221 protein-coding genes, 1 tRNA gene and 3 pseudogenes (2 of these 225 running past the window's edge) are annotated in these 222,458 nt (G+C 68.6%); 110 read left to right on the forward strand and 115 right to left on the reverse strand.

Features of this window, described 5'->3' with window-relative positions:
- Both H8F25_RS11235 and H8F25_RS11240 read right to left on the reverse strand, forming a co-directional pair.
- Positions 1 to 590 carry the 5' portion of an IS5 family transposase gene (locus H8F25_RS11235; protein ID WP_197210200.1) on the reverse strand. 394 nt of this gene lie to the left of the window's left edge, so only the first 590 of its 984 coding nucleotides appear in the window; it begins with the start codon at positions 588 to 590; its stop codon lies off the left edge, out of view.
- A gap of 47 nt (positions 591 to 637) precedes the next feature.
- Positions 638 to 874: a hypothetical protein gene (locus H8F25_RS11240; protein ID WP_197210484.1), complete on the reverse strand. Its 237-nt coding sequence runs from the start codon at positions 872 to 874 to the stop codon at positions 638 to 640.
- 65 nt (positions 875 to 939) lie between these two features.
- Here H8F25_RS11240 and H8F25_RS11245 point away from each other — a divergent pair, with 65 nt between their 5' ends.
- The 3 genes from H8F25_RS11245 (at position 940) to H8F25_RS11255 (ending at position 3,194) form a co-directional block, all read left to right on the forward strand.
- On the forward strand, positions 940 to 1,551 hold the full coding sequence (locus H8F25_RS11245) for an IS5 family transposase (protein ID WP_231596783.1): 612 nt from the start codon (positions 940 to 942) through the stop codon (positions 1,549 to 1,551).
- 218 nt (positions 1,552 to 1,769) lie between these two features.
- Complete coding sequence (locus H8F25_RS11250; protein WP_197210485.1) at positions 1,770 to 2,804, forward strand: IS5 family transposase; 1,035 nt, start codon at positions 1,770 to 1,772, stop codon at positions 2,802 to 2,804.
- 201 nt (positions 2,805 to 3,005) lie between these two features.
- Positions 3,006 to 3,194, forward strand: coding sequence for a hypothetical protein (locus H8F25_RS11255; RefSeq protein WP_197214060.1), 189 nt, complete (start codon positions 3,006 to 3,008; stop codon positions 3,192 to 3,194).
- A 200-nt stretch (positions 3,195 to 3,394) separates the two neighbouring features.
- Here the strand turns inward: H8F25_RS11255 and argJ are convergent, their stop codons facing one another.
- From argJ to H8F25_RS11270, 3 genes are all read right to left on the reverse strand, one after another.
- On the reverse strand, positions 3,395 to 4,672 hold the full coding sequence (gene argJ / locus H8F25_RS11260; RefSeq protein WP_231596784.1) for a bifunctional glutamate N-acetyltransferase/amino-acid acetyltransferase ArgJ: 1,278 nt from the start codon (positions 4,670 to 4,672) through the stop codon (positions 3,395 to 3,397).
- Between the two features lie 62 nt (positions 4,673 to 4,734).
- Positions 4,735 to 4,995, reverse strand: a complete 261-nt coding sequence (locus H8F25_RS11265; protein WP_197210486.1) for a type II toxin-antitoxin system RelE/ParE family toxin — start codon at positions 4,993 to 4,995, stop codon at positions 4,735 to 4,737.
- Complete coding sequence (locus tag H8F25_RS11270) at positions 4,979 to 5,281, reverse strand: hypothetical protein (RefSeq protein ID WP_197210487.1); 303 nt, start codon at positions 5,279 to 5,281, stop codon at positions 4,979 to 4,981. The genes H8F25_RS11265 and H8F25_RS11270 overlap by 17 nt, the downstream gene beginning before the upstream one ends.
- A 123-nt stretch (positions 5,282 to 5,404) precedes the next feature.
- On the opposite strand from H8F25_RS11270, the gene H8F25_RS11275 reads away from it, so the two are divergent.
- Both H8F25_RS11275 and H8F25_RS11280 read left to right on the forward strand, forming a co-directional pair.
- A complete protein-coding gene (locus H8F25_RS11275) occupies positions 5,405 to 6,454 on the forward strand; it encodes an SPFH domain-containing protein (RefSeq protein WP_197210488.1) in 1,050 nt (349 codons plus the stop codon).
- The gene (locus tag H8F25_RS11280; RefSeq protein ID WP_197210489.1) at positions 6,451 to 7,134 is read left to right on the forward strand and encodes a zf-TFIIB domain-containing protein; all 684 of its coding nucleotides are present in this window, start codon (positions 6,451 to 6,453) and stop codon (positions 7,132 to 7,134) included. Before H8F25_RS11275 ends, H8F25_RS11280 begins: the two co-directional genes overlap by 4 nt.
- Before the next feature lie 28 nt (positions 7,135 to 7,162).
- Here the strand turns inward: H8F25_RS11280 and H8F25_RS11285 are convergent, their stop codons facing one another.
- Positions 7,163 to 8,131: an MlaD family protein gene (locus tag H8F25_RS11285; protein ID WP_197210490.1), complete on the reverse strand. Its 969-nt coding sequence runs from the start codon at positions 8,129 to 8,131 to the stop codon at positions 7,163 to 7,165.
- Positions 8,132 to 8,809, reverse strand: coding sequence for a hypothetical protein (locus tag H8F25_RS11290; protein ID WP_197210491.1), 678 nt, complete (start codon positions 8,807 to 8,809; stop codon positions 8,132 to 8,134). It abuts the gene before it with no gap.
- A gap of 165 nt (positions 8,810 to 8,974) precedes the next feature.
- Between H8F25_RS11290 and coaE the strand changes: the two genes are divergently transcribed.
- The gene (coaE, locus tag H8F25_RS18175) at positions 8,975 to 10,585 is read left to right on the forward strand and encodes a dephospho-CoA kinase (RefSeq protein ID WP_197210492.1); all 1,611 of its coding nucleotides are present in this window, start codon (positions 8,975 to 8,977) and stop codon (positions 10,583 to 10,585) included.
- Positions 10,586 to 10,650: 65 nt separating this feature from the next.
- Here the strand turns inward: coaE and gatB are convergent, their stop codons facing one another.
- Positions 10,651 to 12,168: an Asp-tRNA(Asn)/Glu-tRNA(Gln) amidotransferase subunit GatB gene (gatB, locus tag H8F25_RS11300; RefSeq protein ID WP_197210493.1), complete on the reverse strand. Its 1,518-nt coding sequence runs from the start codon at positions 12,166 to 12,168 to the stop codon at positions 10,651 to 10,653.
- Positions 12,169 to 12,290: 122 nt separating this feature from the next.
- On the opposite strand from gatB, the gene H8F25_RS11305 reads away from it, so the two are divergent.
- From H8F25_RS11305 to H8F25_RS11325, 6 genes and pseudogenes are all read left to right on the forward strand, one after another.
- Positions 12,291 to 13,415: an FAD-dependent oxidoreductase gene (locus H8F25_RS11305; protein WP_197210494.1), complete on the forward strand. Its 1,125-nt coding sequence runs from the start codon at positions 12,291 to 12,293 to the stop codon at positions 13,413 to 13,415.
- Positions 13,416 to 13,546: 131 nt separating this feature from the next.
- A pseudogene (locus H8F25_RS18180) lies at positions 13,547 to 13,900 on the forward strand (ATP-dependent zinc protease); the annotation flags it as partial.
- Positions 13,901 to 14,038: 138 nt separating this feature from the next.
- A complete protein-coding gene (gene rimK, locus H8F25_RS11310; protein WP_370525884.1) occupies positions 14,039 to 14,962 on the forward strand; it encodes a 30S ribosomal protein S6--L-glutamate ligase in 924 nt (307 codons plus the stop codon).
- 272 nt (positions 14,963 to 15,234) lie between these two features.
- Entirely contained in the window at positions 15,235 to 15,765 is a 531-nt protein-coding gene (locus H8F25_RS11315) for a hypothetical protein (protein ID WP_197210496.1), read from the forward strand.
- A gap of 15 nt (positions 15,766 to 15,780) precedes the next feature.
- The gene (locus tag H8F25_RS11320) at positions 15,781 to 16,050 is read left to right on the forward strand and encodes a hypothetical protein (protein ID WP_197210497.1); all 270 of its coding nucleotides are present in this window, start codon (positions 15,781 to 15,783) and stop codon (positions 16,048 to 16,050) included.
- On the forward strand, positions 16,047 to 16,481 hold the full coding sequence (locus H8F25_RS11325; RefSeq protein ID WP_197210498.1) for a TA system VapC family ribonuclease toxin: 435 nt from the start codon (positions 16,047 to 16,049) through the stop codon (positions 16,479 to 16,481). The genes H8F25_RS11320 and H8F25_RS11325 overlap by 4 nt, the downstream gene beginning before the upstream one ends.
- Here the strand turns inward: H8F25_RS11325 and H8F25_RS11330 are convergent.
- Positions 16,475 to 16,632 (reverse strand): annotated as a pseudogene (locus H8F25_RS11330) (nucleoside-diphosphate kinase); the annotation flags it as partial. The gene H8F25_RS11325 and the pseudogene H8F25_RS11330 sit on opposite strands and share 7 nt — an antisense overlap.
- Positions 16,633 to 16,745: 113 nt before the next feature.
- On the opposite strand from H8F25_RS11330, the gene H8F25_RS11335 reads away from it, so the two are divergent.
- Positions 16,746 to 17,534 carry a methylglyoxal synthase gene (locus tag H8F25_RS11335; RefSeq protein ID WP_197210499.1) on the forward strand — a complete coding sequence of 263 codons (789 nt, stop codon included), beginning with the start codon at positions 16,746 to 16,748 and terminating at the stop codon, positions 17,532 to 17,534.
- Here the strand turns inward: H8F25_RS11335 and ndk are convergent.
- From ndk to H8F25_RS11350, 3 genes are all read right to left on the reverse strand, one after another.
- Positions 17,510 to 17,968 (reverse strand): nucleoside-diphosphate kinase, encoded by a 459-nt coding sequence (ndk, locus tag H8F25_RS11340; RefSeq protein WP_197210500.1) that lies wholly within the window; start codon positions 17,966 to 17,968, stop codon positions 17,510 to 17,512. The genes H8F25_RS11335 and ndk overlap by 25 nt on opposite strands.
- Before the next feature lie 291 nt (positions 17,969 to 18,259).
- Positions 18,260 to 20,284, reverse strand: coding sequence for an adenylate/guanylate cyclase domain-containing protein (locus tag H8F25_RS11345; protein WP_231596785.1), 2,025 nt, complete (start codon positions 20,282 to 20,284; stop codon positions 18,260 to 18,262).
- A 95-nt stretch (positions 20,285 to 20,379) separates the two neighbouring features.
- Positions 20,380 to 21,120: a FecR family protein gene (locus H8F25_RS11350; protein ID WP_231596786.1), complete on the reverse strand. Its 741-nt coding sequence runs from the start codon at positions 21,118 to 21,120 to the stop codon at positions 20,380 to 20,382.
- A 384-nt stretch (positions 21,121 to 21,504) separates the two neighbouring features.
- Between H8F25_RS11350 and H8F25_RS11355 the strand changes: the two genes are divergently transcribed.
- Entirely contained in the window at positions 21,505 to 21,726 is a 222-nt protein-coding gene (locus H8F25_RS11355) for a type II toxin-antitoxin system Phd/YefM family antitoxin (RefSeq protein WP_197210501.1), read from the forward strand.
- 14 nt (positions 21,727 to 21,740) lie between these two features.
- On the opposite strand, the gene H8F25_RS11360 is transcribed toward H8F25_RS11355, so the two are convergent.
- The 5 genes from H8F25_RS11360 to H8F25_RS17765 all read right to left on the reverse strand — a co-directional run bounded on the left by H8F25_RS11360 (position 21,741) and on the right by H8F25_RS17765 (position 23,479).
- Positions 21,741 to 22,010, reverse strand: a complete 270-nt coding sequence (locus H8F25_RS11360) for a Txe/YoeB family addiction module toxin (RefSeq protein WP_197210502.1) — start codon at positions 22,008 to 22,010, stop codon at positions 21,741 to 21,743.
- Positions 22,007 to 22,249 (reverse strand): type II toxin-antitoxin system Phd/YefM family antitoxin, encoded by a 243-nt coding sequence (locus H8F25_RS11365; protein WP_197210503.1) that lies wholly within the window; start codon positions 22,247 to 22,249, stop codon positions 22,007 to 22,009. The genes H8F25_RS11360 and H8F25_RS11365 overlap by 4 nt, the downstream gene beginning before the upstream one ends.
- Positions 22,250 to 22,624: 375 nt before the next feature.
- Entirely contained in the window at positions 22,625 to 22,774 is a 150-nt protein-coding gene (locus tag H8F25_RS11370; RefSeq protein ID WP_197210504.1) for a hypothetical protein, read from the reverse strand.
- A gap of 41 nt (positions 22,775 to 22,815) precedes the next feature.
- Positions 22,816 to 23,259, reverse strand: coding sequence for a type II toxin-antitoxin system VapC family toxin (locus H8F25_RS11375; RefSeq protein WP_231596787.1), 444 nt, complete (start codon positions 23,257 to 23,259; stop codon positions 22,816 to 22,818).
- Positions 23,246 to 23,479: a hypothetical protein gene (locus H8F25_RS17765; RefSeq protein WP_231596788.1), complete on the reverse strand. Its 234-nt coding sequence runs from the start codon at positions 23,477 to 23,479 to the stop codon at positions 23,246 to 23,248. The genes H8F25_RS11375 and H8F25_RS17765 overlap by 14 nt, the downstream gene beginning before the upstream one ends.
- A 108-nt stretch (positions 23,480 to 23,587) precedes the next feature.
- Here H8F25_RS17765 and H8F25_RS17770 point away from each other — a divergent pair, with 108 nt between their 5' ends.
- From H8F25_RS17770 to speA, 3 genes are read left to right on the forward strand one after another with little or no spacing between them, the layout of a single operon-like run.
- Entirely contained in the window at positions 23,588 to 23,719 is a 132-nt protein-coding gene (locus tag H8F25_RS17770; protein WP_231596789.1) for a nucleotidyltransferase substrate binding protein, read from the forward strand.
- Positions 23,716 to 24,036, forward strand: a complete 321-nt coding sequence (locus tag H8F25_RS11385) for a nucleotidyltransferase domain-containing protein (RefSeq protein WP_197210507.1) — start codon at positions 23,716 to 23,718, stop codon at positions 24,034 to 24,036. The genes H8F25_RS17770 and H8F25_RS11385 overlap by 4 nt, the downstream gene beginning before the upstream one ends.
- A gap of 40 nt (positions 24,037 to 24,076) precedes the next feature.
- Positions 24,077 to 26,095 carry a biosynthetic arginine decarboxylase gene (gene speA / locus H8F25_RS11390; protein ID WP_197210508.1) on the forward strand — a complete coding sequence of 673 codons (2,019 nt, stop codon included), beginning with the start codon at positions 24,077 to 24,079 and terminating at the stop codon, positions 26,093 to 26,095.
- A 49-nt stretch (positions 26,096 to 26,144) separates the two neighbouring features.
- Here the strand turns inward: speA and H8F25_RS11395 are convergent, their stop codons facing one another.
- Positions 26,145 to 26,495: a DUF3307 domain-containing protein gene (locus H8F25_RS11395; RefSeq protein WP_197210509.1), complete on the reverse strand. Its 351-nt coding sequence runs from the start codon at positions 26,493 to 26,495 to the stop codon at positions 26,145 to 26,147.
- Positions 26,496 to 26,945: 450 nt separating this feature from the next.
- On the reverse strand, positions 26,946 to 27,752 hold the full coding sequence (locus tag H8F25_RS11400) for a DUF3747 domain-containing protein (RefSeq protein ID WP_197210510.1): 807 nt from the start codon (positions 27,750 to 27,752) through the stop codon (positions 26,946 to 26,948).
- A 70-nt stretch (positions 27,753 to 27,822) separates the two neighbouring features.
- On the opposite strand from H8F25_RS11400, the gene H8F25_RS11405 reads away from it, so the two are divergent.
- The 6 genes from H8F25_RS11405 to H8F25_RS11430 all read left to right on the forward strand — a co-directional run bounded on the left by H8F25_RS11405 (position 27,823) and on the right by H8F25_RS11430 (position 34,890).
- Entirely contained in the window at positions 27,823 to 28,674 is an 852-nt protein-coding gene (locus H8F25_RS11405; RefSeq protein WP_197210511.1) for a ribonuclease H, read from the forward strand.
- Between the two features lie 11 nt (positions 28,675 to 28,685).
- A complete protein-coding gene (locus H8F25_RS11410; RefSeq protein ID WP_197210512.1) occupies positions 28,686 to 29,900 on the forward strand; it encodes a quinone-dependent dihydroorotate dehydrogenase in 1,215 nt (404 codons plus the stop codon).
- 83 nt (positions 29,901 to 29,983) lie between these two features.
- Positions 29,984 to 30,832 carry a hypothetical protein gene (locus tag H8F25_RS11415; RefSeq protein WP_197210513.1) on the forward strand — a complete coding sequence of 283 codons (849 nt, stop codon included), beginning with the start codon at positions 29,984 to 29,986 and terminating at the stop codon, positions 30,830 to 30,832.
- Positions 30,829 to 31,617, forward strand: a complete 789-nt coding sequence (locus H8F25_RS11420) for a PilN domain-containing protein (RefSeq protein ID WP_197210514.1) — start codon at positions 30,829 to 30,831, stop codon at positions 31,615 to 31,617. Before H8F25_RS11415 ends, H8F25_RS11420 begins: the two co-directional genes overlap by 4 nt.
- Complete coding sequence (locus tag H8F25_RS11425; RefSeq protein WP_197210515.1) at positions 31,614 to 32,573, forward strand: hypothetical protein; 960 nt, start codon at positions 31,614 to 31,616, stop codon at positions 32,571 to 32,573. The genes H8F25_RS11420 and H8F25_RS11425 overlap by 4 nt, the downstream gene beginning before the upstream one ends.
- A gap of 67 nt (positions 32,574 to 32,640) precedes the next feature.
- Positions 32,641 to 34,890 (forward strand): type II secretion system protein GspD, encoded by a 2,250-nt coding sequence (locus H8F25_RS11430; protein WP_231596790.1) that lies wholly within the window; start codon positions 32,641 to 32,643, stop codon positions 34,888 to 34,890.
- A 68-nt stretch (positions 34,891 to 34,958) separates the two neighbouring features.
- On the opposite strand, the gene H8F25_RS11435 is transcribed toward H8F25_RS11430, so the two are convergent.
- The gene (locus H8F25_RS11435; RefSeq protein WP_231596791.1) at positions 34,959 to 37,130 is read right to left on the reverse strand and encodes a cation:dicarboxylate symporter family transporter; all 2,172 of its coding nucleotides are present in this window, start codon (positions 37,128 to 37,130) and stop codon (positions 34,959 to 34,961) included.
- A 252-nt stretch (positions 37,131 to 37,382) separates the two neighbouring features.
- Between H8F25_RS11435 and H8F25_RS11440 the strand changes: the two genes are divergently transcribed.
- Complete coding sequence (locus tag H8F25_RS11440; RefSeq protein WP_197210518.1) at positions 37,383 to 37,619, forward strand: DUF4114 domain-containing protein; 237 nt, start codon at positions 37,383 to 37,385, stop codon at positions 37,617 to 37,619.
- 84 nt (positions 37,620 to 37,703) lie between these two features.
- On the opposite strand, the gene H8F25_RS11445 is transcribed toward H8F25_RS11440, so the two are convergent.
- The 4 genes from H8F25_RS11445 to H8F25_RS11460 are packed head-to-tail and all read right to left on the reverse strand — an operon-like array spanning position 37,704 to position 42,340.
- The gene (locus H8F25_RS11445) at positions 37,704 to 38,636 is read right to left on the reverse strand and encodes a pentapeptide repeat-containing protein (protein WP_231596792.1); all 933 of its coding nucleotides are present in this window, start codon (positions 38,634 to 38,636) and stop codon (positions 37,704 to 37,706) included.
- A gap of 27 nt (positions 38,637 to 38,663) precedes the next feature.
- Entirely contained in the window at positions 38,664 to 40,526 is a 1,863-nt protein-coding gene (locus H8F25_RS11450; protein ID WP_231596793.1) for a DUF3488 and transglutaminase-like domain-containing protein, read from the reverse strand.
- A gap of 1 nt (position 40,527) precedes the next feature.
- A complete protein-coding gene (locus H8F25_RS11455) occupies positions 40,528 to 41,442 on the reverse strand; it encodes a hypothetical protein (protein WP_197210520.1) in 915 nt (304 codons plus the stop codon).
- Positions 41,429 to 42,340, reverse strand: a complete 912-nt coding sequence (locus tag H8F25_RS11460; RefSeq protein ID WP_197210521.1) for a MoxR family ATPase — start codon at positions 42,338 to 42,340, stop codon at positions 41,429 to 41,431. The genes H8F25_RS11455 and H8F25_RS11460 overlap by 14 nt, the downstream gene beginning before the upstream one ends.
- Positions 42,341 to 42,809: 469 nt before the next feature.
- Between H8F25_RS11460 and H8F25_RS11465 the strand changes: the two genes are divergently transcribed.
- Positions 42,810 to 44,009 carry a histidinol-phosphate transaminase gene (locus tag H8F25_RS11465; protein ID WP_197210522.1) on the forward strand — a complete coding sequence of 400 codons (1,200 nt, stop codon included), beginning with the start codon at positions 42,810 to 42,812 and terminating at the stop codon, positions 44,007 to 44,009.
- A gap of 184 nt (positions 44,010 to 44,193) precedes the next feature.
- Here H8F25_RS11465 and H8F25_RS11470 read toward each other — a convergent pair whose 3' ends face one another.
- Entirely contained in the window at positions 44,194 to 45,276 is a 1,083-nt protein-coding gene (locus H8F25_RS11470) for a glycosyltransferase (protein ID WP_197210523.1), read from the reverse strand.
- Between the two features lie 250 nt (positions 45,277 to 45,526).
- Between H8F25_RS11470 and H8F25_RS11475 the strand changes: the two genes are divergently transcribed.
- On the forward strand, positions 45,527 to 46,375 hold the full coding sequence (locus tag H8F25_RS11475) for a hypothetical protein (protein ID WP_231596794.1): 849 nt from the start codon (positions 45,527 to 45,529) through the stop codon (positions 46,373 to 46,375).
- A 103-nt stretch (positions 46,376 to 46,478) separates the two neighbouring features.
- On the opposite strand, the gene H8F25_RS11480 is transcribed toward H8F25_RS11475, so the two are convergent.
- A complete protein-coding gene (locus tag H8F25_RS11480) occupies positions 46,479 to 46,742 on the reverse strand; it encodes a hypothetical protein (protein ID WP_197210524.1) in 264 nt (87 codons plus the stop codon).
- 85 nt (positions 46,743 to 46,827) lie between these two features.
- On the opposite strand from H8F25_RS11480, the gene H8F25_RS11485 reads away from it, so the two are divergent.
- From H8F25_RS11485 to H8F25_RS11510, 6 genes are all read left to right on the forward strand, one after another.
- On the forward strand, positions 46,828 to 47,553 hold the full coding sequence (locus H8F25_RS11485) for a response regulator (RefSeq protein WP_197210525.1): 726 nt from the start codon (positions 46,828 to 46,830) through the stop codon (positions 47,551 to 47,553).
- Positions 47,531 to 48,856, forward strand: coding sequence for an ATP-binding protein (locus tag H8F25_RS11490; protein WP_197210526.1), 1,326 nt, complete (start codon positions 47,531 to 47,533; stop codon positions 48,854 to 48,856). The genes H8F25_RS11485 and H8F25_RS11490 overlap by 23 nt, the downstream gene beginning before the upstream one ends.
- Positions 48,857 to 48,990: 134 nt before the next feature.
- Positions 48,991 to 49,377 (forward strand): hypothetical protein, encoded by a 387-nt coding sequence (locus H8F25_RS11495; protein ID WP_197210527.1) that lies wholly within the window; start codon positions 48,991 to 48,993, stop codon positions 49,375 to 49,377.
- 54 nt (positions 49,378 to 49,431) lie between these two features.
- Positions 49,432 to 49,935: a glycine zipper 2TM domain-containing protein gene (locus H8F25_RS11500; protein WP_197210528.1), complete on the forward strand. Its 504-nt coding sequence runs from the start codon at positions 49,432 to 49,434 to the stop codon at positions 49,933 to 49,935.
- 104 nt (positions 49,936 to 50,039) lie between these two features.
- The gene (locus H8F25_RS11505) at positions 50,040 to 50,393 is read left to right on the forward strand and encodes a hypothetical protein (protein ID WP_197210529.1); all 354 of its coding nucleotides are present in this window, start codon (positions 50,040 to 50,042) and stop codon (positions 50,391 to 50,393) included.
- A gap of 209 nt (positions 50,394 to 50,602) precedes the next feature.
- Positions 50,603 to 51,040 (forward strand): hypothetical protein, encoded by a 438-nt coding sequence (locus H8F25_RS11510; protein WP_197210530.1) that lies wholly within the window; start codon positions 50,603 to 50,605, stop codon positions 51,038 to 51,040.
- Between the two features lie 178 nt (positions 51,041 to 51,218).
- On the opposite strand, the gene pgk is transcribed toward H8F25_RS11510, so the two are convergent.
- Positions 51,219 to 52,424, reverse strand: coding sequence for a phosphoglycerate kinase (gene pgk, locus H8F25_RS11515; protein ID WP_197210531.1), 1,206 nt, complete (start codon positions 52,422 to 52,424; stop codon positions 51,219 to 51,221).
- 225 nt (positions 52,425 to 52,649) lie between these two features.
- Here pgk and H8F25_RS11520 point away from each other — a divergent pair, with 225 nt between their 5' ends.
- The 7 genes from H8F25_RS11520 to H8F25_RS11550 all read left to right on the forward strand — a co-directional run bounded on the left by H8F25_RS11520 (position 52,650) and on the right by H8F25_RS11550 (position 58,426).
- Entirely contained in the window at positions 52,650 to 53,033 is a 384-nt protein-coding gene (locus H8F25_RS11520; protein ID WP_197210532.1) for a universal stress protein, read from the forward strand.
- A 137-nt stretch (positions 53,034 to 53,170) separates the two neighbouring features.
- The gene (gene ylqF / locus H8F25_RS11525) at positions 53,171 to 54,052 is read left to right on the forward strand and encodes a ribosome biogenesis GTPase YlqF (protein ID WP_231597364.1); all 882 of its coding nucleotides are present in this window, start codon (positions 53,171 to 53,173) and stop codon (positions 54,050 to 54,052) included.
- Between the two features lie 80 nt (positions 54,053 to 54,132).
- Positions 54,133 to 55,104: an RluA family pseudouridine synthase gene (locus H8F25_RS11530; protein ID WP_197210534.1), complete on the forward strand. Its 972-nt coding sequence runs from the start codon at positions 54,133 to 54,135 to the stop codon at positions 55,102 to 55,104.
- Positions 55,105 to 55,250: 146 nt separating this feature from the next.
- Positions 55,251 to 55,721: a DUF2141 domain-containing protein gene (locus tag H8F25_RS11535; protein ID WP_197210535.1), complete on the forward strand. Its 471-nt coding sequence runs from the start codon at positions 55,251 to 55,253 to the stop codon at positions 55,719 to 55,721.
- 173 nt (positions 55,722 to 55,894) lie between these two features.
- Complete coding sequence (locus H8F25_RS11540; protein WP_231596795.1) at positions 55,895 to 56,194, forward strand: hypothetical protein; 300 nt, start codon at positions 55,895 to 55,897, stop codon at positions 56,192 to 56,194.
- Entirely contained in the window at positions 56,191 to 56,436 is a 246-nt protein-coding gene (locus H8F25_RS11545; RefSeq protein ID WP_197210536.1) for a hypothetical protein, read from the forward strand. The genes H8F25_RS11540 and H8F25_RS11545 overlap by 4 nt, the downstream gene beginning before the upstream one ends.
- A gap of 259 nt (positions 56,437 to 56,695) precedes the next feature.
- Entirely contained in the window at positions 56,696 to 58,426 is a 1,731-nt protein-coding gene (locus H8F25_RS11550; RefSeq protein WP_197210537.1) for a TolC family protein, read from the forward strand.
- On the opposite strand, the gene H8F25_RS11555 is transcribed toward H8F25_RS11550, so the two are convergent.
- The 5 genes from H8F25_RS11555 to nikE form a co-directional block, all read right to left on the reverse strand.
- Positions 58,417 to 58,647, reverse strand: a complete 231-nt coding sequence (locus H8F25_RS11555) for a hypothetical protein (protein ID WP_231596796.1) — start codon at positions 58,645 to 58,647, stop codon at positions 58,417 to 58,419. The two genes, H8F25_RS11550 and H8F25_RS11555, sit on opposite strands and share 10 nt — an antisense overlap.
- Positions 58,644 to 60,056 (reverse strand): NHLP bacteriocin system secretion protein, encoded by a 1,413-nt coding sequence (locus H8F25_RS11560; RefSeq protein ID WP_231596797.1) that lies wholly within the window; start codon positions 60,054 to 60,056, stop codon positions 58,644 to 58,646. Before H8F25_RS11560 ends, H8F25_RS11555 begins: the two co-directional genes overlap by 4 nt.
- A 91-nt stretch (positions 60,057 to 60,147) precedes the next feature.
- Entirely contained in the window at positions 60,148 to 60,402 is a 255-nt protein-coding gene (locus H8F25_RS11565; protein ID WP_197210539.1) for a Nif11-like leader peptide family natural product precursor, read from the reverse strand.
- 122 nt (positions 60,403 to 60,524) lie between these two features.
- Positions 60,525 to 61,244, reverse strand: a complete 720-nt coding sequence (locus tag H8F25_RS11570) for a hypothetical protein (RefSeq protein ID WP_197210540.1) — start codon at positions 61,242 to 61,244, stop codon at positions 60,525 to 60,527.
- Entirely contained in the window at positions 61,244 to 62,914 is a 1,671-nt protein-coding gene (gene nikE / locus H8F25_RS11575) for a nickel ABC transporter ATP-binding protein NikE (protein ID WP_370525729.1), read from the reverse strand. The genes H8F25_RS11570 and nikE overlap by 1 nt, the downstream gene beginning before the upstream one ends.
- Before the next feature lie 115 nt (positions 62,915 to 63,029).
- Between nikE and H8F25_RS11580 the strand changes: the two genes are divergently transcribed.
- The gene (locus H8F25_RS11580) at positions 63,030 to 65,405 is read left to right on the forward strand and encodes a bifunctional (p)ppGpp synthetase/guanosine-3',5'-bis(diphosphate) 3'-pyrophosphohydrolase (RefSeq protein ID WP_197210541.1); all 2,376 of its coding nucleotides are present in this window, start codon (positions 63,030 to 63,032) and stop codon (positions 65,403 to 65,405) included.
- A 5-nt stretch (positions 65,406 to 65,410) separates the two neighbouring features.
- Here H8F25_RS11580 and H8F25_RS11585 read toward each other — a convergent pair whose 3' ends face one another.
- Positions 65,411 to 67,039, reverse strand: a complete 1,629-nt coding sequence (locus tag H8F25_RS11585; protein ID WP_197210542.1) for a hypothetical protein — start codon at positions 67,037 to 67,039, stop codon at positions 65,411 to 65,413.
- Positions 67,040 to 67,223: 184 nt separating this feature from the next.
- Positions 67,224 to 68,315, reverse strand: a complete 1,092-nt coding sequence (locus H8F25_RS11590) for an IS630 family transposase (protein ID WP_197210262.1) — start codon at positions 68,313 to 68,315, stop codon at positions 67,224 to 67,226.
- Positions 68,316 to 68,533: 218 nt separating this feature from the next.
- Between H8F25_RS11590 and H8F25_RS11595 the strand changes: the two genes are divergently transcribed.
- A complete protein-coding gene (locus tag H8F25_RS11595; protein WP_197210543.1) occupies positions 68,534 to 68,944 on the forward strand; it encodes a tellurite resistance TerB family protein in 411 nt (136 codons plus the stop codon).
- Between the two features lie 15 nt (positions 68,945 to 68,959).
- Here H8F25_RS11595 and H8F25_RS11600 read toward each other — a convergent pair whose 3' ends face one another.
- The gene (locus H8F25_RS11600) at positions 68,960 to 69,331 is read right to left on the reverse strand and encodes a hypothetical protein (RefSeq protein WP_197210544.1); all 372 of its coding nucleotides are present in this window, start codon (positions 69,329 to 69,331) and stop codon (positions 68,960 to 68,962) included.
- Between the two features lie 722 nt (positions 69,332 to 70,053).
- On the opposite strand from H8F25_RS11600, the gene H8F25_RS11605 reads away from it, so the two are divergent.
- Positions 70,054 to 70,242 carry a hypothetical protein gene (locus tag H8F25_RS11605; RefSeq protein WP_197210545.1) on the forward strand — a complete coding sequence of 63 codons (189 nt, stop codon included), beginning with the start codon at positions 70,054 to 70,056 and terminating at the stop codon, positions 70,240 to 70,242.
- 8 nt (positions 70,243 to 70,250) lie between these two features.
- On the opposite strand, the gene H8F25_RS11610 is transcribed toward H8F25_RS11605, so the two are convergent.
- Positions 70,251 to 70,733 (reverse strand): DUF2062 domain-containing protein, encoded by a 483-nt coding sequence (locus H8F25_RS11610; protein WP_197210546.1) that lies wholly within the window; start codon positions 70,731 to 70,733, stop codon positions 70,251 to 70,253.
- 167 nt (positions 70,734 to 70,900) lie between these two features.
- On the opposite strand from H8F25_RS11610, the gene mnmE reads away from it, so the two are divergent.
- On the forward strand, positions 70,901 to 72,613 hold the full coding sequence (gene mnmE, locus H8F25_RS11615) for a tRNA uridine-5-carboxymethylaminomethyl(34) synthesis GTPase MnmE (RefSeq protein WP_197210547.1): 1,713 nt from the start codon (positions 70,901 to 70,903) through the stop codon (positions 72,611 to 72,613).
- A gap of 224 nt (positions 72,614 to 72,837) precedes the next feature.
- Here mnmE and H8F25_RS11620 read toward each other — a convergent pair whose 3' ends face one another.
- Entirely contained in the window at positions 72,838 to 74,439 is a 1,602-nt protein-coding gene (locus H8F25_RS11620; protein ID WP_197210548.1) for an NCS2 family permease, read from the reverse strand.
- Positions 74,440 to 74,635: 196 nt separating this feature from the next.
- On the opposite strand from H8F25_RS11620, the gene nadC reads away from it, so the two are divergent.
- From nadC to grrM, 4 genes are all read left to right on the forward strand, one after another.
- Complete coding sequence (gene nadC, locus H8F25_RS11625; protein ID WP_197210549.1) at positions 74,636 to 75,508, forward strand: carboxylating nicotinate-nucleotide diphosphorylase; 873 nt, start codon at positions 74,636 to 74,638, stop codon at positions 75,506 to 75,508.
- A 114-nt stretch (positions 75,509 to 75,622) separates the two neighbouring features.
- Positions 75,623 to 76,576, forward strand: coding sequence for an extracellular substrate binding-like orphan protein GrrP (grrP, locus tag H8F25_RS11630; RefSeq protein WP_197210550.1), 954 nt, complete (start codon positions 75,623 to 75,625; stop codon positions 76,574 to 76,576).
- A gap of 48 nt (positions 76,577 to 76,624) precedes the next feature.
- Positions 76,625 to 77,029 carry a GrrA/OscA1 family cyclophane-containing rSAM-modified RiPP gene (gene grrA, locus H8F25_RS11635; RefSeq protein ID WP_197210551.1) on the forward strand — a complete coding sequence of 135 codons (405 nt, stop codon included), beginning with the start codon at positions 76,625 to 76,627 and terminating at the stop codon, positions 77,027 to 77,029.
- A 5-nt stretch (positions 77,030 to 77,034) separates the two neighbouring features.
- Complete coding sequence (gene grrM / locus H8F25_RS11640; protein ID WP_370525886.1) at positions 77,035 to 78,207, forward strand: cyclophane-forming radical SAM/SPASM peptide maturase GrrM/OscB; 1,173 nt, start codon at positions 77,035 to 77,037, stop codon at positions 78,205 to 78,207.
- A gap of 3 nt (positions 78,208 to 78,210) precedes the next feature.
- On the opposite strand, the gene def is transcribed toward grrM, so the two are convergent.
- The gene (gene def, locus H8F25_RS11645) at positions 78,211 to 78,741 is read right to left on the reverse strand and encodes a peptide deformylase (protein WP_197210553.1); all 531 of its coding nucleotides are present in this window, start codon (positions 78,739 to 78,741) and stop codon (positions 78,211 to 78,213) included.
- Entirely contained in the window at positions 78,738 to 79,454 is a 717-nt protein-coding gene (locus H8F25_RS11650; RefSeq protein WP_197210554.1) for a methyltransferase domain-containing protein, read from the reverse strand. The genes def and H8F25_RS11650 overlap by 4 nt, the downstream gene beginning before the upstream one ends.
- A 131-nt stretch (positions 79,455 to 79,585) precedes the next feature.
- Here H8F25_RS11650 and argS point away from each other — a divergent pair, with 131 nt between their 5' ends.
- From argS to H8F25_RS11665, 3 genes are read left to right on the forward strand one after another with little or no spacing between them, the layout of a single operon-like run.
- On the forward strand, positions 79,586 to 81,373 hold the full coding sequence (argS, locus tag H8F25_RS11655) for an arginine--tRNA ligase (RefSeq protein ID WP_197210555.1): 1,788 nt from the start codon (positions 79,586 to 79,588) through the stop codon (positions 81,371 to 81,373).
- A 13-nt stretch (positions 81,374 to 81,386) separates the two neighbouring features.
- A complete protein-coding gene (locus H8F25_RS11660; protein ID WP_197210556.1) occupies positions 81,387 to 81,899 on the forward strand; it encodes a DUF29 domain-containing protein in 513 nt (170 codons plus the stop codon).
- Between the two features lie 32 nt (positions 81,900 to 81,931).
- Positions 81,932 to 83,059 (forward strand): histidinol-phosphate transaminase, encoded by a 1,128-nt coding sequence (locus H8F25_RS11665; RefSeq protein ID WP_197210557.1) that lies wholly within the window; start codon positions 81,932 to 81,934, stop codon positions 83,057 to 83,059.
- A 22-nt stretch (positions 83,060 to 83,081) separates the two neighbouring features.
- Here the strand turns inward: H8F25_RS11665 and H8F25_RS11670 are convergent, their stop codons facing one another.
- From H8F25_RS11670 to prfB, 8 genes are all read right to left on the reverse strand, one after another.
- A complete protein-coding gene (locus H8F25_RS11670) occupies positions 83,082 to 83,849 on the reverse strand; it encodes an MBL fold metallo-hydrolase (protein WP_197210558.1) in 768 nt (255 codons plus the stop codon).
- Between the two features lie 45 nt (positions 83,850 to 83,894).
- Positions 83,895 to 84,524, reverse strand: coding sequence for an aminodeoxychorismate/anthranilate synthase component II (locus H8F25_RS11675; RefSeq protein ID WP_197210559.1), 630 nt, complete (start codon positions 84,522 to 84,524; stop codon positions 83,895 to 83,897).
- Between the two features lie 28 nt (positions 84,525 to 84,552).
- On the reverse strand, positions 84,553 to 85,044 hold the full coding sequence (locus H8F25_RS11680) for a diacylglycerol kinase family protein (RefSeq protein WP_197210560.1): 492 nt from the start codon (positions 85,042 to 85,044) through the stop codon (positions 84,553 to 84,555).
- A gap of 127 nt (positions 85,045 to 85,171) precedes the next feature.
- Positions 85,172 to 85,747: an rRNA maturation RNase YbeY gene (gene ybeY / locus H8F25_RS11685; protein ID WP_231596799.1), complete on the reverse strand. Its 576-nt coding sequence runs from the start codon at positions 85,745 to 85,747 to the stop codon at positions 85,172 to 85,174.
- Between the two features lie 63 nt (positions 85,748 to 85,810).
- Positions 85,811 to 86,008, reverse strand: a complete 198-nt coding sequence (locus H8F25_RS11690) for a DUF3285 domain-containing protein (protein ID WP_197210561.1) — start codon at positions 86,006 to 86,008, stop codon at positions 85,811 to 85,813.
- An 8-nt stretch (positions 86,009 to 86,016) separates the two neighbouring features.
- A complete protein-coding gene (locus tag H8F25_RS11695) occupies positions 86,017 to 86,433 on the reverse strand; it encodes a type II toxin-antitoxin system VapC family toxin (protein ID WP_231596800.1) in 417 nt (138 codons plus the stop codon).
- On the reverse strand, positions 86,415 to 86,645 hold the full coding sequence (locus tag H8F25_RS11700) for a type II toxin-antitoxin system Phd/YefM family antitoxin (RefSeq protein ID WP_197210563.1): 231 nt from the start codon (positions 86,643 to 86,645) through the stop codon (positions 86,415 to 86,417). The genes H8F25_RS11695 and H8F25_RS11700 overlap by 19 nt, the downstream gene beginning before the upstream one ends.
- A 144-nt stretch (positions 86,646 to 86,789) precedes the next feature.
- A protein-coding gene (prfB, locus tag H8F25_RS11705) for a peptide chain release factor 2 (protein WP_231597366.1) occupies positions 86,790 to 87,864 on the reverse strand; the annotation gives its coding sequence in 2 pieces (ribosomal slippage) (positions 86,790 to 87,839 and positions 87,841 to 87,864; 1,074 coding nt in all).
- 185 nt (positions 87,865 to 88,049) lie between these two features.
- Between prfB and H8F25_RS18185 the strand changes: the two genes are divergently transcribed.
- Positions 88,050 to 88,451 carry a glutaredoxin domain-containing protein gene (locus tag H8F25_RS18185; RefSeq protein ID WP_197210565.1) on the forward strand — a complete coding sequence of 134 codons (402 nt, stop codon included), beginning with the start codon at positions 88,050 to 88,052 and terminating at the stop codon, positions 88,449 to 88,451.
- Positions 88,448 to 89,482: a glutathione synthase gene (gshB, locus tag H8F25_RS11715; protein ID WP_197210566.1), complete on the forward strand. Its 1,035-nt coding sequence runs from the start codon at positions 88,448 to 88,450 to the stop codon at positions 89,480 to 89,482. The genes H8F25_RS18185 and gshB overlap by 4 nt, the downstream gene beginning before the upstream one ends.
- A 95-nt stretch (positions 89,483 to 89,577) precedes the next feature.
- On the opposite strand, the gene H8F25_RS11720 is transcribed toward gshB, so the two are convergent.
- Complete coding sequence (locus H8F25_RS11720) at positions 89,578 to 90,975, reverse strand: isochorismate synthase MenF (protein ID WP_197210567.1); 1,398 nt, start codon at positions 90,973 to 90,975, stop codon at positions 89,578 to 89,580.
- Positions 90,976 to 91,141: 166 nt separating this feature from the next.
- The gene (locus H8F25_RS11725; protein WP_197210568.1) at positions 91,142 to 93,550 is read right to left on the reverse strand and encodes a bifunctional diguanylate cyclase/phosphodiesterase; all 2,409 of its coding nucleotides are present in this window, start codon (positions 93,548 to 93,550) and stop codon (positions 91,142 to 91,144) included.
- A 233-nt stretch (positions 93,551 to 93,783) separates the two neighbouring features.
- Between H8F25_RS11725 and menA the strand changes: the two genes are divergently transcribed.
- The 5 genes from menA to H8F25_RS11750 are packed head-to-tail and all read left to right on the forward strand — an operon-like array spanning position 93,784 to position 97,878.
- Entirely contained in the window at positions 93,784 to 94,689 is a 906-nt protein-coding gene (gene menA / locus H8F25_RS11730) for a 2-carboxy-1,4-naphthoquinone phytyltransferase (RefSeq protein ID WP_197213781.1), read from the forward strand.
- Positions 94,679 to 95,878, forward strand: coding sequence for an o-succinylbenzoate synthase (locus tag H8F25_RS11735; protein ID WP_231596801.1), 1,200 nt, complete (start codon positions 94,679 to 94,681; stop codon positions 95,876 to 95,878). The genes menA and H8F25_RS11735 overlap by 11 nt, the downstream gene beginning before the upstream one ends.
- Positions 95,879 to 95,936: 58 nt before the next feature.
- Positions 95,937 to 97,376: an AMP-binding protein gene (locus H8F25_RS11740; protein WP_197210569.1), complete on the forward strand. Its 1,440-nt coding sequence runs from the start codon at positions 95,937 to 95,939 to the stop codon at positions 97,374 to 97,376.
- Between the two features lie 48 nt (positions 97,377 to 97,424).
- Positions 97,425 to 97,703, forward strand: coding sequence for a TM2 domain-containing protein (locus H8F25_RS11745; protein WP_197210570.1), 279 nt, complete (start codon positions 97,425 to 97,427; stop codon positions 97,701 to 97,703).
- A gap of 16 nt (positions 97,704 to 97,719) precedes the next feature.
- Positions 97,720 to 97,878: a hypothetical protein gene (locus H8F25_RS11750; RefSeq protein WP_231596802.1), complete on the forward strand. Its 159-nt coding sequence runs from the start codon at positions 97,720 to 97,722 to the stop codon at positions 97,876 to 97,878.
- Positions 97,879 to 97,921: 43 nt separating this feature from the next.
- On the opposite strand, the gene H8F25_RS11755 is transcribed toward H8F25_RS11750, so the two are convergent.
- Together H8F25_RS11755 and H8F25_RS11760 are read right to left on the reverse strand one after the other, a co-directional pair.
- On the reverse strand, positions 97,922 to 98,371 hold the full coding sequence (locus H8F25_RS11755) for a thioesterase family protein (protein WP_197210572.1): 450 nt from the start codon (positions 98,369 to 98,371) through the stop codon (positions 97,922 to 97,924).
- Between the two features lie 180 nt (positions 98,372 to 98,551).
- Entirely contained in the window at positions 98,552 to 98,980 is a 429-nt protein-coding gene (locus tag H8F25_RS11760; RefSeq protein ID WP_197210573.1) for a DUF2752 domain-containing protein, read from the reverse strand.
- Between the two features lie 231 nt (positions 98,981 to 99,211).
- Between H8F25_RS11760 and cutA the strand changes: the two genes are divergently transcribed.
- Positions 99,212 to 99,556, forward strand: a complete 345-nt coding sequence (cutA, locus tag H8F25_RS11765; protein ID WP_197210574.1) for a divalent-cation tolerance protein CutA — start codon at positions 99,212 to 99,214, stop codon at positions 99,554 to 99,556.
- Between the two features lie 29 nt (positions 99,557 to 99,585).
- Here cutA and H8F25_RS11770 read toward each other — a convergent pair whose 3' ends face one another.
- The 3 genes from H8F25_RS11770 to H8F25_RS11780 form a co-directional block, all read right to left on the reverse strand.
- On the reverse strand, positions 99,586 to 99,840 hold the full coding sequence (locus tag H8F25_RS11770) for a hypothetical protein (protein ID WP_197214062.1): 255 nt from the start codon (positions 99,838 to 99,840) through the stop codon (positions 99,586 to 99,588).
- 368 nt (positions 99,841 to 100,208) lie between these two features.
- Positions 100,209 to 100,472: a hypothetical protein gene (locus tag H8F25_RS11775; RefSeq protein WP_197214063.1), complete on the reverse strand. Its 264-nt coding sequence runs from the start codon at positions 100,470 to 100,472 to the stop codon at positions 100,209 to 100,211.
- A 190-nt stretch (positions 100,473 to 100,662) separates the two neighbouring features.
- Entirely contained in the window at positions 100,663 to 101,085 is a 423-nt protein-coding gene (locus H8F25_RS11780; protein WP_197210575.1) for a hypothetical protein, read from the reverse strand.
- A gap of 130 nt (positions 101,086 to 101,215) precedes the next feature.
- On the opposite strand from H8F25_RS11780, the gene H8F25_RS11785 reads away from it, so the two are divergent.
- From H8F25_RS11785 to H8F25_RS11795, 3 genes are all read left to right on the forward strand, one after another.
- Positions 101,216 to 101,734: an AbrB family transcriptional regulator gene (locus H8F25_RS11785; RefSeq protein ID WP_197210576.1), complete on the forward strand. Its 519-nt coding sequence runs from the start codon at positions 101,216 to 101,218 to the stop codon at positions 101,732 to 101,734.
- 173 nt (positions 101,735 to 101,907) lie between these two features.
- Positions 101,908 to 102,339, forward strand: a complete 432-nt coding sequence (locus tag H8F25_RS17780) for a DUF6554 family protein (protein ID WP_370525732.1) — start codon at positions 101,908 to 101,910, stop codon at positions 102,337 to 102,339.
- The gene (locus tag H8F25_RS11795; protein WP_197210577.1) at positions 102,320 to 102,775 is read left to right on the forward strand and encodes a hypothetical protein; all 456 of its coding nucleotides are present in this window, start codon (positions 102,320 to 102,322) and stop codon (positions 102,773 to 102,775) included. Before H8F25_RS17780 ends, H8F25_RS11795 begins: the two co-directional genes overlap by 20 nt.
- Positions 102,776 to 102,825: 50 nt before the next feature.
- Here the strand turns inward: H8F25_RS11795 and H8F25_RS11800 are convergent, their stop codons facing one another.
- Positions 102,826 to 104,412: a DEAD/DEAH box helicase gene (locus tag H8F25_RS11800; protein ID WP_197210578.1), complete on the reverse strand. Its 1,587-nt coding sequence runs from the start codon at positions 104,410 to 104,412 to the stop codon at positions 102,826 to 102,828.
- A gap of 97 nt (positions 104,413 to 104,509) precedes the next feature.
- Here H8F25_RS11800 and H8F25_RS11805 point away from each other — a divergent pair, with 97 nt between their 5' ends.
- Positions 104,510 to 104,968 carry an HNH endonuclease gene (locus H8F25_RS11805; protein ID WP_197210579.1) on the forward strand — a complete coding sequence of 153 codons (459 nt, stop codon included), beginning with the start codon at positions 104,510 to 104,512 and terminating at the stop codon, positions 104,966 to 104,968.
- Between the two features lie 315 nt (positions 104,969 to 105,283).
- A complete protein-coding gene (locus H8F25_RS11810; RefSeq protein ID WP_197210580.1) occupies positions 105,284 to 106,186 on the forward strand; it encodes an SDR family oxidoreductase in 903 nt (300 codons plus the stop codon).
- Here H8F25_RS11810 and H8F25_RS17990 read toward each other — a convergent pair.
- Positions 106,167 to 106,301: a hypothetical protein gene (locus H8F25_RS17990; protein WP_255518279.1), complete on the reverse strand. Its 135-nt coding sequence runs from the start codon at positions 106,299 to 106,301 to the stop codon at positions 106,167 to 106,169. The genes H8F25_RS11810 and H8F25_RS17990 overlap by 20 nt on opposite strands.
- Here H8F25_RS17990 and pdxA point away from each other — a divergent pair.
- Positions 106,300 to 107,343: a 4-hydroxythreonine-4-phosphate dehydrogenase PdxA gene (pdxA, locus tag H8F25_RS11815; protein WP_231596803.1), complete on the forward strand. Its 1,044-nt coding sequence runs from the start codon at positions 106,300 to 106,302 to the stop codon at positions 107,341 to 107,343. The two genes, H8F25_RS17990 and pdxA, sit on opposite strands and share 2 nt — an antisense overlap.
- Before the next feature lie 134 nt (positions 107,344 to 107,477).
- On the opposite strand, the gene accB is transcribed toward pdxA, so the two are convergent.
- Both accB and efp read right to left on the reverse strand, forming a co-directional pair.
- Positions 107,478 to 107,966 carry an acetyl-CoA carboxylase biotin carboxyl carrier protein gene (gene accB / locus H8F25_RS11820; RefSeq protein WP_197210582.1) on the reverse strand — a complete coding sequence of 163 codons (489 nt, stop codon included), beginning with the start codon at positions 107,964 to 107,966 and terminating at the stop codon, positions 107,478 to 107,480.
- A gap of 5 nt (positions 107,967 to 107,971) precedes the next feature.
- Entirely contained in the window at positions 107,972 to 108,532 is a 561-nt protein-coding gene (efp, locus tag H8F25_RS11825) for an elongation factor P (protein WP_197210583.1), read from the reverse strand.
- A 368-nt stretch (positions 108,533 to 108,900) separates the two neighbouring features.
- Here efp and H8F25_RS11830 point away from each other — a divergent pair, with 368 nt between their 5' ends.
- The 10 genes from H8F25_RS11830 (at position 108,901) to H8F25_RS11875 (ending at position 118,881) form a co-directional block, all read left to right on the forward strand.
- Positions 108,901 to 109,959: a peptidylprolyl isomerase gene (locus tag H8F25_RS11830; RefSeq protein WP_197213783.1), complete on the forward strand. Its 1,059-nt coding sequence runs from the start codon at positions 108,901 to 108,903 to the stop codon at positions 109,957 to 109,959.
- 293 nt (positions 109,960 to 110,252) lie between these two features.
- Positions 110,253 to 111,365 carry a thiamine-monophosphate kinase gene (locus H8F25_RS11835; protein WP_197210584.1) on the forward strand — a complete coding sequence of 371 codons (1,113 nt, stop codon included), beginning with the start codon at positions 110,253 to 110,255 and terminating at the stop codon, positions 111,363 to 111,365.
- Positions 111,304 to 112,713, forward strand: coding sequence for a nucleotidyltransferase family protein (locus H8F25_RS11840; protein WP_231596804.1), 1,410 nt, complete (start codon positions 111,304 to 111,306; stop codon positions 112,711 to 112,713). Before H8F25_RS11835 ends, H8F25_RS11840 begins: the two co-directional genes overlap by 62 nt.
- Before the next feature lie 264 nt (positions 112,714 to 112,977).
- Complete coding sequence (locus tag H8F25_RS11845; protein ID WP_231596805.1) at positions 112,978 to 113,397, forward strand: hypothetical protein; 420 nt, start codon at positions 112,978 to 112,980, stop codon at positions 113,395 to 113,397.
- On the forward strand, positions 113,394 to 114,458 hold the full coding sequence (locus H8F25_RS11850; protein WP_197210587.1) for a hypothetical protein: 1,065 nt from the start codon (positions 113,394 to 113,396) through the stop codon (positions 114,456 to 114,458). Before H8F25_RS11845 ends, H8F25_RS11850 begins: the two co-directional genes overlap by 4 nt.
- Positions 114,458 to 115,150, forward strand: coding sequence for a glycosyltransferase family A protein (locus H8F25_RS11855; RefSeq protein ID WP_197210588.1), 693 nt, complete (start codon positions 114,458 to 114,460; stop codon positions 115,148 to 115,150). The genes H8F25_RS11850 and H8F25_RS11855 overlap by 1 nt, the downstream gene beginning before the upstream one ends.
- Positions 115,147 to 116,088, forward strand: coding sequence for a hypothetical protein (locus H8F25_RS11860; RefSeq protein WP_197210589.1), 942 nt, complete (start codon positions 115,147 to 115,149; stop codon positions 116,086 to 116,088). The genes H8F25_RS11855 and H8F25_RS11860 overlap by 4 nt, the downstream gene beginning before the upstream one ends.
- On the forward strand, positions 116,085 to 117,197 hold the full coding sequence (locus H8F25_RS11865) for a glycosyltransferase (protein ID WP_197210590.1): 1,113 nt from the start codon (positions 116,085 to 116,087) through the stop codon (positions 117,195 to 117,197). The genes H8F25_RS11860 and H8F25_RS11865 overlap by 4 nt, the downstream gene beginning before the upstream one ends.
- Positions 117,187 to 117,903 carry a glycosyltransferase family 2 protein gene (locus H8F25_RS11870; protein ID WP_197210591.1) on the forward strand — a complete coding sequence of 239 codons (717 nt, stop codon included), beginning with the start codon at positions 117,187 to 117,189 and terminating at the stop codon, positions 117,901 to 117,903. Before H8F25_RS11865 ends, H8F25_RS11870 begins: the two co-directional genes overlap by 11 nt.
- 24 nt (positions 117,904 to 117,927) lie before the next feature.
- Entirely contained in the window at positions 117,928 to 118,881 is a 954-nt protein-coding gene (locus H8F25_RS11875; protein ID WP_197210592.1) for a hypothetical protein, read from the forward strand.
- Between the two features lie 144 nt (positions 118,882 to 119,025).
- Here H8F25_RS11875 and gap read toward each other — a convergent pair whose 3' ends face one another.
- On the reverse strand, positions 119,026 to 120,048 hold the full coding sequence (gap, locus tag H8F25_RS11880) for a type I glyceraldehyde-3-phosphate dehydrogenase (RefSeq protein WP_197210593.1): 1,023 nt from the start codon (positions 120,046 to 120,048) through the stop codon (positions 119,026 to 119,028).
- Between the two features lie 190 nt (positions 120,049 to 120,238).
- Here gap and murC point away from each other — a divergent pair, with 190 nt between their 5' ends.
- Genes murC through H8F25_RS11895 form a run of 3 tightly spaced genes read left to right on the forward strand, consistent with a single transcriptional unit; the run spans position 120,239 to position 122,975 of the window.
- Complete coding sequence (murC, locus tag H8F25_RS11885; RefSeq protein WP_197210594.1) at positions 120,239 to 121,666, forward strand: UDP-N-acetylmuramate--L-alanine ligase; 1,428 nt, start codon at positions 120,239 to 120,241, stop codon at positions 121,664 to 121,666.
- Complete coding sequence (murB, locus tag H8F25_RS11890) at positions 121,666 to 122,607, forward strand: UDP-N-acetylmuramate dehydrogenase (RefSeq protein WP_197210595.1); 942 nt, start codon at positions 121,666 to 121,668, stop codon at positions 122,605 to 122,607. Before murC ends, murB begins: the two co-directional genes overlap by 1 nt.
- A 26-nt stretch (positions 122,608 to 122,633) precedes the next feature.
- A complete protein-coding gene (locus H8F25_RS11895) occupies positions 122,634 to 122,975 on the forward strand; it encodes a YbaB/EbfC family nucleoid-associated protein (RefSeq protein ID WP_197210596.1) in 342 nt (113 codons plus the stop codon).
- Here the strand turns inward: H8F25_RS11895 and rsgA are convergent.
- The 4 genes from rsgA to grpE are packed head-to-tail and all read right to left on the reverse strand — an operon-like array spanning position 122,932 to position 126,113.
- Positions 122,932 to 124,062, reverse strand: coding sequence for a ribosome small subunit-dependent GTPase A (gene rsgA, locus H8F25_RS11900; protein ID WP_197210597.1), 1,131 nt, complete (start codon positions 124,060 to 124,062; stop codon positions 122,932 to 122,934). The genes H8F25_RS11895 and rsgA overlap by 44 nt on opposite strands.
- Positions 124,055 to 124,315, reverse strand: coding sequence for a sulfurtransferase TusA family protein (locus H8F25_RS11905; RefSeq protein WP_197210598.1), 261 nt, complete (start codon positions 124,313 to 124,315; stop codon positions 124,055 to 124,057). Before H8F25_RS11905 ends, rsgA begins: the two co-directional genes overlap by 8 nt.
- Positions 124,312 to 125,436: a molecular chaperone DnaJ gene (gene dnaJ / locus H8F25_RS11910; RefSeq protein WP_197210599.1), complete on the reverse strand. Its 1,125-nt coding sequence runs from the start codon at positions 125,434 to 125,436 to the stop codon at positions 124,312 to 124,314. Before dnaJ ends, H8F25_RS11905 begins: the two co-directional genes overlap by 4 nt.
- Positions 125,436 to 126,113 carry a nucleotide exchange factor GrpE gene (gene grpE, locus H8F25_RS11915; RefSeq protein WP_197210600.1) on the reverse strand — a complete coding sequence of 226 codons (678 nt, stop codon included), beginning with the start codon at positions 126,111 to 126,113 and terminating at the stop codon, positions 125,436 to 125,438. The genes dnaJ and grpE overlap by 1 nt, the downstream gene beginning before the upstream one ends.
- Positions 126,114 to 126,329: 216 nt before the next feature.
- Between grpE and H8F25_RS11920 the strand changes: the two genes are divergently transcribed.
- The 3 genes from H8F25_RS11920 (at position 126,330) to H8F25_RS11930 (ending at position 130,249) form a co-directional block, all read left to right on the forward strand.
- Complete coding sequence (locus H8F25_RS11920; protein WP_197210601.1) at positions 126,330 to 127,784, forward strand: GspE/PulE family protein; 1,455 nt, start codon at positions 126,330 to 126,332, stop codon at positions 127,782 to 127,784.
- Between the two features lie 129 nt (positions 127,785 to 127,913).
- Positions 127,914 to 128,993: a type IV pilus twitching motility protein PilT gene (locus H8F25_RS11925; protein WP_304623255.1), complete on the forward strand. Its 1,080-nt coding sequence runs from the start codon at positions 127,914 to 127,916 to the stop codon at positions 128,991 to 128,993.
- A gap of 23 nt (positions 128,994 to 129,016) precedes the next feature.
- Positions 129,017 to 130,249: a type II secretion system F family protein gene (locus H8F25_RS11930; RefSeq protein WP_197210602.1), complete on the forward strand. Its 1,233-nt coding sequence runs from the start codon at positions 129,017 to 129,019 to the stop codon at positions 130,247 to 130,249.
- A 4-nt stretch (positions 130,250 to 130,253) separates the two neighbouring features.
- Here H8F25_RS11930 and H8F25_RS11935 read toward each other — a convergent pair whose 3' ends face one another.
- Complete coding sequence (locus tag H8F25_RS11935; RefSeq protein WP_370525733.1) at positions 130,254 to 131,504, reverse strand: NAD(P)/FAD-dependent oxidoreductase; 1,251 nt, start codon at positions 131,502 to 131,504, stop codon at positions 130,254 to 130,256.
- On the opposite strand from H8F25_RS11935, the gene dusA reads away from it, so the two are divergent.
- Entirely contained in the window at positions 131,503 to 132,528 is a 1,026-nt protein-coding gene (dusA, locus tag H8F25_RS11940; protein WP_197210604.1) for a tRNA dihydrouridine(20/20a) synthase DusA, read from the forward strand. The two genes, H8F25_RS11935 and dusA, sit on opposite strands and share 2 nt — an antisense overlap.
- Before the next feature lie 32 nt (positions 132,529 to 132,560).
- Here the strand turns inward: dusA and H8F25_RS11945 are convergent, their stop codons facing one another.
- From H8F25_RS11945 to H8F25_RS11975, 7 genes are all read right to left on the reverse strand, one after another.
- Positions 132,561 to 133,043, reverse strand: a complete 483-nt coding sequence (locus H8F25_RS11945) for an RNA-binding protein (RefSeq protein WP_197210605.1) — start codon at positions 133,041 to 133,043, stop codon at positions 132,561 to 132,563.
- Between the two features lie 87 nt (positions 133,044 to 133,130).
- Positions 133,131 to 134,594: an argininosuccinate lyase gene (gene argH / locus H8F25_RS11950; protein ID WP_197210606.1), complete on the reverse strand. Its 1,464-nt coding sequence runs from the start codon at positions 134,592 to 134,594 to the stop codon at positions 133,131 to 133,133.
- Between the two features lie 53 nt (positions 134,595 to 134,647).
- Positions 134,648 to 136,057, reverse strand: a complete 1,410-nt coding sequence (locus H8F25_RS11955) for a PP2C family protein-serine/threonine phosphatase (protein ID WP_370525888.1) — start codon at positions 136,055 to 136,057, stop codon at positions 134,648 to 134,650.
- Between the two features lie 192 nt (positions 136,058 to 136,249).
- Positions 136,250 to 138,175 carry a signal recognition particle-docking protein FtsY gene (gene ftsY / locus H8F25_RS11960; protein ID WP_197210608.1) on the reverse strand — a complete coding sequence of 642 codons (1,926 nt, stop codon included), beginning with the start codon at positions 138,173 to 138,175 and terminating at the stop codon, positions 136,250 to 136,252.
- A 6-nt stretch (positions 138,176 to 138,181) separates the two neighbouring features.
- Positions 138,182 to 138,817, reverse strand: coding sequence for a transcription antitermination factor NusB (gene nusB, locus H8F25_RS11965; protein WP_197210609.1), 636 nt, complete (start codon positions 138,815 to 138,817; stop codon positions 138,182 to 138,184).
- Positions 138,817 to 139,548: a DUF502 domain-containing protein gene (locus H8F25_RS11970; RefSeq protein WP_197210610.1), complete on the reverse strand. Its 732-nt coding sequence runs from the start codon at positions 139,546 to 139,548 to the stop codon at positions 138,817 to 138,819. The genes nusB and H8F25_RS11970 overlap by 1 nt, the downstream gene beginning before the upstream one ends.
- Before the next feature lie 87 nt (positions 139,549 to 139,635).
- On the reverse strand, positions 139,636 to 140,286 hold the full coding sequence (locus tag H8F25_RS11975; protein WP_231596807.1) for an HpsJ family protein: 651 nt from the start codon (positions 140,284 to 140,286) through the stop codon (positions 139,636 to 139,638).
- Between the two features lie 60 nt (positions 140,287 to 140,346).
- On the opposite strand from H8F25_RS11975, the gene queG reads away from it, so the two are divergent.
- The 3 genes from queG to H8F25_RS11990 all read left to right on the forward strand — a co-directional run bounded on the left by queG (position 140,347) and on the right by H8F25_RS11990 (position 144,959).
- Positions 140,347 to 141,351 (forward strand): tRNA epoxyqueuosine(34) reductase QueG, encoded by a 1,005-nt coding sequence (queG, locus tag H8F25_RS11980; RefSeq protein WP_197210611.1) that lies wholly within the window; start codon positions 140,347 to 140,349, stop codon positions 141,349 to 141,351.
- 129 nt (positions 141,352 to 141,480) lie between these two features.
- Positions 141,481 to 142,359, forward strand: a complete 879-nt coding sequence (locus tag H8F25_RS11985) for a tetratricopeptide repeat protein (protein WP_197210612.1) — start codon at positions 141,481 to 141,483, stop codon at positions 142,357 to 142,359.
- Positions 142,360 to 142,448: 89 nt separating this feature from the next.
- Positions 142,449 to 144,959, forward strand: a complete 2,511-nt coding sequence (locus tag H8F25_RS11990; protein ID WP_197210613.1) for a DNA topoisomerase (ATP-hydrolyzing) subunit A — start codon at positions 142,449 to 142,451, stop codon at positions 144,957 to 144,959.
- A gap of 228 nt (positions 144,960 to 145,187) precedes the next feature.
- Here the strand turns inward: H8F25_RS11990 and H8F25_RS11995 are convergent, their stop codons facing one another.
- The 11 genes from H8F25_RS11995 to H8F25_RS12045 all read right to left on the reverse strand — a co-directional run bounded on the left by H8F25_RS11995 (position 145,188) and on the right by H8F25_RS12045 (position 161,568).
- Positions 145,188 to 146,309, reverse strand: coding sequence for a glycosyltransferase family 4 protein (locus tag H8F25_RS11995; RefSeq protein WP_197210614.1), 1,122 nt, complete (start codon positions 146,307 to 146,309; stop codon positions 145,188 to 145,190).
- Positions 146,310 to 146,317: 8 nt separating this feature from the next.
- The gene (purF, locus tag H8F25_RS12000) at positions 146,318 to 147,718 is read right to left on the reverse strand and encodes an amidophosphoribosyltransferase (protein ID WP_231597369.1); all 1,401 of its coding nucleotides are present in this window, start codon (positions 147,716 to 147,718) and stop codon (positions 146,318 to 146,320) included.
- A gap of 217 nt (positions 147,719 to 147,935) precedes the next feature.
- Positions 147,936 to 150,320, reverse strand: a complete 2,385-nt coding sequence (gene purL, locus H8F25_RS12005) for a phosphoribosylformylglycinamidine synthase subunit PurL (protein WP_197210616.1) — start codon at positions 150,318 to 150,320, stop codon at positions 147,936 to 147,938.
- Between the two features lie 28 nt (positions 150,321 to 150,348).
- Positions 150,349 to 151,377, reverse strand: coding sequence for an RNA methyltransferase (locus H8F25_RS18190; protein WP_370525735.1), 1,029 nt, complete (start codon positions 151,375 to 151,377; stop codon positions 150,349 to 150,351).
- 13 nt (positions 151,378 to 151,390) lie between these two features.
- A complete protein-coding gene (gene dnaN, locus H8F25_RS12015) occupies positions 151,391 to 152,584 on the reverse strand; it encodes a DNA polymerase III subunit beta (protein ID WP_197210617.1) in 1,194 nt (397 codons plus the stop codon).
- Between the two features lie 798 nt (positions 152,585 to 153,382).
- The gene (gene thrC, locus H8F25_RS12020) at positions 153,383 to 154,441 is read right to left on the reverse strand and encodes a threonine synthase (RefSeq protein ID WP_197213786.1); all 1,059 of its coding nucleotides are present in this window, start codon (positions 154,439 to 154,441) and stop codon (positions 153,383 to 153,385) included.
- 105 nt (positions 154,442 to 154,546) lie between these two features.
- Entirely contained in the window at positions 154,547 to 155,188 is a 642-nt protein-coding gene (locus tag H8F25_RS12025; protein ID WP_197213787.1) for an alpha/beta hydrolase, read from the reverse strand.
- Positions 155,189 to 155,275: 87 nt separating this feature from the next.
- A complete protein-coding gene (locus H8F25_RS12030) occupies positions 155,276 to 157,510 on the reverse strand; it encodes an ABC1 kinase family protein (RefSeq protein WP_370525736.1) in 2,235 nt (744 codons plus the stop codon).
- A 419-nt stretch (positions 157,511 to 157,929) separates the two neighbouring features.
- On the reverse strand, positions 157,930 to 159,933 hold the full coding sequence (gene uvrB, locus H8F25_RS12035) for an excinuclease ABC subunit UvrB (protein ID WP_197210618.1): 2,004 nt from the start codon (positions 159,931 to 159,933) through the stop codon (positions 157,930 to 157,932).
- A gap of 215 nt (positions 159,934 to 160,148) precedes the next feature.
- Positions 160,149 to 160,577, reverse strand: coding sequence for a phage holin family protein (locus H8F25_RS12040; protein ID WP_197210619.1), 429 nt, complete (start codon positions 160,575 to 160,577; stop codon positions 160,149 to 160,151).
- 217 nt (positions 160,578 to 160,794) lie between these two features.
- Entirely contained in the window at positions 160,795 to 161,568 is a 774-nt protein-coding gene (locus H8F25_RS12045; RefSeq protein WP_197210620.1) for a DUF561 domain-containing protein, read from the reverse strand.
- Between the two features lie 23 nt (positions 161,569 to 161,591).
- On the opposite strand from H8F25_RS12045, the gene tilS reads away from it, so the two are divergent.
- Together tilS and H8F25_RS12055 are read left to right on the forward strand one after the other, a co-directional pair.
- A complete protein-coding gene (tilS, locus tag H8F25_RS12050; protein WP_197210621.1) occupies positions 161,592 to 162,800 on the forward strand; it encodes a tRNA lysidine(34) synthetase TilS in 1,209 nt (402 codons plus the stop codon).
- Entirely contained in the window at positions 162,793 to 164,196 is a 1,404-nt protein-coding gene (locus H8F25_RS12055; RefSeq protein WP_197210622.1) for a hypothetical protein, read from the forward strand. Before tilS ends, H8F25_RS12055 begins: the two co-directional genes overlap by 8 nt.
- Before the next feature lie 4 nt (positions 164,197 to 164,200).
- Here H8F25_RS12055 and H8F25_RS12060 read toward each other — a convergent pair whose 3' ends face one another.
- The 3 genes from H8F25_RS12060 to H8F25_RS12070 form a co-directional block, all read right to left on the reverse strand.
- Positions 164,201 to 166,261 (reverse strand): ribonuclease J, encoded by a 2,061-nt coding sequence (locus tag H8F25_RS12060; protein ID WP_197210623.1) that lies wholly within the window; start codon positions 166,259 to 166,261, stop codon positions 164,201 to 164,203.
- A 101-nt stretch (positions 166,262 to 166,362) separates the two neighbouring features.
- Positions 166,363 to 167,217, reverse strand: coding sequence for a 4-hydroxy-tetrahydrodipicolinate synthase (gene dapA / locus H8F25_RS12065; protein ID WP_197210624.1), 855 nt, complete (start codon positions 167,215 to 167,217; stop codon positions 166,363 to 166,365).
- A 56-nt stretch (positions 167,218 to 167,273) separates the two neighbouring features.
- On the reverse strand, positions 167,274 to 168,299 hold the full coding sequence (locus H8F25_RS12070; RefSeq protein WP_370525737.1) for an aspartate-semialdehyde dehydrogenase: 1,026 nt from the start codon (positions 168,297 to 168,299) through the stop codon (positions 167,274 to 167,276).
- A 473-nt stretch (positions 168,300 to 168,772) separates the two neighbouring features.
- Between H8F25_RS12070 and tig the strand changes: the two genes are divergently transcribed.
- From tig to H8F25_RS12095, 5 genes are all read left to right on the forward strand, one after another.
- A complete protein-coding gene (gene tig, locus H8F25_RS12075) occupies positions 168,773 to 170,281 on the forward strand; it encodes a trigger factor (RefSeq protein ID WP_197210625.1) in 1,509 nt (502 codons plus the stop codon).
- A gap of 161 nt (positions 170,282 to 170,442) precedes the next feature.
- Positions 170,443 to 171,057: an ATP-dependent Clp endopeptidase proteolytic subunit ClpP gene (clpP, locus tag H8F25_RS12080; RefSeq protein ID WP_231596808.1), complete on the forward strand. Its 615-nt coding sequence runs from the start codon at positions 170,443 to 170,445 to the stop codon at positions 171,055 to 171,057.
- A gap of 164 nt (positions 171,058 to 171,221) precedes the next feature.
- The gene (gene clpX / locus H8F25_RS12085) at positions 171,222 to 172,592 is read left to right on the forward strand and encodes an ATP-dependent protease ATP-binding subunit ClpX (RefSeq protein WP_197210626.1); all 1,371 of its coding nucleotides are present in this window, start codon (positions 171,222 to 171,224) and stop codon (positions 172,590 to 172,592) included.
- A 301-nt stretch (positions 172,593 to 172,893) separates the two neighbouring features.
- Positions 172,894 to 173,604, forward strand: coding sequence for a lecithin retinol acyltransferase family protein (locus tag H8F25_RS12090; protein ID WP_197210627.1), 711 nt, complete (start codon positions 172,894 to 172,896; stop codon positions 173,602 to 173,604).
- A gap of 320 nt (positions 173,605 to 173,924) precedes the next feature.
- On the forward strand, positions 173,925 to 176,021 hold the full coding sequence (locus H8F25_RS12095) for a DNA polymerase III subunit gamma/tau (protein WP_197210628.1): 2,097 nt from the start codon (positions 173,925 to 173,927) through the stop codon (positions 176,019 to 176,021).
- Positions 176,022 to 176,160: 139 nt separating this feature from the next.
- Here H8F25_RS12095 and H8F25_RS12100 read toward each other — a convergent pair whose 3' ends face one another.
- Positions 176,161 to 177,579: a glycosyltransferase family 2 protein gene (locus H8F25_RS12100; RefSeq protein WP_197210629.1), complete on the reverse strand. Its 1,419-nt coding sequence runs from the start codon at positions 177,577 to 177,579 to the stop codon at positions 176,161 to 176,163.
- A gap of 24 nt (positions 177,580 to 177,603) precedes the next feature.
- On the reverse strand, positions 177,604 to 179,247 hold the full coding sequence (locus H8F25_RS12105) for a SpoIID/LytB domain-containing protein (protein ID WP_231596809.1): 1,644 nt from the start codon (positions 179,245 to 179,247) through the stop codon (positions 177,604 to 177,606).
- A 76-nt stretch (positions 179,248 to 179,323) separates the two neighbouring features.
- Between H8F25_RS12105 and rpmI the strand changes: the two genes are divergently transcribed.
- The 3 genes from rpmI (at position 179,324) to H8F25_RS12120 (ending at position 180,554) form a co-directional block, all read left to right on the forward strand.
- A complete protein-coding gene (gene rpmI / locus H8F25_RS12110) occupies positions 179,324 to 179,521 on the forward strand; it encodes a 50S ribosomal protein L35 (protein ID WP_197210630.1) in 198 nt (65 codons plus the stop codon).
- Between the two features lie 78 nt (positions 179,522 to 179,599).
- Positions 179,600 to 179,947, forward strand: coding sequence for a 50S ribosomal protein L20 (gene rplT, locus H8F25_RS12115; RefSeq protein WP_197210631.1), 348 nt, complete (start codon positions 179,600 to 179,602; stop codon positions 179,945 to 179,947).
- A 19-nt stretch (positions 179,948 to 179,966) separates the two neighbouring features.
- Positions 179,967 to 180,554 carry a tetratricopeptide repeat protein gene (locus H8F25_RS12120; RefSeq protein ID WP_197210632.1) on the forward strand — a complete coding sequence of 196 codons (588 nt, stop codon included), beginning with the start codon at positions 179,967 to 179,969 and terminating at the stop codon, positions 180,552 to 180,554.
- A gap of 415 nt (positions 180,555 to 180,969) precedes the next feature.
- Here H8F25_RS12120 and H8F25_RS12125 read toward each other — a convergent pair whose 3' ends face one another.
- Positions 180,970 to 181,515 (reverse strand): hypothetical protein, encoded by a 546-nt coding sequence (locus H8F25_RS12125; RefSeq protein ID WP_197210633.1) that lies wholly within the window; start codon positions 181,513 to 181,515, stop codon positions 180,970 to 180,972.
- A 163-nt stretch (positions 181,516 to 181,678) separates the two neighbouring features.
- Between H8F25_RS12125 and H8F25_RS12130 the strand changes: the two genes are divergently transcribed.
- From H8F25_RS12130 to H8F25_RS12145, 4 genes are all read left to right on the forward strand, one after another.
- Positions 181,679 to 182,431 carry a thiazole synthase gene (locus tag H8F25_RS12130; RefSeq protein ID WP_231597371.1) on the forward strand — a complete coding sequence of 251 codons (753 nt, stop codon included), beginning with the start codon at positions 181,679 to 181,681 and terminating at the stop codon, positions 182,429 to 182,431.
- Positions 182,432 to 182,526: 95 nt separating this feature from the next.
- Positions 182,527 to 182,691, forward strand: coding sequence for a photosystem II assembly protein Psb34 (psb34, locus tag H8F25_RS12135; RefSeq protein WP_197210635.1), 165 nt, complete (start codon positions 182,527 to 182,529; stop codon positions 182,689 to 182,691).
- 70 nt (positions 182,692 to 182,761) lie between these two features.
- The gene (locus tag H8F25_RS12140; RefSeq protein WP_197210636.1) at positions 182,762 to 183,958 is read left to right on the forward strand and encodes an NAD-dependent epimerase/dehydratase family protein; all 1,197 of its coding nucleotides are present in this window, start codon (positions 182,762 to 182,764) and stop codon (positions 183,956 to 183,958) included.
- A gap of 19 nt (positions 183,959 to 183,977) precedes the next feature.
- The gene (locus H8F25_RS12145) at positions 183,978 to 185,114 is read left to right on the forward strand and encodes a glycosyltransferase family 1 protein (RefSeq protein ID WP_197210637.1); all 1,137 of its coding nucleotides are present in this window, start codon (positions 183,978 to 183,980) and stop codon (positions 185,112 to 185,114) included.
- A 164-nt stretch (positions 185,115 to 185,278) separates the two neighbouring features.
- On the opposite strand, the gene mrdA is transcribed toward H8F25_RS12145, so the two are convergent.
- The 5 genes from mrdA to cbiD all read right to left on the reverse strand — a co-directional run bounded on the left by mrdA (position 185,279) and on the right by cbiD (position 191,273).
- Positions 185,279 to 187,030, reverse strand: a complete 1,752-nt coding sequence (mrdA, locus tag H8F25_RS12150; RefSeq protein WP_197210638.1) for a penicillin-binding protein 2 — start codon at positions 187,028 to 187,030, stop codon at positions 185,279 to 185,281.
- A complete protein-coding gene (locus tag H8F25_RS12155) occupies positions 187,030 to 187,473 on the reverse strand; it encodes a hypothetical protein (protein WP_197210639.1) in 444 nt (147 codons plus the stop codon). The genes mrdA and H8F25_RS12155 overlap by 1 nt, the downstream gene beginning before the upstream one ends.
- Before the next feature lie 48 nt (positions 187,474 to 187,521).
- Entirely contained in the window at positions 187,522 to 188,103 is a 582-nt protein-coding gene (locus H8F25_RS12160) for a hypothetical protein (protein WP_197213800.1), read from the reverse strand.
- 346 nt (positions 188,104 to 188,449) lie between these two features.
- Entirely contained in the window at positions 188,450 to 190,057 is a 1,608-nt protein-coding gene (gene guaA, locus H8F25_RS12165; protein WP_197210640.1) for a glutamine-hydrolyzing GMP synthase, read from the reverse strand.
- Between the two features lie 7 nt (positions 190,058 to 190,064).
- Entirely contained in the window at positions 190,065 to 191,273 is a 1,209-nt protein-coding gene (cbiD, locus tag H8F25_RS12170) for a cobalt-precorrin-5B (C(1))-methyltransferase CbiD (protein WP_197210641.1), read from the reverse strand.
- A gap of 387 nt (positions 191,274 to 191,660) precedes the next feature.
- Here cbiD and H8F25_RS12175 point away from each other — a divergent pair, with 387 nt between their 5' ends.
- Both H8F25_RS12175 and H8F25_RS12180 read left to right on the forward strand, forming a co-directional pair.
- Entirely contained in the window at positions 191,661 to 192,815 is a 1,155-nt protein-coding gene (locus tag H8F25_RS12175; RefSeq protein ID WP_197210642.1) for an alanine--glyoxylate aminotransferase family protein, read from the forward strand.
- 82 nt (positions 192,816 to 192,897) lie between these two features.
- Positions 192,898 to 192,969 (forward strand) — tRNA-Gly (locus H8F25_RS12180).
- 528 nt (positions 192,970 to 193,497) lie between these two features.
- Here the strand turns inward: H8F25_RS12180 and H8F25_RS12185 are convergent.
- On the reverse strand, positions 193,498 to 193,839 hold the full coding sequence (locus H8F25_RS12185; protein ID WP_197210643.1) for a hypothetical protein: 342 nt from the start codon (positions 193,837 to 193,839) through the stop codon (positions 193,498 to 193,500).
- 29 nt (positions 193,840 to 193,868) lie between these two features.
- Positions 193,869 to 194,300, reverse strand: a complete 432-nt coding sequence (locus tag H8F25_RS12190) for a cupin domain-containing protein (RefSeq protein WP_197210644.1) — start codon at positions 194,298 to 194,300, stop codon at positions 193,869 to 193,871.
- 168 nt (positions 194,301 to 194,468) lie between these two features.
- Here H8F25_RS12190 and H8F25_RS12195 point away from each other — a divergent pair, with 168 nt between their 5' ends.
- Entirely contained in the window at positions 194,469 to 195,776 is a 1,308-nt protein-coding gene (locus tag H8F25_RS12195) for a hypothetical protein (protein ID WP_197210645.1), read from the forward strand.
- Positions 195,777 to 195,796: 20 nt separating this feature from the next.
- Here H8F25_RS12195 and H8F25_RS12200 read toward each other — a convergent pair whose 3' ends face one another.
- From H8F25_RS12200 to H8F25_RS12230, 7 genes are all read right to left on the reverse strand, one after another.
- Positions 195,797 to 196,882 (reverse strand): Gfo/Idh/MocA family protein, encoded by a 1,086-nt coding sequence (locus H8F25_RS12200; protein WP_197210646.1) that lies wholly within the window; start codon positions 196,880 to 196,882, stop codon positions 195,797 to 195,799.
- A 157-nt stretch (positions 196,883 to 197,039) separates the two neighbouring features.
- The gene (locus H8F25_RS12205) at positions 197,040 to 197,324 is read right to left on the reverse strand and encodes a hypothetical protein (protein WP_197210647.1); all 285 of its coding nucleotides are present in this window, start codon (positions 197,322 to 197,324) and stop codon (positions 197,040 to 197,042) included.
- A gap of 77 nt (positions 197,325 to 197,401) precedes the next feature.
- Positions 197,402 to 197,944: an ISAs1 family transposase gene (locus tag H8F25_RS12210; RefSeq protein ID WP_197210648.1), complete on the reverse strand. Its 543-nt coding sequence runs from the start codon at positions 197,942 to 197,944 to the stop codon at positions 197,402 to 197,404.
- Positions 197,935 to 198,621: a transposase family protein gene (locus tag H8F25_RS12215; protein WP_197210649.1), complete on the reverse strand. Its 687-nt coding sequence runs from the start codon at positions 198,619 to 198,621 to the stop codon at positions 197,935 to 197,937. Before H8F25_RS12215 ends, H8F25_RS12210 begins: the two co-directional genes overlap by 10 nt.
- A 399-nt stretch (positions 198,622 to 199,020) precedes the next feature.
- Positions 199,021 to 199,500 (reverse strand): cupin domain-containing protein, encoded by a 480-nt coding sequence (locus H8F25_RS12220; protein WP_197210650.1) that lies wholly within the window; start codon positions 199,498 to 199,500, stop codon positions 199,021 to 199,023.
- Positions 199,501 to 199,568: 68 nt separating this feature from the next.
- Positions 199,569 to 201,371 (reverse strand): NAD(P)/FAD-dependent oxidoreductase, encoded by a 1,803-nt coding sequence (locus H8F25_RS12225; protein WP_197210651.1) that lies wholly within the window; start codon positions 201,369 to 201,371, stop codon positions 199,569 to 199,571.
- 349 nt (positions 201,372 to 201,720) lie between these two features.
- Positions 201,721 to 202,161, reverse strand: coding sequence for a secondary thiamine-phosphate synthase enzyme YjbQ (locus H8F25_RS12230; protein WP_197210652.1), 441 nt, complete (start codon positions 202,159 to 202,161; stop codon positions 201,721 to 201,723).
- 104 nt (positions 202,162 to 202,265) lie between these two features.
- Between H8F25_RS12230 and H8F25_RS12235 the strand changes: the two genes are divergently transcribed.
- Positions 202,266 to 203,303 (forward strand): mevalonate kinase, encoded by a 1,038-nt coding sequence (locus H8F25_RS12235; protein ID WP_197210653.1) that lies wholly within the window; start codon positions 202,266 to 202,268, stop codon positions 203,301 to 203,303.
- A 479-nt stretch (positions 203,304 to 203,782) separates the two neighbouring features.
- Here H8F25_RS12235 and H8F25_RS12240 read toward each other — a convergent pair whose 3' ends face one another.
- From H8F25_RS12240 to H8F25_RS12265, 6 genes and pseudogenes are all read right to left on the reverse strand, one after another.
- On the reverse strand, positions 203,783 to 204,190 hold the full coding sequence (locus H8F25_RS12240; RefSeq protein ID WP_197210654.1) for a hypothetical protein: 408 nt from the start codon (positions 204,188 to 204,190) through the stop codon (positions 203,783 to 203,785).
- Between the two features lie 114 nt (positions 204,191 to 204,304).
- Positions 204,305 to 204,826: pseudogene (locus H8F25_RS12245) on the reverse strand (NADPH-quinone oxidoreductase); the annotation flags it as partial.
- A gap of 78 nt (positions 204,827 to 204,904) precedes the next feature.
- Positions 204,905 to 206,014, reverse strand: coding sequence for a Gfo/Idh/MocA family protein (locus H8F25_RS12250; RefSeq protein WP_197210655.1), 1,110 nt, complete (start codon positions 206,012 to 206,014; stop codon positions 204,905 to 204,907).
- Positions 206,015 to 206,069: 55 nt separating this feature from the next.
- Positions 206,070 to 207,014, reverse strand: coding sequence for a non-hydrolyzing UDP-N-acetylglucosamine 2-epimerase (wecB, locus tag H8F25_RS12255; protein ID WP_197210656.1), 945 nt, complete (start codon positions 207,012 to 207,014; stop codon positions 206,070 to 206,072).
- Between the two features lie 169 nt (positions 207,015 to 207,183).
- Entirely contained in the window at positions 207,184 to 208,494 is a 1,311-nt protein-coding gene (locus H8F25_RS12260; RefSeq protein ID WP_197210657.1) for a nucleotide sugar dehydrogenase, read from the reverse strand.
- A gap of 8 nt (positions 208,495 to 208,502) precedes the next feature.
- Positions 208,503 to 209,108: an acyltransferase gene (locus H8F25_RS12265; RefSeq protein WP_197210658.1), complete on the reverse strand. Its 606-nt coding sequence runs from the start codon at positions 209,106 to 209,108 to the stop codon at positions 208,503 to 208,505.
- Between the two features lie 399 nt (positions 209,109 to 209,507).
- On the opposite strand from H8F25_RS12265, the gene H8F25_RS12270 reads away from it, so the two are divergent.
- Positions 209,508 to 210,689: a hypothetical protein gene (locus H8F25_RS12270; RefSeq protein ID WP_197210659.1), complete on the forward strand. Its 1,182-nt coding sequence runs from the start codon at positions 209,508 to 209,510 to the stop codon at positions 210,687 to 210,689.
- 82 nt (positions 210,690 to 210,771) lie between these two features.
- Here H8F25_RS12270 and H8F25_RS12275 read toward each other — a convergent pair whose 3' ends face one another.
- From H8F25_RS12275 to H8F25_RS12290, 4 genes are all read right to left on the reverse strand, one after another.
- The gene (locus H8F25_RS12275) at positions 210,772 to 211,914 is read right to left on the reverse strand and encodes a glycosyltransferase (protein WP_231596810.1); all 1,143 of its coding nucleotides are present in this window, start codon (positions 211,912 to 211,914) and stop codon (positions 210,772 to 210,774) included.
- A gap of 470 nt (positions 211,915 to 212,384) precedes the next feature.
- A complete protein-coding gene (locus H8F25_RS12280; protein ID WP_197210661.1) occupies positions 212,385 to 213,569 on the reverse strand; it encodes an NAD(P)H-quinone oxidoreductase subunit H in 1,185 nt (394 codons plus the stop codon).
- A gap of 102 nt (positions 213,570 to 213,671) precedes the next feature.
- Entirely contained in the window at positions 213,672 to 214,088 is a 417-nt protein-coding gene (locus H8F25_RS12285) for a type II toxin-antitoxin system VapC family toxin (RefSeq protein ID WP_231596811.1), read from the reverse strand.
- The gene (locus H8F25_RS12290) at positions 214,085 to 214,354 is read right to left on the reverse strand and encodes a type II toxin-antitoxin system VapB family antitoxin (protein ID WP_197210662.1); all 270 of its coding nucleotides are present in this window, start codon (positions 214,352 to 214,354) and stop codon (positions 214,085 to 214,087) included. Before H8F25_RS12290 ends, H8F25_RS12285 begins: the two co-directional genes overlap by 4 nt.
- A gap of 114 nt (positions 214,355 to 214,468) precedes the next feature.
- Between H8F25_RS12290 and rsmH the strand changes: the two genes are divergently transcribed.
- Both rsmH and H8F25_RS12300 read left to right on the forward strand, forming a co-directional pair.
- Positions 214,469 to 215,401 carry a 16S rRNA (cytosine(1402)-N(4))-methyltransferase RsmH gene (gene rsmH, locus H8F25_RS12295; RefSeq protein WP_197210663.1) on the forward strand — a complete coding sequence of 311 codons (933 nt, stop codon included), beginning with the start codon at positions 214,469 to 214,471 and terminating at the stop codon, positions 215,399 to 215,401.
- 161 nt (positions 215,402 to 215,562) lie between these two features.
- Complete coding sequence (locus tag H8F25_RS12300) at positions 215,563 to 216,114, forward strand: DUF456 family protein (protein WP_197210664.1); 552 nt, start codon at positions 215,563 to 215,565, stop codon at positions 216,112 to 216,114.
- A gap of 19 nt (positions 216,115 to 216,133) precedes the next feature.
- Here H8F25_RS12300 and H8F25_RS12305 read toward each other — a convergent pair whose 3' ends face one another.
- Positions 216,134 to 217,072: a hypothetical protein gene (locus H8F25_RS12305; RefSeq protein WP_197210665.1), complete on the reverse strand. Its 939-nt coding sequence runs from the start codon at positions 217,070 to 217,072 to the stop codon at positions 216,134 to 216,136.
- A gap of 24 nt (positions 217,073 to 217,096) precedes the next feature.
- Positions 217,097 to 218,239: a cysteine desulfurase family protein gene (locus tag H8F25_RS12310; protein ID WP_197210666.1), complete on the reverse strand. Its 1,143-nt coding sequence runs from the start codon at positions 218,237 to 218,239 to the stop codon at positions 217,097 to 217,099.
- Positions 218,240 to 218,245: 6 nt separating this feature from the next.
- On the opposite strand from H8F25_RS12310, the gene H8F25_RS12315 reads away from it, so the two are divergent.
- From H8F25_RS12315 to H8F25_RS12330, 4 genes are all read left to right on the forward strand, one after another.
- The gene (locus H8F25_RS12315; protein ID WP_231596812.1) at positions 218,246 to 218,914 is read left to right on the forward strand and encodes a hypothetical protein; all 669 of its coding nucleotides are present in this window, start codon (positions 218,246 to 218,248) and stop codon (positions 218,912 to 218,914) included.
- A gap of 209 nt (positions 218,915 to 219,123) precedes the next feature.
- Positions 219,124 to 219,810, forward strand: coding sequence for a response regulator transcription factor (locus tag H8F25_RS12320; RefSeq protein WP_197213806.1), 687 nt, complete (start codon positions 219,124 to 219,126; stop codon positions 219,808 to 219,810).
- A gap of 157 nt (positions 219,811 to 219,967) precedes the next feature.
- Positions 219,968 to 220,960 carry an RluA family pseudouridine synthase gene (locus H8F25_RS12325; RefSeq protein ID WP_197210667.1) on the forward strand — a complete coding sequence of 331 codons (993 nt, stop codon included), beginning with the start codon at positions 219,968 to 219,970 and terminating at the stop codon, positions 220,958 to 220,960.
- A gap of 87 nt (positions 220,961 to 221,047) precedes the next feature.
- The gene (locus tag H8F25_RS12330) at positions 221,048 to 221,689 is read left to right on the forward strand and encodes an alpha-ketoglutarate-dependent dioxygenase AlkB (RefSeq protein ID WP_231596813.1); all 642 of its coding nucleotides are present in this window, start codon (positions 221,048 to 221,050) and stop codon (positions 221,687 to 221,689) included.
- 9 nt (positions 221,690 to 221,698) lie between these two features.
- Here H8F25_RS12330 and grxC read toward each other — a convergent pair whose 3' ends face one another.
- Positions 221,699 to 221,956 carry a glutaredoxin 3 gene (grxC, locus tag H8F25_RS12335; protein ID WP_197210668.1) on the reverse strand — a complete coding sequence of 86 codons (258 nt, stop codon included), beginning with the start codon at positions 221,954 to 221,956 and terminating at the stop codon, positions 221,699 to 221,701.
- Positions 221,957 to 222,061: 105 nt separating this feature from the next.
- Here grxC and H8F25_RS12340 point away from each other — a divergent pair, with 105 nt between their 5' ends.
- On the forward strand, positions 222,062 to 222,458 hold the 5' portion of the coding sequence (locus H8F25_RS12340) for an APC family permease (protein ID WP_197210669.1). 962 nt of this gene lie beyond the right edge of the window; 397 of the gene's 1,359 nt are visible here — the first part of the coding sequence; the start codon lies at positions 222,062 to 222,064; its stop codon lies off the right edge, out of view.

Here is a 222,458-nt window from a genome sequence, read left to right on the forward strand (position 1 = left end):
GAATGGACCAGACCCGAGGCTGCATCCACACCGATGTGGCACCGCATCCCAAAGAACCACTGGTTGCCTTTGGCCACCGAGTGCATTTCAGGATCCCGCTCGCCCGTCTTGTTCTTGGTTGAACTGGGAGCGTTGATGATTGTGGCATCGAGGATCGTACCCTCCTTAAGCATCACGCCCTTCTCCCGCAGGCTCTGGTTCACCGTCTCCAGGATCTGCTCTGCTATCCGATTCTCTTCCAGGAGGTGGCGGAAGTTCAGGATCGTCGTCTCGTCAGGGATCCGGTCCTCAACCATGTCGATCCCAGCAAAGCGGCGGAAGCAGGGGGTATCGATCAGCATCTCCTCCATCAAGGGATCGGAAAGCGTGAACCACTGCTGCAGCAGGTGGATGCGCAGCATCACCTCCAGCGGAAACGGTGGGCGCCCGCCCTTGGCAGAAGGCCTGTGGTACACAGGCGAAATCAAGGCCAGGAAAGGATCCCAGGGCACTGTGGCTTCCATCTCATCGAGGAAGCGCTGCCGGCGCGTTTTCTTCTTGGCGTAGGTCTGCTCGTAGTCCGTGAAACCCAACTGGAGGGGGGCCGCCATCCGCTGCCAGTCTCATTATTGGAACTGTACTGATTCTATCGGGTTTTTCAGGGGTTCCTTAACCCCAACTTCTGTTTGATGTAGAGAGCACCAAAGGCCATCCGCACTGATTTGGCTGGAGCGCCAATTGTGGCGTTGAATTGAGGGGCATAGGCTTGTTCCAGCTCATCCCATGGCATCAGCCCCTCCAGTTGAACCCAGCGATTCTCGGGATCAAGTGTGCCGCCAAATGGCAGGTGGAACTCCTTGATTGAGATCTGACCGTTATTGTGCCTCCGGTACATCTGGAGTGATCAGGAGTAAAGGCAATCACGGATTGCCTGGTTCACGGCCATTTTAGCGGCTTCTCATGCTTGAGACCAGCCGCGGCGCAATGGATCTGGATTTTTCAGGAGTCCCTAAGGAGGGTACGATCCTCGATGCCACAATCATCAACGCTCCCAGTTCAACCAAGAACAAGACGGGCGAGCGGGATCCTGAAATGCACTCGGTGGCCAAAGGCAACCAGTGGTTCTTTGGGATGCGGTGCCACATCGGTGTGGATGCAGCCTCGGGTCTGGTCCATTCCGTGGTGAGCACGGCTGCCAACGTCCATGAGCTGAACACGGCACCCGATCGCGTCCATGGCGAGGAACGCGTGATCTACGGCGACTCTGGCCACATCGGCATCGAAAAGCGTGAGGCGTTCAAGGACTGCGAAGCAGAGATGCGCATCGCCATGAAGCCCGGACAGCGCCGAGTTCTAGCGGACACCCCAGAGGGAAGACTGCTGGATCTGATGGAGGCGGCGAAAGCACATGTCAGGGCAAAGGTGGAGCATCCATTTCGGATCATCAAGTGCCAGTTTGGATTTCGGAAGGTCTTCTACCGAGGCATCCGCAAGAACAACCTCAAGCTGACGATGCTGTTTGCCCTCGCCAATCTCTGGATGGTGCGCGAACGTTGTCCTTCTACAGCGTAAATGACAGAATAAGTGTGCCATCTTGAGGGTGAGCAGCCAAAAATGATCGGGGAACTCACGAGAAATAAGCCAGTCAGGCCCTGGATTGGAGCACCTGGCGAGTAGCCAAGGACAAAATACCCCACTTGTGTCTCATTGACGAGAATGAGACACGCTTGCGCTCAATTCCCGGTCTTGATCAGAGCTTCCCTAAGATAAGAAAAGCCCAGCATACCTGAATGGGCCAGCGCGGATTCTGGGATGAAGAGAAGAGGATCCAAAAGCTTCGCCACAAGAAGCCTGTATTGACGACCCTCTCCGAGTCGATTCCCTGGGAGAGCTTTCGGTCGCTGCTGGAACAGGGATATACCCATGAGCGCAAGAGCAATGCCGGCAGGAAAAGGATCGGCCCCCTTATCCTCTTCAAGATGCTGGTGTTGCAGCAGCTGTTCAACCTCAGTGATGAGGAGCTGGAATTCCAGGTCAACGACAGGCGGTCGTTCGAGGAGTTCATCGGCCTTGGAGTGATGAACTCGATTCCCGATGCAACCACCGTTGCGTTCTTCCGCGAACGGCTGCGCAATGCCGGCGTCATTGAGGAGCTGTTCGAGCGTTTTGAGGGGCACCTACGAGCCCAAGGGCTGGAAGCTCGTGGTGGACAGATTATCGATGCCACGCTTGTACCTGTGCCGAAGCAGAGAAATACTCGAGCTGAGAACGAAGCCATCAAGCAGGGCAAGCTGCCCGAAGGATGGGAAGACAAGCCAAACCGCTTGCGCCAGAAGGACCTTGACGCCCGCTGGGTGAAGAAGAACGGCACCAGCCACTACGGATATAAGAATAGCATTTGCATCGATGCGACTCATGGCTTCATCCGCAGATACGCAATCACCCCGGCCAACATCCACGACAGTCAGATGCTTACCCACGTTCTCGATCCCGAGAACAGCGATGACTTCGTCTGGGCGGATTCAGGCTATGCAGGAGTGAAGTTTGAGGAGTTACTGGAATTAGCTGGATATGAAAGCAATATCCACGAAAAGGGAACGAGGAATCATCCACTCAGCAAGGAGGCCAAAGAGAGGAATAAGCTACGCTCAAAGGTGAGAGCCCGAGTTGAACACGTATTTGGCGCGATGACAACCTGCATGCGCGGGAAGCTGACCAGGCGGATTGGGTTGGCCAGAAACCAGGTATGGTGGGGACTCAGGAATCTGACCTACAACTTTCTCCGGTATCTGCACTGCACTGGCGCGACAATGGCGGCTGCCTGAAGAGACAAGCAAACAGATCAAAGACTAGCGCTCTTTCCGAACTGCTGCTCCCTGCTGAAAGCAGGGTCAGATGATGCAGGCTTTTTGTCCGTTCTGCCTACAGATGGACGGCGATTATTCGAGGTTCCCTGATGTGAGTCGCACATTCCGTGGTGCAGCGCGCCTGCAGCCGGCGGAACCGAGCCCGTAACGTGATCTCCCATGCTGCCGGTGCCGGTGTCCCTGATTCCCCGCTGGCAGTTCATGACCGACGAAGCCAAGGCGCTGGCGCGGCGCACAGCCGTGTCAGCACTGCTTGTGGTGGCGGTGCTGCTGCTGTTCCGGGCGCTGCTGCCCTGGGTGGTGCTCGCCCTTGTCGCGTGGTGGATCTGGAAGGCGGTCACCCGATAGCAGCGGCGAGCGCTGCGGGCCCACAAAAAAGCGGACCCGTCCAGGACCCGCTCGATGACCACTCCGACTCTATGAACTTTTGCAACGAGGCGCGAACGCACGCCTGCGGCCAGATCTTTTGCAGAGCCTTGTTGCCATTCAGTCCCATCGGATTCCGTGGCAGGGCAACGAACGGACCAGGCTGAGGACGAAGGCGGGGCCTACGTCGTGTAGTCGGCGTTGATCCGCACATATTGATCCGACAGATCGCAGCCCCAGGCGCGACCGCCTCCGGGGCCGTCGCCCACCACCAGGCGGATCATCACCGTGTCGCCCTCGGGACCGGGACCGCCCAGGTAGCGGCCGGCAGCGCAGGCCCTGAGATAGGCACTGGCGGCCAGGCGATCGAAGGGCAGCGGCTGGCCCTGCTCCATCAGCTGGTGCTCGCCCAGCCAGAGGGCCACGCTGTCGGGATCGAAGGGCACCCCGGCCCGGCCGGCCGCCGCCACGATCCGGCCCCAGTTGGGGTCGCGGCCGTGCACGGCGCACTTCACCAGCGAAGAACCGCACACGGTGCGGGCGATCGCCCGCGCACCGGCCTCATCGGCCGCGCCCTCCACCTGCACCTCGATCAGGCAGGTGGCCCCCTCGCCGTCGCGGGCGATCGCCTTCGCCAGGTGCTGCGACACCGCCGTCAGGCCGGACTCCAGCGCGGGGTAATGCTCGGGAGACAGGTCCTCGCCGGCTGCAAACGCCAGGTAGGTGTCGTTGGTGCTGGTGTCGCCGTCCACCGTGATCGCATTGAACGAGCGATCCACCGCCCGCTTCACCGTCGCCTGCCAGATCTCCGCCGGCACGCCCGCATCGCAGCTGAGATAGCCCAGCATCGTGGCCATGTCCGGGTGGATCATCCCGGAGCCCTTGGCCATGCCGCCGAGGCGCACCATGCGCCCCCCCAGCTCCGCCTCGATGGCGATCTGCTTGTCGATCAGATCGGTGGTGAGGATCGCCTTCGCCGCGTCGTTGCCGCCCGTCTCGCTCAGGGCCGCCAGCAGCGGATCGAGCCCCACCACCAGGGTCTCCATCGGGATCGGCACGCCGATCACCCCCGTGCTGCAGATGAGCACCTCCTCCGATCGCAGCCCGAGCCGTTCCGCCAGCGCCTCCGTGGCCATGAGGCTGTCGGCGAGACCCCGCTCGCCGGTGCAGGCGTTGGCCTGGCCCGAATTGGTGAGCACCGCCCGGGCGTGGCCGCCGCTGGCCACCAGGCGCTCGGCGCAGAGATCGACGCAGGCCGCCCGCACCCGGCTGGTGGTGAAGGTGCCGGCGCACACCGCCCCCTCCGGTGCCAGCAGCAGCGACAGATCGGGGTTGCCCGAGGGCTTGAGGCCGGCCGTGATCCCCGCCGCCTGGAAGCCGGACGGCGCCGTCACGCCCCCCTCGATCAGCCGCCAGGGGGCCGGCAGCTGGGCGACGCTGGCAGGCAGGGGAGCGCTCACGGATCGGAAACGACGGTGATCTTTCCTAGCCTGGCTGTGTGCACACGCCTCAGGCTTCGGGCTCAGCCGCGGTAGACGGAGCCCCGCTGGCCAAGCCTGACGATCAACACGATCAGAACCTCGTCCTCGATGCTGAACAGCAGGCGCAGATCGCCGATGCGCACCCGGTGGATCGACTCCTCCGACTGAAGACGGACCACGCCCGGGTGACGCGGAGCCTCCCGCAGGCGCTCCAGCTCACGGTCGACGCGGCGCCGGCTGACCGGATCGAGGCGGGCGTAAGCCCTGGCGGCCGAGCGGACGAATTCAATCCGGTACGTCATTCAACCCGCCAGGTCGATCGACCCCCGCATCGCCCAGATCCGCCTGGCCGCTTCTGAGCGACTCCCAGCTGATGCGCGGTTCATCGGCACGCAGGATGGCCTCGGCCTCAGCGGCATCCTCGGCATCCTCAAGCGCCAGGGTGAGCAGCCGGCGCAATGCGTCGCTGCGACTCACCGACAGATGCAGCTGCTGCTCCAGGCCGGCGGCATAGCGATCCAGGCGCTCCAGCAGCTCAGGCGGCAACCGCACGGCCTGGGGAGAGCCTGCTGAGCGGGAAGAAGCCATGACCCGTCGTCGCCTGTCGTTGAAGCTAATACAGATACACCGCCATGGTTGCGGCGGCGATCCTGGGCGCTCATCAGGCCCGTTCCTAGCCTGCCGCTGCACCTTCAGCCCGCCGCGCCGCCGATGAAGCAGGTCTGGGACCGGCTGCGCTCCGAGCTGCTGCTGAACATCATCGAGTGGAGCGAGGCCGTCCCCGGCGCCCCCGATCCCAGCGGCGACACCCTGGCCTGGCGCTTCCGCGACGGCGAAGCTGCCGGCCGGAGCAGCGCCATCCGCAACGGCGCCCAGCTGATCGTGCGCGAGGGCCAGTGGGCCGTGTTCCTCGATGAGGGGCGCATCGCCGATGCCTTCGGACCCGGCCGCCACACCCTCACCACGGCCAACCTGCCGCTGCTCACGAGCCTGCTCTGCCTGCCGACCGGCTTCGAGAGCCCGTTCAAGGCGGAGGTGGTGTTCGTCTGCACCCGCCTCTTCAGCGACCTCCGGTGGGGCACGCGCCAGCCGCTGCTGCTGCGCGACCCGGAGCTCGGGCCGGTGCGCCTGCGCGGCTTCGGCAGCTACAGCCTGCGCGTCAACGACCCCGCCTGGCTCGTGCGCGAGGTGAGCGGCGCCAGCGGCCGGATGGATCTGACCACCCTGCAGGATCCGCTGCGATCCCTGATCGTCAGCCGTCTGGCCGATGTGCTGGGCCGCAGCGGCTGCCCGGTGTTCGACCTGAGCAGCCGCTATGAGTGGCTCGCCCGCGACCTGCGCCTGGCGCTGCTGGAGGACGCGCAGCAATTCGGGCTGGAGATCCCCTCGCTGCTGATCGAGGGCCTCACCCTGCCGCCGGAGGTGGAGGCGGCCCTGGTGCGCCGCAGCGTGCAGCGGGTGGAGGGGGAATCCACTCAGGCCTCGCCAGGACCGCCGCCGGCAGACAGCCGAACGGCCCCAGCCGCCGCAGCCGCGGTCCTGCCAGCCGACGGGTCTCCACAGCCCCGGCCGCTCCGTGCTCCGCCACCGCCACCACCGTTGCCTGGGATGGCCAGATCTGTCCCACCCGTTCGCCCAGCCGCCCAGGCGAGCGTGACCGCTCAATCGTTCATGCGAACCACGAACATGAGCCAGGAGGAGGGCGGCCCGCCAGGCGCAGGCCCGGCCACCGCGAACGGCGAACCGGACGAAGCGTCATGAACTGCCCCTGCTGCTCGGCTCCCCTTCAGGACCACGGTCTGATCTGCTCCTGGTGCGGCAGCCGCCTCGATCTCGACCTGCAGGGCTGGAGCCACCTGCAGCCGCGCGGCCTCAACCCCCAGCTGCACTGCCCCGACTGCCGCTGCGAACTGGAATCCCTGCAGCTCGGCGGCGAAGAACCGCTGGAGCTGGACCGTTGCCCGCAGTGCCTCGGCCTGTTCCTGCCGCTGGGGGCCCTGGAGCGGCTGGTGGCCCAGGAAGGACGCTCGGCCCTGCAGATCGACCACCGACTGCTGCAGGCCCTCAGCGAAACCCCGCGGGCGGCGCCGGCCCCGCTGCGCTATCGCCCCTGCCCCAGCTGCGGCGAGCTGATGAACCGCAGCCTGCACGGCAAACGCAGCGGCGTGGTGGTGGACCGCTGCCGCGACCACGGCCTCTGGCTCGACGCCGGCGAACTGCGGCAGTTGCTGGAGTGGGCACGGGCCGGCGGCGCCCTGCTCGATCTGGAACGCCGGCAGGAACAGGCTCAGGAGGAAGCCCGGCGCCGGCAACGGGAGCAGCAGGAGAGCGCAGGGCTCCTGTCCGAGGCGGAGGCACAGGCCGATCGCCCCTGGCTGGAGGCCCTGGCCCGCGATGACATCGGCACCCTGCTGCTGCGACTGGCGCGGCGGCTGGGGTGAAGGCGGGGAGGCCCTGCCAGGGAAGCGATCACGTTTCTCCACCAAGGTGGATCGGAGCGGCGGAACGCTCCGTCGGGCCATCGTCGGTGCCTCCAGCAGCACTGTCGGCCCTGGGCGGACCCGCATCACGATGAGGGGCGGCGTCCCGGTCGCGCAGGCGATGGCCGGGATCGAGCCTGTGGATCAGCCGATTGAGCCAGATCAGCGCCACTTCCGCCTGCTCACCGGAACCATCCAGCCGCCGCAGGGCCTGGCTCAGCTCCGGTCGGATCCGCTCCAGGGTGAGCACCAGTTCGCGCGAGGCCAGGCGGGCCTCACGGGCGGTGCTGCCTGCTTCTCGTCCGGTCTCGCGCAGCACCGCCGCCGTGGCGGGCACCTCGCGCTGAAGGGTGCCCGCCACCGCCTCTGCGCTCCGCAGGCTGCCCCGCAGCTGCGCCAGGGTTCCGGACACCTCCCCCTCGGCCAGCCGTTCCACGGTGTGCAGCAGCCGATCGAGCTGCTGCAGGGTGATCTGTCCACGGGCCAACAGATCCTCGAGGCCGCCACCGCTGCGGTAGGCCACCTGGAAACGGTCAGGGACGGAGGATGGGGGACGTGGTGCCGCCGTCAGCGTGAGCCGCTGATCGCCCATCAGCAAATCCTGGGTGATGGCGAGGCTGCTCGCAGGGCTCACCACACCGCGATAGCGGACCGGCACGCTCAGATGCAGCATCACCTGGCCATCAGCCTCCATCTCGAGGCCACGCAGGGCTCCCACCGGGAGGCCCGAGAGGATCACCCGACTGCCTGACCTCAGGCCGCGGGCATCCGGCACCCGCACACTGATCTGCAGCTGGGGCTCGAACACCCCCCGCCGGTAGGCGGTGTAGACCAGCAGTGCGACCACCAGGCCGGCGCCGCCCAGCAGCGAGCCCACCGTGAGCAGCAACCGCCAGCCATCGCGGAGCCGGGTGATGAGCGGGGGCTGGGGAACAGGCGGGGGCATCGGGGAGGGCATTCAGGCGGTGAGGGCTCCGGGCAGACCGGAGAGCTGGTAGGCCAGCTCCAGCGGGATCGCGATCAGGATCAACCGGAAGAGATCGCTGTAGGCCATCAACAGATGCGCTGCCGGCAGCTGTCGATGCGGGCGCCAGGGGTCGTAGGGCTGCTCAGGACCCCAGTGCCCATAAGCCGCCAGAGGCTTGAGGGGCCAGAGACGAAGCAGCACCGCGAGGGCCGAGAGCATGGCGAAGAGCACCACCCGCGCACAGCTGAACAGCACCACCCCCGGCTGAAGCGTCTCCAGCAGCGCGATCACGTCACCCAGGGCGAACCAGTCCTGCGAAACGACGGACAGGGCGATCAGGCTGATCAGCAGGTATTCCAGGAAGAGAAGACCGGCCGCCAGGCCGGCGCCGACCACCAGCGCTCCCCGGCCCAGTCGCAGCGTGCCGCCGGGCCAGCCGTCCATCAGATGCATGATCAGACTGATGGGCAGGATGGCCCGGATCATCACCATCAGCAGCGTCAGCAGCACCCCGACGCTTTCCGAGCTGAGCAGGGTGAACAGGCGCAGCAGCTGCAGGCTCCCCAGCGGTGGGATCAGCCCGACCGCCAGTCCGAAACTGATGCCACTGGCGGCGGCCACCACAGCGACCGCGATGGAGGACTGCACCCCCAGCAGGTAGATCACCACGACAAGCTCTCGGGTCCAGCGGCGCAGGCGTTTCAGGGGCAGGCATCGGAGAGCTGGCCCCCAGAGTGGCGGGCGGGCCAGGCCCTGCCAAGCACGCGCCCTGTCAGGCGACCCGAGGCGGCGGCCCCGGCTTCAGACTGGCGGCGCAGGCAAGCGGGATGGCCGATGGCGCCAGACGGGCAGGAGCGGCAGGTGCGGCCGTCGGCCCGGCCCTCCCCTGAGCAGCGCGGTTCGGCCGAGCCGCCACGCCCTGACGCAGCGCCCCCCCTGCCGACCCTGACGGATGCAGCTGGAACCTCCCATGGCCCAACGGCTGGGGCCGGCGGAGACACCCTCGACCCGCCAGCCGCCGCCACCTGCCACCGGCTGGCCGGCGTGCTCTTCCCCTGGGACATCACCCGAGCCCTGGAGCTGGCGCTGCTCAGGACCTTCTGCGTGCCCTCGATCGCCGGCCTGCTCGATCGCACCGGGGAGTTCGAGAAGCGCCCGCGCAAGCGCTACGACGACACCGGCCTGATGGTGGCCGAGCTGCTGCGTCACGGGCCCGACAGCTCCGCCGGACGCGCCGTGATCACCCGCATGAACCGCATCCACGGCCACTACGCGATCAGCAACGACGACTTTCTGTATGTGCTCAGCACCTTCGTGGCCGAGCCGATCCGCTGGCTGCAGCGCTACGGCTGGCGAGCGCTGACGACGGACGAGCAGCAGGCCCTGTTCCGCTTCTGGCGGCGGGTGGGGCAGCGCATGAACATCGACAGGCTCCCCTCGAGCCTGGAGGCGCTGCTGGCCTTCAACCAGGCGTTCGAAACGGAGCGGTTCGCCCTCACCCCCGCCAACGCCCGCGTCGCCGAGGCCACGCTGGCGATGCTGCTGCAGGACTGGCCCCCGGCGCTGCAGCCCACCCTGCGGCGGCTGTTGATGGCTCTTCCCGAGACCGCCGTGAGCGGCAGTCTCGGCTGGCCGGCGACGCCGTCCCGGTTGCAGGCCGCCATCCGCGCCGGCCTGCGGCTGCGCAGCCGGCTGGCCAACGCCTGGAGCCGGCTGGTCCCACCGGACGGCACCCGCTTCTATTCCGAACGCCCCACCCCCAGCTACGGCGCCCAGTTCCAGCTGGAGCAGCTGGGCCCGCCGCCGTTGCTCAAGAACCTGAACCGGCCGCGCTGGCAGGGAACCCAGCGGCGCATCGGCCTCACCGGCGGCATCGCCTCCGGCAAGAGCAGCGTCGGCCGACTGCTGGCGGAACAAGGCCTGCCGCTGCTCGATGCGGATGTGTTCGCGCGCGAGGCGCTGGCCCCCGGCAGCCCCGGCGCCCGGGCTGTGCTGGAGCGCTACGGCAAGGTGGTGAGGCAGGCAGGCAGCGACCCCGACGCCGCCGTGATCGATCGCGCTGCCCTCGGCCGGATCGTGTTCGCAGACGAGGCCGAGCGCCGCTGGCTGGAGGAGCTGGTGCATCCGCTGGTGCGTGAGCGGTTTGCGGCGGAACTGGCGGCGCTGCAGGAGGCTCCGGCCGTGGTGCTGGTGATCCCGCTGCTGTTCGAGGCGGGGCTGGAGGGACGGTGCAGCGAGGTGTGGCTGGTGGACTGCGACCCCGAGCAGCAGCTGCAGCGGCTGATGGCCCGCGATGGCCTCAGCGACGCCGACGCCCGCGCCCGCCTGGAGGCCCAGTGGCCGCTGCAGCGCAAACGGCCGCTGGCGGATCGGCTGATCGACAACCGCGCAGAACCGGATGCCCTGAAACGTCAGGTGCTGGATGCGCTGGGGAAGCCCGGCTGAGGCCCGTGCGAGAACGCTGAGCGTCCAGATTCCGACCGGGCTGGCCAGCCAGCTGAAGGCCTCGCTCAGCCCTTGAGCTTGCTGCTGAGGATCTGGTTGGCCAGCTTGGGATCGGCCTTGCCGCCGGTCTGCTTCATCAGCTGACCGACAAAGAAGCCCTGCAGCTTGGTCTTGCCGCCGCGGAAAGCCTCCACCTCTTCGGGGTGGGCCGCCAGCAGGGCATCGACGATCGCTTCGATCGCCTTTGGATCGCTGATCATGCCCAGCCCGCGCTCCTCGACGATCGCCTTCGCGGAACCACCCTTCTCCAGCAGTTCCGGGAGGATCTCCTTGGCGATCTTGCCGCTGATCACCCCCTTCTCGATCAGCTGCACCATCTCGGCCAGCTGCTCGGGCCGGAGCGGCAGCGTGTCGTAGCTGAGGCGATTGGCGTTCACATGGGCGGCGATGTCGCCGCTGAGCCAGTTGGCCGCCGCCTTGGCATCGGCGCCGGCTGCGACGGTGGCCTCGAAATAGTCAGCCATGGAGCGCTCTTCGGTGAGCACGCGGGCGTCGTATTGCGACAGGCCCAGCTGCTCGGCGTAGCGATGGCGGCGTTCGGCCGGCAGTTCAGGCATCTCGGAGCGCCAGGCTTCACGCTGCTCGGCGTTCACCTCGATCGGCCCCAGATCGGGGTCAGGGAAATAGCGGTAATCGCTGGCCCCCTCCTTGGAGCGCATGCTCTTGGTGATCTGCTTGGCCTCATCCCACAGGCGCGTCTCCTGCACCACGGGTTCACCGGCCTCATAGGCCTTGATCTGACGCTGAATCTCGTACTCACACGCCCGCTGAATGGCGTTGAAGGAGTTCATGTTCTTGATCTCCACCTTCGTGCCGAAGGGCGCATCGGGCCCACGGCGCACGGAGATGTTGACGTCGCAGCGCAGCGATCCCTCCTGCATGTTGCCGTCGCTCACGCCCAGATAGCGCATGATGCGCCGGATTTCGGAGGCGTATTCCGCCGCCTCGCGGCCGGTGCGCAGATCCGGCTTGCTGACGATCTCGGCCAGGGCCACGCCGGCGCGGTTGTAATCCACCAGCGAATGGGTGGAACCGGCCAGGCGGTCACTGCCGGCATGCACGAGCTTGCCGGCATCTTCCTCCATGTGGAGACGCTCGATGCCGATGGTCTTGAGATAGGTCTCCTTGCCCTTCTCGGCCACCTCCACCTCGATCCAGCCATCCTCGGCGATCGGTTCGTCGTACTGGGAGATCTGGTAGTTCTTGGGCAGGTCGGGATAGAAGTACTGCTTGCGGTCGAACTTGCAGTGCTCGGCAATCTTCAGGTTCAGCGCCATCGCCGCCTTCACCGCATATTCGAGCACCTTCTGATTGAGCACCGGCAGGGTGCCCGGCAGGCCGCACACCACCGGATCGATGTGGGTGTTGGGGTCGTCGCCGAAGCTGGTGGAGGCGTTGGTGAAGATCTTGCTGGCGGTGCCCAGCTGCACGTGGGTCTCCAGGCCGATCACCGCCTCCCAGGCCGCGCCGTCGCCAGCGGTGCTGGCACCGGTGGAGGGGGCTGTCTGCGTCGCCGCTGCCATGGAGATCCTCTGCATCGCTCGTGGGGGCGATCCTATGGGGACGGACCCGAGCTGCCGTGGCGCAGCCACCGCGGCCGGACCCCGGCGAGACAGGATCATCGGGCGAGCATCCAACAGCGGGCATGGCGGAGCGAGTGCTGATCCTGGGCGGCGGCCTGATGGGCCTGGCGATCGCCCACCAGCTGGCCCGCCGCGGCCGGGCCGTGCAGGTGCTCAGCCGCCGCCGCAGCGAGGCGGCCGGCTTTGTGGCGGCCGGGATGCTGGCGCCCCATGCCGAGGGGCTGGCCGGCGATCTGCTGCGGCTGGGTCAGGCCGGCCTGGAGCGGGTGCCGGCCTGGGTGGCGGCGGTGGAGGGCGACAGCGGCCTGGGCTGCGGCCTGCGCCAGTGCGGCATCGTCGTGCCGTTCGCCTCGGCGGCCGAGCGCGACGGGTTCGCCACCGGCCCATACGGGCAGCCCCTCGATCGCGCTGGCCTGGAGCGGGAACTGCCGGGCATCGGTCCCCGCTGGCAGGCGGGGTGGCTCTTCCCCCAGGACGGCCAGATCGACAACCGCCGCCGGCTGATGCGGGCCCTCGAGCGGGCCTGTGTGGCGCTGGGCGTGCACTTTCAGGAGGGCACGGAGGTGGAGGGCCTCGAGCGCGATGGATCGGGCAGCCTGCGGGCCGTCAGGCTGCGCACCGCGGAGGGGGAGCGGCGCACGCTGGAGGCCACCCAGGCGGTTCTGGCCTGCGGCGCCTGGAGTGCCCGGCTGCTGCCGGAGCTGCCGGTGTTCCCGGTGAAGGGGCAGATGCTGTCGCTGCAGGCTCCCCGCGGTGCCCTGAGCCGGGTGATCTTCGGCCCGGGCACCTATCTGGTGCCGCGACAGGACGGCCTGGTGGTGGTGGGCGCCACCAGCGAACCGGAAGCGGGCTTCTGCGAAGGACTGACACCGGCGGGCCAGCGCCAGCTGCAGAGCGGCATCGAGGCGCTGCTGCCCGAGGCCGCCGGCTGGCCACCGATGGAGCGCTGGTGGGGCTTCCGCCCCTGCACCCCCGACGAGGGCCCCCTGCTGGGCGCGAGCCCGATCCCGGGGCTGTGGCTGGCGACAGGCCATCACCGCAACGGCGTGCTGCTGGCGGCGATCACGGCCGAGCTGGTCGCAGGGGTGATCGGGGGGACGCTGGCGCAGGAGGAACAGGATCTGGTGGAGGCGTTCCGCTGGAATCGCGACGCGACCAGGACACCCACGCATCGGGAACCGGCCTGAACCGGAGGGCCTGAGGCAACGGGCGGAATCAACGCCCCCAACCCCCCGGAAGCTGTTCGGCGACACAGACGCTCTGAGACTTCTGAGAGCAGAGTGTCACCGTCCCGCAGGACCACTCCCTGGAGCGCAGCATGACCAGCCTCGGCGGCAAGATCATCGTCGGCAGCGAGGAATGGTGCAGCTTCCCGGAGATCGGTCTGCCGGCGATCAAGGCCCGGGTCGATTCGGGTGCGGCGACATCCGCCCTGCATGCGATCAACATCCACCCCTTCGAGCGGGACAGCCGCACCTGGGTGAGCTTCGAGGTGCATCCCCTGCAGGGCGATCGGTCGGTGCTGGTCCGGCACGAGGCCCCGGTTGTGGCCATCCGGGAGGTGAAGAGCACCAGCGGCAGCGTCGAGAGCCGCTATGTGATCCGTGAGCGGCTGGTGCTCGGCGAACAGAGCTGGCCCGTGGAGCTCACGCTCGCCAACCGCGATGCGATGGGGTATCGGATGCTGCTCGGACGCGAAGCGATGGTGGACAGGATCCTGGTGGACCCGGCCGGCAGCCACCACCTCAGGGAGATCAGCCCCGAGGAGCTGCGCTCCCTCTATGCGCACACCCAGCAACGCCGCAGTGGCCTGCGCATCGTGCTGCTGGCGAACAATCCTGATCTGTACAGCAACCGGCGCCTGATCGAGGCCGGAGAGGAACGTGGCCATTCGATGCAGTTCCTCAACATCCGGCAGTGCTATATCCGGCTCGATCCCAGCAATCCCGAAGTCCACTACCGCGGCGGCGAAGTTCTCGGCCCCGTGGATGCGGTGATCCCTCGGATCCGCCCGAGCGTGACCTTCTTCGGCTGTGCCGTGACCCGCCAGTTCGAATCGATGGGGGTGGAGGTGCTCAACAGTTCCAAGGCGATCGCTGCCTCCCGCGACAAGCTGTTCGCCTCCCAGGAGTTCGTGCGCTGTGGGCTCAACACCCCGATCACCGGCTTCGCCGATTCCCCGCTCGACACCGTCGACCTGATCCGGATGGTGGGCGGCGCCCCCCTGATCGTGAAGCTGCTCGAAGGCGCCCAGGGCAAGGGGGTCGTGCTGGCGGAGACCGACAAGGCCGCCGAGAGCGTGATCAACGCCCTGCAGAGCCTCGACGCCAACCTGCTGGTGCAGGAGTTCATCAAGGAGGCGGGCGGCAGCGATCTGCGCTGCTTCGTGGTGGGCGGCAAGGTGGTGGCCGCGATCGAGCGCCGGGCTGCCGCGGGCGAGTACCGCGCCAACCTGCATCAGGGAGGCACAGCGCGGGCGGTGCAGCTCGAAGCGGCGGAGAAGCAGCTGGCGATCAAGGCCTGCAAGGCCCTCGGCCTAGATGTGGCCGGCGTGGACATCCTGCGCTCCCATCGCGGCCCGCTGCTACTGGAGGTGAATTCCAGCCCCGGACTGCAGGGGATCGAAACTGCCACCGGCAAGGATCTGGCCGGAATGATGATCCAGAAGCTGGAGCGGAAGCTGGGTTGGGAGCGGCCGGGTATGGGCGGCGCTGCGGCCGCAGCGTCGGCCTGAACCGGTGGGCTGAGGGGGCAGCGATCAGGCGTCCCGGAGACGTCCACATCAGCGGGCCCTCGCTCTGGTCCCTCTGCCAACCCGTTCTCCATCACCGGACAACGTTCTGAGCCAGGACGCGGCACCATCGCGGGAAGGCCGAGGAGAATGGAGCGACGTGCCGCGTAGCCGAACCCACCACCCCACGGGCGAGGGCGGGCTCCCACGGCGTGCTGGGGATCATCAAGCCGGATCATGCCGGTGGACACCCCGATTCCTTTTTGCACCCGTCAATGCTCCGGCCTGCGACACGGGGCGGGCCGACCAGGAGCCTGGCGCTGCTGGCCTTCCTGATTCCCCTGCCCTTCTCTCTGCCGCGGTCGACTCCCCGCACCGACCCGACGACCTGGCACCTTCTGGCCGCCGGCTTCCAGCAGCGGGGCGTGACCGTGGTGGAGAGCCACCCGCGCTGCAGCGAACGCAACCTGTACGGCCTCTACGTGCGGGGGCGCCGGGAGGTGGTGGTGTGCGCACGGGGGGACCGCAGCCTCACCCTGCGCCATGAGGGCTGGCATCTTGTGCAGAGCCTCTGCCTGATGGGAACGCCCTGGCCGCCGGCGGCGAACCCGGAGGCGCGCCTGAGCCGCACCGACCGGCGTGAGCTCCAGCTGCTGGTCAGCCCCGAGCAGCGGCAACGGGAGGCGGAGGCGCGGCTGATGGCCCAACTGGCGCCTGCCGACTACCTGCATGCGATGGATCAGGCCTGCGCCGGGCGGCTGCCACTGGGACAACCGGGCGAACCGAGCTCGGCGCGACCCGACTAGCCTGCAGAAATCTGCATGACAACCGGCATGCGTACGACGCTCGATCTGAATGACGACCTGCTGGCAGCCGCCAAGGCCCTGGCCGCCCGTGAGCGTCTCAGCCTCACCCGCCTGATCGAACAGGGGCTGGCCCTGCGGCTGCGACAGGGCACTGGACAGAGCAGCCCAACCGGCCGGCGCCCCCTGCCGGTGCATGACGGACGCGGCGGCCTCAGTGCCGCGGTCGCCGACCCCTGCAGCAACCGCTCGCTTCTTGATGCGGCCGATGGCCTGCTGGAACCATGACGCCGGATGTGAACGTGCTGGTGGCGGCCTCCCGCTCGGATCATCCGCACCACCTGACGGCCCTCGCCTGGCTGAACGAGGCGCTGGAGAGCTGCGCACAGGGCGAGCGCCTGCGTTTGCTGCCGATGGTGACAGCCGGGTTTCTACGCCTGGTGACCCACCCACGCGTGTTCGTCGAACCGACACCGTCGGAGGCGGCCCACGCGTTTCTCGGAGCCCTGCTGCAGGCAGAGGGAGTGGAGCTGCTGACGCTGGGGAAGGAATGGCCGCTACTCGAACCGCTCTGCCATGAGCACCAGCTGACGGGCAACGCGATCAGCGAAGGCTGGATCGCTGCCGCTGTGCTCGCCCGCCAGGAATGCCTGGTGACCTTTGACCGCGACTTCAGGCGCCTGCTGCCAGGGAGGCAGTTGCTGCTGCTGGTGGCCTGATCGGATGGGGTCCAGTCGTTGACCTCCGAGCCTGGAACCGCAGGCCGCGGCTCCCGAACACAGCGGTCCAGGGGCCATCGGAACCGTGGATCACGTTGCAGCCGATGTGTACGGCCAGATCAACGCGGATCTTGCCAGGCTCGACCTCCAGGACCGTGGGGACGCCTCGCAACCCGGCTCCCCTCGGACAGGTCGCGTTCCGCTGGCAGCAGCGGTCAGCTCCCGGGAGCCTTCGCCAGCCTGGGAGGCCATCGCAGCCAGGTCGTGAACAACCCCGCACCCATCAACAACTGCCTCTGGCAAACGCTGCTCAGCCTGGCGGAACCCGAAGATCGCGAGCCTGGCACAACACTTCTGGAACAGGGGCAACCACCCGGTGGCGTGTTCCTTCTCGAGCAGGGCGCCCTGCAGGTGGATCTGGCCATGGGCACGTGCCTCACCCTGCCTGCGGCGACGCTGGTTGGGGAGATGTCGTTTCTCTCGGCGCAGCCGGCACGGGCCCGGGTGAGCTGCCTTGAAGCCTGCCGACTGCGGCGGATCGACGTGAAGGACCTCTGGAGCTGGGTAGCGACCCAGCCGGAACAGGGACACCACGTGATCGAAGGCCTGGCTGGTCTGGCGATGCAGCGCCTGCAGGGACAGTTTCATCAGGACGGCTACGTGGCCCTGGTGGCCCATGACGGACGCAAGCCTGATCTGCTGCGCGTGGCGGGTGAGTGGGTGGACCTGCTGCAGAGCCGACCTCTGCTGACCACCGCCCACACCGGGACATTGCTTGAACAACAACTGGGCCTTCGCGTCAGCAGGCGCGTCAGTTCTGGCCCGCTCGGCGGTGATCAGGAGGTGGGATCGCTGGTGGTGGCCGGCCTGGTGGCGGCCGTGCTGTTCTTCCCCGATCCCCTCAGCAGCCAGCCGCACAGTGCGGATGTCGCAGCCCTGCTGCGCGTCTGCGACGTCTGCGGCGTGCCGCTGGCCACCAATCCCGGCTCGGCCCGGCTGCTGCTGCAGGCCCTGGCGCGACCGGAGGCTCAGCCCTCGATGCGCCAGGCCTGATCGGAAGGGGTCCAGTCGCTCAGCTCGGAGGGCTGGAACCACAGACCGATCTCAAAGAGGGCGGTCTCGGGGCCGTCGGAGCCGTGGATGACGTTGCGGCCGATGTTCACGGCCAAGTCGCCGCGGATCGTGCCGGGCTCGGCCTCCAGCGGCTTGGTGGCGCCGATCATCCTGCGGGCGCTGGCGATCACGCCATCGCCTTCCCACACCATCGCCACGACCGGGCCGCTGGTGATGAACTCCACCAGGCCAGCAAAGAAGGGGCGCTCGCGGTGCACGCAGTAGTGGCTCTCGGCCAGCTCACGGCTGGGGGTGAGCTGCTTGAGGCCCACCAGCTTGAAGCCCTTGCGCTCGAAGCGACCGAGGATCTCGCCCACCAGGCCCCGCTGCACCCCGTCGGGCTTGATGGCGATGAAGGTGCGCTCGGCGGCCATGGTGTCCTTTACAAGTGGAATGGGCCATCGTCCTGGTCAGCCCTGCCGGTTGGCAAGCAAGGCCGCATCACGCTGCGGATGGACCCAGGTTGCAGCAGCGCGCCGGCCCTGGGCCCCATGGGCGCCGGCACAGCCCGCTGGCGCGTAAGCCGAGAGGAAGCCCCCCGGCGGAGAGAGGCGGAGCCGGCAGGGCAGCGGGGCCAGGCCGGGCCAGGGCACCGGAGCGCACCGACGCAGGCCAGGACCGCACCGGGCCACGGCGCGCCACGCGGGCATCGATGGCCGCGCCGATCAGGGACCCGCGCCCTGGCCCATCCCCGCCGCCCCGTTCGGGGCACCGTCAGCACCTGGATCCCCAAGGGCAAACACCGCGACCGGCTCCGGCCAGCCCTTCAGCCGCTGCTCGCCCAGATCCAGCACCGGCCAGTCGGGCGGCAACAGGGCGCGCAGCTCGGCGCTGATCAGGACCGGATGCTCCGGGAAGCGGCGGGTGAGCGCCTCCAGGCGGCAGGCCAGGTTCACGGTTGCCCCGACCACAGTGAATTCCAGGCGCTGGCTGCTGCCCAGGTTGCCGGCGATCACCTCACCGACGTGCAGACCGATCCCCTGCCGCAGCGTCGGCAGGCCCTGCTGTTCCAGGTTGCCGTTGAGCACGGCCAGACGGCGCTGCATCGCCACGGCCGCGGTCGCGGCCGCCAGCGCCTCGATGGCGTCACCGCGGCTGCGGGGCACCCCGAATTCGGCCATCAGCGCATCGCCGATGAACTTGTCCACCAGGCCCTGCTGCTCGATCACGGCCGCCGCGATCGCCTCAAAGTAGCGGTTGAGCAGGGCGAACAGCGGCGCCGGCTCCAGGCGGGCGCTCAGTTCCGTGAACCCCACCAGATCGGTGAACAGCACCACACAGCGGCAACGGCTGCCGCCCACCTGGGTCCAGATCGGGCCGGGCTGGCGCAGGATGTCCTGCAGCAGCGACGGCGAGATGCGCCGCGCCAGCAGCTGATGCAGAAAGGCCCGCTCGCGCTGTTCGCGCAGCCCCTGACCGCCGGCCCGCGTGGCCCCCGCCAGCAGCGGCGCCAGCAGCAGGGCCGAAACGGGCAGCTGACGGCGGGCCAGGCCCCAGGCGACGGCACTGAGCAGCAGGGCGCCGGCCGCCAGAGCCGACGCCAGGGCCAGCGTCTGACGGGACTGCCCGCCGCGGCGCAGCAGCACCCAGCTGAGCAGCCCCCACAGCGACAGCAGAACGATGGACCCGGCGGTGCCCAGGGGCCAGCGCCCCGATCCCGACAGCACGGAGGCCAGGGCTGCGGCCTCGATGTCGGTGCCGCTCTGGGGACCGAAGGGAGTCTCCTGCTGGTCGCCCAGCTCCGGTGCGGTGGCGCCGAGGATCACGGTGCGGCCGCGCCAGAGCGCAGCGGGCTGCTGCTCGATGCGCCAGGCGCTGACGCGGGCGATCGTGCCGGCAGGCCCCGGGTAATCGATCAGCAGCGGTGCCTCGGGCAGCGGCGTGGTGGTGAGGGCATAGGGCAGCGGCCGGGGCCAGGGTGAGGCGAAACCGGCGAGGTTCTCCTGCCACCAGGCGCGACCGGGGATCGCCTCGCTCAGGCCCTGGGGGCTCTGCAGCAGGGTGGTGAGGCCCAGCCGCGGCAGGCGCCCAGCGGGCCAGGCCGCCGCCGACGGGCCGAGCAGCCTGCGGCTCTCCACCCCGTCCTGCACGCTGCGCGCGAACGCCACCGCCAGCACCAGGCGGTCGCGCCAGGGGGACAGTCGCGCCACGAAGGCCCGGTCGTCGGCGGGTCCGAAACGGCTCGGCTGGCTGTGGACGATGTTGAACACCACCTGCGCGGCGCCCCGTTCCAGCACCCAGGCGGCCAGCTCCGCCTGCAGAGCCCGCGGCCAGGGCCACGGCCCCATGGCCCGCAGCAGCGGCGAGGCGGCGCGCTCTTCGGGCGAGAGCAGATCGGCCAGGGCGAGCGACTCGGCATCGATCGCCAGGATCAGCGGGTCGACAGGGGCGGGACGCACGCCGCGCAGACGGAAGGCCCAGGCGAACAGCTGACTGTCGACAGCCACCAGAACGCGACCCGGCGGCGCGCCGGCCAGCGGCGGCAGCGCCGAGACCAGCGGCAGCAGCAGGGCCAGGGTCGCCAACGCCCTCCAGCCGGGAGCCCGGCCGCCCCCCGCGGCGGTGACCGTCGAGGCACGCCGCGCCCCACGGCGCCACAGGCGCAGCCAGGGCGGCAGCTCAGCGAGGGGGCCACGACGAGCGGACGCATCGCGCTGCCACCCGAGCCGACGACCAGGGGCCCCCGCCACGGCCCGCCAGCGAGGCAGATCGCCCCTGTTGTTCTGCGGCCCTTGACGGCCGGCCCCGGCGGCTGGTCGCCAGCCCCACGGGACGCGCCGGCGGCTCACCGGCCCGCAGCGGGCGAAGCAGCAGCGACGGGTGTCGGCGCAGACGGGGCGGCCGGAGTCGCAGCCGCCTGCGGGCCGAGGCCGAGTGTGCGGCGGATCAGCGGCAGCGTCTCCATCGGAGCCGGGAAGTCGTTGAGCAGCAGGCTGCGGGACAGACGGGTGCGCGCCTCCTCACGGCTGAGACGGCGGGGGGGCTGCCAGGTGCCGTCACGGAACAGCAGCTCCTGGCCGCCCTCGAGCACGAAGCCCTTGCCGGTGCCGGCGCCGGTGGACACCCGCACCCGCCCCTCCCAGCTGAACACCTTCACCTCGCGCTCTCCCACCTCCAGGAACACGGTGGTGCCCTCGATCGAGGCGGTGGCGACCCGGGTGCGCACCCGCAGCGTGCCCTGCCCCTTGGAACCGGGGTTCACCCAGGCGATCAGCTGGCCCCGCTGCAGCGCCAGCGCATCGCGGTCGAGGCGCAGCAGAGCGTCGCCCCCCATGCGGAAGCTGCGGCCATCGGCCAGGCGCACCTGCAACCGCCCCGGCGTGCGGGTGCGCAGCACCGTGTCGGGAAGCAGGGACTGGCCCACCACCGCCTGCCGCTCGGCGCGACCGGGCAGCTGCACGAAGGCAGGGCGCGACGGCACCGCCACCACCTGGGGATCGCGCCCGGCGGCAAGCGCCGTCATCCGCAGCGCCAGCGGCGCCAGGGCCAGCGCGAGCAGCAGGGTGCGGCGTGAAGGCAAGGCCACGGGATGCTGCAGAAACAGTGGCCCCCACAGTGGCGCGGGTCCGTGGGGCCTGTCAGCCAGAGGGGCCACAGACGGGCAGCCCAGCGAGGTCGGTTCCAGACCACGGCCGCAGAAGATCGTGCCCTGCTCACTCCAGAAGAGGATTGCGGATCTGCATCCCCCCGATCACAGAAAGTCACGCACCAAGGGGTTCACTATGGTGTTTTCCCTGAGTGCTGCCTCCCTGGCCCTGCGGAGCAGGTCGTCATCGATGGCAAGAGTGAGGTTGGCCACGATCACGTTCATGGACAGGACTCCGGATGGCCCCATCGGAGGACCCGCCAGGTCACACCCCCGCCCCAGGGTTGGTCAGATAGCTGGTCAACGGCCTCGGTGCAGGCGACGGTGGCGGAAGCCAGGACCCAGCTCTCCAGCCTGCTGGATGCGGTGGAGGCCGGCGAGGCCGTGGTGAGCACCCGCCGCTGCAAACCCCTCGCCGAGCTGGTGCCCCGCTGCAACGTGCATGACCTGCTGCCCCAGCTGGCAGCCCTCCGTGGCTCGTTGCCCGAGCAACCGACCACTGGCGTGGAGACCATGCGGGCGTTCTGGGATGAGCCCGGCGCCTGATGCTTGAACCGGGTTTACTCGTAGTGGCTCCAGAGGCGCAGCACCTTCACGATCCGCTCCTCCTCCAGCACCTGGTAAACGAGCCGTTGCTGGATGTTGATGCGCCGTGAGCAGGCTCCGCGCAGCTCCCCGACGAGGGCTTCATAGGGCGGTGGCTGCTGATAGGGGTCAACGGCCAGGAGATCCAGCAGGGCCTGGGCTTTCTGCTTGAGCGCCGGAGAAGCCGAGGCGAGCTTGCGGGCGTCCTTCTGGGCCTGCTTGGTGAAGAGAACCGTCCAGCTCACCAGCCCGGTTCGCTGCTCAGCTCGGAGGCATCGGCGGCCATGCCTTCCAGGATCGATTCGCGCATGCCTGGAATCGAGACCAGATGCAGGGTCTCCTGGATGGCGCGCCAGTCGTCTTCGGAGAGCAGGACAGCATTGCCCCGCTTGCCGGTGATCTGCACGGGCTCGTGGGACTGACCCACCTCATCGATCAGGGCGTAAAGCCGCTTGCGGGCTTCTGTGGCTGAAACAGTGGCCATGGCGTTCCTGCTGCCCGTACGTCAGAGCGTACTGCTTTTGGTCGTGGTGCGCTCCTTGCCGCCCACACATCACTGACGCAGGAGCCACCCACGCCTCAGCCATCCCCATCCCCCCGCCATCTCGCGGATGTACTCATCGTTGGAAGCTGTCTGAGGTATCCCGGCCGAAACCGCCGCAGCCAGCGCAGCTGTCGCTGGCCCTCCTACTGGTCTGGCTGATGCGCTGATCGCCGCCATGCGAGTTCCCTGTGGCCAGTGCCGTTCCCGAGGCCTGCCCATGGCCTGCTGCTCTCGCGAGCCGTCTACGTCATTGACACGGGTCAGCCAAGGCGAGCCGATCGGCATCGCTGTTCCGGGAGGGATCGAGCAGGGTGATCAACCCATTGCCATCAAGCAGCGCAGCGCCCACGGCAGCACATCCCGCAGGCTGCTCACCAGGTCCAGATCGACGGGGGATGCTTCAGCTCCCAGGGGCAGCAACAGCAGATCATTGCGTCGCGATGCTGGGCCGGTGCTCTGCTGCAAGGGCTGATGCAGACCCTTGCGGGCGGATCCCCATCCTCCGCTCAGAGGTCGGTGAGATCCACGGCCATCCCAGCGGCGTGCGGATCGCGGCGCAGCCTGCTGAGCAGACGCTGATCCTGGGTGATCAGTGGGCCCATACGGGCTTCCGCCAGCGCCAGGTAGAGACAGTCATAGGCCGGATGATCCAGGCGCCGGCTCCAGCGCTGGGCGGCCGGCAACAGCGCCGCCGCGGGCACCAGCTCCGAGAACAGGCGCGGGGCCAGCTCGGCGATGCCCTCGAACTGCTCCTCGCTGATCGCACCGGCGCGCCAGGCCTTCCAGCCGGCGTTGAGCAGCTCCACCAACACCAGCTCCGGGGCCAGCAGCCGGGCCGGGGGCCAGGACTCCAGCAGCCGCACCGCCGGCGCACTGGCGGGACTTTCCACAAACCAGCCGAATGCCACTGAGGCATCCACCACCCAGAGGCCGGGCTCAGCGCTGCTCACGCCCCTCGCGGATCAGGGCCGCCACATCCAGCTGCCGCCCGGAGGCAGGGGTCTGGCGGCGCAGCTCAGCCAGGCGCCCCCTCAGGTCGTCCTGCTCGGCGGCGGCTGCCGTAAGCAGGTCGCGCAGACTCTGCTCCAGCGAGACCCCGCGGCGCTGGGCCCGGGCGCGCAGGATCTCGACCACGCGCTCCTCCAGCTGGCGAATCAGGATCTGAGCCATGTCGACTGCAGTGCTATCAGTTATGCTATCAAGCTGGGCCTGTTCGTCCGGCGTACTCTGCAGGCCTTTGCCAACGGGCTGCTGCAGGATGGCCAGCTCTGGATTGACATGCTGGAGCAGCGCAACCTGATGGCCCACGCCTACGACGTGAAACGGGCCCGGCAGGCGCTGGCACTGATTCAGGACCGGTTCGCGCCGGCGCTGTTGGATCTGGCCGCCGACCTGGAGAGACAGCGATGAGCCAGATCAGCGCGCTGGGCGACCTGCCGCCCTGCACCGTGGAGCAGATCAACAGCGTGCTGCGCCGCTTCCCTGAGATCCGCTGGGTGAAGCTCTATGGCTCGCGCGCCATGGGTCGACACCGACCCGGCTCCGACATCGATCTGGCCTTCAGTGCCCCGCACGACTGCAGTGCGGCCCTGGCCGGCGCCCTTGAGGACCTTCCAACCCCGTACCTGGTTGATGTCACCCACTGGGAAAGCCTGCGGCACGAGGGTCTGCGCCGTCACATCGCCACGGTGGGCCTGCCATGGCCTGAAGCGCACGGACACCCCTGACTAGATTCCCCCGATCGCCACTCACCGCAATCAGGGCCTGATGGTGCTCGCCAACCCCACCGGCACCATGACCGCCCAGGCGGCCAACAGCGACAGCTGGAGCACCGCCGACAGCGCCGCCCTTTACGGCATCGACCGCTGGGGCGACCCCTACTTCTCGGTCGGACCCCGCGGCCACGTGATCGTGCAGCCGCGCGGCGAGCGGGGCGGCTCGCTCGATCTGGTGGAGCTGGTGAAGGAGCTGCAGGGTCGCGATCTGAGCCTGCCGCAGCTGATCCGCTTCGACGACATCCTCGAGGACCGGCTCGAGCGCCTGCATGCCGCCTTCGAGCGGGCGATCACCCAGTACGGCTACGCCGGCCGCTACCAGGGCGTCTTCCCGGTGAAGTGCAACCAGCAGCGCCATGTGGTGGAGCAGCTGGTGGAGAGCGGCCGCCGCTGGCATTTCGGCCTCGAAGCCGGCAGCAAGGCCGAGCTGCTGATCGCCCTCTCCTTGCTCGACGACCCCGAGGCCCTGCTGATCTGCAACGGCTACAAGGACATCCGCTACATCGAGACGGCGATCCTGGCCCGCCGTCTCGGCCGCCGGCCGGTGCTGGTGATCGAGCAGGCCGATGAGGTGGAGCGGATCATCAGCGCCAGCCGCGAGCTCGGGGCGGCGCCGTACATCGGCATCCGCGCCAGGCTCTCGACCCGCAGCACCGGCCGCTGGGGCAGCTCGGTGGGCGAACGGGCCAAGTTCGGCCTCTCGATCCCCGATCTGCTGGCCACGGTCGAGGCCCTGCGCCAGGCCGGCCTGCTTGAGGATCTGCGGCTGCTGCACTTCCACGTCGGCAGCCAGATCAACGACATCGCCGTGCTCAAGGACGCCCTGCAGGAGGCCGGGCAGATCTATGTGGAGCTCACCCGCCTGGGGGCGCCGATGGGCTACCTGGATGTGGGCGGTGGCCTGGGCATCGACTACGACGGCAGCCGCACCGCCACGGCGGCCTCCACCAACTACTCGCTGCAGAACTACGCCAACGACGTGGTGGCGACGATCCGGGAGTGCTGCGAACCGCACGGGGTGACGGTGCCGACGCTGGTGAGCGAGAGCGGCCGGGCGATCGCCAGCCACTTTTCGGTGCTGGTGTTCGACGTGCTCGGGGCCGGCGCCCTGCCCGGCGCGGTACCCGCTGCGGCGGAGCAGGAGCCGCTGATCCTGCGCAACCTGCGCGACACCCACGCCGGTCTGATGGCGCTGGCCGACGACGACGCCCAGCTGCCGGAGCGGCTGCAGGAGGCCTGGAACGACGCGCTCAAGTTCAAGGAGGACGCCCTGGCCGCCTTCCGGCTGGGCTACCTGAGCCTGCCGCAGCGGGCGGTGGCCGAGCAGCTCACCTGGGCCTGCTGCCAGGCGATCGCGGCGCGGCTGCAGCGGATGCCGACGGACACCGCCCTGCCGGAAGAGATCCAGGCACTACCAGCCGCCCTGGCCGGCACCTACTACGCCAACCTCTCGGTGTTCCGCTCGGCGCCGGATACCTGGGCGATCGATCAGCTGTTCCCGATCCTGCCGATTCATCGACTGGGTGAGAAACCCGCAAGGCTGGGCAGCTTCGCCGACCTCACCTGCGATTCCGACGGCAAGTTCGCCCGCTTCATCGATCCGGTCGGGCGTTCCGGGCGGGGCCAGGCCAAGCCGCTGCTGGAGCTGCATGCCCTGCGGCCCGGCGAGCCCTACTGGATCGGCCTGTTTCTCGGCGGCGCCTACCAGGAGGTGATGGGCAACCTGCACAACCTGTTCGGCAGCACCAACGCCGTCCACATCCGCCTGGGCGAGTCGGGCCGCTACCGCATCGATCATGTGGTGCGCGGCGACACCAATGCCGAGGTGCTGCAGGCGATGGAACATGACCCGCAGCTGCTGCTGGAGCGCCTGCGCCTCGCCAGTGAGGCCGCCATCGGCCGCGGCAGCCTGGCGATCGGCGACGCCCGCCGGCTGATGGCCCACCTGCGCGCCAGCCTGGAGCAGACCACCTACCTGCAGGACGGCTCGGGCGAGACGGCGGCGCTCTGAACGGCACGCGGCGACGCCCTTCCGGAGCCTCACCAACGGGGATCGGCCGTCAGCCCAGGGCGAACACCGCCAGGGCGGCCCAGAGCAGCTTGCAGAGAAGGTGCAGGCCCTGATCGACGGCCAGGTTGTAGCGGCGCCGGCATTTGCCCAGATCGATCAGGGCATGCAGCAGCCATTCACCCAGGCCCAGGAGCGGCAGCCCGGTGATCAGCACCACGAAGAAGGCATGCACGCCGGCATGGGCGGTGAGCCACCAGCGCCAGTCGATCGTGCTGCTGCAGCCAGGACATTTCTCGCGTGCGATCCGGTCGGTCTGGAGCGGGTAATCCGCGACGCAGTGGCCCATCGCCAGGTAGGCGAAGAGGTTGCCGATCTGAATCCATGCCTCAGGTCCGTTCATCCACAGCGCCATCACTCGACCGTCATCCTGCATCTGCCGCCGCCGGCAGGCCAAAGGAATGCGACCGCTGCACCGGGAGACAGGGCGGCATGAAGCCAAGAAAAAAGCCCCGCCGAAGGCAGGGCTCTGGGCGATGGAAACAACGTTCGGGAGTCTGTCCTCGTTTCGACCCCGTCGGTTGCTTCCTCACTCCTCACACGACGGAACCTTAACGGGCACGATCCAGGTCCCGACAGGGGTCGCGGGACGGCATCCCAAGTGTCCCGCCTGCTCTGGCGCAGCGGGACGGAGGACATCGGTGGGACACCGCGGACCTGACGGGGCAGCGCAGGCCGTGCGCACGGCACGCAGAACGACAGGGGAGGGGGCCGCTTGCGAGCACGTGCACACCTCGATGATGCAGGCCGCCGATCGCGCCCGCCCGCCGACCTTCCCTGACCTGGAGCGGACTCAGTCCCGGAAGGGAATCACCTGCAGAGGCACCGGCCGGCCAGGGATAGCCACGGCGCCGCGATCAGCCACATCCCCGAACGAAGCACCACGAGCGTCGCGGTTGGCCCCGACGCTGCCGAGGCGGGACAGCAGCGTCGAACCGCGGCCGGCACCTGCCGTTGCGACGGGCTCGGGTGGCGGCTGCAGCCGGGCCAGCAGAGCAGGCAGGGTCTCACCGTTGGCGAAATAGACATGACTGAGGCTGCGGCCCTGATAGGTGCGCCGCTGCAGCGACCAGCCGGGTTCGAGGGTCAGCTGCACGAAGCCGTCGCGATCGCGCAGGGGGACCCGGCCCCGGCCCACCAGCAGATCGGTGGGATGGCTGACGCTGCTGGCCTGCAGGCGCAGCTCCTCACCCACCTGCACCAGCCGGAGGCGGTAACTGCTGGCCAGATCCTGTTCTCCGATCCGCAGCGAGTAGCCGTTGCTGTCGATGTAGCGGCTGCAGATCCCGGTGAAGTTGAAACGGTTGAGACTGGGGTCGACCAGTCCATCGGGGCGGGCGGTCCAGCAGCGGGGTGCGGCCGCCACCTGCTCGAGCACCAGCAGGCCCCAGTCCTCGCTGCCGATGGGGCGGCCCAGGACGGCGAAGCGGGTGTCCTCCAGGGGCTGGGCGGCGAACAGATCCTGCCCGCGCACGCCGCTCGCCGACAGCGCCGCCAGACCGGCGACGCCGGCCGCGGTCAGCAGCAGGGGCCGGAGTGGACGGATGAACGCGACGGGTCGTCGGGAAGCTGCCGGCGTCAGCGGGTAGTTTCGGGCCATGGTGCCGTCTCCGCGAGCCCGGCCTGGCCGGGTGGGGCGGCTTATTCAACCGGCTCCCAGAACAAAAGCAATGCTTGACCAGCCCCGCCGGGTGATCGCCGCGGCCTGTGACGGTGCCTGCAGCGGCAACCCCGGCCCGGGTGGCTGGGGCGCCCTGCTGCGCTTCGAGGGTGGGGCCGTGCGGGAACTGGGGGGCAGCGATCCGGCCACCACCAACAACCGCATGGAGCTGACAGCGGCTCTGGCGCTGTACGAAGCCCTGCGGGAGCTGCCTCGCCATCCGGAGCTGGTGATCCGGACCGACAGCCGCTATCTGATCGATGGCCTGCAGAAATGGCTGCCGGGCTGGAAGCGCAAGGGCTGGCGCACCGCCTCCGGCGGCCAGGTGCTCAACCGCGATCTGTGGGAAGGGCTGGAGCGGGCCCGACTGGCGGATGTGCGCCTGGTGCATGTGCGCGGCCACAGCGGCGATGCCGACAACGACCGCTGTGACGCCATCGCCGTGGCCTTCGCCCGCGGCCAGCGGCCCCAGCTGGCCAGCGAGACCGCCGCCGACTCGCCCCGGACAGTTGGCCGCCCGGCGGCACGGGCCGGCGGCGCCCCGGGGAGCGCAACAGGGCCTGGGCCGCAGGCGACCCCAGGGACGGGCACGGCGGAGGCAGGGGCCGGCGACGATGCCCCCCACGACCTGGCCCCGGCCCCGCTGCAGGCCCTGCTCACCCGCCTGGAGGCGGCGGAGCGCCTGGCCCGGGGCGGCTACTCCCTGACGCTGCTGGAACTGGCCCAGCTGGTGGAGATGCCGCTGCGAACGCTGGAGACCCGCAGCGAGGCCTGGACCTGGCGCGACTGGCGGGTGCAACCCGCCGGCGAGGGGCGCTGGCGCCTGGAACGCGACGCGGGAGGATTGGAGGCCCGCGAGTGAGGCGGCCGGTGATGGAGCAGGACGATCCCGGCGGCGACGCCACGAGATCCCCCGAAGGCCCGGCGGCGCCCAGCGGCGTCACGACGTCCTTCTATCGACGCTTCGTCGGGCCGCTGCTGCTGCAGGACGAAGGCGCGGATGCCGAGCGGCTCAGCCAGCTGACCCTGGCGACCCTGGCGCAGGTGAGCCTCAGGCGCGACTGGCCGCTGGTGCGCGACACCCTGCAGGGCCTGGCGGCTGAGCTGCAGGTCCGTGACGCCCGCCTGGAGCAGACCCTGTTCGGCTGCCGCTTCAGCAACCCGCTGGGACTGGCCGCCGGCTTCGACAAGAACGGTGTGGCGGCCGGCGTGTGGGACCGCTTCGGGTTCGGGTTCGCCGAGCTGGGCACGGTGACCTGGCAGGCCCAGGCGGGCAATCCCAGGCCGCGCCTGTTCCGGCTGGCGGCGGAGCGGGCGGCGCTGAACCGGATGGGCTTCAACAACGATGGCGCCCAGGCGGTGCGACGCACCCTGGAGCGGCAGGCATTGCCACCACCGGGCCGGCGGCCGGCCGTGCTGGGCCTCAACATCGGCAAGTCGCGCAGCGCCTCCCTCGAGCTGGCCCCGGACGATTACGCCTCCTCGCTGGCCCTGCTGGCGCCGCTGGCGGACTACGCGGTGATCAATGTCAGCTCACCCAACACCCCCGGCCTGCGCGATCTGCAGGAGGAGAGCCAGCTGCGCCGGTTGGTGGAGCGCCTGCGGCGGCTGCCCGCCTGCCCGCCACTGCTGGTGAAGATCGCCCCGGACCTGGAGGACGATGCCATCGACGCGATCGCCCGCCTCGCCTATGAGGAGGGACTGGCCGGTGTGATCGCCGTCAACACCAGCCAGCATCGGCTCGGGCTGGAAGAGCGCCGCCTGGCCGGCAGCGGCCTGACCCTGGCCGAGGAGGCCGGCGGCCTGAGCGGGCGCCCGCTGCGGCCTCGGGCACTGGAGGTGCTCAGGCGCCTGCGGGCCACGGCCGGGCCGGCTCTGCCGCTGATCGGTGTGGGCGGCATCGACTCGGCCGAGGCGGCCTGGGAGCGGATCGCCGCAGGTGCCTCACTGGTGCAGGTTTATACCGGCTGGATCTACGAAGGGCCTGCCCTGGTGCCACAGATCCTCCAAGGACTTTTACGCCAGCTGGATCATCACGGACTGCGCACGATCGGCGAGGCGGTTGGCTGCGGTCAGCCCTGGGCGTGAATTGCCTGTAAGTTTTCCGGGCATGGTCCGAAGGGTTGGCATTCGAAGGGGTACTTGAAGATCTGCAGGAGCGGCTGAGGCCATTGACGGCCCAGCTGTTTCCTCGACTCGTTCTGCTGGAAATCCGTGACAGCGGTCTGCGCGGGCAGGTGCTGCACGATGACGACCAGCCCGGTCCGCTCGGCCTGCAGGCCCCCCTGCCCGCCCTCACCTGCCGGGACGGACTGCCACTGGAGAAAGACTCCCTGGCTGATCTGGTCGGCGACCTGCTGCTGAGTGAGAGGCAGCTCGATGCGTACGTGCTGGCCGTTCTGCCGTTCGAGGCCTGCCACTGGCGTGTGCTGGTGCGTCCCTTCCCCGAACCCCCTGAGGACCCGATCGAGGCGCTGCGCCTGCTCGATCCCCCCCTGAACCTGCCGTTCAGCCTGGCCGAAGCTGTCCTCGATCTGCACCCCCTGCCCGGCCAGCCCGATGAGATGCTCCTGGTGGCCTCACCCCGGCGGCTGGTGGATGGCTGGATCGATGTATTCCGTCTGGCTGGGGTCAAGCTGGAGCGCCTCGCACCGGCCCAGGGCTGCCTGCTGGCGGCCCTCGAGGAGCCGCTGCGCAGCTGTGAGGAGACGGATCTGATGGCGGTGCTGGTCCCCTACGAGAACGACTGCCTGCTGTGGCTGTTCCACCGCGGCATTCCGGTGTTCGAGCGCGCACTGCCCCTCGGAGGTATCGAGCTGATCGAGGAGCTGCAGCGCTGCCTGGCCTTCTACCACCGCCAGGAGCCCGGCCTGCGTCACCTGCGGCTGCTGCTCACGGGACCCCTGAACGACCGTGCTGAGCTGGAGGCCGCCCTGGAGGTGGAGGCCGAGGAGCTGGAGATCGCCCCGTTCGGCTCGCTGCTGCTCAAGGGCCTGGCGATCCGGGAGGGAAGGCGATGAGCCCCCTGAGCCTGGAGAAACTGTCCGGTCTTGACCCGAGGAAGCGGAGCGGAACGGCCCCGGGCACGCGTGCCAACGGCGGCCCGGAGGACTGGCCCGTGCTGGATCTGCTGCGCGAAACACGCCAGAAGATCGGCCAGCAGACGATCGCCGCGGTGCTGGCTGAACGTCGCCGCCTGCTGCTGCAGGGCACCAGTGCCGGGGCGGTGCTGCTGGGAGTGGTGATGGGGATCTCGGCGCTGGTGTGGCTGCGCCATCAGCTGATCAAGGCGGAGATGGGCCAGCTCGATCAGGTGGAAGAGGAGGCGGCGGCGCTGCAGCAGCAGCTGACCAGCCGCAACAAGCAGCTGGCGGCGGTCACCGAAGTGAATCAGCAGCTCTCCGGGGCCTTGAGCAATGTGCGGCCCACCTCGGCGCTGATGGCGGATCTGCAGCTGCGCACGCCGGAGGGGGTGCAGCTGCTCAGCGCCGAGGCCGGCAGCGCCAACCTCAGCCTCAAGGGCCTCGCCAGCGACCCGAAGGCCTTCGAGCGCATCAACGCCCTCGAGCTGGAGCTGGGCCGTTCGCCGCTGCTGGATCCGCAGGGCATCACTCTCAGCCGGCTGGAACGCAAACCCGAAACGGGTGACAAACCGACCGGCGGCCCCACCCCCGTGCAGTTCGAGGTGACGGCGAGATTCGCACCGCTGGAGAGCGGCCGGCTGCTGCAGGTGCTGCGCGAACTGGGCTCGGCGGGCATGGCCCGCCGTCTGGAGCTGATGCAGAAGGAGGGACTCCTGCCATGACCAATCTTCAGCAGGGTGCCTCGATCCTTTCGCCGCAGGGTCTGCGACGCCTCTGGTTCGGTGCCCCGGCCGCGGCCCTGGGGGTGTTGTCGCTGGTGTTGGCGGCCGCCGTGCTGCTGCCGCTGTGGCAGACGCTGCAGCGGGACACCCGTCGCGTGCGGGAACTGGAGGATCTGCAGGTGCAGGTGTCGCTGGTCCGCCAGCAGCTGCGCGCCCAGGACCTGCAGCAGGAGAAGGCGCTGCAGCAGCGCGACAAGCTGCTGCGGATGATCGCCGGCAGCGGTGATGTCTCGACGCTGCTGGCGGTGCTGGACCGCGAGGCGAAGGAGGCCGACGTGCGGCTGGATCTGTATGAACCTCAGACGGGCGGACCGCCTCCGCCGGCGCAGGCCGCGCCCACGCCATCGGGCGGAGGCAATCCCAATCAGCAACCCCCTCCGAACCCGCTGGAGACGGCGGGCCTGCAGCCCCAGGGGATGCTGATCTCGCTACGAGGCCGCTACCCGAACCTGCTGAACTTTCTGCGGCGGCTGGAATCGCTCAGCCTGCTGGTGATCCAGAGCGATCTGAAGCTGGAGGCCCCGCCCGCCAGCACCGACCCGAAGAGACCGGCGGCGCAGGAGGTGTCGATGAAGCTGAGCCTGCGGGTGTACGGCAAACCCGGCGGCGGCGAGGCTCAGGCCAGCCCGGCGGCAGCTGGCACCACGCCGCCGACGGCACCTCCCGCCGCACCGGGGGCACCCGCCTCACCAGCCGGCACCACGGCCCCCGGGGCGCCGCCCCCCACCGATCCAGCCAACCCGCCCCCGCCTGCCCCAGCGGCGCAACCGGGGAGCCCCCCGGCCACACCCCCGGCCCAACCGGCCCAGGGAGGGGCGCCCCCCGCCACACCTCAGGGCTCCACGGCACCTCCAGCGGCAAACCCGCCGGCAGCACCCCGGCCAGCCGGCCGCTGAACCGTGCAACCAAACAGATGCAACGATGAAGACCTCCATAAACTGCGCTGAATTATTCCAAGCACGCGTGGGTAGCAGGGTTCGGCAACAGCGCAGGCGTCAGTTCCTGGCCCTGGCGGCTGCGGCGGTGCCCAGCCTGCCGCTGGGGGCCCTGCCCCAGGCCGCGGAGGCCCAGACGGTGCGTCCCTACAGCACTCCGGGCAGCGGCGGCAGCACCACGGTGGTGCCGGTGGGGGGACCGCTGCAGCTGAAGGTGCGGCGCCTGCCCGATGCGGTGGAAGTGGTGGTCGAGGGGGTGGGCGAAACACCCCAGCTGCAGCAGAGCACCCGCGGCCCGGCCTGGGAGGGCCTGCTGTTCACCGCCAGGCCCACCAGCCTGAGGTCGGGGCCGCAGCGCATCGGCCTGCCGGAGGCGGGCTTCGCCAGCATCAGCCTCGATGGCGCCGGCAGTGGCTACCGCATCCAGGTGACCCCCCTGCAGGGAGCGGCGGTGCCGCGGCCGGTGGTGAGCGCCGATGGGCGCGACCTGATTCTCAGCTTTGCGGTACCCACCAACCCGCAGCTGCAGACCATGACCCCCAGCGTCACGACGCCGGGGCGGGTGAGCGACCCCTCCTTCGTGCCGCCGCTGCAGCCCCGGGCCGTGGCGCCGCCGGTGGGCGATATCGCCGTGGGCACGATGATGCTGGCGAATCCCAGCTATCTCAACATCAGCGGGCCTCCGGTGACGATGACCCTGCGCAATGCGCCCGCCAAGGATGCCCTGATGGCTCTGAGCCAGATGGGGGGGTATGGATTCGTCTACGTCGATGAACCGGGCAACAGTGGATCAGCATCCGCCGCCAACGCCGCGGCAGCCGTGTCCCGCCCCCTGTCGATCGCGTTCCGCAATGAGAACTACGCCCGCGCTCTGAACTCCGCCCTGCTCGCCGCCGGCCTGCAGGGCAAACGCGAGGGCAACATGATTCTGGCGGGGCCGAATGTGCTGAGCAAGACCTTCGGCTCGACGATGTCGAAGGTGTTCCGGCTCAATCAGGTCTCGGCCGGCTCCGCCGCCGACTACCTCGCCAACCTCGGCGCCACGGTCACCAAGGTGAACACGATCACCACCGCGGTCACCGAAGGGGCCAACCAGAACAACGCCATCGCCGGCGCGCCGAATGCCGCCACCACCCAGTCGACCACCACGACGAACGTAGAGACTTACGGCGCCTCCCAGGGACCACTGCGCGGCCTGCTGGGGACCACCGATTCCCGCCTGGAAACCATCACGCTGGTCGGCGACCCCAAAGTGGTGGCGATCGCCGAAAACTACCTGCGACAGCTTGACCTGAGGCAGCGTCAGGTGGCCCTGTCCGTGAGGATCCTGGATGTCACCCTTGATAACGACACCTCGATCGAAAACAGTTTCGCCTTCCGCTACGGCAACAACTTCATTGTCAATGATCGTGGTGAATTGCAGGGAGCCTTCGGGTCGTTGCTACCGCCGCAACCAGATGGCTCTATTTTTGATTTCAATGGCATTGCTGCCGGCCTTCCACCACTCAGAAACCCCGGACAGGCCTATACCCGCAACAACTTCTACGACCTGATCCGCGCCTCGATTGAATCACGCAGCACCAAAGTGCTGGCCAGTCCCACTCTGATCCTCAGCGACAATCCAGCCATCCTGCGCAGTGGCAATGACCAAGGAATCATCACCCAAGGCCTCAGCAGCGGCGGATCGGACTCTTCATCCAGCAGCAGCTCTGCAGGCAGCAGTGATGCCCGCATCGGTCGCACCCGTGCCAACGAGGCCTATGTCACTGTCGGCGAACAGGTGATCACCGCCTACGAAGCCACAGCCGGGCAGAATGGCGCCCCCACCACCTGCACCCCCGAATTCAGTGTTTCCGGCCTCACCTTCGGCGCCAGGGTGAACAAGATTGACGACAATGGGTTTGTCACCTTCTCGATCTCACCCACGATTTCGGCCACCACACGCACGCAGGAGGTACCGCAGTGCGGCCCCATCGACATTCTGTCGATCCGCAGTCTTGATTCCGGCAGTGCGCGCGTGCGCGACGGTCAGACGCTGATCATGACCGGCGTGATCTCCGATCTCGACAGCCAGCTGGTCAAGAAGTGGCCGATCCTGGGCGATCTGCCGTTGGTGGGTCAGTTCTTCCGCGACACCCAGGGCCAACGCCGCAAGCGCGAGCTGGTGATTCTGGTCACCCCCCGCATCCTGCGCGACGACCAGGGCGGCGCCTTCGGCTATGGCTACCAGCCCTCCACACCGCAGACCCGCGATTTCCTGCGGCAGGCGGGAAGCTGAAGACCCTTCACCGTGGCGGCCCTCTCGCTGCCGCCGCGAGCGGTATGCACAGGCTGCGCGATCCCAGTTCAGCGTGATCGGGCGGCAGCACCGCCCTTGAGCAGAATCCAGTAGTCGAACAGCTCCTGGATCCGACCCAGGGAAATCTCCCGGGTCAGCCAGCCGTTGAGGTAGCGGCGAAACGCCGCATCCCTGCCGCCGACCATCAGCACCAGCTCGGAGCTGAATTCGCGGCCAAACGGGGTGATCAGCGTGGTGCTCGGATGCAGCACCGCCAGGCCGGCGCCGGACTCCGCCGGGGTGAGCAGGCCGTCGTAGCGCCGTTGTCCCTCGGCGGTGAAGAACTCGGCACTGGAGCCGATCGGCACCAGCTTCACGCGGGCCCGCTGCCTGGCATCGCCCAGGCTCTTGGCGATCTGGGCCTCGAGGCCATAGCTGATCAGACTCTCGTCCTCAACGGCCAGGCTGATCGGCCGTGATGGAGCGCTCCGCTCTCCTCCCTGCAGCTCACGCACCTTGGCATCGGGCACCACCAGAGCCAGGTTGACCGTCTGGTAGCTGCGGCTGAGCTCATGGCGAATCGCCCGCTCCGGGGTGTTCTGAATGCCGCCGGCCACCACGTCGAGTCGGCCTTCGCCCAGCTGCTGTTCGAGCTGCTCGAGCGGCAACTGCAGCAGCTCCAGCCGGACCCCCAGGCTTCGGGCCATGCTCTTGAGCAGGTCGACATCGAAGCCCACCAGATCCCCCCTGGCGTTGCGGAAGGCCCAGGGCAGGGCGTCATCCTGCACCCCGGCACGCAGCACCCCCCTCGCCCGGATCGCCTGCAGCGTCACCGGAGCCGCGGGCCAGGGCCGGCTGGCCACGCGGGGTGTCTCGCCGGAGCGGGTGCTGCTGAGCGCCAGCAGGCGTGCGTCATTGCGATAGCTTTCGCGCAGGGCCGCCGCCAGCGCGGAGCGACTGGCCAGGCCCAGCCCCAGGGTCAGCGCCGTGGCCAGGCCGAGGCTGGCGAGCAGCCGCGGCAGCCTCGGACGCCAGGCACCCACACCCTGGGCAACCACCAGAACGGCCAGGACGGCCAGACCCTCGAGGCCCAGCACCTTCTCAAAGCGGTACAACCATTCGCCGTTGACATACACCAGCTGCAGCAGATCGATCGGCAACCCCAGATTGAGCAGCTCCTGGCGCACCACGGCCTTGACCCCGGAGACCGTCGCCGGAATCGCGCTCAGCAGCATCCGCAGCGTGGCCAGGGGCTCGAGGGCCCGGTCCACATACCAGGCGCTGAAGGGCACGAAGATCAGGGTGGCCACCTGACCCAGAGTCGGCAGGGAAAAGCCCAGGGAGATGAGCGGCGTGATCTCCTCATGCATCTCGCGGACGCGGGGATCGTCAGGGTCGACACCCAGCGCGGCCGGCAGCTGCTCCTGCAGATTGCTCACCAGCATGGGCAGAGCGATGAGCAGATTGGCACTGCTGGCGGTGAGAGCCAGGGGCCCCTTGATCATCTGCCAGAGGCTCCTGAGCCGCAGGGGGGTGAGGCTGATCAGCACCAGCAGACACAGCAGCGACAGCACCAGAAAGCTGATCAGACAGACGGCGAAGAAACCCTGAATGCGAATCAGCTGCTCGCCGTTGATGCGCGACACATTGATGGCGATCAGCGCGAAGATCCCGAACGGAATCAGACGCACCACCAACTTGTTGAGCCGATTGAACAGACTGCGCATCACCGCCAGCGGCCTGAGCAGATGCTCACGATCATCGAGTCCCTGCAGCAGGATGCCGAGCACACAGCTGAACAGCACAACGGCAGGAAAATTATCGGTCGCCAGGGCTGTGAAGATGCTGTCAGGCAGATAGGTCGTCAGCAGATCATCGCTCTTGTGCACATCAAACAGACCCGCGTGATAGAACTCCGATGTCACCAGCGGTGGCAGGAACAGGGGCAACACGATCACCAGCAGCGATGCCGCCAGCCAGAGAGCCAGCAACACAAGGCCACCGCGCCCCACCAGCTGGCGCAGCGAACCTGGCCTGAGCCTGCCGAAGCCCACGATCAGCTCGCAGATCAGAAAGGGCATCACCACAATCTGCGAGGCCTGCAGAAAGATGGTGGCCAGGGGCTGGAGCCAGTGGGTCTGTCCGGGCAGCAGCCAGCCGAGCAGGGCACCGGCCGCCAGCATCAGCAGGCACTGATTGCCGATCTGGCGCGGCCACAGGGCCAGCAGACGCTCCATCATGGTCTCAGGCCCGCTTGGTGTCCGTGCCCTGGCCAACGACCCTGCACCCAGGAGCCACCGGCGGCGAGCCGGCCGCGACAACCGGCCGCCCGCCTTCCCGCCGGGTTCCGGTCAGCGGGCGGGCTGACCGAACAGCTGCACACCATTGACGAAGAGGTTGGGGTAGAAGCCTGGGTTGAAGGGCTGTTGCTGCACATTCGCATCAATCAATGCGTTGCTGCCGGAGCCAGCCTCAGCACCGGGGACGGCGATGTGACGCCATTCTCCTTCCAGGTCCAGGGCGGACAGCTGTTCGCGCCGGTGCTGACCGTGGCGGACACGCGGCAGACCTACTTCAGCTTTGCCGCCGCCAACGCCGATCGCATCAGCCACTTCCACGGTGTCGGCCCCAACGCCTACGGCATTGAGGATCTGGCTGGCGGCGGCGACCGGGACTTCGACGACCAGATCCTGCGGTTCACGGTGACGGCGGAAGCGTCTCTGGGCTGATCGGGCCAGGGCGCACCCGTCGGCAGCCCCCCCGAGCCTCGGCATCCGAGGGCGGCCTGGCCGCTCACCGCAGCCGTCCGACGCTCAGAAGGCCGTCAGGAACTTGATCGCCAGCGGCGCCAGCGCCTGGAACAGGCCGGCGGCGCCACTCATCAGGCGCATGCCCTGGCCGTTGCCGCCGGGGCCCTTCGGGGCCGGCTGCTCGAGCAGGGTCGCCGCCTCGCCCAGCTTCTTCGCCGTCTCCGCCTCACCCTGCTGGGCATAGAGGGAGGCGGCGTAGCGAAAATCGGCGGCGGCCAGGGCGGTCTTGCCCTGGTCGCTCCGGGCGATGCCGCGGGCCAGCCAGGTGAGGGCCGCCTCGGGCTGCTGGGCGATGGCCTCGCCGAACAGCCGCTCGGCCTCCGGCGGATTGCCCGCCAGAGAGGCCTCCACGCCGGCATTGTGCAGCTGGGCGTAGCTCAGGCCACCGGCGCCGATGCCACGGGCCGCCTGCCAGTGTGCGCGCGCCAGAGCGCCGGAGTCGAGCTGGGCGCCGCTGAGGTCGCTCTCACGCAGATCGGTGCCTTCCAGACGGGCGCCGCGCAGATCGGCGCCGCGCAGCGAGGCCCCCTGCAGGCTGGTGAAGCTCAGATCGGCACCCTCCAGCCGGGCGCCATCGAGCCGGGCACCGCTGAGGTTGGCACGCTGCAGCTGGGCACGGCGCAGGTCGGCATCCCGCAGATCGGCATGCACCAGATCGGCATCCTGCAGCTTGCAGCCGGGGCAGGAGCGGCGCTCCAGCAGCTTCATCAACGCGTCCGTGCTCGCCGCCCGGCCCGGAGGAACGCCCAGCGGCGTCAGGACCAGGGGAGCCAGGGCCAGAAGCACGACGGCACCCTGGCGCCACGACACCGGGCGACGTGCAACGCGCTGCCGAAAGGACCGCGGCAGGGTCGCCCGATCGGCCGGCAGGCGGCCCAGGACCCGGTCCGTTGGAGCGACGACAGCGATGGGTCGCTCCGAGGCGGCTTCAACCATGCACCCTCCCGCAGTCGATGGGATGTTCTAACCCGCTTTCCCCACGGCCGCCCCACTGCTGAGCCGCCGCAGCCGGCGGCCCAGGGCCCGGCGCTGGCGACGCAGCTGCCGCAGCGACACCGCCGGCGCCCCGCCCGCGCCGACGGGCACAAATCGCTGGCATTGATAAAGCGTCGCAAAGGCCTGCAGCTCCGGAGCCAGCTGCGGCAGCCGCTCCTCCACCCGCGCCGCGAACCGTCGGAGGGTCTCGCCCGGCTCGGGCACCAGGTCATGGCGCGCCAGCAGGCCCAGCAACTGCTCGAGCTGCCGGCGGGCCGGATCGCCCTGGCTGCGGGCCTGCAGCCAGCGCATCAGGGACAGCGAGCCGGCCAGGGCGACAGCGATGGCCAGCAGCAGCACCGGTCCCAGCCAGGGCAGCAGCGGACCGAGCAGACGGCGCAGCAGCGACTGCTGGCTGTCGCGATCGAAGCCCAGCCACACGCGCGTCCAGGCGATGTCGAGACCCCACCACTGCTGCCGCAGCCAGTCGGCCAGGCCCCAGCTGCCGCGACGGGGCTGGCTCTGGCCCGGTGGCGCGATCCAGCTGCTGGGATCCACCCCGACCCAGCCCTGATCCGGCAGCCACAGCTCCGTCCAGGCGTGGGCATCGGACTGGCGCAGATCCAGGTATCCCTCCCCACCCAGGGGCATCACCCAGCGACCGCCGTGGTAGCCGCTCACCACCCGCGCCGGCACCCCCGCCGCCCGCAGCAGCGCCGCCAGGCTGCTGGCGTAATGCCCGCAGAAGCCCTCCCGCCGTTCGAACAGAAAGGCATCGAAGGGGGCGCGGTCGGGCAGTGTGCCGGGCTGCAGCGTGTAGGAGAAACCGCCGGCGGCGAACCAGTCGCGAGCCGCCTGCAGGCGTTGCTGCGGTGTCGGCAGCCGAGCCCAGCTCGCCCCGAGGGCCTCCAGCCGCGGGTTGCTGCCCAGCGGCAGGGCCAGATCGGCGCCGGAGGGAGGGCGGGTGCGCCAGAAGGAGGCCGCCTGCGGATCGGCGATGCCATAGACGCGCCGCTGATCGCTGGGAGCGCGGACCAGCAGCTCGCCCCGGGGATCGAGCAGGAGCTCCCGGCCAAGAGGCCGGCCGCCGCCGCCCCAGGGCAGCGCCTCGATCCGGGAGGGAGCCGCCACCCACAACTGAGTCGAACCGGCGAGGGCCACCGGGGCGCCAGGCAGCTCCCGGGCATCCCCCCGCGGCAGCGGCGGCGGTGCGGAGCGGTTCCAGCGCCGTCCATCGAAGCGGTCATGCACCAGCACGCGCCAGTAGCGCTCCTGTGCCGGTGGCGGCTGGCCGGTGGCGAAGGCCACCCGCGCCGCCGGGGCATCCACGGCGGCCAGCTCGGCGATGCCGCCGGGATCGAGCTGCTCGCTCAGGCCCACCACGGCAGCCGCGCCCCGCGCCAGGGGCAGGGTGCTGAAGGGGGCCAGGCGCGGAACCAGCAGGAACAGCACCAGGGCCACCGGCAGGGCGGCGGCCACCACCTGCAGGCTGCGGCGCAGCAGCACCCGCCAGCCCAGTCCCTCGCCCAGTTCCAGCGCCAGCAGCCCCGCCAGCGCCAGCAGGGTCACCGCCAGCTGCAGCAGGCTCGCCGCCAGCTCGGGACGCTGCGCCGCCACCAGACCGATGCAGACCAGCTGCAGGAGGCTGACCAGCCGCCGTTCCGCCAGGCTGCGGGCCTCCCAGAGCTTGAGGGCGGTGAGCACCGCCAGACCGGTCGCGATGCCGCCGTACAGGGAGGTGATCTGCAGCCCCGCCATCGCCACCAGCAACAGCAGCAGCGCCAGCCACTGCAGCGCCGCGGCGACCCCGAAGGCGGGCAGGCGCTGAGCGGCGGGACGCAGGCGGGCCATCTCAGCGACAGGTGGCAAGGGCCGCCAGGGCTCGCTCGCGCTGAGCCGGCCCGCGGCCGGGAGGGAGCCGCTGCTCGCCCAGCACCAGGCCGTAGGCCAGGCCCCTGGCATGCAGACGGCAGATCCGCTCGCTGAGATGCTCGAGTCCCCGCTCGAACGGCACCGCCGGATCCGGGGCCAGCAGCGGCTCCTCGTCGGAGGGATCGACGAAGCGCTTGGCATAGCGACCGCGCCCCTGGGCGAGCAGTTTCCAGGCGAGGCGACTGGCGCCGTCCTCAGGCCGGTGGGGCTGCAGATCGCGCCAGTCGTCGCTGCCCTCCTGGCGCTCTCCGCCGCTGACCTGCAGGGGAACCGAGCGCGGACGGGCCGCCTGCAGCTGCCGCACGGGGCCGGCCACAGGGGCCGGCCAGACCAGCTGGGGCACGGCCGGCTGCCAGCGCGTCCAGCAGACGAACAGGCCCAGCGGGGCGGTGGTCTGCAGGCGCAGGCAGCCGGGCTGCTGCAGCCCGCGGGCCTGCGGCCGCCAGGGCACCGACAGGGCGTGGTCACCGCGGTCGAACACCCGGGGAGCCGTGGTGGCGGCCGTGTCGAAGCCGAACCGCAACCCCTCGCAGCGGCTGCGGCAGCGCAGGCGCAGGGGGTAGGCCAGCAGGGTACCGGCGAAGCCGGGCTGGGACTCACCCACCGCCAGCTCCAGTCCCTGCAGGTTGAAGTGGGTGAGATGCAGGGCCAGCAGGAACAGGCCGAGCATCAGGAAGCTGAGCAGCAGCGGCCCATTGCTCTGCAGCTGCGTGCCCACCACCTGCAGCAGCAGCAGGCCCGCCAGCCAGAGCCAGCCGAAGCGTGTGGGCACGATGTAGAGGTTGCGCAGACCGAGGCGCAGGCTCTCCCCCTGCTGGGGCCTAACGAAGTCCATCGACCTCCGCCAGCAGCTGACGGCTGAGTTCGCCGGGGACACCGGTGATCTGGCCCGCATCGAGGCGGTGCTCGCAGATCGCCGGCAGCACCGCCTGCACGTCGTCGGGCAGCACATGATCGCGGCCTTCCAGCAGGGCCCAGCCCCGCGAGGCCGCCAGCAGCGCCAGACCGGCCCGTGGCGACAGCGGCAGACCGCGCCGGCCGGCATCCCGGCTGCGGGCCAGGAGGTCGATCACGTAGGCGATCAGGCTGTCGCTGGCATGCACCGCTGCCGCCCGCTGCTGCAGCGTCAGCAGATCCGCGGGCTGCAGCCGCGACTCGAGGGCCTCCGGCCGCAGCCCCTCACCCCGCAGCAGCGCCGCCTCGGCCTGGCGGTCCGGGAAGCCGAGGCTGAGCCGCATGAGGAAGCGATCCAGCTGGGATTCGGGCAGAGGTGCCGTGCCGCCCTGGTCGAGGCCGTTCTGGGTGGCGATCACCACGAAGGGAGTGGGCAGGGGATGGCTGACGCCGTCGACGCTGACGCGCCCCGCCGCCATCGCCTCGAGCAGGGCGCTCTGGGTGCGGGGACTGGCGCGGTTGATCTCATCGGCCAGCAGCACCTGGCTGAACAGGGGACCGCTCTGGAACTGGAAGCCGCCGCTGGCCGGATCGAAGACGTTGATGCCGGTGAGATCGGCCGGGAGCAGATCGCTGGTGAAACTGACCCGCTTGAACTCCAGCGAGAAGCTGCGCGCCAGCGCCTCCGCCAGGGTGGTCTTGCCCACGCCGGGCAGGTCCTCGATCAGCAGATGGCCGCGCGCCAGCAGACAGGCCAGGGCCAGCCGCACCTCCCGCTCCTTGCCCAGCAGCACGCGGCTGATCGAGCGGATCACCGGATCGAGGGAGGAGGCGGACACGCGCGACGAGACACGGGGCTGGGGCAGAGGCGGTGACGAACACGCAACGCTCCGGCGCCCAGCCTGCCGGAGAACAGGGGCCACTGCCGCGGCGGAGCCGACGGGAGCAGCTCCCCGGCCAGGTCCACCGCACCTGCGTCGGGATGGGGAACGCTGCGAGCCCGATCAGCCCGCGCGACAGGCAGACAGGCGGAAGCGCCCCCCCACAGCGCCGGCTTCCCCGACACCTGACGCGCTGGGCGTTGCGCGGCGTGGCAGCCGCCGTCACGCGTCCGGTATCACGGCATCATAAACGCTATGGGTAGCGTGCCGCCACCAGCCCAACTCCCAGTCATGGCAGGCCCCACGGCCCGGGGCCGGGCGCAGGGACAGCCCCGTGGACCGGAGCCCCGACGGCCAGGCCGGGTCCCGTCCCGTCGCCGGGTGCGCCGCCGCGGCCGACCCCGGTCAGCCGTGTTACACAGCGCCCATGGCGCCTGTCCCTCCGCTTCCCCCGCTGCAGCCCGGCACCAGCGCCACCCCGGTGGCGGACCAGGGGGCGGCGGACCAGGGCGGGAGCCAGCCCCCGATCCATGGCGGCAACCGCAGCGCCGAAGCCCGTCGCCTGGGTCTGCGGCCGGCTCAGCTGCTCGATGCAAGCGCCTCGCTGGTGCCCTTCGGGCCGCCCTGGCACCTGCGGGCCCAGCTGCTGCGCCAGCTGCTGCGCGGCGACAGCCTGCGCGACTATCCGGACCGCAGCTACCACCAGCTCCGTCAGGGCCTGGCGTCCCTGCATGGCCTCGATCCGGCCCGGGTGCTGCCCGGCAACGGCGCCGCCGAACTGTTCACCTGGGCGGCCCGCGACGCCGCGGCCTGCGGCCCCAGCCTGCTGCCCACGCCCGGTTTCGCCGACTACGGCAGGGCCCTGCGCTGCTGGGACGGAGCGATCCGCAGCCTGCCCCTGCCGCTGGACTGGCGGGAGGCCGGCCCGACGGCCTGGCCGGGAGCGGCCGCCTTGCCGGTGACCGGGGCCGCGCCGGTGCTGTGGATCACCAACCCCCACAACCCCACCGGTCAGCTCTGGAGCCGCGCCTCCCTGGAGCCGCTGCTGAAGACCCACGAGCTGGTGATCGTCGATGAGGCCTTCCTGCCGCTCACGCCCGGCGGCGAGGCGCAATCGCTGATTCCTCTTCTGGAGGCCCATCCCAACCTGGTGGTGATCCGCAGCCTCACCAAGGTTCTGGCGGTGGCCGGCCTGCGGCTGGGTTATGCCCTGGGCGATCCCCGGCGACTGGAACGCTGGGCCCACTGGCGCGACCCCTGGCCCGTCAATGGCCTGGCCGCGGCACTGCCCGCCTCGCTGCTGATGGACCGGCGCTGGCTGGAGCGGGTGCAGCGCTGGGTGACGAGGGAGGGGGCCTGGCTGCGCGGCCGGTTGGGCGAGCTGGGCGGTCTGAAGCTGATGCCCTCGGCCACCAGCTACCTGTTGCTGCGGGGCTGCCGGAGCGATGGTCGCCCCCGCTCGCTGGAGCCCCTGCGGCAGGCCCTGGCGGAGCGCCATCAGATCCTGCTGCGCGACTGCCGCTCCTTCGAGGGCCTCGATGAGAGCTGGCTGCGCCTCAGCCTGCAGAACCGGCGCGGCCACCGGCGCCTGCTGCGGGCCCTGCGGCAGGACTGGCCCGGCGCCTGACACAGACACCGCCGCGGATCGCAGGCGGCCGGCGGCAGACCATGCCGGTGATGCCCTCCCGATCGGTCGGGGTGTACGCGCGACCGATGCCGTCAGCCCACCACTCCCGGAGCACAGGCGAGCCAGCCGCCGGGGGGTCGCCCCGGCGACCTCCAGCGCAGATCAACGCCGGATGATCCCAACCTCAGCGCGTCGCCACCAACTGGCTGAGCCGCTCCACCAGGCGCTGCTCGGCGTCACGCACCGCCAGGCGCTCCATGCCGCGGCGCAGCTCGAGCAGCGGATCGGCCGCCGCCTCCACGCCACGCAGCCGCGGTCCCAGCAGCCGCCACACGGCCCGCTCCAGGGCTTCCTCCTCCGGCCCGTGCTGCCACACGATCACCGCCGCCCCCAGCTCGGCCGCCGCCGCCGCGTTGGCGTCCTGATGGCGGTCGGCGGCCTGCGGAAAGGGCACCAGGATCGTGGGCGTGCCGCACACCGCCAGCTCGCTGAGACTGCCGGCGCCGGCGCGGCTGATCGCCAGATCGGCGTGCTGCAGCAGGCCGGGAAGCTCATCACTGAACGGTCGCTCCACCACCCCGGGCAGCTGGAGAGCGCCGGCCTCCGGATCGTTGCTGCCGGTCAGATGCACGACGCGGCAGCCCGCCGCCGCCAGTCGCGGCAGCAGGGGACGCACCATGCGGTTGAGGCCCACCGCGCCCTGGCTGCCCCCCATCACCAGCAGCAGCGGCCCGCTGCCGGCGGGCACCCAGTCCGGCAGGGGCGCGGGTTCCAGAAAGGCGTGGCGCACCGGTGTGCCGGTGACCAGCGGCCGGGCCTGGGGCAGCCGCTCGGCGGCCTGGGGCAGGCCCACCGCCACCTGCGAACAGAAGCGGCCGAGCAGACGGGTGACCTTGCCGGGGATGGCATTGCTCTCATGCAGCACCACCGGCACGCCGCACCACCGGGCCGCCAGGATCGCCGGGGCAGCGATGTAGCCGCCGCTGCTGAACACCGCATCGACCCGCTCACGTCGGATCAGACGGCGCACCGTCTGGCTGGCCAGCAGCAGCTGCACCAGGTTCCAGAGGCGGCGCAGCCCGCGCCCCTGCAGGCCACCGGCCCGCACGGTGTGCAGCGGATAGCGCGAGGGCACCAGGCTGGTCTCCAGCCGATCGGGCACCCCCAGCCAGCACACCCGCCAGCCGGCGGGCAGCGCATCCGCCACCGCCAGTGCCGGGAAGAGGTGGCCACCCGTGCCGCTCGCGGCGATCAGAAGCGTCGGCATGGGCGGGCCGCCACAGGCGGCAGGTGGGCGCGCGCCTACCTTAAAAGTCACGTCATGCTGGCCAGCACCCGGCCTGGATGACGGCGCCCAGCGCCAGCCTCGCCGCAGGAGCAGCCAGGGCCAGGGGCGCCGCGTTCCCCTGGGCCCGGCCCAGGCGCTGGCCGGACCAGCCCGGGCCCATCAGACTCCTCCCAGCGCTCCAGCAGCGCCACACCCAAACCCCAGCCGCAGCCCGATCGACACCCCTCCGATGCGCCTGCCCCGCCGCCTCTCCCGCGCCCCGCGTGCCCCCCGGATGCCCGCAGCGGAGCAGCCATCGGCCGCAGACCTCCGCCCCGCCACCCCGGCCATGGGCGCCGGCCGTGGGCTGGCCTGGGGCCTCGCCCTGAGCGCCGCCCTCAGCGCACCGCTGGCCGGCTGGGCCGCCAGCCCCAGCGCGGCCCAGCTGCAGGCCCTGGAGAGCGCCCTGAACGGCAGCGATCCCGCCACCCTCAAGGGCCTGCTGGCGGATGGGCCCGGCATCGACGCCGCCCTGCTGGAGCGACGCTGGAGCGCCCTGCGGGAGCAGTTTCCCGATGCCCGCTGGCAGCTCACGCCCGGCACCCCCACCCAGAAGGGCCAGCCGACGGTCAATCTGCGCGTGATCGGCAGCCGCGTCGAGGGGAGCGTCAGCTACCGGCTCACCGGCGATCAGGTGCTGGAGCTGCGCAGCGACGGCCAGCGCATCACCAGCCAGAACCTGCTGCGTGAGCAGACGATCCTGCGCAGCGGCGATTCCGACCTGCCGGTGAGCGTGCTGATCCCCGACGCCGTGCTCACCGGCCAGCGCTACGACGTCGATGTGATCTTCGACGATCCGCTGCAGGGTGCCCTGGTGGCCGGCGGCATCCGCGCCCTCAGCTCCCAGCAGGTGGCGGCGATGGAGAGCCCCGCCGTCGAACTGGCGGCGATGGGTGGCGGCGGACTGTTCAAAACCGTTCAGGCGCCTTACACCCCCGGCAGTCAGACCTGGGCCGTGCTGCTGGTGCATCCGCGCGGGGTGGTGAGCGCCACCAAGCGGGTGCGGGTGGTGAGCGACCGGGCCCAGCTGACGCCCTGAGCCTCCGTCGTCCGGAGCCTGCTGCATCACCCGGCAGCACCTGCCCTGGGGTGCCCCCAGCAGCGGCGGAGGGCGGCGCCCGCACCGGTTGCACAGCCAGGCGCTAACGGCTCAGGTCCTCCGGCAGCAGGTAACCCTTGCCGCCCCGGTCGAGCCGCTCGAAATGGCGCTGCAGATAGGGGTTGGAGCGCACCTCCTGACGGTCGAGGCGGCCATCACCGTTGAGATCGAGCCGGCGGAACAGCTTCTCCAGCCGCAGGTGGAAGCGGATCACCTCATCGTCGGCCCTCGCCGGACCGGCGCCGGTCGTCGCCGCGCCGAGGAGCAGCGCGGCGGCCAGAAGCAGTGGCAGAGCCCGTTGTCGCATGGGCGCAGGCTATGCAGGCCGCCGCAGCCGGCGATGACAGCAGACCGGGCAAGCTGTGACCGGATCTTTCCGAACCGAGAGGACGATGGCCCCGGGGCAGAGCATCTGGGTGGTCGATGACGACCCCGAACTGCGGCGCATGGTGGGCACCTATCTGATCGATCAGGGCTACGACGTGCGCTGCCTCACCGATGGCGCCCAGCTCATGGCCCGGCTGGCGGGAGCGCGTCCCGATCTGCTGGTGCTCGATCTGATGCTGCCGGGCGACAACGGCCTCACCCTGCTGCGGCGGCTGCGCGAAGCCGGCGACGACCTGCCGGTGGTGATGCTCACCGCACGCGGCGAGGCCGTGGACCGGATCATCGGCCTGGAGCAGGGAGCGGATGACTACCTGGCCAAGCCCTTCCTGCCGCGGGAGCTCAGCGCCCGCATCGAGGCCGTGCTGCGGCGGCGGGCGAGTCTACCGGCCGGCACGCCGCTGGCGGAGGGCGAGCGCGTCGCCATCGGCGATCAGGTGCTCGACCTGGCGTCTCGCACCCTGGAACAGGGCGGGAGCGTCACCCTGCTCACCTCCGGCGAGTTCGCGCTGCTCACCGCCTTCGTGCGCCACCCGCACCGGTCCCTGTCGCGGGAGCGGCTGGTGGAGCTGGCCCGCGGCCCCGACTCGCTCACCGACAGCCGCAGCATGGATGTGCAGGTGTCACGGCTGCGGCGGCTGGTGGAACCCGATCCCGGCCGCCCCCGCTACCTGCAGACGGTCTGGGGCTACGGCTATGTGTTCGTGCCCGATGGCCAGCCTCGCAGCCGCTAGAACCGCCCTCCTCTACGGCCTGGCTGGGCTGGGGGTGGCACTGCTGAGCACCGCCCAGCTGCAGTTGCTGCTGGCTGAGCGACTGGAGCGGGCCCGCATCAGCCAGCTGGGGCCGGAGGTGCTGTTCCAGGTGCGCCTCAGCGAACTGGCCCTGGGCCGCCTGCCGCCCGCCACCCTGGCCCGGCTCAGCGGCCTGCCGCTGCGGGTGGGCGAGCGGCCACCCAGCGGCCCCGGCGACCGCAGCCTGCGGGCCCAGGCAGCGCTGCTGCGCCAGGAGCTCTGCCGCTCGCTGCGGCCCTGTCCCCAGGTGCTGCCGGCGAGCGGACCACGGCGGGGGGTGTGGGTGCAGCTGCTGGCGCCGCTGGAGCCCGTCTGGCTGCTGGCGCCGATCCCACCGACTCCCGCCTGGCCGCCGGATCCCTGGCTGCTGCTGGCGGGCCTGTCCCTGGGGGGCAGTGTGGCCCTGCTGCTGTTCTTCGCGCTGGAGGTCCAGCGGCCCCTGCGCCAGCTGCAGCAGGCCCTGGCCGGGGTCGGTACGGCGTCCGGACCGCTGGCGCTCCCCGGACGGCACGGCACCGCGACGGTGCGACAGCTGCAGGAGCGCTTCAACGCGATGGTGCAGCGGCTGGAGCGGATCGAGCAGGAGCGTTCGGTGATGCTGGCCGGGATCGCCCACGACCTCAAGAGCCCGCTCACCCGCCTGCGCTTCCGGCTCAGCCTGGCGGGGCTGTCGGAGTCCGATCTGCTGCAGGCCGAGGCGGACCTGGCGGCGCTGGAGCGGATCACCCGACAGTTCCTGCTGTTCGCCGGCGGCAGCGACGACGAGCCAGCCTGCGCGGTGCCGCTGGAGCAGCTGCTGGCCGAAACCGCGGCCGGACTGGATCAGAACAGCCTGGCCCTCGATCTGCAGCCCCTGGTGCGCGTGGTGCAGCCGGTGGCGCTGGGCCGGGCGGTGGCCAACCTGATCGACAACGCCCGGCAGTACGGGGCACCGCCGCTGCGGCTGGAGCTGCGCGAGGCGGAGCCGCCCGGCCTGGGCTTCCGGATCATCCTCTGGGATGGCGGCACGGGCATCAGTGCCGAACAGTGGCAGCGGGCGTTGATGCCGTTCCAACGGCTGGACGCAGCCCGCGGAGGTCAGGGCCACTGCGGCCTCGGTCTGGCGATCGCCGCCAGGGTTGCCCGGGCCCATGGAGGCCTGCTCGAGCGGCTGGAACACCACCCGGCCGGCCCGGAGGCCGGGGAAGGGCGGCACTTCGGGATCGCCCTGTCGGGACGTTCGCGGTCCGGGACGGCGCACTGAAATCAGGAAGCACCAACGTCTCCGGTCGGATTTGGTCACAGGTCGGCGGCATCCGGGTCGCACCTCGGCTCCGGAACCGCTGGACAGTGCAGGGCAGCCGGCCCACCGCCGGCACCCCTCACCTCCATCCCGCGATGACCTCCCTCCTCCACCGCCACGCTGGCCGACTGGCGCTGCTGCTCTGCCTGCTGGGCGGCACCAGCCTGCCGGTCACGGCCGCGCTGGCCCGTCCCTCGGCTGCCGAGCCTTACTCCATCGCCGACCGCAGCAGCGACGACCGCCACCGGGACTGGCTCAAGGTCCAGCGCTCCCGAGCCCAGCAGGCTTACCAGCAGACCCAGCGTCGCCTCGATCAGCTGGAGCGCTGCCTGGACCGCAGCCGCCGGAACCAGGAGCGCGACCAGTGCCTGCGCCGCGATCTCGAAGCGCAGGAGCGCCAGATGCAGCGCGACCAACGGGACTGGCAGCTGCTGATCCGCCGACAGGGCCGGACTGCCCTGCTGTCCTGGCCACTGCGCTGAGGAGCCGCTCGATCAGACCTGCACCCAAAACGATCTCACCCGCCACGATCCGCCATGCACCGCACACCCTGGGCTCTCGCGCTGCTGGCCCTGAGCCTGCCGGCTCCGGCCCTGAGCGATCCCCTGCACCGCCAGGCCATCACCACCGCCGCCTGGAACCAGATCGACCGCGACCCCTACCCGGTCGCTGTCGGTGCTCCCTGGCAGCGATACGGCAATCCTGAGGATGCCTTCGTCGACACCAGACCCCGCCTCAGCTGGCGCGAGCGGGCCGCCTACGCCCTGCTCGGCCGCCCCGGCCATGGCGACGGCTACGGCGCCGCACCCCTGGGCGGCGATGGGTATGGCTACCGGCCTGGCCGCCCCTACCCGCTGGCCGTGATCCCCGCCACGCCCCAGCCCCAGCGCCGCTGTGGCCCCGGCCCCGCCCTGGTCGGCGCCGCCATCGGCGGCGGCCTGGGCGCGGCCCTCAGCGACGGCTCACGCCAGCGCCAGTGGGCCCTGCCGATCGGAGCAACCGTCGGCGGCCTGCTTGGCGGCGTGCTGTCCGGATGCTGACCCCTGTCACCGATCGATGCCCTCGAAACCGCACCGGGCGGAGCGGATGGCCTTCGGGGCCCCCGACTCCGCCCAGGATGGGATCACGACACCCCCCTGCAGCGATGACACTCCGACACGCGAGGCGGCCCCTGCTGCTCGCCGCCCTGCTCGGCCTCGGCCTCTCCACCCTGCCATCGCCGGGGCAGGCGATCGAAGCCGTTCCCAACCGCACCAGGCTCACCCCCGCCCAGCAGCGGACGCTGTTCTCGGAATGGCGCCAGCTGAGCCTGAAGACGAACCAGGAGCGGATCACGATCCTGCAGCAGTACCAGGGATGCCTCTCCGCCGCCGGCTCGCTCGAGGCGATGCGGACCTGCCAGCAACGGCAGCGTCAGGCGCTGATCAACCAGCGCCAGCAGCCGGGCGGCGGGTCGCCGCAGTCTCAGCCACAGCCCGACGGCACCCCGATGATCTGATCCACAGGCGGCCGCGGCCGCAGGCTCCCGAGGACTGCCGGTGTCCAAGGCAGGCCGCGGCAGCGCCGGCCACGGCAACCCCGGCCGGCCTCGCCCCCGACGGGAGCGCCGACAGGTTCAGTCAGATCCGGTCACATCTGCACTGCAGTGCAGTCGCAGTTTCGTAGCCCATCCAGCCCAGCATTGATGAGCAACCCACAGGAGAACCCATGTCCCTTGCACCCATGAGCAGGCCAGTGCTGCTGATCACCGCCCTGGTGATCCTGGGCGGCATCCAGGCCAGTGAAGCAGCCCCCGGCGACAGATCCAGGCCTGGGGGCGAGCGCCGTCAGGCGATGCTGCGCCAGCAGGCCGAAGCGATCAGCCGACTGAACGCGAGCCAGCGTCAGGAGTACTTCACGGAGCTGGAACGACTGGAGCAACGCCGCTCCCGCGATCAGCTGCAGCAGCTCTCGGAGGCGCGGCGCTGCATGACCCAGGCCCGCGACGTGACCGCGATCGAGACCTGCCAGCAGGCCCAGCAGGCCCTGCGCAAACAGCAGCGACGCGAGCTGAAATCAGCGATGGCAGCACTGCGCCAGCGGTACGGCCTGCCGGGCTGGGGCGGACGCCAGCGGGACAGCCAGGGCAGCACGCGGGGGGCGTGAACCCGCGACGCCGGCCTGGCTGCTTGCAGGCAGGCCAATGCGGATGGCATTCATCCTGACCAGGTGCCATCCGCAACAGGCCGCGACCGGACCGGACGCACAAAAAAAATCCCCCCGGACGGGGGGATGGTGGCAGCCTGTGGAGACCGCAGCACGGACGGCAGCTGCCGGCTGGCGATCAGGCCTCGTCGAGGGCGGCCACGCCGGGCAGCACCTTGCCTTCCAGCAGCTCGAGGCTGGCGCCGCCACCGGTGGAGATGTGCGACATCTTGTCGGCCACACCCACCTTCTCGACGGCGGCGACGGAGTCACCACCGCCAATGATCGTGATCGTGCCCTTGGCACTCAGCTCGGCCAGGGTGTGGGCAATGCCGTTGGTGCCGGCGGCGAACTTGTCGAACTCGAACACGCCCATGGGGCCGTTCCAGATCACGGTCTGGCAGTCGGCCAGGGCGTCCTGGAACACCTTCACCGAATCGGGGCCGATGTCGAGGCCCATCCAGCCATCGGGAATGGCCTCCACCTTGGCGATCTGGCTGTTGGCGTCGGGAGAGAAGTTGTCGGCCAGCACCACATCGGTGGGCAGCAGGAACTGCACGCCCTTGGCAGCGGCCTTGGCCTCCAGCTCACGAGCCAGCTCCAGCTTGTCCTCCTCCACCAGGCTCTTGCCGACCGACAGGCCGCGCGCCTTGTAGAAGGTGAAGATCATGCCGCCGCCGATCAGAATCTTGTCGCACTTGTCGATCAGGGCCTCGAGCACGCCGATCTTGCTGCTCACCTTCGAGCCACCCACGATCGCCGCCAGGGGGCGCTTGGGAGCGTCGATGGCGCCCTGCAGGTAGGCCAGCTCCTTCTCCATCAGGTGGCCGGCCACGTTCGGGCTCAGGAACCTGGTGACGCCCTCGGTGGAAGCGTGGGCACGGTGGGCGGCGCCGAAGGCGTCATTCACGTACACCTCGGCCAGCGAGGCCAGCTGTTTGGCGAACGCCTCTTCGTTCTTCTCCTCTTCGGCGAAGAAGCGCACGTTCTCCAGCAGCACCACACCGCCCTCCTGCAGGGCGGCCACCTTGGCCGCGGCGTCGGGACCGATGCAGCTGTCGGTCTTGGTCACGGGCACACCCAGCAGGTCGCTGAGGCGGGCCGCCACCTGGGTGAGGCGCATGCCCTCATTCACCTGGCCCTTGGGACGGCCGAAGTGGGCCGCCAGGATCACCTTGGCGCCGTTGTCGCGCAGGAAGCCGATGGTCGGGAGGGCGGCACGGATGCGGGTGTCATCGGTGATCGCGCCGCTGTCATCCAGGGGAACGTTGAAGTCGACCCGCACCAACACACGCTTGCCGCGCAGATCGGCACTGCCGAGGCTGGCCAGGGATCGCTTCGCCATGGTGGGTACGGTGCTAAGGAAGGCGGGGGGACATTAGCCCGTCGGCTTCCGGGGAACGGGTGATCGCAATCGTCTGGCTGGACGGTCCACGCCTTCGGGAAGGGAGGCCCGGCGCACCAGCACACCACGCTCCGGCTCGGACCAGAAGGCGACCCCGGTCCTGATCCCGATGGTGCCAGCGGCGCTAGGAAGGAAGCAGAGACGCGCCCTGTCCCAACCGAGGTCATGTTCGAGACCGTCCTGTTCCCCATCGACAACAGCCGCCAGGCCTCGGAGACGGCCGCCGTCGCCCTGAAGCTGGCCCAGAGCCACGGCAGCCGGCTCGTGATCCTCTCGGTGATCGAGGCGGAGGAGGGGACGATGCACGACCCACAGGCGGTGGCCGGGCTTCTGGAGCAGGCCCGCGATCGCTTCGAGCAGGCGGGGCTCCGTTGCGAGGTGATCGAGCGGGAGGGCAAGCCCGCCTTCGTGATCGGCGATGTGGCCGATGAGATCAATGCCGATGTGATCGTGATGGGAACTCGCGGCATCGCCCTCGAGGACGACAGCCAGAGCACCGCAGCGCGGGTGATCCAGCTGGCGCCCTGCCCCGTGCTGGTGGTGCCCTGATGGGCCTGCCCGGCGGCAACGGAGCGACGGCGGCGGCGCACGGGGACGGGGGCAGCGACCGGACGACACCGGAACCATCCCGGCCGTTGCCTGAAAGCGCCCAGGCGGATCCTGGACGGCCGGAGCCGACCGCGGCCCTGAGCCTCAGCGCGGCGGCTCCGGCCATTCAGTGGTACCCGGGCCATATCGCCAAGGCGGAGAGGTCGCTCACCGGCCAGCTGGAAAAGGTGGATCTGGTGATCGAGGTGCGCGACGCCCGGATCCCGCTGGCCACCGGCCACCCGCGCCTGGGCCGCTGGATCAGGGGCAAGCAGCACCTGCTGGTGCTCAATCGCAGCGACATGATCCCGACCACGGCCCGCAGCGCCTGGACCGCCTGGTTCCAGCAGCGCGGTCAGAGCACCTGGTGGTGCGACGCCAAGGCGGGCACCGGCGTCAAACAGCTGCAGCAGGCGGCGATCCGCAGCGGCGAGGCGCTCAATGCCCGCCGGGTGGGCCGCGGCATGAAACCCCGTCCGGTGCGTGCGCTGATGCTCGGCTTCCCCAACGTGGGCAAGTCAGCGCTGATCAACCGACTGGTCCGCCAGAAGGTGGTGGACAGCGCCCGCCGCGCCGGCGTCACCCGAGCCCTGCGCTGGGTGCGGCTGGGGCAGGAACTGGATCTGCTCGACGCTCCGGGTGTGCTGCCGCCGCGACTGGATGACCAGGTGGCGGCATTACGTCTGGCCATCTGCGACGACATCGGCCAGGCCGCCTACGACGCCGAGGGCGTGGCCCTGGCCTTCCTGGCGCTGCTGGATCAACTGCGGCAGCGGCCCGAGGCCGGCGTGGCCGAGGCCCTGCTGCAGAACCGCTATGGCATCGCCTGGGGAGAGGGCGTGCTTGCGGCCAGCCACTGGCTCGAGCAGGCGGCGGCGCGGCACACCAGCGGCGATCCGGTGCGCATGGCCACCAGACTGCTGGATGACTACCGCTGCTCGCGGCTGGGGGCGATCGCCCTGGAGCTGCCGGATGGCTGAGTGAGGTGCCGATCGCACCGTGCTGCCTTTCCAGGCGTCGACCGTCCTGCTCTTACGGTCACAGGACGACGGATGCAGGGATGGAGACGGACGGGGGCAGGGAGAACAGAAGCTTCGGCGAAGGCGAAGGCGAGCTGCTGACGCTCACCTACCCCAGGCCCCTGCCGATGCGGCTCGACCGCTGGCTGGTGAGCCAGCGCCCGGAGCAGAGCCGCGCCCGGATCCAGAAGTTCATCGACGCCGGCTATGTGCGCGTCAACGGCATCACCGGCCGCGCCAAGACGCCGCTGCGCCAGGGCGACACGGTGGAGCTGTGGATGCCCCCACCCGAGCCGCTGCCTTACCTGGTGGCCCAGGACATCCCCCTGGATGTGCTCTATGAGGACGAGCATCTGATCGTGCTCAACAAGCCCGCCGGCCTGACGGTGCATCCAGCCCCCGGCAACAAGGACGGCACGCTGGTGAACGCGCTCCTGCACCACTGCCCCGACCTGCCCGGCATCGGCGGCGAGATGCGGCCCGGCATCGTGCATCGCCTCGACAAGGACACGACGGGCTGCATCGTCGTGGCCAAGAGCCAGGAGGCGCTGGTGAAGCTGCAGGTGCAGATCCAGAAGCGCATCGCCTCGCGCCAGTACCTGGCGGTGGTGCATGGCCAACCCGGCGCCGATCAGGGCACCACCATCGGCGCCATCGGCCGCCATCCCGCCGATCGCAAGAAGTACGCGGTGGTGGATGACGGCAGCGGCCGCCATGCCTGCACCCACTGGCAGGTGATCGAGCGCCTCGGGGATCACGCCCTGCTGCGCTTCAAGCTGGATACGGGCCGCACCCACCAGATCCGGGTGCACTGCGCCCACATGAACCACCCGATCGTGGGCGATCCGGTGTATTCCCGCGCACGTCGATTGCCCGTGGCGCTGCCCGGTCAGGCCCTGCATGCGGTGCAGCTGGGCCTCAACCATCCGATCACGGGTGAGCGGATCATCTGCGAGGCGCCGCTGCCGGAACCGTTCGAAAAGCTGCTGGCGACGCTGCGGCGGCGCTGTTGACCCCAAGGCGAACCGACCGAGGCGGCATGATCTCAGGGGATGGCAACAGCCACTGACGGGGATCCGCGCAGATGGGGAACAAGCCTGCGTTCCTACCTTTCTGGTGAGGTGCCCCTGTTCGCGCACGGTCCCCGATGCCCAGACCCATGTCCATTCCGAACAGGTCGCTGGCGCTCGGCGCGGCCCTGACACTCGCTCTGGCTGCGACATCGGCGCCATCCCGTCCCGCGGATGTCGGCGTGCTGTCAGTACAGGTGATCGGCCTGCGCAATGATCGCGGTGTTCTGCAGGTTGCCCTGTTCAACTCAGCCGCTACCTGGGATGACAACAAGAAGCGCAGCGGTGGCCACGCTCTCCACACCCTGAACGCCCCGATCGTGTCCGGCACAGCCAGATTCAGCTTCACGGCACTTCCCTACGGGACCTATGCCCTGAAGGCGTTCCATGACGAAGATCGAAGTGGCAAGTTACGCACCGGCATCTTCGGAATTCCCAAAGTGGATCTGGCTTTTTCCAACAATGTGTCCATCCGTCAGGGCCCACCTTCGTTCGCCAAGGCGAGTTTCCAGGTGAATCGGCCTTACACCAGCCTGGTGCTGCGCGCCCAGCGGATCTGAGCGGGCCACAACCGGATGCGGACGGGCACAGCCCCTCTCACCCCCGGCTGGTTCCAACGGCGACCGCCGGGGACGTGAGGGTGGCCCACGACAACCAGCCGGGATGGCGGCCCCAGCGCAGAGCCAGCGCCATGGCTCCAGCCAGACTTCCCGGGCCTGCAGCGGCCCAGCCGATGGCTGCCCCGTCCCGCCCCGGTCCCCCGTCCCCCCGGCGCCCCACCTGGCTGGTGGGCGATTTCTTCGTGGGATGGGTCTACGGCCCCTGGGTCGCTGCGGCCCTGCTGGTGCTGCTGGCACTGCGGCTGCTGATCGACGAGGACTTCGACCTCCACAGCCACGCCTGGGGGCTGTTCGGCAACGCCGCGATCTGCTTCTCGATCGGCTGTGTCTGCAAGATCTCCTGGGCGCTGGCCCGCGGCAACGCCATGCGCCAGCTCGAGAGCCGCCTGCGCCAGGAGCTGGGCCTGCGATGAGCCGCCGCCAGCTCGAGCTGATCGTCACCCTGCCCTGGCTCACCGCCGCCGCCGTGATGCTGGCGCTCACCCGCATCGCCGGCGAGACCGCCGCCGTCAAGCTGGGCCTGCTGGGCAGCGCCGCCATCTGCTTCTCGATCGGCTGCCTGGCCCGCACCAGCCTCGGCCTGCATGACCTGGCGGGCCGCCCCTCCAGCAGGTCGGAGCAGACGGCCGAACCGACCGAGCGCCATGGCGACTGAAGAGCACCGCGGCCCTCACCGCGACCGCCACGGATCTGGCGACGCCGCCAGGCCAGGCCATCCGGAGGCGGCAGGCGCGGAAGGGGATCGGTGCCATGACGGCGGCGATCGGGAGCATCCGGGAGCCTTGACTCCCGGCGCTGGCCGGCGGACTGCCAACAGCAGCCCCAGCACGGATCGGCTCGCCCGGAGGCCACTGGCCCGACTGCTTCGCCGCACCCTGCCTGCGGCTCTGGCCGTTCAGGCCGCTGGCGCCGCCATGGTCCAGGCAGCCTCCGTACCGGCAGGCCTGAGCCGGGATTGGGCAGCGCCGGACCGCCTGCTGTCCCAGTCCCCGCGATTGCCGGGTGAAAACCGCCGGCTGCCGCCACCCTCAGCGGGCCTGCTGCGCAGCCTCGACGCCCTGCAACGGGACCTGGTGCGGCTGGAGGACACCCTGATGCCCGCAGAAGACGCCACCGCTTCGCAGGACGAGACCCAGGTGCTGGAGGAGCTCACGGCACCGCCGGCCCTGGCGCTGCCGCAGACCGCGGCGTCGCTCACGATCCGGCGCCGGGTGCGGCTGAGCCTGCCGACGGCCCTGGCGGTGGCCCTGCGCAACGATCCGGAGCTGGCGGCGGAGGTGCGCACCACGGCCGAACGACGCGACCTGGCCAACGCGGCGCGGGGTCGCTGGTGGCCGGAGCTGGGAGTCGAGCTGGGCGGAGGTCTGACCGGTCAGCGGAGCTACAACGCCGCCTGGCAGGGCAACGCCGGCGTCTATGCCGCCGACTCCCCGTTCCTGGTCAACACCGATGGCTGGAACCTGCTGCAGACCAACACCGGCTTCGGCGCCGCTGGCCTGACCCTGCGGTGGGACCTGATCAGTCCCGAACGGGGCGCGGCGATCGCGGAGGCGGACCAGGAACTGAAGGCGGCCGGCCAGCGCTACGGCAACCGGCTGCGCCAGCTGCAGCTCAGCACCAGCGAGGCCTACTACGGCCTGCAGCTGGCCGATCAGCTGCAGCGCATCCGCGCCGCCGTGGTGGAGCGCGACACCGCGGTTCGCGATCAGGTTTCCGCCCTCAGGAAGACCGGCCTGGTGCCGCGTCTGGATCTCCTCCGGGCGGAGGCCAACCTGCAGCAGAGCCGCTACCGGCTGTCCCAGGCCGAAGCCCTGCAGCGCAGCCGTCAGCGCCAGCTCAGCAACCGCCTGAACGTGCCCTTCGACATCACCCTGACCGCCAGCGCGGCAGCGGTGCTGCAGCCGCCCTGGCCCCTGGATCTGGAGCAGACCCTGCTGCGCGGCCTGCAGGCCAACCCCCAGCTGCAGGCCCTGCAGGCGGCCCGTGAGGCGCTTCTGCGCCAGGCCGACCGCCGCGCCGCCCAGCTGCTGCCGACCCTGCGACTGGTGGCCGGCGCCGGCTACGGCGAAACGGTCACCTCCAAGCCCCTGATCCAGCTGGAGGGTTGCTGCGCCGCCACCAACATCCGCCAGCTCTACAACCAGAGCGCCGACTGGGCCGCCGGACTGCAGCTGCACTGGCGTCTCTTCGATGGCGGCGTCACCGCCGCGGAGGTGGCCGCCAGCCGCTCCGCCGCAGGCCGCACCGCCGAGAGCCTGGCGCGCGAACGCAACGCCATCCGCCAGCGCCTCGAGGCCGCCTTCTTCGATCACCGTGCCGCGCTGGAGCAGATCGTGGCAGCCCGGGCCTCCTACGCCGCCGCCCGCGAGGCGTTCCGCGATGTGCGGGCCCGTTACCAGCTGGGCCTCTCCGATTACAGCGACGTGGCCGACACGATCAGCACGCTGACCACCGCGATGGAGGGCGTGGCGGAGGCCACCACCCTGGCCAACGTCAGCTACGCCCAGCTGCTGCGCGAACTGCTGCCGGTCCCCGCTCAGCCCGGCGGGCCGGTGTCCCTGCCCCTGGTGCTGGACATGGGGAGCGCCGGCGGAACCGCAGCCACGCCGGAGAGCGCCGCGAGCACCCCACAGCCTCAGCCCTGATCCACGGCCTCGCCGGCCTCCCCGGCAGCGTCCCGCCAACGCCCTCGACAGGCCAGCGAGCGCCAGAGCAGCAGCAGCACCAGCGCCGCGAACCAGAACCACACCTCCGGCGCGTTGGCATGCAGCAGCACCACCAGCAGCGCCACCGCCAGCACCAGCCAGGGCGATTCGCGCCGCAGCGCCGCGGGAAAGGCCGAAGCCAACGGCCGAAGGATGCTCATGGCAGCGACCCCCGCTGACGCAGCGCGGGCTCGTCCTGGCGGCGCTGCTCCGGCAGGGTGCGGTAGGTGCCGGTGAGATCGCGCAGCACCGGCAGCAGATAGCTCACCGGCGTGCGCCACTCCACGTAGGCGTGGGCGTGCAGGGTCAGGCCCTGATGGATCGGGAACACGCTGCTGCCGCGGCTGAGCGTCCAGCGGTAGCCCTGCGCCGCACCCGCCTCCGGCCCGCTGCCCGGCAGCAGGGCGATCTCGGCGCGCATCACCGGCCCGCGCCGCACCAGGGCCTCGGCCAGCTGGGGATTGCCCAGGGTGGTGTTCACATCCTCCTTGCTGGCGGGCAGCAGATTGACCTGCTCCACCCGGCCCTGGATCCCGCCGAAGCGTCCCCGTTCATTCCAGTCGGGCACCACCTCCACCGCCAGGCCGGGCCGCAGGCGGCGGGCATCGGCGGGGGCGAAGTAGGCGACGGCCTGCAGAGGCTGCCCATCAGGACCTCCCAGGGTGCCGAGCCGCTCGCCCGGCTTCACGGTCTGGCCGCGCACCACCTGCAGATCCAGCAGGCGGCCGTCGCGCTGGGCGGTGAGCGTGCCGTCGTAGGCCAGGCGCGCCTGGGTGACCCGCAGGTCACGGCGGGCCTCGCCGATGCGATACAGGCGTTTCTGCGCCTCGGTCTCCACCTGGAGGCGCACCGCCTCCCAGGCCTCACGGGCCTGCTGCTCGCGGATGCGCAGCTCGGCCACCTCGGCATCCAGCTGGGTGGCGCGGTCCTCGGTGGCGACCACCTCCTGGGCCAGGGGCGCCACCACCTCACGCCGGGCCAGCAGCCGGTAATCGGCCACCTTCTGGTCGTAGGTGGCCCGCAGCCGATCAAAGCGGCGGCGGTCCTCCTCCAGCTTGGCCAGGGCGGTGTCGCGAACCCGCTCCGCCGTCTCCAGGCGGGCCCGGTCGCGGCGGTCGAGGTCGGCGTTGATGCGCACCAGCTGGGCGAGATCGCGCTCCTGGCGGCGCAGCTGCTGCTCCAGCACCGGCAGGTAGAGCCTGACCAGGGGCTGACCGCGCCGCACAGCCTGCCCCGGAGCCAACGGCAGCTCCAGAATCTGCCCCTCGGCGCGCGAATCGATCACGGTGGCCCCCCCGGGGATGATCACCACCCCTTGCCCGACCACCTCGGTGGGCACGGGCCACAGCAGGGCCCAGGCGGCCGTGAGAACCCAGAGCCCCCCGAGCGCCAGGGCCACGGGCCGTTCCGGATGGCCTCCTGCGCGGGTCGGCGATGCGGAGACGGTGCCGGTTCCGCCCGACGCGGGGTGCATCCCCCCCTCTCCCTGCGGAGCGTGGCTGGCATCAGCGGCACGCCCCGCCCGGCTCTCAGCGGTCTGGAGCGGTGAGGGCACGGCAGGCTGGGCCACGGCAGCTCGTGCACGGTAGGCCTGAAGCACCCCACAGTCAGGGCGGCTTGACCGATGTGGGGAGCCTGCCGGCGGGCGGCAGGGCGACCGCTCAGTCCTGATCGCTGGCGCCGAAGCAGTGCATCAGCGCATCGCCCCAGCTGTTGACCGCTTCGAGGGCGTGATCGGGAGCGGCAGCAACGGCGGCGGCGTGGGCACGCAGCAGCGTGGCCTTGCTGAAGCTGTGGCCGTGGTTCTCGGCGATCGACACGACGTCATCGAGACCGGCGGCGGCATCCAGCTTCTGACGCAGCTGCGGATCGGCTCCGACGCTGCGGGCGAAGGCTTCAAGGGCGGTCTGCGACACGGAGGCCTGGCGAATCCCTGGCATCCTGGCAAAAGGGGTGGGATCCACCCAAGCGGTGCCACGGATCTCGATCTCGCACGGCCCAGGCGAGGCGGAGCGGGGCGATCCCACGCAGGCCTGCTTCAGATGCCGCGCCGGTGAAAGCGCCCCAGGATCAGCGCGATCAGCACCGCCACATAGAGCTGGCCCAGGATCGTGATCGCCAGGCAGCCGGTCGAGGCGAGCACCGAACCGGGCTGGCCGATGTCGGCGCCGGTTGTGGTGAGGGCACCGAAGGAGGCCATCACCATCGCCGGGAAGGCATGCAGCGGCTCCAATACCGGATTGATGCCCGGGTCCAGCTGGCTGATGGAGAAGGCGGCGGGCTGCCATATCAGCAGGGTGTGCAGCAGGAAAGCGCCGAGGTAGCCGATCAGCAGATAACCGGAGGCGGCACCCATCACCACCGCCTGGGTGACGTAGGGCTCGAGCATCAGCGCACGCACCTTGCGCAGCAGGAACACCCCGATGAACAGCGTCCAGATCAGGAGATGGCCGATCCCCAGGTGAATGGCGAGACCCTGATGCGTCGCCATGGCGAGCAGCCAGAGCAGTTCACTCACGATCGCGGCGATCCCCAGCCCGTAGAACAGGCGTTTACGTGAACGCAGCGGTGAGTAGCGGGTGAGAAACAGCATCATCACCAGCGCCAGGGTGATCGCCCCCAGCGGATTGAGCAGGGGCCAGCGCTGGGCCACGGGCTGCAGCAGCAGCACCAGCGAGATCGTCACGAGCACGATGTTGTAGCCGCGATGGCGGCGGCGGATCCGGAGGATCTGCTCGCGGGTGACACCAGGCTGCATCAGGCCTGCACCGAACCCGCCAGGGCCGGCAACCGCGGGCAGGCCTCCACCAGGGTGCGGGTGATCGCGGCCTGGGGATGGGCCAGCAGCGCGGCTCCGGGCCCCTGCTCGACGATGCGGCCGCCCTCCAGCACCAGCACCCGGTGACAGAAACCGCTGGCCACGGAAAGATCGTGGGTGACGAACAGCATCCCCAGGCCCAGCCGCTGCTGCAGACCGCGCAGCAGGGCCAGCACCTCCGCCTGGATCTCGGCGTCGAGCATGCTGACGCTCTCATCGCAGAGCAGCACCTGCGGCTGCAGGATCAGGGCGCGGGCGATCGCCACCCGCTGCTGCTGACCGCCGGAGAGCTGGCGCGGCAGCCGGCCCTCGTAGCTCTCAGGAGGCTCCAGGCCCACGGCCGCCAGCTGGGCCCGCACCTGTTCACGCGCCCGGGACCGGGTGGCCAGGCCATGCAGCAGCAGCGGATCGGCCACCGCCTCGCCGACGCTCATCTGCGGGTTGAGGCAGGCCAACGGATCCTGGAACACCATCTGGATGCTGCGGCGGGCCCGGCGCAGCTCGCCACCCCGCAGCGTGCGCAGGTCCTGTCCCTGCAGCAGCACCCGGCCGCCCCGCACCGGCGCCAGACCCATCAGGGCCCGGCAGAGGCTGCTCTTGCCGCAGCCGGAGGCGCCCACCAGGCCGATCGTCTCGCCCCGGTGCAGCTCCAGGCTGATGCCATCCACCGCCTTCAGCCAGCGGGGCCGCCAGGGAGGCGAGGGGAGCGGATGCCAGCTGCGCAGATCCTCCAGCTGCAACAGCGGCGCGCCGTCCGGGGGTGCCGCGGCGCGACCACCCTCCCGGGCCCGGGCCGCCGCCACCAGCCGCTGCCCCACGGCCGAGCGCGGATGCAGCAGCAGCTCACGGGCCGGGGCCTGCTCCACCAGCCGGCCGCCATCCAGCACGGCGATGCGCTCGCACCAGCGGCCGGCCATCGCCAGGTCGTGGGTGATCAGCAACAGGGCACTGCCGGCCTCGCTGCAGAGATCGCGCAGCTCCTGCATCACGGCCGCGGTGACCGCCACATCGAGACTGGTGGTGGGCTCATCGGCGATCACCAGCGGCGGGCTCAGGGCCAGGGCCAGGGCGATCGCCAGCCGCTGGCGCATACCGCCGCTGAACTCATGCGGGTAGCTGCCGTAGCGGGCCGGATCGATTCCCACCCGCTCGAGCAGCTCGCGGGCCCGCTCGATCACCTGACGGCGCGCCCAGGCTGGCCGGTGGGCGGCGAGGGTGTCGCTGAGGTGGCCGCCGATCGTGAGCAGCGGGTTGAGCCGCGTCATCGGGTCCTGGAAGACCAGCCCCACCGCCTCGCCACGCAGGCGCCGCAGGGCCCCCGGCGAGAGGCTGCGCGGATCGCGTCCGGCCAGGCGCAGTCCGCCGGAACACAGGCTGCCGGGGGGAAGCAGCTGCAGCACAGCCCGCGCCACCGTGCTCTTGCCACAGCCGGAAGGGCCGACGAGGGCGAGGCGATCGCCGGCGCCCAGCTGCAGATCGAGGCCGTCCAGGGTGGAGCGTCCGGCACCCGGGTAACGCACCTGCAGACCCTCGAGCCACAGCACGGGCCCGGCCCCGCCGGAGTGGCCTGCCGCACGGGCGGGCGGAGCGGCGTTGTCAGGCTCGGTCACGGCCGGGAAGCGTCCCTCGCGAAGGCTACGGGCCTGCGCCCGTCCGGGCCACCGGCAGCCGAACCCGGGCAAGGGGCCCTGCCCTCCTTACCATGGGTGAACGTCACTGGACAGGATGCTTCGCGCGGTTCCCGATCCTGCCGTCAGCCTTGAGGAGGTGGGGAGCGCTGCTGCGCCCGCGACCGGCGCGGTCCTCCAGGGTGATCCCACCGGCGTGATCGCAGCGGCGACCGGCGAACCGGTGGAGCGGCGCCGGCCGATCCACGACCCCTCCGATTACGGCGTGCCCCTGCCGGCCTGGCTGCAGGAGTGCATGCGCCACGTTCCCCCCGGGGCCGGTGAGAGCTGCCCCACCGACACCGAAGCGCTGCTGGCCTCCGCCTTCGACTTCGCCTACCAGCTGCACGAAGGGCAGTACCGGGCCAGCGGCGAGCCCTACATCATCCACCCGATCGCGGTGGCGGACCTGCTCCGCGATATCGGCGCCAGCGCCGCCGTGATCGCCGCCGGCTTCCTGCACGACGTCGTCGAAGACACCGACGTCACTCCCGAAGAGATCGAGGACCACTTCGGAGTCGAGGTGCGCGGCCTGGTGGAGGGCGTCACCAAGCTGGGCGGCATCCACTTCACCAACAAGACCGAAGCCCAGGCCGAGAACCTGAGGCGCATGTTCCTGGCGATGGCCAGCGACATCCGGGTGGTGCTGGTGAAGCTGGCGGACCGGCTGCACAACATGCGCACCCTCGGGGCGCTCAAGGTCGAGAAACAGCAGCGCATCGCCCGCGAGACGCGCGATATCTACGCCCCCCTGGCGAACCGGCTCGGCATCGGCCGCTTCAAGTGGGAGCTGGAGGATCTGGCCTTCAAGATCCTGGAGCCGGAGGCCTTCCGCGAGATCCAGCAGCAGGTCGCCAGCAAGCGCAGCGACCGCGAGAGCCGCCTGGGCGTCACCGTGCAGCTGCTGCGCGACCGGCTGAAGGCGGTGGGTCTGGAGGCCTGCGAGGTGTCGGGACGACCGAAGCATCTCTATGGCATCTGGAGCAAGATGCAGCGGCAGCAGAAGGCCTTCCACGAGATCTACGACGTGGCGGCGGTGCGCATCCTCTGCCCTTCGCTGGAAGGCTGCTACCGCGCTCTGGCGGTGGTGCATGACACCTTCCGGCCCATCCCCGGCCGCTTCAAGGACTACATCGGCCTGCCCAAGCCGAACGGCTATCAGTCGCTGCACACAGCCGTGATCGGCCGCCACCGCCCGATCGAGGTGCAGATCCGCACCCGCGAGATGCACCAGGTGGCCGAATACGGCATCGCCGCACACTGGAAATACAAAGAGGGCGGCTCCCCCGCCGATAACGACACCGAACGTTTCAACTGGCTGCGGCAGCTGGTCGACTGGCAGAAGGATGACGGCGGCAGCGACAGCAGCGACTTCCTGGCCTCGATCAAGGAAGACCTGTTCGATGAGGAGGTGTTCGTGTTCACCCCCAAGGGCGATGTGGTGGGCCTGCGCAAGGGCTCGACCGCGGTGGATTTCGCCTATCGCATTCACTCCGAGGTGGGCAATCACTGCCAGGGGGTGCGCATCAACGACCGCCTCTGCCCATTGGCCACGCCCCTGCAGAACGGCGATTTCGTGCAGGTGATCACCGCCAAGAACGCCCACCCCAGCCTCGACTGGCTCAACTTCGTCGCCACGCCGACGGCACGCAACCGCATCCGCGCCTGGTACAAGCGCAGCCACCGTGAGGACAACATCCAGCGCGGCACGGCGATGCTGGAGCGCGAGCTGGGCCGCGAAGGCTTCGATGCCCTGCTGCGCGGCGAGGCGCTGGCGCGGGTGGCGCGCCGCTGCAACCTGATCGGCAGCGAGGATCTGCTGGCCAACCTCGGCTTCGGCGGCGTCACCCTCCACCAGGTGGTGAACCGCCTGCGCGAGGAGATCCGGCTGGCCTCGGCGGCAGCGACACCCGCTCTCAGCAACGAACAGGTGGCGGCAGGGGTGGTGGCGGCGGCTCCCGACACGCCGCTGCATCAGAGCCAGGGCAGCCCGATCCTCGGGGTGGAAGGGCTGGAGTACCGCATGGGCGGCTGCTGCTGTCCCCTGCCGGGCGAGCCGATCGTCGGCTCGGTGGCCCTCGGCAACCACGGCATCACGATCCACCGTCAGGACTGCGGAAACGTCAGCCAGACCCCGGTGGAGCGGCGTCTGCCGGTGCGCTGGAACACCGCCCACGACGCACCGCCGCGGCGCTACCCGGTGCGCCTGCGCATCGAGGTGCTCGACCGGGTGGGTGTGCTCAAGGACATCCTCACCCGCCTGTCCGACCACCGCATCAACGTCAGCGACGCGCGGGTGCGCACCACCCCCGGCCGACCGGCCCGCATCGACCTGCGCGTCGAGCTCTCCAGCGCGTCCCAGCTGCGGGACACCCTGGCCCAGATCCGCTCGATGGCCGACGTGCTCGACATCGCCCGCACCGGCATCGGCTGATTCAGTCAGCGTTCACGTTCCATGACGATGTAGTCGCTGTTTTTCAGCCCGATCTCTTTCGTTCGATTGATCCAGGCTTCTCCACTGTGCTCCAAGCAGGTCATGAGCTGATCAACGTCGGGCAAGTCCGCGCGCTCCTGACGTTCCCAGATGACAAAGCGATTCTGCTCAGCTGTGAGTTGATCGCAAGCGTCTTTGCGGTCGATGGCGATTCCCAGCAGGGTCGTCGCCCAGCTGGCAGGCATGTCATACGGACGCATTGACCAGCTCCGGTGAATGCCAATGGTTGAGCTTGGCTGTTTCAGGCGCCAATGGAAGGAGAAATCCTGAGGAGACGAGAATCCTCGCTGACCGGGTGGTTGCTGTTGGATGAAGTTGAGGATGATCTGCCTGTCAATCTGTCGCCTGGAGGGTGGACCACCGAGGCTGCGCGCTTCCGCGACAAACACGTTCAGAACCAGAACCAGCGTGATTGCTCCGATGCTGATGAAGCTCAGGGATCGGAGAATGGCCGCTGGGCGCGAATTGCAGCTGCTTGGTATGGCTCCGATCCCACAGACAATCAGGGTTGCGGTCGGCAGGATGGTCATCATCTCATAGTGCGCCCAGTAGTGCGTGAGCTGGAATGACCATGCCAGACCGAGGAGATTGAACAGGCTCACGGCTGGCACCAGAAACTGTCTGGCTGCTCTGGGCCGTGCGTGCCACGCCATCCAGCCTTGGCATCCCAGAAGCGTGATCGGCATGATGGCCAGAGTCCAGACATGGAGGCCTGCCACCCGGTTGTTCAGGATTCTCCCCAATTCCTGGAGCAGGCTGCTGTCGCGATTCAGCGTGCCGCTGGTGTGTTGTCGCCATTCCCAGGGCAGGACCATCGCTCCAGCCCACAATCTGGTGAGGCCATCGGGTTTGTGGATGTAGGGAATTGCCATGACTCCGATCAACATCACGGCCCCGAGACCCAGTGGGAGCAGTGATCGCATGCGGCCTGGGATCCGTGCCGGCCTGCCTGTCAGCAGCACGGTGGCGATCACGCTGAGGCCGAGCGGCAGGACGAGATTGGGGCGCATGGAGACGGCTGCCATCAGCCAGAAACCACAGCCCAGCAGGCTGAGTTGACGCCAGCGTGGCTGGCTCTTCATCCCCAGCACCGCTGCGCTGAGAGCCAGCGCCGTGAACAGGTTTGCGGTGTGATGCAGATGACCTGACAGTCCACCGATCATTTTCTGGCTCATCAGCAGCGTCAGAGCTGCCGTCGCCGGAAGAATCGGCCATTGCAGATGGTTCGGCATCCAGCGACGTTCGCGGAGTCGGGCCAGGCTCCAGCCGAGCAGGAGCCCTGTGCAGAGATCCATGAGCAGCACCAGGATGCGGTAGGCACCGATGGACCCCAGTTGACTGATGGGAGCAAACACCATGGCGACGAGTGGCCATTTGGCGTTGAAGCTCTCGAGATACATCAGGCCACCTTCTCGAAAGCGCCAGCCCAGATAGAAGTAGGTATCGATGTCGATGTCATAGTCGTGCTGACTGCTGATCGCCCCGACAATCCGCAGAAGAAGGCCGATCACGATCAAAAGCCAGAGCCCACCCATCAGCAGCCAGAAGCGTCTCTGCCTGAGCTGGCTTTTCATGGATCTCGCAACGCTGCCGCAGACCGTAGTGTCGCAGCACAGATGTATGCAGAGCCATGGCGGCGACGGTGCCATTCACCCGCACACACCTGCTCGACAGCATCCGCCCCGGCATCGGCCTCATCGCGCCGCCGAAGCGACAGGCAGCAGGAGCCGGACGACGGGGAGGCCGAGGTGACGGGACCTAGTGTGCCGTCCCAGAGATTTGCGCACAAAGCCGCTGGAGCTTCTCCAGGATTGAGTCAGCTGTCGCCGTCCAGTTGAACGGGGCCTTGGTCGTGTTGTAGGCGGCCACAAACTGCTCGATCCTGGCGATCAGCTCTTTGACGCTGGAGAAGCTGCCGCGCCGGATTGCCCGCTGGGTGATCAGTCCAAACCAGCGCTCCACCTGGTTGAGCCAGGAGGCGTAGGTGGGGGTGTAGTGGACGTGGAAACGGGGACGCTGGGCCAGCCAGGCACGCACCTTGGCGTGCTTGTGGGTGCAGTAGTTGTCCACGATCAAGTGCAGGTCCAGATCCTCGGGGACGGACTTCTCGATCTGCCTGAGGAACCCCAGGAACTCCTGGTGGCGGTGCCGGGGTTTGCACTGAGTGATTACCTCACCGGTCGCCACGTCCAGCGCGGCAAACAGGGTCGTGGTGCCGTGGCGGATGTAGTCATGCGTCACACCCTCCACGTAGCCCAGCCCCATGGGCAGCAGCGGTTGGGTGCGGTCGAGGGCCTGGATCTGCGTCTTCTCGTCGACGCAGAGCACCATCGCCTTGTCGGGCGGGTTCAGGTACAGGCCAACGATGTCCCGAACCTTCTCCACAAAGAACGGATCGGTGGAGAGCTTGAACGATTTCTGCCGGTGGGGCTGGAGCGAGAAGGTCTGCAGCCAGCGGTGAACCGTGGACTTGGAGATCCCTGTTTCTGCGGCCAAAGTCCGAGCGCTCCAGTGCGTGCTGCCATCGGTTGGCTTGCTCTGCAGGGCTCGGTTGATCACCTCCGCCACCGTGTCGTCCTCATAGGTCCGCGGGCGGCCTGAACGGAGCTCGTCGTGCAGCCCCTCGATCCCCAGATCGAGGTAGCGCTGCCGCCATTTGCCCACCGTTGCGCTGCGAACGCCAAATCGCTTGGCAACTGAGGTGTTGGTGTCACCAGCTGCGCAGGCCAGGACGATCTGCGCCCGCTGAACGATCGAATGGGGCAAGGACCTTGATCCAGCCAGGCTCTGGAGCTGGCTGGCCTCATCAGCCGACAGCTCCAGAGGAGCCATGGGGCGCCCGCTTGGCATGAAACGACCCCCTCGGGAGACACTTCATATTGTAGCGGCTATTTGCGGGACGGCACACTAGGTCGATCGACTTAAAAAGCCGATTCGGTCAGATCGGCGACGTCAGAGGAAGCGCGGCGGGTCTTGGGTGAAGGAAGTGCCCACTTTTCACCCCGATGACTGCCACCTCCCTGAAACCGACAGACCCCGGCAGCACAGGTCCATCGCCTGCGGCAACGATGCCGGCCCCCACGGCTTTCGCCGCCATTGCCCTGGCGGCCGTGTCCTGGGACGGCATGCTCTCGCGGGCCGGTTCACGGGCGCTGCGCCACGCGCTCGACTACCGCGAGCCCTATCGCCAGCTCGGGGACAACGCCATGGTCGAGCTGATGAACGACCTGCTCACCTCGCTGCGCAGCAAGGGAGCCCAGCACCTGATGGTGGAGGCCGCCGAAGCCCTGAGTCCCAGGCAGCGGGCGACGGCCTATGCAGTGGCGGCAGAAATCATGCGCTCTGATGGCCCCCTGCAGGCCGACGAGCGGAACATCCTCGCCAATCTCGCCGCCACCCTGGAGCTTGATCCAACGCTCACCACAGCGGTCGAGGAGGCGATGGATCTGCTGCATGCCGATGTGCTCAGCGAAACCTGAGCCGTTCCCGCTTGGTCAACCGGCCGTGCGCATCCGCACCTCAGCAGGCGCACGGCGACGGCTGGCCAGTGGAACAGGGCCACGCGACTCCCGCGAGGGCTGCTGCGCCACCGGATGCGGGAAACCGAGGAGGGCGACGATTGCATTGAGGGCATAAGCCATCAGCTTCCAGACGCCACCGAGACCAGGCAGAACCTGGGCGAACACGCGCAAGAGACCACTGGCAACCGCCAGGACGGCGATCATGGCCGCGAGGCTCATGGCGAACAATCCGAGGGCCTGAGCGAGTCCGAGCAACAACAGCCCGAGGCCGGCACCGATCTGCTTGATGCCGGTGATTATATTGAAGATCGTCTTGCTGATCACCAGCAGGCTGTCCAGCTGCACCAACCCTCCAACCGCGAACAATGCAGCAAGTACGGATCCGCCGCCCACAAGGAGCAGAATGGCCCTCGACAACGGGAAGGCATTCGCATCAGAACGACGAGGTCGCCGTTTCGCAAGCTCGTCTGTCCCCATTGTGATTCTGGGTTGGAGTCGCCCCACCATGGGATTTCAAGAACTCGCAGGCCAGTCAATCATGGCCAGTTCGTGCTGCGTCACGCAGCCGGCCAACATCACTGCGCACGCAAATCTGCTCTGCGCTGCGCTGCGGCACAAGTAGTGCCGATGTTACAGAAGCACGGCCTGTCGACATCAACGCCCAACGCCCCCAGGACACTCACCACACCCGCTTCGGATCGCCAACTCGCTGCAGAGTTCAAGCGCAACGCCTGAGGTCGTCACCAGGGTCGCGCCAGGCCAGGCAGCCGCGCGACGACAGTGGCAGCCAGCCAAGATTGCAACCAGGGGACAGACGGGGTCCTGCAGGTGAGCGCGCCGCGGCACCCCCTTCCGCCCTGGTTCAGCGCCGCGATCGAGGGCCCGGGACCGGTGCACTGGGACGCGGCAAGCAGCGGCAAGCCCGAAGCGGCAGAGGGACTGCCGGGCCAGGCTCTGAACAGCGACCCCGTCGTCAGCATCCACCGACAGCCCGGGCGAGCCGTGTCTGCAGCTACAGCCGGACCGGAATCACTCCCCTACACCCATCGGACCGATGCCTTGATCCGATGACCTCCGAACAGGCGGCCCAGCTGATCGACAACGCCCTCGACCAGGTGCATCAGCGACTCCTGGAGCTCGAATCCCAGTCGCTGCCTAAGGAGCAGCGCGCCCTGGCGGCGGAATTCCGGGAGTGGCGCCACCCCAGCGGCGCTCACATCGACCTGATGGTGTTCCCGGGGATGGCCGAATCCTGAGCCGGCCGTCAACGCCGCAGACGGCGACGCTGCAGCCACCAGCAGAGCCAGCCGCTGGGCGGGGCCACCACCAGGCCCATCAACACGGAACCCAGCAGCAATCGGACGCCGAACGACCAGCCCAGCTCCGCCAGCTGCAGCGAGGCCAGCTGATTCAGAGAGGGTGGGGACTCGGCGGGGCCCAGCAGCAGGATGCCCACCTGCAGGTTCAACCAGTAGAGCGGCAGATAGGTGAAGGGATTGCTGATCCAGGTACCCGCTGCCGCCAGCAGCGGGTGTCCTCGCATCACCCCGGCGAGGGCCACCCCCAGAACGATCTGCAGGCCGAAGAACGGCAGACAGCCACTGAAAACACCCACAGCCAGTCCCCGGGCCTGATAGCCGGGCGTTCCCTGCTGGCGTCGCAGCCATTGCAGAGCATCCTTGAGCCGACGGACCAGGCGGCGGAGGCTCCTGGCGGCAAGCGCATCGGACTGGCGAAGACGGCCCATGGCAGCGGCGCAGGGTGAGGATGCCCGCGGCGCTCTACACCCTAAGGAGAAGCCCGGGAGCCACGGCAACTCCATGCAGAGCAGTGATGTGTCCAGGCCTCCCAAACGGGCCTAGGCAGGCTGTTCAGCCCGGATGGCCCCTGACACCGGCGGCCGAGTCCGACGTCATGCATCCTGAGCGCAGTCGAGCGCCTGCCTCCGTGGCCGTCAGCGATCCCAGCGGCCGAGCCCCCACCCCACCGCACGCCTCCCCAGGCGCGCAGGCGGAAGGCGACACCATCGCCGCGATCGCCACCGCCGTGGCCGCCGGGGCGGGCAGCGTGGCGATCGTGCGCCTCTCTGGGCCGGCGGCAGAGGCGATCGGACGGCGGCTGTTCCAGGCGCCGGGCACCCAGGTGTGGGACAGCCACCGGGTGCTGTATGGCCATGTGGTGGATCCCATCAGCGGCGAGCGGGTGGATGAGGCGCTGCTGCTGGTGATGCGCGCCCCACGCAGCTTCACCCGCGAGGACGTGGTGGAACTGCACTGCCACGGCGGCCTGGAGGCGGTGCGGCGGGTGCTGGAGCTGGTGCTGAGCGCCGGTGCCCGCCGCGCCAGGCCGGGAGAGTTCAGCCAGCGGGCCTTCCTCAACGGCCGCCTCGACCTCACCCGTGCCGAGGCCCTCGCCGCCCTGATCGACGCCCGCGGCCGCCGCGCCGCCCAGCTGGCGATGGCAGGCCTGGACGGAGGCGTGCAGCGCCGCATCAGCGCCCTGCGCGATCGCCTGCTGGATCAGCTGGCCGAGCTGGAGGCACGGGTGGACTTCGAAGAGGACCTGCCGCCGCTCGACAGCAACGCGGTGGTGGCGGAGCTCTCCGCAGTGAAGGCCGAGCTGGAGCGCCTGGTGGCGGAAGGGCAGCATGGGGAGCTGCTGCGCCAGGGCCTGCGGGTGGCGATCGTCGGCCGGCCGAACGTGGGCAAGAGCAGCCTGCTGAACCTGCTCAGCCGCCGCGACCGCGCCATCGTCACCGATCTGCCCGGCACCACCCGCGACCTGCTGGAAAGCGAGCTGGTGCTCGACGGCGTGCCGCTCACCCTGATCGACACAGCCGGCATCCGCGCCACCGACGATCCTGTCGAACGGCTGGGCATCGCGCGCAGCCACCAGGCCCTGGCCGCGGCCGATGTGGTGCTGCTGCTGTACGACCTGGCGGCGGGCTGGACCGATGCGGATGCGCAGCTGCGGGCGCTGGTGCCGGATGGGGTGCCGCTGCTGCTGGTGGGCAACAAGGCGGATCTGCTGGAGGCAGGGGGTGACGCTGGGGAGATCGCGATGCAGCCTGCAACTGGGTCCTCCACAGCCAGTGCGTCGCCGGAGAGCATCGCCGTGCCTGCGCCGGCAGCGTCAGGGCAACAGGGCGATCCACCAACCACGCTGCCTGGCAGCGACGGTCAGAGCGCCACGTTCGCCGAACCACGTCCGGGGTCCACAGGTGCACTGGAGGCCTCCATGCGAACGACGATCAGCGATGCCGCGCTGGCCGGTCCAGGCGAGGCAGCAGCAACGGATCCAGCCAGCCCGGGCGAAGCAGCGCTGGTGCAGATCAGCGCCCTGCGCGGCGACGGACGTGAACGGCTGGCCTCAGCCCTGCTGCGGCTCTGCGGCGCCGGCGACCTCCAGGGCCTGCAGGTGGCGCTCAACACCCGCCAGCGGGATCTGGCCGCCCATGCCGCCACCGCCCTCGCCGCCAGCCAGGCGGCTGCCGCCGAGCAGCTGCCCTGGGATTTCTGGACGATCGACCTGCGTGAGGCGGTGCGGCGCCTCGGCGAGATCACCGGCGAGGAGGTGAGCGAGGCGGTGCTGGATCGCGTGTTCTCGCGCTTCTGCATCGGCAAGTGAGCCGGGCCGACCACCGCTGGTCGGCACCGGAACCAGGTCCCTCGCACGACGCGTTGGATGACCGTTGACCGCGTTCTGCGCGATGGCCCTGCCTTGGCGGAACAGCCCCGGGCACGTGATTGCAGGCGACTGGGCGACGCACCATTGACCGTTCTGCCAGCTGCCGGGAGGCCGCTCTGACCATCGCCCTGCGTGGTGTCCTGGGCCTGGCGTGAGCGGCAGCGTCATCCCCGCCTCCTGGCCAGGCCACCCCGTCGCTCCAGCAGGCCACTGACCAGGAGGATCAGGGCCATCACCCCGTAGCCCTGAGCCCAGGGGCGCCCCGCCCCCCAGCCCAGCTGCAGCACCGTGTCGGCCGGGCTGAACTGCCAGCCGTGGATCACCCCGAACCAGGCCAGCACCGCCGCCGTGGCCGCGATCGCCGCCGCTGCCATCAGCCGGAACTCGATCACGTAGACGAGCATCGCCGCCAGCAGCATCGCGGTGATGATCACCCCCTGTTCGAGGGCGAAGGCCCCGGCGGCCCACACGTCCGCCTGCTGCAGGGGCGCCAGCATCCACGGCCCGAAGGGCTGGGCGGCGCTGCCGGCACCCGCCGCCCGCAGGCCCGCCTTGAGCATCCCCGCCCCCCAGGCCGCCAGACCGGGCAGCAGCCCCAGCACCACCGCCGGTGCCTGCCGCATCGGCGTGGCCTGGAACGCCTGGGCGGCGATCACCAGACCGATGTACAGCACGATCGCCATGCCCGCCTCGATCGGCACCAGCTGGGCGATCACGCCGAACAGCCCCAGCAGACAGGCGAGCCCCATCACCAGACCGTCGAGCCAGGAGTAGCCGATGCGGGCGCCCATCCCCTTCCAGCCCGGATGGCCGATGTAGATGGTGGTCGGGAAGCAGGAACCCAGGGCGGCCGCGGCCACGGTGCCCAGGCCGTTGATGAGCATCGAACCGCGCACCGGATACGGATCGCCGGCGGCCTCAGCACTCTCAAGGTTCTGCAGCGTGCCCACCACGTTGAACAGCCCCATCGGCACCGTCACCCCCAGCCAGGGCAGCAGCTGATCGCGCCCCTGCCAGAGCGCCTCGAGCTGGAGCCGGGGAACATGCAGGCCGATCTGAGCCACACCGGCCTGCCAGCGGACCGGATCGATCGTCATCTGGCCCGTACCCCAGGCCAGGGCCACCCCCAGCAGCACCGCCAGCAGACCGGCCGGCAATGGCCAGCGCACCGGGCTGAAGTAGCCGACCAGGATCACGGTGAGCACCGCCAGGCCCACCAGCGGCCGGGCATAGGTGCGCAGCAGGAAGCCGAGGGCGATGTAACCGAGAGCGATGCCGGCCAGCGTTGAGAGCAGGGCGGCCCGCGGCAGCCAGCGGCGGATCCGATCGGCCACGAACCCACCGACCGCCTCGATCAGTCCGGAGCCCAGACAGGCCAGCAGCCCGGCCTGCCAGGACAGCTGCACCGCCTGCTCCAGAGACAGCCCCCGACTCAGCGCCACCTGCTTCACCGGCAGCATCACCAGGAAGACGTAGGCGAACAGGCTGACGGTGTTGATGCCATAAGGAAGGGCCGTGCGGTCGTCGCGGCCCTCGCGCTGCGCCAGCCGGTACGCCTGATGGGCATAGGCCAGATTCCCCACCACCAGGCTGATGCCGACGCCCGGCAGGATCGTGCCGAACACCAGCGCGTCCGGGTAGCCGAGCACCCCCTGGCAGAGCGCCACGATCAGCAGGATCTGAATCAGGTTGTCGAGCGCCAGGCCGAGGAAGCCATCCAGATCGCCCGGCACCCACCAGCGGGGCATGGAAACGGAGCTGGCCATCGACGCCCTGGGCATACCGCCTCATGCTGGGTGGTGCCTCGGTGACTGTCAGCCGGGAGCCAACGAGAGCCGGCTCACCACAAAAGCCCGGGAGCCGAAGGCAGCACTCGCCCCCGAGGGCGCGAGCCCCCCTGGGGCGAAACGGGCTGACGGCTCTCAACATGATGGAACGATCCCCAGCTGGCAGAGCCTCCTGATGCACGGCCCCCATCTGCCCCTCACCCCCGACCTCCAGCAGCAGCTGGCCGCCTGGCTGCAGGAGGACCTGGGCCGCGGTGACCTCACGGCGCCGGCCCTGGCGGGGGCAACGGGACGGGCCCACTGGATCGCCAGGGCCGATGGCGTGTTCTGCGGCGGCGTGCTGGTAGAACCGCTGTTCCGGTTGCTGGATCCCGAGGCCCGGGTGCGCCTGCTGGTGGCCGATAGCGCACCGATCGGCAGCGGTCAGCGGCTGCTGGAGCTGGAGGGTTCGGGGGCGGCGCTGGTGGCCTGCGAACGCACGGCCCTCAATCTGGCGATGCGCCTCTCCGGCATCGCCACCGCCACAGCGCAACTGGCCGCGGCCCTGGACGGCACGGGCGTGGGCCTGGCCGACACCCGCAAGACCACCCCGGGCCTGCGGGTGCTCGAGAAATACGCGGTGCGCTGCGGCGGCGGCATCAACCATCGCCTCGGCCTGGACGACGCGGCGATGCTCAAGGAGAACCACCTGGCCTGGGCCGGGGGCATCCGGCCGGCGGTGGCGGCGGTGCGGGCCTCAGCCCCCTGGCCGGCAAGGCTGATCGTGGAGGCCGAAACCGGCGAGGAGGCGGAAGCGGCGCTGCGCGCCGGCGCCGATGGCGTGCTGCTCGATGAGTTCACCCCGGAGCAGCTGACGGAGCTGGTGCCGCGGCTGCGGGCCCTGGCGACCGAGCGGGGCACACCGGTGATGCTGGAGGCCTCAGGCGTGCAGCCCGAACAGCTGAAGGCCTACGCCGACACCGGCATCGATCTGATCTCCTCCAGCGCGCCCATCACCCGCAGCCCGTGGCTGGATCTGAGCATGCGCTTCACGCTCAACTGGACCTGACACCGGCGGCACGACTCGGAGTGTCGTGGGTCATGAGGTGGCGAAATGCACCATCCGCCGGACAAATCCAGCCACCACCGTCACAATCCCGGAAGTTCCCGCGAGCGCTGCTCCATGCCGCGTCATCCCTTTTCGAAGCTGCTCCCGGCCAGGATCCTGCCGGCAGCTCTGCTGCTGGCCACCGCTCTGGCTCCGGTGGGCTCGGCCCGCGCCGAAGGGGTGGTGCAGCGGGTGGTGCGCAGCGGTCAGCTGGTGCTGGCGGGCCCATCCGATGCCCCGCCGCTGCTGAGCACCAACGCCAACGGTGACGCCCAGGGTTATGCCGCCGAAATCGCCCGCCTGGTGCAGGCGGAGCTCACGCAGATCATCGGCAAACCGGTGCAGCTGCGCTTCGAAGCAGTGGCCACCACCGCGGATCAGATCAACCGGGTGGCCGGCGGCAAGGCGGATCTCGCCTGCGGCGTGCCGTTCAGCTGGGCTCAGGATGCCAGCAGCGTTGATTTCACCCTGCCGATCGGCCTGTCGGGCCTGCGCCTGCTGGCCCCTTCCGGCCGCTTCGATGGCTCTCCCGCAGGGCTCAGCGGCCGCCGCATCGGCGTGGCGGCCGGCTCTCTGGGCCAGAGCCAGCTGCTGGGCATGCAGCCGAAGGCGGTGGCCGTTCCCTTCCCCAGCGCCGCCGCCGCCGTCAACGCCCTGATCGCCGGCCAGGTGGACGGCGTGATCGGCGATTCGCTGCTGCTGCGCAGCCTGGCCCGGAAACGGAATGCCACCAATCTGGTGCTCACCCCGGAGCAGTCGTATCAGCACTACGCCGTGAGCTGCGTGGTGCCTGAGAACGACTCGGCCTTCCGCGATGTGGTCAACCTGGCGATCGCCCGTCTGATGCAGGCCTACCTCGATGGCGCCGCCGAGGCGGTGGCCCTGGTGCACCGCTCCGTGGGCCCCGACAGCTCCGTGGCCATTCCTCCCGAGACGATCCGCATCTACTTCGAGAATGTGATGTTCGGCGTCGAGCCGATCCGTCCCCTGCCCCCCGGTCAGGCACCTTCCGCCCGCCCGGGCAACTGATCGCACCCTGCCTCTCCCCCGTTCCTCCACCGCGCTCCCATCCCCGCCATGGCGTTCCTCTCCCGCTCCCGCCTGTTCGGCCTGTTGCTGATCCTGGCCTCGCTGCCGATGGATCCGGGCACGGCCCTGGCCAGCAGCGGCGCTGCGGCGCCCACCCCCGCGACGCCGGCCAACCCCGGCGCCGAGGCGATGGAAGCGCGACTGCAGCGCATCGCCGCAGCCCTCCGCCAGCAGGGTGTCGAAGGCACGGAAGGCAGCACGATCCCGGTCGATTCCGTGGCCTGGGTGGGCTGGGGCAATGGCGGAGCGGGAATCGGCTGGGGCAACGGCGGCTTCCGCAATGGCGGATGGGGCAATGGCGGCTTCCGTAACGGCGGCTGGGGCAACGGCGGCTTCCGCAATGGCGGATGGGGCAACGGCGGCGGCGGCTTCCGCAACTTCCGCAACTGGTGACGGTGCTGGCAGCCATGGCCGCCGACACCAGGCCCGCAGCCAGTTATGGGCCGGTGAACCTGCTCGTGGTGCAGCCCACCCCCTTCTGCAACCTCGACTGCGACTACTGCTATCTGCCGAACCGGGACAATCGCAGTCGGCTGTCGATGGAGATCCTGGAGCTGGCGCTGGAGCGGGTGCTGGGGAGTCCGTTCTTCCGGGCGCCCTTCACCCTGCTCTGGCATGCGGGCGAGCCGCTCACCGCCGGCATCCGCTTCTACGACGAGGCCGCGGCCGTGATCGCGGAGGCGCTGCAGCGCCATGGTCTGCCGGCTGACACGGTGACCCAGGCGATCCAGACCAACGCCACGGTGATCGACAAGGCCTGGTGCGACTGCTTCCGCCGCAACGGCATCCAGGTGGGCATCTCAATGGATGGCCCGGCCTTTCTGCACGACGCCCATCGCCGCACCCGCACCGGCCTGGGCAGCCACGCGGCGGTGATGCGCGGCATCGACTGGCTGAAACGTGAGCAGGTTCCCTTCCATGTGATCAGCGTGCTGAGCGCCGATGGACTGGATCACGCCGATGCGATCTTCGATTTCTTCGTCGAGAGCGGCATCCAGCTGGTCGGTTTCAACATGGAGGAAACCGAAGGGGAGAACAGCCGCTCCAGCCTGGAGAGTCCCGATGCGGAACAGCGCTACGTGGCCTTTCTGCAGCGCTTCTGGCAGCGCCTGCAGCAGCAGCCCGATGCCCTGCGACTGCGTGAGTTCGACGGCATCACCAGCCTGGCCTGCGGCGAGGAACGCCTGGCCAACACCGACATGAACTGGCCGTTCGTGATCGTCAATGTCGATGTCAACGGCAATGTCTCCACCTTCGATCCCGAGCTGCTGTCGGTGAAGACCGAGGAGTTCGGCGACTTCGCCTTCGGCAATGTGCGCACCGACAGCCTGGTGTCGCTGCTGCAGAACGAGAAGTTCCAGCGGGTGGAGGCGCAGGTGCACGCCGGCGTGGAGCGCTGCCGCCAGAGCTGCGCCTACTTCGGCCTGTGCGGCGGCGGCGCCGGCAGCAACAAGTACTGGGAACACGGCACGTTTGATTGCACCGTCACCCAGGCCTGCCGCTACCGCACCCAGCTGGTGGCGGACGTGGTGCTCGATGGCATGGAGAAGGCCCTCGGACTGGCGGCCTGAGCCCTACAGCAGCCCCGCATCCTGCAGGGCGTCGGTGAAGCCGAAGGCGCGGATGTCGTGGAGTCGATCGACGAACAGCAGCCCGTCGAGGTGGTCGCATTCGTGCTGCACAACGCGCGCATGGAAACCCTCCACCTCCTGCTGGTGATGGCCCCCGGCGGGATCGCGCCAGGCCACATGCAGACGCTGATGGCGCCTCACCTGGCCACGCAGGCCCGGCACGCTCAGACAGCCCTCCCAGCCCAGCTGGGTCGCGTCGCCGAGGGGTGTGAGCACCGGATTGATCAGCACCGTCTCCGGGATCGGCGGCGCCTCGGGGTAGCGGGGATTGGAGGTGATCCCATAGATCACAACGCGCCAGGGCACCCCGATCTGGGGAGCCGCCAGGCCGGCGCCATCGCGGGCCGCCATGGTGTCGCGCAGATCCGCGATCAGAGCCTGCAGTTCTGCGCCGCGGAACAGCGCCTCCGGAAGGTCCTCCGAGCGCTGCCGCAGACGTGGATCCCCCAGACGCAGCACCTCCCGCACAATCATGACGCCCTGCGCTCCAGGTGCAGGGCCTCGTTGCTGCCCCGATGCCCCTGGTCATAGCGGCTGGGGACGAAGCGGCCCTGCCAGACGGCCGGCCGCTCCGCCAACAGAGCCTCGGCATAGGGATGGCGGCGGGCCTCCAGAGCAATCGTGTGGGCCGGATAGAGCCGCACCTCACGGCGACTGACGCGACAGAGCTCGGCGAGGGCGCGGCGATGCCAGGCCAGATCCAGCCCCGCCCCGTCCATCAGACCGCCATCGGCCAGGGGCGCGTAGGAGAACAGCAGATGGCCGCAGAGCACCAGATCGAAGCTGCCGTCAGCGAAGGGAAGATCCGGCAGGGAAGCGGTGACGTAGCGATCGGGATGGGCGCGGCGATCGGCAAGGAACTCCCGCAGGGCCTCAAGGTGCTCCTGGCGGCAGTCCTCCAGTGAAAAGTCAGGGCGGATGTCATGGCTGCCGGCCAGCACCGCCATGGCGTGGTCGAGATCGATCAGTGCGCGGCGCTCCAGCTCGGCCGGCTCGAGGTCATAGAGCGGATCGACCGCGGTGACCTCGCACCCCTCGGCACGCAGCAGGGCCGACAGCGACCCTGGGCCACCAGGGCAGTCGAGCACGCTCAGGCCGCGCCAACGGGGCAGCTCCTCGGCGAGGTTGAACATGCGCAGCGCCTGCTCACCAAGCCGGCCGTAGAACACCACGTTCTCAAACTGCATGGCCGTTGACACGCTGCGGCCATCATCGGCAGTGCCAGGACCGGTGCGGAGGCAGGACGCCGCCGGGGGGATGATCGGAGCCGTGACGGCCCCCGCTGGCCGCCGCCGCCCGGACGTCTTCACCACCACCCATGCTCCGCCTCGCCCAGACCCTCGACAGCCAGCTGCGATCGGCGATGGAGCGGGCCTTCCCGGAGGCGGGGGCGGCGCGTCTGGACCCCCAGCTGGCGCCGGCCAGCAAGCCCGAGTTCGGCGATTTCCAGGCCAATGGCGCCCTGCCCCTGGCCAAGCCGCTGGGTCAGCCGCCCCGTCAGATCGCCCAGGCGATCGTCGCTCAGCTCCAGGCGGATCCCGGCTTCCAGGAGCTCTGCCTTGATCCACAGATCGCCGGCCCCGGCTTCATCAACCTGACCCTTCGCCCGGAGCGCCTCGCCGCCGAGGTGGCTGCAAGGCTCGGCGACTCACGCCTGGGGGTGCCACAGGCCACAGACGGCGACGAGCCGGTGCTGGTGGATTTCTCCAGCCCCAACATCGCCAAGGAAATGCACGTGGGGCATCTGCGCTCCACGATCATCGGCGACGCTCTGGCGCGGGTGCTGGAGTTCCGCGGCCATCCGGTGCTGCGTCTCAACCACGTGGGTGACTGGGGCACCCAGTTCGGCATGCTGATCACCCATCTCAAGCAGGTGGCGCCCGAAGCCCTGGAGCACCCCGACGCGGTGGATCTGGGCGACCTGGTGGCCTTCTACCGCCAGGCCAAGGCCCGCTTCGACGAGGACGAGGCCTTCCAGACCACGGCCCGCGAGGAGGTGGTGAAACTGCAGGGAGGCGACTCCGAGTCGCTCAAGGCCTGGCAACTGCTGTGTGACCAGAGCCGCCGCGAATTCCAGAAGATCTACGACCGCCTCGACATCCGCCTGAGCGAACGGGGCGAATCGTTCTACAACCCCTATCTGCAGGCAGTGGTCGATGACCTGAAGGCAGCGGGATTGCTGGTGGTGGATGACGGCGCCGGCTGCGTCTTCCTCGAGGGTGTGCAGGGCAAGGACGGCAGGCCGCTGCCCCTGATCGTGCAGAAGAGCGACGGCGGCTTCAACTACGCCACCACCGATCTGGCGGCGATCCGCTGGCGCTTCGCGGCGCCGCCCGAGGGTGATGGCGCCACCCGGGTGATCTACGTCACCGATGCCGGCCAGGCCAGCCACTTCGCCGGCGTGTTCCAGGTGGCGCGGCGCGCCGGCTGGATCCCCGAGGGCTGCCGGGTGGAGCATGTGCCCTTCGGTCTGGTGCAGGGCGAGGACGGCAAGAAGCTCAAGACCCGCGCCGGCGACACGGTGCGGCTGCGGGATCTGCTCGATGAGGCGGTGGAGCGGGCCGAAGCCGACCTGCGCCGTCGCCTGGGCGAGGAGGAACGACAGGAATCCGAGGACTTCATCCAACACGTGGCCACCACCATGGGCCTGGCGGCGGTGAAGTATGCCGATCTGTCGACGAACCGCATCACCAACTACCAGTTCAGCTTCGACCGGATGCTGGCGCTGAGCGGCAACACGGCGCCCTATCTGCTGTATGCGGTGGTGCGCATCGCCGGCATCGCCCGCAAGGGCGGGGATCTGACGGGCAGCGACGCCGCGGCGGACAGCCTCCAGTTCAGCGAACCCCAGGAATGGGCCCTGATCCGCGAGCTGCTGAAGTTCGACGGCGTGATCGCCGAGGTGGAGGAGGAGCTGCTGCCCAACCGGCTGTGCAGCTATCTGTTCGAGCTCAGCCAGGTGTTCAACCGCTTCTACGACCAGGTGCCGGTGCTCAAGGCCGAGGGGCCGGCCCGCGGCTCACGCCTGGCCCTGTGCCGGCTCACCGCCGAGACACTGAAGCTGGGCCTGGGCCTGCTAGGCATCCCGACGCTGGAGCGGATGTGAGAGCGCCGCTGCCATGGCCTGGCCTGTCTACGCTCATGGCAGCCATTGCTTCGACTCCGCGGTGATCGCGTCGCTGCACGATCGCGACTTCTATGGCTGGGTGGAGCAGCAATGTTCTGCTCTGCAGGCACGCGACAGCAGTCGCCTCGACTGGGATGGGCTGAGGGAGGAGCTCGAGGCCTTGGGACGCCAGGAATACCGCGAGCTGGTCAGCCGACTGGGCGTGCTGTTGGGGCATCTCCTCAAGTGGCAGCTCCAGCCGGAACGCCGTTCCCGAAGCTGGTTTCTGAGCGTGCGGGAGCAACGCCGGGCGATCACGCGCCTTCTGGAGCAGAACCCGAGCCTGCGCTCGCGCCTCGATCAAGCCCTGTCAGACGGTTTTCAGGGCGGGGTGGATCTGGTGTTGCGCGAGACCGACCTGGCCCTGCGCGCTCTTCCCCAGCAGTCGCCCTGGTCCTTGCCGGAGGCCCTGGCAGCCGAGACCCTCTGCGATACCCGTGGTGACTGGAGCGATCTGGGCCTGTGACCGGTTTCCCCTCAAGCACTGACGCTGTCGCGTTGCCCTTCCCCCCGGCACGGCCCGAGGTGGAGAACCTCAAGGCCTACAGCGCCCCGCTCGAGGGGCGCCGTCAGTTGCTGCGGCTCGACTTCAACGAGAACACGATCGGGCCCAGTCCGCGGGTGGTCGAGGCGCTGCGGGCGATCCCGGCGGAAGCCATCGCCATCTACCCGGAATACGACGGCCTGCGCGAAGCGGTGGTGGCCAACCTCAGCGATCGCCGCGGGGGCCGCCCTGGCCTGACCCGGTCGCTGGATCCGGCCCAGGTCGGCCTGTTCAACGGGGTGGATGCCGCCATCCACGCGCTGTTCCACGCCTACGGCGACCGGGGCGACACGCTGCTCACCACCAGCCCCACCTTCGGCTACTACAGCCCCTGTGCCCAGATGCAGGGCATGGCGATCGAGGCGATCCCCTACGACCTGCCGGATTTCGCCTTCCCCTTGCAGGCGATCCGCCAGGCCCTGCAGCAGCCCCGGAGCGGCCGGCCGCCGCGGCTGCTGCTGCTCTGCAACCCCAACAACCCCACCGGCACACGCCTGGCCCCGGAGCCGATCCGGGAGCTGGCGGCATCCGCACCTGACACCCTGGTGGTGGTGGATGAGCTGTATGAGGCCTTCACGGGCGACAGCGTGCTGCCGCAGGCCGATTTCAACGCCATCCCCAATCTGCTGGTGCTGCGCTCGCTGGCCAAGACCGCGGGTCTGGCGGGGCTGCGCATCGGCTTCGCGATCGGCCATGCGGCCGTGGTCGATCGCATCAGCCGGGTCACCGGCCCGTATGACATCAACAGCTTCGCCGTCACCGCGGCCTTCGCCGCCCTGGAGGACCAGGACTACGTCGAGGCCTACGTCGCTGAGGTGACGCGCGCGCGCAATTGGCTGGTGGGACAGTTGCAGGCCGCCGGCGTGCGCCACCACGCCGCAGGGGGCAATTACCTGCTGCTCTGGCCCACCCAGGATCCGGAGATGGTGGAGCAACGGCTGAAGCACGAGGCGGGCATCCTGGTGCGCTCGATGGCCGGCAAGGCGCTGATCGATGGCTCGCTGCGGGTGAGCCTCGGCACCAGCGAGCAGATGCAGCGGTTCTGGGCGGCCTATGCCGCGATCGAATCGCTCAAGGCATGAGCGCAGGCGCCGTCGCCACGCCTCAACGCATCACCTGAATCACGGTCTGATCCCCCAGCGGCGGCACCAGCGACAGGGAGGCGCCGCCTCGCACCACCTGAGTGGGGGCCATGGCCTGCAGGAACGGCTCCATCAAGCCCTGATCGCAGCTCGGCGAGGGAGAGCCGTTGCGGTATTGCACCGGAATCACCCGGCGCGGCTGCAACTCCCTGACCACCGCCGCCGCCTCGGCGCCGGTGTACACCTTGGCACCGCCGCCCACACCGATGATCAGCACGTCGGGTCGGCCCAGCAGCACCCGGTCCTCGGGCTTCAAGGAAGCGGCGGTGCCGCCCAGGTGGGCGAACTCAAGGCCGCCCTGCTTCCATCGCCAGAGCGTGGCCAGGCCGAAGCGGCGGCCGCCCACCCGGTCATGGGGGGCGGCGATGCCCTCGATCTGCAGCCCCGCCACCCGGTAGGAACCCGGCCTGACCAGGAAGCGTCCTCTCGCGACCTGGGCGCCTTCATCCTTCAGGCGGCTGCTGGCCAGGATCACATCGGCGCTGACGCGGGGTTCCGGCAGGCCGGCGGCGCAGCCCACCGCCTGGAACGGATTGAGCAGCACCGTGGCACCACCGCCCCGGATCAGCAGCGCGCTGTGGCCGTAGCTGGTGATCGTGACGCCGCCTCCGGCGGCGCGGGCCGGGGCCTGCAGACCCGGAGACGAGGAGAGTGCCAGAGCTGACGCCGCCAGCGTCAGTGCCAGACCAGGCCGGAACAGCCCGCGGCCGGTCAATCCGAAACAGGTCATGGCCGGCGTGGTGGCAACAGCGTCGGCGCGAAGCTAGCAGTGGCGTCAGGCCGGAACCGCCGCCACACCGGCCTCAGGCGCGAACGCCGTCGCCTGGCGCAGGAAATTGGCCAACAGCCGGTGGCCCGCCTCGGTGAGCACGCTCTCGGGATGGAACTGCACCCCCTGCAGGTGTGGATAGTCGCGATGGCGCAGGCCCATGATCGTGCCGTCCTCCAGCCAGGCGGTGATCTCCAGGCACTCGGGCAGGCTCCCGCGCTCCGCCACCAGGCTGTGATAGCGGGTGGCCGTGAGCGGATCGGGCAATCCCTCGAACACACCCTGACCGCTGTGGCGCACGGGCGACGTCTTGCCGTGCATCAGCTCTCCGGCGCGCACCACACGACCACCGAACACCTGAGCGAGGCACTGGTGCCCAAGGCAGACCCCCAGGGTCGGCGTGGTGGGGCCGAGCTGGCGCAGCACCTCCAGGCAGATACCGGCCTGATCCGGATCACCGGGGCCGGGCGAGATCAGGATCGCCGCCGGCGCCAGGGCTCGGATCTGCTCGACGGTGAGGGCATCGTTGCGCTCCACCCGCACCGTGCGGGCCAGGGGATGCTCGGCCGCCAGCTCACCCAGGTACTGCACCAGGTTGAAGGTGAAGCTGTCGTAGTTGTCGAGAACCAGGAGCATCGCGAAGGACGGCGGATCGGGCCGGTGCCTAGAGGCCGAGACGATGCAGCAGCGGCGGCACCAGCAACAGCAGGGCAATCATCATCGACGACAGCGCCGCCACGAGGACGGCTGCGGCGGCGCAGTCCTTGGCGATGCGCGCCAGCGGGTGAAACTGGCGGCCGATCGCCAGATCGACGACGGCTTCGGTGGCGGTGTTGAGCAGCTCGAGCACCAGCACCGCGGCCACCGTGAGCACAAGCACCGCGAGGCGATCGGGGCTGAGCTGCAGCCACAGCCCCAAGCCGAAGACCAGCGCACCTGTGAACACATGAATGCGGAAGTTGCGCTGGCTGGCGAAGCCATAGGCCAGACCCTGGGCCGCATAGCGGAAGCTGGCCGGCAGATCGCCCGCCACCTTCCAGGCCCCCACCCTCAGCCGGCGACCTCGGCGATGCACCTCCGCCCCCAGATCGTGGGTGCCCCCCTCGCCGCGTCCCACCTGCCGCAGCGGAGGAGGAGTGTCATCGGGACGGGGCATCGGCATCAGCGGCGGCACACCCGTGTGGTCGGCACACTACCGCTCCTTTCCGGCAACGGAAGCCCCCAGCGACAGGCGAGGCGCCCCTGCGCCGGGGCGGGCCGGAAGCGCACAGGCCCCCGAAGGCTCAGTCCGGGATCGCGCGGCCGGCAGGCACCGCCGCCAGCAGCGCCTCCTGACGGGCCAGCATCGCCGCCAGGCTGTCCTCATCGGGGTGATCCCAGCCGAGCAGATGCAACAGGCCATGGCTGGCCAGGAACAGCAGCTCCCGCGGCAGGTCATGGCCGTGCTCCCCGGCCTGGCGGGCGGCCGTTTCCACCGAGATGACGATGTCTCCCAGCTCCAGCGGCTCACCGGCATCCTCCGGGTCGTCGCCCTCAAGCCCGCTTGACAGGGGCATCGGCGGGGCGTCGTCCAGCCCCTCATCCTGGGCCGCGAAGGCCAGCACATCGGTGGGGCCGGCCTTGCCGCGCCAGTCGGCGTTCAACGCGGCGATCTCGGCGTCATCCAACAGGCTCAGGCCGGCGCTGTAGGCCTGCGACTGCAGCTCCGCAGGCAGCTCCGCAGACAACTGACCGAGCCAGCAAGCCAGCAGCCCCTGCCAGATCGCCTCGGCCTGCAGGGGATCGAGCCAGACGCCCCCGGCCTGCAGCAGCTCCGGCGGGAGAGCCTCGGCGGCTGAGAAGGCCAGGTCGAGGTCCACCGCGGCGGCAGCACCGATGGGGGGCGAAGGAGAACCGGCCCGATCCGAAAGGTCGCTCACTGTTCAGCCCCCGGGGAGCTGGGGCCGGCCCAGCCAGGCGATCAGCACCAGGAAGCCTGTGAGTCCAAGGGCGGTAAGGCCGAAATGGAACAGGCTCTGGCGGCCCTTGCGAACCATGTTGCGCATCGCCAGCTTGACGAAGCTCTGGCGCTCCGGCTGGGCCGGGGCCGCGGCGGGCGGGGCGGAGGATGGCTCGCTCATGGGTGAAATCAGGTGTCGGCGGGGAGGCGCTCCAGGGTGCCCGGCCAGGCCAGGATCGCGCGATCGGCGGTGAGCAGGCAGGCCCGGTGGCGAAGCGCGGTGGCGGTGATGAAGCGATCCGCCGGATCGGCGTGGAACCCATTCAAATCCGCACCCAGCAGCGCCGTGGCGCCATCGAGGGGCAGCTCCAGCAGACCAGCCCCCAGCCAGTCGCTCCGCCACTGTGAGGCAGGGCGGCGCAGGTCGATGCGACCCCGCTGATGCAACAGGGCCGCCTCCCAGAAGCTGATGGCACTGACGGCCACACGGCCGGCCGGCCAGGCCTGGGAGATCGCCTGCCTGGCCACGGCACCGAGGTTGGCGTCATCGCGATCGAGCCAGAGCAACACGTGGGTGTCAAGCAGGATCACCCCAGGGCCTCCCATGGTTCATCCAGGGGAGCCAGAACATCGCCGAGCAGCTCGAGATCCGGATGGAGCCCGAAGGGAGAGGCAGGGCGGGTGAGGGAACAGGGATGCAGCTCCGCCACAGGGCGCCCGTTCTTGGTGATCACCAGCACGTCGCCATCCCGTGCCACTTCATCCATCAGGCCCAGGCAACGGGCCTTGAACTGGCTTGCACTGATTGTGCGGCGCATGGCGTGGAGGAGGCGCTGAGGCCAGCCTAGACGCTGATGACCATGAGAATGACCATGGTCATCAGGTGAACAGGCGGCTGATTCCCCGGGCTCCCGGGGTGGCCGCAGCGGCGCTCACACGGGGCTCGGCCTCACCCCGCGCCCTCAGCCTTCCGGCTCGGCACCCACCTCGACGCCGGCATGCAGCAGGCTCTGGATGAACGGGTCGAGATCGCCGTCCATCACCCCCTGCACGTCGGTGGTCTCGTGCTGGGTGCGCAGGTCCTTGACCATCTGGTAGGGGTGGAACACATAGTTGCGGATCTGGTTGCCCCAGGCCGCTTCAACGATGTCGCCGCGGATGTCGGCGATCTCGGCGGCGCGCTGCTCCTGGGCGATCACCAGCAGCTTGGCCATCAGCAGCGCCATCGCCTTTTCCTTGTTCTGCAGCTGCGAGCGCTCCTGGGTGCAGCGCACGAACAACCCCGTCGGGATGTGCAGGATCCGCACGGCCGTCTCCACCTTGTTCACGTTCTGACCGCCGGCACCGCCCGAACGGCTGGTGGTGATCTCCAGGTCCTTGTCGGGGATGTCGAGCTTCACCTCCTCCTCGATCTTGGGCATCACCTCGACGCCCGCGAAGCTGGTCTGGCGCTTGTCGTTGGCGTTGAACGGCGAGATGCGCACCAGCCGGTGGGTGCCCTTCTCGTTGCGCAGATAGCCGTAGGCATAGCGGCCCTCGATCTCGATCGTGCAGCTCTTGATGCCCGCCTCCTCGCCCTCGCTGAGTTCGTCGACGGTCACCTTCATGCCGTGGTCCTCGGCCCAGCGCGTGTACATGCGCATCAGCATCAGAGCCCAGTCCTGGGCATCGGTGCCGCCGGCGCCTGCATTGATGCTGATCACGGCGCCCTCCTTGTCGTAAGGGCCGCTGAGCAGACGCTCGAGCTCCCAGCGATCCAGATCGGCGCGCAGGGTCTGCAGACCCTTGTTGGCCTCCTCCAGCAGATCAGCGTCGGGCTCCAGCTCGTAGAGCTCCAGGGTGGCCTCGGCATCGGCCACAGCCCCACGCCAACGCCGCAGCTGCTCCAGCTGGCCCTTCACCTCATCGAGCTGGCGCATCTTGGCCTGGGCCTGCTTCTGGTCGTCCCAGAAGTCGGGCTGGGAGGCCAGCTGCTCGAGATCCTGCTGCCTGGCGTTCAGTGCAGGGACGTCAAAGACAGTCCTGGGCATGGCCCAGGCGGTCGGTGAGCTCGGAGAGATCGCGCTTGAAATCGGTGAGATCGAGCACCGGCAGCAGAGAAACGGTGATGATGCCGACCGTACCAGCCGTGCCGAGGGCCGATGACGCAGCCCCGGCCAGGATCCCCGTGGAGCCACCTGCCTAAGATCACCCCCCGAGGCCAGTCGCCCCGGTTCCGCAGCATGGCTCCCGCTCAACCGGCCCCGACCCCACCGCCGCCCCCCGTGGCGAAGGTGGACTTCTACCGTCACCGCTTCTCAGCGGACTGCATGCGCGCCAAGGCGCTGCTCGACCGCAAAGGAGTGACCTACAACGAATTCATCATCGACTCCGACGACGAAAGCCGCCAGGTGATGCTGCAGCGCTCCGGCGGCAACGACAGCGTGCCCCAGATCTTCATCAACGGCCGCGCCATCGGGGGCACCGAACAGCTGGAGGCCCTCGATCTGGCCGGCCAGCTGGATCTGATCCTGGGCGAGCAGCCGCGCGACGTCCACGCCGAGGAGGCCAAGGCCGCCCAGGTCAGCGAGGAGGCCCCCCAGAGTGGCGTGCGCGGCCTGTTCGCCCGGTTCGGACGGTCGTGAGTCACGCTTCCGCGCCCGCCGGGGCCCAGCTGTTCGTCATCGATCCGATCGAGCGGCTCAAGCCGTCGAAGGATTCCAGCGTCGCCCTGATGGAGGCGGTGCAGCGCTCCGGGGCCCAGGTCTGGATCTGCACCCCCGGCGATCTCTGCGCCCTCGGCAGCCGGGACGGCACCGGCCGGGATGGCCACAGTGCCTGGGCTCAGGCGATGCCGCTGCAACTTCAGCCGATCAGCGTCGGCCCGGACGGGTGGCAGGTGGCCAGCCCCTGGTTCGAGACCGGCCCGGCTCAGCTGGTGCCGCTGCAGGGCTTCGCGGCGGTGTGGATCCGCAAGGACCCACCGGTGGACGAGGCCTACCTCTATGCCACCCATCTGCTGGAGATCGCCGAACGGCAGGGAGCGCGGGTGATCAACCGGCCTGCCGCGCTGCGGGCCTGGAACGAGAAGCTCGGCGCCCTGCGCTTCAGCCATTGGATGGCTCCCTCGCTGGTGAGCAGCCGGGTGGAGCAGCTGCGCGGCTTCGCCGCCGAGCACCGGGAGGTGGTGCTCAAGCCCCTCGGTGGCCGGGCCGGCCAGGGGGTGGTGTTCGCTTCCTCCGCCACCCCCGGCCTGGGGGCGCTGCTGGAGCTCGTCACAGGCCAGGAACAGCTGCCGGTGATGATCCAGGCCTTTCTGCCAGGGGTGCGCAGCGGCGACAAGCGCATCCTGCTGGTGGACGGCGAACCGCTGGGCGCGGTGAACCGGGTTCCCAAGGGGGGCGAGTTCCGCAGCAACCTGGCGGTGGGGGGCTCGCCTGAAGCCACCGATCTCAGCGACACGGAACGACGCCTCTGCGCTGAACTGGCGCCGGTGCTGCGGGCCGAGGGGCTGTTCTTCGTCGGGATCGACGTGATCGACGGCCGACTCAGCGAGATCAACGTCACCAGCCCCACCGGCATCCGCGAAGTGGAACGGCTGAGCGACATCCCCCTGGCCGATCAGACCATCGCCCGCCTCGCCTCTCTGCCAGCAACCGGATCCATCCAGTCCTGAAGGGGCCAGGCCAGCTGCTGAACCGCAACGATCCGCCGACCCACGACATCCAACAGCTCTGAGCCACCGGTCAGCGGATCGTTCCCGCCGTCTGCTCAGCGCGGCACCGGCAGGTTGAGCTGCTGCTGCAGCACCCCCAGCTTCAGGCCCACCTCCTGCAGTTCCCGCTCCGGCCTGGAGCCGCGCACCAGCCCGGCGCCGGCGGTGAGCTCCAGGCGGTCGCCACGCAGGATGCCGCTGCGGATCGCCACCCGCAGGTCGGTGTCACCGGCCGTGTCGATCCAGCCGATCGGCGCGGCGTAATGGCCCCGCTCGAAGGGCTCGAGGCTGCGCAACCAGGCCATGGCCTCCCGCCGCGGCAGACCCGCCACGGCGGGGGTGGGATGGAGGGCCGCAGCCAGGGCCAGAGGCGGCTGAGCCGCCAGAGGAGCGGTGATCGGCGTGTGCAGATGCACCAGGCCCCCGTGACGGGCCAGGCGGGGATGGCGTGGCCGTCGCGGCTGCAGACCCATCTGCCCCAGCACGGCGGTGATCGCCTCCACCACCAGCTCATGCTCGTGGCGATCCTTGGCGGAGCTCAGCAGGGCCTCCGCGCCGCTCAAAGGCGCGGTGCCCGCCAGGGCATCGCTCCGCAGCTGACCCTGGCGCACGGTGAGCAGCCGCTCGGGCGAGGCCCCCAGCAGCGCCTCGCGGGGTGACTGCTGCCACAGGAAGCGGCAGCTGCCGGGCTGGCTGCGGCGCAGATGCCGCAGCAGCTCGAGGGGGTCGAGCCCACCATCCAGGCGCAGCTCCTGACGCACCGCCAGCACCAGCTTGCGCAGCTCACCGCGCTCCACCAGCTGCAGGGCACGCTCGAGGGCGGTGCGATACCCCTCCTGCCAGGCGGAACCACCGGTGATCGAGGCCCTCGCGCCCGGGGGGGGCACCGGTTCCGCCGCCAGCCGTTCGAGGCGCCGGGCGGTCTCCCACAGCTCCTCCGCCAGGCTGCGCGCGGTGACGTCGCCGCCGAGGCTGCGCTGCAGCCGCAGCCAGCAGTGGCGACCCTGGCGGCTGAGCTGCCAGCGGGGCAGCACGGCCTGCACGCCCGCAGCCCCACTGGCCGGATGGAGAGGGCTGTCGAAGAAGGCGAAGGCCAGCAGCACCCGCGGCCGCGCCAGGGGCGGCAGGGTGCCGCCGGGAAGGGCCAGCCGACTGAGGCTGAGGGTGCTGAAGCGCTGCGCCAGCTCGAAGCGACGGGGCCCGCTCAGCTCCAGGGTGTTGCAACGGCCGCTGGCGGCCAGGCAGAGGCCGGGGGCACCGTCCCAGAGGAAGCGGAAGCCGTCGTCGTCGCCGGCCAGATGGGGCAGGAGAACCAGCGGATCCAGGCCGGCCAGGGGCAGGGCCAGGCTGAGCACGCCCTCGTCGTCCCCGCGACGGGCGGCAGCCCTCTCCAGCCGGCGGGCGGTGGCGGCGGCAAGCGCCAGCAGCTCGGAAAAGGAAGGTGGAGCCTGCACCAGGGAGCGGAGGACCAGCGCCGGAGGCTGCACAAATGTATGGGGCCTCCCCGCCCGCGGAACGCGGTCGCCATGGTTGAGCCCGAGGTCGTCGCAAGCCGTTACGCCCGCCGACCACCGGAATCTCCCCGGGCTCTCCCGCAGTTCTGGGTGTCCGATCCTGCGGTCAGGTCGTCGGTCTGCGCTGATCCCCGGTCAGCCAGGCGTCCAGGCTGGTCGGACGGCCAAGGGCGTTGCCCTGGAACAGCGGCACGCCGAGATCACGCAACTGGTTCAGGGTGGCTGGATCCTCAATCCCTTCGCCCACCAGTTGCACGCCCATCCGGGTGCCCAGCTCGGCGACCAGGCTGATGATGTGGACGGCGCCGCTGTCGCTGTGGATCGCCTGGGTGAAGCTTTTGTCGATCTTCACCACTTCGGGTTGCAGGGTCTTGAGCAGCATCAGGGAGGAGTAGCCCGTGCCGAAGTCATCGAGGGCGAGCCGGGCACCGGCCTGGCGCAGCTGCGTCAGGTTCTGCTTCACGGTGGCATCGGGCTCAAGGATGGAGTGTTCGGTCAGCTCCAGGGTCAGCTGACGTGGATGGAGACCCCGGCACTGCAGTTGCTCCAGCAGGGAGGCGGCCAGGCCAGCGCAGAGCAATTGACTCGGGGTGAGGTTGAGGTAAAGCCGGAGCGTTGGGTAGCGCTGCTGCAGCTGTTGAAAGCCATCGAGGGAGAGGCACAGCAATTCGTGGCCCAGCTTCGGCATCTGGCGGTGCTGTTCGGCGAGATCCAGAAACAGCGTCGGCGCAATCCAGCCCTGCTGTGGATGGTGCCAGCGGGCCAGGGCCTCGGCACCATGCAGCTCTCCTGTGCGATCTCGGATCGGCTGGAAGACCACCTGGAGCTGCTGATGGCGGATGGCGGCCATCAGATCGTTGAACAGCTGGTAGTTGCCCAACTGCGGCGTCCTCTCCAGAACGTCCAGTCCGACGATGCGGCTGTCGCGACTGCGTTTGGCCTGATACATCGCCTGGTCGGAGCGTTGCATCATGAGGCCCACATCCTGTTCCGCTGGATCCACCAAGCTGATGCCGATGCTCAGGCTCACGTTGATGGCCTGCTCACCGATCCTGACCGGCTCGGACAGGCTGTCCACCATCGCCTGGGCCCGTTCTCTGGCCTGCGTGCTGAGGTCTTCAGGGTCCGCTGTGGAGCTGTCAGCAAAGTCCATGATCACGGCCAGCTCATCGCCGCCGTAGCGGGCCAGGAAGTCGCCGGCACGCAGCACGCGTCGCAGGCGCTGGCAGACACTCACCAGCACGCCATCGCCGACAGCGTGGCCAAAGGTGTCATTGATGACCTTGAACTTGTCGATGTCGATGAACAGCACGGCGAACCACTGCTGCTGCTCGCCGTGATGCCTGGTGGTCTCGGTCAGTTGCTCAATGAAATAGCGGCGATTGGGCAGCTGGGTGAGCGCATCGAACAGGGCCAGTTCGCTGGCGGTTTGCAGCACGTGCTGGAACCGCTCGCTCAAGTGCTCCAGGCGCTGGCTGGGGCGGTGGCCGGTCGCGTCCGTGCTCCGACTGGCCCCGCTGAGGCGGCCAAGGATCCGGCGGCTGTCGGCCCGGCCGCGATCCGGCAGCGCGGTCTCGAACACCTGGTCAAGGGCGTGGCAGGTGCTTCGGATCGTCTGGGTGGCACGTCGCTCCACCTCCAGGCGCCGGACGCGTTGGCGACGCCGTTCCAGTTGGGTGACCATCCGTAGCGCCAGCACCAGCCCCGGGATGGCCAGCAGCAGGGGTAGATCCCCCAGCAGGGATCGCGTCACGAGCGGCAGCAGATCCGGCCGTGGCAAGCCGAGCAGGCGTCCACCGCTGGAATGAATCCGTGGTTCGATCAGCTCCAGTTGCGGCGACGAAGCGCTGCCTTCATCGGGCAGGAACACCAGGTCACGTTGCAGGGTGCTGAGCCGATTGCGGATCCGCTGGGAGTACTCCTGCTTCAGCAGCGGGCTAAGCATCACCAGCGTCCCGGAGTTGGCGGGCGCGGTGCTGTCGCTGTTGCTGACGAGTGTGGCGGCGCCGAGGTACAGGGCGTCTCCCTCCCGACAGGCCAGGCGCAGAGGGGTGTCCGTGTCGGTGATCCGCCCGACGTTGTCCTGGGCACAGCGGATCAGGTCCGGAAAGTCGGGCCGCTGGAATGTCGGTGCGGTGTGAACCAGAGCGACGGAGCGGTCCGGTCGAAGCAGGATCAGAACCGTGCCGTCCTCGAAGACGGCTCCTTTCCAGAGGTCATGGCTGACAAATCTGGGATTGCGCCCCTGGGCAAAGGCATAGGTCTTGTCCCAGTGGCCCCAGTCAAAGGAAGCCCGCCCTGCAACGGCCAACCCGGCTTCCATGATCGCCAGGGTGTCGTCCCTCTGCCCCTGTTGCTCCTGACTGATCGTCTGGCCGCGCCGCTGCACCTGCAGCGCCATGAGGGGGGCCAGCACCAGCAGACAAAGGGCGCTGCGGCGGAGAAGGGTCGTGCGTGGCAGCGGTGAGCGCAGCTCCTCCTTCCACCAGGCCTGCAGCGCCGGGAGCAGGGGCATCCTGGCGGTCATAAAGACGCCTGGGTTGGCCGGCCGCGCGCTGCAGTTGTCAGTATCACGTCGCAGCCTGGTTAGGCGCCAAGAGTAACCAGCGTCACTTCGACTGCTCAAATGTATGGGCCCTCCCGCGTCGCCAGTTGCCGCTGCCCGCGTCCACACCTCAGGTCGTCGCAGGCCTTCCGGCCGATGGCGCCCAGCGCCGCCAGCTCTGGAAGGCCGCCATCAAGTGGCCGATGTACGCGGTGGCGGTGATGCCGGTGCTGCTGGCCGCCGGCTGGCGGCTCGGGGCCGGGCTGCCGATTCGGGTCGAGCAGCTGGTGCTGTTTCTCCTGGCGGCCGTGCTGCTGCTGGCCTGGGAGAATCTGACCAACGATGTCTTCGATGCTGACACCGGCGTCGATGCCATGGGCAAGCCCCACTCGGTGGTGAACCTCACCGGTCGCCGCGACCGGGTGGCGCTGCTCGCCAACGGCGCCCTGCTCCTGGGCCTGGCGTTGATGGCCCTGGTGGCGCTGCGCAGCTCACCGCTGGTGCTCGCCCTGGTGCTGGCCTGCTGCGGCCTCGGCTACGTGTATCAGGGGCCGCCCTTCCGCCTGGGCTACCGCGGGCTGGGTGAACCGCTCTGCTGGCTGGCCTTCGGTCCCTGCGCCACCGCCGCCGCCCTCCTGGCCCTGGGTCCCGCCGCCGAACCCGGCCAGGCGACCGTGGTGCCATGGGCCACGGCCCTGGCGCTCGGCAGCGGTCCGGCGCTGGCCACCACCCTGGTGCTGTTCTGCTCCCACTTCCACCAGGTGGAGGAGGACGCCGTCCACGGCAAGCGTTCCCCGGTGGTGCGACTCGGCACCGCCCAGGCCGCCGGCCTGGTGCCCTGGTTCGTGGCCGCGGCACTGGCGCTGCAGTGGGCTCCGGTGCTGCTGGGCCAGTGGCCGCTCACCGCCCTGCTCGGGGTGGTCGGCCTACCGCCGGCGCGCGCCCTGATCCGGCTGTTGCGGGACCATCACCTCGACCCGGCCCTGATCAGCGGCAGCAAGTTTCTCGCCCTGCGCTTCCAGGCCCTCAACGGACTGGGGCTGAGCCTGGGTCTGGCCATCGGCCCCTGGTTTGCGGCCGGCACCGGGGCCTGGAGCGGTGGACGCTGAAGCGGGGCGTGGCGCCGCATCGTTCGCCCCACCGCCTGGACGCCTGTCCACCGGAACACTGCTCCGGCTGGAGTGGCGGCCCTATCAGTTCGAGCTGGCCCGTGACCTGGTCACCAGCCAGGGGGCCTGGAGCCTGCGCCAGGGCTGGCTGCTGCGGCTGGAAGCGCCGGAGGGTCCCGTGGGCTGGGGCGAGGCGGCGCTGCCGCCCATGGCGATCGGGCCCGATGGGGACAGCGTGATCGCCGCGGCCTGGGACGCCCTGACCGCACTGCCAGCAGCGCTGCAACGCGACGCGCTCGAGACGCGGCTGCCGGACCTGCCGGCACCCCTGGCCTGTGCCCTGGGCATGGCCCTGGCGGAGCTGGATGGCCTCGGCTCGGCCGCAGACGGGGGCTGGCTGACGGCTCCGCCCTCGGCGCTGCTGCTGCCCGCCGGCCCAGCGGCAATCGCGGCCCTGGAGGAGGAGCTCCGAAGGCCCACGCCGGATCCCCCGATCCCAGCAGACAGCGCGGATCCGGGGCGTTCTGTCGACGCAGCGGGCAGGGCCGATCCCGGGGCAGCCCCGCTCGGACCGGGGGACACCGCCCAAGAGACCCAGGACACCGGAACGTCGGCGGGGACTGGCACCGCGTCGGCCTTCACCGTGAAATGGAAGGTGGCCAGCGGCGACGACGGGCTGGAGCGGCGCGTGCTGGAGACGCTGCTGGAACGCCTGCCCCACAAAGGCCACCTGCGGCTCGATGCCAACGGCGGCTGGGACCGGGCCACCGCCTGGCGCTGGGCGGAACGGCTGGCCGGCGAACCGCGGCTGGACTGGCTCGAGCAGCCGCTGCCTCCCGACGACCAGGCGGGTCTGGAGGAACTGGCAACGCTGGTGCCGGTGGCCCTGGATGAATCGCTGCGGCTCGACCCACAGCTGGTGGCGGACAGCTGGCGCGGCTGGCAGGTGCGCCGTCCCTTGGCGGAAGGTGACCCGCGTCCGCTCCTGGCGGCCCTGCAGGCCGGCACGCCCAGGCTGATGCTCAGCACCGCCTTCGAGACGGGCATCGGCCGGCGCTTCCTGCATCACCTGGCAGGCCTGCAGGCCCGCGGGCCCACCCCGACGGCGCCGGGCCTGGCGCCGGGCTGGCGACCCCGCGGCGACCTGTTCGCGCAGGAGCCGAAGACGACCTGGGAGGCGGCGGGATGAGACGCTCCGCCCGAAAACGACCGGATCGGCCGGAACGGACCGGAGCGGAGGCGGCGCCATGACCCTGGCCCTGGTCCGTTGTCTGGATGATCCGCAGGCCCTCTGGGAGGAACTTGAAGGCCACTGGCGGCAGGGCTCCCTGGTTGGATTGGCCCCACCGCAGGAGCGGGCCGCTCTGCAGGAGGCCGTGCTTGGTGGGACCGCAGCGATCGGGGACGCACAACACCCTCCAGGCCACCTCCCGCCCGCACCCCAGGGCCGGCTGCACGCCAACGGCCCCACGGAGCCTCTCCACCCGGTGGCGTCGCTGGGATCCGAGGGCTCCTGGGGAGCGGCCCTGGTGCTCGGCAGCGGCGGCAGCAGCGGTGGCCGGCGCTGGTGCCTGCAGCCCCTGGCGCATCTGCAGGCCTCCGCCCGGGCCTGCGGGCTCTGGCTGGCCGATCAGGGCATCGATCCGCAGCGCTGCCTGCATCTCGATGCGCTGCCGCTCCATCACGTCAGCGGCCTGATGCCGTTGATCCGGGCCCGCACGTGGGGCGCGGAGCTGCGCTGGCTGGCGCCCGACCTGCTGCGCGGGCCGGCGTTGCTGCCACAGGCCTGCCCGCTCCCGGGCGACCGGCCGGTGGTGCTGTCCCTGGTGCCCACCCAGCTGCAACGCCTGCTGAACAGCCCGGAGGCCGTCGCCTGGCTGCGGGGCTGCGCCGTGATCTGGGTGGGTGGAGCCGCACTCGCTGACGACCTGGCCACCCGGGCCCGGGCCGCGGAGCTGCCGCTGGCCCCTTGCTACGGCGCCACCGAAACCGCAGCGATGGTCTGCGCCCTGCCACCAGGGCGGTTTCTGGCCGGTGAACAGGGCTGCGGCTCGCCCCTGCGGGATGTGGAGCTGCGGCTGGAGGGCGAGGCCGGGGCGATCGCCGTGCGCAGCGCCCGCCTCAGCCCCGGCTGGTTCGCGATGGGCCGGCTGCACCCCTTCCGGGACGCCGAGGGCTGGTGGCGCAGCGGCGATGCCGGCACGTGGAGCACCGAGATGGCGCCTGGGGCGCCATCGGATCAGCCGACGTCACCGACCCGCACCCCGACGGTGTCTGCTGCCGGCCCTGAGAGTCGCAGCCTGATCATTCACGGCCGCCTTGACGGCGCCATCCACAGCGGCGGCGAAACCGTGTTTCCGGACCAGGTACGCGAGCGCCTGCTCGGCCTCATCCAGGCGGCCGGACTGCCGGTGGCGGAGCTGCTGCTGCTGGGCGAACGCGACGCGCACTGGGGAGAGCGGCTGGTGGCGCTGGTGCGCTGGGAAAGCACGGATCCACCGCAACAGGCAGGAGCGGACGATCAAGCGCCCTTCACAGAACTGGCCGCCCTGGCACGGGCATTACCGCCCAGCCAGCGACCGGCGCGCTGGCTGAATTGTCCAACGCTCACACCCGCCGACACGGGAAAATGGCAACGGTCACGCTGGCGACAATGGCTTCTGTCGCAGCCAGCACACCTGCATTGACAGCGGCAGAAAGGATGTCTATAAACCGGTCACAATCGATGCAAAGTTATGAACGAGACCGAACTTGCTGAGGTCAACAGCAAGAAGCTGGCCGCCGGTCTTCTGGGTCTTTTGCTCGGCTCACTCGGCATCCACAAGTTCATCCTGGGCTATACAACGCCTGGCGTCATCATGCTTGCGGTTTCTCTCGCCGGTGGGCTTGTCACCTGCGGCATCGCCAGTGCGGTGATGGGTGTGATCGGATTGATCGAAGGCATCATCTATCTCACCATGACGCCTCAACAGTTCAAGACGCTCTACATCGATGGCCGCAAAGAATGGTTCTGATCAGTGGTTCGGGCGCTTGCGGCCACCACTGATCCTGCTGGTCGGCTCCTCGCTCGGCAGCGGTCTGCTCTTCGCGGCCCTGCCGAGCGAGGGCATGGCCAGTGCGGTGCGGCTGCTCGCTCTGCTGCCGCTGCAGCTGGCCGCCCTGCTCTGGGTGCTGCCGCGGATGCGCTGAGCGGGGTTTCCGCGTCGTCGGAACTCGACAGCAAGCAGGGCGGTCACAACGGCCGCACCCCTCCCTGCAGGCTCGATGCCTCCAGCCAGCGCTGGATCGGCTCCGGCAGGGGGCAGCGCTGACGATCGGCCGCCCGGATCGCCAGATGGCGGGTGAGCGCCTCAGCCACCGGTTCATCACCGCAACAGAAGCGATAGCGCAGTTCAAAGCAACCGGGATCGAGCCGCAGGGGCTCCAGCTGGATCGCCAGCGGATCGCCGCACATCAGGGGCCTGCGGTAATCGGCCTGACAGTGCACGATCGGCAGGGCCACCTCGGGCGCATGGGCCGGCCCGGGAAAGATGGAGGCGGCTGGCAATCCGAATCGCTCAAGACTCTCCTCATAGGCTTCATGGCACCAGCGCAGCAGCTGCGTGAAATGCATCACGCCGGCGGCATCGGTGTCGCCGAAACGCACGGTGCGGCAGAGCAGCAGCCAGTCGGAAGGATTCATCACACGTTCCGGGCGACGACATGCCGCGAGGGAGGAGCCTAACGACCGCGAAGACAGCGGCCAACTGCCGCCTTCCCCGCACCCTCATGCGGCAGATCTACTTCTGCATGGAGAAGATGCAGGCTCTCGGGCCTGGGGCGGTTTCACTGACGGCCGGCGGCGCTGATCGGGAGCCAGCGCTCATGGAAAGACGGCGAACGCCGGCACGCCGAAGCCGAACTGCAGCACCAGACGCACCGACCAGTAGCCGAGAAGGGCGAGACCAGACAGCACGACGACCCTGGCGCGCAACCGGAACGGCAGAAGGCGACGGCGACGGATCGCCAACACCGACCAGACCAGGAGAACGGCCGCGAGCAGCGGCCCGAAGGCATGCAGACGCATGGAGTGATCCAGCTGCCCCGTCAGCGCTGCAGCCGTGGCCCTGGTCAGGAAGCAGGTGGGACAGGGAATCCCGGTGAGCGCACGCAGGGGACAGGGCCAACCCGGCAGGGCGGGCCGACAGCCCTTCACCGCCAGGGCCAGGGTCAACCCTGCCGGTAGCCAGGGGGTCCAGCGGGCGACCTGGGAGCGGATGGCGCAGCCGGCCGGCGAGGAGTCGCGTCGCATCGTCGAGCTGGTCTCGGGAAGGGATGGCCGGAGAACGGTCCGGATCACCGACGAGCACCAGTGTGTCCACCGACCGTGCTGTGCTGCAGCACCGGCATGGCGGGCAGGAGGGACTTCCGCTGCCGCTGCTCGGGAGGCCACTCATCACCTCCGGGACAGACGCTGTCCCCGACTGATCCCTGGCCTGCAAGCACTCCGATCCCGAGACTGGCGGCAGCCCCGGCTGCTGCCATGTCACTGATCGCCATCGTCACCACCCTGCCCACCAGGGATCAGGCCCTCGCTCTGGCACGCACCCTGGTGGAGCAACAGCTCGTCGCCTGCGCCCAGCTCAGCGCGATCGAGAGCCTTTATCTCTGGGATGGCCAGCTGCAGCAGGAGCCGGAGGTGCGGCTCACGCTCAAGGCACCGGAGAGCCAATATCCGGCGATCGAAGCGATGATCCTCGAGCAGCATCCCTATGACCTGCCGGCGATCCATGCGCTGCGGCTGGACAGAGTGCATGCACCCTATGCCGAATGGATCAGCGCCCTCGAGGACCACCCATCAGCAGGGCAGAACGAGCCCCGGTGTTGAGACCGCCAGATGCCCACCAGACCTCAGCCTCAGCCGCGAGGCTTGATCAGCTGCAGCACCTGGGGACCGACTCCACCAGCCCGACGCTCACAGTCGAGAGCCTTGAGAATCAACTGGGCGGAATCGGCCACATCGCCGGCTTCAGCCGCACGCGAGGCCTGGTCGAACAGCTGGGAGGCCTGATCCAGCAGCTGGTGCCGCGGGATTGACTCCACGACGGGCAATGGCGGCCGGCGGCCTGGAATCGGCACGGAAGGCCGCACGGGAGCACTGGTGGCAGTCATGCGTCAGGAGGGTTGACCCTGGGCGAAAGGAGCACAGAAACAGAACAACAGCGGCAGGCACACAACCCTGAATCCAGCTCTGACAGTTCTGTCGACGGGACCATCAAGGGGCAGGCCCCGAGCGGACGGACAGGAATGGAACAAAAGCAGTGCCCGACAAGACAGAAGGATCAGACAGATCAATCCGCTTGACGGTTCAGCTTCTGACTGCAGCAACGACTGGAGCCGTGGGTCGGTGAAGAGGCATGCCGCTTACTTGTAGAAGCATACTCAACATTGCGCGGCAACCATGAACTGCTGTGCACGATTGCCGCCATGGACGATGGAAACTCCGGACGCGTCTGCGACCCGCCACCCTCAAGGCCGTTTCAGGTGCCTGGTTCCTCGCGATTCCCACCGAGGGCCTCGATCTGTTCACGCAACAGGCGGGAGCGTTGCTGATCGCCGCGGGTGAGCGCCACCGCGAGGGCGAACTCAAGCTTCTCCAGCTGGTGCTCACCCTCCACCTGCGCTCCTGTCTGGAGATGGCAGCGTGGGTTGGGAGCGGGCGCCCGGGAGGCAGCGGCCTGAGAGGAGGACCCGGCATGGGTCACGGAGGGCTGTTCGGAATGCAGGCGATGCGGGAAAGCCATGGCTGACTTTCTTTCCATTCTGGCGCGGATGACAAGACATGAGTCCTGCTTCCGTAGCCAGGAGAACATCTGGGGAGACCACATCCGCACTGTTGCAGGAGGGCCGTCCGCAGCGCTGAGGGTGGAGCGCCCCGGTGGGCCCGCTCTGCAGTGAAGCTGGACCGGTCCCTCCGGTATCTGCCGCTGACCGTCAGGCGGCATGCGCAGACGTCAGATCGTCCTCGTCCGCATCGGGCTCCTCAGAGGCTTCAGCACTCGCATCGTCCCCAAGAAGGGCCTGGTTGCTGCTCTCGGCACCGATCCGGCATGCCGCACCGAGATCCTCTTCAACGGCGTCCCGGAACGCGGGAACCTCGCGGGGAGCGGAGGGCTGCTCGGCGAGCAGCTGGCGGCAATCCTGCAGCAGGCGTTCGATGTTCGCTTCGATCGGCGCCAGGCCAGCGGATTCCGCCTCCTCAGCCTGACGGGGCTGCTCACGCAGGAGCCGCAACTGACCCTCCAGTGACTCCAACCGCTGCTCCATGGTCACCAGGCGCTGTGACAGGGCATGGACGGTTTCGGCCAGATCCTGGGTATGGCGGCTGATCCGGAACGACACCGAGGAGCTGGACATCGGAGGGCACAACAGGTGTCCGCATGACAACACAACGGGGGCAGGGGCTCAAGCCTCGGGCGTGGCAGCGACACTGCAACCATGGAGACATCCGTTCCAGTACGCATGGACAGCGCTGGCGCGTGAACCCATGACCTTCCCCTGGAACCTGCCGCTCTATGGCCTGGCCGGTCTCGCCGGCGGCCTGCTGGCCCTGCGCAGCGGCATTCCCGCCGCCCCGCTTGCCGGCGCGCTGCTGGCAGCGGGCCTGGTGAGCATGAGCGGTCGCCTGCCACAGGCCCAGTGGCCGGTCGGAACCAGGACGGTCCTGGAGATCGGAATCGGCACGGTGATCGGCACCGCTCTCACCGGTTCGGCCCTGGCGGAGCTGCGTCAGCTGTGGCGGCCCGCGTTGCTGATCACCCTCACCCTGGTGCTCACCGGAGTGGTGGTGGGTCTCTGGTGCAGCCGGCTGCTCGGCATCGATCCGGTGGTGGCACTCCTCGGGGCGGCCCCGGGTGGCATCAGCGGCATGAGCCTGGTGGGAGCCGAGTTCGGCGTGGGGGCGGCGGTGGCCGTCCTGCATGCGGTGCGGCTGATCACCGTCCTGGTACTGCTGCCGCTGGTGGTGCGGCTGGTGGTCCCGGGCGGCACTTCGCCTCCTGGCTGAAGCCTGCCGGCAGATCCACGGTCGGCAGCAAGGCGCCGAGGGATCGCGACCGATCGCAGGGCAGGCGACACATCGGCACCTCCGGGATGCCGCAGCAGCCAGCCGGGCTGGACAGTCCCTCCCCCATCGATACCTTGGGGGGCCATTTCCCCCTTTGCCCCGCGCTGCCACCCATGGCCCTCCGCCTGAGCCGCTCGCTGCCCCTTCTCGCCGCGGCCCTGACCGCAGCCATCGGCATGGGGGGGCAGGTGCCGGCCGCGGCGCAGACCGCTCCGGAAACCCCAGGCAGCAAGGGGGCCCAGGTGTACTGCTTCATGCGCTCCAACGGAAACAACCACGAGGTCAGCTGGACGGCGGCCTATGCCCTGATCAAGCGGCAGAGCGCCGGCATGTTCCGGACCTCCCCCGAACACGCGGCGGTGATGATCACCGAGGCGGTCGTGCAGAACCCCACCGCCTTCCCCGACTGCGGCCGCTATCTGGGCGATCTCTACAATCGCCGTGTCCAGGGCAGTGCCGGTGTCGATGGCTCCATGCCCCCGACGGGCTCCCCCGCTCCGGCCGGTGCCGGTGCCATGACCCGCGGTGAACGATTCGGCAATTGATTCCTGCTTCCGGGCCCAGCGCTCGGGTCAACGGCTTTTCTCCCTGATCGCCGTCCTCGGAACCCTGTTGCTGGGGGCCTGCGCGGAAGAACCCCTGCCCCAGCGCAGCGTCAGCGTGGATGACTGCCTGACGAACGTCGAGCTCGATCAGCTCGGCGAGGCGATCCAACGCTGCGACAAAGTGGTGGCGGCGTTCCCCACCCAACCGCAGCCCCTGAACGAGCGCTTTCTGCTGCACTGGCTGAACGGGGACGAAAAGGCTGCCTGCCGCGACATCCGCCAGGCCGACACCCTGGCCCGACGTCTGCCTCCCAGCCGGCTCGATCCCCAGCTGCGCCGGGATCTTGACCTGCGGCTGGCCAGCTGCAGTGCCCCCCCGGGCCCGAAGGCCCAGGGCCCCGCCGCGGCACCGCCAACCAAATCGGCGCAGCGCTGACAAGGCTCCCGGACGGCGGCACCGTTCCTGCAACGGTGCACGGGCCCGCTTCACCAGCGCTCCAGCATCTGACGCACCCGCTGCGGCAGAGCCTGGCGGTCAAAGGACGGATCGCCACGCTGCAGCACCCGCGAGATGCGATCCGCCTTGTCCTCAATCAAGGCATCGACCAGCTGATCGGCGCCTCCGAGCTGCAGCCAGTGGCAGGTCAGCGGCCCCTCCATGCCAATGCGATGGCAGCGGTCCTCCGCCTGCTCGGCATCACCGGGGGTCCAGGGACGTTCGATCAGCAGTACATGGCGGGCGCGATGCAGGGTGTATCCCAGTCCCGCAGTGCCATAGGTGGCGATCAGCAGCGGCATCGCCCCGGCCTGAAAGCGGTCCACAAGAGCCTGACGACGGCCGGCAGGCACGGCACCCGTGAGCAACAGGGCCTTGGCATCGCCACCGAAGTGCGCCTGCAGACGCCGGGCGGTGGCCACGAAGGCGGTGAACACCACCACCGACTCCCCCTGCGTCAACAGGGAAGCGACCAGCGCCGCCGCGGCCGGCAGCTTGTGGTCAGAGGCGATCTGGCGCAGGGCGGTGAACAGGGCCAGCACCTCGGCGTCGCGGCGCACCTCCCCGCGGCGCACCCGACGGCGGTAGTCCTCCAGCCGCTCCTGCAGGCGGTGCTCGAAGCCGCGGGCCTGCGCCGCCTCCAGTTGCACCGGATGCAGACGGCGGAGCTTCGGAGGCAGGTCAAGGCAGCGGTCCTTGGAGCGATGCAGCAGCAGAGGTCGCAGCAGCCGCTGCAGTTCCTCCAGGCGTTCCGCCCCCTGGCAGCTCCACACCCGCCGGCCTCCCTGCTCCCGCCAGTGACCCTGGCAGTAGCGCTCCTCAAAGGCCCGCTGATCGACGGCGAGGGGATGGCCGATGGCTGCCAGCAGGGGGAAGAGCTGGGCGGGGCGGCCATTCTTCATCGGCGTACCCGTGAGCAGCCAGATGGCCCGCAAGCGGGGATGACGAGCCAGGCGCAGGAAGGCCTGGGTGCGCGCGGCATGGATCGTCTGGGCGAAATGGGCTTCATCGACGATCAGCACGCAACCGGCCTCCGGGAGCTCGGAGGGGATGCGGGCCCAGCTGCAGAGCTCCGCCACCAGAGCCAGGGAAGCGGCCTCGGCGCGCCAGTGGCGATGCAGGCCGGCCGGCGCGAGAACCACCAGGCGACAATCGGCCGCGCGCACCATCGCCCGGGCCGCCGCCAGGGCGGTGAGGGTCTTGCCCAGGCCCATCGGATCGGCGAGCACGGCACCGCGGCGGGCCAGCAACCAGCGGGCTGCCGCCCGCTGATGGGCGAACAGGCGGCGTCCATCGGGCAAGGGATGCTCCAGTTCGGCCGCCTCCACCAACTGGCGATGCGGTGGCAGGGGTGGCAGGGGCTGCCGCAGCCAGCGCAGCCAGCGTTCCAGTTCCGGGGTGGCGGGGAAGCGTCCGCGCAGCTGTCGCTCCAGGCCGGCGGCCGCTTCGAGCGGGAACTCCCAGCAGCGCCGACGTGGCAGCCAGCGACCGCGGGGTCGCAGCGCCCGCAGCTGGGCCCAGGTGACGGCATCGAAGGGACAGACCACCTCGATCAGGCCGGAGGGCCCGAGACGCATCTGCACCAGGGATCCGGCCAAGGGCGCGCAAGTGCAACGCTCGACACATTGACACCCCTGCGGCTGGGGGCACACTGCCGCCAACCGCACACTGCCCATGCAGGCCAGGGATGGTGTCTTCCTCGAGGATCTCTGTCCCAAGGTGCGGGCCAGGCAATGGAGGCGTGAGCTGCACCAGCTCACTGGCCACCGCTGTCTCTACTGCGGTGCCGCCTCCGAATCGATCGATCACGTGTTCCCCCGCAGCCGCGGCGGCGCAAGCGAAGACGACAACTGCGTGCCGGCCTGCCTCGACTGCAACGGCGCCAAGGGAGACAGCGAAGCGTTCAGCTGGTATCGCAGTCAGAGCTTTTACGACCCGCGCAGAGCCATGGCCCTGCGTGCCTGGGTGGAGGGGGACCGCACCCTGGCCCAGCGGTTGCTGAGCTGGGCATCACCACCGCCACCGGCAACGACCGGCGAACCGGCGGCAGGCCGGCGGCGGCGCGCCGGCGGGGGAGCTCACCAGACACGGCAGGCCGCCGCTCCGTTGTGGCGATGGCAGATGGCCTCCTGATGCTGGGGCTGCTCGGGAGCGACCAACACAGCCATCAGGCACAGCACCGCCGCCAGCAGCAGGGGTGAGGCCGGAGACGCGCCCAGGGACTGACCTTCACCCCGGCAGGGTTCGGCCGCAGGCAAGCCATGACAGGAGAGGGAACGGCGCGGGCGACGGGCCGGCCCGGCATGCGGCGCAGCAAGCCGAGTAGAGAAGGTTGAGCCAGCGCCATGGAGAGGGAGGAACGCGAAAGCCATGCAGGAGAAAGGGGATGGTGCACAGGGGCCCGCTGCAGCGACGAGCATCCAGCGGAGCAGTGATACAGGTGTACTCATGGCAGCCAGCGGTGTCAACCCCGCTCTGCCGGCCTCCGTGCTGGTGCTGGGGGGTGGCTACAGCGGCCGACGCTTCGCCGACACCCTCCGTCGTCAGGGATGCTCCGTTTCCCTGACGACGCGCCGCGAGCCGCAGGAAGCCGAACGGCCCGGCAACGACGGCTGCCGCTGGCTGCGCTTCGACCCGGAGGCGGGGGTCGTACCGACAGCGGCCGATCTGGCCGGCATCGAGGCGGTGCTCGTGACCATCCCCCCCGACGCACAGGGAGGGGATCCGGTGCTGCAGCACCTGGGCACCACCCTGCAGGCCCTGGCGCCCCGCTGGGTGGGCTACCTCTCGACCACCGGCGTGTACGGCGACAGCGGCGGCGACTGGGTGGATGAGGACAGCCCCACCCGACCGGGCCTGCCGCGCAGTCGCGCCCGGCTGGCCTGCGAGCAGGCCTGGCGCCAGCTGGACCTTCCCCTGCAGATCTTCCGCCTGCCGGCGATCTACGGCCCTGGCCGATCACCGCTGGAACAGCTGCGCAACGGCACGGCGCGACTGATCCATAAACCCGGCCAGGTGTTCTCGCGGGTGCATGTGGACGACATCGCCGGAGCGCTGCTGCACTGCCTGGCGCTGCCGGCCGAACGGCGACCGGAGACCCTGATCCTGGCGGACACCTGTCCCTGCCCCTCCAGCGAGATGCTCGGCTTCGCGGCCCACCTGCTCGATTGCAAGCTGCCGCCGCTGCAGCCTTATGCACGGATCGAGGCCGAACTCAGCCCAATGGCTCGCAGCTTCTGGAGCGAAAACCGTCGGGCCAGCAGCCGCCGCCTGCGCCAGGAGGTGGGCTACCGGCTTCGCTTCCCCACCTATCGCGAAGGGCTTTCCGCGCTCACTGCCCGTCGAACTTGAACTGCCGCACCGGCTCCGGCTCGGCCATGAAGGGCATGTTGATGTCGCGGAAGAAGCGATCCCAGTGCACCTCCACCCAGCTGTTGCGGAAGGCCAGCCCGATGATCAGCAGCATGGATCCGAGCAACAGCAACCGCAGCATCCGTCCGCATCCCGAAGTGATCCCCCCATCGAAACCCAGCGACCGCCCGATTGCCATCTCTCTGGGTGATCCTGCCGGGATCGGCGCCGAGGTGACCCTGGCGGCCCTGGCCCACGAACCCCGCTCGTCGCCGGTGGTGCTGGTGGGTTGCCGCCGCTGGCTGGAGGACACCTACCTGCGCCTCAGGCCCCTGCGACCCCTGCGGGATCCGGCCGACTGCGCCATCGTCGATGTGCCCCTGAGCCGCCCGGTCGAAGCGGGGCGCAGCGGGGCCCATGAGGGCGACGCGAGCTTTCAGTGGCTGACGGCCGCCGCCGAACTGGTGGACCAGGGCCGGTGCCAGGCCCTGGTCACCGCCCCGATCGCCAAGGCCAGCTGGCATGCCGCCGGCCACCGCTATCCCGGCCAGACCGAGCGACTGGCAGAGCTGGCAGGGGTGGAAAACGCCTCGATGCTGTTCACCGCCCGGGCTCCCGGCGGACCATGGCGGCTGAACACCCTGCTGGCCACGACCCACATCCCCCTGGCGGCGGTGCCGCAGCAGCTGAGCCCCCAGCTGCTGCGGCGTCAGCTCGATGCCCTGCTGGCGTTCTGTCAACGCTTCAGCCAGCAGCCACGACTGGTGGTGGCCGGTCTGAATCCCCACGCCGGGGAAGGCGGAACCCTGGGGCGGGAGGAGGTGGACTGGCTTGGCCCCTGCCTGGAGCTGTGGCGCAGCGAACACCCGGAGGTGAACGTGGAGGGCCCCATGCCTCCCGATACCTGCTGGCTGGAAGCAGCGGCAGCCTGGCGAGGAGCGGGGGCGGGCGCGGACGGCTACCTGGCGCTGTACCACGACCAGGGGTTGATCCCAGTGAAGCTGCTGGCCTTCGATGCCGCCGTCAACACGACGCTGGGCCTGCCCTTCCTGCGCACCTCCCCTGACCACGGCACGGCCTTCGCGATCGCAGGCCAGGGCCTGGCCCGGGAGCAGAGCATGGCGGCGGCGCTGGACACCGCACGCCAGCTGGGATGAAGGCAGGCAGCCGGCCCTCCGGGGATCCGTTCAGCTGCGGGAACGGAGGCGTGCGACAGGGAGACCATGCCACCCAGGGGAGTGCTCACGCCGGCGGGAGTCCGGAACCGGCAGGCCGGTCGGTGCCGGGCGGCTCAGGAGGGCTTGATCCGCATCAGCACCTGACCGAACTCCACGGGCGTCCCGTTCTCGACGAGGATCTCAACGATCTCACCGCCGATCTCAGCCTCGAGTTCGTTCATCAACTTCATCGCCTCCAGAATGCAGACCGGCTGACCGGGGGCGACACGGGAGCCCACCTCCACGAAGGGGGCTTCTCCAGGAGCAGGTGCGCGATAGAAGGTGCCGACCATCGGCGCGGTGATCGGCTGCAGATCACTTCGGGCCGATGCCGCCGGAGGAGGCGGCGCCGAGGGGGCTGGCACAGGAGGCGCCGGTGCAGCTGCCACGGCCGGAACCGAGGTTGGCTGAGGGGCCTGCACGACAGCCAGCGGCGGAGCGCTGGCAGGGAGATTGCGACGCACCTCCAGACGGAAGTCATCCCCCTCGAGGCGCAGTTCCTGAATGTCGCTTTCCCCCAGAAGGGCCAGCAGCTGACGGAGCTGGTCGTGATCGAGCTGCATGGCGTTCAGGACTCCCTGCCGAGATAGGAATCGGTGCGGGTGTCGATCTTGATCTTCTCGCCGATCGAGATGAACAGAGGCACCATCACCTGGGCCCCCGTCTCGACGATGGCGGGTTTGGTGCCGCCGGTGGCCGTGTCGCCCTTAACGCCCGGATCGGTCTGGGTGACCTCGAGGATCACGGAGTTGGGCAGCTCCACCTCAAGGGGCTTGCCGTTCCAGGAGACGACGTTGACCTCCATGCCTTCCTTGAGGTACTTGCGCTGATCACCGATCTGCTTGGCGGTGAGGCGGGTCTCCTCATAGGAGGCCATGTCCATGAAGACGAAATCATCGCCCTCCATGTAGGTGTGCTGGAGGGTGGCCTTCTCCAACAGAGCCTGCGGCACGGTCTCACCGGCACGGAAGGTCTTTTCGACGACGTTGCCGCTCTGAACCGCCTTGAGCTTGGTGCGCACAAAGGCCGAGCCCTTGCCGGGCTTGACGTGCAGAAACTCGACGACCCGCCAGACCTGGCCATCGAGTTCGATGGTGGTCCCGGTACGAAAATCGTTACTGGAGATCATTCCGGCGGTTCGGATCCGGGCGATTGTACGGCCGGCTACCGCACCCACCCGGCGGCGGAGCCCCCGGAAGCGACCAAAGTCCGGTTCAGCTGTGCCAGAGTCCGGCCATGCGCAGACAGAGCATGGACGGCTTTCGCGACCGCCAGGCCGAGGTGAGCGACATTCCGTTTCCGCAAGCACTGGTGGTCTGGCTGACGGCCCGGCTGAAGCAGCTTCTTGCCCTGACAATCGGAGGGAGCGCAAACGGCGCCGAGGCCGATCGGCAGCTCAGGCCCGGTTCCGGCGGCCGCAACCAACCTCCTCAGGCCATCGCGCCGGCGGCCTGGGATGGTGGCGGCATCCCAGGGCGGGGCAGGACGGGCTGGCTGATGGGCGGCCTGGCCGTGCTGCTGAGCACCACCCTCCTGCTGACAGGGGCCATGCCCGCAGGGGCCGCCCTGCCCCAGGGAAACGCGGTCAAGGACCCCGAGGCCATCCTGCGCAACGCTCTGCCCATCCAGGCAGCACAGCTTCAGGGCCTGCAGCGGCTTCTGGAGGCCACCAGCGACGATCTGCGCGCCAAGCGCTGGAAGCCGCTGAGTACGCTGGTGGGCCGCTGTCAGTCCCAGCTCTCCGCACAGCACGACACCATTCTCCAATCCTTCAATGAGAAGGATCTGCCCAGGGCCACGGCACTGCTGGACGATCTGCGTTCCCAGCTGCAGGAGGTGGCCGCCGCCGCCGAGGCACGCGACCGCGACGGCTTCCTGGCCGCGCGCCGCACCGCCCTCTCCAGCATCGGCGCCGCCGAAGCCCTGCTGGTGGGCGACTTCCCCTTCGCCATTCCTTCCGAATTCGACGCCCTGCCCCGTCTTCTGGGCCGGGCCACCCTGACGATCAACACCACCCAGGGCGAGCTCACCGCGGTGGTCGATGGCTACAACGCCCCGCTGACGGCCGGTGCTTTCGTGGATCTGGCCCAGCGCAAGTTCTACGACGACCTGCCCTTCACCCGGGCCGAAGACTTCTACGTGCTGCAGAGCGGCGATCCCAAGGGTGACGCCATGGGATACGTCGATCCGAAGACCGGCCAGGAACGGCATGTGCCCCTGGAGATCCGCATCGTCGGCGATCCCGCGCCTCTCTACAACGAAACCTTCGAGGACGTGGGTCGCTACAAGGCCGAGCCGGTGCTGCCCTTCGCCACCTACGGCACCCTGGGCTGGGCCCACTCCGATGAAGCTCTCGACGACGGTTCGTCGCAGTTCTTCTTTTTCCTCTACGAGCCCGAGCTCACCCCCGCCGGCCTCAACCTCGTCGATGGCCGCAACGCCGCCTTCGGCTATGTGGTCGACGGCTTTGATGTGCTGGAGGAACTGGGGGTCGACGATCGCATCCTCTCGGTGCGGGTGGTCGAGGGCGCCGAGAATCTGAAGGCCCAGGGCTGAGTTGCCGCCGGGCTCAAGCGAAAACCTGGTGCAAGCCTCCAGCCATGCATCGGCCTGGAATGCCGGCCCTCTCCTCCGGCTGTCCTCGACGCCAAGGAGTCAATCCTGGCTGCAGCAGACGTTGAAGCACTGGCCTATTCCCGACCGATTGCCCCGGATTCCTCGAATGCTGGCGGGAGCCTGACGCTGTGAGCACTGCGGAACACCATCCCGACGGACCGAGTGGCTGCCCCCCCAGCGCCCCCCGCTGCGGACAGGACACGGGCTGGCCCGGCGAGGCTGGCAGAGAGCCGGTGGAGCGCGCCCCGCAACCACAGCCACCGCAGAAGCAGCAGCCGACCCTGGCCGATCTGGGCGAGTGGGAACTGATCCGGCGCCTGGGAGCCTTCGCGCCACCGGGACAGTTCAGCGATGACGCCGCCCTGCTGGCCGAAGCGGTCGCAGGCCAGGGAAGCCTGGTGGTCAACACCGATGTGCTGGTGGAAGGACTCCACTTCAGCGACCCCACCACCGGGCCAGTGGATGTGGGCTGGCGGGCGGCGGCGGCCAACCTCTCCGATCTGGCGGCGATGGGCTGCACGGAGGTGGTGGGCCTCACCGTGGGCCTGGTGGCGCCGGCCGACACCCTCTGGAGCTGGGTGGAGGGGGTGTACGACGGGCTGGCGGCGGCCCTGGGCTGCTATGGCGGTGAGCTGCTGGGGGGAGACTGCAGTGGCGGCGCCCAGCGGATGCTGGCGGTCACGGCGATCGGGCGGCTGCCGGCCCCACCAGCCACGGTATGGACGCTGCAGGCCGAGGAGGTCGCACGGACCAACACCGGATCCAGGCCCTGGGGGGTGATCCGCCGCAGCGACGGACGGCCCGGCGATGCCCTGATCTGCACGGGCCCCCATGGCCTGAGCCGGCTGGGGCTGGCACTGCTGCAGGGTCAGCTCCCAAGAGAGGAGCAGCTGCCGGATCCAGGCCTGCGGGAGCGGGCGATCGCGGCACACCGGCGCCCGGTGCCCCGCTTCGATGCGGTGCGGGCCCTAATCGGCTGCCGTCCCGACGGCATCGCCTGGCGGGTGGGCGGTTGCGACAGCAGCGACGGCCTGGCCGCGGCAGTGGGTGCGATCGCGGCTGCCAGCGGCTGTACGGCTGTCCTGAACCGGACATCGCTGCCCATGGATCCCGCCATGACGGCTCTCCCCCGGGCCCAGGACTGGTGCCTGAACGGTGGCGAGGACTTCGAGCTGGTGCTGGCCCTGGAGCCGGGCTGGGCCGAGACATTCCTGGCAGCGTCACCAGGCAGCAGGCAGATCGGCGCCCTGGTGGCGGGATCCGCCGGCTCGCTCGGCTGGAGCGATGGAGGAGCCTGGCCAGGGGACGGGGAGGCGGCCGGCGCGGGTTACCAGCACTTCCGCTGAACAATCACCCCCACAGCAACGGGAGGAGGGTCGGCTGAGGCAACAGCGCCGTCGCCGTAGGACGGCAACACGGGCCGCAGGTTCGGGACTGCGGAAGCGGTGGCGACTGGCGACAGGTGTGCGGTACGGTCTGGCCTCAGGGCCGTTGGATCCCTGTGGACGACCTCCCGTGCATGAGCCCGCTTCCAGTTCCCGGATCCCACCCGCTGCGATCCTGAGGTGGTTGGCAGATCCCGAGGCTGCGGCACCAGCCCCACCCGAAGCCTGGACAGCCCTGCTGAGCCGCTGCCACACCTTCAGGCTCCTGCCCCAGGCGGCGCTGCGCCTGGCTGACGAGCCCAAGCCGATCCCCCCTCTCCTGACCTCGCAGCTCAGCCGCTGCCGGGTGGCGTCATTCAGCCGCAGCGCGGCCGTTCTGCGGGGAGGCCTCCGGGCCCTGGACGTGCTCTCAACGGCGGCGATACCAGCCGCCGGCTTCAAGGGGATCGCCGCGATCGCCTGGTTGCAGCACGGACGTGCCGAGCGCACAATGGCCGACATCGACCTCCTGGTCGAAGCCAGGGACGCAGAAGCGGCAGGATTGGCACTCACGGCAGCAGGCTTCACCACCAAGGTGCAGGGAGTGTCGGCTGCCAGTCTGCGCACCTTTACAAGCACGTCTCCGGGCAGCGCCGGCAACGAATCGCTCACCCTGCGTGACGACGCAGGAGCCGAGATCGATCTGCACTGGAAAGTGGGTCGGATGGAACTGGACCAAGTCATCGGTGCCGCCAGGCCCGCTCGCCTGCTCAACAGGGAGGTGCCAATCGTTCGCCCCGCCCATGCGCTGCTCTTCTCCGCCCTGCATGCGCTTCGCAACGACTTCCTGCCCGAGGTGGTGCTACGCGATCTGCTGGATGCCGCGGGCTGGTTCAGCCTGCTGGCAGAAGATCCGCAGGAACAGCAGATCGTCCGACGGACAGCCGCATTCACGGGGTTGGAAGCGCCGCTGGCAGCCATGGCCTGCATCCTGAACGATCTCGAAGTGCAGGGAAGCCAATGGCTGGCTCCGGCGTGGTCGGCGCGTGCGCTGGCCGATCTCTTCCACACCCAGAGCGACGGGCTGATGCTCAACCGGGATCTGACCTACCTCTTCAGCCTGCGCCCTCTGCTTCAGATCCTGGGCGGGCTAAGCAGCCACGGGCCTGCCTACCTGGCCGCGATGCGAGCTACCGAAGCGGCCTATGGCCAAACCAGCCTACCCTTGCGCACGCGACTGAGGAAGCTGCTGGGCGCAGCCTCGCGAACCTCATTGCGACAGTGGTCCTTGCTGAGAGCCCTGGCGACGGCCAAGGATCAACTGAACTGAGACCCATCTGACGCAGCGACCTCCATGGCAGGCAGGTCAATCCCACGCCAGTTGAATGGCCGAACTTAGGCAGGACACTGAAGCTGAACCAGCAAGGTTTCCTGATAAGATTTACGCACAACAAACATGACTGGCCAGGCAAGGCGCCAACGAGGGGCGGGGCCGGCTTGCCAGCACCATTGGCACCACTTCTGCCTCTCAACTCCTTCCCCCGAACCCATGCAGTCATGACAGGAGACACACCCTGAACCTGAAAGCAGACTGATGAATGAACCCTTGATTGATCTGAACATCGCCCGCGAACTCGACTCACCCTCTGTGATCGCTGATGAAGTAGGGGGAGAGACCCTGGTGATCAACCTGAACACCGGCTCGTATTTCGTCATCCCACCCGCCAGTCTCGGCGTCTGGAATGCGCTCTCCTCCGGGATTGCGGCCGTTGCTCTGCTGGATGGCGACGACGATCCGCGCACTGAGGTTCTGCGCTCCTATGTGGGCCAACTGCTCGAGGCCGGCCTGTTGCGGGGGGCGCCGGAAGATCGCAGCGGCTCGACGGCGCCCCTTGCATGGCAGCCCGCAGACCTTGGGATCGAGCAGCACACCGACATGGCAGATCTGCTGGGACTGGACCCCATCCACGATGCCGATGCCAATGTCGGCTGGCCGATGCAAAAGCCGGAGTGAGTGATCCTCTCGCCGTCTGGATCCGCACCGTTCACGCCAGCCTCTCCCCAGGCAGCCAGGTCTGCCTGGGAGCGCACTGGGGCCCCGTGCGGATGGAACACCACACCACACGTCCAGACTGGTACGGCGCGATCGACAAGGCCTGGGCCGCACCCGCTGTGGATGACGAAGGCAGCACGACCGCCCCGATCCACATCAAGGTGATTTCAGCTGCCTTCGATGACCTTCCCGCTGCGATCAGCCCTCCCCCGCTGCGGCGCCGCGATCTCGGACCGCGGGGCGAGGCCGCGATCCCACCCGGCTCGACCACCCGGCTTACCTGGGAAGAGGCGGCGGGACAGGTGATGGCCTGGGATCCCCAGAGCGGCTGCGCCCTGCTCCTGCGTTCCACGCCGCCCAATGGCTATGACCTGGTCAGCCCGATGCGCTGGCTGGTCCACTGGGGGATCGCCGCGGCAGGAGGAATACTGATGCATGCCGCCTCCGTCGGCAGGCCGTCAGAGGGCTCGGTGCGTGGGGCACTCCTGATCGGTGAAGCCGGCTACGGGAAATCGACAACCACCCTGGCCTGCCTGTCGCGGGGCTGGCTGACCTGCGGCGATGATGCCGTGGCGGTGATGCGGGAGGGGGAAAGCTGGGTCGCCCGTGCCATCTACGCTGCCGTCAAGACAAAACTGGTCGGTTCGACCCCGCCGCCGCCGGATCTGCCCAGCACCGGCCTCAACACTGTGACCTGGGACATTGCCGGCACGAAGCGCGTTCACCTGCTCACCAGCACCGATGGCCAGACGCTGTGTGAACGGATGGAGATCGATGCGCTGATCCTGCTCGATCCAGCCGCCGACCCCGAGGCCGATCGGCAGGCCGCAACCGCGGCCGAGGCCCGGACCCGGGCGACACCCTCCACCCTGATACCCCTTCCCTACGAACGGGAGACGACAATGCAGCGGATCGGCCGTATTGCTTCCGAGGTGCCGGCATCACGGCTACCCCGCCGTTCCAGCCTTGCGCAAACCTTCCAGGACGTGACCGGGATCCTGAACGATTCGACGAGACAGTGATGATTTCCGTCATCCTGCCTCTTTACAACGGCGAGCGTTTCATCCAGGGGGCGATTGGCAGCATCCTCGATCAGAGCGTCGGCGAATTCCAGATCATCGCGGTCGATGACGGGGGCACAGAGCCCACACTGGCTCGCGTCGAGGCAATGGAAGGGCAGATCAAGGCAGGCGGACACCGCCTGGAGGTCGTCGTGCTGAAAGGCAACCGCGGTATCGCCGCGGCCCGCAACGCGGGGGCAGCGATCGCCGAAGGCACCTATTTGGCCTGGCTTGATCAGGACGATCTCTGGCCATCAGATCGCACAGCAACACTGCTGCAGGCCCTGGAGGAGAGCGGCGCCACGGTCGCGCGCGGAAGGATGCGGTTCGTCGATCTCGCCCCTGACTCGCTCAGGCCCTGGGTGCGAGACACCTGGTTCAGCGGCAATCACACCGGCTATGTGCTCGGGGCACTGCTGTGTCGTCGCGAGGTGCTGGAAAGGGTCGGCCCCTTGCAGACGGCCTTTGCTGGGGGGTTTGATGATGTGGATTGGTTCATGCGACTACGCCATGATCAGGTGCCTCTGGTGGACGTGGATGCCGTCACTGTGGTGCGCCAGATTCACACCAGCAATCAATCGGGCCGGGCCAGCCAGAGCGAATTGCTGGCGGTGGTCCGCGCTCACCTGCAGCGCAGTCGCAATCCGTCATGAGCAGCGTCATCCATATCGGACAGCCGAAGGCCGCCAGCAGTTCTCTGCAGCGAGCACTCTGGAATCGTCGCGAACAACTTGCCGCTGCCGGCATCTTCTATCCAGTTACCCCGACCCGCAATCACAATTGCATTGTCGCCGACTTTCTGCTGACTTTAGGGGTACAGACTGGCGAGCGATTCCATCAGGGACTTCGCCAGATCGCCCTCGAAGGCTCATGGGATCACCTTGTTCGCCAGGCGCATGAGCTTCCTCATCTGATCGTATCGTCAGAGTTCCTCAGCACGCTCCCACCGACCTGGATCGAGCCTTTCATCGGCGAGCTCAGGATCCAGGATCCAACCATTCTTCTCTGCGTGCGACGGGCCAGCGACTCGTTGCCATCAAGCTATTCACAACAGGCGAAGACCATGGCCACAATCCGCTTCGAGCCGTGGGTACGAGCCCAGCTTGGAATCGGAAACAGGCAAGGCGTATTCCCGCTGGATGTTGCATGCATATGCAAGAACTGGTCACGGGTCGGCATGGTAAAGATCCTTCCATTTCAGCCCGATTTGATTAATGAGTTTGAAGCAGAGTTGATCCGCATTCTCGCCATCAACGTATCTCAACCGTTCCTTGGGCACCACAACGCGAGCCCAAGTGCCGCCATGGTGGAAGCCTGGCAGAGGCTCCTGCGGGCGAGAAGGGTGAGTGATCCAGGCGTGCTGAAGCGGGTGCCCGATCTTGGATCCGGACGTTTTGCCCTCCAGCCGGATGTGGCAAGAGCCCTCGACGCCGCCTACCCGACACGCGGCACGGCGGACCCTGCGGCAAGGCTGGAGCTCGACGCCATGGTTCTGCGACCCGAACCCCTGACTAGCACCGGTCTGAGCGAGCAGGAGTGGACAGAAGCAGTAAGCGCATGCAGCGCCGCCTTGGAGGCTCATCTCCGATGAGGGTTCTGATGCTCGACGGGGCTCTCCCCGCACGTGAGTCTTCGGCAGGCGAGCGGGCCACCTTCGATCTGATCGATGCCCTGCACAACCTCGGGCACAAGGTGAGCTTCTCGGCCCTGGGGATCAATGGCAAGGAGACCGAGAGATTGCCCGACCTGGTGGCGAGTGGCGTGGAGCTGCTGCCCGGTCATGGAGGAGGCCTGGCTCACCTGCACGAGGTCCTCCGCGAACCGTGGGATGCGGTGATCGTTCAGCGTCCGGGCCCTGCCCTCCTGGCAGCTGAGACACTGACAACGACCGGAGCGATCAGCCTGCACTGGGGTCACGACATTCACACCTGGAGGCTGGAAGCGCAGCAGCGGCTCTGTGGCAGCGTGCCAGGGCACAAGCTGAAGGTGACAGCACTCAGCGAGCGGCGCTGCTGGCAGTTCTACGATCTATCCGTCTATCCGACCAGACGCGAAGCCGATTACATCAACAGCGTCGGTGGCCGTGGCGCTGCCGTTCCTTACTACCGCCTGAACTCGGAGGATCTGATCACACCGGACATGCACACTTCACGGCGCGGATGTCTGATGGTGGGCGCTTCCTTTCATGCACCCAATCGGGATGCTCTCGGCTTTGCCGTAGCCGATATCCTGCCGCTGCTCGGTCGGGAGGCTCGGATCACGGTGGTGGGCGAGTGGCCACTGGAGCACCGCGCTGGACTGGATGGGAAGGGAGTGCGGTTTGCCGGACGGGTGAGCGAAGAGGAGCTGCGACGGCTGCACGGCGAGCACCTGTGTCTGTTGGCACCGCTGCGTTTCGGCGCCGGCACCCGCCGCAAGCTGGTGGCCGCGATGGGCCTGGGTCTGCCCGTCGTGACCAGCGCGGAAGGACTGCGGGGCCTCCTCGTGCGTGATGGCTTCGAAGAAGACGGCGTCCTCATCGCAGCCAGTGCCAAGCAGTTCGCGGATCGAGTGGTTGAGCTCACGACAAGCCATTCACTTTGGGAGGCCTGCTCTATCAGGGCCCAGGCTGCGGTTGCCGCTGTCTATTCCGCACCCAGTTTTGATAACGCTGTGGCAGAGGCTCTGAAACGCGCCGGGGAGCTTCACAATGGCCACTGATTCAACCACCCAATCCCCACTTGCAGTCACGCAGCCATGCATCGATGTGGTAATCACCAACCACAACTACAACCGCTTCGTGCCGGGTGCTGTGGAATCGGCCCTGAAACAACACAACGTCCAGACCAGGATCGTCATAGTCGATGACGGCAGCGACGAACCCCTGAGAGGTTTTGAGTCTGAGGAGCGCGTTCAGATCATCCGGCGCGAGGCCGCTGGAGGCGTAGGAGTGGCATTGAACCTCGGTCTTGATGCCGGATCCGCTCCCCTGGTGACCTTTCTGGATGCGGACGATCTCTGGCCGCTGGACCGCTGCAGGCAGCTCCACGACGCGATTTCCGGAGCCGATCTCGCCTATGGCGCCCAGGTGGTGTTCGCAGATGGTGATCAACCCGATCTCGATCCCAGCCCGGAACAGCGGGCCGCGATGCGGGCCACCCCCGCCGCCCTTCTGAGCGGCACCGTCCTGCTGCGCAGGACCCTTTTCGACCGCTATGGACCATTCCCCGAACAGATGTCGAAGGCTCCCTTCATCTTCTGGATGGCCGCCGCCCGCGCTGCTGTGCCAGCGATCCGCGAGGTGGCGCTGGACCGGCCCGTGCTGCTGCGTCGCTCCCATACCTCAAACATGACCCGGAACAACAGTCAGTTGGCCGACTACTTCCAGGTTCTGGCCCAACGCCGCCGTGAAAACGGCGGCCATTAAGCGCATGAGCCTCCGCTGCGTCCGATGAGCGGCCCATGGCACGGTCCATCTCCCAGCGCCGGCCAGCGGCTGCTGCTGGCCGGATGCCTGGAGCCCGACCCAGAGCGGGCGGTCACCGCCTGGCGCCGGTGGCGCGAAATGTGCGACTTCGACCATGAGGACGCCGCCAGCCACGAACTCGCCTCCCTCCTGGTGGCCCGGATCGGCATGGAGGAAGCAGGTGGTGGCATTGCCATCCGCAGCCTCGGCTGGTATCGACGTGCCTGGGTTTTGTCGGAACTCGCCGCCAGCGCAGCAGGCGCCCTGGCCCAGGCATGCCGAGAGCAAGATTTGCAGGTGACAGCGATCGGAGACCTGGCCGGCTGGCTCTCCGGCACCAGCCACGCTGGACGGCGCCTGCCGATCCGGAGCATCGAACTGGTGATCGCCAACGCCGGTCGTCGTCGCTGCGACGAACTGCGGGCGCTGGCCCTGCACGGACCCGCCGGCGCGGCGATCAAGGCCCGTCAGATCGGGCTGCGCATCCTCCCCATGAGCGGAGATCGACTGGCTGCGGCAACCGCGGCCACGGCGACATCCCAGGACGATCTCGCTCTCCCGACAGCCGGAGCGATGATCGCCCATCTCGCAGCAAGAAACTGGTGCTGGGATCCACCACAGAGGCTGCGCTGGATGGCGGAGATCCTCTCGATCGTGCAGGCCGGTTCCGATCCACAGAACCTGGCCGCTGCGATGGGCGCCGTGATAGCCAGAGCAGACCTCGGCTGGTCCGCGAAACAGGCTCTTCAGTCCTTGCAGGATGTGATGCCCACAGATTCGTCACGGCAGTGCCTGGACCCGTTGATCAGCGCTGCAAGAGCAGTCCCTGACGGCCTGGCTGCCGGGACCCGTGGACGGCTGCGTCAGACCCGGCTCGGCCCTTGGCTGACACGCGGTCAGCTCATGCTCCTGAGGCTCCAGCCCGATGAGGAGTCCTGAGATGAAGGCTGCGCCAAGAGGTCGGCAGCGGCGGTCGCAGAGCCCCCACAAAAACCCCTGCCCACCAGCCGTGGACAGGGGATAGGAGTATTGATTGGCATTGAGCCGGAGACGTGCAGACAGCCGCAGCCCCCAGGCCCAACCTCACTTCCAGTTCTTCGCCACGATCTCGGCGAGGTCGACGACACGCTGGCTGTAGCCCCACTCGTTGTCGTACCAGCAGATCACCTTCACCATGTTTCCGCCCATCACCAGGGTGAGATCGGAATCGACGATGGTTGATTCATCGGTACCGGCGTGGTCCGAAGACACCAGGGGCAGATCGCAGTACTTGATGATGCCCTTCATGCCATTCTCAGAGGCATTCTTGAGCACCTCGTTCACCTCTTCCTTGGTGGTGTCGCGGCTCATCTCCAGCACCATGTCCACCACCGACACGTTGGGGGTGGGAACCCGCAGAGCGATGCCGCTGAGCTTGCCCTTCACCGGCGGGTACACCAGAGCCACAGCCTTGGCGGCACCGGTGCTGGTGGGCACGATGTTGACAGCGGCGGCACGGGCGCGACGCAGGTCGCGGTGCGAGGCATCGAGGATGCGCTGGTCACCCGTGTAGCTGTGGGTGGTGGTCATCGTGCCCTTGACGATGCCAAAGGCCTGGTCGAGCACTTTGACAACTGGGGCCATGCAATTGGTGGTGCAGCTGGCGTTGCTGAGGATGTCCCAGTCTTCGTGGCGGTATTGGTCGGCATTCACACCCACCACAAAAGTACCGACTTTGTCGCCCTTACCGGGAGCGGTGAGAATCACCTTCTTGGCACCGGCCTCAAAATGCTTGCTGGCGCCCACGTCGTCGTTGAAAACGCCCGTGGATTCGATGACCAAATCGACGCCCCACTCCTTCCAGGGCAGGTTGGCAGGATTGCGGTCGTAAAAGACCTTGATCTCCTTACCGTTCAGATAAATGGCGTCGTCAGTTGTTGTGACATCAACTCCCCGCAGGGGGCCGAGCATCGAGTCGTACTTGAGCAGGTGAGCGTTGGTGTTGGTGTCACCCGAACCATTGATCCCCACCAGCTCGATGCCAGTGTTCGCGCCGCGGCTCAGCCAGCAGCGCGTGAAGTTGCGACCGATGCGGCCGAATCCGTTGATCGCAACCTTCAGAGTCATGGCATCAGGCAGGCGGCAGCACCTGCGGGGAGATTCGGCCGCGAATCATACAGAAACAGACGGCCTTCCCATTCCCGACCCGGGAGGCCTCGCCCCGCCGAAGCCAGCAAAACGAAGCATCTCGTAAAGCATGGCTGCCCCGCCACGCCCTATTTTCAGCGGGTCTGGAGACCCACCCCGCAGGGACGAGATGCTCGATCGCCGCCAGCCTGTCCACTTCATCGGGGTCGGGGGGATCGGCATGTCGGCCTTGGCAACGATCCTGGCCGCCCGCGGCTATCGGGTCAGCGGCTCCGACCCCCGTCGCACGGCCGTCTTGGAAGGCCTGCATGCCAGCGGTGTGCGCCTGTTTCACAGCCAGACCGCCGAAACCATCGCCAGCCTGCTGGCGGACGCCGCAGAAGCGCCGCTGGTGGTGATCAGCTCGGCTGTGCCCGAGAGCAACGGCGAGCTGCAGGAGGCCCGCCGCCGCGGGCTGACGGTGGCGCACCGCTCCGATGTCCTGGCGGCGCTGATCAACGCACAACCCTCGATCGCGGTGGCCGGCAGCCACGGCAAGACCACCACCAGCACCCTGGTGGCCACCCTGCTCGACGCCACCGGTGAGGATCCGACCGCGGTGATCGGCGGGATCGTGCCGGCCTTCGCCAGCAATGGCCGCCACGGCGCCGGCAGGCTGCTGGTGGCCGAAGCCGATGAATCGGACGGTTCTCTGGTGAAGTTCACGGCCGACCTGGCCGTGCTCACCAACATCGAACTCGACCACACCGACCACTATCCAGACCTCGACGCCCTGATCGCCACCCTGCGACGCTTCGCCGAACGCTCGGGACGCCTGCTGGCCAACCGGGACGATCCGATCCTCAGAGAACACTTCGAGGCCGCCCACTGGTGGTCGATCGAACAGAGCGAAGGGGTGGACTACGCCCTGCTGAGCCTCGAGGAACGCGGTGATGGCAGCACGGCCCGCTGGTACGAGGCCGGGACGCCGGTGGGAACCCTGGAACTGCCCCTGCCCGGGCGCCACAACCTCAGCAACGCCGCCGCAGCCCTGGCCGCCTGCCGCCTGGAGGGCGTCCCCTTCGAGGCCCTGCAGCAGGCCATCCGGGCCCTGCAGCCGCCCGGCCGTCGCTTCGACTGCCGCGGCCTCTGGCAGGAGCGCATCGTGGTCGATGACTACGCCCATCACCCGAGCGAGGTGGATGCGACCCTGCGCATGGCCCGGCTGATGGTGGAGAGCGGCCGCAGCCCCCTGCCCCGCATCCCGGAGCGCCTGGTGGCGGTGTTCCAGCCCCATCGCTACAGCCGCACCGCCCAGTTTCTCGACGCCTTCGCGGCGGCCCTCACCGGCGCCGATCTGGTGCTGGTGGCGCCGCTGTACAGCGCCGGGGAGGCTCCGATCGCCGGCATCTCCAGCGAGGCCCTGGCCCAGGCCGTGCGAGGGCTGTCCCCCGATCTCGAGGTCCGGGTGAGCGCCAGCCTTGATGAACTGGCCTCCCAGATCGCTTCCTGCAGTCAACCGGGCGATCTGGTGCTGGCCATGGGGGCCGGAGATGTGAACAGTCTCTGGGATCGACTGGCGGCGCTGAATGACCGCCCCACCGCTGTGGCGGTGTGATGGACACCCTCTCCCCTGCAGATCCGGACGGCCTGCGGCGGGACGTCGGCCTGGCCGAGTTCACCACCTGGAAGGTGGGTGGCCCCGCCGAATGGTTCGCCGAGCCGGGCAGCGAGGACGAGCTGATCGCGCTGGCTGCCTGGGCGGGCAGCCAGGGGATGCCGTTCCGTTGCATCGGCGCCGGCTCCAACCTGCTGATCGCCGACAGCGGCCTGCCCGGACTGACCCTCTGCAACCGCCGGCTTCAGGGCAGTCGCCTCGATGCCACCGAAGGCTGGGTGGAGGCCGTGGCCGGCGAGCCGATCCCGACCCTGGCGCGCAAGGCGGCCCGCGCCGGCCTGTCCGGCCTGGAATGGGCCGTGGGGATTCCGGGCACCGTGGGGGGAGCCGCGGTGATGAATGCAGGGGCCCAGGGAGGCTGCACGGCGGAATGGCTGGACTCGGTGCTGGTGATTGATCCGGCACGCCCCGAAACCCCCTTCCGGCTGGAGGCGAGCGCACTCGACTTCGCCTACCGCCACAGCCGCCTGCAACACGAGCACCTGCTGGTGCTCTCGGCCCGTTTCCGGCTGAAGACCGGGGAAGATCCCACCGAGATCTCAGCCCGCACCAGCGCCAACCTGCACAGCCGCACCAGCACCCAGCCCTACCAGCAGCCCAGCTGCGGCAGCGTCTTCCGCAACCCGGAACCCCAGAAGGCCGGCCGACTGATCGAGGGACTGGGCCTCAAGGGCCTCTGCGTCGGCGGAGCGCAGGTCTCAACCCTGCACGCCAACTTCATCGTCAACACCGGCGGTGCCCTGGCTGCGGAGATCGACGCCCTGATCAGCCAGGTGCAGGAGCGGGTCTGGCGGGCCCACGCCATCCACCTGCATCCGGAGGTCAAACGCCTGGGGTTCGCACCGGAGCAGGCCGGCGGCAGCTTGCCGGGCTGGCCTTAGCCTGCGGCGATCTTCTTCCACAGTGCATGGCCGGCTTCGGACTCCCCAATTTCGGACAGCTGACCGAGGCCTTCCGCAAGGCCCAGCAGATCCAGCAGGACGCCCAGAAGCTGCAGGAGGAGCTGGATGCCATGGAGCTGGAGGGCAAGAGCGCTGACGGGCACGTCAGCGTGTGGCTGTCGGGCAACCAGATGCCGCTGCGTGTGCAGGTGGCCCCTGAACTTCTCAGCGGCAGCTCCGAAGCAGCCGAAGCAGCCATCCTCGAGGCGCTTCAGAACGCCTACGAGCTCTCCACCAGCACGATGCGCGGCCGCATGGAGGAGCTCACCGGCGGCCTGGATCTGAATCTCCCCGGCCTGGGCGGCTGAACTCCTCTCCGGCTGGCGCCTCAGCCTGCAGATCCACACTGTCGGCGTCCTGCTGCCGGGCACGGCGACGGGACGTCTGACGCCACTGGGCCTGCAGACGCGGCTCGACGCGGTCGCCACGGCGCCGCAGCCCAGCCTCACTGCTGCGCACCGCCACCTCGATCGTGCTGCCCAGGATCTCCTCGAGACACTGGCAGTAGAGCGGGTGGCGATCCCAGTCCTGCCCCGCGGCGCAGCCCGGATCGCCACGATGCAGGCAGTTGCTGTAGCGGCAGGACTGTCGCTCCAGGCGCTGGCGCAGCTCCGGAAATAGAGCGGCCAGATCCTCCGGACGGGCCGGCAGATCCGGCCGGTTGAAGCCGGGCGTGTCCGCCAGCAGCGTCGGGGCGGCCTGCGATTCCCCTGCTGACAACGGGAACAGCTCCACATGGCGGGTGGTGTGACGACCTCGGCGCAGCCGGCCGGAGACACTGCCCACCCGCAGCTCCAGAGCCGGCAGCAGGGCATTGAGCAGGCTGCTCTTGCCCACTCCGGACGGCCCGCAGATCACGGTGATCCCCGGCTGGGACAACCTCTGGCGCAACAGATCCACTCCGGTCAGCGGAGTCCCCGGCGAAGTTTCCAGGGCGATGGGAAGAGCGTCGTAGCCCCACAGCGCCAGCCGCTCACACCAGGCTCGACGCTCAGCCTCCGTGACGAGATCCGCTTTGCTGAGCACCACCTGGACGGGCCGGCCGCAGGCCTCCGCGGTGAGCAGGAACCGGGTGATCTGGAGTGGATCCGGGGCCGGCTCCGAGAGCGCCACCACCACGACCACCTGATCGACGTTGGCGACCGGCGGCCGCTCGAGCAGATTGCGCCGCGGCTCCAGGGCCGCGACGGCCCCGCGGCCGGCCGGCCAGTCGATGCCGTCGACCCGCACCCGGTCACCGACACAAGTGCGCTGGCCACTCTTGCTCAGGCGGGTGCGGCGGGTGCAGAGCAACCTCTGCTGGCCCTGGGGACCGGGCTGATCAAGCGCCACCCAGCAGTAGTTGGCCTGAAGGGCGACCACCAGCCCGGAACGGCCGGGGACCGGTTCAGCCATCGCTGGCGGGGAAGGTGACAGTGGAACGGACCGTGAGGCGAACGGCGGAATCCCCTTCCAGCGGGGTGAGAAGCACCGTGTGGCCTTCCTGGCGCAGCCCTTCGCTCACCAGGCGCTCCGGTTCACCCCGGTCAAGCCAGACCTCGAGCTCAGCGCCGGCTGGCAGCTTCTCGAGCGCCAGCCGGGTGCGGATGTAGTTGAGCGGACAGGGCGTGCCGCGCAGATCCAGGTGAGCGGGTGGAGAGAGGCTCATCCCTTGCCGAACAGCCCGCCGAACAGACCGCTCTTGTGATGATGCCGGTCTCCCTTGCGGGTGTGGTGGCCGGCCAGCTGCTCGAGCAGTTCACGCTCCTCGCCATTGAGACGGGTGGGCAGCTGCACCTTCACCGTGAACTGATGGTTGCCGCGGGCAACGGGGTTGCCCAGACGGGGCACCCCCTTGTTCTTCATCGTGAGCACGGCTCCGGGCTGGGTGCCGGCCGGGATCTCCAGGGCCTCGGGGCCATCGACGGTCTCCACCTCGATCGTGTCGCCGAGGATGGCCTGCAGGTAGCTGAGGGTCACCTCGGAGTGGATCGTCTGACCGTCCCGCCGCAGGCTGGGATGGGGCCGCACGTTGAGCACCACGTAGAGGTCGCCAGGAGGACCACCGCGCTGGCCGGCGTTCCCCTCGCCCGCCACCCGCAGCCGTGAATTGGTGTCGACACCACCGGGGATGTTGATCCGGAGAGTCTTGGAGACCTGCTGCAGGCCCTGGCCGCCGCAGGCATTGCAGGGATCCGCGATCACCTGGCCGCTGCCCTCGCAGGTGGGGCAGGGCGCCACCTGGGTGAAGCTGCCGAAGGGGGTGCGGGTAGCCCGACGCACCTGGCCGACACCACCACAGGTGCCACAGGTGGTGGGGCCGCTGCCGGCCTTGGCGCCGGAGCCACCGCAGGTGCCGCAGCTCTCGAGATGGCGCAGCGGGATCTCCTTCTCAATCCCGAACACGGCCTCGCGGAAGTCGATCGTGAGATCAAGGCGCAGATCGTCTCCCTGGCGCGGTCCGCTGCGACGGCGCCCCCCCCCGGCGGCGGCGGCGCCGCCGAAGCCGCTGAAGAAGGTTTCGAACAGGTCGGCGAAGCCGCCCATGTCGCCCATGTCGGGCATGCCGCCACCGCCCAGACCTGCCTCACCGAACTGGTCGTAGCGGGCGCGGCTCTGGGGGTCGCTGAGCACCTCGTAGGCGCGGCCGATCTCCTTGAACTTGTCCTCGGCACCCGGGTCCTTGTTGACATCAGGGTGGTACTGGCGGGCGAGTCGCCGATAGGCCCGCTTGAGGGTGTCCGCATCGGCATTGCGCGCGACGCCCAGCAGCTCGTAGTAGTCGGCCATCAGCCGGCCTGCTCCTGGCTGCCGGATCCGCCCGGACCGGGACCCATGGACACCTTCACCAGCGCGTGACGCAGCACGCGGCCATTGAGGTGATAGCCACGCTGCAGCTCCTCGATCACCACATCCTCGAGATGGTCATGGCTCTCCTCCCGGAGCACGGCCTCATGCAGGTTCGGGTCGAACGGTTCCCCCTCCACCCGCATCGGCGACACCCCCAGCTGCTTGAACACGTCCACCAACTGCTTGTAGAGCCCCTGGTAGCTGCGATGCAGGGTCTGGGCCTCCTCGCTCTGGGGATTGAGCTGCTGACGGGCACGGTCGAAGTTGTCGACCACCGGCAGGATCTCGCTGAGGGTCGTGCAGGTGATCTGCAGCTTCAGATCGTCATGGTCGCGACTCTGGCGCTTGCGGAAGTTGTCGAAGTCGGCGGCGATGCGCATGTACTGGCCGCGCAGACCCTCATTTTCGCTCTGGAGGGCGGCCAGCTGCGCCTCCAGCTGCTGGAGCCGGTCAGCCCCGGCCGCCGGATCGGGACCGGAGGACTCAGAACCCCCTTCAGCGCTGTCGACCTCCCCGGGCTGTGGGTCCTGGGGGAGGTGGGATTCGGCCGGAGGCGGGGAGGGCTCTCCCTGGGCCTCGTACCGGCGATCAGCGTCCTGGAGATTCTCGCCGCTCATGGCGCGTGAGGAAATTCAATTGGAGCCATGTTGAAGCGCGGGCCCCACTCCCCACAAGCGGCGGAAGCCCGCACCTCGGCGGCGGCGGGAAGCCTGTCAACACAGCAGCCGAATCCGGGGCAAGATTGCAGGGGTGGTGAGTGAAAGCTTCAGCCGCGCCTCCGCTGCCACCCCATCCGTTTCGGCATCTCCTCAGATCCACCGCGCGCCCAGGCCATGACGCCAGAAGCCACCTCGCCGCTGACCCAGGGCGCAACGGCCGAACGGTCCTCTCTGTTCAGCGATCTGGATCTGGACATCGCGCGGGTGCCCCAGTCCGAGCCTCCCAATCCGGAGGAAGACCTGGAAGCAAGCAGCCAGGCCGCTCTCTCCCCGGTGATGAGCCTGGTGGACCGGATCCTGATCGAGGCGCTCACCAACGCCGCCAGCGACATCCATATCGAACCCCAGGAGGAGGGGCTGCAGATCCGCTTCCGGCAGGACGGGGTGCTCCGCATCGTGGACACGCTGCCACGGACGCTGATCCCGGCCGTCACCTCACGCCTCAAGATCATGGCCGACCTGGACATCGCCGAGCGGCGGATGCCCCAGGACGGGCGCATCCGCCGCAACTTCCGTGGCCGCATCATGGACTTCCGCGTCAGCACGCTGCCGAGTCGCTACGGCGAGAAGGTGGTGATGCGACTGCTCGACAGCGGCGCCACGCAGCTGGGCCTGGACACGCTGATCACCGACGCGACATCTCGCGAGACCCTGAGGGACCTGGGATCCAAGCCGTTCGGGATGATCCTGGTGACCGGCCCCACCGGCTCAGGCAAATCGACCACGCTCTATGCACTGCTGGCGGAGCGCAACGAGCCCGGCATCAACATCTCCACGGTGGAGGATCCGATCGAATACACCCTGCACGGCATCACCCAGACCCAGGTGAACCGTGAAAAGGGCTACGACTTCAGCACGGCCCTGCGAGCCTTCATGCGCCAGGATCCGGATGTGCTGCTCGTCGGCGAGACGCGCGACCTGGAGACGGCGCGCACGGCGATCGAAGCCGCCCTCACCGGCCACCTGGTGCTGACCACCCTGCACTGCAACGATGCCGCCAGCGCCTTCGCGCGGTTGGATGAGATGGGGGTGGAGCCCTTTCTGGTGAGCGCCTCCCTGCTGGGCGTGATCTCCCAACGGCTGGTCCGCCGTCTGTGCGGCGACTGCCGGGAGCCTTACCACCCCGACAGTGAGGAGCTGGCCCATTTCGGCCTGGTGGCCACGGACGAGCAGCGCATCACCTTCTATCGCGCCACCAAGAGCGCGCCGGGCAGCGACGGCTGCTGTCCCACCTGTCAGGGCCGCGGCTACGCCGGCCGGGTCGGCGTGTACGAGATCCTGCACATGAACGAATCGCTGTCCTCGGCGGTCGCCAAACGCAGCAACACCGAGGATCTGCGCCGCCTGGCGCTGGAGAGCGGCATGAAGACGCTGCTGGGCTACGGCCTCGATCTGGTGCGCGAGGGCCTGACCACCCTTGAGGAGGTCGAGAGGATGCTGCTGACCGACACGGGCCTGGAATCGGAGCGGCGCGCCCGCGCCCTCAACACGCTGACCTGCAAAGGCTGCGGCGCCGGCCTTCAGGACGAGTGGCTCGAGTGTCCCTACTGCCTACGGCTGCGGAGCTGAGGCCTGCGACTGCGCCCAGCCCACAGCAACAGACCAGGCGGCGCCCGTCAGGTGAAACGAGGCTGTTGGGCGGCGCTGTCATCGCTAAGCTGAGGCGGTCATCACGGCGTCAGGAACGGAGGATTTTCCGTGGATCTTCAGATCGAAGACCTGATGATTGAGCTGGTGAATGGCGGGGGCAGCGACCTGCACCTGGCCGCCGGACAACCGCCGTTCGGTCGGTTCAACGGCCAGCTCCGACCGATCCTTCCGGATCTGTTTCTGAGTGAGGAACAATGCAACAAGCTTATTTTTTCTCTGCTCAACAACGCGCAACGCAAGCAGCTTGAGCAGACCTGGGAACTGGATTGCTCCTACGGCCTCAAGGATGTTGCCCGTTTCCGAGTGAATGTGTATCGGCAGCGTGGCACCTATGCCGCCTGTCTGCGGGCGCTTGGCAACTCGATCCCACCGATGGAGAAGCTGGGCATGCCGCCGATCGTGGAGGAGATGAGCCGCAAGCCGAAAGGGCTGGTGCTGGTCACCGGGCCGACGGGCTCAGGCAAGACCACCACGCTGGCCGCGATGCTGGATCACATCAATCAAACCCGATCCGAGCATATCCTCACCATCGAGGATCCGATCGAATTCACCTATAAGAATCAAAAGAGTCTCATCCACCAGCGCGAGATCGGTGAGGACACGCGCAGCTTCGCCAATGCCCTGCGCGCGGCCCTGCGGGAGGATCCTGATGTGGTTCTGGTCGGGGAAATGCGCGACCTGGAGACGATTCAGCTGGCCATCACCGCGGCCGAAACCGGCCACCTGGTCTTCGGTACCCTGCACACCAGCTCCGCCTCCCAGACGGTCGACCGCATGGTGGACGTGTTTCCACCGAGCCAGCAGACCCAGATCCGCGTGCAGCTGAGCGGCAGCCTTCTGGCGGTGTTCTCCCAGACCCTCTGTCGCAGCAGTCATCCCAGCACGGGAGCCTTTGGACGGGTGATGGCTCAGGAAATCATGATCAACACCCCCGCCATCAGCAATCTGATCCGCGAAGGCAAGACCGCACAGATCTATTCCCAGATTCAGACCGGTGCGAACCTGGGGATGCAGACACTCGAGCGGGCCCTCGCCAATCTCGTGACGGCAGGCAAGGTGTCACGCAGCGAGGCACTCAGCAAAACCACCAAACCCGAAGAGCTGACCCGGCTGCTCGATCAGAACTGAACCACGCTTCCACCTGTCTTGCCATGCCTGCCTTCGTCGTCACCTACTCCAGCAGCTCCGGTCGCAAGCGCAAGATGACCCTCCAGGCCGACTCCCCGGCCATGGCGAGACGGGAGCTGCGCAAGCGAGGGATCCTGGCCAACACGCTGGTCCGCAAAGACCTGGCAACGGCAATACGCCCCTCCGATCCGAGCCGCTGGCAGCGTCTGTTCGACAGGGGCATCAGCGTCAAGGACAAGGCACTGTTCGCGAGCAAACTCTCGGCCCTGGTGGACGCAGGGGTGCCGATTCTGCGAAGCCTTGATCTGATGCGGTCGCAGCAGCGGTCACTCATGTTCCGCGAAGCGCTCACGGGGATGACGCGCGATGTGAATCAGGGCGACAGCCTGGCCAATGCGATGCGGCGCTGGCCCAAGGTGTTTGACAACCTCTCGATCGCCATGGTCGAAGCGGGAGAGGCTGGCGGTGTGCTTGATGAAACCCTGAAACGTCTCGCAAAGCTGCTGGAGGATAATGCCAAACTCCAGAACCAGATCAAGAGCGCGATGAGCTACCCGGTGACGGTTTTCTGCATTGCGATTCTGGTGTTTCTGGGCATGACCATCTTCCTGATTCCCACCTTCGCATCGATCTTTGACCAACTGGGAGCCAAACTTCCTCTGTTCACCCAGATGATGCTCGATCTGAGTAAATTATTGCGCTCCTCTTTCTCGCTGTTTCTCGTCGGCGGGCTGGTGACGGGAGCAGTGATGTTTTCCCGATACTATGCCACCCCCATCGGACGACGCTCGGTCGACGCGATGCTGCTGAAACTTCCGCTGTTCGGGGATCTGCTGCAGAAGACGGCCACCGCTCAGTTCTGCCGCACACTCAGCTGCCTGTCGAGAGCGGGCGTTCCAATCATGATGTCCCTGGAGATCGTGCGTGACACCACCTCCAACACCATCATCGGCGACGCGATCAGCTCCTCCCGCAATGAAGTCAGTGAAGGATTGCCGATGAGTGCCGCCCTGCGGATGAAGGACGTGTTTCCTGACATGGCGATCAGCATGATGGCAATCGGCGAAGAAACCGGTGAAATGGATGCCATGCTCTCAAAGGTGGCCGATTTCTATGAAGATGAGGTCACCAATGCCGTCAAAGCTATGACCTCAATGCTGGAGCCGCTGATGATCGTGCTCGTCGGCGGCATCGTCGGCTCAGTGCTGGTGGCGATGTATCTGCCGATGTTCTCGGTCTTTGAGCACATCCGCTGATCGCTCAGGCTCCGATCGCCCGCCCCGCCAGCCAGCCGGATGTCCAGCAGTGCTGGAAGTTGAAGCCGCCGGTGATCCCATCCACATCCAGCAGCTCCCCCACCAGATACAACCCTGGCGTCAACCGGCTCTCCATCGTGGCGGTGTTCACCTCCCCCAGGGGCACGCCGCCGGCGGTGACGAACTCCTCGCCGAAGGGCCCCTTGCCGACCACCTCCAGACCCGTGTCGCGGAGCGCGCGGATGAGGGCCTGCTGCGGCTGCCTGCCCAGGTCGGCCCAGCGCCGCTGTGGATCGACGCCCTGCGCCTCCAGCAGGGCCACCCACAGGCGCCGGCTCAGCTCCGGCCAGGGACGGGCAGTGGCCAGCTGACGGCGGGCCTGCTCCCGGCGCAGCCGGGCAAAGCACTCCTGCAGCTCAGGCTCGCGGCGGCCACCGCTCCAGTCGATCCGCAGCGTCCCCCGGTAGCCGCTCTGACGCAGATCACGGGCGGCGAAGGCCGTGAGGCGCAGCACGGCCGGACCGCTCACCCCCCAGTGGGTGATCAGCAGCGGACCCCGCTGGCGAAACCGGCTGGTGAGGCCATCGGGCTGCAGCTCCAGCTCCACCGGATCCTGGGTCACCCCGGCCAGGCCTGCCAGCAGGCCACCCTGCAGCCGCAGGGTGAACAGGGACGGCACCGGCTGCACCAGGGCATGGCCGAGGGAGCCGGCCAGGCGATGGCCGCTGGGATGGCTGCCCGTGGCCAGCACCAGCCGCTCACTGAACAGTTCCTCCCCGCCGCGCAACCGCAACCGGAAGCCCCCCTGGGGCAGAGCCTCGGCACTCTGCAGGGAGGCACCAGTGCGCAGCACCACGCCGGCCCGCCCGGCGGCGCGGCGCAGACAGTCCACCACCGAGCTGGAGCGGTTCGTCCTGGGAAAAAGGCGGCCGTCGTCCTCCTGCACCAGCTCCAGGCCACGCTCGGCGAACCAGGCGACGGCCTCTGCCGGCGCGAAGCCGCTGAAAGGACCCAGCAGCGCCCTGCCACCCCTGGGGTAATGGCCCACCAGAGCGCGGGCCTCCCAGCAGGCGTGGGTGACATTGCAGCGGCCACCGCCGCTGATCAGCACCTTGTGCAGGGGCTCGGGGGTGGCCTCCAGCACCAGAACGGAGGAACCGGGAGCGGTCTCGGCGGCCGTGATCGCTGCCAGAAATCCCGCCGGCCCACCGCCCGCCACCACCAGGGACACAGGGCTGGGCAGCATGGGAGGCATGGAGCCGAACTACCGCTTCAGTGTGGCGCCGATGCTGGACTGCACCGACCGCCACTTCCGGCTGCTGATGCGCCAGATCAGCCGCCACGCCCTGCTGTACTCCGAGATGGTGGTGGCGCGAGCCCTGCATCACATCTGCCGCGAGGGGCCCACCGGTGGTGATCCCGGCGAACGACAACGACGGCTGGAGCGCCTGCTGGGCTTCGATCCAGCGGAGCGGCCGCTGGCGTTGCAGCTGGGAGGCGATGACCCCCGGCTGCTGGCCGAGGCCACGCGGCTGGCGGCCGACTGGGGCTACGACGAGGTGAACCTGAACGTCGGCTGCCCCAGCGAGAAGGTGCAGCAGGGCCGCTTCGGCGCCTGCCTGATGGCTGAACCGGAGCAGGTGGCCCGCTGCGTGGAAGCGATGGCTGCGGCCTCACCGCTGCCGGTGACCGTCAAGCACCGCATCGGCATCGATGAGCGCGACTCCTACGCGGAGCTGCTGACCTTCGTGGACATCGTGGCCGGTGGCGGGGCGCAGCGCTTCGCCGTGCATGCCCGCAAGGCCTGGCTGCAGGGCCTCGATCCGAAGCAGAACCGCACCATCCCACCGCTGCGCTGGGATCGGGTGCAACAGCTCAAACACGACCGCCCGCAGCTGACGATCGAGCTCAACGGCGGCCTGGAGGACCTGACCAGCTGCCAGGAGCAGCTGCACCGGGTGGATGGGGTGATGGTGGGCCGGGCGGCCTACGCCCATCCGCTGCGCTGGGCGAGCGTGGATGCGGTGGTATTCGGTGACACGGACCGGGAACCGGTGAAGGCCTCAGCGGTGCTGCGCGGCCTGATGCCCTACGCCGAACGCTGGTGTGCCCAGGGAGGACGCCTCTGGGCCTTCGGCCGTCATCTGGTGCATCTGGTGGAAGGGGTGAGCGGTGCGCGCGGCTGGCGCAACCAGCTGACGCGCGAGGCCGGTGCCGCCAATGCAGATGCCCGCGTGCTGGAGCAGGCAGCCCTGACCCTTGAGCAGCGGGGCTACTGAAGGGCCGCTGCTCAAGGGCTTCTCAGCTCCGTTCAGCCCTCGGCGCCGGGATAGCCGCCACCGTCATCGCCACCGCCGCTGCGACGGCGACGGACCCGGCCGGCCTCATAGGGATCGCCGCCGCGATCACCACCACCGCCATAGCTGCGATCCTCCCAGCCGCGTGCACCGGAACCCCGGTCGCTCTGGCCGTAGCCGCCACCGCCGTGACCACCCCCTCCATATCCACCGCCACCCCCGCCGCCGTAACCACCGCGACGGGGGGCGGAGGTGCCCTTGGGCTCCGCCTTGTTGATGCGCAGCGGACGGCCCATCAGCTCAGCGCCCTGCAGGGCATCGATCGCCTTGGTCTCCAGTTCAGGATCGACCAGCTCAACAAAGGCGAAACCGCGCTTGCGTCCCGTGTCGCGCTCCAGCGGAAGCGAACAGTTGGCCACCTCACCGAAGGGTGCGAATAGCTCGATGACGTCTTCCTGCTCGGCGCGGAAGGGAAGATTGCCGACGAAAATGCTCACTGACCTGAGGACCGGAAAGGGGCAGGCACCACGGAGGGCCCGAAAGGGCACCGAGATGGCACCCTCCAGCCGCCAAGACTAGTCCGATCAGCCTGTCGCATCCGGTGCCGATCCCGACGATTCCTGCAGAAGCAGGCGGGCCCGCTGCAGTTGCCGGCGCACCTGCTCGAAACCTGTGCCACCTTCACTGCGTCGGGCTGCGACCACCTGGCGCGGCGCGATCGCCGCATGGATGTCCTCCTCGAAAGCGGGGTGAAGCGCCTGCCACTCCTCCAGGGAGAGCTGACGCAGCAGCACCCCACGGCGCAGGCAGTCCTTGACCAGACCACCGACAAGTTGATAAGCCTCGCGAAAGGGAACGCCGCGGCCGACGAGATAGTCGGCGACATCGGTGGCATTGGAGAAATCCGACTCCACGGCCCGCTCCAGCCGCTCGGGGCGGAACTGCAGTCCCTCCTCGAACAGGATCGCCATCGCTTCGAGGCAGTCAAGGCAGGTGCGCACTCCGTCGAACAGCGCTTCCTTGTCCTCCTGAAAGTCCTTGTTGTAGGCAAGGGGCAGGCCCTTGATCATCGTCAGCAGGCCCATCAGGTGACCGAACACGCGACCACTCTTGCCGCGCACCAGCTCGGGGACATCGGGATTCTTCTTCTGGGGCATCAGGCTGCTGCCGGTGGCGCAGCGATCACTGAGGCTGATGAAACCGAACTCCTCACTGGCCCAGAGAATCACCTCCTCGCTCAGACGGCTGAGATGGACCATCACCAGCGAGGCGGCCGCCATGAACTCCACGGCGAAATCACGGTCGCTCACGGCATCGAGGGAGTTGTCATAGAGATCGGCGAAGCCGAGGGCCGCGGCCGTGTGGCGTCGGTCGATGGGCACGGGGGTACCCGCCAGAGCGGCGGCCCCCAGGGGGCAGAGATCGACCCGCCGGCGCACATCGGCCAGGCGCTGACGGTCGCGCTCGGCCATGGCGATGTAGGCCAGCAGATGGTGGGCCAGGCAGACGGGCTGGGCCCGCTGCAGATGGGTGTAGCCGGGGATCAGCGTCTCGGCATGCTGCTCGGCCTGAGCGAGCAGGGCCGCCTCGAAGCGCAGCAGCGCCCGGTCGAGATCATCGATGCGGCGGCGCAGCCACAGCCGCAGATCGGTACCCACCTGATCATTGCGGCTGCGGCCGGTGTGCAGCTTCTTGCCGAGCGGCCCCAACAGCTCGATCAGGCGCCGCTCCACCGCGAAGTGCACGTCCTCATCCGCCAGGCCCGGCTGGAAACTGCCGGCAGCCGCCTCGGCGCGGATCGTCTCCAGACCTTCGACCAGCCGCTCAGCCTCGTCGGGCTCGATCACGCCACAGGCCCCGAGCATGCGGGCGTGGGCCACCGAACCGTCGAGGTCCTCCTGCAGGAGCGTGATGTCGAAGCCGATCGAGGCGTTGAAGCGCTCGATGGCGGGATGCAGCCCCTGCTCGAAGCGATCGCTCCAGCCGCCGGCGCTGCTGCCGGTGACGCCGCCCGCAGCAGCCGACGGGGACGGGGGGTTGGAGACCATCGCGGTGCGGGAGCCTGCGCTCCGATCGACAGCCCCCCAGCTTGGCAGGCGCCTCAGGAAGGAGGCAGAGGCGGCAGCATCACCTCCTCGCGCACCTTGAGCACCACCATCGAGGCGTCGTCCTCCAGCTGGTGATCCGGACCGACGAAGCGATCGAGGCGAGCGAACAGCTGATCGAGCACCCCCTGGGCCCCGAGACCGGAGCGACAGGCCTCATGGAAGGCACGCAACAGCCTCTCCTCATCGAAGCGCTCTCCGCTGAAACCCGGGGCCTCAGTGACACCATCCGTGTAGTAGAGGAGAACATCACCGGGATCCAGCGTCACCTCCGCCGCTCCGTAGTCGGCTTCGCTCTGCAGACCGATGAGCAGTCCGGAGGCGTCGAGCCGTTCGATCCGGCCCTGCTGCCGCCGCCAGAGCAGTGGGGGATTGTGCGCGGCATTGGCGTAGCGCAGGCGCCGCCGACGTGGATCGAAATCCGAATAGAAGAGCGTCACGAAGCGGTGCGAGTGGGCCAGGTCCTCCTGGGCCATCCGATTGAGATCACGCAGGATGCGATCCGGCGGCAAGCCGCTCAGCACCTCGGCCCGCAGCATGCCCCGCAGCAGGGTCATCAGCAGACCGGCAGGGACCCCCTTGCCCATCACGTCGCCGATCACCAGCGCCCACTGGCCCCGCTCGCGGCGCCGGCCGATCAGGTCCGGCCGCACCGGGATGAAGTCGTAGTAATCACCTCCGACCTGAAAGGCCGGCCGGCAACGGGCCGCCAGCTCCACCCCCTCGATCACCGGGCAGCGGTCAGGCAGCAGCTGCGCCTGGATCTCCGCCCCGATGCTCATCTGCCGGTCAAGCCGCTCATGGCGCTGCATGTCCAGGCGCAGCAGATCGTTTTCAAGCGACACGCCACACAGGTCCGCCACCAGCTGCAGGTGGCGCCGATGGATATCGCTCCAGCTGTAGCCGCGACGATCGCTGAACACGTAGAGCCGTCCCCGAGGGCCACCACGACCGACCACCGAGGTGGCGAACACCGCCGGGGAACCCAGCAGGCTCTGGATCAGGGGATCCAGGAGCGCCACCGCCGCCTCCTCGCCGGCCTGCGTCTGGAGCTGGCTGTCGGGATAGGCCAGCAGTCGCCGCAGCAGCTCGGCGGAGCGCTCCCCGGGGGTCGCCTGCAGGTGATCGCGCCACAGACGCCCATCGGGATGGAACACCACCAGCAGGGCGCCATCGGCCTCCACGATCCGGGCCGCCACCACGGGCACCAGTTCCAGGAAGCGGTTCAGGTTGGTGAAGCTGCGCAGGGCGAACGCCAGGGAGGCCAGAAGCTCCTGGTTGCGACGCTGCTCACGGCTGAGGCTGTCGAGCAGCTGGCGCAGGCTGGCGGCCGCGGTCAACCCACCCGACACGGGGGGAACGGACAGCGGGGGCGGAACCGACCGGGAGGGCGGCGTGCTGCTCACCAGACGGCCCTGAAGGACACGCAAGGTAGCAATGGACCCGGGGTCGGACCCGAGCCGGTGGGAGGAGGATCAGGAAATCGCCGCGCCATGTGACAGCAGCGGCCTGGACACGCTGCAGTCGCCGGTCAGAAAAAATTGGGGACGGCTGACCAGGACTGGTCAGCCGTCCCCAAGGAGCCATATCAGGACCATTCAGCGCGATCCGGCCAGCAGGGCCTCGACGAACTCGAAGCTGTTGAACGGCCGCAGATCGCGGATGCCCTCGCCGGCGCCGATGAAACGGATCGGCAGGCCCGCCTCCGAGGCCACCGCGAGGGCCACGCCGCCGCGGGCACTGCCGTCAAGCTTGGTGATCACCACGCCGGTGAGGCCTGCGGCGCTGGCGAAGGCCATCGCCTGGCGCAGCCCGTTCTGACCCTGACTGGCGTCGAGAACGAGGAGCGATTCGATCACCGCCTCAGGCGCCAGCTTGTCAATGATGCGTCGGACCTTGCTGAGCTCTTCCATCAGGTTGTGCTTGGTCTGCAGCCGCCCGGCGGTGTCGACCAGGACCAGCTCGGTGCCACGGGCCTTCGCCGCCCCGATGGCGTCGTAGACGACGGCCGCCGGATCGGCATTGGAGCTGGGGTTGGAGACCACAGGCACATCGCTGCGCTCCCCCCAGACCTGCACCTGCCGCACAGCGGCGGCGCGGAAGGTGTCCGCGGCGGCAATCAGGCAGCTGTAACCACTGCGAACCGCCAGGTTGGCCAGCTTGCCGAGCGTCGTGGTCTTGCCGACGCCGTTGACACCCACCATCAACCAGATGTTGAGCCGACCGCGCTGGGGAACCAGCAACGGCGCTTCACTGGCGCTGATCGGGGCCTCCAGCAGGTCGCGCAGCTGCTGTTTGAGAAAACGCAGACCTTCGGCCGGATCGACCACCTCCTCATTGAGGCGGCGACGCAGGGCATCGAGCACCTGATCGGTGGCCTGCACCCCCACGTCGGCGCGCAGCAGCGTGGTTTCCAGGTCGTCGAGAACCTCGGGGGTGAGAGGGTCGTCACCGAGGTTCTCGAGCAGCTGACTGACGAAGTTGCGGCGCGTCTTCTCGAGACCCTGGCGCAGGCGACCGAGCCAGTCGATCTCCTCGATCGATATCTCCTCGACGCGCCGGCCCTGGGCGGCCAGCACCTCGGCAGACCAGGTGAAGGTGTCGTCAAAGGCACCCAGCGTGGGCTCGCTGGACTCCTCGACGACGGGCGACGGGGCAGCGGCTGGAGTGGGAGGGGGAGCCGGAACGGAGGCGGCAGCAGGCTCGGCAGGAGGAGGAGCCACAGCGGAGAGTTCCTTCAGACGCTGCTGGCGCTGAGCCGCGGCACGCTCCAGCAACGACAGCCCCGGAGCCTCACCGGAGAGGGGAGCGGATGCCGCTGCGTTGATGTTGTCGTGCGCCGCGATGGCGGACGCCGCCTCTGGCGCCTGCATCCGGGCGGCAGGCTGGCCGGGCAGCCCGATCTCCGCTGCCGGGGCCTGGGGCGGCAGGCCGGCGGAAAGCGGCTCAGAGGCCGCCGCTGCTGTCTGCGATGGGGCAGGAACCGGGGCGGAGGACCCAGGCGCGGATTGCGCAGAAGGAAGCGGCGCGACAGGACTCGCCAGGGGCGACGGCTCAGGCGCAGCTGTGCTGGTGTCGGCAGGCGCCTCAGCCTCGCCGGGAGCGGGACTCGCGGGCAACGCGATGGCTGCGGCCGATGGTGATGGCGGCTGGGCAGCGGTGGAGAGGGCCTCGCCAGCCGTGGATCCAGGTGTCGCAGGCGGAGAACCGACCTGCTGACTCTGCTGCTGGGCCTTGAGGCGGGCATAGGCCTGGCGGGCCCAGTCCAGGGCCGCCTCATCCACCGCACCGACCGGTGGTGGTGGGGACTCAGCCGCTGACCCTGAGGACAGCTCCCCTGCCGGGGTTGAACCGGCCGCAGTGGCGCTCAGGGACGCCGCAGCGGCGGCGGCGGGTGCAGGCTCAGGGGTGGCGGTCGCAGGAGCGTCTTCCTGCGGGGGCGGGGCCGCCGCAGGAGCCTGTTCAGCCACCGCCGGGGGCTTCTCAGCATCGGCGGCGGTCCGCCGGAACCAGTCGAACACCATGGAGGACTACACCTGCGCGGTGGTGAAGCGTCGCAGAACCCCGTTGATCATGCGGCGGCCCTGCTCATCGCTCCAGCGGTTGGCCAGTTCGACCGCCTCATTGCAGGCCACAGCGGGCGGCGTGTCGAAGTGCTCCAGATCAACCACCGCCAGGCGGAGAATGTCGCGATCAATGCGCGGCAGGCGGGTGAGGCGCCAACCCTCCATCACCCGATCCAGTCGCGTGTCGATCGAATCACGATCGCGCAGCACAGCCCGGGCCCGCTCGATGGCACCGCGATGCACCTCCGACTGATCGGCGAGCAGCAGCAGACGCGGCAGCTCCAGGCTGGCTGAGAGGCGGTTGAGCACCTGCTCGGCATGACCGAGGCCGTCCTGCAGGTGCTGCCGCACCCTCGGAAGACGGGCTTCGCCGTCCTGCTGCAGTTCGCTGTCCAGCAGATCCTGCTGGGCCTGCTGCAGCTCCGCGGCGGAGCGGTCGAGCACTTCGCGCAGGTGCTGGCCGAGGCTGGTCAGCGCCTGACGGAGCAGGGTCTCGAGGCTGGTCTCTGCCAGCCGGGCGTCGGCTCCGGAGCCGTCCCGGTCGTTGACCTGACCGAGCATCAGCAGGGCCAGTTCACGGGCGAGGGTTTGGCTTTGCATCAGGAGAGCTGGGGGGCGCGGAGCTGGGCCAGAAGACTGGAGAAGCTGCGGTTGTTGGCCGAGGCGTCCCGTTCGTCGGGGCTGACGATGCCGGCCGAGATGATCGTGCGGAACGCCTCCTCCACCGACAGCTCGATGTCCCGTACGGAGCTCTCGGGAACCACCGCATACCAGCCCGTGGTGGGGTTGGGAGCCGTGGGGATGAACACGCTGAGCATGGTCTCCGGGAAGCCTGACTGAACGGCCGAGCCGATGGTGCCGGTGACGAAGCCCAGGGCATAGAGGCCCTCACGGGGATACTCCAGCAGCACGACGCGACGGAAGCGGTTGGTGTTGCCCTGCAGGAAGGTCTCCAGCAGCTGCTTCAGCGTCTTGTAGACCGATCCGGCCAGAGGGATGCGCAGCAGGGTGCCCTCCCCGAATTCCAGCAGCCAGCGCCCGACGATGTTGCGGGCCATCAGGCCGATCAACAGGATTCCGAGCAGGGGAACCAACAGACCGAGGCCGAGATTGATCAACTCCTGCAACAGCGGATTGAGCGTGTTGAAGGGGTTGAACTGCTTGGGAATTGAGGTGAGGAACGCCAGCACGAAACGGCTGACCGTTGTCGCCAGCCAGATGGTGGTGGCCAGAGGGATGACCACCAGCAGACCGGCGATCAGATCATTCTTGAGATCCTGCTGGAGACGGCTGCCCAGCGGTTGATCCGTTCGGGGACTGGAGGGCGCCAAGGCGGGACGAGGTGTGCGGACGGCCGGTCAACGCAAGCTAACCATGCGCCGGACCCGCAGCCGTGGGGACGACCGACCCGGGCGTCTTCAGAGGACGCAGCCGAGGCAGAGGATCGTGAAGGCAATGATCAGGACCACCGCACCACCGGAGTTGGCGAAGCGGCGCTGTCCGAGGGCGATCCTGGAGGTCTGCTCCGCCTGCTTGACCTGGGACTCGAGCTGATCGAGCTGACGGTCCACGAAGCTGCGGGCCGACTGGAGCTTCTGGTCCTCGGTCGCTCCGGGAGGGATCTGGCCGGTTGCCTCAGCCTGCTTGATCAGCTGCTGGAGCAGGGCCGGATCCTTGCTCTGCTGACGCGCCATCTCCAGCTGCCCCCTCTTGGCGGCCAGCTGCTGGTCGCTCTGCTGCTGCATGATCTGATCGCCGCCGAATGACACCGGCAGCGAGGCGGTGAGCAGCACGGCCAGCAGACCGCTGATGATGCACACGGTCCAGAGCAGTGGCGTGCGCGACTCAGTGCCGTTCTCCAGGCGGGAAGACAGATACATCAGCAGAAGCCCCATCAGCGCCATCGGCGACTGGGTGATCAGACGCTCCACCACCAGCTGGCGGAAGGGCTCCTCGTTCCAGTCCCAGATGGTGAGCACTGCCAGCATCTGGAACAGCAGCAGCACCACCAGGGTGATCCCCATCCAGCGCAGCAGTGGGCTGAAACGGGAGGCAGAGGCGGCGGCCACAGGCGTGGGATCAGGAAAGATCCCGAACTCTACGCATCGAACCCGTTGGCGTCCGAAGCCATGACCAGCGCGCCGGAGCCGGGTCGTGAGGGGTGGAGCGCCCTGGCCGCAGCCCTCAAACAGGAGGCCCGGCGTCTCGGTTTCGATCCGGTCGGGCTGGCTGACGCCAGGGAAAGTCCGCGACTGCAGCTGCGCAACGCCGCCCTTGAACGCTGGCTGAAGGCCGGACACCACGCCTCGATGGGGTGGATGGAGGATCCGCGCCGGCATCAGCTGGAAGCCCTTCTCCCAGGTGTGCGCAGCGTGCTGGCCGTGGGACTCTCCTATTACGTGAGAGCCCCGCTGCAGCCGGGCCACCTGCGGGTGGCCCGCTACGGCTGGGGCCGGGACTACCACCGCGTCATCGACAAACGTCTGCGCCAGCTGGGCCGCTGGCTGGAAGGGCGCGTGCCGGGGGTGCGATGGCGGGCCTGTGTCGATGCGGCGCCATTGCTGGAGAAGGCCTGGGCGGAGCAGGCCGGCCTGGGCTGGATCGGCAAGAACGGCAACCTCATTCATCGGCGCCGGGGGTCCTGGCTGCTGCTGGGCCACCTGCTGACGACGCTGGAGCTGCCGGCCGACACGGCTGCCGAACCGCACTGCGGGGCCTGCAGCCGCTGCCTCGACGCCTGTCCCACCGGGGCCCTGCCAGAGCCGTTCGTGGTGGACGCGCGTCGCTGCATCGCCTTCCACACGATCGAGAATCGCGAGCCCCAGCTGCCGGAGGCGGTGGGTCAGCGGCTTCAGGGCTGGGTGGCCGGCTGCGACATCTGTCAGGAGGTCTGCCCCTGGAACGGCCCCGACCTGGAGAGTTCCAGCGATCCGGACGTGCAACCGCGGCCCTGGCTGCTGGAGCTGAACGGGCCGCAGGCGCTCATCTGGAGCGACCAGGAGTGGGAGGAGCGGCTGCGGGCCTCGGCCCTGCGGCGCATCCGCCCCTGGATGTGGCGCCGCAACATCCGGCAGGCCCTCGAGGCGATACCACCGGAGCCTGCGCCCGCGGACGGGATCCGCCAGAACGGCTGACCCGGGAAGTCGGAACCTTCGCCAGGTCGGATCGGCGCAGGTCACTAGGGTGGTCGCAAACGACTAGCAGATCGCGTGAGCCGGCGTCGGTGGCAGTGGGTTCGATGGCGGTGGGTCCGGTGGCAGGCGATGCGCACGCTCCCTCTGGCGGCGGCTGTCTTGCTGACCGGCGCGGCCCCGGCCCGGGCCCTGGTGCCCTACGTGTATCTGCCCCCCACCAGGGAGATGCAGGCGGCCGGCCTGGGGATCGCCCAGGCCGCGGCACGGCTCCTGCGGTTGGGCCAGGCCGATGACGCGGCGCGGCTCGCGGAACTGACAGTGCGGCTGCTGCCGGAAGATCCGCGCGGCTGGGTCCTGCTGGCAGAGGCACAGCTGCGCAGCAACAACCTCGACCAGGCCCAGGTGGCCCTGGAGCGGGCGAAACGGCTCGATCCCTCCAACCCGGGCATCTGGTTCGCGGAGGGATCGCTCGCCCTCCGCAACGGCAGACCCTCCGAAGCTCTGAGCCTGCTGCGGCGCGGCCTGGAACTCGATCCGAAGAACGCCGGCGCCTACTTCGACCTGGGCAACGCCCACATCCAACTGGGTGAGAGCGGACCGGCCCTGGCCTCCTTTGAGCGGGCCAGTGCCCTGCGGCGCGATTTCTGGGAGGCAATCAACAACCAGGGGCTGGTGCTGTACGAAAGCGGCCGCAGCAGCGAGGCGATCAAGCGCTGGCGGCGGGTGCTGGCGATCAAGCCGGATGCCGCCGAACCCACTCTGGCCCTGGCCGCAGCTCTCTACGAAACCTCGCCCCAGAACCGGGCCGAAGCGCTGCAGCTGGCCGAGAAGGCCCTGGCCGCCGATCCGAACTACGTCGTTGAATCCTTCCAGAAGGAGCAGCTGTGGGGGCCGAAGCTGCGGGCCACCACCACACGCCTGCTGGCTGAGCCTGCCCTCAAGACGGCGGTGGATCGGGCCAATGCCAACGCCAGCGGCAGCAGCGAGCAGGACGGCGAGGAGCCCTGATCCCCCGTCCCGATGCGGTGCCGGGCGGTCGGGGTGAAACACCATCTGTAGGCTGACACCCGTCTCCCGCCTGCAGACGACAGCACCGGATGGCCGAGGAGCGTTCCGGGCAGCGGCCCGACGAAGGCAACAGCAACGGCAGCGACCGGATCGAGGCCATCGCGCTCCACCAGGAGATGCAGCGCTCCTATCTGGAGTACGCGATGAGCGTCATCGTGGGGCGCGCCCTGCCGGACGCCCGCGATGGCCTCAAACCCGTGCAACGGCGCATCCTCTACGCCATGCACGAGCTTGGGCTGACCCCGGATCGCCCCTACCGCAAGTGCGCCCGCGTCGTCGGCGACGTGCTGGGCAAGTACCACCCCCACGGCGACCAGGCGGTCTACGACGCCCTGGTGCGGCTGGTGCAGACCTTCGCCAGCCGCCATCCGCTGCTCGATGGCCACGGCAACTTCGGCTCGGTCGATGACGACCCGCCGGCGGCGATGCGCTACACGGAGACCCGCCTGGCGCCGATCGCCAACGAGGCTCTGCTCGATGAGATCGGCAACGAGACGGTCGACTTCGCGCCCAACTTCGACGGCTCGCAGCAGGAACCGACGGTGCTGCCGGCCCAGCTGCCGTTCCTGTTGCTCAACGGCTGCACCGGCATCGCCGTGGGCATGGCCACCAACATCCCCCCCCACAACCTGGGGGAGGTGGTCGACGCCCTGATCGCCCTGATCCGCAAGCCCGACCTCAGCGACGAGAAGCTGCTGCAGCTGGTGCCAGGCCCTGACTTTCCCACCGGTGGCGAGGTGCTCATCGGCGCCGGCCTGCGCGAGACCTATCTGACCGGGCGGGGGAGCATCCCGATGCGCGGCGTGGCCCACATCGAGGAGGTGCAGCCCGGCAAGGGTCGCCATCGCCGCGGTGCCGTGGTGATCACCGAATTGCCGTACCAGCTGAGCAAGGCCGGCTGGATCGAGAAGCTGGCGGAACAGGTGAACGACGGCAGGATCAGTGGCATCGCCGACATCCGCGACGAAAGCGACCGCGACGGAATGCGGGTCGTGGTGGAGGTGCGCCGCGACGCCAATGCCGAGATGGTGCTGGCCGAACTGATGCGCCGCACCGCCCTGCAGAGCAACTTCGGCGCGATCCTGCTGGCGCTGGTCAACGGGCAGCCCGTGCAGCTGAGCCTGCGCCGACTGCTGCAGGAATTCCTGAGCTACCGGGAGCTCACCCTGATCCGGCGCACCAGCCACGCGCTGCGCCGCTGCGAGGAACGGCTCGAGGTGGTGCAGGGCCTGATCGTGGCGCTCGACGCACTGCAGGAGGTGATCGCGATGATCACCGCCGCCCCCGACGCCGCCTCGGCACGGGCCAGCCTGCAGGTGCGTCTCGACCTGAGTGAACGTCAGGCCGATGCCGTGCTGGCGATGCCGCTGCGGCGGCTCACGGGACTGGAGCAGGAGGGCCTGCGCCGAGAAGCGGAGCAGCTGGCGGAGGAGCGTGCACGGCTGTGTCATCTTCTCGATGACAGAGGCACCCTGCTGGACACAATGGTGTCGGAACTGCGCGGACTGAAGAAGCGCTACGCCACCCCCCGACGGACACGGCTTGTGGAGGGAGGTGACGCCCTGGTGGCCCAGCGGGCTGCGGCCGTGCGGCCGAACGTCGAGCTGCAGCGTCAGCAGGCCCGCCAGGCCCTGGGCAGCGACAGCCGGCTGCTCATCCAGGCCGATGGCCTGGTGCGGATCGTCTCGCCGGCCCAGCTGGGGCGCCTGCACCTGGAGGACATGGCCGAGCTGGGCGATCAGCCGGCCCCCGCACGGCTGATCCTGCCCACGGCGGCGGCTCCGGCGGTGCTCGCCTTCAGCACCGATGGCCGGGTGGCGCCGCTGCGCTGGGAGTTCGCCGGCCAGCAGCCCGGCAGCCTGGAGCGCTTCCTGCCGGAGAGCCTCAGCGGCGCGAGCGTGGCACAGATCATGGTGCTGCCCCAGGGGGATGGCCTCAGCCTCGGGCTGCTGAGCAGTGACGGCCGCTTCAAGCGCCTGCCGCTCGAGGAGTTCCAGGAGCTCTCGAGCCGTGCCAGCACCGTGCTCAAGCTCAAGGAGGGCGTCAGCCTCCGGCGCGTGGTCGTCTGCCGCGACGAGCAGGACCTGGTGGTGGCCGGCAGCAGCGGCCGGCTGCTGCGCCTGGCGGTCAACGAGGCCAACCTGCCGTTGATGGGTCGCACCGCCCAGGGCCCGATGCTGCTGCGGCTGCTGCCCGATGAGGAGGTGGTCGGGGCGGCCTGCGGCAGCTCAGGCAGCAGCGTGTTGCTGGTGAGCCGCACAGGACGGTTGAAGCGGCTGCGGCTGGACGGGCTGCGGCTCTGCCAGCGCGGCGATCTGGGTCAGATCGGTCTGCGCCTGCCGGATCGCAGCGACCGGCTGGTGGACCTCTGCGGCGACGGCTCACCACTGATCGGCGTGCGACTGGCCGGCACCGAAGGCCGCAGCCTGCGACTGGAGCTGTCGGGCCTCGCCGAGCAGGATGCGGCCGGCGAAGGCCAGGATCTGCCGCTGGCAACCGGTGATGCCGTGCGGGAGCTGGTGCCGCTGATCAGCGGCTGATCCCCAAAGGCGCGGCGAGCAGGCGTGACAGGCCAGCCTCTCGGGCCAACAGCGGGACATCCGGCCTGTGACGCCATGGACAGCCAACGTCCCGCGTGCGGGATGGTCCGGCCTGTGGAGGGAGTCGGCTCGCCCAGGCGAGCGGGATGACCAAGGACCAGATCGACCGCGGCCCAAGACGGGCGGGACGGGATCCCCTCAGCGGGCTGGAACACTCGCGCGGCAGCGTCAGTCGCGGATGGGGGGCGAGACCGCTAGCAGCGGAGCCACCGCCTCCAGGAAGCGATCGGCGACCCGATCCCAGCCATAGCGCCCGGCATGCAGGCGGCCGGCGTCACGAAGGCGGGCCCGCAGCGCTGGATCCTGGAGCAGCCGTAACAACGCCTCCGCCAGGGCGGCGGGATCGCGGGGAGGCACCAGCAGGCCGACCTCCCCATCGGGCACCACCTCAGGGATCGCCGCGGCGGTGGTGCTCACCACCGGCAGACCGCTGGCCATCGCCTCGAGAAACACGATTCCGAATCCCTCCTGCTCCGACGGCAGGCAGAACACGGACGCGCGGCCATACCAGGCACGCACGTCGGCGTCATCCGGCAGAGCGCCGAGCAACCGGACACTCCGGTCGAGACCAAGGGTCCGCACGCGTTGCGACAGGGTGGTGTGCTCGGGACCATCGCCGATCACCACCAACCGGGCACGGGGCTCGCAGGCGCTCACCGTGGCGAAGGCGTCGATCAGATCAACGATGCGCTTGCGCGGATACTGACGGGCCACACAGAGCACGGTGAACGGCTCACGGCGGGCATCGAGGTCCGCCAGAGCGGCCGGATCTGTCGAGGACTGCCACAGCTCCAGATCAATGCCCTCGGGCACCAGCGCCAGCCGCTGGACGGGCACGCCGTAGTGGTGGCGGATGCGGTCGATGCAGTAACGGCTGGTGGACAGCACCAACGGAGCCCGCCGGGCATTGCGCCGCTCCAGCAGGGCCAGACCCGCCAGCATCCGCCGCGGCCAGCCACGCTCACAACGGGATTCCTCCGCGAGAACCCCCTTGATGCTGCAGGCGTAGGGAGCTGGCGATGAACCGGCCAGACGCACGCCATCGATGTCGAAGCCGACGATCAGGTCGTAGGAATCGGCCTCACCACCGCGACCGAAGCGGGCCGGCAGGGTGAGGTTGAACCAGAGGCGACGCAGCAGCAGCGAACGGGGCCAGAGGCCCCGCGGCACCAGCCGCTCGACCGTGTGGCCACGGCGGATCAGAGCCGCAGCCAGGCCGCCGATGGCCACGGCAGTGCCGCTGCCGCAGGCGGAATCCTGCAGCCAGGAATCGAGGAAGGCGATGCGCAACGACCCGCTCAGCGTGCCGCCGCCAGGCCGGCGGGTTCAAGCATCAGCTTGCTGGAGCGCACGCTCTCGTCCATCTCGATCGGGTAGTTGCCGTCGAAGCAGGCGGTGCAGAAGTGGCCCGAATGGGTCTGGGCGGCCTCCACCATGCCGGCCTTGCTCAGATAGGCGAGCGAATCCACCCCCAGATGACGCTCGATCTCCGCCAGCGTCAGCCTTGCCGCGATCAGGTGGTCCTGGGTGTCGGTGTCGATGCCGTAGAAGCAGGGATGGGTGACCGGCGGTGAACTGATGCGCATGTGCACCTCGGTGGCTCCGGCATCGCGCAGGGCCTGCACCAGCTTGCGGCTGGTGGTGCCGCGCACGATCGAGTCGTCGATCACCACCACCCGCTTGCCGGCGAGCACATCGGGCAGGGGATTGAGCTTCACCCGGATGCCGGCCTCGCGCATCGCCTGGGTCGGCTGAATGAAGGTGCGGCCCACGTAGCGGTTCTTGATCAGGCCATCGCCGAAGGGAATGCCGCTCACCTGCGAGTAGCCGATCGCGGCAGGGATGCCGGAATCAGGCACGCCGATGACGATGTCGGCCGGCACGGGGGTTTCCCGGGCCAGCACCTCACCGATACGCACGCGATAGCTGTACAGCGATTCGCCGAAGAAGCGGCTGTCGGGCCGGGCGAAATAGATCATCTCGAACACGCACAGCTTCGCCGGCTCCTCGATCCAGCGGCGGCGGTCTGGGAGCGGATCACCAGGGCGGAAGTGGATGAGCTCACCAGGCTGCACATCGTCATCGAACTGGGCACCGATGATGTCGAGACCGCAGGTCTCGCTGCTCAGCACCCACTGGGCCTGCTCGGGCTCGCCGAGGTGACCGAACACCAGAGGCCGGATGCCATGGCCGTCCCGGAGGGCAAACAGCCCGTCGGGCGTGCCGATCACGAGGCTGAAGGCACCACGGCAGCGGGCGGAGGCGGCCTGGATGGCGGCACTCCAGTCGAGCCCCCCATCCACCGCCTGCTGGAGAGCAAAGGCGATCAGCTCCGAATCGGTGGTGGAGGTGAATTCATCGGAGAGATGGGCCAGGCTCTCGCGCAGTTCGCCGGCATTCACGAGGTTGCCGTTGTGGGCCAGGGCGAAGGGCCCGAGGCGGGTGTTCAGCACCACGGGCTGGGCGTTGCAGACCTTGCTGCTGCCGGTGGTGGAGTAGCGGTTGTGGCCGATCGCAAGGGTGCCGCCGAGGCGCTCGAGGATGTCCTGATCGAACACCTGGCTGACCAGGCCCATGTCCTTGTGCAGGCGCACCTGCTCTCCCTCGAACACGGCGATGCCGGCCGACTCCTGGCCCCGGTGCTGCAGGGCGTAGAGGCCGAAGTAGGTGAGGTTGGCCACCGCCTGGCCCGCCGCCATCACCGCGAAGACGCCGCAGGCCTCCTCCGGTTTGTCAGGACGCTCCTCAGCGACCGCGAAGGAACGGGATGCCGGGCCGACAGGGGCTGGATCGGTCGCCCGGAGGGCAGCGGTCGGGTGGGCCCCAGGGTGCACGTCGATCACGACAGGTCCCACCTTCAGATTTCTATCAGCATTGTGCATCAGCAGTGGGCGAGGGAGGGAGAGGGGATACCCGTCAGCAGCTGGGCGGCAGGTCCACGCCCATCCGGCTGGGAATGGCCTGCTCGTAGCGCTCCCGCATCACCGAAAGGGGCAGCTGCAACAGCGGCGTGCCCGCCTGGCTGATCGAAAGCTCCGGGTCGGCGCTGACGACGCCGAGACAGCGGGCCGGCACCGCTCCGGGGGTGTCCGCCTCGGCCCGGTCAAGGGCCTCCTGCCAGGCGATCGTCTGCTCAGGGGCCACGCTCACCAGGATGCGGGCGCCGCCCTCGGCGAAGAGCAGGCGATCCGGGCGCGCCGATCCGGCGGGAATCTCGAGATGGGCACCCAGGCCGGCGGCCAGGCAGGCTTCGGCCGCGGCCACCGCCAGGCCACCGTCGCTGAGGTCGTGGGCGGAACGCACCAGACCGGCTGCGATCGCCCGACGCAGGAACGCCTGCACGCCGCACTCGAGGTCGAGGTCGATCGCAGGCGGCCGGCCGGTCACCGAGCCATGGATGACCTGGAGATAGCTGCTGCCGGCGAGGCTGACGCGCCCATCGGCATGGTCGGCTCCTGCCTCCAGAGGCACCCCCAGCAGCCAGATGGCATCGCCTGCCTCCCGCCAGGCCTGACCGGTGACGTGATCCAGGTCGTGCACCAGTCCCACCATGCCCACCACCGGGGTGGGGTGAATCGGCTGCATCGTGCCGTCCGGCAGGCGGGTCTCGTTGTAAAGGGAGACGTTGCCACCGGTGACGGGGGTGGAGAGGGCGGTGCAGGCGGTCGACAGACCGCGGCAGGCCAGCGCCAGCTGCCAGTAGCCGGTGTCGGTATCGGGGGAGGGGAAGTTGAGGTTGTCGGTGACAGCGAGGGGTTCCGCACCGACGCAGCTGAGGTTGCGGGCGGCCTCGGCCACCGCCGCCATGCCGCCGCGCTCGGGGTCGAGGGCCACCCAGCGATTGGGGCAATCCACCACCGCCGCCACACCACGCCGCGAGGCTGCCAGGGAGCCGTCGCCCTGCTGGGGCCGCAGGCGCACCACCGACGCATCGGCGCCCCCCGGGGGCACGACGGTGTTGGCCTGCACCTGATGGTCGTACTGGCGATACACCCAGCGCTTGGAGGCGATGGTGGGGTCATCAAGCAGCCGCAGCAGCACGTCACCCCAGGACAGGGTGCCCTCGGCCAGAGCGATCCCTGCGGCGGAGGCGGGCGGCAGATGGGCCTCGTTCCAGCGCCAGTGCTCCTGGATGGCGGCCGGAGGCTCGGCCAGGAGCTCGTGATGATTGATCGGCGTGTCGTCGGCGAGAGCGCTGGCGGGCACCTCGGCCGCCACCTCGCCGTGCTGCAGGACGCGCACCACGTTGTCCTCCAGCACCCGGCCCACCACGGCGGCCTGCAGGCCCCAGCGGGTGAAGCGGGCCATCAGATCCTGCTCGCGGCCGGGCTTGACCACGAAGAGCATCCGTTCCTGCGACTCGCTCAGCAGAAACTCATAGGCACTCATGCCGCTCTCACGGGCAGGCACCTTGTCGAGGTCGAGCTCGATGCCCAGCCCGCCCTTGGCGGCCATCTCCGAGCAGCTGCAGGTGAGGCCGGCGGCGCCCATGTCCTGGGCAGCCACCACATCACCGCTCTGGAAGGCCTCCAGGCAGGCCTCGATCAGCCCCTTCTCCAGAAACGGATCACCCACCTGCACGGCGGGGCGGTCGTCGAGCGAGGCCTCGCTCAGCTCGGCGGACGCGAAGCTGGCGCCGCCCATGCCGTCACGGCCGGTGGTGCTGCCGACATACACCACCGGATAGCCGACACCGCGGGCACCGGCGCAGACGATCTCCTCGGTCTCCATCAGGCCAAGAGCCATGGCGTTGACGAGGGGATTGCCGGAGTAGCTGGCATCGAAGGCCACCTCCCCACCCACGGTCGGCACGCCGACGCAGTTGCCGTAGTGGGCGATGCCGGCCACCACGCCCTCCATCAGGCCGACGTTGCGGGGATCCTCCAGAGGGCCGAAGCGCAGAGCGTTGAGCAGGGCGATCGGGCGCGCCCCCATCGTGAAGATGTCGCGCAGGATTCCACCCACACCCGTCGCGGCCCCCTGGAACGGCTCAACTGCAGAGGGGTGGTTGTGGCTCTCGATCTTGAAGGCCAGCCGCTGGCCCTCGCCCAGATCCACCACCCCGGCGTTCTCGCCCGGGCCCACCAGAATGCGCGGCCCGCTGGTGGGGAACTGGGAGAGCAAGGGCCGGGAGTTGCGGTAGCAGCAGTGCTCCGACCACATCACCCCGAACATGCCCAGCTCGGCCCGGTTGGGTGCCCGGCCGAGGCGGCGGCAGATCTCGTCGTAGTCGGCCTGGGAGAGCCCCTCCTTCTTCAGGGCCTCAGCCACCGGGAACGGGGAAGAGAAGGAGGAGACCACCGGTCACTGGCGTTGCACCGATCCAGTATCAGACCCAGGGGTCGTCGCTCTCCGCGTCGGTCGCCCCGGGACGACCGCGCCGGAAACCGGGGGAGTCCGGGTCGGAATCGTCCCACCGGCGCGTTCGGGACGGCTCCGGGGAGTCCTCGATCCACACCTCCCGCTGTCGGCTCGCGACCTCCCGTGTGGACTCGCGACCGATTCGTCTCCCGGGGCGCGCCACCGAGCCCGCTTCGAGTTCCTCGTCTGGTTCCTCGGCATCCTCATCGAGCCAGGGTTCCCAGGGACCGGACTCCGGCTCCGGTTCCGCCCGCGATGGGGGCGCCGGCTCACGCCCACCCGGAGAAGACCAGGAGTCCTCAGGCCAGACCTCCTCATCCAGGGGGGCATCAGGGCGGGCGCGGCGCTGCTCATCCCAGGGGGGCTCCTCCAGCCATCCCTCCAGGCGCTCCTCGAACCGGCCGCTGGCCTGCTGCCACTGCTCCAGCAGACGGGACGCCTCCCCGTCCCACTGATCGCGCCAGCGCCGCGAACGGCGCAGCAGCGTCTCGCGCAGACTGGCGTGAGCCAGAGGCAGATCGGCAAGGCCATGCAGGGCCGTGGCCACCTCACCAGGCCGCTGATCGACGATGCGATCGGGACTGAGCCGCCAGCGGCTGCCCCCCGGCAGACGGGGATCGCTGCGGGCGACCAGATAGTGACGGATGCGACCGCTGCCGAGCTCCACGGCGGCATCGGCCAGTTGACCGAGGGGCTCGCCGCTGCCGGACAGGAGAACGGCTCCCAGAAGGGTGGGGAGCCGCTCCACCGTGGCGACATCGGTTTCAGCGGGTTCGCCCTGGACCAGCACCTCCGTGTCCGTCAGGCCGCGCAGCTGATCGAGGCGCCAGACGCAGCGCCGCGAGGAGAGGGCGGAGGGTCGGCTGGCCCAGCCGAGCAGACGGTGCACCGGCGGATGCATCCAGCCCAGCTGACCTGCCCCATGCTCCACGCCCTGATCGCAGCGCACCCGTCGGGAGAGGAGATCGCTCAGCAGCAGCTGCTCGGGAAGCGGCACGGAAGGGCGGAACTCAGGCGCGGATCTGCACCGGCATCACCAGATAGGTGAAGGCATCGTCATCATCGACGGGCACCAGCACCGCCGGCGTGGTGGGGGCATTGCACTGCAGCACCACCTGATCGGCGCCCATCGCCTTGAGGCCTTCGAGCAGGTAGCGCACGTTGAAGGCGATCTCGATCGCCTCGCCACTGAGGGTCGCGGCCAGCGATTCGGAACCTCGCCCCAGATCCTGGGCGTCGGCACGGATCACGACGCGGTCCTGGTCGGGCTCAGCGCTGATCTTGACGACGTTGTTGTGCGGATCAGCCAGCACCGCCACCCGCTCCAGGGCGGCGATGAAGGCGCGGCGATCGATCACGATGCGGCGCTGGAAGCTCTCCGGGATCAGCTGGGCGTAGTTGGGATAGGTCCCCTCGAGGCTGCGGCTGGTGAGCACCTGATCGGCGCGCAGCATCACCACCTGCCCCCTCTCGCAGAAGAGGCTGAGGGGCTCGCCACTGGGACGGGCGGCGAGGAGGCGCTCCAGCTCCCGGAGCGAACGGGCGGGAACGGTGACGGCGAAGGCATCACCATCCTCAGCACCGAGCAGAGGCTCTGGCTCGATGGCGGCGTCATCACCGGCCTGGGCCACGGCACCCTGGAGATGGGGAAGCCGGAGCACGGCGAGGCGATGTCCATCGGTGGCGGCGCACTCCAGTCCCGACGCATCGAGCTTGAGATGCACGCCGGTGAGCAGCTGCTTGGCTTCATCGCCGCTGCTGGCAAACAGGGTGCCGCGCAGCCCCTTGACGAGAGCGTCGGCATCGAGGCGGATCGGCGTGCCGGTCTGCACCAGGGGCAGGTCCGGGAAATCCTCGGCGGGAAGACCTCGGATCTGATACGACCCCGACAGGGAGGTGAGCTCAACCTGTTCGCCGTTCTCCTCGGCGTGGAGGGTCACCGGGCTGTCCGCGGACAGGCGGCTGACGATGTCGGCGAACAGCCGGGCAGGGAGGGTGATGGCACCGCTCTCTTCAACCGACGCCTGAAGGCTGGTCTGGATCCCGAGGCTGAGATCAAAGCCGGTGAGGCTCAGCCGACCCGTCGCCGCATCGGCGGTCAGCAGCACATTGGCCAGAACCGGGTGGGTCGGGCGGGCGTTCACGGCCCGGCTCACCAGTTGGAGGCTGGCACTGAGTTCGGCCTGGGAGCAGACCAGCTTCATGGCGGAGAGCGACAGGGCGAAGGGGAGCCGGTGAAGACGGACGGGCCCGGCTGGGGGGGCACCCCGGACCGCGATCAGGGGGTCACCGTTTCACAGCCCCGATCAAAGCGCAACGGGCGACCATCCGACGACCTCCCGGCTCCCCGACTCTTCTGCTGATCCAAGGTTCAAGTCAGAAAAAAGATCCTCAACCGTCGTAGAAGGCTGCGGGGAAAACGGCAAGAACCGTTCTGAACGCCTGCAGCACAGGGTTTCTTGCTTCAACAGGGCTGTGGAAAAGAGAGAGGACTCGAGAAAGTCGGGACGTTTTCCACTGTTTCCACTTTCGGTGGAAAACAGGGTGATCCCGGGTGATCGTTGTCATCCCCTTTTTCCCCGCAGTCCTCCGCCCTGTTTTCGACCCCTCCTCCCCAGACGCTTTGCCGATTGGTCGACGGCTTCGGGGGGCGCCCTGATGGATTCTCAGGCGCGCCGATGCTCCGATCGGCAGCCGGTGCAGCGATCAGCGTGGGCAGCTCCTGCAGGCCTGCGCGCGCTGAAGGCTGGGCAGTTCCGGGGCGTGTCGTCTCGCCGCCTTGCAGGGCGGTCTTCCAGTGGCAGGACGCAGTTGCGTCGCACGCGCCCGATCATGCGGACGTCGCCCAGCTGCTGCGACGCCGCGATCGGCCTGCCGGCGATCCGCTTCGGGATGGGGTCCGGGTGTGGAGAGATTGACGTCGCGCACGGCCGCCGGCCGTGGTCCTCAGGTTCGGCCCGGCCGCTGTGCGGGCACTGCCCTCAGGGGTCGCCGCCCGTGGCTCAGAAGCCCATCACCCGGGCCACGACTTCAGTGTCGGGAGCCAGGCCAGTATGGAAGCGGGAGTCGTTGTTCTCGATCGCCGTGGTCGGATCCTTCAGGCCGTTGCCGGTGAGCACGCAGACCACCGTGGCGCCGGCGGGAACCTCCTCCCGACGCTTGATCAGACCGGCCACAGAGGCGGCACTGGCGGGCTCGCAGAACACTCCCTCACCGGATCCCAGGAGTTTGTAGGCCTCGATGATCTCCGCATCGGTCACAGCCATGAAGTCGCCGTTGCTCTCGGCTCTGGCCCTGAGGGCGTTCTCCTTGTTCACCGGGTTGCCGATGCGGATCGCGGTGGCGATGGTGTCCGGCTGTTCCACCGTGTGGCCCAGCACCAGAGGAGCGGCTCCGGCGGCCTGAAAGCCCATCATGCGCGGCAGCCTGCGGCTGTGGCCGGCGGCCTTGTACTCGTTGAAGCCCATCCAGTAGGCGCTGATGTTGCCGGCGTTGCCCACGGGGATGCACAGCCAGTCGGGAGCTTCGCCCAGGGCATCCACCACCTCGAAGGCGGCGGTCTTCTGCCCCTGCAGGCGGTAGGGGTTGAGCGAGTTGACCAGGGTGACCGGATAGCGATCGGCCACGTCGCGCACGATCGCCAGGGCCCGGTCGAAGTTGCCCTGCACGGCCAGGACCTCCGCTCCATAGAGCAGGGCCTGGGCCAGCTTCCCCTGAGCCACGTAGCCGTCGGGGATCAGCACGAAGGCGCGCATGCCACCGCGGCGGGCATAGGCGGCCGCCGCCGCGGAGGTGTTGCCGGTGCTGGCGCAGATCACGGCCTCCGAACCCGCCTCGCGGGCTTTGGAGATGGCCATCGTCATTCCCCGGTCCTTGAAGGATCCGGTGGGGTTGAGGCCGTCGTACTTGAGGAAGACCTTCACGCCCCGGCCGATCCGCTCGGCGATCACCGGTGCCGGAATCAGTGGAGTCGCGCCCTCCCGCAGGGTGATCACCGGTGTGGCCGCCGTCACCGGAAGCCAGTCGCGATAGGCCTCGATCAGCCCCGGCCAGTCCTGCATCGTGGGCCTGTGGCCCAGGCGCTGCAGAGCTCGAAGCAGGGGCACGGCGGGCGGAGGGGTGAGACGGGGCCGAATCTACGTCTCGGCTTCGCCCCGTCCCGGCGTTCAGGGCTTCATGGTGGCTGCAGCGGCGGGCGGTGCCGTGCTTCCGGCAGCCCTCGTGGCGGCCCCACCACCGCCTCCTTCGCCGCGCAGCCCATCCAGGGGCGACTCGGCGAAGAAACGCACCAGATCGCTGATCGAGCTGGCCTTGCCCATCAGCCCCATCAGGGCCGGCAGGCTCACCGCCATCTCCTGACTGGGATAGGCCTGCAGGAAGGACAGGGCGGACAGCCCCTTGCTGTTGTCGGCGATCCCCAGGATCACCGCCGAACGCAGCGCCGGCAGGCCCACGGATGAGGCGTTGAGCGGGAACACGATCTGGGCGAGACGCTGCAGCAGAACCTCGCCGATGCGGGTGTTGAGCAGCCTGCTCACCAGTACCACCGGCAGGTTGACCGATTCGTTCAGCAGCTTCGCCACCGTCTCGGGATCCTGGCGGGCCAGCCGCAGCACGTCCTCAAGCAGGCCGCGGGCCTGGCCTGTTTCAGCCAGATGCACCAGGTCGGCCACCGGGATCGAGCGGCGGAAGGCACCACTCACGAACACGACGTTCTGGGCGGCCTGAGCGGCTGGGGACGCCACGCAGAGGGTGAGGCCAAGGGCGGACCCCAGCAGGCGTGCACGCAGACCCTGGGAACCGCGGATGCCGGTCGAAGGGCGGGAGGAGACGGCGTCGCCGGCGGGGCCGCCCAGGGAGGTACGCACAGGCAGAACCCTGAAGAGATCTTGAATCTAGGCGGCCGGAACGGTGTCGCGCACGGTGTCCTGGGCAGGCATGTCGCTGACGAGCACGTCACGCAGCAGGCGCACAACGCCCCGCTGTGCCAGGCCCCGTGCCACGGCGCCTCCCATGCGGCGCAGTTCGGGCTCGCTGAGCACCCGTGGCAGACGACGCAGCAGCAGCGAGGGCTCGAAGCCAGGCAGCTGACTCAGGATCGCCACCAGCTGACGCAGAGGTTCCAGCTCGAGCAGCAGCTCCCGTGTGGAGCGCAGGGGGCGGCGGGTCTCCTGGCGCAGGCCCGGCGGCAGCAGGCGGGAGGGAAGGCGACGACCCAGCTTCACGGCCATGCTCCAGGCCAGCTGGTCCATCCGCTCGACCGTGGCGTCGACCAGCTGCTGGCGCAGCATGCCGCCATTGGCGGAGAAGAGAAAATCGAGCACCTGGTCCAGCAGGGCCTCGAGATCGAGTTGATCCTGCAGCGCGGCACTGCTGACGAGATTCTCCAGGCGCTGCCAGCGGAATTCCTCGCCGTCGAACAGCATCTCGCGCAGGCTGCGGCGCAGCGAGGGATCCGGATCCTCCATCAGGCGCCGGGCGAAGTAGGGATAGGCGGCCCCGAGGATCTTGAAGTCGGGGTCGACGCTCAGAGCGATGCCCTCCAGGGTCACCAGCGAGCGGATGATCAGGGCGTAATAGGGCGGCACTCGGAAGGGGAAGCGATACATCACCCCCGACAGGTCATCGGTGACGGCCTTGAAGTCCATGCGGCTCACCCCCATTTCCAGGGCCTGGCCGAACACGCTTTCGAAAGCCGGCACGATTGGGGAGAGATCGACATCCTCAGCCAGGAATCCGAGGCTGACAAAATCGTTGCTGAGTTTGGAGAAGTTGCGGTTGACGAGATGCACCACCGCCTGGATCAGGCCAGTGCGGCTCTCGCGGCTCACCTCGCTCATCATGCCGAAGTCAAGATAGGCCAGGCGGCCATCCGGCAGGGCCAGCAGGTTGCCGGGGTGAGGATCGGCGTGGAAGAAGCCGTGCTCCAGCAGTTGCTGCAATGAGCAGTTCACCCCCACGGTCACCATGTCGTCTGGGTCAATGCCCAGCTCTCGCACGGCCTCGAGATTGGTGAGCTTGACGCCATCGATCCACTCCATCGTCAGCACCCGCCGGCTGGTGGCCTGGCGGAAGATGCGTGGCACGGCGATGCGGGTATTGTGGCTGTGCAGCTGGGCAAACGTCTCAGCGTTGGAGGCCTCATTGAGATAGTCCATCTCCTCGAACACACGCCTTCCGAGTTCATCGATCAGCGCGACAAGATCACTGCGGATCAGTCGCACGTTGCGGTTCAGCCAGGCGGCGATCTGACGCACGATGTAGAGATCGAGCGTGATCTGCTCGCGCAGGCCCGGCCGCTGCACCTTCACCGCCACCCGTTCGCCGCTGATCAGGACGCCTCTGTGCACCTGGCCCAGGGACGCGGCGGAGATCGGTTCGCGGTCCAGCTGGGCGTAGATCGTCTCCACCGGCGCCCCCAGGTCTTCCTCGATGCATGCCATCGCCAGGGCGCTGGAGAAGCCCGGGAGCTGGTCCTGCAGCTGCGCCAGCTCCTCGAGCAGCAGGGGCGGCACGATGTCAGGGCGTGTGGAGAGGGCCTGGCCGGCCTTGATGAACGCCGGACCGAGCTGGGCCAGCAGCTCCGCGCATTCGCGGGCGCGGGAGCGCGCCCGGTCGGGGAGCTTGAGGCTGCCCGTGAACCAGTCGGTGGCGACGCCGAGCAGATACAGGCTGATCGGCACCAGCGTCTGCCAGAGCCGGCGCAGCAGGCGCTCGGGGTGGCCGGCGTAGATGCGGGTGATGGCGTCGGGGTCGTAGCGCAGCAGACCGGCGGCCTCGATGAAGTCGCCCAGCTCGTCCTTGCTGCCTCCGGGGTTGCTGTTCACAGGGGCGGCGGAATCGGGGGGAGCGCTGATGCGGGGGAGGGCCGGCGGCGCAGGCGCCATCGGATCGGTGCCGAACACGGCGGCGCGCATCGCCGCCAGCGCCTGCTCGGCGGCGGTGTCGTTCGCAGTGACGACGGCCTGAGAGACAGGGACGGTGGCTGCCGCTGCTCCGCTGTTGGAGGAAGCACCGCTGGCCGGGTTGTCGCTGTCAGGGAGGCTCGTTCGGGTGGCAGGCTCCTGAGCATCGGTGGCCACACCGCCTCCGCGATCGTGCTCGCTGCCAGGGGGCGGGGCGGCAGTCATGGCGGCAGCATCGCCCACGTCCGGCGGGTCGGATCCGACCCGCGGCTGCGGCTGGCCGGTGTCGGATGCGGTGTCCCGGGGGGTACGGGGCTCGGACGCAACGGAGGTCATCGGCGCAGGGTCCGGGAACCGTGGTGATTGACGATTCTGTCTGGACGCCGCCGCCGGCGAGGCCGGGTGTCAGCGCCGGTTTTTCCGTCGGCATCCAGGGTTGATCAGGATCGTTCCCATTCCCCTTGTCAGGGCGCTCATCGCCTCCAGGACGCGGAACCCCTGTCAGGTGCGATCGCTCTCCGTGCCGGCTTCCTCAGGGTCATCAGAGAGGCACGCACCTTGGTCTCTATGGGAGCTGCGTGCCATGTCCCGTCGCACACCGGCCTCGGGCTGCGGCGGCGCGTTTGTGGTCTGCCTGCCGCCGTTCAGCTCTTGCCGACCAGTTTCTGGCGCAGGTTCTTGATGCGGTCGCGCAGCTGGGCGGCTTCCTCGAACTCCAGGTTCTTCGCGGCCGTCTTCATCCTGTCCTCCAGCTGCTGAATCAACTCCGGCAGGGAATCAAGCGGCACGTCGTTGTGAATCGCCTGTTCGCTGGCCTGTTCGAGCTGGTCATCGCTGAGGCGTCTGGAGATCTCCAGGAAGGCCAGGATCGAATTGCCGGCGCGCTTGCCGGCCGGTGTGGGTGTGATGCCGTGTTTTTCGTTATAGGTCTGCTGAATCGCCCGTCGCCGCTCCGTCTCCGAAATGGCCTTGGCCATGCTGTCGGTGAGATTGTCCGCGTAGAGCAGCGCCACCCCCTCCACGTGGCGGGCGGCACGGCCGATTGTCTGAATCAGGGAGCGCTCGGCGCGCAGGAATCCTTCCTTGTCGGCATCGAGAATGGCGACCAGTGACACTTCAGGGAGATCCAGACCCTCGCGCAGCAGGTTGACGCCCACCAGCACGTCATATTCTCCGTTGCGCAGATCCTGGATGATCTCAATCCGCTCGATGGAATGGATTTCCGAGTGCAGATAGCGCACCCGCACACCGTTCTCCGCCAGGTAGTCCGTGAGGTCTTCGGCCATGCGCTTGGTCAGCGTCGTCACCAGCACCCGTTCCTGCTTGTCGGCCCGCACGCGGATCTCCCCGAGCAGATCATCCACCTGTCCCTCGGTGGGTCTGACCTCCACCACCGGATCCAGCACGCCGGTCGGTCGGATCACCTGCTCCACCACCTGGCCACTGCTCTGCGTCATTTCCCAGTCGCCGGGAGTCGCGCTCACAAAGATCGTCTGGCGCGCCTTCTGCCAGAACTCCTCCCCTTTGAGCGGTCGATTATCGGCGGCGCTCGGCAGGCGGAAGCCGTGTTCAATCAGCACCTGCTTGCGGCTCTGATCGCCGTTGTACATCGCCTGGAGCTGGGAGCAGGTGACGTGGCTCTCATCCACCACCAGCAGCCAGTCGTCCGGGAAGTAATCGATCAGACACTCCGGTGGTGTTCCCGCTTCGCGGCCGGCCAGGTGGCGGGCATAGTTCTCGACGCCGTTGCAGTACCCCACCTGCTCCAGCATCTCGAGGTCATAGCTGGTGCGCTGTTCCAGGCGCTGGGCCTCGAGCAGGCGTCCCTGGCTGTTGAGCACGTCGAGCCGTTCACGCAGCTCGGAGCGGATCGCCTGGATCGCTGACTGCAGCCGTTCCTTTGGGGTGACGAAGTGCTTGGCCGGGTAGATGCTGATGGTGTCCAGGCTCTGCAGGATCTCACCGCTGGTGGGATCGACGTAGCGGATCGCCTCCACCTCATCGCCGAACAGTTCGATGCGCACCAGACGATCTTCATAGGCGGGTCCGATTTCGAGCACATCACCGCGTACCCGGAAGCGTCCCCGGGCGATCTCGATGTCGTTGCGGGAGTACTGGTTGTTGACCAGGTCCCGCAGGGAGGAGCGCAGATCAAGACTCTCGCCCACCCGGAACTGCACTGCTGCCTTCAGGTATTCGCTGGGGATTCCCAGGCCATAGATACAGCTGATTGAGGCCACCACGATGACATCACGCCGCTCAAACAGGGAGCGGGTGGCGGAGTGTCGCAGCATGTCGATCTCTTCATTGATCGACGCTGTCTTGGCGATGTAGGTGTCTGAAACCGGAACATAAGCTTCCGGTTGATAGTAGTCGTAGTAGGAGATGAAATATTCAACGGCGTTGTTCGGGAAGAATTCGCGCAGCTCATTGCAGAGCTGTGCCGCCAGTGTCTTGTTATGGGCCAGCACCAGTGTCGGCCGGCCGGTGCGGGCGATCACATTGGCGATCGTGAAGGTCTTGCCGGTGCCCGTGGCCCCCAGCAGCGTCTGATAGCGCTCACCCTGGTCCACCCCGGCCACGAGGCCGGCGATCGCCTCCGGCTGATCACCGCTGGGTTGATAGGGGGCGTGGAGCTGGAAAGGCATCGGCCCATTGTGGCGTTCCAGGCGCGTGTCCCGGGTCTGTGGGACACCGTCGGCGTTGTGATGGAGAACCCCGATCGGGTCCTGGTACTGGATGCCCCGATCCGGGAGCCCGCGATGCCTGCAAGAAAGAGAGCCCCCCAGCCTCCCTTTGCACGCGGAGGCCTGGAGGGCTCTCTGTTTTCAGCCTGCAGGGCGCAGCTGAGATCGTGGATCGCTCAGGCGACGAAACCGGAGAGCAGCTGGGTCATGGCGCGGGTGAGGGGAACCTCCAGCCCGAGAAACTTGAGGATGAAGTAGCTGAGCACGCTGTAGACGAGGGCGCCGAGGGCTGCGCTCGCCAGGCCGTTCTTCAGGCGGAACCCCTGGATCAGCCAGGCCGCCAGACCGAACAGGATGATCGTGATCAGCCAGTTGAACAGAAACGAGATCGGACCGATCAGGCCGCCGATGGAGGTGATCGCCCAGATCGGCGCCAGCAGGAACTTCAGGGGCCACACCAGCAGTGTGCCCAGGAGCCCGATCACCACCGCCGAGAGCAGGGCGATCGGAAAGCTGGCCATCTCGACTCCGAGTGGCAGGCGTGAGACCAGCAGCAGGATCAGGGCCCGGATCGGCCACTGGATCAACCACATCAGAGCACCCATGGAAGCGGCGGAGCACTGAAGGCAACGTAGGCATGGCCTCCGCAACTGACCACTGCCAGAAGGGCAGGGTTGCTCTGTGGTGGCAGCTCCATGGGCGATCGTTGCGGTGGCCGCTGTGCGGGACGTCACGAAAAAGCCCCCGGGTTCATCACACCGGGGGCTGTCGATTGCAGGATGGCGGCTGGGGTCCGCTCGACCAGTTCCGGCTGGATTCGCTTCAGACCAGGCTGGTGACGGTCGTTCCGATCGCTTCCCGCAGCCCGCGCACCACGGCGATCATCGCCAGTTCATCGTCGAGGCGGTTGACGGCGCTGCCCACGCCCACGCCGGCGGCACCGGCCGCCAGGGCCAGGGGCACGGTGGCGCTGGAGAGACCCGAGGCACAGAGCACCGGGGTCTTCCGGTCGGCGGCCCGCAGGGCCCGGCTGATGGCATGGGCGGCGGCCAGGGTGGGGGCCGCCTTCTCGATCAGACCGAGGACGCCCGGGCTGAAGGGACGGGCGCTGGTGCCACCTTCGGTCTGGATCAGATCCGCGCCGGCTTCAGCGAGGTCGACGGCCAGCTGTTCCTGCTCGTCGAGGGGCAGCACGTGGGGCACCGTGACCGACAGCACCACGTGGGGAAGGAGCTCACGGGTGCGGCGGGTCAGCTCCAGCACCTCGGCGGCGCTGAACACCCGGCCCTGGGCATAGAAGGTGTCGAAGTTGCCGATCTCCGCCATCACTGCACCGGCCTCGATCGCCGCCGGGAACAGCTCCGGGTCCACCGCCGAGACGCAAAGAGGGAGCTCAGGTGCCACCGCCTGGACGGCGCGCACCAGGTCCGGGTCGCAGGCCAGGTCGAGCAGGTCGGCGCCACCGGCGGCGGCGGCACGGGCGATGCGCTGCACTGACGCGGTATCGAAATTGGTGAGACCCGCGATCACCTTGAGGGCCCGCCCCTGGTCCACGGCGCTCTGCAGAGCGTTGGGCAGGCTGGAGAGACGCGACATGGAGGGCAGGTGAAATGGCTGGGGTGATTCTCCCATCCGGGCCCGGAACCCCAGCGGCCTGGAGCTCCGATCACCTCCGTCTGCACCGCAGCCTGCTGCGCCGGCCGGAGCTGTTGCCCCGTGGCGCCCCTCTGCTGCTGGCCGTTTCCGGCGGCCAGGATTCCATGGCGATGGCCGGATTGCTGCTGGATCTGCAGCCTCTCCACCACTGGCGCCTGCACCTCTGGCACGGCGACCACGCCTGGCGGGAGGACTCGGCGCAGCAGGCCTGCGAACTGCAGAGCTGGGCGCGGGATCGGCAGCTGCCGATCCGGGTGGAGCGTCTGGAGGCGCCAGAGACCCGGGGCAACCGGGAGGCGGCTGCCCGCCGCTGGCGGTATCGGTGCCTGCAGCGGGAGGCGTTGCGGCTGGCCTGCCACCACGTGCTCACGGCCCACACCGCCAGCGACCGGGCTGAAACGGTGCTGCTGCACCTGGCCCGCGGCAGCCATCGTCGCGGCCTGGTGGCTCTGCGGCGTCGCCAACCCCTGGCCGCCCTTCTGGGTTCTGAACCGGCCCGTGTGCCGGGGGAGCGTCCCGGCCGGAGCGGTACCGCGATCGTTTCGAGGGAGGTGGAGGGGGGCTCCGGGGACGTTCCAGCCCACTCGCCGCCTGGCTCGCAGCCGCGTGAGCCGATCGGTCCGGATGCGCCCGTCCCTGCCCCGGCAGCCTTCTCGACGCTGTGGCTGGTCCGGCCCCTGCAGCTGTTCACCCGTCAGGACACCGAGCGGATCTGCCGCCATGAGGGCTGGCCCATCTGGCAGGACGCCACCAATGCGCAGCTGGAGCTGAGCCGCAATCGCATCCGTGCCCAGGTGCTGCCGGTGCTGGAGCAGCTCCATCCCGGAGCAGCCCGCCGCATCAGCGACCAGGCGGAACGGCTCGCCGCCGAGCAGGAGCAGCAGCAGGAGCTCCTTGATCTGGCCCTGATTCCGGTTCAGATCGGACCCCTGCAGCTGGATCGCGGCGCCCTGCTGCGGCTGTCGCGAGCCAGTCAGGGACTGCTGCTGCAGCATTGGTTGCGACGCTGCCGCGGCCAGGAACTGGACAGCCGCAGCCTGGCCGAGCTTCTGCCGCGTCTGGAGATGCAGCGGGGACCGGGTCGGATGGATCTCGCCGGCGGCTGGCAGTTGAGCTGGCGGGGAACCACACTGGCCCTGCGCCCTCCCCGCCTGATCGCCGGCCATGGCTGATTCCGCCCTGAGCACAGATCTTCTCGAGCGGTACGGCGCCATCGAGCAGGCCTACTGCCAGGAGCGCTGGACCTCCGTCATCCATGACGGCCAGACCCTTCTGGGTGATCTGTCCCGCGTCGATGACACCCCGCCGGAGGGACTGACGGAACGGCTGCAGTTGCTCATCGCCCACGCCCTTCTCTACGGCCTGGGGGATCGCGACAGTGCCGAGGATCTCTACCAGGCGGTGCTGCGTTCGGGGGCGGAGGCGAGCCTGCGGCAGATCGCCGAGCAGGGTCTGCAGCAATGCGCCCTGCCGGTCACCACTCCGGAGCCCCAACAGGAGCAGGGGGAGCAGCAGGTTGATCCGCAACCCGATTCAGTCGCTGCGCCGACGGGGGAGACGTCCCTGTGGCCGGAGGCCGCCGCCGCCGAAGCCGAACTCCAGACCGATCCCGGTCTCTCCTCGCCATCCGGCAGCGCGCCGTCGCTTCAGGAGGGATCCGTCCCGCTCCAGGGCCTCCAGGACGACTGGGGTGCTGCCACCTCCCAGCCTGCCGCCGGCGAGGAGGGCGCCCTGGGCTGGCTGACCGCTGCTGCGACAGCCGCGCCGCAGGAGCCTGCGGCAGGGCCGGTGATGCCCTGGCTGGAGGCCGGTGCCGCTGGTGAGGTGTTTCAGCCGGCGCAGGCCAGCCGCCTGGAGGATCCGGCTGTCCTCCAGGACCGACAGGAGTCGGATTCAGGTTCACCGCCGTCCCAGATCGGCCCGACCGGGGCTTCCCTCGAGGCTCTGCCCGATCAGGCGAACCTGTCGGCGACTGCAGGGATGGCCGATCGGACGACCGATGTGGAGCCGCCGCCGGTCGCGGATGGCGCGTCGCTCCTCAGTCCTGAGCCCATGACCGGGCTCCAGTCCATCGCTGCCTCCGGCGACATCCCCATCGCTGGTGGGGATGTCGTGGAGGCCTTCAACCGCGGCCTGCAGGCCAGCCCGCCTGAGGAGAGGCTCGTGCCTGAAGTGGTGGATGAGCCGGAGCTGATCGAGCTGCATCAGGCCGACAGCCTTCTCCGCGAGGAGCTGCTGGTTCCGGCTGTGGCTGAAGAGGTCGCCCCGCCATTGGAAGCGGAGCCTGATGTGGAGATGCAGGCACCTGCTGAGGCGGATCTGTCGGCCGGTTCGGACCTGTCGGCTGGTCTGGAACGGCGTGGCCAGGACGGCATCCCCGGCGGGTTTCAGGACCGGCGGGCGGAACCGCCCCTGGCACCGGTGCCTGCGCAGGAGCCTGCTCCCGTCTCCCCCGATCCCCGTCCTCAGGTCGTCTCCGGCAGGAGGCCTTTCAGCGGTCCCCCTGAGCCGGTGGCTGAGGAGGATCCGGAGCTGCTGATGGGCCTGCTGAGGGTGGAGATGGGCTGAGGCTTCAGCCCGCCAGGGCTGCGGAGCGGCGGCGACGGGTGCGCCCGCTGGGCTCGGGCTCGTCCGCCGGCTTGCTTGCCGCCGGGCGTGGGCTGGCCCCGCCTGCCGGCGCAACCGCATTGGCGGCGGCGACAGGGGCGGGACGGCCGCTGCCGGGCTGGTCGCTGCGGTTGCCCCGGGGGGCTTCCCGTCGGCCGCGGGGTGCCGGACGGCTGTCCGGTTCGCTGTCGGCGCGGCCCTTGTAGGCGGGTGTGCCCGCGGGAGCCGGCTGCACCAGGCAGATGATCAGCGGCTCCACCTGAAGCTCGCGCCGCAGACGGCGCTGCAGGCCCACCTCCACCTCGCGCTGCACCCCCATCCAGTCGATTTCCGGGGGCTTGCCGGCCACGGTGCGGCACAGCTGGTTCCAGCGGTTCTCCAGCACCCAGCCGATCTCGCGCTCAGCCCAGATCGACAGCTTGCGGGGATCGGCGGTGGTCACCACTCCGCGCAGGTTCACCCGGGGAGGAGCCGCCATGACGCCGTCGCTGCTGATCACCGCCAGCAGGGTGATGACGCCATCCTCGGCCAGCTGCTGGCGCTCCTTGAGCACGCGCGCATCGACGATGCCGTTGCGGGAGGCGTCGAGCAGTTCGATGCCCGCCTTGACCGGCTCGCCCTTGCGGATCGCATCGGGGCGCAGCTCCACCACGTCACCGTTGTCGATGATCAGGATGTGATCGGCCGGCACGCCCATCGACTGGGCGGTCTTGCTGTGGCAGACCAGCATGCGGTGCTCGCCGTGCACCGGAACGAAGTATTTCGGCCTGGTGAGGGCCAGCATCAGTTTCTGATCCTCCTGGCAGCCGTGGCCGGAGACGTGAATGCCCTCGCCTTTGCCGTACACCACCTTGGCGCCCATCATCATCAGCCGGTCGATGGTGTTCACCACCGAAATGGTGTTGCCCGGGATCGGACTGGCGGAGAAGATGATCGTGTCGCTGCTCTTCACCTGCACCTGCGGATGTTCACCGCGGGAAATGCGGCTCAGTGCCGCCAGAGGCTCGCCCTGACTGCCGGTCATCAGCAGCAGGGTTTCGCGATCAGGCAGGTCGCGGATCTGTTTGATCGGCACGAACAGGTCGTCGGGGCAGCGCATGTAGCCCAGTTCCCGCGCCTTGGCGATCACGTTGAGCATCGAGCGGCCCAGCAGGCCCACCTTGCGACCGTTCTTGAGCGCCAGCTCGAGGATCATCGCCACACGGTGCACCGAGCTGGCGAAGGTGGTGATGATCACCCGTCCTTCGGCCTGGGAGATGTGGCGGTCGAGGTTCGGGAACACCGAGCGCTCCGGTGGCGCAAAGCCCGGCAGTTCGGCGTTGGTGGAATCACTGAACAGGCAGAGCACACCCTGTTCGCCGTAGTGCGCCATGCGCTGGATGTCGAAGGTCTCGCCATCCACAGGAGTGTGATCGAACTTGAAGTCACCGGTGAAGATGATCACCCCCACTGGCGTGGTGATGGCCAGCGAGAAGCTGTCGGCCATCGAGTGGGTGTTGCGAATGAACTCCACCTTGAAGTGCTGGCCCACCTGCACCACATCGCGCGGGCTCACCGTCTGGATGGTGGTGCGATCGGTGACGCCAGCCTCCTCCATCTTGCCCTGCAGCATCGACATCGCCAGGCGCGGGCCGTAGATGACAGGGATGTTGAAGTTCTTGAGGTGGTGAGGGATGCCACCGATGTGATCTTCATGGCCATGGGTGACGACCATGCCGCGGATCCGTTTCTGATTCTCGCGCAGGTAGCTGGTATCCGGCATCACGACATTGACGCCATGCATGCCGTCGCTTGGGAAGGCGAGGCCTGCATCCACGAGCATCAGCTCATCGCCGTACTCGAACACACAGGTGTTCTTGCCGATCTCATGCAGGCCGCCCAGGGGAATCACCCGCAGGCAGGGCTGGCCATTGTCCTTGTTGGCCTGGCCATTGCGGCCGATCTGACGGCCATTGCTGGAGGTGCCGTTGCCGTTGGTGCCGTTGCTGAAGCTGGAGTTGCTGGCTTTACCGTTTGTACTCGTCATCGAGGCGTCTCAAAGGTTTCGTCGTTGAACGTGGGAACCGGTGGCCTGGGCGGGGGTGCGAACACTCCGGAGCAGGGGCCAGCCGATGTCCGGCCTTGGCGTCAGGTGGGACGCAGGGCGGCCAGAACGGAATGGAGGCGTTGTTTCACAGCGGCATCAGCGGCAACCAGGGGAAGACGGGGAGCACCGACACACCAGCCCTCGAGTTCCAGGGCAGCCTTCACGGCGATCGGATTGGTGGTGCAGAACAGGGCGCGACACAGGGGCAGCAGGCGCTCATGCAGCTGCAGCGCGGTGGCCAGGTCTCCATCGAGGAAGGCCCGAACCATGGCGCTGATCTCGGGGCCCGCCAGGTGGCTCGCCACACTCACCACGCCGACGGCGCCCACGGCCAGCATCGGCAGGGTGAGGGCGTCGTCGCCGCTGTAGATCGCCAGGCGATCGCCGCAGAGCAGGCGCAGCTGGCTGACCTCCTCGGTGGTGCCACTGGCGGCCTTGTAGGCCACGACGTTCGGCCGATCCAGCAGCGTCGCGGTGGTTTCCGGCGCCAGGCTGCAGCCGGTGCGACCGGGAATGTTGTAAAGCATCAGCGGCAGCTCGGGTGCCGCTGATGCCACCGCCCTGAAATGGGCTTCCAGGCCCTCCTGCGGCGGCTTGTTGTAGTAGGGCACGACCACGAGGGCGCCATCGGCTCCGAGGGCCGCTGCTTCGCGGGTGGCCTCCACGGCTTCAGCAGTGCAGTTGCTGCCGCTGCCGGCCAGAAGCCGGGCCCGCTCTCCCACGGCCTGCTTCACGGCCAGGAACAGATCCTTCTGTTCCTGCCAGCTGAGGGTGGGGGACTCGCCCGTGGTGCCGCAGATGACCAGCCCGTCGGAGCCGTGGCACACCAGATGATCCGCCAGCCGGCCAGCCTGCTCGAGATCCACTGCTCCCGCCGCATCGAAGGGGGTCACCATCGCGGTGATGACCCGTCCGAACGGAGGATGGATCGTCGTGATCGGGCTGCCTCCGCTCACGTTGCACCTCCTGATGCTGTGGGTCGGGAGCGCATCCGTCCCTGCAGCAGCTCGGCGATCTGGATTGCGTTGAGTGCGGCGCCCTTGCGGATCTGGTCACCGCAGAGCCACAGCTCAAGGGCGTTGGGTTCGCTCAGGTCCTGGCGGATGCGGCCCACCGCCACCGGGTCGCGGCCGGTCACGTCGGTGGGCATCGGGAAGCGCTGCGCCGTCCAGTCGTCGATCAGCTCCACGCCCGGTGCCACCGCCAGGAGGGCGCGCGCTTCGGCGGGGTCGAGGGGCTGCTCGAACTCAATGTTCACCGCTTCCGAGTGGGCCCGCAGCACCGGAACCCGCACACAGGTGGCCGACAGCCGCAGCTCGGGAAGACCCATGATCTTGCGGGTCTCGTGGAGCATCTTCAGCTCTTCCTCGCAATAACCGTTGGTCTGCAGCGGTGAGTTGTGCAGGAACAGGTTGAAGGCCAGCGAATGGGGCAGGACCTCGCTGGACGGGGTGCCTCCTTCGAGCACCACCTGGCTGAGCCGGCGGAGCTCCTCCATGGCCCGGGCGCCGGCGCCGCTGGCGGATTGATAGGTGCTGATGATCACGCGCCGGATCGCCCGTCGGGCCGCCAGAGGGGCGAGCACCAGGGTCAGCAGAATCGTGGTGCAGTTCGGGTTGGCGATCAGGCCCCGATGCCGGAAGGCGTCGTCGGGGTTGACCTCCGGCACCACCAGCGGCACCTCCGGATCCATGCGGAAGGCGCTGGAGTTGTCGATCACCACGGCGCCGCTGTCCACGGCCCGGGGCCCCCAGGTGCGCGACACCGACCCCCCGGCGGAGGCCAGAACCAGATCAACGCCGGCGAAGCAGCCCTCCGCGACGGGGTCGACCCGCAGGGATTCCCCCTGCCAGCTGATCGTCTGGCCGGCGGAGCGGGGGGAGGCCAGCAGGCGCAGCTCGGCCACCGGGAAGGCCCGTTCCTCCAGCAGCTGAAGCAGCTCCTGGCCCACGGCGCCGGTCGCGCCCAGAACGGCCACTCTCAGGGGGCGGGCGGGCAGGCTGCCGGTCCGTCCGGGCGTGGCCTGGGGGCCGGAGGCAGGCTGGAAAGGCGAGGGTGTCGTGGCGGTCAAGAGGGGTGGAATGGGATGAATCGGGGGTGCGGCGGGGCCTGGGCGGCGCCACGCCAGACCCGGAGATGACTGCAAAGAAGCCGGAGCTTCAGGAAGCTCTCCCTTGGATGGGGAAAACGCAGTGGTGATGGAGAGGGAAGGCCGAAGGTCCGGGAGTGGTTCCGGAGCCACCTGGGTACCCGGATCCCTGAAAGGGATGCAGTCCCTCCAGGAAGGATCGGGTGGGGATATCTCGCGCGCCCTCGTCGTTCTGAGGATACGTGAAACCATGCGGGCCTGAACCGCACGGGACGTCCAGGCCCCCTCCGCAGCCCCGCCGCTGGTCCAGGGGACGGCCACTTTCTAGGATCGTCGATCTGCCACGCCCGCCCGGCCCGTTCATGAGTCCAGCCGCCAGCCCCAAAGCCGAATCCGCCAAGAGCGCAGGGGGCGACCAAAGCCTGCGGGTCAGCACCAGCCCCCGCCCCGGCAGCCGCCTGGCGGTCGAGGTGGCGGTCCCGGAAGGCCGCTGTCGCGCCAGTTACGACGCCGCTCTCGACAAGCTGAGCCGCAGCATCAAGCTGCCTGGCTTCCGCAAGGGCAAGGTGCCCCGGCCGGTGCTGCTGCAGCAGATCGGTCCCCTGCGGATCCGTGCCACTGCCCTCGAGGACCTGGTGGACAGCTGCTTCCAGGACGCGGTGCGGCAGGAGAAGATCGAGGCCATCGGGCGCCCTGAGCTGCAGGAGGGCTTCGAGGCTGTGCTGGAGCGTTTCGAGCCCGGTGCGGAACTCACCTTCACCCTCGAGCTCGACGTCGAGCCCACCCCCACCCTGCGCAGCACCCGCGGTCTGGTGGCCGAGGCCGTCAGCGTCAGCTTCGATCCCGCCCGCGTCGATGAGCAGCTGGAGGATGCCCGCAAGCGGCTGGCCACGCTGGTACCCGTCGAGGACCGGGCCGCCGCCGACGGCGATGTCGCCGAGGTGAGCTTCCGCGGCACCTACGTCGACAACGGTGAGGCGATCGAGGGCGGCAGTTCCGACGGGATGAGCGTGGAGCTGGAGGAAGGCCGCATGATCCCCGGTTTCGTCGAGGGCATCCTCGGCATGAAACCCGGCGACAGCCGCACCGTCACCTGCAGCTTCCCCGAGTCCTATCCCAATGAGGAGGTGGCCGGCCGCCAGGCCGAGTTCGCCATCACCCTGATCGAGCTCAAGACCCGCGAGCTGCCGGCCCTCGACGACGCCTTCGCCCAGCAGGCCAGCGACAAGCAGACCCTGGCCGAGCTGCGCAGCGAGCTTGAGACCCGCCTGAAGGAGGACGCCGAGCGTCGCCATCGGGCCAACCGTCAGGACGCCCTGCTCGAGGCCCTGGTGGAGCAGCTGGAGGTGGAGCTCCCCGAAACGCTCGTTCAGGACGAGATCCGGGCCCTGATCGAGCAGACCGCCGGTCAGATCGCCCAGCAGGGGCTGGATGTGCGCAAGCTGTTCACCCCCGACCTGATCCGCAGTCTGCGCGACACCTCCCGCCCCGAGGCCGAGCAGCGTCTGCGCCGCAACCTCGCCCTGCGCGCCCTGGCCACCGCTGAGTCGATCACGGTGGTGGACGACGAGATCGAGACCAAGGTGCGCGAGCTGCGCCGCGGCCTCAGTGAGTCGGCCAATATCGATCCCCAGCGCCTGCGCGCAGCGGTGGCGGAAGACCTGCTCCGCGACAAGCTCCTCGAGTGGCTCGAAGCCAACAGCACCATCCAGGAGAAGGTTGCCGATGAGGACGGCTCCGAGGCTGCCGCTGCTGAGGAGGGCGGCGCCAAGGACCCGGCCTCGAGGGCGACCGCATCCCGCAGTCGCTCCAGCAAGGCCGCGGCGGCTGCCGATGAGGCTGCAACCGCTGATGCCGAGCCCATAGATTGACGCCAGTCCCCAGGCCTGACGGCGACCGCGTGATCGATCCCTCCCTGCCCTTGCCAACCCGTCCGGAGCCCCGCTCCGGCGAAGGTCTGCCTGTGTCGCCGGGGGGGATCCGGCCCCATCCGGTCCACAGCCACTGGCAGGCAGAGCGCCCCTGGAACGCGATGCCTTCCGCCTCCCCCGGGGTGCTGCCCACGGTCGTGGAGCAGTCGGGCCGTGGCGAGCGGGCCTTTGACATCTACTCCCGCCTGCTGCGGGAGCGGATCATCTTCCTGGGGACCGGCATCGATGACGGGGTTGCGGACGCGGTGGTGGCCCAGCTTCTGTTCCTGGAGGCCGAGGATCCGGAAAAGGACATTCAGCTCTACATCAACTCCCCCGGTGGCTCCGTGACCGCCGGCCTGGCCATCTACGACACGATGCAGCAGGTGGCCCCTGACGTGGTCACCATCTGCTTCGGACTGGCGGCGAGCATGGGCGCCTTCCTGCTCTCGGGCGGCTGCAAGGGCAAGCGTCTGGCCCTTCCCAACTCCCGGATCATGATTCACCAGCCCCTCGGCGGGGCCCAGGGCCAGGCCGTGGACATTGAGATCCAGGCCCGCGAGATCCTCTATCTCAAGGACACCCTCAACGGCCTGATGGCCGAACACACCGGCCAGCCCCTCGACAGGATCGCCGAGGACACCGACCGCGACTACTTCCTTTCTCCCGCAGAGGCGGTTGAATACGGATTGATCGATCGGGTCGTCGATGCCACGGGCCTGCCGGCCACGGGCTGAGCCCGTCCCACCAGAACCCGGCCGCCTGTGCGGCCCGGAGGCAGATCCCCGCTGACTTTCTTAAGGAGCGCGGACGAGCGGCAGGTTCCGGGTGATCCTTGACGGAAGGCTTGCCACGCCTCCCGGCCCCGTCCTCCCGCTCCTCGCCGCCTCGCCAATCGCCGATGGCCAAGTTCGACGCCCACCTGAAATGCTCCTTCTGCGGCAAGTCGCAGGAGCAGGTCCGCAAGCTGATCGCCGGACCGGGCGTCTACATCTGCGACGAATGCATCGATCTCTGCAACGAGATCCTCGACGAGGAACTGGTGGAGGGCCAGGCCTCCCAGGGTCGACCCTCCCACGACCACAACCGTCGCGCTCCGGCCCGCAAGCAGCCGCCCCGCCCGGCTCCGACGCTGGCCTCGATCCCCAAGCCCCAGCAGATCAAGACGTTTCTCGATCAGCAGGTGGTGGGCCAGGAGGAGGCCAAGAAGGTGCTGTCGGTGGCGGTCTACAACCACTACAAGCGCCTGGCCTGGCAGGGCGATGGCAAGGGCGAGACCGACCAGACCGCCACGCGGCTGCACAAGTCGAACATCCTGCTGATCGGCCCGACCGGCTGCGGCAAGACCCTGCTGGCCCAGTCCCTGGCGGAACTGCTTGACGTGCCCTTCGCCGTGGCCGACGCCACGACGCTCACCGAAGCGGGCTATGTCGGTGAGGACGTCGAGAACATCCTGCTGCGGCTGCTGCAGAAGGCCGACCTGGATGTGGAGCAGGCCCAGCGAGGCATCATCTATATCGATGAGATCGACAAGATCGCCCGCAAGAGCGAGAACCCCTCGATCACCCGGGATGTGTCCGGTGAGGGGGTGCAGCAGGCCCTGCTCAAGATGTTGGAGGGCACTGTGGCGAACGTGCCTCCCCAGGGGGGGCGCAAGCACCCTTATCAGGACTGCATCCAGATCGACACCAGTCAGATTCTGTTCATCTGCGGCGGCGCCTTCGTCGGCCTTGAGGATGTGGTGCAGCGCCGCATGGGCCGCAACGCCATCGGCTTCCTGCCGACGGAGGGTGGGCAGGGCCGTCCGCGTGGCGGCAAGGACCGCCATGCGGCCGAGGTGCTGCGCCATCTTGAGCCGGATGATCTGGTGCGCTACGGCCTGATCCCCGAGTTCATCGGCCGGTTGCCGGTGAGCGCCGTGCTCGAACCGCTCGATGCCCGTGCCCTCGAGGCGATTCTCACCGAGCCGCGCGATGCCCTGGTCAAGCAGTTCCAGACGCTGCTGAGCATGGACGATGTGCGCCTCGACTTCGATCCCGAGGCCATTGAGGCGATCGCCATCGAGGCCCATCGCCGCAAGACCGGTGCCCGGGCTCTGCGGGGCATCGTCGAGGAGCTGATGCTCGAGGTGATGTACGACCTCCCCTCCCGCCACGACGTCAAGACGTTCACGATCACCCGCGACCTGGTGGAGCAGCGCACCAAGACCAACGTTGTGCCCCTCAACGGCAGCGATCGCGATCCCCTTCACGGCGAGCAGGCCACCGCCTGAGGCAACGCCGGCTTGCGTCCAGACGTGGGGCTGTGGCCGCTGACTGCCCCGTCGAACGCTCCCGGATCAGGGCCGTGCCCAGTGGGAGCCCACCCGGCAGGCTTCCGCCGTGTTTCCCGCACGTGGGACGCTCCCGTCAGGTTTCGATTCGCGGAAGTCGACGAAGGGGGTCAGGGGTCTGTGCGTTCTGCAGGGCCGAGCCGTCGCCGATCCAGACCCGCGGCGGTTCAGTCGGGCTATCCCCACTGCGGTGATCCCGAGGAAAGGCGCGAAGCTGATGCCAGCCCTGCCTCCGCTGCCCTTGGCTGTCGCTGACCACCTGCAGACACCGCGCCAGCACGGTCTGTTCAATCACCACGGCATCGACCTGGGCGATGGCACGGTGGCGCACTACCTCGAGGGTCGCGAGATCCTGCGCAGCCCCCTGGAGGAGTTCAGCCGCGGCCAGCCCGTCTCGCCGGTGATCTACCCCGACGGCGACTGTTCGGCGCCGGGCGTCACGCTGCGGCGCGCGATGGGTCGGCTGGGGGAGCAGCGCTACAACCTGTTGTTCAACAACTGCGAGCATTTCGCCCACTGGTGCAAGACCGGCCGCCATCGCAGCTCCCAGGTGGAGGACTGGCTGCACACCGGCAGCCTCGGGGCCCTGGCGCTCGGTCAGTTTCTGCCGGCCGCGGTGCTGACCGGGGCGCGGGTGCTGTTGCGTCAGGGGCTCAGCCTCGAACCCGCCCAGCTGGAGAAGGGCCGTGAGCTGGCTCTGCGCAGCCTCGAGCAGCTGGAGGTCCTGCGCCGCCGCCTGCAGCAGCGCCTGGAGGCGGAGCTGGAGCGGGCGGAGCTGCGCTGGGGAACCAACGACCAGGCCAGTGATCAGTTCGTGTCGTTGCGGCTCGCTGCCCAGAAGCTGGCGGATCAGCTCAGCCAGGTGGAGGAGATGGAGGCGAAACTCGAGACACTGCTCGCGGAGCCGGTGGATGTCCCGACCGTCGGCGAGACCATTGGCGAGAGTCGCTGAACGGCAGCAGCCCTGGAAGCCACACCGCCGGATTGGCGGGGCTCGCCGCAGCTGGCCGCGTGCCGTTCGGCCCACCAACCCCTCCTGAGCGTGTGCCTCGGGGGAGACTCGCCCGTGTGGTGTGGCGTTCACGGGCCGGGTTCCCTGGACCCGTTCAGCCGCGCTTCGCCTGCCGTCAGGTCCGCCCAGGCCCCTGGCGTGAGCGGCGCCATCCCGATCGGCCCGTGCGGCACGCGCATCGTGCCGTTCAGGATCCGCGTTGAGTGGTTCTGGTCGCGGGGCAACCCTCGCGGACGGCTTCGCTGACCGACAATCCAGCGATGACCCAGGCCTACCAGCCCCTTCACCACAAGTACCGGCCGCAGCGCTTCGACCAGCTGGTGGGCCAGGAGGCGATCGCCGCCACCCTCAGCCAGGCGTTGCGCAGCGGGCGGATCGCGCCGGCCTACCTGTTCAGCGGCCCTCGGGGCACCGGCAAAACCTCGAGCGCCCGCATCCTGGCGCGTTCGCTCAACTGCATCGCGAGCGCCGGCCCCACTCCCGAGCCCTGTGGTGTCTGCGCCCTGTGTGAGGCGATCGCCTCCGGCACCGCCCTCGATGTGATCGAGATCGATGCCGCCTCCAACACCGGTGTCGACAACATCCGCGACCTGATCGAGCGATCGCGCTTCGCGCCGGTTCAGGCCCGCTGGAAGGTGTACGTGGTCGACGAGTGCCACATGCTCTCGACCGCCGCCTTCAACGCCTTGCTCAAGACCCTCGAGGAGCCGCCTCCGCAGGTGGTCTTCGTGCTGGCGACCACCGATCCGCAACGGGTGTTGCCCACGATTCTGAGCCGTTGCCAGCGCTTCGATTTCCGGCGTATTCCTCTGGAGGCCCTGCAGAGCCATCTGGCCTGGATCGCAGAGCAGGAGGCGATCGGCATCACGCCCGAGGCTCTGCATGTGGTGGCCCAGCGGGCTCAGGGCGGCCTGCGTGACGCCGAGAGTCTGCTCGATCAGCTCAGCCTCCTGCCGGCCCCGATCGAACCCACGGCTGTCTGGGAGCTGCTCGGTGCCGTGCCCGAAGAGGAGCTGCTCGAGCTGGCCGCCGCCATGGCCGAGGCCGAGCCGCTGCCCGTGGTGGAGGCGATCCGTCTGCTGCTCGACCGGGGCCGCGAACCCTCGGCGGTGCTCCAGGGCCTGGCGGGGATGCTGCGCGATCTGCTGCTCGCCGGTGTGGCCCCCGAACGGCTGGAGCTCACCAGCGTCTCTCCGTCGTTGCGGCCGCGTCTCAACCCGCTGGCCCGCCGCATCGGCAAGGCGCGGCTGCTGCACTGGCAGGCTCAGCTCAAGGGAAGTGAGCAGCAGCTGCGCCTGAGCGTGCAGCCACGCCTTTGGCTGGAGGTGCTGCTGCTCGGCCTGCTCGCCGAGCCGGTGGCTCCCGCAGTGGCGGTCCCCTCCCAGGCCCCGGTCGGGTCGCGAACGGCCACCGTTGCCGCTGTGGCGCCTGCCGCGGCGGCCTCAGACACCGCAGTCGCCCTCGCCGGGCCTTCTCCCGTCATGCCGAACGAGGTCGTTCAGCCACCGATGTCCCCGGCTGTCGTCAGCCCGTCACCGCCCCCGGTGAACGCTCCGGCGGCCGCTCCTCCCGGCGAGCCCGCCAGTGCGTCCGAGACGCCGTTGCCCGAGCTCTGGCAGCAGATCCTGGCCGGTCTGGAGCTTCCTTCCACCCGCATGCTGCTTTCCCAGCAGGCCCAGCTGGTGCGGCTCGACGGTCAGCGGGCCGTGGTGCGGGTGGCCGGCACCTGGATGGCGATGGTGCAGAGCCGCCTGTCGCTGCTGGAGACGGCCTTCAGCCGCGCCCTCGGCAGCCCGCGGCAGCTGGTGCTTGAGAGTGGTGATCCCGGGAGCGGCGCCGCTGCTGCACCCGTGGCCGCGCGACCGGCACCACCGTCGGCACCGGCACCGCCCGCAGGCGCTGTCCAGGCCGCGAACACGCCTGCTCCTGCCTCGGCCCCGGATCAATCCGCCGCGCCATCCGTCGTCCCGACGAAGCCTGCCGGCGCGCAGGGCGCGATGGCCTCAGAGGCAGCGCCGCCGCTTGCTGCCTCGGCGTCTCGACCCCACCCCTCCCCGGCGCGTGCTGTCGAGCAGGCTTCCGGATCAGACCCTCAGCCCCCGACCCTGACGGCGTCGGCGCTTCCGAGCGCGCCGTCAGGGTCGGGGGCTGAGGCTCCCCCCGCCTCGGCTGCAGCGTCCGCCCTGTCCGCTTCGGCGCCCCCACCGCGCTTGGGCACATCCGTGGAGGAGAAGGCACGACAGCTGGCTGATTTCTTCAATGGCGAGGTGGTGCTTCTCCCCGAGGATCCCGAGGCAGCTCCCGCCTCCGCCGATTCGCTCCCTCCCGCTCAGCTCCCGGCTCACGACGTCGCCTGAACGCCGCCGGTTCCGGCTGACAGCCAGTCTCAGACCAACGTCAGGCGCTGGTTGAGGCGGCGCGTCTCACAGGAGAGTGGCCCATCAGCCTCGTGCCTGCCCCTCCGGAGGCGGTGCGTCGCTTTCCCCCGGACCGTGTTCAGAGCGCCCCCCCCTCCGTGGCCAGCTCGGGGTCCGCCTCAACGGTCTGCGGCTCCTCCTCGGCGCCGTGGTGGAGAGTCTTGACCCACACGAGCCGCTTGGGCAGCAGCGCCATGCGCAGGGTCACCCAGGGAATCACCGCGAACCAGTGGACCAGGTACAACACCCCAAGAGTGACCGAAGCCACCGACATGCGCGGCAGCGGCGGCCCCTCGCTCGGACGGCGGCAGCCGCTCACGATGGCGATGCCCGAGAGGCCCAGGGCCACGATCGAGAAGGGCCACATCGCCGGGGGGGTGCCGGTGGCGATGACGCCGGCCAGATCGGCCGCGGCCATCACCGGCATCATGTACTGGAGCACGAAGAAGCTGAACAGGTCGGTCTTCTGGGAGCCGCTCAGCCGGTCCGACAGCAGACCGGGCGCGTAGTCGAGAAAGCGCTGCAGACCGCCTTCGGCCCAGCGCTGTCGCTGGCGCCACAGGGCCGGCAGCGTGAGCACCGCCTCCTCCTGCACGGGTGGATCCCAGAGCACGCCGATCGGTTGCCGCTCCAGCAGCAGGCGCATGCTCAGGTCGAGATCGTCGGTGACGGTGGCTTCGTTGAAGCCCCCGCAGGTCAGCACCGCGTCGCGTCGCAGCAGCTGGCCGTTACCGCGCAGCTCCGCGACACCACCGGCGCACAGCCGCCCCTGCTGAATCACCGCGTCGAAGGCCATCTCCATCGACTGGGCGCGGGTGAGCAGGTTGGTGTCGGGATTGGCGACGGCCTTGCGCAGTTGCACGGCGGACCAGCCGCCGGCCTCGGCCCAGGGGATCAGCCGCTCGAGCACGTCCTCCTGGAGGTCGGCATCGGCATCGAGCACCAGCAGCCAGCGGCCCTGCAGCTGGGGCAGCACCAGATTGAGCGCTCCGGACTTGCCACCGCCGGCCTCTCTTGAGCGGCGCAGCACCCGCAGTGCGGGTTCGCGGCCCTGCAGCTCCTCGAGCAGCTCGGGCGTGCGGTCCTCGCTGCCGTCATCGATCACCCACAGCAGAAGCCGGCCGGCCGGATAGCGGAGGTTGGCGATCCGCTCCACCAGCCGGCGGATGACGGCCTGTTCATCGCGGGCGGCGACCACGACATCGACAGCTGGAAGATCGCTCGGGAGGTCTGCCTCCGTTGCGACTCCGGAGTCGTCCGTTGCCTCGGGCGGAGCGGCGATCGTGGGGGGATCGAGCAGCACCGTGCGGATGCTGTAGCCCCCCAGAAGCACGGCCAGCACGATCGAGGGGACCAGGCTGCGACCCGGCTCCAGCCAGTGGGGTGCCAGGCCTGCGGCGCAGCAGCCGAGCAGGAACAGGGACGCCTTGAGGCGACGGTGACCGCCGGTCACGGGACGCTGGTCGTCAGGCTGCTCCGTGGCCCTGCCTTCGACCATCGCTTCCCTGGAAGTACATCAACTTTAGAGTGCCTCCCCAAGGCTCCGGAGTGGCACCAGCTCCGTTCCGCGGTAGTAGTGCTGGAGGATGCGCTCGGAGCTCCAGCCGCGTCGGGCCAGATCGATGGCTCCGGCCTGGGAGAGGCCCGCTCCATGCCCGAAGCCTCCCCCCCGCACGAGCCAGCGCCCGGGGCCGGCCGGCGTCACTTCGAACAGGGTGCTGGGCAGTTGCCGCAGGGTGCGGCGGATGGCGTCGAGGCGCAGCACGCGGGTGCCTCCGGTGCCGCCGATCTCCAGGGCCAGCACCCGGCCGCTCGGCCCCCGGGACAGCACCCGCAGTCGGGTGGGGGTGCCCAGATTCCTGGCGCCGTTGCCGAGGGCGCTGCTCAGCTGGGCGGCCGTGAGGGTGCGCTGCCAGCGGAACAGGCTGTGATCGGCGCCCCAGGGCAATGGTGCTCCGGCCTTGAGCAGCGCACTGAGCGCCGCTGGTTTGAGGGGCAGTGGATAGCGGCTCACGAAGCCGGCCGGGCCATCGGCGAAGGCTCGCAGATAAGGCAGCGGCGCCCCCTGCCACACCTCGTCGAAGCCGGCCGCCATGCCGCCGTTGCTGGCGTGATAGACGGCGTGGATCGGCTGTCCGTCAGCCGCCAGCAGTTGCTCCCGGCTGGCGGCGATTGCGTTCCGCACGCTGGTCCCTGCCGCCCGTGGATCGCTGTACACCTGGCACTGGGTGTCGGCGCAGAGGTGATAGCCATCCACCTGGAAGCGGAGGCGGTTGCGCAGGGCCCAGGTGCGGGCCAGGATCGCCTGGGCCTCCAGGGCCGCAGCCGGCGATCCGGCCCCGATCTCGTGGGGCACCACCCCTTCGAGATAGCGCTCCAGCGGCACCTGTTCCACCAGGCTCCAGCTTCCGTAGGCATCGGGCTGCAGCAGGAAGGGTCCGCCGTAGATGCCCTCGCCCCAGACCAGCCCCTCCGGCGCCAGGATCCGGATCGGGCCCCGCAGGGTCACCGTGCCCTCAGCGCGTCGCAGCTCCAGCACCAGGCGCCCGTTCTCCTGCCGCTCCACCAGGGTGGCGCTGCGTCCCGGTGGATCCGCTGCCTCCGGCGGTGCCCAGACCTCCCACTCCCGGGGGCGGGCGATCGTCGTCTCGACCCCCTGGGCCCGCCAGGCGCGGGCCGCTTCCTCAGCGCTCTCGTGGCTGGCGAAGGGGCTGAGCACCCGCCTGCGGATCTGCAGAGGCGAAGCCAGCGGCTCGAGCCGCCAGTGCAGGCTCAGCCGGGGAGACTGAAAGCGCTGACCGTCGCTGTCCACGAGGGTGAGCAGACCGGAGGAGGCGCGAAGCACGAGGGGGTCGGCAGCGGCCTCCCTGCCATCCGCCGCGAAGCCGAGCCGGGCGGCCAGGGCCACCAGCAGCACAGGCTCGGCCGTGTTCAGTGGCGCCGGTCGTGCCACCGGCCAGTGCAGCGCGCTCACCGGCTGGGCGGGAACCGATGTCTCCGGGGCCTCGGGGGCGGCCGGAAGGGGCAGCGTCTCGGCCCGGCAGCCGCTGATCAGCAGCAGACCGCTCAGAAGCGACTGGCTGACCAGGGCCAGGGCAGCCCTGCGACGGGCGGGCTGCCGCCGCAAAGGCAGGGTCTGGCTGGAAAGGGAGGACAGGCGAATCACGGTGGCTGGGACGGGGAGGGGTTGGAGGAGGGGACTGCCGCGTCGTACTCTGCTTGTTTGTGCCTGCGCGACACCGATGCCGAAGCTCAAGACCCGCAAAGCGGCCGCCAAGCGGTTCAAGGCGACCGGCAGCGGCAAGTTCCTGCGCCGTCGCGCCTTCCGCAACCACCTGCTCGATCACAAGAGCCCCAAGCGCAAGCGTTACCTCGGCACGATGGCCGTGGTCGACGACCGCGATCACGACAACGTGTCGCTGATGCTCCCCTACGCCTGATCCCAGGCCGGGCACGCCTTGTTCTCCCCCGACCGGGGCTCCCCGGTCACCGTTCCGTTCTGATTTCCTGGACCCGCCATGGCTCGCGTCAAGAGGGGCAACGTCGCCCGTAAACGCCGCAACAAGATCCTTCGCCTTGCCCGCGGCTTCGTCGGCGGCAGCGGCAGCCTCTTCCGCACCGCAAACCAGCGGGTGATGAAGGCCCTCTGCAACGCCTATCGCGACCGTCGCCGCCGCAAGCGCGATTTCCGCCGCCTCTGGATCGCGCGCATCAATGCCGCGGCCCGCATCAACGGCACGAGCTACAGCCGTCTGATCGGCGGCCTCAAGAAGGCCGACGTCCAGATCAATCGCAAGATGCTGGCCCAGCTCGCCGTGGCTGATCCCGCCAGCTTCGCTGTCGTGGCCCAGTCCGCCGCCAGCTGAACTCTCCCTCTGCGGCCCGATGAACGAACTGCTCCCCCAGATCTATCTGGTCGGCTTGATCGGCCTTCTTGGAGGTGCCTCGTTCTTCGTCGGGCGTCAGATCCTGAGGGTGCGCCGCGATGAGCAGGCCCTCTCCCGCCTCGGTGGCGGTCGCGGTTCGGATGGCGCTCTCCAGGATGCGGCCGGCCTCTACGAGCTGGCCTCCGTTCAGTTGCGCAAGCGTCTCTATGGCCAGGCGGCTGACACCCTGCGCAAAGCCCTCAAGCAGGCCGATGCTGAGAAGGTTCCCTCAGAGGCACGTGCCCTGATCGAGAACGCCATGGGTTTTGCTCTGGCTGCTCAGGGCAAGTACCCCACGGCAGTCCGTCATTACCGCTCGGCGCTGCGAGCCAAGGCGGATTATCCTGTCGCCCTCAACAACCTTGCCTTCGCTCTGGAGAAGCAGGCCAAGCCTGACGAGGCGCGTGCGCTCTATCAACAGGTGTTGAATCTGGAGGAAGGCAACCGCACCGCCCGTAAGCGGTTGCGTCTGCTTGAGCGCAGGACGGTGAGCATCAGCCCTGCCGCCGAAGCGCCTCGGGGCATCGGAGATGACAAGGCAGCCTGAATCCTGCGCTGCTTTTCGTCTCGATTGAGCGTTTGGGGTGCCATGAAATGGCATCCTTTTTTATGGCATCAACCCGTGAATGGTGTCATGCCGTCCTGGTGGGTTCATGTCCGGGGTTGTCTCAGAGGCGCCAGACAACTCTGACTCTTCCCAGGTGCCCATTCAGGCTCGTCCCCAGGATTGATCGAGCTGGTCCGCTCAGGCTGATCAGAGGGTGCGAGCGCAGGGCCAGAGCCGGCTTTCCGGTGTCTTCTGTATCTGGGGTGCCGGGACTCGACGACTGTCCAGTGACTGTCGCTGACCTGTCGGTGGCCTGGGTCGGTCGGCTCGGCAGGAGGAGCGGCCGGCCTGCGCCTGGCAGGGGGTCAGAAAGCCCTGCGAGCCCTGAAGCCCCAGACACGGTCGGCGCCTGGGATCACCAGAGGCCGCGGATGGAAGGGGTGCTGTCAGGACGGTTGGAGGGCGGAGCCAGGCTCAGTTGAGGAACCAGCTGCAGACGTCCGCCGAGGGTGACCAGACGCGGCGCCTGCCAGGCGCTCAGGGTGAAACCCTCCAGTCCCATCACCGTGCCACCCGGCTCCATGCCAGCGGGAAGGCGGTCACCCAGGAGCAGCAGATCCAGCTGGTCGGATTTGGCGTTGAGGTTTCCCTGGATGGGAGTGGTGACGCCGCCGATGGTCAGTTGACCGCGCAGGTCCACCATCTGTCCCATGGCGTTGAGACTCTCGAGCCGCAGCTCGACCGGCATCGCTTCCGGGCTGCCGTAAGGGCGATAGGTGCCGCTCCAGGCCCTGGGCAGATCACGGGCCAGCACAGCGGCGCGTCCCTGGGAGTCAAAGGTTTCGACAGCACCGACGTTCAGGTCCTCCGACCCGCTCGCCCCGACGGCCATAGGCGGCACAAAGGGGACGAAGGCGTCGCTGGGCAGCGGCGTGAGGGCGAGCAGCAGCGGCAGCGGCATGGCGGCATTGGTTAGGCCAGGGCGCACACTAGGGGCAAGACGCCCGACCTCGCACCGTTCCGTGGCCGAAATCCCCCACGCCACAGCCTCCGGCAGCTCGGCGGCTCCCGTGCCGAGCCCCGATCCGCTGCTGATCGGCGGCCGCTCCTTCGCCAGCCGGTTGATGACCGGCACCGGCAAATACCCCTCTCTGCAGGCCATGCAGGCCAGCCTCGAAGCCAGTGGCTGCGCGATCGTCACCGTGGCTGTCCGGCGGGTGCAGAGTCAGGCCGAGGGCCATCTGGGGCTGATGGAAGCGATCGATTGGACCCGCTACTGGATGCTCCCCAACACGGCCGGCTGCGCCACGGCCGAGGAGGCGATCCGGGTCGCGCGGCTCGGTCGGGAGCTGGCCAGACTGGCTGGTCAGGAGGACAACAGCTTCGTCAAGCTTGAGGTGATCCCGGACTCCCGCCATCTGTTGCCCGACCCCATCGGCACGCTCGAGGCGGCCGAGCAGCTGGTGAAGGAGGGATTCACCGTGCTGCCGTACATCAACGCCGACCCGCTCCTGGCCAGGCGCCTGGAGGAGGCTGGCTGCGCCACCGTGATGCCTCTCGGCTCGCCGATCGGCTCCGGTCAGGGCATCCGCAACGCCGCCAACATCGCCCTGATCATCGAGAACGCCAGGGTTCCGGTCGTGGTCGACGCCGGCATCGGTGTCCCCAGCGAAGCCGCCCAGGCGATGGAGATGGGTGCAGATGCCCTGTTGATCAACAGTGCCATCGCCCTGGCGGGTGATCCGGTGGCGATGGCGCGGGCCATGGGTCAGGCCGCCATCGCCGGTCGCACCGCCTTCCAGGCCGGACGCCTGCCGGTCCGTCCGCAGGCCAGCCCCAGTTCGCCGCTGCAGGGTCGGGTGGGTCAGCTCGGCTGACCCACCCCTCAGCCCGCTCTGTGACGAAGCATGCCGGTTTGGCGGCGCCCTCTGGGGCCCTCCATAGGGTGAGCCGGCCCCACCCCACCGCCCCGATGCAGGTCACCGAAGAAGACGGCGGCAGGCTCAACGCCTTCGCCAAGGAGCCCCGGATGGTCGTGATGGAGGAGGGGGAGACGCCCGGCGGCAACCGGATGCTGTTGATCGGCGGCGCGCTGCTGGTGCTGGCCCTGGTGGCGGTGGCGGCTGGAATCAGCTGAACCTTCCGGGCCCCCGGGAGGCCTGTAGTAGCTTGATGCAAATGGGCAACAGCTCGTTCAGGAGACTGGGGTGAAGGTTCTCGTTCTCGGCGGTGACGGCTTCTGCGGGTGGCCCTGCGCGGTGAACCTGGCGGATGCCGGTCATGACGTTCTCATTGTTGACAACCTCAGCCGCCGCAAGATCGACATTGATCTGGGTGTCGAGTCACTCACTCCGATCGCGACGATCGGCGAGAGGTTGCGTGCGTGGGAGCAGGTCGGGGGCCGGGCCATGGGCTTCGTTCATCTCGATATCGCTCATGAGTACGACCGCTTGCTGGAGCTGCTGCGCAGCGAGCGACCCGAGGCCATCGTGCACTTTGCTGAGCAGCGTGCTGCGCCTTATTCGATGAAGAGCAGCGCGACGAAGCGCTACACGGTCGATAACAACGTCAACGGCACCCACAATCTGCTCGCGGCGATTGTGGAGAGCGGGCTCGATATTCATATCGTCCATCTCGGCACGATGGGTGTGTATGGCTACGGCTCCCATCGTGGTGCCACCATCCCAGAGGGATATCTCACTGTCGAAGTGCCGCAGCCGGACGGCAGCCGCTTCACCGAGAAGATTCTGCATCCAGCAAATCCCGGTAGTGTCTATCACATGACCAAGACGCTGGATCAGTTGTTGTTTTTCTATTACAACAAGAACGACGGCATCCGCATCACTGATCTTCACCAAGGCATCGTCTGGGGCACCAACACCGCTCTGACCGAGAAAGATCCTCGCCTCACCAACCGCTTCGATTACGACGGTGATTACGGAACCGTGCTCAACCGTTTTCTAATGCAGGCGGCGATCGGCTATCCGCTCACGGTGCATGGCACCGGCGGTCAGACCCGTGCCTTCATTCACATCCGCGATTCGGTCCGCTGCGTGCAGCTGGCGCTGGAGCATCCCCCCACTCACGGCGAGCGGGTCAAGATCTTCAACCAGATGACCGAGAGCCACCGGGTTGGTGATCTGGCTGAGAAGGTGGCGGCCCTCACCGGCGCCAAGATCAATCATTTGCCCAACCCTCGCAACGAGGCGGTCGAGAATGATCTGATCGTCGACAATCGCTGCTTCATCGAGCTGGGCCTGCAGCCCACCACGCTCGACGACGGCCTGCTCGCCGAGGTGGTGGATGTGGCCCGCCGCTGGGCCGATCGCTGCGACCGTTCCCGCATCCCCTGTGTGTCTGCCTGGACCAGCCGTCAGGCGCAGGCGATCGGGGCCCCGGCCTGAAGCCAGCAGGGAGCCCTTCGTGAAGATCGCATTTTTCACCGAAACCTTCCTGCCGAAGGTTGACGGCATTGTCACGCGGCTGACCAAGACGGTGCAGCACCTGGTGGAGGCCGGTGACGAGGTCCTGATCTTCTGTCCCGAAGGTGCACCCAGCCGCTACATGGGCGCTGAGGTGGTGGGTGTGCCGGCGATGCCTCTGCCTCTCTACCCCGAGCTCAAACTGGCCCTGCCTCGACCCGCCGTCTCTGAGGCTCTCGAGCGATTCGCCCCGGATCTGGTGCACGTGGTGAACCCCGCCGTCCTCGGTCTGGGAGGCATCTGGCTGGCGAAGACACGCGGTCTGCCGCTCGTTGCCAGCTATCACACCCATCTGCCGAAGTATCTGGAGCACTACGGCATGGGCATGCTCGAGCCCCTGCTCTGGGAGCTGCTCAAGGCCGCCCACAACCAGGCCCGCCTCAATCTGTGCACCTCGACAGCGATGGTGGACGAACTGGCCGCCAAGGGCATTCAGCACACGGCGCTGTGGCAGCGCGGCGTCGACACGGAACTGTTCCGCCCGGAGTTGCGCTCACAGGGCATGCGGACACGGCTGCATGGTGGTCGTGAAGACACCGGCAACCTGCTCCTCTACATCGGCCGTCTCTCCGCCGAGAAGCAGATCGAGCGCATCCGGCCGGTGCTTGAGGCCATGCCCCAGGCTCGTCTGGCGCTGGTGGGAGATGGCCCCTATCGCCAGCAGCTGGAGCGTCATTTTGAAGGCACTGCCACCACGTTCGTGGGTTATCTGGCGGGGGAGGAGCTGGCGGCGGCCTATGCCAGTGGCGATGCCTTCCTCTTCCCTTCAAGCACCGAGACCCTGGGGCTGGTGCTGCTCGAGGCCATGGCCGCGGGCTGCCCGGTGGTGGGTGCAAACCGGGGCGGCATCCCGGATATCGTCAGTGACGGAGAGAACGGCTGCCTTTACGACCCGGATGATCCCACCAGCCTGATCCGCGCGGTGGAGCGGCTGCTGGGGGATCCCGCCCGGCGGAGTGAGCTGCGTCAGGCGGCACGCCAGGAAGCGGAGCGCTGGGGTTGGGCCGGCGCCACCGAGCAGCTGCGGGCCTATTACCGGCGGGTGCTGGGTCAGCGCGAACTGCAGCTGGTGGCCTGAAGCTCGATCCGCCTCTTGCTCCGGGTGGTCAGCTGCCCCCCCTGAGTGGTGATCCCGCTGTCCTCGCGCCCCTGCCGGGCCACGTCTGGTGACGATGTGCGATCAGAGTGGTCCGTCACCGTTGCTGTGTGGGTTGGTCGCCGTCGGCGGGCTGCTTGCTGGGCTCAGGGGGTGCCGCTGCTCTTGCCGATGTGGAACCAGGTGCTCATCAGCGCCTTCACCATCGGGGCTGCCACCGTGCCGCCGTATCCCCCCGAGTTCTCGCCGAAGGCCACGATCACCAGATCGGGCCGGCCGGCCGGTGCATAGCCGCCGAACCAGGCGTGGTCCGGGCGGGGCGGATCCTCACCGGTGCCGGTCTTGCCCGCCACCGGTGGCAGCAAGGGATCGTTGAGGAGCGTGGCGGTGCCCTCGGTGACGACCATGCGCAGACCCTCGCGCACCACTCTCACGGTGTCCGGCTTGAGGCCGATCCAGCGGTTGGGTGTGTCCCGCTCCACCAGATGGGGGGTCACCAGCGTGCCGCCGTTGGCCACAGCGGCATAGAGACGTGCCATCTGCAGCGGCGTGACCGTGACCGCGCCCTGGCCGATGGCGGAGGTGATCGTGTCCACCGACGTCCAGGCTTCGCCCAGCACCTTTTTCTTCCAGGCGGGATCTCCCAGCAGTCCGGCCGTCTCCTCTTCCTTCAGCTCAATGCCGGTGAGCTGGCCGTAGCCCAGACGTCTGGCCGTGCGGAACAGCTGATCAGGGCCCATTTTGAGCCCCAGCAGGTAATAAAAGCTGTTGCTGCTGACCGCCAGTGCCTTCTGGAAGCCGATGAACCCGAAGGCGCCGTGATCGCCGTAACACTGGCCGTCGTAGCAGAACTGACCCACGGTCGGCAGGGTCGAGCTGGGGACGAACTGACCGGATTCCAGGCCGGCGATCGTGGTCACCACCTTGAAGGTGCTGGCGGGCGGAAATCCCTGGAAGGCACGGTTGAGCATCGGGGCCACCGGACGGTTCAGGTCGTTCCATTGAGCGGTGGTGGGACCCTCCGAGAAGATGTTCGGATCGAAGTTGGGCCGGCTCGCCAGGGCGCGGATGGCGCCGGTGCGTGGATCCATTGCCACGATCGCCCCCTTCGCGACGCTGCCGAGGGCCCGCTCGGCGGTGCGCTGCAGATCCAGATCGATGGTCAGGCGCAGATCTCTGCCGGCCCGGGCGGGCTTGTCGCCCAGCACCCGCTGCACCTCTCCTGCGGCATTCACCTCCAGCTGCTGGCCGCCCCATTCGCCGCGCAGATGGCTCTCGTAGGCCTTCTCCAGGCCGCTTCGGCCGATCCGATCCTGCAGGCGATAGCCCTTCTCGCGCAGGCGCTCGTATTCCTCCTCGCCGATGCTGCCGGTGTAGCCCAGCAGATGGGAGGCCAGCCTCCCTTCTGGATAGGACCGCAGCACATCGGCAGCCACTTCGACCGCCGGGAAAGTGGAGGCCTGTTCCCGGAACCGCAGCACCTGGGTCTGGCTCAGGGGACCCGCCAGCTTGATCCGGTAGCCCTCGCTGTTCTGCCCCAGCTCGTGATTGCGATCCAGGGTGGCCGCGGGAATTCCGAGGAGGGAGGCGAGCCGGTCCCGCAGCCCTGGCCAGTCGCCGGGGCTCAGCAGGCGGGGCTGCACATAGAGCTTGTAGGTGAGACGGTTGGTGGCCAGGACCCGGCCGTTGCGATCGAGCAGCCGTCCGCGGATGGGATCGCGCGGGATCAGGCGGATGCGATTTTCATCGGCCATCGCCCGGTAGTCGCGGCCATGCAGCAGCTGCAGCCAGGCCAGGCGGCTGACGATGGCACCGCTGAGCAGCAGCAGCACCAGCAGAAGCACCGTCGCCTGTGAGCCGACACCGGTGTGGCGGGTTGAACTGCCGTAGGTGCGCATCAGCCGCTGCGACGCTCCTCGTCGCGCGGGGGTTGTGCCGATGTGAGCAGTCGTTGCTCCAGCAGTGTCAGCCGGGCGGCGATGCGGCTGAGGGCCTGCTGCAGCTCGGCGGGATCCTCAGGCACAGCAGGATCCGACGCGGAAGCGCTGCTCCCTTCCGGCGAGGCGGCTGCCGGCTCTGGAACATCCCGCACTGAAACCTTGACCACAGGATTGCCCAGTCCCGGCTGCAGCCGGTCGAGGTTGTCACGCAGCTGCCGGGCCGCCGGTTCCCCCTCCTGACGCAACCGGGTCAGGGGGTCGCTTTCACCGTCTCCGGTCTCGAAGGCGGCGATCACCTCGCGCGGGCCGCCGCGCCGTGCACGCTCCACCATGGCCAGCCCCAGGGGCAGGACGTCCTGCATCAGCGCGAGGCGCAGGGAATCGAGAGGCTCTCCAGCCATGGGGTGCCGCTCCGGCGTGAATCGGTTCAGTCTGGCGCGGCAGCCCGCTCAGGGAACCGGGCGCTGGATGGCAGGGGCGACGATCTGCTGACGGCAGGAGGACTGGCTGCCCAGCCACCAGCCGCCGGCCGCGGTCAGCACCAGAAGGGCGGTCAGAGGCACAAGGGCCTGGCGGGTGGCTTCGAGGGTCAGCCATTCGCCCCAGTAGCGCAGGGTGCGTTCGCGGTCGAAGCGGCGGCGCTCCTTGAGCTCCTGCTGACGCCGGCGCTGTAGGGCCCGCTCCACCCAGCGTTCGAAGGCCCGCTTCTTGGTGACCGCCATCTTGCGCTCCACCTCAAGCAGGTGGCCGGCGCTGAGGTCGGGGTTGAAGGTGGTGATCAGGTCAAGCGACTTGATGAACATCTCCACCGCGCCGTCCTTGATGGCGCCCTCCTCGTCGCTCAGCAGATCCCAGTCCACCTCGGGGTAGAAACGCAGGCGGTTGCTCTGGATCTGTTCCTCACTGAGCTGGCCCGGCTCTCGCAGCCAGCGATCGGTGTTGGCGTCAAAGCGGCGCCAGTAGAGGAAGGGATTGAGATAGATCGTGCGGCCCGCCAGCACGATGCTGTCCTGCTGCAGGCGACGCTGCAGCTGGGGATCGGAATCGGTGCCCCCGCCAGGCGAACTGGGGGAGGTGCCGACGGCGGGAGGGACGGCGGTCACGGGCCGGAACCGGGGTGCCCGATGGTACCGGCAGGATCCGCGGCAGGCCAGGTCTCAGGGGGACATTCAGCGTCAGGCGTTCACGACAGTTCTGCTGCTGGCGTGGCCCACGACCGGCAGCCCCGGTCGGGGCGGAGGCGGCAGGTTCCCCGCCTGTCCCGGGTGCGGGAAGGTCCGGGGTCGCATCGTGCATGGCTCTGCTCGCTCATCGCATTCAGGGGGCAGTCACTGGCGCCATCAACCCCCTGCCCCGAGCTGCGGCGCCCGCCTGTGCCTATTCCCACTCGATCGTGCCGGGGGGCTTGCTGGTGATGTCGTAGACGACGCGGTTGACGCCGCGCACCTCGTTGACGATCCGGTTGGAGATCAGCTCCAGCAGGTCGTAGGGCAGGCGTGACCAGTCGGCCGTCATGCCGTCCTCCGAGGAGACGCAGCGCAGCACGATCGGATAGGCATAGGTGCGCTTGTCTCCCATCACGCCGACGCTGCGCACCGGCAGCAGCACGGCGAAGGCCTGCCAGATCTCATGGTAGAGACCAGCGTTGCGCACCTCCTCGCGCACGATCAGGTCGGCGTCGCGCAGGATGTCGAGCCTGTCGTCGTTCACCTCGCCGAGGATGCGGATCGCCAGACCCGGGCCTGGGAACGGATGGCGCCCGACGATCTCCTCGGGCAGCCCCAGGGCGCGGCCCACCTTGCGCACCTCATCCTTGAACAGGCGGCGCAGCGGCTCCACGAGCTTGAACTGCAGATCCTTGGGCAGGCCACCGACGTTGTGGTGGCTCTTGATCTTCACCGCCACCCGCTCACCGGTCTTGGGATCGATGTTGGTGCCGGCCGACTCGATCACATCGGGATAGAGCGTGCCCTGCGCCAGGTAGTCGAAGGGGCCGAGGCGCTTGCTCTCCTCTTCGAACACCCGGATGAATTCGGTGCCGATGATCTTGCGCTTCTCCTCCGGATCGGTGATGCCGGCGAGTTTGCTGATGAAGCGTTCGCGGGCATTGATGTACTCGACATTGATGTGAAAGCGCTTGTCGAAGAACTCCACCAGGAACTCGGGCTCGCCCTTGCGCATGAAGCCCTGGTCGATGAACATGCAGGTGAGCTGATCACCGATCGCCTTGTGCAGCAGGAAGGCCAGCGTCGAGGAATCGACGCCGCCTGAGAGCGCCAGCAGCACCCGTTTCTCCCCCACCTGGGCGCGCACATCGGCGATCGCCTCATCAATGAAGGCTGCGGTGGTCCAGTCGGGGGCGCAGCCGCAGATGTGGTACACGAAGTTGCGGATCAGCGCCATGCCGCAGGTGGAGTGCACCACCTCCGGATGGAACTGCACGCCGTAGAGGCGGCGCGTGTGGTCGGCGACGGCCGCCTCGGGTGTGTTGTCGGTGTGGGCCAGCCGCACGAAGCCGTCAGGCAGTCGTTCCACCGAATCGCCGTGGCTCATCCACATCGTCGAGCCATCGTCGACGTTGGTGAGCAGGTCGATCGGGTCATCGACATGCAGTGGGGCCTTGCCGTATTCGGCGCGGCCGGCTGCCACCACGGCCCCGCCCAGCTGCTGCACCATCAGCTGCATGCCGTAGCAGACGCCGAGCACCGGGATGCCCAGCTTCCAGATGCCCGGATCGCAGACGGGTGCACCGTCCTCATAGACCGAACTGGGGCCGCCGCTGAGGATGATCCCCTTCGGTGCGATGGCCCGCAATTCCTCGGCGGTCGTGGTGTATCCCATCACCAGCGAGTACACCTCCGTCTCGCGCACGCGCCGCGCGATCAGTTCGGAATACTGCGAGCCGAAATCGAGGATGACGATCGCCGGGTGACGTCCCTGGCCGGTGGCCTCGGAAGGTGACGGGGACGTATCCGATTGCGACATCAGGCCATCAAGGTTCTGCCTGCACCCTAGGAGCCGACTGCGCGGCGGTCCTCGCGTCGATGTCTCCGCCCAGCTCCCGCAGCAGCCTCTCTCCCACCGGACCCCAGGCGCGGATGCGGCGGCTGCGGTCGAACAGCACCGCCCCCACGGCAGCTCCCGTGGCGCCGTGGCGATCCAGGTAGTCGAGGCAGCGCGTCTCGATGGTGGTGGCCACGCGGCGGCGTACCCGCTCGGCCAGCGCCCCGTCATGCCGGTCGAGCCCACTGAGCCCCGCCTCCACCGTGGCGGCTGCATGCAGGTCGCGCAGGGCGTCGCCGCTCAGGCCTTCGAGGGCTGCGTGGGCCGTGAGGATCTCGAGGCGGCCGTCGGCCAGGTGGTGGTGGGTGTGGAAGATCCCTCCGGCCAGCTTGATCAGCTTGCCCTGATAGCCGAACAGCAGCAGTCGCCGGACTCCTCCCTGGCCGGCCGCCACCAGCACGGGGCCGAGCCAGTTGCCGCATTTGATCAGCAGGTGCGCCGGCAGGCCCAGACGGGGGGCCAGGTCGAGGCCGTTCTCGCCGATCACCAGCACCAGGTCGCCGGCGAAGTCGGGAGCGTCCAGCCGCTGACGCAGGGTTGCAAGCGTCCGTTCCAGCTGATCCGGATCGGCGCTGGCCTGGGTTTCCGCCTGGGTGCCGATCAGAGCCAGGCCGTCCACCACTCCGAAGGCGGCGTTGCTGGTGCGCTCTGCCAGGCGGCGGCCTGCGGGCAGTACCAGCCGCAGCCGCAACTCGCACTCGGCGGGGATGCGCCCGCTGAGGTTGATGTCCAGCAGCCGGCGCGCATAGGCCGAGCTGCAGAGTTCGCCGCTGCCGGCATCGACGCCCACCCCCTCGCCGGCTTCCAGCCTCCAGGCCGCCTTGCCCGCTTCGAGGGGCTCGGAGCGCGGCTCCAGCCGGGCGAACACCCAGACCAGCAGACCGCGGGTGAGGTCGAGCCCGTCGCCGGGATCGCAGATCGTCTCGGCCAGGACCCAGCCGTCGCTCAGCCGGGCGCCCGCCTTCACGGGGATGGCCTCAAGCGTCGTTTCGTCGTCGCTCAGCTGCAGCTCCGTCTCTGCGGGGACCTCCTCCCCCAGCAGCACCGCAAGCGAGGCCGCAGCACCTGCCGCCACCCAGACCGGCAACGTGTATCCATGCGGACGATGGGACAGGGAGGACGGCGCCGCGGCAGGCATCGGGGAGCAGGGGCGACGGGGTGCAGGTGGCGAGAGCGACGGGCCGCAGAGACGGCAGATGGCGATCGGGGGTTCGGCCGAGGCGCCTGCTGTCGCAACAGTGACCGGCGTGGCAGCTGGACCCGAGGGTGTGTGCCGGCGCTGCCCGCACTCTGGGATGGAATGGCCCCGCGGCGGTCGGGAGCCTGGCGGTGAGCCCGGGGTGTCGGGGTGTTCCCTGACCGCTGTCGACTCGATTCCGCCCTGTTCTGCCACGGGGGCGGAGCGGGCTGCGGTGGGATGGACCGAGTCGGCCCCGGCGCTGGCCAGGCTGAGAGCCCGTCCGCGCTGCGGAGGCCAGAAGGCCGTTTTTTAAGGTGGGGGATTGCGCCGCTGTCGTACCCGCCCATGCAGGACAAACTCACCCTGATGATTCCTGGCCCCACTCCGGTGCCGGAAACCGTCCTGCAGGCGATGGGGCGCCACCCGATCGGTCACCGCAGCGCCGACTTCCAGAAGATCGTCAAGCGCACCACCGAGCAACTGCAATGGCTGCATCAGACGAGCAGCGACGTGCTGGTGATCACCGGCAGCGGCACCGCCGCGATGGAGGCCGGGATCATCAACGTGCTGAGCAAGGGCGACACGGTGCTCTGCGGTGACAACGGCAAATTCGGCGAGCGCTGGGTGAAGGTGGCCCAGGCCTACGGCCTGGATGTGCAGGTGATTAAGGCCGAGTGGGGCCAGCCCCTCGATCCCGAGGCCTTCCGCACCGCCCTCGAAGCCGACACGGCCAAGGCGATCAAGGCCGTGATCCTCACCCACTCGGAAACCTCCACCGGGGTGATCAACGACCTGGAAACGATTGCCAAGCATGTGCGTGCCCACGGCACCGCCCTCACCATCGCCGACTGCGTCACCAGCCTCGGGGCCTGCAACGTGCCGATGGATGCCTGGGGCATCGACGTGATCGGCTCTGGCTCCCAGAAGGGCTACATGATGCCGCCGGGCCTGGCCTTCGTGGCGATGAGCGAGCGGGCCTGGGCCGCCTACGAGCGCTCCGACCTGCCGAAGTTCTATCTGGATCTGGGCAAGTACAGGAAATCGGCCAAGGCCGACAGCAACCCCTTCACCCCAGCGATCAATCTCTATTTCGCCCTTGAGGCGGCCCTGGAGATGATGCAGAAGGAGGGCCTGGAGGCGATCTTCGCCCGCCACGGCCGCCACCGCGCCGCCGCCCAAGCCGGCATGAAGGCCATCGGCCTGCCCCTGTATGCCGCCGAAGGCCACGGCAGCCCGGCAATCACCGCCGTGGCCCCCGAGGGCATCGACGCCGAGGCGATGCGCAAGGCCGTCAAGGAGAAGTTCGACATCCTGCTGGCCGGCGGCCAGGACCACCTCAAGGGCAAGGTGTTCCGCATCGGCCACCTGGGCTTCGTCTGCGACCGCGACGTGCTCACCGCCGTGGCCGCCATTGAGGCCACCCTGCAAGACCTCGGCCTGCATAAGGCCACCGCAGGAGCCGGCGTGGCGGCCTGCGCCGCCGCCCTGGCCCAGGGCTGAGCCCCTGCAGAAGCCACGCCGGAGCGGATCGCAAACCAGCCCATCCGCTCCGGGCCTCTGCTAACTTGAATATCTACACCTTGCGGGTGTAATTCAGTGGTAGAATGTCAGCTTCCCAAGCTGAACGTCGCCGGTTCGAGTCCGGTCACCCGCTTTTCGGTTCAGGCCTGAGATTTGTTGAGCCTACAGTGATCATCTTGCTTGGCACTGGCTGGCAGCATGTCAGGGCTTGATTACGCATGACAGTGGATGCTCCCGACTGGCGAAGCCTTCTCACAGGGTTTCTCACCGCTGGGTCGTTTCATGGCCTGATCGACCGTCCTTGATCGGTCCGAATCGCCGTAGTGAATCGACCAAATCCGACACTTGCAAAGCGGCCTAGGACGAGAGAAAACGCTCTCCGCGCACCTGCTCCACACCTCATCAACAAACCGATCGATCTCCCAGAGACCGGGAGGATCGGGCTGGCTGCAGTGGTGCAAACCCAGCTGGTCGTAGTAGGGGAGCCCACTGCCCGCATGAGGCAGAACACTGTCGAACTCCTGGAAAGTCTCATGGGTGCAGCTCAGTCCGCCATCGAGCAGCATCAGCTTGATGGTGGAACTGGCGCCGCTGCGCCGCGTCCACACCTCAAATGTGACAGGGGCGGTGCGCAACAGAATCCGGCGCACGCCAGCAGCGTTCAGATTGGCATTGAAAGCCAAGGGCACTCCCTGGGATGGGCAGTGGTTCGGGGAAAATCTGGGCCCCAGCCCTCGAGGCGGAAACCAGCCAGATCCGGCAGGGCTTGGGCTTGACAGGCCTTGATCTCCAGGGCGTAGCGGGCATGCCGCTGGATCGCATCGTCCATGAACAGCGCCGCCCGGATCGGCATCTCCGGGTTCGAGGAGAAGCCATGCATCACCAGGCCGGCGGTGATGCAGCGCAGGGCCGCCAGCTGCAGGTCAAGGGGTACCTCGCTGAGCGGATCGTCGCGCATGCCACCCTGCACCAGCTCCTCGTGGCAGCTGCCCAGCCGCTGCACCTAGGAGGGCGGTTGGCGTTCACGAAGGCTCAGGTGGGCCTTGCCTGCTGGCCGTGGCGAATGGCCACGGCCCGATACTCCGACTTGGGGGCATCGGCTCGCAAGGTCGCCAGGTCCCGGTACATGGCCGCAGCCTGCTTGCCAGAAGTGAACGAAAGGAATTCTCCTTCTACCTCGAAGCGGTACCAGTGCCGCTCGCCCCCCGGCACATGCAGAAGCGTGCCCGCTTCGATCGGCTGCTCCTGATCCCCAACGCCGAACACCACCGGCCCCTTGATGACGAAGAACGTTTCATCCCAGGGATGGCAGTGGGGTGCCGGTCCGGTGCCATTGCTGCCGCTGGTGTAGAAGGCCTCGAACGCTTGGGCCTCGTCTCCCGAAATCAGGGCCTGGATGTCAAATCCTGCAATCCGGTTCGGCGCTGGCCGTTGCGAGGGCGTAACGATGCGTGCGCAGGTCATGTTGATGAGCCCTCTGGTCCGTTAAAGCTGGTGCAGCCAGCAGCTGCCGTCAAGCGGATCGGCAGAACGACTCAGGGCAGCATCAGCGTGACAGGCCGGCCGTGACGGCGGTCCGAAGGCGCTCGCTGATTTCTAGGGTTCCCGGCGACGAGCCTGGAGCCTGGGTCAATGACCGAACTGCACGCCCGGCTCAGGGCCTTCCTGCGCCACCGGCGGATTCAGCTGAACGTGGTGGCCTCCAACCCCCGCCAGGGGGGCACGATGCTGCTGATCGCCCTGGGCTGCGCCCACTTGGCCGAAGGACACCAGGCGATCGGCCTGGTGAATGAGCCCGGCAATCTCGGGGTGCTGCCCGGCTGTCGTCACGACCAGGCGGATAATCCGCGCCGCGACGTGGATATGGAGCGGCTGTTGCTGATCACAGCCCAGCTGGCCTGGCTGCAGTGGCGCCTGCGGCAGCAGACCAACGCCGGGGGCTGTGAGGTCGGCTGGATCGAACGGCAGCGCGAACTGGCCCAGCGCCTGTGCCAGCCCAGGATCCATGACGCCGAGGGCCGCTACGACCCCGGCTTCGATACGAGGCTGCTGGCCGATGTGGAAGCTCTGCTGCAGAGCCTGGATGGAGGGGATGGCGGCCACCGGATCCCAGCCACCGAGCAACCGCCCCTGATCCTCACGGTCAAGGAGCACACCTACAACCGCAACGAGGCTGAGTTTCTGCGTCTGCTGACGCTGGTGCAGGAGAGCGGCGGCAGCCTGCTGTTCACCACAAGGCGGCCCAGCGACTGTTTCCACTCGTTTCTGCTGCGCCGCACCGTTCACTTTCTGAGCGCGGCCGGCACCATCACCAACCGGGAGATCGCCGCGGTGGTGAGGAGGCTGCTGCCCGCAGGGCCCGAGGCCGCTGATCCGGGGCCCGCGCTGGAGGATCTGGAGCGCTGGGCAACCGCCGGCTTCAGGAGCAGCGGCGACCGGATCGATCGGCAGCGCCTGCTCGCCTTTGTGGGCAAGGCGCCCGGCGACAGCATCGCTGCGGACGATCTCCAGCAGGCGGGCCAGCGGATCTGGGCGCACGGCCTGGACATCATCCAGATCAGCTACGCCAACACGGAGCGCTACCTGCGGCTTGCCCGCGAACGGCTGCCCGCTTCCACCCATCTGGTGGATTTCGACGCGCTGCTGGAGCAGCCGGATGCCACGCTCAGCGCGCTGGCGCGGACGATCCCCTGGATTCAGGCTTTTCGCAGCCGGGACTGGGATCCCGAATGCCTGAGGAACGTCGTGAACATCCCTGAAGCCTTCGTGCTGCCGGGCAGTGAGATCGAGCGCAACGTGTGGTTCAAGGACACTCTCTGCGCCACGGGCATCCGCCCCCGGACGGATCGGCAAACCGGGCTTGAGCTGCTGCAGGTCCTTGACCCTCAGGCCGCGGCCGACCTGGAGCGCGCCCATCAAGCCGTGCTGGCCCTTGGCTGAGGCCCCCGGCTTCCGGACGCTCAGCGCGGCATCAGGGTGACCGTCTGGCCGGTGCGTACCGACTCCACGATCGCCTCGGCGATGCGCAGACCCTCGATTGCCTGGCTCAGGGAAGCGGTGGCCGAGGGGATGCCCGAGCGGGCTGCGGTCACGAAATCGCGCAGTTCCTCCCGCAGGGCGCCCAGCACCCGGCCCTGCCGCTGGGGCCAGAGCAGCCCGTCGGGGCAGTGCTGCCGCTGCTCGCCCCAGATCTGCAGGGGACCATCCAGCAGGCGCAGCTGAGCGGTGCGGCGCGTTCCCACCACGGCCAGCTCGGCATCGATCGTGCCCTGCCACGTCTCCGTGATCACGTTGGCCGGGGCCTGGGCAGGCACGAACCAGCTGGTTTCCACAATCCCCACGCAGCCGCTGGCGAACTGGATCAGCGCGAAGCAGCCCTCAGGGGAAAGGTGGCTCCCGAAGCGCCGCTCCATCGCCATCACGCGGCTGGCCTGGCTGCCGCTGAACCAGAGCAGCAGGTCGATGTCGTGGATCAAGGTTTCAAACACGGTGTGGGCCCGATCGGCCACACCCTCAAACCAGGCGGCGCTGCAGTTGCGCTTCGCCCGCAGCGACACCAGCTCACCGAAGCCCCCCGTCGCCAGCTGCTCCTGCAGCAGGGCATGCTGCAGCTCGTAGCGCAGGATCAGGCCGGTCTGCAGCAGGCTGCCGGAAGCAGTCGCTGCCTGCCGCAGCTGCTCGGCCTCCTGCCAGGAGGCCGCCAGGGGTTTTTCGATGAACACCGGCCGGCCAGTGGCCACGGCCTGAAGGCCCTGGCTGCTGTGCTGTTCATCGGGGGTGACGATCACGAAGGCATCCAGATCCGGATCAGCGAGGAGCTCTTCGGCTGCGCTGTAGCGCCTGGGCACCCGATGCCGATCGGCCACTTCGCACCGCCGTTCGACGTTGGTATCGGCGATGGCCGCCAGTTGCACCTCTGGGAGAGCAGCCAACACCGCCGCGTGGAGCTGGCCGAAGCGGCCGACACCGAGCAGTCCGACCCGCAAGGGCGCAGAAGCGTCGATCACAGGAAGCCGCAGAGATCGGCAGCCATCCAGCGGCGCCATGCTCCTGGCTGATCAGCAGGGTCAGCCTGCGACGATCTCAGCTGGGGATGGCTTTCCGTCCACCGGCGGCCTGAGTGACGGGGGCGGTTGGCTGGTTGGACCATGTAAAAGCCTTCCAGGCCGGCGCATGCGAACGATGATCCTGGCTCTCCGTTGCTCAGCTCACGACAACCGGTCCCTCTTCGGCGTTGGTGGCCGGGGGGATCAGGTTCGGATGCTGGGCCACCCATGCTGCCGCCAGCCGATTCGATTCAACAGCCCCCTCCTTGGATGTGAAGACGCTGAGAGAAATCATGCGACCGCCAGATTCGCCAACATCGACAAAGCAGTAACTCACGAAGCCTGGAATGTTTTTCTGCGCAGGCAGAAATGATGCCGCGACCTCCTTGATGATCTCAGCAGCATTCTCAATCCCTTCGTACTGCCTCAGGGTTGCATACATCGTCATTCCTGCAAAACATCCTCAACTTAGCGCCCTGCCGCAAGCGCCAGGGCCCCCAGGGCCGCCTAAAAGTGTGATCAGGTCGAGCCCGCTCGGCCGGCCACGCCTCCGAGCGCTAGCATTCCCTTGATGTCGTAGGCCAGCTCCCGCAGGCCTTGGCGGATCGAGCGGTAGCCGCCGCGCCGCAGCAGGTTCATCACGATGGTGCGCAGGAAGGCGAACACCGGGGCCCCGATCCGGTTGGCGTAGCGATGGGCGTCCTCACCCAGTTGGGCGTCGCGAGCCCAGTGCCATTCGTTCTCAATGCTCCAGCGCTGCCGGATAAGGCGCAGCAAGGCTTCTGGGGTGGTGCGGATGCTGGTGAGGAATAGGTGTCGCCGCACGCTGCGCTTGCCCTTGCGGGTCTGGGTGCCTGTGATCACCTCCACGATCCAGGCACTGCCCGGCCAGTTGGCCTTGATGTGCTCCGGTGCCTCTTTGGCTTGGAGCTCCCAGGTGGTATCGCGGCCGTGCTTCTCCTCCTGATCCGTTGCCGTGAAAGGGATCTTGCGCTTTCCCTCGAACTGGCAGCCGATCTGGCGGTAGAGGGTCTTCTGGTTGGACTTGACGGTCAGGAGCACGTCGGCCCCCTGGGCGAGGCACCATCGAAAAACGACTGGGTGGTGTGGAGCGCATCCGCCTGGATCAGCACGCCATTGAGATCCAGGCTGCTGAGCAGCTCTTTCAGTGCCGCACGTTCACTGGATTCATGCGTGTCGTAGGTCTTCTGGGCGAGGGCGACGCCAAGAGCCCGGGCGTACACCGTGACCTGGGCCACAAAACGGTGGTTGCCGTCGTCCGTCTCGATGGCTGAGCCCTGTCCGCCGACAATGAAGTTGGCCGGCGGCCAAGGGGGTTGACGCGGGACAGAGCCCCGCAGGGTTTTCCCGTCACAGACCAACTGGTCCAGATGGTCCTCCCCACCTGGGATCTGGCTGATCATCCAGGCCTGGAGCACCTGGCCGAACTCCTGCAGGTGGGCCTTATTGAACAGGTACAGGAAGGTGGCATCGGAGGGCCAGCGCTTGAAGTCCAGGCCGAGCGCCTGGTTCAGCGCCTCTCGGTGCCGCCTGGCAAACGCCTCGAGATCCCGGGAACTCCGGCAGCCACTCAGGATCCCGAGCACCGCCACCAGCAGCAGGAACCACTGCGGGTAGCGGACCCCACGGCGGTAGCGACCATCGGGGATGGCCTTGAGAAAGCTGATCAGGTCATCCGGTGCGGGCTGATCAACTGCAGCAGAACGGGTTTCGGGCATTGGGGGCACTGAGACCCGCCGAGCGAACCCAATGCTGACAGCCCCGCCAAGGGCCACTGGGACACACTTTTAGGCGGCCCTGCCTGAGAAGCGACGAGATCGAACTCCTGGCCGAGGAGTCTCTGGGAAACCCCTCGGATGCATGCCTGGGAGTGCGGAGATCCCGGTTGCCGCAAGGGGCTGCTGCTTCCAATTGGCGACCGGTTTTCCAGCCCTTCCCTGGCCGAATGAACTTAATTTCTACCGATTTTGCTGGCCGTAGCTTGCGGGTGTGGACAGTGGACAACGAGACGCTGCAGCAGGACAACAACGAGCTGAACAGTGATGCCTTGGCAGAGCCGGCGATGGCCGGTGGCGTCTTTGCTCCTGGCACTCCCTCCGGTTGCTGCCCCTGTCGCCTCAGGGTGCGGAGACCGGAACGATGTCGACCACCAGGGCCCGGGCTGGGGTGGTGCCCTGATTGCGCCACCAATGGCTGACACCGGTGGCTTCGAAGACCGCCTCTCCAGGACCGATCACCCTGGGGGTGAACCCGGGGCCACGCCATTCCGTCATCTGGCCCTCGAGGATGTAGGCCACCCCGGGGCGCTGGTCATGGCGGTGCAGGGTGATGCTGCCTCCCGGGGCAATGGTCAGTGCCCGCAGGCGCAGCTCCCGCCCCTGCAGGGCAGGGAAGTCGTGATCGAGCGGCTGGCCGCCGAGGCGCCTGACCGCCACTCCCACCTGGGCGGTCGGAGCTCCCGGCACCGGCGCCAGCTGCTCGTGACCTGGAGCCACAACGGGACCCTGCTGGCTGAGGGCCGGAGCGCCGCAGACGACCAGGGCGGCAACGGGCAGAAGCGCGGCGTAGAAGCCGAGCGGGCATGCTGGCTGGATCATCGAACCTGCCTTCAGGCAAAGAGCCGGAAGGTCCACTGTGCCGTGACCATGACCGCGGCAGGCTCGCCTCAGTTCTGATGAAAGCTCGGCGCCAGGCCGTACACCGGCGTGTCGAGGCCGGCCAGGCGCGCCTTGAGCTGCAGGGCCAGATACAGGGAGTAGTGGCGGCACTGGTGCAGGTTGCCGCCGTGGATCCAGAGGTTGTCCACCTGGGTGGGCTTCCACATGTTGCGCAGCTCCCCCTCCCAGGGGCCCGGATCCTTGGGGGTGCCTGAGCCCATCCCCCACACCTTGCCCACCGTGTCGGCCACCTCGGGCGAGATCAGATCCGCCAGGAAGCGATTCATCGAGCCGTAGCCGGTGGCGTACACCACCAGATCGGCCTCCAGCTCACTGCCGTCATTGAGCACCACCGTGTGGGGCGTGAGCCGCTCAATCTGCACGCCGCTGCGCAGCTTGATCCGGCCATCGGCCACCAGCTCCGAGGCGCCCACATCGAGGTAATAGCCCGAACCCCGCCGCAGGAACTTCATGAACACGCCCGAGTCGTCGGCGCCGAAATCGAGCAGGAAGCCGGCCTGCTCCAACCGCTGATAGAGCTCGGCATACTCGACGCGCATCGCGTCGTAGATCGGCTTCTGCCACTGGGGCAGCAGCTTGTAGGGAATCGAGGCGATCGTCATGTCCGACTGATGGGGGGTGATGCCCCGCTGCAGCGCCTGCTCCGAATAGGAGCCGGCGAAGGCCAGCTTCTCCAGCGCCGGCACCGGCGCGATCAGCGTGGAGCTGCGCTGCAACATCGTCACCTCCTCGGCCCCCGCCTCCCAGAGGGCAGCGGCGATGTCGTGGGCGGAGTTGTTGGAGCCCACCACCACGCAGCGCTTACCGCGATAGGCATCGGGGCCGGGATGGGCACTGGAGTGGTGCTGCTCACCGGCGAAGCTCTCAGCGCCAGGGATCTGCGGCACGCTCGGATAGCCCGACACCCCCAAGGCCATCACCAGGTGACGGGGGCGCAGCTCCACCGGCTGGCCATCGCGCTCGGTGCTCACCAGCCAGCGACCTTCAGCCGGATCGAAGCGGGCACTGCGGACCGGCGAACCACCCCAGACGTTCAGCCCCATCACGCTCACGTAAGCCTCCATCCAGTCGGCCAGCTGATCCTTGGGGGTGTAGAGGGGCCAGCCCTCGGGGAAAGGGAGATAGGGGAAATGGCAGTAGTGAACGGGATCGTGCAGACAGAGGCTCTTGTAACGGCGTCGCCAGTGGTCACCCGGGCGGGGCTGCTTCTCCAGCACCAGGGCCGACACCTCCAGGTGACGGAGACGGGCGGCGAGGCTCAGGCCGGCCTGGCCGCCGCCCACGATCACCACATCCGGTTGCTCCGTCACTCCCAGGGCCTGCCGCTCCCCCTCGCGGCGCTCAGCCCACGACTGCCGCCCGGGATGGACGCCGTGCTGGGCGCCGGCCGGCCGCCGCTCGCGCACCCGCTCCTCGTGGCCCTTCAGTTCATCGAGGGCGGTGAACAGGGTCCAGGCGCGGCCATCGCGCAGGCGCAAGTGGCCGCTGCAGCGCCCCACCCGCGTTTCGAAACCGAACCAGGCCTCCACCCGGCCGCCGGCCTCGCTGGCCTCGCCCCTGAGCTGGAAGCCATGGGGCGCCACATCCGCCAGGCGGGCCGCCAGCATGGCCGCGATGGCCTCGGGCCCCTCCTCGGTGCGGAGGTTCCAGGTGAACGCCACCAGATCGCGCCAGAAGCATTCCGGGCCAAACAGCGCCACCACGGCCTGGGGGTCGCCACCCGCCAAAGCAGCCGCGAACGAACTCAGCCACGCTTCGGCAGTGGTCGTGGGAGACGGGATCGGCGCCATTGAGAACGGAAGCGGGATGGACCAAGCCTGAACCGCCCCGCTGGTGAGATCGCCCGATGCAACCGTTCCACACAGTGGGGAAGGCGACGGATACCGGCTCCATGCCGCGGATACCCTGGCAGGCCTGAGGCCGGGGATCTGGGCACCATCGCCAGCCGCGCCCGATCGAGCATCGCAGGCTTCGGCATTGGCCCTGAGCCCACTCCCCGCACGGTGGCCACGCCGCCGCCGGGGCCGGAGGAGCAGCTGGTGGCCGAAACCCGACGGATCGAGGCGCTCTTCGCCCGAGAGAAACCCTTGGCAGCGGAGACGAGCATGGCGAAACGCCACCGCCCGGACAACCTGGCGCTCAGCCCCACAGCTGCACCAGCACCTCCCGCTGGCGCGGGCCATCAAGCTCCACCAACAGCACCGCCTGGTAACGCCCCAGCCCCAGCCGACCCGCCACCACCGGCAGGCTGAGGTGGTTGCCCAGCAGCAGGGCGATCAGGTGGCTGTGCGCGTTGCGCGGCTCATCGGGGGCGACGTCGGGCCGCAGGTGCAGATCGTTGTGCAGCCAGGGCCCATCGGCCGGCACCAGCTCCAGGAAGAAGCGTTCGATGTCGGCCAGCAGCCGCTCCTCGTTCTCGTTCACCACCAGTGCCGTGGTGGTGTGCTGCCCGGCCGCCACCAGCAGGCCGTCACCCAAACCGGCGCGCGCCACCAAAGCCTGAAGCTCGGCGGTGATGTCGTGGCAGCGGAACGGGCCGGCGGTGGCCAGCTGCAGCCGGTGGGTGAGCAGGGTGGCCATGGGATGTCGCTGGTGGAGGGCATCCTCACCGGGGGAAGGCCGCGGCATCGCCGGCACGACGAGCATGGACCAGGGTTATCGCAGAGAAACCGGAGAACCGCACGATGTCGCAGACCGTTCGCGTTCCTGGTCGTGCCTGCCTGCTGGGTGAACACTGCGACTGGTGGGGAGGAGCCAGCCTGACGGTGCCCCTGGAGCAGGGCATCCGGGTGAACGCCAATCCCGCCGAACGCGGCCTGCACCTGAAGACAACGCTTGAGGGCCAGACACTGGAGGGACACTGGCCCATCGATGGCGGCGTCGATCCCGCAGGAGGTGCCCTGCGGTTCGTACCGGCAGCCGCCGCAGCGCTGCGAGCAAGGCAGATTGCCATCCCGGCCGTGCAGCTCACGGTGGAAGCCGATCTCCCCGCCGGGAGGGGGTTGTCGTCATCGGCGGCGTTCTGTGTGGCCGTGCTGGATGCCCTGGTCCGGCACGCCGGCTGCCGCCTGGAGGATCGGGAGCTGGCGGCGCTGGCCACCCATGTGGAACGGGATCTGCTCGGCGTGGCCTGTGGCCCCCTCGATCCGATCGCCTGCGTGTCGCGCGAACCGATCCTGCTGCGCTGGGGGAACGACGGAACCGTGTCGATCACAACGATCCAGCCGGCGCAGACCCTGCATCTGGTTGTGGCCTCTTTTGCATCACCGCGAAACACAGCCGCCATCCTGCAGGCGTTGCAAGACCACGCACGCGGCCAGGCAGCGTCAGACCTGGATCCCCAGGCGGTGGCTGCCGTGCGGGCAGCCTTGGCCACCTTTGCCACTGAAGCCGAACAAGGAGCAGTGGCCCTGCGTGGCGGCGAGGCCACGGGCCTCGGGCGGGCGATGGATCGCTGTCAGCAGGCCTATGACCACATGGCTGCGCTGCTGCCGGCCCTGCAAGCCGCGGCTCTGGCGCGGGCCGTGCAAGGGTTGAAGGCGGGCGGAGCTCTGGGGGCGAAGTTCAGCGGAGCGGGCGGCGATGGCAGCGTGATCGCCCTCTATCAGGACCCCCACGCAGCCAGAGAGGGGCAGGCGTGGTTGGGTGGGCTGGAGGGCGTGCAGGCCTGGATCTGCAGGATCCAACGCCGGCCTGGGGCTCATGCAGCGGCAGCAGGCTGACAAAACCAGCACGCGCATCATCGGCTGGCTCGATCTCGGCCACCCCGTGCCGCAACGCAAGTGAGGGCGGCGACTGCGGGGCTATCGGGCGGTGGGCCACGCGCTGCTTGCAGATCAGCTATCGATGGAAGGAGCCTCACCAGAACCTTCTCACAGACCTTCTCACATCCAAGGATGAAGGAGCATGAGACTGACTGCAGCACAGTCAGTTCAGTCCATCAATCGAGAAGCTTCCCAAGCTGAACGTCGCCGGTTCGAGTCCGGTCACCCGCTTGTCAAGTCAGGCCTGAAGGTCTGGGAAGTTCACCTGAGCCTTTTCCTTTTCTGCTGCGTTTTGCCGGGAGTCGAGTCAGACGGGATCTGAAGCCGCAGGTTGCATTCGGGCTTTGGCTCCCTCCCCGCAGACTGGCTGCTCCTGCGGTCTCTGTGGTGGGCCCGCCACTTGCGTCCAGGCTCGACCTTCCTCTCTGCTGCAGTGATCACTTCATCCAGAGATCCCAGAGCTGGCTGTAGACCTCGTAGGTGGCGTCATTATTGACACCGGAGACGGCGATCGCGCCCATGCCGTTGCGGGCATCGCACTCGAACACCACCGAGATGTTCTCGGTGGGGTGGTCGGCCGACCAGCCGTTCTGCACATCCCGACCGGCGTCGTTCTTGTAGGTCATCGACGTGATGTCCTGCTGCTTCATGCCGACCCGGATCAGGACATCACGGGTGTTCTTGAGGCAATCGGCCTGCGACGTGCTGACCACGAAGCTGTTGGCGTACAGGGAGGGTCCCGCCTGGGCGCTGAGCGGAGCCAGCAGTGAAGCCGCCCAGCCGAGGATGGCCAGTGCAGCGACCTTCTGGCGAGCAGGATTCCGGGGGATCTGACGTGTGTGCATCCGCATGACACTGCAGGTGCCAAGTCTATCCCTGTTGATCTGTTGATTCAGCAGCCAGACAGCCGCCGGTCAACGTGGATAGACCGGCGGCGGTGCCTGTCTCCGTTGTCCGGATCAGCGGTCCACCGACCCCATGATCACGTCGATGGAGCCGAGGATGGCCATGATGTCGGCCACCTTGTTGCCCTTGAGGATGTGGGGCAGGTTCTGGAGGTTGTTGAGATCTGCCGCGCGGATCTTGAAGCGCCAGGGGGTGACGTCGTCGTTGCCCTGGATGAACACGCCGATCTCGCCTTTGCCGGATTCGAGGCGGGTATAAAGCTCGCCGCTGGGGATCTTGAAGGTGGGTGCCACCTTCTTGGCGACGTACTGATAATCGAAGCCGGACCACTCACTGCCCTTGCCTTCGGCCATGCGCCGCGCCTCCAGGTTTTCGGTGGGGCCGCCGGGGATCATCTCGATCGCCTGGCGCAGGATCTTGAGCGCTTCGCGCATCTCCTGGATGCGCACGCGATAGCGGGCGAAGCAGTCGCCCTCCTTCTCCCAGGCGATGTTCCAGTCGAAGTCGTCGTGGTACGCGAGGTGATCCACCTTGCACAGATCCCAGGGCACGCCGGAAGCGCGCAGCATCGGGCCCGGACAGGCACCGGAGCGCCTCCGCCAAGCCTGGCTAAGGACCAGCTGGATCGCGGTCGTCAGCGCAACCCGCTGGAACTACACATCTGGTGACAAATACACCGTACGCTCTTCACGAGCTGAGCGGTAGGTGGCGGTCAGCAGTTCCAGGCTGCGCAGCCCAGCATGCCCGTCGCACAGTGGTACGTCCTTGCCCTGCAGCACATCGAGGATGTTGGCGTAGTAGGGCGGATGACCAAAGCCATAGATGTTGGTGGTGTGATAGCTGGCGGACTCCACCAGTTCATCATCGGGGCTGTGATCGGCGAAGTGCCATTGCTCAATCCGGTTGACCGCCGCTCCACCGACGCGCACTGTGCCGGTCTCTCCCAGAAGGGTGATTGAGCCCTCCATGTTCTTCGGGTAGGTGAGCATCGTCACTGCCATCGTGCCGAGGGCTCCGCAGCGCCAGCGCAGCTGCAGCGCCGCCGTGTCCTCCACCTCGATCGCGCGGCCGATCGTGGCGATCGAGGCGCTGACGCACGCCACCGGACCCACGAGCCAGTCGAGAAGGTCCACATAGTGGCTTGCCTGGTTCATCAGGGCGCCGCCATCCATAGCCCGGGTGCCGCGCCAAGCATCCTGGTCGTAGTAGCTCTGCGGCCTCTGCCAGAACACGTTGACCGTGACCATCGCCAACTGCCCGAACCGCTTGGCCTGGAGCTGCCGTCTGACCAGTTGCAGGGTGCTGTTGCAGCGGTTCTGCTTGACCACGAACAGCCGGACTCCGGCGGCGTCACAGGCGCGCACCATCGCCTGACCATCGGTCCAGCGGGTGGCCATCGGCTTTTCGGTGCACACGTGCAGCCCCGCTTCAGCGGCGGCGATGGTCTGTTCCGGATGGAGGCCGCTGGGGGTCGCCAGCACCACCAGGTCAACGTCCAGGCGGCCGGCCCGCACGGCACTCAGCAGTTCCGCGTCGCTGCAGAACCGGGCGGGGGGCGTGGCGGCCAGCCCGGGACTGGCGTCGCCTAGCAGTGCTGCCGCTTTCTCCAGGCGGTCGCGCTGGGGATCACAGAGAGCCACCAGCTCAGCCCGCCGGTGTTCCAGCGCGATCGCCTTGATGTGATTGGCGCTGATGCGCCCGCAGCCCACCATGGCGATGCGGATCTTGCGATCGCGGATCGGGGCTATCGGTTGAAGCTGCATACAGGCCGGTGGGTCAAGGTGCCGTCGGGGTGGGGGGGGGGGCGCCGCCGCCGGATCAGGGCCCTGTGCCATGAGCCTGGAGCCGCTGCATGCTCGCCACGATCCTCTTGGCGGCGTGCCCGTCTCCATACAAAGCGGGCCGGGGCTGCCGGCGATCGAAAGCCAGCTGCTGCATGATCTCCCTGAGCATGGCCTCGGGATCTGCCGGGTCGGCCAGCCGGTTCCAGCCATTGGCCAGCAGCTCCACCCACTCGGTGTTGCGCCGCACCGTCACGCAGGGGGTGCCCTGTAGGTAGGCCTCCTTCTGCATGCCTCCCGAATCAGTGACCACCAATGCCGCCCAACGCTCCAGCAGCAGCATCGCCAGAAAGCCGAGCGGCTCGACCTGGCGCAGATCGGAAAGCAGTGTCTCCAGACCATGCCGGCGGATCGCGGCACGGGTGCGTGGGTGCAGCGGCAGCAGCACCTGACATGGGGCTGCGTTCAGGGCCGTGAGGACGGCGCACAGCCGTTGGGGGTCATCAGTGTTCTCGGCGCGGTGAATGGTGGCGAGGATGAACGGACCCTCCGGCAGATCGAGAGCCGCCAGCAAATCCGCCGCCTGCCTTTCAGCTTGCTTGCTGAAGATCCGGGCCGCGTCGGCCATCACGTCACCGGTGCGTACGATCCTTGCCGAGGCGATGCCCTCCCGCTCCAAATGGGCCACAGCGCTGTCGGTTGGGGCAAAACAGAGATCGGCCAGGTGATCGGTGAGCACCCGGTTCTGCTCCTCTGGCTGGTGGCGGTCGAAGGAGCGCAAGCCGGCTTCCACATGCAGCACCGGGATCTTCAGCTTGCTCGCCGCCAGAGCACCAGCGAGGGTGGAATTGGTATCGCCGTACACAAGCACCGCATCGGGTTTGTCCCTCAGCAGCACGGTCTCGATCGCTTCCAGCATGCGGCCGGTGTTAGCGCCATGGCTGTGGCCGCCGATTCCCAGTTGAAAGGTCGGATCCGCCATGCCCAGTTCGGAAAAAAACGGCCTGACATGGCGTTGTCGTAATGCTGGCCCGTGTGCAGCAGTCGCTCCTGTATCGGCTGCGCGCCCCCATGGGTTGACCGGATGGCGCGACTCACGGCAGCGGCCTTGATGAACTGAGGCCGGGCCCCCACCACGGTGATCAGTTGCATCAGGCGCGGATCACTCCAGGCTCAGATGTGTAGCGACCGCGGCTGTCAATCAGCAATGCCGCAGCATTGAGGATCAGCTCATAATCGAAGCTGTCGTGATCCGTGCAGAGCACGACAGCATCGAAGCCGGCGATGCTTTCTGCACTGAGCGGAAGGGACCGCAAGTTAAATGAATGCTTCTCGATAGGAGGAAATATGGGTACGTAGGGGTCGCTGTAGTGCACGATCGCTCCCTTCGACTGCAGCTGTTCCATGATCTCCAAGGCTGGGGACTCCCGGATGTCCTCAATGTTCTTTTTGTAGGCGATTCCAAGCAAAAGAATGCGGCTGCCCCTGAGCGCTTTCTCCGACTGATTCAGGGCGTCATTGATGGTGCGAACCACATGGCCTGGCATGGCTGCATTGATTTCGCCGGCCAGTTCTATGAAGCGTGTGTGCATGCCAAGCTCGCGGGCCTTCCAGGCGAGGAAATAGGGGTCGATCGGGACACAGTGGCCACCGATCCCGGGTCCGGGGTAATAGGGCGCAAAGCCGAAGGGTTTGGTCGCTGCTGCTCGGATGACCTCATGCAGATCAATGTTCATCCGATCGGCCAAGAGCTTGAGTTCATTCATCAGGCCGATGTTCACGGCGCGCTGAATGTTCTCGACCAGTTTGGTGAATTCGGCACTTCGTGTGCTGCTTACCGGCACCAGGTCTCGGATCACATGTTCATAGAGGGTCAGTCCCACTTCCAGGCAGGTGGTTGTGCTGCCGGCGATCAGCTTGGGGATCGTGGCTGTGCTGAAACTTGCGTTGCCTGGGTCTTCACGCTCCGGCGAGTACACCAGAAACACATCTTCGCCAACCTTCAGGCCTCGGGCCTCGATCCTTGGCCGCAGCACTTCTTCTGTGGTGCCTGGATAGGTGGTGCTCTCCAGGCTGATCACCTGCCCCGGTCGCAGATGAATCGCGAGCGCCTCCAGGGTGGCGTGGATGGAACTCAGATCTGGCTCCCGGAAGCGGGTCAGCGGCGTCGGCACGCACAGGATGAGCGCATCCGCCGTCGCGGCAAGGCGGACATCGAGCGTTGCTTCCAGCAGCCCAGCAGAGCGGGCGTTGGCAACACGCTGATCGTCAATGTGGTGCAGGTAGCTCCGCCCCTGTTGGAGCGCCTCCACCTTGCTGGCATCGATGTCCAGTCCCAGAACGGAATAGCCGCTTTCCGTGAAGCTGAGTGCCAGGGGAAGCCCGACATAGCCGAGGCCCACTACGGCGATGCGTGCCTCTTTGCTCCGTAGCCTTTGCAGCAATGCGCTGGAGATCTCCATCGCCATCCTCAGGCCCGGGATGCAGCGGAAGTGCAGAGCAACCGATCTCCACTCAGGAGGTATCGATCACCGTTGTGTGGGCAGCACCATTCTCCCTCACCCTGCAGAGGTAGAGGAATGCGCTCGCCATGGGCGCTCATCCAGCCCATCTGCCGGGCTGGCACTCCTGCCATGATCGCAAAAGGCTTGACGTCACGGGTGACCACGGCGCCGGCAGCGATGAAAGCGTAGCTGCCGATGACGCAGCCACAAAGGATCGTGCAATTGGCTCCGAGACTGGCGCCGCGTTGTACCAGGGTCGAGCGGTATTCGTGTCTGCGGCTCACTGCCGAACGGGGATTGATCACATTGGTGAATACCATGCTCGGTCCGCAGAAAACATCGTCCTCCAAGGTGACGTTGTCATAGACCGAGACGTTGTTCTGGATCTTGACGTTGCTGCCAATCAGGACGCGGTTCCCGACATAGACGTTCTGGCCAAATGAGCATCGTTCACCGATGATGGCCCCGGCGCAGATATGCACCCAGTGCCAGATGCGGCAGTCGGCAGCGATTGTGGCCCCCTCATCCACAATGGCCGTGGGGTCAACCTGGACCGTTGAATGCAGGGCCATCAGTAACAGAACGTGAGTCGATTGGGACTGGGGGATTGGGGGGCAGGGCACGCGCCTCGCGTCATCTCTGCGGTCGCGACTTTTTCTGCCTTTAAGCCAGAAATTCTAGGCTGCGCTGGTGCGAGCATCCTGCTTCCCATCCGTGGATTCTGCTTTGAGCGTCTATCCAGGTGCTGCCAAAGCGATTCGAGATGATCGGGGATGCTCCCAGGAGCGTAGGGCATGGGCCTGTTGAGCGCAGAACCTCAACCAGCTTCAAGTGCATGGGTTGTTGTCGGTCGGCATCGCTTGCCAGTCGATCCAGGTCTCGCTGTCATGAGATCGCCGGGAGGCCATGGCCCTTGCAGACTCAGCGATGATGGATTCGAATCACCCCTGCTTTGACACAAGGCAATCTCGATGAGCGCGCTGCAGCACAACAGTCAGACCAGCGAGCCACGGCAGGAGGTTCTGGTGATCAGTTTTTCGCCACTGCATCGAGATCCCCGTGTTAGGCGCCAGATCGAGGCCCTTTCGCAGGACTATCGCGTTCATGCCGCGGGATTGACCGACCCCTGTCTGCCCGGAGTCTCGTTCACCGCGTTGCGACCGCTGTGGGCCAACCGATTCTGGTCGCTTGTTCAGGCGTGGCTGATGCTTCTGCGCTGCTACAGCCTCATGGATACTCTGATGCCGCGGATGCGTCACGGCCGCAGAGTTTTGTCGCCGTTGGCGGTGCATTGCAAGGTGATCATCGCCAACGATATCGATGCACTGCCCCTGGCTCATCAGTTGGCTGGGGCTGGCGTGGTTCTCTATGACGCCCATGAATATTCGCCAGGGCAGAATCTCTTCACCTGGCGCTGGCGATTCTTCCATTACCCCTATCGGCTTTGGGCCTGCAAGCAATGGATGCCACGCTCCTTTCGCTGCATCACTGTCAACCAGCCGATCGCGGAGGCCTATCGATCGCTCTGTGGCGTGAGCTGCTCGATTTCCATGAACATGCCCAATCGCTATGCGCTTGATCCCAGGCCGACCGATCCAGATCGGATCCGTCTGATTCACCATGGTGGCGCCGCACCCATGCGGCAGCTTGAGCGCTTGATTGCCATGGTCGGATACCTGGATCAGCGATTTACCCTTACATTCATGTTAATGGCGCCCGACGACAGTCCCTATCTGCGCAAGCTCAAACACCTGGCGCGCATGCATGGCGATCGAATCAGGTTCGATCCACCCGTGGCCTTTGACTCTATTGTTCCCACCATTCGTCACTATGACATGGGGGTCTGTCTGCTGCCCTCGACCACGACAAACCTCAGGCTCGCCCTGCCCAATAAGCTGTTTGAGTTCATTCAGGCGAGGCTTGCCGTTGCCGTCAGTCCGAACCCCGCCATGGCTGCTCTCGTCCGTGAGCATGGTGTCGGCATCGTCAGTGATGAGAACTCGCCTCAATCCATGGCCCGAATTCTCAACGGGCTGACATCAGAGCAGATTGATCAGATGCGTCAGCGGAGTCATCTCGCTGCTGCCAGCCTGAACAGCGATGTTGTGGCTGCGGATTGGCGTGCCTGGGTGGCGGAGGCGATGGCCTCATGACCGCAGCCTTGCCAGGCGCCAGTCGCTTCAGGGGATGCGTCGCGTCCTCGGCCTGGCGTCGATCCTGTTCTGCGCCAGCCTTTCAGGACCTGCTGTGCTGATTGGCATTGTGCAATTCGGTGTACAGCCTGTTCAGTCGTGCCTGCATGTGATTCCAGTCGTATTCGGCTTCAATCGCTGCACGGCCGGCCTGGCCCATGCGGTCGGCTTCGTCGGGATGCGTGAGAATCCAGTCGATGGCTGCGCTCACCGCTTCCGAGCCTTCCTCTGGGGAGACCAGCAGCCCGCAGTGATGGCGCTGGATCACCTCGCGTGCAAACTTCAGGTTCGAGGCGATCACGGGAATGCCGGCCGCCATGTATTCAAACAGCTTATTGCTGCTGGAGTTCTCTTCATCGCCCTGCAGGTCGTGAATCAACAATCCTGCACGTGACTGACTGAGCAGCTGCTGGACCTGGATTCTGTCGATCAGGCCCCATTCGGCGACACGGCGCCATCCGGGTCTCCTGATGATCTGATCCCGATACTCGGGTGGATACCATTTGCCGGCCAAGGCCAATCTGCAGGTGGAGTTGGCGACGGCATCCACCATCACTTCGACGCAGCGGTCTTTGGACAGCACGCCGATGTAACTGACCAGGAGCTCTCTTTCGCTGGAGCGAATTGTTCCGGGCTTGAGTTCGTCGGGTCGCACATGATTTTCGATGACGACAGCTTTCTTCGTCCTCAGGTTGCTGAGCATGTGTGGCGCGGCTACCGTGCAGGCATTCAGATTGCGGCAGGCGCATTGTTCCAAAAGGCCATAGGCCCATGCCAGAAGCTCTTTCAGCAGCCACGGCAGGTTGGATGCCTTTCTGAGGTGGAGGCGGTAGTACTCATGGATGTCATAGATGACGCATTGGCCGCATCGTCGGGCCACCAGTGCCCCGGGAATGAGCTCGGGATCGTGAAAATGCAGGATCTCGTGCCGCGCTTGGATCGCGCGTCGCCACATCGCTGCAGCCGTGAGACTGGCGCGTTGCAGGCGACTGCGCGGTTGTCCAAGATCAACGATCTGAATGCCCCTGCAGCGTTCGTCGCCCCGTCCATCGGCCACATAGAGGGTCACGGCATGGCCAGCCTCTGCCAGTGCTGAGCACATCTTCTTCGCGATGCGTGTGTCGTCACGCGGGTGAACCGTGCTCAGGTGCGCGATGTTCATGTCATCTCCTTTTTGCTCTGCCATGAACTGGCGGGACTGCAGTCCATCGCCGCTTGAAGCGATCTGCTCTCGCCGTGAAGCACGGGCGAGATGAACGCTCCTGATGCGCGCAGGCAGCCCAAGGCTTGCATCGGAATAGGCTGAACCCTGCGTTGGCCTATAGGTTCTGATGGTGGGGATGGCCTCAAGGACCGGGGCGCGTGCAGACAGGCTCTCACGGATTGGCGCTCGGATTGAGTCCCCACGTTCTGGTTACAGCTTTTCCACTGTCATTGCTTGCGTCCTTGCCTGGCGGCAGAGCGCGGGCAGGGCGGGTGTCATCACGGCGGTTCCCCACAGGCTCCAACGGTTGTGCTGTAGGCCCTGTTGCCGCTGCAGGGGGCCCAAGGCCCGGTATTGGTGCGCAACCAGCGAGTCCGTATTGCTGGCTTGTGGCCATGTGGGAACAGGCTCATTCGCCAGTGATCCAACGGCCAGTGGTGCGCGTGGTGGCCTCAGCGATCCACCGAGCCCATGATCACGTCGATGGAGCCGAGGATGGCCATGATGTCGGCCACCTTGTTGCCCTTGAGGATGTGGGGCAGGATCTGGAGGTTGTTGAGATCGGCCGCGCGGATCTTGAAGCGCCAGGGGGTGACGTCGTCGTTGCCCAGGATGAACACACCGATCTCTCCTTTGCCGGATTCCAGGCGGGTGTAGAGCTCGCCGCTGGGGATCTTGAAGGTGGGCGCCACCTTCTTGGCGACGTACTGATAGTCGAAGCCCGACCATTCGCTCCCCTTGCCCTCGGCCATGCGCCGCGCCTCCAGGTTTTCGGTGGGGCCGCCGGGGATCATCTCGATCGCCTGCCTGAGGATCTTCAGTGACTCGCGCATCTCCTGGATGCGCACGCGATAGCGGGCGAAGCAGTCTCCCTCCTTCTCCCAGGCCACATTCCAGTCGAAGTCGTCGTAGCACTCGTAGTGATCGACCTTGCGTAGATCCCAGGGCACCCCTGAGGCGCGCAGCATGGGCCCCGAGAGGCTCCAGTTGATCGCCTGCTCGCGCGTGACCGTGCCCAGGCCCTCAATCCGCCTGCGGAAGATTGGGTTGTTGGTGATCAGCTTCTCGTATTCGTCGATTTTCGGGCCGAACCAGTCGCAGAAATCCCTGCACTTCTCCAGCCAGCCATAGGGGAGATCCACCGCCACCCCGCCGATGCGGAAGTAGTTGTTGTTGATCAGTCGTTGTCCCGTGGCTGCTTCCCAGAGGTCGTAGATCATCTCCCGCTCGCGGAAGATGTAGAAGAACGGTGTCTGTGCCCCCACGTCCGCCAGGAAGGGGCCAAGCCAGAGCAGGTGATTGGCGATGCGGTTCAGCTCCAGCATCAGCACGCGGATGTAGCTGGCCCGCTTCGGCACCTTGATGTCGGCCAGGCGCTCGGGTGCGTTGACGACGATCGCCTCGTAGAACATGCCGGCCGCGTAGTCCATGCGGCTCACGTACGGCACGTACATGACGCTGGTGCGGTTCTCGGCGATCTTCTCCATGCCGCGGTGCAGGTAGCCGATCACCGGCTCGCAGTCGACCACGTCCTCGCCGTCAAGCGTCACCACCAGCCGCAGCACCCCGTGCATCGAGGGGTGATGGGGGCCGAAGTTGACCACCATCGGCTCGGTTCTGGTCTCGAGCTGGGTCATGGCGCCCGCTGCAGCTTGGGAAGGTGCGCCATCCTAGGGAGATCGCCGGCGGCTGCCTGTTCCCCGTGGTTGCCGTGGCGACCTTTGGGCATGCGGCGTGACTCAGGGGGCCAGCGCCGGCTCCAGATCCGTGGCGGCGAAGTCCTCGCCCTTGAACAGCAGCGGCACCTGCAGGGCCTTCGCCAGCCCGTAGCAGAAGCAGTCGCCCAGGTTGAGGCTCGCCGCGTGTCGGCCCTTGCCGTAGATGCGCCAGCCCTGCAGGGCCCAGTGCATCTGCTCCTTGTCGAGGGGCACCAGTTCCACCCGGAGGCTCAGCAGAAGCTGCTCGATCTCACTGGGTTTGACGGCGTGACGCACGCTTTCAGCCACCAGGCTCAGCTCCAGCCGGGTGGCGGTGCTCAGGTACAGGGCTGAAGCCCGCACGGCCGCGTCCAGAAGGACCTCGGCGTCGCTCTCTTGCAGCAGCACCGCCATCAAGGCCGAGGTGTCCACGACCAGGGCGCTGTTCAGCTGGCTCATTTTGGCAGCCCGTCCTCGTCATAGAGGGCGTCCTGCAGCTCCTTGCTGGAGAGACCCTGCCATTCGTTCCTGGCGCTGACGCGGGCGCAGATGGCGCGAATCGCCGCCTTTCTGGCCTCGATGGCGGAGGGCGGTTCCGTGCTGGGGCAGCGCTCGAGTTCGGCCCGCAGGGCCTGCCGCACCGCGTCGGTGACGGTGGTGGAGCGCCGCGCCGCCAGCTCGCGGGCCATGGCGTGCACCTCGGGATCCTTGATGTTCATGCCCATGGCGGAGGCTCCCTGGCTCCCGGGAAGGTAGAAATCCTGATCGATTCTACCTGGGGCATGGGTGCGCGCCCCCCCCGCGGGCCGGTGTCTTCGCTCTCGCCTAAGACGGAGTTCATGGAGTCCACACCGGCCGTGTCCCCCGTCGGCAGCGATCACGCCTTCGCCCATCAGCCGGTGCTGGCCGCCGAGGTGCTGGAGGCCTTCGCCGATCTGCCGGAGCACGCTGTCGGTGGCGGCCCGCCGCGCCTGATCGACTGCACCCTCGGTGGCGGCGGCCACAGCGCGCTGCTCCTGTCGGCCCATCCCGGCCTGGAGCTGATCGGGCTGGACCAGGATCCGACCGCCCGCGCCGCCGCCAACGAGGTTCTCGCGCCCTTTCCGGGGCGCGCCACGATCATCGCCACCAACTTCGCCGACTACGTGCCGGATGGCCCGGTTGACGGCGTGCTGGCCGATCTGGGCGTCAGCAGTCCCCAGCTGGATGTGGCGGCGCGGGGCTTCAGCTTCCGGCTGGCCGGGCCGCTGGACATGCGTATGAACCCCGGCGCCGGCGAGACCGCCGGCGAGCTGATCGACCGGCTCGAGGAGAGCGAGCTGGCTGACCTCATCTATGCCTATGGCGAGGAGCGGCTGTCGCGTCGGATCGCCCGGAAAGTCAAGCAGGAGGGCCCCTGGGGCGATGCAGGCCGCCCGCGGGACACCTCCGAGCTGGCCTATCTGGTGGCCGGCTGCCATCCGCCCGCCGCCCGCCGCGGCCGCATCCACCCCGCCACCCGCACCTTCCAGGCGTTGCGCATCGCCGTCAACCGGGAGCTCGAGGTGCTCGAGCGGCTGCTGCAGCAGGCCCCCGACTGGCTGGCCCCCGGCGGCGTGCTGGCGATCATCAGCTTTCACTCCCTCGAGGACCGGCGCGTCAAGCAGGCCTTCCTGGCCGATGAGCGGCTGGAGCGGATCAGCCGCCGGGCGATCAAGGCCGGCGAGGCCGAGCAGGAGGCCAACCCCCGCAGCCGTTCGGCCCGGCTGCGGCTGGCGCGTCGCGTCGCCTGAGCGGTTGCTCAACCAGCGGGCGGCTCCCGTTGTCTGCGGTTTCGGATTCGCCTCGCCTTCGGCCGGGCCAGGGGCCAGGGGAGTGACCTGCCGCATGGATTGGCGCGCTCCGGCAGCCCAGACTGAACAGCCCTGCGCGCCCGCCGCAACCGGCCGTCCCGATGACTGTGCCCTCCTCTGTCGTCCTCTGGTGGGTGGCGCTGCTGGTGCAGGCCCTGGCCGTTCCGGGTGTGCTGCTGCCGGTGCTCCCCGGGCTGGCGCTGCTGCCGCTCGGCGCCCTGATCTGGGTCGCGGCGGTGGGCTGGCAGGTCGCCTGGCCCGTGCTCGCCCTGGAAACGCTGCTGTTGCTGCTGGGCTGGGGGGCGGATGCCCTCGGTGTGCTGCTGGGGGCCGCCCGCCTGCAGGCCAGCCGCTGGGCCTATGTGGGCGCCGGCCTGGGTCTGGCGGTGGGATTGCTGGGGTTGCTGCCTGCCCTGCCGGTCGGCGGGCCGCTGCTCGGTGCCCTGCTGGGGCCCCTGCTGGGGGCGAGCCTCGGCGAGCTGGTCGCGCTGGCCCGCCGTCCCCACCACGGTGGTCCGCCCCGGCCGCTGCGCTCTCTCCAGGTGGGCCTGGCGGTGGTGGCCGGGATGCTGGTGAGCCGGCTGGCATCCTTTGTGCTCGCCCTGATCGGTGTCGCCGGGTTTCTGGCGCTCAGCGGCGGTCCCACGGCCTGATCCGCCTGGTCGCCGCCGTTCAGGGGGTGGCCGCGTCCGACTCGGAGGGTCCGGGAGGGATCGCCTCCCCCTCTCCTTCCTCGCTGGCGCGCAGCTGCTGATAGGCCGCCGTGGTGATGCAGATCACCGCCGGCCAGGCCGCCAGGCTGCCGATCCAGCAGGCGAGCAGACCGAGACCGCTCAGCAGTGTGGTGACGATCAGCAGCAGGAGCACCAGGGGCCACTGCGGATCCACGAGCTGTCTTCCCCGCTCCACCGCCGCGGCCCCGCCGCCCCTCTCCAGCAGCACGATCTGGAGCAGGAACAGCTGGTTCACGCTCAGATACAGCAGCGTCACCAGGGTCAGTGCCACGCAGAGCAGCAGCAGGGCCAGCAGCAGCAGGGCCAGCAGGCGTGTCGCCTCCTGGCCGAGCCGTTCCTGCAGAGCCGACGACTCCCCCAGCAGCAGGATGGACAGACCGAACAGCAGGGCCATCCCGGCCGGCAGGCTGACCATGGCCGCCAGCCGCAGCCAGGCGCGCAGCAGTCGCAGCCAGGTCCGGCCATCCCAGCGCAGCAGTTCCATCAGGGCCGGGCGCTGCCCCTGCAAGGCCAGCACCGCGCCGCGCCCCAGGCCCAGGCTTCCCCACAGGAGCGCCGCCGCCACCACCACCAGCCCCAGTCCGTACAGGGCCCAGTCGCGTGGGTCGCCCGAGGGACTGGCGCCGCTGCCGATCCGCCAGAGCAGCGGTTGCTGCAGCACGATCACCACGTTCACCAGCAGGGCGAAGGCCACGAACACCCGCGGCGCGCGGCAGAAGGCCTGCCAGCCGTCGTGGATCGCGTCGCCGAGGTCGAGCCGTCCTGGTCGGGAAGGACCGGAGTCTGGGGCTGGGGTCCGTCGCTGGAGCCAGCCGCGTGCACTGCCGCCGGCCGGGGTGGCGGCGGTCGGGTCGGGCCTGGATGGATCGGACGCCATGGCGGGTGCCCGGTTCGGCGCAAGCTAGGGGGTGGACCGCAGTTCGGCCAGGGCCGCAGCCACCGCGTTGATCGCCCGCTCGATCTCCGCCTCCTGGGTGCCGCGGCCCAGCCCGAAACGGATCGAGGCCGCCGCCTCGACGGGACTGCGGCCCAGGGCCGCCAGCACGTGGGACGGGCTGCCCTGGCTGCAGGCCGAGCCGCTGCTGACCGCCAGCTCGCGGCGCAGCCGCCGCTGCAGTCGTCCTCCTTCCACGCCGTCGATCGTGATGTTGAGGTTGTGGGGCAGCCGCCGCCGCGGATGGCCGTTCAGTCGGATGCCGCCGAGGGCCTCCAGGCCGTCCCACAGCCGTTGCCGCAGGGCCCCGAGCCGTGCGCCGCGCTCCTGGAGGTCGGCCATCGCCAGCTCCACCGCCCGGCCCAGTCCCACCAGCAGCGGCACCGCCAGGGTGCCGGCCCTCAGGCCGTGCTCTTGGCCACCGCCGTGCTGCTGCGGTGCCAGCGCCACGCCCTCGCCCCGCAGCAGGGCCCCCGCGCCCTTGGGGCCATAGAGCTTGTGGCCGCTCAGGCTGAGCAGGTCGATCCCCAGCTCCGCCATCGTCAGGGGGATGTGCCCCACCGCCTGGGCGGCATCGCAGTGGAGCAGGGCGCCGCGGGCGCGGCAGAGCCGGCCGATCGCCTGCAGGTCCTGCAGCACGCCGATCTCGTTGTTGGCCGCCATCACCGACACCAGCAGCGTGTCCGCATCGATGGCTGCCTCCAGCCGCTGCAGATCCACGAGGCCGTCGGGCTGCACCGGCAGCACGGTGAGCGGGAAGCCATGCAGGCCCAGCCACTGCAGGGGATCGAGCACGGCGCGGTGTTCGGTCGCCAGGGTCACCAGAGCGCGCCGCCGCTCGCCCCGTTCCAGCGCCGCCTCCGCCACCCCTTTCAGCGCCAGGTTGTTGGCCTCGGTGGCGCCACTGGTGAAGATCACTGCCCGCGCCTCCACGCCCAGGGCGGCGGCGACCCGCTCGCGGGCGATCTCCACGGCGGCGGCGGCCTCCAGGGCCGGTCGGTACAGCCGGCTGGAGGGGTTGGCGAAGCAGCTGCTCCACCACGGCTCCATCGCCTCCAGCACACGCGGATCGCAGGGAGTCGTCGCGTGGTGGTCGAGGTAGGCCAGCATGCCTCCATGCTGAACCGTCTCCGCCGCGGCCGCCTGCTGCTCGGCCGCCGCCCCTTGCCGCTGCGCTCTGACCGGATGCCGGCCTGGGGGATGGGGCTGCGTGCGGCGGCGACCCGGATCGCCGTCCCCGCTGGCCACCTGGCCGCTGCCCGGTGCCTGGCCCCGGTTCACGCCCGGCGCCAGGCCGGTGTGCTCCTGGCCGCCGCGCTGTGCGGCGTTGCCGCCCTGCCGGGTCTGGCCGCTGATCCCCCCGCCAAGAGTCGTGCTCCCCATCCGCCCGACCTGGTGATCCTGCTGCGCAGCGAGAGCGTCAACGGCCTGAAGCGGGTCGGGGTGTTCGGTGCCAAGGCCGATCCACAGCAGCCCGGCCTCTGGAGCGTGCAGGTTTGGGAGGAGACGAATGACCGCGTCACCATCGCCACCGACCGCGTCCGCTGCAGTGCCACCGCGCCGATGCGCATCACCGGCGCCGGCGGTCAGCTGCTGGTGCGTGAGCTCAATCCCGGTGGCGCCATCCATCCGGCCAATCGCCTCGACCATCTGATCTGGTGGGCCGTCTGCCATCCCTCCCTGGCCGGTCGCGATCCCGCCGGCCTTGTCGAGGAGGCGCGGCGACTGGGCTACAGCGGCCAGCTGCCGGAGCGGCAGGAGCAGCTGCAGGCGCCCCGCCCCTGAGCATGCGTCGATCACCGCTGATGGGCCGGGTCCGCTCCGCGCGGGCTCCGGCCGTCATCGGTCCGGGGCGCCCTGCCTGGGTCTGCCTAGCATCGCTCCAGCCGCCGCGGCCCCTGGTGACCCGTCCCGATTCCGACTCCAGCCTTGTTCCCGAGGATCCAGCGGCCGCGACGGTCGAGGACGGCGACGCCGGTGCGGGGAAGCCGCCGGTGCGGCTGCTGCTGGTGGACGACGAGCCCGGCCTGCGCACCGCGGTGAAGGCCTACCTGGAGGACGAGGGTTTCCAGGTGACCACCGCCAGCGATGGCGAGGAGGGGTGGACCGCGGCCCAGGAGATCCTGCCGGACGTGATCCTCAGCGACGTGATGATGCCCCGCTGCGATGGCTTCGCGCTGCTCAAGCGGCTCCGCGCTGACGAACGGCTCGGCGGCACGCCGGTGATCTTCCTCACCGCCAAGGGCATGACCGCCGATCGCATCGCCGGCTTCAACGCCGGAGCCGACGACTACATCCCCAAACCGTTCGATCCCAACGAACTGGTGGCGCGGGTGCACAACGTCGTGCGCCGTCAGGAGCGGCTGCTGGCCGAAGCCGCCCGCTTCGCCGACGCTGACATCAGCGCCATGGCCAAGCAGATCACCGAGATCCGCTCGATGCTCGGCAACGGCCCCAGCAAGAAGGCGGCGACTCCCGACGTCAAGCTCGATTTCACGCCGCGCGAGGCGAGCGTGCTCCAGCTGGTGGCCGAGGGAATGATGAACAAGGAGATCGCCCGGCGCCTCGAGACCTCGATCCGCAACGTCGAGAAATACGTGAGCCGGCTGTTCATCAAGACCGGCACCGCCAGCCGCACTGAACTGGTGCGCTACGCCCTCGAACACGGCCTGGTGGAGTGAAGGTCCGGGCGCAGGTTCCGGCCCTTCGCCCCGGTGTCGGCCACCTGCAGCGAGCGGAGGAACGTCCGGGTGGGGAGCGGCCGCCGACCGGCGGACCACGGCTGCCGCGACCGGTTCGCCCGGCAGGGCACCCCCTGACGGCGGCCACGGCGTGCCGATGACGGCCGAGGATTGGCTGCCGGCGGCCTTCAACCGCGGCTGGATCTATCGCGATCGGGTGCAGGCCGCCCAGGCCGGCCACCGTGTCAGCGCCTTCTATGCCCAGCGCCATCGCCATTCCGGTGCGATGGTCTGGGGCCGTCGGCTGGAGGCGGGGGAGATCGCGCGCAACGGTGAGATCCTGCGTCTGGATGCGCCGTTGGCGGCGGGCGACCGGCTCGCCTGGCATCGTCCCCCCTGGCTCGAGCAGGCCGTGCCGGCGGCGTGGACGGTGGTGCACGACGACGGTGATCTGCTGGTGCTTGACAAGCCCGCCGGTCTGCCGGTGCTGCCCGCCGGCGGCTGGCTGGAGCACACCGTGCTGCGCCTGCTGGAGCGGCGACACCAACGCGATCCTGCCGGGATCCCCAGGCCGGTGCATCGGCTGGGGCGGTTCACCAGCGGCCTGCTGGTCTGTGCGCGCCAGCCCGCCACCCGGGCCTGGCTGAGCGCCGCCCTGCGGGAGAGCACCGCCGCCGAGCAGTCCCCCGATCGGGAGGGACAGCGGCCATCGGTGCGCAAGCTCTACCGGGCCTGGCTGGTGCCGGGGCGGCTGTCGCTGGAACCGGGCGCGAGCCTGCAGATCAGCACGCCGATCGGCCGCCGCCCCCACGCGCAGCTGGGATGGATCTGGTGCGCTGCCCAGGATCGGCAGCCGGGTGATCTGCATGCCCACAGCTGGCTCACCCTGCTGGAGCGCCGCGGCGCGGGAGATCTGGTGCAGGTGGCGATCGGCAGCGGCCGGCCGCATCAGATCCGCATCCACTGCGCCGCGGTGGGGGCACCGCTGCTCGGCGATCCGCTCTATCTCCCGGGGGGTGCGGCTGCTGCCGGGTCCCTGCCGGGCGAAGGGGGCTACCGGCTGCAGGCCTGGCGGCTGGAGCTGCAGCGGCCGGAGGGGGAGCGCCTCGTGCTGGAGGTGCCTGAGGGGCTGGGTGAGCAGGGCGCCTGAGCCGTTGATGGTCGTCGCAGGCAGCCGGCGGATCTGCCGCTTCAGCGTGCGCAGAGCGCCAGACTCGCCTGGCTTCACGGCGTCGCTGTGACCCGTCATCAGCTGGAGCTGCTGGGGGCCTCCCAGCCTGGTGGCGGTGCCTTGCTGCTGGAACGCCCCGGCCTGCGGCTGCGCCACTGGCGCGGCTGGCTGGCGCAGCCCGAGGCAGTCCGCGAGGCGCTGCGGCAGGAGGTGCCCTGGCGGCAGGAGCGCATCACGCTCTGGGGACAGACCCATCCGCTGCCGCGGCTCACCTGCTGGATGGCCGATCCGGGCTGCTCCTACACCTACAGCGGCCTTCGCAACGCCCCCACGGCCTGGACGGAGACCGTCTCATGGCTGCGGTCGCTGGTGGAGGCGCAGGCGGGCTGCCGCTTCAACTCGCTGCTGTTGAACTTCTACCGCGATGGCCGCGACCGCATGGGCTGGCATGCCGATGACGAGCCCGAACTGGACCCGGAGGCGCCGATCGCCTCCCTCAGCCTGGGCGCCACGCGGGCATTCCAGCTGCGGCCTCGCCGGCCCATCGACGGGCAGCGGCCGACACTCAGCCTCGAGCTCGGCGACGGTGATCTGCTGCTGATGGATCCGCCGACCCAGCGGCACTGGCTGCATCAGCTGCCGCAGCGCCTCCGCGTTCAGGAGGCGCGGCTCAATCTCACGTTCCGCCTGGTGCGGTCCAGCGATTGAGGCGCCTGCCTAGGCCGCCAGCAGCGGGTCCAGCTGGCCGCGCCGATCGAGGGCGTGCAGATCGTCGCAGCCGCCCACATGCCGGTCGTCGATGAAGATCTGGGGCAGCGAGCGACCGCCGCCGGCCCGCTGGGCCATGGCGTCGCGGGCGTCTTCATCGCCGTCGATGGCGTATTCGCTGTAGGACACCCCCTTGCGATCGAGCAGGGCCTTGGCGCGGACGCAGAAGGGGCAGAACCGCCAGGTGTAGATCTCGACCTTGGCCATCGATGTGGATGCGATCACTGGGGGGCAGGTTCGCGCAGGAGCGGCACCTCCTGTCTGGCGATGATGGCCGGATGACCCACCCTGCCGATCCCGGCCGGTCGGCCGATGGCTGAACCGCGCGGCCGCCTGCTGAACATTCTCGGGGTCGCCTTCGGTCTGGCTGGTGCCGTGGGAGGCACCATCGGCGGCGGCATCCTGCGCACTCCCGGCCTGGTGGCCGCCGAGCTGGGCAGCGGCAGCGCCGTGCTGCTCGCCTGGTTCCTCGGAGGGCTCTATGGCCTGCTGGGGGCGATCTGCGTGGCCGAGCTGGGGGCGAGCCTGCCTCGCAGCGGCGGCTGGACCGTCTACGCCCGTCGCGCCTTCGGCGATGGTGCCGGCTTCGTGGTCGGCTGGACCGACTGGCTCGGGCATTGCGCCGGGGTGGCCTGGGTGGCCCTCACCGCCGGCGACTACGCCCTGGCGCTGTTCCCCTCCCTGCCGATCGGCAGCAAGGCCATCGCCC

This window comes from Synechococcus sp. CBW1004, from assembly GCF_015840715.1.
Lineage (GTDB): Bacteria > Cyanobacteriota > Cyanobacteriia > PCC-6307 > Cyanobiaceae > Cyanobium.

Bases quoted from the DNA above. Each gene is read 5' to 3' on its own strand.
- H8F25_RS11990 (WP_197210613.1), top strand. From the start codon at position 142,449: ATGGCCGAGGAGCGTTCCGGGCAGCGGCCCGACGAAGGCAACAGCAAC.
- mnmE (WP_197210547.1), top strand. From the start codon at position 70,901: ATGCATCCTGAGCGCAGTCGAGCGCCTGCCTCCGTGGCCGTCAGCGAT.
- H8F25_RS11425 (WP_197210515.1), top strand. From the start codon at position 31,614: ATGACCAATCTTCAGCAGGGTGCCTCGATCCTTTCGCCGCAGGGTCTG.
- H8F25_RS12260 (WP_197210657.1), bottom strand. From the start codon at position 208,494: ATGGAGATCTCCAGCGCATTGCTGCAAAGGCTACGGAGCAAAGAGGCA.
- H8F25_RS11585 (WP_197210542.1), bottom strand. From the start codon at position 67,039: ATGAAAAGCCAGCTCAGGCAGAGACGCTTCTGGCTGCTGATGGGTGGG.
- grxC (WP_197210668.1), bottom strand. From the start codon at position 221,956: ATGGCCAAGGTCGAGATCTACACCTGGCGGTTCTGCCCCTTCTGCGTC.
- H8F25_RS11520 (WP_197210532.1), top strand. From the start codon at position 52,650: ATGTTCGAGACCGTCCTGTTCCCCATCGACAACAGCCGCCAGGCCTCG.
- H8F25_RS11320 (WP_197210497.1), top strand. From the start codon at position 15,781: ATGACAACCGGCATGCGTACGACGCTCGATCTGAATGACGACCTGCTG.
- gap (WP_197210593.1), bottom strand. From the start codon at position 120,048: ATGACTCTGAAGGTTGCGATCAACGGATTCGGCCGCATCGGTCGCAAC.
- H8F25_RS11870 (WP_197210591.1), top strand. From the start codon at position 117,187: ATGGCCACTGATTCAACCACCCAATCCCCACTTGCAGTCACGCAGCCA.
- H8F25_RS11465 (WP_197210522.1), top strand. From the start codon at position 42,810: ATGGCGCCTGTCCCTCCGCTTCCCCCGCTGCAGCCCGGCACCAGCGCC.
- H8F25_RS11580 (WP_197210541.1), top strand. From the start codon at position 63,030: ATGCTTCGCGCGGTTCCCGATCCTGCCGTCAGCCTTGAGGAGGTGGGG.
- H8F25_RS11280 (WP_197210489.1), top strand. From the start codon at position 6,451: ATGAACTGCCCCTGCTGCTCGGCTCCCCTTCAGGACCACGGTCTGATC.
- H8F25_RS11530 (WP_197210534.1), top strand. From the start codon at position 54,133: ATGGAGACGGACGGGGGCAGGGAGAACAGAAGCTTCGGCGAAGGCGAA.
- H8F25_RS12040 (WP_197210619.1), bottom strand. From the start codon at position 160,577: ATGGGTGCTCTGATGTGGTTGATCCAGTGGCCGATCCGGGCCCTGATC.
- H8F25_RS11595 (WP_197210543.1), top strand. From the start codon at position 68,534: ATGCCGGCCCCCACGGCTTTCGCCGCCATTGCCCTGGCGGCCGTGTCC.
- purF (WP_231597369.1), bottom strand. From the start codon at position 147,718: ATGGCGGCGGGCCAGGCGGTGGCCAACCTCACCTACTTCGGCCTCTAC.
- H8F25_RS12250 (WP_197210655.1), bottom strand. From the start codon at position 206,014: ATGCAGCTTCAACCGATAGCCCCGATCCGCGATCGCAAGATCCGCATC.
- murC (WP_197210594.1), top strand. From the start codon at position 120,239: ATGCTCGATCGCCGCCAGCCTGTCCACTTCATCGGGGTCGGGGGGATC.
- H8F25_RS11455 (WP_197210520.1), bottom strand. From the start codon at position 41,442: ATGGACTTCGTTAGGCCCCAGCAGGGGGAGAGCCTGCGCCTCGGTCTG.
- clpP (WP_231596808.1), top strand. From the start codon at position 170,443: ATGCCTTCCGCCTCCCCCGGGGTGCTGCCCACGGTCGTGGAGCAGTCG.
- H8F25_RS11745 (WP_197210570.1), top strand. From the start codon at position 97,425: ATGAACGAGACCGAACTTGCTGAGGTCAACAGCAAGAAGCTGGCCGCC.
- H8F25_RS11450 (WP_231596793.1), bottom strand. From the start codon at position 40,526: ATGGCCCGCCTGCGTCCCGCCGCTCAGCGCCTGCCCGCCTTCGGGGTC.
- cutA (WP_197210574.1), top strand. From the start codon at position 99,212: ATGTCACTGATCGCCATCGTCACCACCCTGCCCACCAGGGATCAGGCC.
- H8F25_RS11830 (WP_197213783.1), top strand. From the start codon at position 108,901: ATGGGCGGCCTGGCCGTGCTGCTGAGCACCACCCTCCTGCTGACAGGG.
- H8F25_RS11550 (WP_197210537.1), top strand. From the start codon at position 56,696: ATGGTCCAGGCAGCCTCCGTACCGGCAGGCCTGAGCCGGGATTGGGCA.
- H8F25_RS11780 (WP_197210575.1), bottom strand. From the start codon at position 101,085: ATGTCCAGCTCCTCGGTGTCGTTCCGGATCAGCCGCCATACCCAGGAT.
- H8F25_RS11855 (WP_197210588.1), top strand. From the start codon at position 114,458: ATGATTTCCGTCATCCTGCCTCTTTACAACGGCGAGCGTTTCATCCAG.
- H8F25_RS11545 (WP_197210536.1), top strand. From the start codon at position 56,191: ATGAGCCGCCGCCAGCTCGAGCTGATCGTCACCCTGCCCTGGCTCACC.
- H8F25_RS11675 (WP_197210559.1), bottom strand. From the start codon at position 84,524: ATGCTCCTGGTTCTCGACAACTACGACAGCTTCACCTTCAACCTGGTG.
- argS (WP_197210555.1), top strand. From the start codon at position 79,586: ATGCTCCGCCTCGCCCAGACCCTCGACAGCCAGCTGCGATCGGCGATG.
- pgk (WP_197210531.1), bottom strand. From the start codon at position 52,424: ATGGCGAAGCGATCCCTGGCCAGCCTCGGCAGTGCCGATCTGCGCGGC.
- rpmI (WP_197210630.1), top strand. From the start codon at position 179,324: ATGCCGAAGCTCAAGACCCGCAAAGCGGCCGCCAAGCGGTTCAAGGCG.
- menA (WP_197213781.1), top strand. From the start codon at position 93,784: ATGTACGCGGTGGCGGTGATGCCGGTGCTGCTGGCCGCCGGCTGGCGG.
- H8F25_RS11680 (WP_197210560.1), bottom strand. From the start codon at position 85,044: ATGCCCCGTCCCGATGACACTCCTCCTCCGCTGCGGCAGGTGGGACGC.
- H8F25_RS11470 (WP_197210523.1), bottom strand. From the start codon at position 45,276: ATGCCGACGCTTCTGATCGCCGCGAGCGGCACGGGTGGCCACCTCTTC.
- H8F25_RS11895 (WP_197210596.1), top strand. From the start codon at position 122,634: ATGGCCGGCTTCGGACTCCCCAATTTCGGACAGCTGACCGAGGCCTTC.
- H8F25_RS11410 (WP_197210512.1), top strand. From the start codon at position 28,686: ATGGAGCAGGACGATCCCGGCGGCGACGCCACGAGATCCCCCGAAGGC.
- H8F25_RS11385 (WP_197210507.1), top strand. From the start codon at position 23,716: ATGAGCCAGATCAGCGCGCTGGGCGACCTGCCGCCCTGCACCGTGGAG.
- H8F25_RS12275 (WP_231596810.1), bottom strand. From the start codon at position 211,914: ATGGCAGAGCAAAAAGGAGATGACATGAACATCGCGCACCTGAGCACG.
- rplT (WP_197210631.1), top strand. From the start codon at position 179,600: ATGGCTCGCGTCAAGAGGGGCAACGTCGCCCGTAAACGCCGCAACAAG.
- ndk (WP_197210500.1), bottom strand. From the start codon at position 17,968: ATGGCCGCCGAGCGCACCTTCATCGCCATCAAGCCCGACGGGGTGCAG.
- H8F25_RS11505 (WP_197210529.1), top strand. From the start codon at position 50,040: ATGACACTCCGACACGCGAGGCGGCCCCTGCTGCTCGCCGCCCTGCTC.
- guaA (WP_197210640.1), bottom strand. From the start codon at position 190,057: ATGTCGCAATCGGATACGTCCCCGTCACCTTCCGAGGCCACCGGCCAG.
- nadC (WP_197210549.1), top strand. From the start codon at position 74,636: ATGCACGGCCCCCATCTGCCCCTCACCCCCGACCTCCAGCAGCAGCTG.
- H8F25_RS12100 (WP_197210629.1), bottom strand. From the start codon at position 177,579: ATGGTCGAAGGCAGGGCCACGGAGCAGCCTGACGACCAGCGTCCCGTG.
- H8F25_RS12215 (WP_197210649.1), bottom strand. From the start codon at position 198,621: ATGCCCGAAACCCGTTCTGCTGCAGTTGATCAGCCCGCACCGGATGAC.
- psb34 (WP_197210635.1), top strand. From the start codon at position 182,527: ATGCAGGTCACCGAAGAAGACGGCGGCAGGCTCAACGCCTTCGCCAAG.
- H8F25_RS17780 (WP_370525732.1), top strand. From the start codon at position 101,908: ATGGCCCTCCGCCTGAGCCGCTCGCTGCCCCTTCTCGCCGCGGCCCTG.
- dnaJ (WP_197210599.1), bottom strand. From the start codon at position 125,436: ATGGCCGACTACTACGAGCTGCTGGGCGTCGCGCGCAATGCCGATGCG.
- H8F25_RS11865 (WP_197210590.1), top strand. From the start codon at position 116,085: ATGAGGGTTCTGATGCTCGACGGGGCTCTCCCCGCACGTGAGTCTTCG.
- grrP (WP_197210550.1), top strand. From the start codon at position 75,623: ATGCCGCGTCATCCCTTTTCGAAGCTGCTCCCGGCCAGGATCCTGCCG.
- H8F25_RS12325 (WP_197210667.1), top strand. From the start codon at position 219,968: ATGACGGCCGAGGATTGGCTGCCGGCGGCCTTCAACCGCGGCTGGATC.
- H8F25_RS11775 (WP_197214063.1), bottom strand. From the start codon at position 100,472: ATGGCTTTCCCGCATCGCCTGCATTCCGAACAGCCCTCCGTGACCCAT.
- H8F25_RS11285 (WP_197210490.1), bottom strand. From the start codon at position 8,131: ATGCCCTCCCCGATGCCCCCGCCTGTTCCCCAGCCCCCGCTCATCACC.
- H8F25_RS12240 (WP_197210654.1), bottom strand. From the start codon at position 204,190: ATGCACACACGTCAGATCCCCCGGAATCCTGCTCGCCAGAAGGTCGCT.
- H8F25_RS12265 (WP_197210658.1), bottom strand. From the start codon at position 209,108: ATGGCCCTGCATTCAACGGTCCAGGTTGACCCCACGGCCATTGTGGAT.
- H8F25_RS12095 (WP_197210628.1), top strand. From the start codon at position 173,925: ATGACCCAGGCCTACCAGCCCCTTCACCACAAGTACCGGCCGCAGCGC.
- cbiD (WP_197210641.1), bottom strand. From the start codon at position 191,273: ATGCCTGCCGCGGCGCCGTCCTCCCTGTCCCATCGTCCGCATGGATAC.
- gatB (WP_197210493.1), bottom strand. From the start codon at position 12,168: ATGGCAGCGGCGACGCAGACAGCCCCCTCCACCGGTGCCAGCACCGCT.
- rsgA (WP_197210597.1), bottom strand. From the start codon at position 124,062: ATGGCTGAACCGGTCCCCGGCCGTTCCGGGCTGGTGGTCGCCCTTCAG.
- grrA (WP_197210551.1), top strand. From the start codon at position 76,625: ATGGCGTTCCTCTCCCGCTCCCGCCTGTTCGGCCTGTTGCTGATCCTG.
- H8F25_RS12195 (WP_197210645.1), top strand. From the start codon at position 194,469: ATGACCGAACTGCACGCCCGGCTCAGGGCCTTCCTGCGCCACCGGCGG.
- dapA (WP_197210624.1), bottom strand. From the start codon at position 167,217: ATGGTGACCCCCTTCGATGCGGCGGGAGCAGTGGATCTCGAGCAGGCT.
- mrdA (WP_197210638.1), bottom strand. From the start codon at position 187,030: ATGCGCACCTACGGCAGTTCAACCCGCCACACCGGTGTCGGCTCACAG.
- H8F25_RS11620 (WP_197210548.1), bottom strand. From the start codon at position 74,439: ATGGCCAGCTCCGTTTCCATGCCCCGCTGGTGGGTGCCGGGCGATCTG.
- H8F25_RS11985 (WP_197210612.1), top strand. From the start codon at position 141,481: ATGCGCACGCTCCCTCTGGCGGCGGCTGTCTTGCTGACCGGCGCGGCC.
- H8F25_RS12045 (WP_197210620.1), bottom strand. From the start codon at position 161,568: ATGTCGCGTCTCTCCAGCCTGCCCAACGCTCTGCAGAGCGCCGTGGAC.
- H8F25_RS11570 (WP_197210540.1), bottom strand. From the start codon at position 61,244: ATGCAGCCTGGTGTCACCCGCGAGCAGATCCTCCGGATCCGCCGCCGC.
- H8F25_RS11445 (WP_231596792.1), bottom strand. From the start codon at position 38,636: ATGGTTGAAGCCGCCTCGGAGCGACCCATCGCTGTCGTCGCTCCAACG.
- nusB (WP_197210609.1), bottom strand. From the start codon at position 138,817: ATGCAAAGCCAAACCCTCGCCCGTGAACTGGCCCTGCTGATGCTCGGT.
- H8F25_RS12305 (WP_197210665.1), bottom strand. From the start codon at position 217,072: ATGGCGTCCGATCCATCCAGGCCCGACCCGACCGCCGCCACCCCGGCC.
- H8F25_RS11805 (WP_197210579.1), top strand. From the start codon at position 104,510: ATGCAGGCCAGGGATGGTGTCTTCCTCGAGGATCTCTGTCCCAAGGTG.
- H8F25_RS11875 (WP_197210592.1), top strand. From the start codon at position 117,928: ATGAGCGGCCCATGGCACGGTCCATCTCCCAGCGCCGGCCAGCGGCTG.
- wecB (WP_197210656.1), bottom strand. From the start codon at position 207,014: ATGGCGGATCCGACCTTTCAACTGGGAATCGGCGGCCACAGCCATGGC.
- H8F25_RS11845 (WP_231596805.1), top strand. From the start codon at position 112,978: ATGAATGAACCCTTGATTGATCTGAACATCGCCCGCGAACTCGACTCA.
- H8F25_RS11400 (WP_197210510.1), bottom strand. From the start codon at position 27,752: ATGGCCCGAAACTACCCGCTGACGCCGGCAGCTTCCCGACGACCCGTC.
- H8F25_RS11540 (WP_231596795.1), top strand. From the start codon at position 55,895: ATGGCTGCCCCGTCCCGCCCCGGTCCCCCGTCCCCCCGGCGCCCCACC.
- def (WP_197210553.1), bottom strand. From the start codon at position 78,741: ATGATTGTGCGGGAGGTGCTGCGTCTGGGGGATCCACGTCTGCGGCAG.
- H8F25_RS11500 (WP_197210528.1), top strand. From the start codon at position 49,432: ATGCACCGCACACCCTGGGCTCTCGCGCTGCTGGCCCTGAGCCTGCCG.
- dusA (WP_197210604.1), top strand. From the start codon at position 131,503: ATGGAGCCGAACTACCGCTTCAGTGTGGCGCCGATGCTGGACTGCACC.
- H8F25_RS12285 (WP_231596811.1), bottom strand. From the start codon at position 214,088: ATGAGCCAGCTGAACAGCGCCCTGGTCGTGGACACCTCGGCCTTGATG.
- grpE (WP_197210600.1), bottom strand. From the start codon at position 126,113: ATGAGCGGCGAGAATCTCCAGGACGCTGATCGCCGGTACGAGGCCCAG.
- H8F25_RS11650 (WP_197210554.1), bottom strand. From the start codon at position 79,454: ATGCAGTTTGAGAACGTGGTGTTCTACGGCCGGCTTGGTGAGCAGGCG.
- H8F25_RS12120 (WP_197210632.1), top strand. From the start codon at position 179,967: ATGAACGAACTGCTCCCCCAGATCTATCTGGTCGGCTTGATCGGCCTT.
- efp (WP_197210583.1), bottom strand. From the start codon at position 108,532: ATGATCTCCAGTAACGATTTTCGTACCGGGACCACCATCGAACTCGAT.
- coaE (WP_197210492.1), top strand. From the start codon at position 8,975: ATGGCGCCAGACGGGCAGGAGCGGCAGGTGCGGCCGTCGGCCCGGCCC.
- H8F25_RS11305 (WP_197210494.1), top strand. From the start codon at position 12,291: ATGGCGGAGCGAGTGCTGATCCTGGGCGGCGGCCTGATGGGCCTGGCG.
- pdxA (WP_231596803.1), top strand. From the start codon at position 106,300: ATGGATCCGAGCAACAGCAACCGCAGCATCCGTCCGCATCCCGAAGTG.
- H8F25_RS11250 (WP_197210485.1), top strand. From the start codon at position 1,770: ATGGGCCAGCGCGGATTCTGGGATGAAGAGAAGAGGATCCAAAAGCTT.
- H8F25_RS12055 (WP_197210622.1), top strand. From the start codon at position 162,793: ATGGCTGATTCCGCCCTGAGCACAGATCTTCTCGAGCGGTACGGCGCC.
- H8F25_RS12225 (WP_197210651.1), bottom strand. From the start codon at position 201,371: ATGGCGCCGATCCCGTCTCCCACGACCACTGCCGAAGCGTGGCTGAGT.
- H8F25_RS17765 (WP_231596788.1), bottom strand. From the start codon at position 23,479: ATGGCTCAGATCCTGATTCGCCAGCTGGAGGAGCGCGTGGTCGAGATC.
- H8F25_RS11405 (WP_197210511.1), top strand. From the start codon at position 27,823: ATGCTTGACCAGCCCCGCCGGGTGATCGCCGCGGCCTGTGACGGTGCC.
- H8F25_RS11935 (WP_370525733.1), bottom strand. From the start codon at position 131,504: ATGCCTCCCATGCTGCCCAGCCCTGTGTCCCTGGTGGTGGCGGGCGGT.
- murB (WP_197210595.1), top strand. From the start codon at position 121,666: ATGGACACCCTCTCCCCTGCAGATCCGGACGGCCTGCGGCGGGACGTC.
- H8F25_RS12205 (WP_197210647.1), bottom strand. From the start codon at position 197,324: ATGTATGCAACCCTGAGGCAGTACGAAGGGATTGAGAATGCTGCTGAG.
- argH (WP_197210606.1), bottom strand. From the start codon at position 134,594: ATGGTCTCCAACCCCCCGTCCCCGTCGGCTGCTGCGGGCGGCGTCACC.
- H8F25_RS12290 (WP_197210662.1), bottom strand. From the start codon at position 214,354: ATGGGCATGAACATCAAGGATCCCGAGGTGCACGCCATGGCCCGCGAG.
- H8F25_RS11240 (WP_197210484.1), bottom strand. From the start codon at position 874: ATGTACCGGAGGCACAATAACGGTCAGATCTCAATCAAGGAGTTCCAC.
- H8F25_RS11920 (WP_197210601.1), top strand. From the start codon at position 126,330: ATGACGCCAGAAGCCACCTCGCCGCTGACCCAGGGCGCAACGGCCGAA.
- H8F25_RS11810 (WP_197210580.1), top strand. From the start codon at position 105,284: ATGGCAGCCAGCGGTGTCAACCCCGCTCTGCCGGCCTCCGTGCTGGTG.
- H8F25_RS11435 (WP_231596791.1), bottom strand. From the start codon at position 37,130: ATGATGGAGCGTCTGCTGGCCCTGTGGCCGCGCCAGATCGGCAATCAG.
- H8F25_RS11610 (WP_197210546.1), bottom strand. From the start codon at position 70,733: ATGGGCCGTCTTCGCCAGTCCGATGCGCTTGCCGCCAGGAGCCTCCGC.
- H8F25_RS11420 (WP_197210514.1), top strand. From the start codon at position 30,829: ATGAGCCCCCTGAGCCTGGAGAAACTGTCCGGTCTTGACCCGAGGAAG.
- H8F25_RS11275 (WP_197210488.1), top strand. From the start codon at position 5,405: ATGAAGCAGGTCTGGGACCGGCTGCGCTCCGAGCTGCTGCTGAACATC.
- dnaN (WP_197210617.1), bottom strand. From the start codon at position 152,584: ATGAAGCTGGTCTGCTCCCAGGCCGAACTCAGTGCCAGCCTCCAACTG.
- H8F25_RS11860 (WP_197210589.1), top strand. From the start codon at position 115,147: ATGAGCAGCGTCATCCATATCGGACAGCCGAAGGCCGCCAGCAGTTCT.
- H8F25_RS11755 (WP_197210572.1), bottom strand. From the start codon at position 98,371: ATGAATCCTTCCGACTGGCTGCTGCTCTGCCGCACCGTGCGTTTCGGC.
- H8F25_RS11265 (WP_197210486.1), bottom strand. From the start codon at position 4,995: ATGACGTACCGGATTGAATTCGTCCGCTCGGCCGCCAGGGCTTACGCC.
- H8F25_RS11510 (WP_197210530.1), top strand. From the start codon at position 50,603: ATGTCCCTTGCACCCATGAGCAGGCCAGTGCTGCTGATCACCGCCCTG.
- H8F25_RS11485 (WP_197210525.1), top strand. From the start codon at position 46,828: ATGGCCCCGGGGCAGAGCATCTGGGTGGTCGATGACGACCCCGAACTG.
- H8F25_RS11725 (WP_197210568.1), bottom strand. From the start codon at position 93,550: ATGCCCCTGCTCCCGGCGCTGCAGGCCTGGTGGAAGGAGGAGCTGCGC.
- ftsY (WP_197210608.1), bottom strand. From the start codon at position 138,175: ATGGTGTTCGACTGGTTCCGGCGGACCGCCGCCGATGCTGAGAAGCCC.
- H8F25_RS12175 (WP_197210642.1), top strand. From the start codon at position 191,661: ATGCAGGACAAACTCACCCTGATGATTCCTGGCCCCACTCCGGTGCCG.
- H8F25_RS12220 (WP_197210650.1), bottom strand. From the start codon at position 199,500: ATGATCCAGCCAGCATGCCCGCTCGGCTTCTACGCCGCGCTTCTGCCC.
- accB (WP_197210582.1), bottom strand. From the start codon at position 107,966: ATGCAGCTCGATCACGACCAGCTCCGTCAGCTGCTGGCCCTTCTGGGG.
- tig (WP_197210625.1), top strand. From the start codon at position 168,773: ATGAGTCCAGCCGCCAGCCCCAAAGCCGAATCCGCCAAGAGCGCAGGG.
- speA (WP_197210508.1), top strand. From the start codon at position 24,077: ATGGTGCTCGCCAACCCCACCGGCACCATGACCGCCCAGGCGGCCAAC.
- H8F25_RS12125 (WP_197210633.1), bottom strand. From the start codon at position 181,515: ATGCCGCTGCCGCTGCTGCTCGCCCTCACGCCGCTGCCCAGCGACGCC.
- H8F25_RS11475 (WP_231596794.1), top strand. From the start codon at position 45,527: ATGCGCCTGCCCCGCCGCCTCTCCCGCGCCCCGCGTGCCCCCCGGATG.
- H8F25_RS11270 (WP_197210487.1), bottom strand. From the start codon at position 5,281: ATGGCTTCTTCCCGCTCAGCAGGCTCTCCCCAGGCCGTGCGGTTGCCG.
- H8F25_RS11325 (WP_197210498.1), top strand. From the start codon at position 16,047: ATGACGCCGGATGTGAACGTGCTGGTGGCGGCCTCCCGCTCGGATCAT.
- uvrB (WP_197210618.1), bottom strand. From the start codon at position 159,933: ATGCCTTTCCAGCTCCACGCCCCCTATCAACCCAGCGGTGATCAGCCG.
- H8F25_RS11605 (WP_197210545.1), top strand. From the start codon at position 70,054: ATGACCTCCGAACAGGCGGCCCAGCTGATCGACAACGCCCTCGACCAG.
- H8F25_RS11590 (WP_197210262.1), bottom strand. From the start codon at position 68,315: ATGCCAAGCGGGCGCCCCATGGCTCCTCTGGAGCTGTCGGCTGATGAG.
- H8F25_RS11255 (WP_197214060.1), top strand. From the start codon at position 3,006: ATGCTGCCGGTGCCGGTGTCCCTGATTCCCCGCTGGCAGTTCATGACC.
- H8F25_RS11490 (WP_197210526.1), top strand. From the start codon at position 47,531: ATGGCCAGCCTCGCAGCCGCTAGAACCGCCCTCCTCTACGGCCTGGCT.
- H8F25_RS12190 (WP_197210644.1), bottom strand. From the start codon at position 194,300: ATGACCTGCGCACGCATCGTTACGCCCTCGCAACGGCCAGCGCCGAAC.
- H8F25_RS12060 (WP_197210623.1), bottom strand. From the start codon at position 166,261: ATGACGAGTACAAACGGTAAAGCCAGCAACTCCAGCTTCAGCAACGGC.
- H8F25_RS12310 (WP_197210666.1), bottom strand. From the start codon at position 218,239: ATGCTGGCCTACCTCGACCACCACGCGACGACTCCCTGCGATCCGCGT.
- H8F25_RS12200 (WP_197210646.1), bottom strand. From the start codon at position 196,882: ATGGCGCCGCTGGATGGCTGCCGATCTCTGCGGCTTCCTGTGATCGAC.
- H8F25_RS11365 (WP_197210503.1), bottom strand. From the start codon at position 22,249: ATGGCCACTGTTTCAGCCACAGAAGCCCGCAAGCGGCTTTACGCCCTG.
- H8F25_RS11930 (WP_197210602.1), top strand. From the start codon at position 129,017: ATGCCTGCCTTCGTCGTCACCTACTCCAGCAGCTCCGGTCGCAAGCGC.
- H8F25_RS11770 (WP_197214062.1), bottom strand. From the start codon at position 99,840: ATGACTGCCACCAGTGCTCCCGTGCGGCCTTCCGTGCCGATTCCAGGC.
- H8F25_RS11700 (WP_197210563.1), bottom strand. From the start codon at position 86,645: ATGCGCCGCACAATCAGTGCAAGCCAGTTCAAGGCCCGTTGCCTGGGC.
- H8F25_RS11495 (WP_197210527.1), top strand. From the start codon at position 48,991: ATGACCTCCCTCCTCCACCGCCACGCTGGCCGACTGGCGCTGCTGCTC.
- H8F25_RS12130 (WP_231597371.1), top strand. From the start codon at position 181,679: ATGACCGGCACCGGCAAATACCCCTCTCTGCAGGCCATGCAGGCCAGC.
- H8F25_RS11245 (WP_231596783.1), top strand. From the start codon at position 940: ATGCTTGAGACCAGCCGCGGCGCAATGGATCTGGATTTTTCAGGAGTC.
- H8F25_RS11695 (WP_231596800.1), bottom strand. From the start codon at position 86,433: ATGGGAGGCCCTGGGGTGATCCTGCTTGACACCCACGTGTTGCTCTGG.
- thrC (WP_197213786.1), bottom strand. From the start codon at position 154,441: ATGCAGGACTGGCCGGGGCTGATCGAGGCCTATCGCGACTGGCTTCCG.
- H8F25_RS11670 (WP_197210558.1), bottom strand. From the start codon at position 83,849: ATGACCTGTTTCGGATTGACCGGCCGCGGGCTGTTCCGGCCTGGTCTG.
- H8F25_RS12300 (WP_197210664.1), top strand. From the start codon at position 215,563: ATGACTGTGCCCTCCTCTGTCGTCCTCTGGTGGGTGGCGCTGCTGGTG.
- H8F25_RS11395 (WP_197210509.1), bottom strand. From the start codon at position 26,495: ATGAACGGACCTGAGGCATGGATTCAGATCGGCAACCTCTTCGCCTAC.
- H8F25_RS12030 (WP_370525736.1), bottom strand. From the start codon at position 157,510: ATGACTGCCGCCCCGCCCCCTGGCAGCGAGCACGATCGCGGAGGCGGT.
- H8F25_RS18185 (WP_197210565.1), top strand. From the start codon at position 88,050: ATGGCTCCCGCTCAACCGGCCCCGACCCCACCGCCGCCCCCCGTGGCG.
- H8F25_RS11840 (WP_231596804.1), top strand. From the start codon at position 111,304: ATGGAGGAGCCTGGCCAGGGGACGGGGAGGCGGCCGGCGCGGGTTACC.
- H8F25_RS11690 (WP_197210561.1), bottom strand. From the start codon at position 86,008: ATGAGCGAGCCATCCTCCGCCCCGCCCGCCGCGGCCCCGGCCCAGCCG.
- H8F25_RS11740 (WP_197210569.1), top strand. From the start codon at position 95,937: ATGACCCTGGCCCTGGTCCGTTGTCTGGATGATCCGCAGGCCCTCTGG.
- H8F25_RS11535 (WP_197210535.1), top strand. From the start codon at position 55,251: ATGTCCATTCCGAACAGGTCGCTGGCGCTCGGCGCGGCCCTGACACTC.
- H8F25_RS12270 (WP_197210659.1), top strand. From the start codon at position 209,508: ATGAGCGCGCTGCAGCACAACAGTCAGACCAGCGAGCCACGGCAGGAG.
- H8F25_RS12280 (WP_197210661.1), bottom strand. From the start codon at position 213,569: ATGACCCAGCTCGAGACCAGAACCGAGCCGATGGTGGTCAACTTCGGC.
- H8F25_RS12235 (WP_197210653.1), top strand. From the start codon at position 202,266: ATGTCGCAGACCGTTCGCGTTCCTGGTCGTGCCTGCCTGCTGGGTGAA.
- H8F25_RS11800 (WP_197210578.1), bottom strand. From the start codon at position 104,412: ATGCGTCTCGGGCCCTCCGGCCTGATCGAGGTGGTCTGTCCCTTCGAT.
- queG (WP_197210611.1), top strand. From the start codon at position 140,347: ATGACCAGCGCGCCGGAGCCGGGTCGTGAGGGGTGGAGCGCCCTGGCC.
- H8F25_RS11760 (WP_197210573.1), bottom strand. From the start codon at position 98,980: ATGCGACGCGACTCCTCGCCGGCCGGCTGCGCCATCCGCTCCCAGGTC.
- H8F25_RS17770 (WP_231596789.1), top strand. From the start codon at position 23,588: ATGCTGGAGCAGCGCAACCTGATGGCCCACGCCTACGACGTGAAACGG.
- H8F25_RS11480 (WP_197210524.1), bottom strand. From the start codon at position 46,742: ATGCGACAACGGGCTCTGCCACTGCTTCTGGCCGCCGCGCTGCTCCTC.
- H8F25_RS12315 (WP_231596812.1), top strand. From the start codon at position 218,246: ATGCTGAACCGTCTCCGCCGCGGCCGCCTGCTGCTCGGCCGCCGCCCC.
- H8F25_RS11785 (WP_197210576.1), top strand. From the start codon at position 101,216: ATGACCTTCCCCTGGAACCTGCCGCTCTATGGCCTGGCCGGTCTCGCC.
- H8F25_RS12230 (WP_197210652.1), bottom strand. From the start codon at position 202,161: ATGGCCACCCTGCTCACCCACCGGCTGCAGCTGGCCACCGCCGGCCCG.
- H8F25_RS11660 (WP_197210556.1), top strand. From the start codon at position 81,387: ATGGCCTGGCCTGTCTACGCTCATGGCAGCCATTGCTTCGACTCCGCG.
- H8F25_RS11315 (WP_197210496.1), top strand. From the start codon at position 15,235: ATGCTCCGGCCTGCGACACGGGGCGGGCCGACCAGGAGCCTGGCGCTG.
- H8F25_RS11905 (WP_197210598.1), bottom strand. From the start codon at position 124,315: ATGAGCCTCTCTCCACCCGCTCACCTGGATCTGCGCGGCACGCCCTGT.
- clpX (WP_197210626.1), top strand. From the start codon at position 171,222: ATGGCCAAGTTCGACGCCCACCTGAAATGCTCCTTCTGCGGCAAGTCG.
- rsmH (WP_197210663.1), top strand. From the start codon at position 214,469: ATGGAGTCCACACCGGCCGTGTCCCCCGTCGGCAGCGATCACGCCTTC.
- H8F25_RS12155 (WP_197210639.1), bottom strand. From the start codon at position 187,473: ATGGCTGGAGAGCCTCTCGATTCCCTGCGCCTCGCGCTGATGCAGGAC.
- H8F25_RS17990 (WP_255518279.1), bottom strand. From the start codon at position 106,301: ATGCTGCTGATCATCGGGCTGGCCTTCCGCAACAGCTGGGTGGAGGTG.
- H8F25_RS11555 (WP_231596796.1), bottom strand. From the start codon at position 58,647: ATGAGCATCCTTCGGCCGTTGGCTTCGGCCTTTCCCGCGGCGCTGCGG.